General features: G+C 38.7%; 235 protein-coding genes, 19 tRNA genes, 9 rRNA genes, 1 pseudogene, 5 riboswitches and 3 other annotated features (1 of these 272 only partly in view). Of the genes and pseudogenes, 227 read left to right on the forward strand and 37 right to left on the reverse strand.

Translation table 11 applies throughout. The features are described 5' to 3' along the window. The 57 genes from MKY26_RS17760 to tuf form a co-directional block, all read left to right on the forward strand. Positions 1-441: the end of an anthranilate synthase component I family protein gene (locus MKY26_RS17760; RefSeq protein ID WP_095371262.1), read on the forward strand. 969 nt of this gene lie to the left of the window's left edge; only the last 441 of its 1,410 coding nucleotides appear in the window; the start codon falls outside the window, past its left edge; its stop codon occupies positions 439-441. After that, a complete protein-coding gene (gene pabA, locus MKY26_RS17765; RefSeq protein WP_341098703.1) occupies positions 438-1,040 on the forward strand; it encodes an aminodeoxychorismate/anthranilate synthase component II in 603 nt (200 codons plus the stop codon). The genes MKY26_RS17760 and pabA overlap by 4 nt, the downstream gene beginning before the upstream one ends. Continuing rightward, positions 1,030-1,890, forward strand: a complete 861-nt coding sequence (pabC, locus tag MKY26_RS17770) for an aminodeoxychorismate lyase (RefSeq protein WP_095371260.1) — start codon at positions 1,030-1,032, stop codon at positions 1,888-1,890. Before pabA ends, pabC begins: the two co-directional genes overlap by 11 nt. A gap of 10 nt (positions 1,891-1,900) precedes the next feature. Beyond that, the gene (folP, locus tag MKY26_RS17775; protein WP_095371259.1) at positions 1,901-2,737 is read left to right on the forward strand and encodes a dihydropteroate synthase; all 837 of its coding nucleotides are present in this window, start codon (positions 1,901-1,903) and stop codon (positions 2,735-2,737) included. After that, positions 2,730-3,092: a dihydroneopterin aldolase gene (gene folB, locus MKY26_RS17780; RefSeq protein ID WP_095371258.1), complete on the forward strand. Its 363-nt coding sequence runs from the start codon at positions 2,730-2,732 to the stop codon at positions 3,090-3,092. Before folP ends, folB begins: the two co-directional genes overlap by 8 nt. Further along, positions 3,092-3,655: a 2-amino-4-hydroxy-6-hydroxymethyldihydropteridine diphosphokinase gene (gene folK / locus MKY26_RS17785; protein WP_095371257.1), complete on the forward strand. Its 564-nt coding sequence runs from the start codon at positions 3,092-3,094 to the stop codon at positions 3,653-3,655. The genes folB and folK overlap by 1 nt, the downstream gene beginning before the upstream one ends. Then, positions 3,571-3,795 carry a helix-turn-helix domain-containing protein gene (locus MKY26_RS17790; RefSeq protein ID WP_095371256.1) on the forward strand — a complete coding sequence of 75 codons (225 nt, stop codon included), beginning with the start codon at positions 3,571-3,573 and terminating at the stop codon, positions 3,793-3,795. Before folK ends, MKY26_RS17790 begins: the two co-directional genes overlap by 85 nt. A 17-nt stretch (positions 3,796-3,812) precedes the next feature. Then, a complete protein-coding gene (gene dusB / locus MKY26_RS17795) occupies positions 3,813-4,814 on the forward strand; it encodes a tRNA dihydrouridine synthase DusB (RefSeq protein WP_224939145.1) in 1,002 nt (333 codons plus the stop codon). A 237-nt stretch (positions 4,815-5,051) separates the two neighbouring features. Beyond that, complete coding sequence (gene lysS, locus MKY26_RS17800) at positions 5,052-6,551, forward strand: lysine--tRNA ligase (protein ID WP_095373564.1); 1,500 nt, start codon at positions 5,052-5,054, stop codon at positions 6,549-6,551. 1,004 nt (positions 6,552-7,555) lie between these two features. Then, a 16S ribosomal RNA gene (locus MKY26_RS17805) occupies positions 7,556-9,104 on the forward strand. A gap of 326 nt (positions 9,105-9,430) precedes the next feature. Beyond that, positions 9,431-12,363 (forward strand): 23S ribosomal RNA (locus MKY26_RS17810). Between the two features lie 75 nt (positions 12,364-12,438). Continuing rightward, a 5S ribosomal RNA gene (gene rrf, locus MKY26_RS17815) occupies positions 12,439-12,555 on the forward strand. A 9-nt stretch (positions 12,556-12,564) separates the two neighbouring features. Continuing rightward, positions 12,565-12,640: transfer RNA gene (locus tag MKY26_RS17820), tRNA-Val, on the forward strand. A gap of 17 nt (positions 12,641-12,657) precedes the next feature. Continuing rightward, positions 12,658-12,733: transfer RNA gene (locus tag MKY26_RS17825), tRNA-Thr, on the forward strand. 7 nt (positions 12,734-12,740) lie between these two features. Beyond that, positions 12,741-12,816 (forward strand) — tRNA-Lys (locus tag MKY26_RS17830). A 9-nt stretch (positions 12,817-12,825) separates the two neighbouring features. After that, positions 12,826-12,910: transfer RNA gene (locus tag MKY26_RS17835), tRNA-Leu, on the forward strand. Positions 12,911-12,928: 18 nt separating this feature from the next. Further along, a tRNA-Gly gene (locus MKY26_RS17840) sits at positions 12,929-13,003 on the forward strand. Between the two features lie 6 nt (positions 13,004-13,009). Next, positions 13,010-13,098 (forward strand) — tRNA-Leu (locus MKY26_RS17845). 9 nt (positions 13,099-13,107) lie between these two features. Then, positions 13,108-13,184, forward strand: a tRNA-Arg gene (locus MKY26_RS17850). A 4-nt stretch (positions 13,185-13,188) separates the two neighbouring features. Continuing rightward, positions 13,189-13,265, forward strand: a tRNA-Pro gene (locus tag MKY26_RS17855). Between the two features lie 17 nt (positions 13,266-13,282). Continuing rightward, positions 13,283-13,358: transfer RNA gene (locus MKY26_RS17860), tRNA-Ala, on the forward strand. 183 nt (positions 13,359-13,541) lie between these two features. Continuing rightward, positions 13,542-15,090 (forward strand): 16S ribosomal RNA (locus tag MKY26_RS17865). Positions 15,091-15,189: 99 nt separating this feature from the next. Continuing rightward, positions 15,190-15,266 (forward strand) — tRNA-Ile (locus tag MKY26_RS17870). A gap of 15 nt (positions 15,267-15,281) precedes the next feature. Further along, positions 15,282-15,357 (forward strand) — tRNA-Ala (locus MKY26_RS17875). A gap of 253 nt (positions 15,358-15,610) precedes the next feature. After that, a 23S ribosomal RNA gene (locus MKY26_RS17880) occupies positions 15,611-18,544 on the forward strand. Between the two features lie 75 nt (positions 18,545-18,619). Continuing rightward, positions 18,620-18,736: ribosomal RNA gene (gene rrf, locus MKY26_RS17885) — 5S ribosomal RNA — on the forward strand. The 16S, 23S and 5S rRNA genes sit together here with 11 tRNA genes alongside, the layout of an rRNA operon. A gap of 249 nt (positions 18,737-18,985) precedes the next feature. Continuing rightward, a complete protein-coding gene (locus MKY26_RS17890; protein WP_095371254.1) occupies positions 18,986-19,447 on the forward strand; it encodes a CtsR family transcriptional regulator in 462 nt (153 codons plus the stop codon). Between the two features lie 27 nt (positions 19,448-19,474). Further along, entirely contained in the window at positions 19,475-20,023 is a 549-nt protein-coding gene (locus MKY26_RS17895) for a UvrB/UvrC motif-containing protein (RefSeq protein ID WP_095371253.1), read from the forward strand. Positions 20,024-20,025: 2 nt separating this feature from the next. Further along, complete coding sequence (locus MKY26_RS17900; protein WP_095371252.1) at positions 20,026-21,105, forward strand: protein arginine kinase; 1,080 nt, start codon at positions 20,026-20,028, stop codon at positions 21,103-21,105. Between the two features lie 6 nt (positions 21,106-21,111). After that, positions 21,112-23,556: an ATP-dependent protease ATP-binding subunit ClpC gene (clpC, locus tag MKY26_RS17905; protein ID WP_095371251.1), complete on the forward strand. Its 2,445-nt coding sequence runs from the start codon at positions 21,112-21,114 to the stop codon at positions 23,554-23,556. A gap of 159 nt (positions 23,557-23,715) precedes the next feature. Then, positions 23,716-25,095 (forward strand): DNA repair protein RadA, encoded by a 1,380-nt coding sequence (radA, locus tag MKY26_RS17910; RefSeq protein ID WP_095371250.1) that lies wholly within the window; start codon positions 23,716-23,718, stop codon positions 25,093-25,095. A 4-nt stretch (positions 25,096-25,099) separates the two neighbouring features. Further along, positions 25,100-26,173: a DNA integrity scanning diadenylate cyclase DisA gene (disA, locus tag MKY26_RS17915; RefSeq protein WP_095371249.1), complete on the forward strand. Its 1,074-nt coding sequence runs from the start codon at positions 25,100-25,102 to the stop codon at positions 26,171-26,173. 217 nt (positions 26,174-26,390) lie between these two features. Further along, positions 26,391-27,473 carry a PIN/TRAM domain-containing protein gene (locus tag MKY26_RS17920; protein ID WP_095371248.1) on the forward strand — a complete coding sequence of 361 codons (1,083 nt, stop codon included), beginning with the start codon at positions 26,391-26,393 and terminating at the stop codon, positions 27,471-27,473. Between the two features lie 87 nt (positions 27,474-27,560). After that, positions 27,561-28,250, forward strand: coding sequence for a 2-C-methyl-D-erythritol 4-phosphate cytidylyltransferase (ispD, locus tag MKY26_RS17925; protein WP_095371247.1), 690 nt, complete (start codon positions 27,561-27,563; stop codon positions 28,248-28,250). A gap of 13 nt (positions 28,251-28,263) precedes the next feature. Continuing rightward, a complete protein-coding gene (gene ispF, locus MKY26_RS17930; protein ID WP_095371246.1) occupies positions 28,264-28,743 on the forward strand; it encodes a 2-C-methyl-D-erythritol 2,4-cyclodiphosphate synthase in 480 nt (159 codons plus the stop codon). 154 nt (positions 28,744-28,897) lie between these two features. After that, complete coding sequence (gene gltX, locus MKY26_RS17935; protein WP_095371245.1) at positions 28,898-30,355, forward strand: glutamate--tRNA ligase; 1,458 nt, start codon at positions 28,898-28,900, stop codon at positions 30,353-30,355. A gap of 67 nt (positions 30,356-30,422) precedes the next feature. Next, positions 30,423-30,648: a binding site (T-box leader), on the forward strand. 148 nt (positions 30,649-30,796) lie between these two features. Then, positions 30,797-31,447 (forward strand): serine O-acetyltransferase, encoded by a 651-nt coding sequence (gene cysE, locus MKY26_RS17940; protein WP_095371244.1) that lies wholly within the window; start codon positions 30,797-30,799, stop codon positions 31,445-31,447. Further along, a complete protein-coding gene (gene cysS / locus MKY26_RS17945) occupies positions 31,448-32,848 on the forward strand; it encodes a cysteine--tRNA ligase (RefSeq protein WP_095371243.1) in 1,401 nt (466 codons plus the stop codon). A 5-nt stretch (positions 32,849-32,853) separates the two neighbouring features. Further along, positions 32,854-33,279: a Mini-ribonuclease 3 gene (locus MKY26_RS17950; protein WP_095373563.1), complete on the forward strand. Its 426-nt coding sequence runs from the start codon at positions 32,854-32,856 to the stop codon at positions 33,277-33,279. Next, positions 33,276-34,019, forward strand: a complete 744-nt coding sequence (rlmB, locus tag MKY26_RS17955) for a 23S rRNA (guanosine(2251)-2'-O)-methyltransferase RlmB (protein ID WP_095371242.1) — start codon at positions 33,276-33,278, stop codon at positions 34,017-34,019. Before MKY26_RS17950 ends, rlmB begins: the two co-directional genes overlap by 4 nt. A gap of 2 nt (positions 34,020-34,021) precedes the next feature. After that, positions 34,022-34,528, forward strand: coding sequence for an NYN domain-containing protein (locus tag MKY26_RS17960; RefSeq protein ID WP_095371241.1), 507 nt, complete (start codon positions 34,022-34,024; stop codon positions 34,526-34,528). 8 nt (positions 34,529-34,536) lie between these two features. Continuing rightward, complete coding sequence (gene sigH / locus MKY26_RS17965; RefSeq protein ID WP_180317053.1) at positions 34,537-35,259, forward strand: RNA polymerase sporulation sigma factor SigH; 723 nt, start codon at positions 34,537-34,539, stop codon at positions 35,257-35,259. 147 nt (positions 35,260-35,406) lie between these two features. Beyond that, positions 35,407-35,550 (forward strand): 50S ribosomal protein L33, encoded by a 144-nt coding sequence (gene rpmG, locus MKY26_RS17970; protein ID WP_095371239.1) that lies wholly within the window; start codon positions 35,407-35,409, stop codon positions 35,548-35,550. Between the two features lie 110 nt (positions 35,551-35,660). After that, the gene (gene secE, locus MKY26_RS17975; RefSeq protein WP_095371238.1) at positions 35,661-35,843 is read left to right on the forward strand and encodes a preprotein translocase subunit SecE; all 183 of its coding nucleotides are present in this window, start codon (positions 35,661-35,663) and stop codon (positions 35,841-35,843) included. 211 nt (positions 35,844-36,054) lie between these two features. Further along, positions 36,055-36,588 (forward strand): transcription termination/antitermination protein NusG, encoded by a 534-nt coding sequence (gene nusG, locus MKY26_RS17980; protein WP_095371237.1) that lies wholly within the window; start codon positions 36,055-36,057, stop codon positions 36,586-36,588. A 273-nt stretch (positions 36,589-36,861) separates the two neighbouring features. Further along, a complete protein-coding gene (rplK, locus tag MKY26_RS17985) occupies positions 36,862-37,287 on the forward strand; it encodes a 50S ribosomal protein L11 (RefSeq protein ID WP_009336545.1) in 426 nt (141 codons plus the stop codon). A gap of 193 nt (positions 37,288-37,480) precedes the next feature. Continuing rightward, positions 37,481-38,179 (forward strand): 50S ribosomal protein L1, encoded by a 699-nt coding sequence (rplA, locus tag MKY26_RS17990; protein WP_095371236.1) that lies wholly within the window; start codon positions 37,481-37,483, stop codon positions 38,177-38,179. 73 nt (positions 38,180-38,252) lie between these two features. Continuing rightward, positions 38,253-38,400: a sequence feature (ribosomal protein L10 leader region), on the forward strand. A 59-nt stretch (positions 38,401-38,459) separates the two neighbouring features. Further along, the gene (gene rplJ / locus MKY26_RS17995) at positions 38,460-38,960 is read left to right on the forward strand and encodes a 50S ribosomal protein L10 (RefSeq protein ID WP_095371235.1); all 501 of its coding nucleotides are present in this window, start codon (positions 38,460-38,462) and stop codon (positions 38,958-38,960) included. A 52-nt stretch (positions 38,961-39,012) separates the two neighbouring features. Continuing rightward, complete coding sequence (gene rplL / locus MKY26_RS18000; protein WP_095371234.1) at positions 39,013-39,378, forward strand: 50S ribosomal protein L7/L12; 366 nt, start codon at positions 39,013-39,015, stop codon at positions 39,376-39,378. Positions 39,379-39,556: 178 nt separating this feature from the next. Then, positions 39,557-40,159, forward strand: a complete 603-nt coding sequence (locus tag MKY26_RS18005) for a class I SAM-dependent methyltransferase (protein ID WP_095371233.1) — start codon at positions 39,557-39,559, stop codon at positions 40,157-40,159. Positions 40,160-40,579: 420 nt separating this feature from the next. Next, positions 40,580-44,143 carry a DNA-directed RNA polymerase subunit beta gene (gene rpoB / locus MKY26_RS18010; RefSeq protein WP_095371232.1) on the forward strand — a complete coding sequence of 1,188 codons (3,564 nt, stop codon included), beginning with the start codon at positions 40,580-40,582 and terminating at the stop codon, positions 44,141-44,143. A gap of 120 nt (positions 44,144-44,263) precedes the next feature. Beyond that, a complete protein-coding gene (rpoC, locus tag MKY26_RS18015) occupies positions 44,264-47,860 on the forward strand; it encodes a DNA-directed RNA polymerase subunit beta' (RefSeq protein WP_095371231.1) in 3,597 nt (1,198 codons plus the stop codon). Between the two features lie 144 nt (positions 47,861-48,004). Continuing rightward, the gene (locus MKY26_RS18020) at positions 48,005-48,253 is read left to right on the forward strand and encodes a 50S ribosomal protein L7ae-like protein (RefSeq protein ID WP_095371230.1); all 249 of its coding nucleotides are present in this window, start codon (positions 48,005-48,007) and stop codon (positions 48,251-48,253) included. Between the two features lie 104 nt (positions 48,254-48,357). Beyond that, positions 48,358-48,780 (forward strand): 30S ribosomal protein S12, encoded by a 423-nt coding sequence (gene rpsL / locus MKY26_RS18025; protein ID WP_095371229.1) that lies wholly within the window; start codon positions 48,358-48,360, stop codon positions 48,778-48,780. A 44-nt stretch (positions 48,781-48,824) separates the two neighbouring features. After that, positions 48,825-49,295 carry a 30S ribosomal protein S7 gene (rpsG, locus tag MKY26_RS18030; protein WP_095371228.1) on the forward strand — a complete coding sequence of 157 codons (471 nt, stop codon included), beginning with the start codon at positions 48,825-48,827 and terminating at the stop codon, positions 49,293-49,295. Between the two features lie 54 nt (positions 49,296-49,349). Then, complete coding sequence (gene fusA, locus MKY26_RS18035; RefSeq protein WP_095371227.1) at positions 49,350-51,428, forward strand: elongation factor G; 2,079 nt, start codon at positions 49,350-49,352, stop codon at positions 51,426-51,428. A 121-nt stretch (positions 51,429-51,549) separates the two neighbouring features. Further along, complete coding sequence (gene tuf / locus MKY26_RS18040; RefSeq protein WP_095371226.1) at positions 51,550-52,737, forward strand: elongation factor Tu; 1,188 nt, start codon at positions 51,550-51,552, stop codon at positions 52,735-52,737. A 94-nt stretch (positions 52,738-52,831) separates the two neighbouring features. Here tuf and metH read toward each other — a convergent pair whose 3' ends face one another. Further along, positions 52,832-56,254 (reverse strand): methionine synthase, encoded by a 3,423-nt coding sequence (gene metH, locus MKY26_RS18045; protein ID WP_341098265.1) that lies wholly within the window; start codon positions 56,252-56,254, stop codon positions 52,832-52,834. Then, entirely contained in the window at positions 56,232-58,091 is a 1,860-nt protein-coding gene (locus MKY26_RS18050) for a bifunctional homocysteine S-methyltransferase/methylenetetrahydrofolate reductase (protein ID WP_095371224.1), read from the reverse strand. Before MKY26_RS18050 ends, metH begins: the two co-directional genes overlap by 23 nt. 106 nt (positions 58,092-58,197) lie before the next feature. Next, a riboswitch (SAM riboswitch) is annotated at positions 58,198-58,310 on the reverse strand. Positions 58,311-58,668: 358 nt separating this feature from the next. Between MKY26_RS18050 and rpsJ the strand changes: the two genes are divergently transcribed. The 37 genes from rpsJ to rpsI all read left to right on the forward strand — a co-directional run bounded on the left by rpsJ (position 58,669) and on the right by rpsI (position 79,466). Then, a complete protein-coding gene (gene rpsJ, locus MKY26_RS18055; RefSeq protein ID WP_003348621.1) occupies positions 58,669-58,977 on the forward strand; it encodes a 30S ribosomal protein S10 in 309 nt (102 codons plus the stop codon). Positions 58,978-59,013: 36 nt separating this feature from the next. Beyond that, on the forward strand, positions 59,014-59,643 hold the full coding sequence (gene rplC, locus MKY26_RS18060; RefSeq protein ID WP_095371223.1) for a 50S ribosomal protein L3: 630 nt from the start codon (positions 59,014-59,016) through the stop codon (positions 59,641-59,643). Between the two features lie 24 nt (positions 59,644-59,667). Next, a complete protein-coding gene (gene rplD / locus MKY26_RS18065) occupies positions 59,668-60,291 on the forward strand; it encodes a 50S ribosomal protein L4 (RefSeq protein ID WP_095371222.1) in 624 nt (207 codons plus the stop codon). Continuing rightward, the gene (gene rplW, locus MKY26_RS18070; RefSeq protein ID WP_095371221.1) at positions 60,291-60,575 is read left to right on the forward strand and encodes a 50S ribosomal protein L23; all 285 of its coding nucleotides are present in this window, start codon (positions 60,291-60,293) and stop codon (positions 60,573-60,575) included. Before rplD ends, rplW begins: the two co-directional genes overlap by 1 nt. A gap of 28 nt (positions 60,576-60,603) precedes the next feature. Next, complete coding sequence (gene rplB, locus MKY26_RS18075) at positions 60,604-61,434, forward strand: 50S ribosomal protein L2 (protein ID WP_095371220.1); 831 nt, start codon at positions 60,604-60,606, stop codon at positions 61,432-61,434. 60 nt (positions 61,435-61,494) lie between these two features. Next, complete coding sequence (rpsS, locus tag MKY26_RS18080) at positions 61,495-61,773, forward strand: 30S ribosomal protein S19 (RefSeq protein ID WP_095371219.1); 279 nt, start codon at positions 61,495-61,497, stop codon at positions 61,771-61,773. Positions 61,774-61,791: 18 nt separating this feature from the next. Continuing rightward, positions 61,792-62,133, forward strand: coding sequence for a 50S ribosomal protein L22 (gene rplV / locus MKY26_RS18085; RefSeq protein ID WP_095371218.1), 342 nt, complete (start codon positions 61,792-61,794; stop codon positions 62,131-62,133). Positions 62,134-62,136: 3 nt separating this feature from the next. Beyond that, positions 62,137-62,793, forward strand: a complete 657-nt coding sequence (gene rpsC / locus MKY26_RS18090) for a 30S ribosomal protein S3 (RefSeq protein ID WP_095371217.1) — start codon at positions 62,137-62,139, stop codon at positions 62,791-62,793. A gap of 1 nt (position 62,794) precedes the next feature. Then, complete coding sequence (gene rplP, locus MKY26_RS18095; RefSeq protein ID WP_095371216.1) at positions 62,795-63,229, forward strand: 50S ribosomal protein L16; 435 nt, start codon at positions 62,795-62,797, stop codon at positions 63,227-63,229. Beyond that, positions 63,219-63,419, forward strand: a complete 201-nt coding sequence (gene rpmC, locus MKY26_RS18100) for a 50S ribosomal protein L29 (protein ID WP_009336588.1) — start codon at positions 63,219-63,221, stop codon at positions 63,417-63,419. Before rplP ends, rpmC begins: the two co-directional genes overlap by 11 nt. A gap of 21 nt (positions 63,420-63,440) precedes the next feature. Next, on the forward strand, positions 63,441-63,704 hold the full coding sequence (rpsQ, locus tag MKY26_RS18105) for a 30S ribosomal protein S17 (RefSeq protein WP_095371215.1): 264 nt from the start codon (positions 63,441-63,443) through the stop codon (positions 63,702-63,704). A gap of 41 nt (positions 63,705-63,745) precedes the next feature. Further along, positions 63,746-64,114, forward strand: coding sequence for a 50S ribosomal protein L14 (gene rplN / locus MKY26_RS18110; protein WP_095371214.1), 369 nt, complete (start codon positions 63,746-63,748; stop codon positions 64,112-64,114). A gap of 36 nt (positions 64,115-64,150) precedes the next feature. After that, positions 64,151-64,462: a 50S ribosomal protein L24 gene (gene rplX, locus MKY26_RS18115; protein ID WP_095371213.1), complete on the forward strand. Its 312-nt coding sequence runs from the start codon at positions 64,151-64,153 to the stop codon at positions 64,460-64,462. 26 nt (positions 64,463-64,488) lie between these two features. Then, entirely contained in the window at positions 64,489-65,028 is a 540-nt protein-coding gene (rplE, locus tag MKY26_RS18120) for a 50S ribosomal protein L5 (RefSeq protein WP_224938674.1), read from the forward strand. Positions 65,029-65,053: 25 nt separating this feature from the next. Next, positions 65,054-65,239: a 30S ribosomal protein S14 gene (gene rpsN, locus MKY26_RS18125; protein ID WP_009499044.1), complete on the forward strand. Its 186-nt coding sequence runs from the start codon at positions 65,054-65,056 to the stop codon at positions 65,237-65,239. 29 nt (positions 65,240-65,268) lie between these two features. Beyond that, on the forward strand, positions 65,269-65,667 hold the full coding sequence (rpsH, locus tag MKY26_RS18130; RefSeq protein WP_095371211.1) for a 30S ribosomal protein S8: 399 nt from the start codon (positions 65,269-65,271) through the stop codon (positions 65,665-65,667). 31 nt (positions 65,668-65,698) lie between these two features. Next, positions 65,699-66,238, forward strand: a complete 540-nt coding sequence (gene rplF / locus MKY26_RS18135) for a 50S ribosomal protein L6 (protein ID WP_095371210.1) — start codon at positions 65,699-65,701, stop codon at positions 66,236-66,238. Positions 66,239-66,270: 32 nt separating this feature from the next. Then, positions 66,271-66,633 carry a 50S ribosomal protein L18 gene (gene rplR, locus MKY26_RS18140; RefSeq protein WP_095371209.1) on the forward strand — a complete coding sequence of 121 codons (363 nt, stop codon included), beginning with the start codon at positions 66,271-66,273 and terminating at the stop codon, positions 66,631-66,633. Between the two features lie 23 nt (positions 66,634-66,656). Continuing rightward, complete coding sequence (rpsE, locus tag MKY26_RS18145; protein ID WP_095371208.1) at positions 66,657-67,157, forward strand: 30S ribosomal protein S5; 501 nt, start codon at positions 66,657-66,659, stop codon at positions 67,155-67,157. A 13-nt stretch (positions 67,158-67,170) separates the two neighbouring features. Further along, positions 67,171-67,353, forward strand: coding sequence for a 50S ribosomal protein L30 (gene rpmD / locus MKY26_RS18150; RefSeq protein WP_095371207.1), 183 nt, complete (start codon positions 67,171-67,173; stop codon positions 67,351-67,353). 34 nt (positions 67,354-67,387) lie between these two features. Next, positions 67,388-67,828: a 50S ribosomal protein L15 gene (gene rplO, locus MKY26_RS18155; RefSeq protein ID WP_095371206.1), complete on the forward strand. Its 441-nt coding sequence runs from the start codon at positions 67,388-67,390 to the stop codon at positions 67,826-67,828. After that, positions 67,828-69,123 carry a preprotein translocase subunit SecY gene (gene secY / locus MKY26_RS18160; protein WP_095371205.1) on the forward strand — a complete coding sequence of 432 codons (1,296 nt, stop codon included), beginning with the start codon at positions 67,828-67,830 and terminating at the stop codon, positions 69,121-69,123. The genes rplO and secY overlap by 1 nt, the downstream gene beginning before the upstream one ends. A 56-nt stretch (positions 69,124-69,179) precedes the next feature. Beyond that, positions 69,180-69,830 (forward strand): adenylate kinase, encoded by a 651-nt coding sequence (locus MKY26_RS18165; RefSeq protein ID WP_095371204.1) that lies wholly within the window; start codon positions 69,180-69,182, stop codon positions 69,828-69,830. Beyond that, a complete protein-coding gene (map, locus tag MKY26_RS18170) occupies positions 69,830-70,576 on the forward strand; it encodes a type I methionyl aminopeptidase (protein ID WP_251163144.1) in 747 nt (248 codons plus the stop codon). The genes MKY26_RS18165 and map overlap by 1 nt, the downstream gene beginning before the upstream one ends. Positions 70,577-70,872: 296 nt before the next feature. Continuing rightward, positions 70,873-71,091: a translation initiation factor IF-1 gene (infA, locus tag MKY26_RS18175; protein WP_095371202.1), complete on the forward strand. Its 219-nt coding sequence runs from the start codon at positions 70,873-70,875 to the stop codon at positions 71,089-71,091. A gap of 35 nt (positions 71,092-71,126) precedes the next feature. Further along, positions 71,127-71,240 carry a 50S ribosomal protein L36 gene (gene rpmJ, locus MKY26_RS18180; protein WP_003156543.1) on the forward strand — a complete coding sequence of 38 codons (114 nt, stop codon included), beginning with the start codon at positions 71,127-71,129 and terminating at the stop codon, positions 71,238-71,240. A gap of 21 nt (positions 71,241-71,261) precedes the next feature. Continuing rightward, a complete protein-coding gene (rpsM, locus tag MKY26_RS18185) occupies positions 71,262-71,627 on the forward strand; it encodes a 30S ribosomal protein S13 (RefSeq protein WP_095371201.1) in 366 nt (121 codons plus the stop codon). Between the two features lie 22 nt (positions 71,628-71,649). Further along, complete coding sequence (rpsK, locus tag MKY26_RS18190) at positions 71,650-72,039, forward strand: 30S ribosomal protein S11 (protein WP_095371200.1); 390 nt, start codon at positions 71,650-71,652, stop codon at positions 72,037-72,039. A gap of 170 nt (positions 72,040-72,209) precedes the next feature. Then, the gene (locus tag MKY26_RS18195) at positions 72,210-73,154 is read left to right on the forward strand and encodes a DNA-directed RNA polymerase subunit alpha (RefSeq protein ID WP_095371199.1); all 945 of its coding nucleotides are present in this window, start codon (positions 72,210-72,212) and stop codon (positions 73,152-73,154) included. Positions 73,155-73,206: 52 nt separating this feature from the next. Further along, positions 73,207-73,569, forward strand: a complete 363-nt coding sequence (gene rplQ / locus MKY26_RS18200; RefSeq protein ID WP_095371198.1) for a 50S ribosomal protein L17 — start codon at positions 73,207-73,209, stop codon at positions 73,567-73,569. 535 nt (positions 73,570-74,104) lie between these two features. Continuing rightward, positions 74,105-74,707 carry a hypothetical protein gene (locus MKY26_RS18205; protein ID WP_341098275.1) on the forward strand — a complete coding sequence of 201 codons (603 nt, stop codon included), beginning with the start codon at positions 74,105-74,107 and terminating at the stop codon, positions 74,705-74,707. A 453-nt stretch (positions 74,708-75,160) separates the two neighbouring features. Then, a complete protein-coding gene (locus MKY26_RS18210; RefSeq protein WP_307317062.1) occupies positions 75,161-76,000 on the forward strand; it encodes an energy-coupling factor ABC transporter ATP-binding protein in 840 nt (279 codons plus the stop codon). Beyond that, entirely contained in the window at positions 75,976-76,842 is an 867-nt protein-coding gene (locus MKY26_RS18215; protein ID WP_095371195.1) for an energy-coupling factor ABC transporter ATP-binding protein, read from the forward strand. The genes MKY26_RS18210 and MKY26_RS18215 overlap by 25 nt, the downstream gene beginning before the upstream one ends. Then, entirely contained in the window at positions 76,842-77,639 is a 798-nt protein-coding gene (locus MKY26_RS18220; protein ID WP_095371194.1) for an energy-coupling factor transporter transmembrane component T family protein, read from the forward strand. Before MKY26_RS18215 ends, MKY26_RS18220 begins: the two co-directional genes overlap by 1 nt. A gap of 9 nt (positions 77,640-77,648) precedes the next feature. Then, complete coding sequence (gene truA / locus MKY26_RS18225) at positions 77,649-78,410, forward strand: tRNA pseudouridine(38-40) synthase TruA (protein WP_095371193.1); 762 nt, start codon at positions 77,649-77,651, stop codon at positions 78,408-78,410. Positions 78,411-78,613: 203 nt separating this feature from the next. Continuing rightward, positions 78,614-79,051 (forward strand): 50S ribosomal protein L13, encoded by a 438-nt coding sequence (rplM, locus tag MKY26_RS18230; RefSeq protein ID WP_095371192.1) that lies wholly within the window; start codon positions 78,614-78,616, stop codon positions 79,049-79,051. A gap of 22 nt (positions 79,052-79,073) precedes the next feature. Further along, on the forward strand, positions 79,074-79,466 hold the full coding sequence (rpsI, locus tag MKY26_RS18235) for a 30S ribosomal protein S9 (RefSeq protein WP_095371191.1): 393 nt from the start codon (positions 79,074-79,076) through the stop codon (positions 79,464-79,466). 117 nt (positions 79,467-79,583) lie between these two features. Here rpsI and MKY26_RS18240 read toward each other — a convergent pair whose 3' ends face one another. After that, on the reverse strand, positions 79,584-79,859 hold the full coding sequence (locus tag MKY26_RS18240) for a tyrosine-type recombinase/integrase (RefSeq protein ID WP_341098276.1): 276 nt from the start codon (positions 79,857-79,859) through the stop codon (positions 79,584-79,586). Between the two features lie 279 nt (positions 79,860-80,138). On the opposite strand from MKY26_RS18240, the gene MKY26_RS18245 reads away from it, so the two are divergent. The 6 genes from MKY26_RS18245 (at position 80,139) to MKY26_RS18270 (ending at position 88,073) form a co-directional block, all read left to right on the forward strand. Further along, a complete protein-coding gene (locus MKY26_RS18245; protein WP_341098277.1) occupies positions 80,139-80,396 on the forward strand; it encodes a reverse transcriptase domain-containing protein in 258 nt (85 codons plus the stop codon). Positions 80,397-80,509: 113 nt separating this feature from the next. Further along, positions 80,510-80,836 (forward strand): group II intron maturase-specific domain-containing protein, encoded by a 327-nt coding sequence (locus MKY26_RS18250; RefSeq protein WP_341098278.1) that lies wholly within the window; start codon positions 80,510-80,512, stop codon positions 80,834-80,836. A gap of 193 nt (positions 80,837-81,029) precedes the next feature. After that, on the forward strand, positions 81,030-81,968 hold the full coding sequence (gene rnhC / locus MKY26_RS18255; RefSeq protein ID WP_341098279.1) for a ribonuclease HIII: 939 nt from the start codon (positions 81,030-81,032) through the stop codon (positions 81,966-81,968). Between the two features lie 115 nt (positions 81,969-82,083). Continuing rightward, entirely contained in the window at positions 82,084-83,184 is a 1,101-nt protein-coding gene (locus MKY26_RS18260; RefSeq protein ID WP_341098280.1) for a type II toxin-antitoxin system RnlA family toxin, read from the forward strand. 35 nt (positions 83,185-83,219) lie between these two features. After that, complete coding sequence (locus tag MKY26_RS18265) at positions 83,220-83,576, forward strand: type II toxin-antitoxin system RnlB family antitoxin (protein ID WP_341098281.1); 357 nt, start codon at positions 83,220-83,222, stop codon at positions 83,574-83,576. A gap of 735 nt (positions 83,577-84,311) precedes the next feature. Further along, positions 84,312-88,073 (forward strand): nSTAND3 domain-containing NTPase, encoded by a 3,762-nt coding sequence (locus MKY26_RS18270; RefSeq protein WP_341098282.1) that lies wholly within the window; start codon positions 84,312-84,314, stop codon positions 88,071-88,073. Between the two features lie 60 nt (positions 88,074-88,133). Here MKY26_RS18270 and MKY26_RS18275 read toward each other — a convergent pair whose 3' ends face one another. Continuing rightward, the gene (locus MKY26_RS18275; RefSeq protein WP_341098283.1) at positions 88,134-88,484 is read right to left on the reverse strand and encodes a hypothetical protein; all 351 of its coding nucleotides are present in this window, start codon (positions 88,482-88,484) and stop codon (positions 88,134-88,136) included. A 693-nt stretch (positions 88,485-89,177) separates the two neighbouring features. On the opposite strand from MKY26_RS18275, the gene sigY (MKY26_RS18280) reads away from it, so the two are divergent. The 7 genes from sigY (MKY26_RS18280) (at position 89,178) to MKY26_RS18310 (ending at position 94,009) form a co-directional block, all read left to right on the forward strand. Next, a complete protein-coding gene (gene sigY, locus MKY26_RS18280; RefSeq protein WP_341098284.1) occupies positions 89,178-89,708 on the forward strand; it encodes an RNA polymerase sigma factor SigY in 531 nt (176 codons plus the stop codon). Continuing rightward, positions 89,695-90,039: a YxlC family protein gene (locus MKY26_RS18285; RefSeq protein WP_322910593.1), complete on the forward strand. Its 345-nt coding sequence runs from the start codon at positions 89,695-89,697 to the stop codon at positions 90,037-90,039. Before sigY (MKY26_RS18280) ends, MKY26_RS18285 begins: the two co-directional genes overlap by 14 nt. 299 nt (positions 90,040-90,338) lie before the next feature. Continuing rightward, on the forward strand, positions 90,339-90,542 hold the full coding sequence (locus MKY26_RS18290; protein ID WP_095371097.1) for a PLD nuclease N-terminal domain-containing protein: 204 nt from the start codon (positions 90,339-90,341) through the stop codon (positions 90,540-90,542). Then, a complete protein-coding gene (locus MKY26_RS18295) occupies positions 90,542-91,447 on the forward strand; it encodes an ABC transporter ATP-binding protein (RefSeq protein ID WP_095371096.1) in 906 nt (301 codons plus the stop codon). Before MKY26_RS18290 ends, MKY26_RS18295 begins: the two co-directional genes overlap by 1 nt. After that, positions 91,444-92,223 carry an ABC transporter permease gene (locus MKY26_RS18300; protein WP_095371095.1) on the forward strand — a complete coding sequence of 260 codons (780 nt, stop codon included), beginning with the start codon at positions 91,444-91,446 and terminating at the stop codon, positions 92,221-92,223. The genes MKY26_RS18295 and MKY26_RS18300 overlap by 4 nt, the downstream gene beginning before the upstream one ends. 333 nt (positions 92,224-92,556) lie before the next feature. Beyond that, on the forward strand, positions 92,557-93,297 hold the full coding sequence (locus MKY26_RS18305; protein WP_095371094.1) for a CPBP family intramembrane glutamic endopeptidase: 741 nt from the start codon (positions 92,557-92,559) through the stop codon (positions 93,295-93,297). Between the two features lie 235 nt (positions 93,298-93,532). Next, positions 93,533-94,009 carry a DinB family protein gene (locus tag MKY26_RS18310; RefSeq protein WP_322910590.1) on the forward strand — a complete coding sequence of 159 codons (477 nt, stop codon included), beginning with the start codon at positions 93,533-93,535 and terminating at the stop codon, positions 94,007-94,009. 304 nt (positions 94,010-94,313) lie between these two features. Here the strand turns inward: MKY26_RS18310 and MKY26_RS18315 are convergent, their stop codons facing one another. The 4 genes from MKY26_RS18315 to MKY26_RS18330 form a co-directional block, all read right to left on the reverse strand. Then, positions 94,314-95,048, reverse strand: coding sequence for an SDR family NAD(P)-dependent oxidoreductase (locus MKY26_RS18315; RefSeq protein WP_095371091.1), 735 nt, complete (start codon positions 95,046-95,048; stop codon positions 94,314-94,316). A gap of 245 nt (positions 95,049-95,293) precedes the next feature. Beyond that, positions 95,294-96,316 (reverse strand): zinc-dependent alcohol dehydrogenase family protein, encoded by a 1,023-nt coding sequence (locus tag MKY26_RS18320; protein ID WP_416337115.1) that lies wholly within the window; start codon positions 96,314-96,316, stop codon positions 95,294-95,296. A gap of 113 nt (positions 96,317-96,429) precedes the next feature. Then, positions 96,430-96,816, reverse strand: a complete 387-nt coding sequence (gene blaI, locus MKY26_RS18325) for a penicillinase repressor BlaI (RefSeq protein ID WP_095371090.1) — start codon at positions 96,814-96,816, stop codon at positions 96,430-96,432. Next, positions 96,817-98,610, reverse strand: a complete 1,794-nt coding sequence (locus tag MKY26_RS18330; protein WP_341098285.1) for a BlaR1 family beta-lactam sensor/signal transducer — start codon at positions 98,608-98,610, stop codon at positions 96,817-96,819. Between the two features lie 113 nt (positions 98,611-98,723). Between MKY26_RS18330 and bla the strand changes: the two genes are divergently transcribed. Further along, entirely contained in the window at positions 98,724-99,611 is an 888-nt protein-coding gene (bla, locus tag MKY26_RS18335; protein ID WP_307316863.1) for a class A beta-lactamase, read from the forward strand. A gap of 153 nt (positions 99,612-99,764) precedes the next feature. Here the strand turns inward: bla and MKY26_RS18340 are convergent, their stop codons facing one another. Next, positions 99,765-100,502: an SDR family NAD(P)-dependent oxidoreductase gene (locus MKY26_RS18340; protein ID WP_095371087.1), complete on the reverse strand. Its 738-nt coding sequence runs from the start codon at positions 100,500-100,502 to the stop codon at positions 99,765-99,767. A 183-nt stretch (positions 100,503-100,685) separates the two neighbouring features. Here MKY26_RS18340 and MKY26_RS18345 point away from each other — a divergent pair, with 183 nt between their 5' ends. The 7 genes from MKY26_RS18345 (at position 100,686) to MKY26_RS18375 (ending at position 110,321) form a co-directional block, all read left to right on the forward strand. Next, positions 100,686-101,285, forward strand: coding sequence for a TetR/AcrR family transcriptional regulator (locus MKY26_RS18345; protein ID WP_340977286.1), 600 nt, complete (start codon positions 100,686-100,688; stop codon positions 101,283-101,285). Between the two features lie 282 nt (positions 101,286-101,567). After that, positions 101,568-102,755: a DUF4317 domain-containing protein gene (locus tag MKY26_RS18350; RefSeq protein WP_095371085.1), complete on the forward strand. Its 1,188-nt coding sequence runs from the start codon at positions 101,568-101,570 to the stop codon at positions 102,753-102,755. A gap of 836 nt (positions 102,756-103,591) precedes the next feature. Further along, complete coding sequence (locus tag MKY26_RS18355) at positions 103,592-106,267, forward strand: YhgE/Pip domain-containing protein (RefSeq protein WP_341053632.1); 2,676 nt, start codon at positions 103,592-103,594, stop codon at positions 106,265-106,267. 663 nt (positions 106,268-106,930) lie between these two features. Further along, positions 106,931-107,767 (forward strand): pyrroline-5-carboxylate reductase, encoded by an 837-nt coding sequence (proC, locus tag MKY26_RS18360; protein WP_328200068.1) that lies wholly within the window; start codon positions 106,931-106,933, stop codon positions 107,765-107,767. 90 nt (positions 107,768-107,857) lie between these two features. Beyond that, a complete protein-coding gene (locus MKY26_RS18365) occupies positions 107,858-108,301 on the forward strand; it encodes a DUF2521 family protein (RefSeq protein ID WP_322910585.1) in 444 nt (147 codons plus the stop codon). Positions 108,302-108,365: 64 nt separating this feature from the next. Beyond that, positions 108,366-109,085 carry an N-acetylmuramoyl-L-alanine amidase CwlD gene (gene cwlD / locus MKY26_RS18370; protein WP_095371080.1) on the forward strand — a complete coding sequence of 240 codons (720 nt, stop codon included), beginning with the start codon at positions 108,366-108,368 and terminating at the stop codon, positions 109,083-109,085. 186 nt (positions 109,086-109,271) lie between these two features. Then, positions 109,272-110,321 (forward strand): Mrp/NBP35 family ATP-binding protein, encoded by a 1,050-nt coding sequence (locus MKY26_RS18375; RefSeq protein ID WP_095371079.1) that lies wholly within the window; start codon positions 109,272-109,274, stop codon positions 110,319-110,321. Positions 110,322-110,365: 44 nt separating this feature from the next. Here the strand turns inward: MKY26_RS18375 and gerD are convergent, their stop codons facing one another. Further along, positions 110,366-111,028, reverse strand: coding sequence for a spore germination lipoprotein GerD (gerD, locus tag MKY26_RS18380; RefSeq protein ID WP_095371078.1), 663 nt, complete (start codon positions 111,026-111,028; stop codon positions 110,366-110,368). A gap of 148 nt (positions 111,029-111,176) precedes the next feature. Between gerD and MKY26_RS18385 the strand changes: the two genes are divergently transcribed. After that, a complete protein-coding gene (locus tag MKY26_RS18385) occupies positions 111,177-111,818 on the forward strand; it encodes a KinB-signaling pathway activation protein (RefSeq protein ID WP_095371077.1) in 642 nt (213 codons plus the stop codon). Positions 111,819-111,837: 19 nt separating this feature from the next. Here MKY26_RS18385 and pdaB read toward each other — a convergent pair whose 3' ends face one another. After that, complete coding sequence (pdaB, locus tag MKY26_RS18390; RefSeq protein ID WP_322910584.1) at positions 111,838-112,590, reverse strand: polysaccharide deacetylase family sporulation protein PdaB; 753 nt, start codon at positions 112,588-112,590, stop codon at positions 111,838-111,840. A 138-nt stretch (positions 112,591-112,728) separates the two neighbouring features. On the opposite strand from pdaB, the gene MKY26_RS18395 reads away from it, so the two are divergent. From MKY26_RS18395 to rocF, 13 genes are all read left to right on the forward strand, one after another. Further along, positions 112,729-112,968: a hypothetical protein gene (locus MKY26_RS18395; RefSeq protein ID WP_095371075.1), complete on the forward strand. Its 240-nt coding sequence runs from the start codon at positions 112,729-112,731 to the stop codon at positions 112,966-112,968. 252 nt (positions 112,969-113,220) lie between these two features. Continuing rightward, positions 113,221-114,769 (forward strand): 16S ribosomal RNA (locus MKY26_RS18400). 326 nt (positions 114,770-115,095) lie between these two features. Further along, positions 115,096-118,029, forward strand: a 23S ribosomal RNA gene (locus MKY26_RS18405). Positions 118,030-118,218: 189 nt separating this feature from the next. Continuing rightward, positions 118,219-118,335 (forward strand): 5S ribosomal RNA (rrf, locus tag MKY26_RS18410). 19 nt (positions 118,336-118,354) lie between these two features. Continuing rightward, a tRNA-Asn gene (locus MKY26_RS18415) sits at positions 118,355-118,429 on the forward strand. A 31-nt stretch (positions 118,430-118,460) separates the two neighbouring features. Further along, positions 118,461-118,533, forward strand: a tRNA-Thr gene (locus tag MKY26_RS18420). 24 nt (positions 118,534-118,557) lie between these two features. Next, a tRNA-Glu gene (locus tag MKY26_RS18425) sits at positions 118,558-118,632 on the forward strand. A gap of 4 nt (positions 118,633-118,636) precedes the next feature. Then, positions 118,637-118,712, forward strand: a tRNA-Val gene (locus MKY26_RS18430). A 20-nt stretch (positions 118,713-118,732) separates the two neighbouring features. After that, a tRNA-Thr gene (locus MKY26_RS18435) sits at positions 118,733-118,808 on the forward strand. Positions 118,809-118,826: 18 nt separating this feature from the next. After that, positions 118,827-118,910 (forward strand) — tRNA-Tyr (locus MKY26_RS18440). A 79-nt stretch (positions 118,911-118,989) separates the two neighbouring features. Then, positions 118,990-119,064 (forward strand) — tRNA-Gln (locus MKY26_RS18445). Between the two features lie 5 nt (positions 119,065-119,069). Then, a tRNA-Lys gene (locus tag MKY26_RS18450) sits at positions 119,070-119,142 on the forward strand. A gap of 379 nt (positions 119,143-119,521) precedes the next feature. Continuing rightward, positions 119,522-120,418, forward strand: a complete 897-nt coding sequence (gene rocF / locus MKY26_RS18455; protein WP_095371074.1) for an arginase — start codon at positions 119,522-119,524, stop codon at positions 120,416-120,418. 24 nt (positions 120,419-120,442) lie between these two features. Here the strand turns inward: rocF and MKY26_RS18460 are convergent, their stop codons facing one another. Next, the gene (locus MKY26_RS18460; RefSeq protein ID WP_095371073.1) at positions 120,443-120,607 is read right to left on the reverse strand and encodes an aspartyl-phosphate phosphatase Spo0E family protein; all 165 of its coding nucleotides are present in this window, start codon (positions 120,605-120,607) and stop codon (positions 120,443-120,445) included. Positions 120,608-120,928: 321 nt separating this feature from the next. Here MKY26_RS18460 and sigW point away from each other — a divergent pair, with 321 nt between their 5' ends. The 7 genes from sigW (at position 120,929) to MKY26_RS18495 (ending at position 129,745) form a co-directional block, all read left to right on the forward strand. Further along, positions 120,929-121,492 (forward strand): RNA polymerase sigma factor SigW, encoded by a 564-nt coding sequence (gene sigW, locus MKY26_RS18465; protein ID WP_095371072.1) that lies wholly within the window; start codon positions 120,929-120,931, stop codon positions 121,490-121,492. A gap of 13 nt (positions 121,493-121,505) precedes the next feature. Next, entirely contained in the window at positions 121,506-122,135 is a 630-nt protein-coding gene (locus MKY26_RS18470) for an anti-sigma factor family protein (RefSeq protein WP_095371071.1), read from the forward strand. Positions 122,136-122,379: 244 nt separating this feature from the next. Further along, a complete protein-coding gene (gene cdaA / locus MKY26_RS18475; protein WP_095371070.1) occupies positions 122,380-123,222 on the forward strand; it encodes a diadenylate cyclase CdaA in 843 nt (280 codons plus the stop codon). Beyond that, positions 123,215-124,543 (forward strand): CdaR family protein, encoded by a 1,329-nt coding sequence (locus MKY26_RS18480; RefSeq protein WP_341098287.1) that lies wholly within the window; start codon positions 123,215-123,217, stop codon positions 124,541-124,543. Before cdaA ends, MKY26_RS18480 begins: the two co-directional genes overlap by 8 nt. Before the next feature lie 36 nt (positions 124,544-124,579). Further along, positions 124,580-125,926 carry a phosphoglucosamine mutase gene (glmM, locus tag MKY26_RS18485; RefSeq protein ID WP_307315837.1) on the forward strand — a complete coding sequence of 449 codons (1,347 nt, stop codon included), beginning with the start codon at positions 124,580-124,582 and terminating at the stop codon, positions 125,924-125,926. Between the two features lie 487 nt (positions 125,927-126,413). Further along, positions 126,414-128,213: a glutamine--fructose-6-phosphate transaminase (isomerizing) gene (glmS, locus tag MKY26_RS18490; RefSeq protein WP_328199801.1), complete on the forward strand. Its 1,800-nt coding sequence runs from the start codon at positions 126,414-126,416 to the stop codon at positions 128,211-128,213. A gap of 677 nt (positions 128,214-128,890) precedes the next feature. Next, positions 128,891-129,745 carry an aldo/keto reductase gene (locus tag MKY26_RS18495; RefSeq protein WP_341098288.1) on the forward strand — a complete coding sequence of 285 codons (855 nt, stop codon included), beginning with the start codon at positions 128,891-128,893 and terminating at the stop codon, positions 129,743-129,745. 194 nt (positions 129,746-129,939) lie between these two features. Here the strand turns inward: MKY26_RS18495 and MKY26_RS18500 are convergent, their stop codons facing one another. From MKY26_RS18500 to MKY26_RS18510, 3 genes are all read right to left on the reverse strand, one after another. Next, positions 129,940-130,317 carry a DUF2283 domain-containing protein gene (locus MKY26_RS18500; RefSeq protein ID WP_095371065.1) on the reverse strand — a complete coding sequence of 126 codons (378 nt, stop codon included), beginning with the start codon at positions 130,315-130,317 and terminating at the stop codon, positions 129,940-129,942. Positions 130,318-131,195: 878 nt separating this feature from the next. Further along, the gene (locus tag MKY26_RS18505) at positions 131,196-131,495 is read right to left on the reverse strand and encodes a hypothetical protein (protein ID WP_095371064.1); all 300 of its coding nucleotides are present in this window, start codon (positions 131,493-131,495) and stop codon (positions 131,196-131,198) included. Continuing rightward, positions 131,492-131,698, reverse strand: a complete 207-nt coding sequence (locus MKY26_RS18510) for a helix-turn-helix transcriptional regulator (protein WP_095371063.1) — start codon at positions 131,696-131,698, stop codon at positions 131,492-131,494. The genes MKY26_RS18505 and MKY26_RS18510 overlap by 4 nt, the downstream gene beginning before the upstream one ends. A 967-nt stretch (positions 131,699-132,665) precedes the next feature. Here MKY26_RS18510 and MKY26_RS18515 point away from each other — a divergent pair. The 4 genes from MKY26_RS18515 (at position 132,666) to MKY26_RS18530 (ending at position 136,422) form a co-directional block, all read left to right on the forward strand. Further along, positions 132,666-133,178 (forward strand): sigma-70 family RNA polymerase sigma factor, encoded by a 513-nt coding sequence (locus tag MKY26_RS18515; protein ID WP_341098704.1) that lies wholly within the window; start codon positions 132,666-132,668, stop codon positions 133,176-133,178. Then, positions 133,171-134,493, forward strand: coding sequence for a DUF4179 domain-containing protein (locus MKY26_RS18520; protein WP_095371061.1), 1,323 nt, complete (start codon positions 133,171-133,173; stop codon positions 134,491-134,493). Before MKY26_RS18515 ends, MKY26_RS18520 begins: the two co-directional genes overlap by 8 nt. A 670-nt stretch (positions 134,494-135,163) precedes the next feature. After that, positions 135,164-135,682, forward strand: a complete 519-nt coding sequence (locus tag MKY26_RS18525; protein WP_340977314.1) for an SRPBCC family protein — start codon at positions 135,164-135,166, stop codon at positions 135,680-135,682. Positions 135,683-135,768: 86 nt separating this feature from the next. Next, positions 135,769-136,422 (forward strand): uridine kinase family protein, encoded by a 654-nt coding sequence (locus tag MKY26_RS18530; RefSeq protein WP_095371059.1) that lies wholly within the window; start codon positions 135,769-135,771, stop codon positions 136,420-136,422. Between the two features lie 100 nt (positions 136,423-136,522). Here MKY26_RS18530 and MKY26_RS18535 read toward each other — a convergent pair whose 3' ends face one another. Beyond that, positions 136,523-137,122, reverse strand: a complete 600-nt coding sequence (locus tag MKY26_RS18535; RefSeq protein WP_095371058.1) for a LysE/ArgO family amino acid transporter — start codon at positions 137,120-137,122, stop codon at positions 136,523-136,525. Positions 137,123-137,221: 99 nt separating this feature from the next. Here MKY26_RS18535 and MKY26_RS18540 point away from each other — a divergent pair, with 99 nt between their 5' ends. From MKY26_RS18540 to MKY26_RS18550, 3 genes are all read left to right on the forward strand, one after another. Further along, the gene (locus MKY26_RS18540; RefSeq protein WP_341098289.1) at positions 137,222-138,649 is read left to right on the forward strand and encodes an aminotransferase-like domain-containing protein; all 1,428 of its coding nucleotides are present in this window, start codon (positions 137,222-137,224) and stop codon (positions 138,647-138,649) included. 35 nt (positions 138,650-138,684) lie between these two features. Next, entirely contained in the window at positions 138,685-139,050 is a 366-nt protein-coding gene (locus tag MKY26_RS18545) for a hypothetical protein (protein ID WP_307315807.1), read from the forward strand. Positions 139,051-139,557: 507 nt separating this feature from the next. Then, positions 139,558-140,010, forward strand: a complete 453-nt coding sequence (locus MKY26_RS18550) for a helix-turn-helix domain-containing protein (protein ID WP_307315870.1) — start codon at positions 139,558-139,560, stop codon at positions 140,008-140,010. Positions 140,011-140,135: 125 nt separating this feature from the next. On the opposite strand, the gene MKY26_RS18555 is transcribed toward MKY26_RS18550, so the two are convergent. Further along, the gene (locus MKY26_RS18555) at positions 140,136-140,498 is read right to left on the reverse strand and encodes a winged helix-turn-helix transcriptional regulator (RefSeq protein ID WP_095371054.1); all 363 of its coding nucleotides are present in this window, start codon (positions 140,496-140,498) and stop codon (positions 140,136-140,138) included. Positions 140,499-140,699: 201 nt separating this feature from the next. Here MKY26_RS18555 and MKY26_RS18560 point away from each other — a divergent pair, with 201 nt between their 5' ends. The 7 genes from MKY26_RS18560 (at position 140,700) to MKY26_RS18590 (ending at position 147,220) form a co-directional block, all read left to right on the forward strand. Continuing rightward, positions 140,700-141,911 (forward strand): MFS transporter, encoded by a 1,212-nt coding sequence (locus MKY26_RS18560; protein WP_322910235.1) that lies wholly within the window; start codon positions 140,700-140,702, stop codon positions 141,909-141,911. Then, complete coding sequence (locus tag MKY26_RS18565; protein ID WP_307315867.1) at positions 141,911-142,753, forward strand: aldo/keto reductase; 843 nt, start codon at positions 141,911-141,913, stop codon at positions 142,751-142,753. The genes MKY26_RS18560 and MKY26_RS18565 overlap by 1 nt, the downstream gene beginning before the upstream one ends. A gap of 235 nt (positions 142,754-142,988) precedes the next feature. Beyond that, positions 142,989-143,684, forward strand: a complete 696-nt coding sequence (locus MKY26_RS18570; RefSeq protein ID WP_307315804.1) for a response regulator transcription factor — start codon at positions 142,989-142,991, stop codon at positions 143,682-143,684. A 3-nt stretch (positions 143,685-143,687) separates the two neighbouring features. Further along, a complete protein-coding gene (locus tag MKY26_RS18575; protein WP_322910236.1) occupies positions 143,688-144,623 on the forward strand; it encodes a sensor histidine kinase in 936 nt (311 codons plus the stop codon). Positions 144,624-144,759: 136 nt separating this feature from the next. Then, complete coding sequence (locus MKY26_RS18580; RefSeq protein ID WP_095371049.1) at positions 144,760-145,683, forward strand: ABC transporter ATP-binding protein; 924 nt, start codon at positions 144,760-144,762, stop codon at positions 145,681-145,683. Further along, positions 145,676-146,359 (forward strand): ABC transporter permease, encoded by a 684-nt coding sequence (locus MKY26_RS18585; RefSeq protein WP_341098292.1) that lies wholly within the window; start codon positions 145,676-145,678, stop codon positions 146,357-146,359. Before MKY26_RS18580 ends, MKY26_RS18585 begins: the two co-directional genes overlap by 8 nt. Before the next feature lie 372 nt (positions 146,360-146,731). Then, positions 146,732-147,220: a GNAT family N-acetyltransferase gene (locus MKY26_RS18590; RefSeq protein ID WP_341098293.1), complete on the forward strand. Its 489-nt coding sequence runs from the start codon at positions 146,732-146,734 to the stop codon at positions 147,218-147,220. Between the two features lie 227 nt (positions 147,221-147,447). Here MKY26_RS18590 and MKY26_RS18595 read toward each other — a convergent pair whose 3' ends face one another. Beyond that, positions 147,448-148,311, reverse strand: coding sequence for a LysR family transcriptional regulator (locus tag MKY26_RS18595; protein ID WP_095371038.1), 864 nt, complete (start codon positions 148,309-148,311; stop codon positions 147,448-147,450). Positions 148,312-148,510: 199 nt separating this feature from the next. On the opposite strand from MKY26_RS18595, the gene MKY26_RS18600 reads away from it, so the two are divergent. The 6 genes from MKY26_RS18600 (at position 148,511) to MKY26_RS18625 (ending at position 153,779) form a co-directional block, all read left to right on the forward strand. Then, positions 148,511-149,533, forward strand: a complete 1,023-nt coding sequence (locus tag MKY26_RS18600; RefSeq protein WP_341098294.1) for an AbrB family transcriptional regulator — start codon at positions 148,511-148,513, stop codon at positions 149,531-149,533. Between the two features lie 98 nt (positions 149,534-149,631). Continuing rightward, complete coding sequence (gene tcuA, locus MKY26_RS18605) at positions 149,632-151,113, forward strand: FAD-dependent tricarballylate dehydrogenase TcuA (RefSeq protein ID WP_095371036.1); 1,482 nt, start codon at positions 149,632-149,634, stop codon at positions 151,111-151,113. Positions 151,114-151,322: 209 nt separating this feature from the next. Beyond that, complete coding sequence (locus MKY26_RS18610) at positions 151,323-151,634, forward strand: hypothetical protein (protein ID WP_233435324.1); 312 nt, start codon at positions 151,323-151,325, stop codon at positions 151,632-151,634. 237 nt (positions 151,635-151,871) lie between these two features. After that, positions 151,872-152,378 (forward strand): RNA polymerase sigma factor, encoded by a 507-nt coding sequence (locus MKY26_RS18615; protein WP_095371035.1) that lies wholly within the window; start codon positions 151,872-151,874, stop codon positions 152,376-152,378. Continuing rightward, positions 152,365-153,228, forward strand: a complete 864-nt coding sequence (locus MKY26_RS18620; RefSeq protein ID WP_341098296.1) for an anti sigma factor C-terminal domain-containing protein — start codon at positions 152,365-152,367, stop codon at positions 153,226-153,228. The genes MKY26_RS18615 and MKY26_RS18620 overlap by 14 nt, the downstream gene beginning before the upstream one ends. A gap of 260 nt (positions 153,229-153,488) precedes the next feature. Next, complete coding sequence (locus MKY26_RS18625) at positions 153,489-153,779, forward strand: hypothetical protein (RefSeq protein ID WP_095371033.1); 291 nt, start codon at positions 153,489-153,491, stop codon at positions 153,777-153,779. A 20-nt stretch (positions 153,780-153,799) separates the two neighbouring features. Here MKY26_RS18625 and metE read toward each other — a convergent pair whose 3' ends face one another. Next, a complete protein-coding gene (gene metE / locus MKY26_RS18630) occupies positions 153,800-156,100 on the reverse strand; it encodes a 5-methyltetrahydropteroyltriglutamate--homocysteine S-methyltransferase (protein ID WP_341098297.1) in 2,301 nt (766 codons plus the stop codon). A 148-nt stretch (positions 156,101-156,248) separates the two neighbouring features. Next, positions 156,249-156,428: riboswitch (cobalamin riboswitch) on the reverse strand. 53 nt (positions 156,429-156,481) lie between these two features. Then, a riboswitch (SAM riboswitch) is annotated at positions 156,482-156,594 on the reverse strand. Between the two features lie 74 nt (positions 156,595-156,668). Beyond that, a complete protein-coding gene (locus tag MKY26_RS18635) occupies positions 156,669-156,956 on the reverse strand; it encodes a DNA-binding protein (protein WP_224938317.1) in 288 nt (95 codons plus the stop codon). 282 nt (positions 156,957-157,238) lie between these two features. Here MKY26_RS18635 and MKY26_RS18640 point away from each other — a divergent pair. The 5 genes and pseudogenes from MKY26_RS18640 to MKY26_RS18660 form a co-directional block, all read left to right on the forward strand. Next, positions 157,239-158,750 (forward strand): annotated as a pseudogene (locus MKY26_RS18640) (glycosyltransferase family 2 protein); the annotation flags it as partial. Next, a complete protein-coding gene (locus MKY26_RS18645) occupies positions 158,742-159,983 on the forward strand; it encodes a nucleotide sugar dehydrogenase (protein WP_322910328.1) in 1,242 nt (413 codons plus the stop codon). The pseudogene MKY26_RS18640 and the gene MKY26_RS18645, both read left to right, overlap by 9 nt. A 65-nt stretch (positions 159,984-160,048) precedes the next feature. Continuing rightward, positions 160,049-161,536, forward strand: a complete 1,488-nt coding sequence (locus MKY26_RS18650; RefSeq protein ID WP_307315779.1) for a glycosyltransferase family 2 protein — start codon at positions 160,049-160,051, stop codon at positions 161,534-161,536. Continuing rightward, positions 161,526-161,765 carry a hypothetical protein gene (locus MKY26_RS18655; protein WP_341098298.1) on the forward strand — a complete coding sequence of 80 codons (240 nt, stop codon included), beginning with the start codon at positions 161,526-161,528 and terminating at the stop codon, positions 161,763-161,765. Before MKY26_RS18650 ends, MKY26_RS18655 begins: the two co-directional genes overlap by 11 nt. 19 nt (positions 161,766-161,784) lie before the next feature. After that, entirely contained in the window at positions 161,785-162,024 is a 240-nt protein-coding gene (locus MKY26_RS18660) for a hypothetical protein (RefSeq protein ID WP_095371028.1), read from the forward strand. A gap of 1,379 nt (positions 162,025-163,403) precedes the next feature. Here the strand turns inward: MKY26_RS18660 and MKY26_RS18665 are convergent. After that, entirely contained in the window at positions 163,404-164,090 is a 687-nt protein-coding gene (locus MKY26_RS18665; protein WP_095371027.1) for a DUF1796 family putative cysteine peptidase, read from the reverse strand. A gap of 114 nt (positions 164,091-164,204) precedes the next feature. Then, positions 164,205-165,338, reverse strand: a complete 1,134-nt coding sequence (locus MKY26_RS18670; protein ID WP_322910242.1) for a CamS family sex pheromone protein — start codon at positions 165,336-165,338, stop codon at positions 164,205-164,207. A 167-nt stretch (positions 165,339-165,505) separates the two neighbouring features. Here MKY26_RS18670 and MKY26_RS18675 point away from each other — a divergent pair, with 167 nt between their 5' ends. After that, positions 165,506-166,270, forward strand: a complete 765-nt coding sequence (locus MKY26_RS18675) for a hypothetical protein (RefSeq protein ID WP_341098299.1) — start codon at positions 165,506-165,508, stop codon at positions 166,268-166,270. A 121-nt stretch (positions 166,271-166,391) separates the two neighbouring features. Here the strand turns inward: MKY26_RS18675 and MKY26_RS18680 are convergent, their stop codons facing one another. Continuing rightward, complete coding sequence (locus tag MKY26_RS18680) at positions 166,392-166,778, reverse strand: hypothetical protein (protein ID WP_341098300.1); 387 nt, start codon at positions 166,776-166,778, stop codon at positions 166,392-166,394. A gap of 70 nt (positions 166,779-166,848) precedes the next feature. Here MKY26_RS18680 and MKY26_RS18685 point away from each other — a divergent pair, with 70 nt between their 5' ends. From MKY26_RS18685 to MKY26_RS18695, 3 genes are all read left to right on the forward strand, one after another. Beyond that, positions 166,849-167,013, forward strand: coding sequence for a CAP domain-containing protein (locus tag MKY26_RS18685; RefSeq protein WP_445293129.1), 165 nt, complete (start codon positions 166,849-166,851; stop codon positions 167,011-167,013). Positions 167,014-167,185: 172 nt separating this feature from the next. Continuing rightward, positions 167,186-167,512, forward strand: a complete 327-nt coding sequence (locus MKY26_RS18690; protein ID WP_095371025.1) for a hypothetical protein — start codon at positions 167,186-167,188, stop codon at positions 167,510-167,512. A 17-nt stretch (positions 167,513-167,529) separates the two neighbouring features. Then, entirely contained in the window at positions 167,530-168,285 is a 756-nt protein-coding gene (locus tag MKY26_RS18695; RefSeq protein ID WP_341098302.1) for a class I SAM-dependent methyltransferase, read from the forward strand. 50 nt (positions 168,286-168,335) lie between these two features. Here the strand turns inward: MKY26_RS18695 and MKY26_RS18700 are convergent, their stop codons facing one another. Then, positions 168,336-169,049: a class I SAM-dependent methyltransferase gene (locus tag MKY26_RS18700; RefSeq protein WP_095371023.1), complete on the reverse strand. Its 714-nt coding sequence runs from the start codon at positions 169,047-169,049 to the stop codon at positions 168,336-168,338. A 131-nt stretch (positions 169,050-169,180) separates the two neighbouring features. Between MKY26_RS18700 and MKY26_RS18705 the strand changes: the two genes are divergently transcribed. The 19 genes from MKY26_RS18705 (at position 169,181) to MKY26_RS18790 (ending at position 180,505) form a co-directional block, all read left to right on the forward strand. Beyond that, entirely contained in the window at positions 169,181-169,351 is a 171-nt protein-coding gene (locus tag MKY26_RS18705) for a hypothetical protein (RefSeq protein ID WP_341098305.1), read from the forward strand. 5 nt (positions 169,352-169,356) lie between these two features. Continuing rightward, on the forward strand, positions 169,357-169,626 hold the full coding sequence (locus tag MKY26_RS18710) for an NUDIX domain-containing protein (RefSeq protein ID WP_341098306.1): 270 nt from the start codon (positions 169,357-169,359) through the stop codon (positions 169,624-169,626). Positions 169,627-169,648: 22 nt separating this feature from the next. Next, positions 169,649-170,194, forward strand: a complete 546-nt coding sequence (locus MKY26_RS18715; RefSeq protein ID WP_341098309.1) for a hypothetical protein — start codon at positions 169,649-169,651, stop codon at positions 170,192-170,194. Between the two features lie 16 nt (positions 170,195-170,210). Beyond that, a complete protein-coding gene (locus tag MKY26_RS18720) occupies positions 170,211-170,768 on the forward strand; it encodes a DUF4256 domain-containing protein (RefSeq protein WP_289432618.1) in 558 nt (185 codons plus the stop codon). A gap of 149 nt (positions 170,769-170,917) precedes the next feature. Beyond that, entirely contained in the window at positions 170,918-171,028 is a 111-nt protein-coding gene (locus MKY26_RS23400; RefSeq protein WP_370873339.1) for an HTH domain-containing protein, read from the forward strand. Positions 171,029-171,052: 24 nt separating this feature from the next. Then, positions 171,053-171,367 (forward strand): antibiotic biosynthesis monooxygenase family protein, encoded by a 315-nt coding sequence (locus MKY26_RS18725; RefSeq protein ID WP_322910247.1) that lies wholly within the window; start codon positions 171,053-171,055, stop codon positions 171,365-171,367. Positions 171,368-171,595: 228 nt separating this feature from the next. After that, positions 171,596-172,147, forward strand: coding sequence for a hypothetical protein (locus MKY26_RS18730; protein ID WP_341098310.1), 552 nt, complete (start codon positions 171,596-171,598; stop codon positions 172,145-172,147). 351 nt (positions 172,148-172,498) lie between these two features. Next, a complete protein-coding gene (locus MKY26_RS18735; RefSeq protein WP_341049439.1) occupies positions 172,499-173,008 on the forward strand; it encodes a phosphoribosylanthranilate isomerase in 510 nt (169 codons plus the stop codon). Continuing rightward, positions 172,995-173,192 (forward strand): hypothetical protein, encoded by a 198-nt coding sequence (locus tag MKY26_RS18740; RefSeq protein ID WP_095371014.1) that lies wholly within the window; start codon positions 172,995-172,997, stop codon positions 173,190-173,192. The genes MKY26_RS18735 and MKY26_RS18740 overlap by 14 nt, the downstream gene beginning before the upstream one ends. Before the next feature lie 127 nt (positions 173,193-173,319). Continuing rightward, positions 173,320-173,703, forward strand: coding sequence for a MerR family transcriptional regulator (locus MKY26_RS18745; protein ID WP_322910329.1), 384 nt, complete (start codon positions 173,320-173,322; stop codon positions 173,701-173,703). After that, on the forward strand, positions 173,696-175,201 hold the full coding sequence (locus MKY26_RS18750) for a class I adenylate-forming enzyme family protein (protein WP_095371012.1): 1,506 nt from the start codon (positions 173,696-173,698) through the stop codon (positions 175,199-175,201). The genes MKY26_RS18745 and MKY26_RS18750 overlap by 8 nt, the downstream gene beginning before the upstream one ends. After that, positions 175,198-176,874: an acyl-CoA dehydrogenase family protein gene (locus MKY26_RS18755; RefSeq protein WP_341098311.1), complete on the forward strand. Its 1,677-nt coding sequence runs from the start codon at positions 175,198-175,200 to the stop codon at positions 176,872-176,874. The genes MKY26_RS18750 and MKY26_RS18755 overlap by 4 nt, the downstream gene beginning before the upstream one ends. A gap of 172 nt (positions 176,875-177,046) precedes the next feature. Beyond that, positions 177,047-177,211, forward strand: coding sequence for a hypothetical protein (locus tag MKY26_RS18760; protein WP_341098312.1), 165 nt, complete (start codon positions 177,047-177,049; stop codon positions 177,209-177,211). A 161-nt stretch (positions 177,212-177,372) separates the two neighbouring features. Beyond that, positions 177,373-177,555 (forward strand): hypothetical protein, encoded by a 183-nt coding sequence (locus tag MKY26_RS18765; RefSeq protein WP_095371010.1) that lies wholly within the window; start codon positions 177,373-177,375, stop codon positions 177,553-177,555. 10 nt (positions 177,556-177,565) lie between these two features. Next, a complete protein-coding gene (locus MKY26_RS18770; protein ID WP_095371009.1) occupies positions 177,566-177,886 on the forward strand; it encodes a cytochrome C biogenesis protein in 321 nt (106 codons plus the stop codon). Positions 177,887-178,105: 219 nt separating this feature from the next. Continuing rightward, entirely contained in the window at positions 178,106-178,351 is a 246-nt protein-coding gene (locus tag MKY26_RS18775; protein WP_095371008.1) for a hypothetical protein, read from the forward strand. A gap of 133 nt (positions 178,352-178,484) precedes the next feature. Beyond that, complete coding sequence (gene aspA / locus MKY26_RS18780; RefSeq protein ID WP_095371007.1) at positions 178,485-179,912, forward strand: aspartate ammonia-lyase; 1,428 nt, start codon at positions 178,485-178,487, stop codon at positions 179,910-179,912. 98 nt (positions 179,913-180,010) lie between these two features. Beyond that, the gene (locus tag MKY26_RS18785) at positions 180,011-180,313 is read left to right on the forward strand and encodes a hypothetical protein (protein WP_341098313.1); all 303 of its coding nucleotides are present in this window, start codon (positions 180,011-180,013) and stop codon (positions 180,311-180,313) included. Positions 180,314-180,346: 33 nt separating this feature from the next. After that, on the forward strand, positions 180,347-180,505 hold the full coding sequence (locus MKY26_RS18790; RefSeq protein ID WP_322910254.1) for a helix-turn-helix transcriptional regulator: 159 nt from the start codon (positions 180,347-180,349) through the stop codon (positions 180,503-180,505). A 254-nt stretch (positions 180,506-180,759) separates the two neighbouring features. On the opposite strand, the gene MKY26_RS18795 is transcribed toward MKY26_RS18790, so the two are convergent. Next, a complete protein-coding gene (locus MKY26_RS18795) occupies positions 180,760-182,016 on the reverse strand; it encodes a cytochrome P450 family protein (RefSeq protein ID WP_095371004.1) in 1,257 nt (418 codons plus the stop codon). Between the two features lie 181 nt (positions 182,017-182,197). On the opposite strand from MKY26_RS18795, the gene MKY26_RS18800 reads away from it, so the two are divergent. Continuing rightward, positions 182,198-182,731 (forward strand): PadR family transcriptional regulator, encoded by a 534-nt coding sequence (locus MKY26_RS18800; RefSeq protein ID WP_095371003.1) that lies wholly within the window; start codon positions 182,198-182,200, stop codon positions 182,729-182,731. A gap of 128 nt (positions 182,732-182,859) precedes the next feature. On the opposite strand, the gene MKY26_RS18805 is transcribed toward MKY26_RS18800, so the two are convergent. The 4 genes from MKY26_RS18805 to sigY (MKY26_RS18820) are packed head-to-tail and all read right to left on the reverse strand — an operon-like array spanning position 182,860 to position 184,230. After that, positions 182,860-183,174 carry a YbjQ family protein gene (locus MKY26_RS18805; protein ID WP_095371002.1) on the reverse strand — a complete coding sequence of 105 codons (315 nt, stop codon included), beginning with the start codon at positions 183,172-183,174 and terminating at the stop codon, positions 182,860-182,862. Beyond that, positions 183,155-183,373, reverse strand: coding sequence for a hypothetical protein (locus MKY26_RS18810; protein ID WP_095371001.1), 219 nt, complete (start codon positions 183,371-183,373; stop codon positions 183,155-183,157). The genes MKY26_RS18805 and MKY26_RS18810 overlap by 20 nt, the downstream gene beginning before the upstream one ends. After that, positions 183,360-183,719, reverse strand: coding sequence for a YxlC family protein (locus MKY26_RS18815; RefSeq protein ID WP_307315724.1), 360 nt, complete (start codon positions 183,717-183,719; stop codon positions 183,360-183,362). Before MKY26_RS18815 ends, MKY26_RS18810 begins: the two co-directional genes overlap by 14 nt. Then, positions 183,673-184,230, reverse strand: coding sequence for an RNA polymerase sigma factor SigY (gene sigY / locus MKY26_RS18820; RefSeq protein WP_322910257.1), 558 nt, complete (start codon positions 184,228-184,230; stop codon positions 183,673-183,675). The genes MKY26_RS18815 and sigY (MKY26_RS18820) overlap by 47 nt, the downstream gene beginning before the upstream one ends. 614 nt (positions 184,231-184,844) lie before the next feature. Between sigY (MKY26_RS18820) and MKY26_RS18825 the strand changes: the two genes are divergently transcribed. Further along, positions 184,845-185,594 (forward strand): hypothetical protein, encoded by a 750-nt coding sequence (locus tag MKY26_RS18825; RefSeq protein ID WP_341098315.1) that lies wholly within the window; start codon positions 184,845-184,847, stop codon positions 185,592-185,594. 381 nt (positions 185,595-185,975) lie between these two features. Here the strand turns inward: MKY26_RS18825 and thiT are convergent, their stop codons facing one another. Then, positions 185,976-186,554: an energy-coupled thiamine transporter ThiT gene (gene thiT, locus MKY26_RS18830; RefSeq protein WP_095370997.1), complete on the reverse strand. Its 579-nt coding sequence runs from the start codon at positions 186,552-186,554 to the stop codon at positions 185,976-185,978. Between the two features lie 104 nt (positions 186,555-186,658). Further along, positions 186,659-186,763: riboswitch (TPP riboswitch) on the reverse strand. A gap of 133 nt (positions 186,764-186,896) precedes the next feature. On the opposite strand from thiT, the gene MKY26_RS18835 reads away from it, so the two are divergent. Both MKY26_RS18835 and MKY26_RS18840 read left to right on the forward strand, forming a co-directional pair. After that, the gene (locus MKY26_RS18835; protein WP_341098316.1) at positions 186,897-187,136 is read left to right on the forward strand and encodes a hypothetical protein; all 240 of its coding nucleotides are present in this window, start codon (positions 186,897-186,899) and stop codon (positions 187,134-187,136) included. 23 nt (positions 187,137-187,159) lie between these two features. Continuing rightward, on the forward strand, positions 187,160-188,134 hold the full coding sequence (locus MKY26_RS18840) for a M23 family metallopeptidase (protein WP_341098318.1): 975 nt from the start codon (positions 187,160-187,162) through the stop codon (positions 188,132-188,134). Positions 188,135-189,044: 910 nt separating this feature from the next. Here MKY26_RS18840 and MKY26_RS18845 read toward each other — a convergent pair. The 4 genes from MKY26_RS18845 to MKY26_RS18860 form a co-directional block, all read right to left on the reverse strand. Then, complete coding sequence (locus MKY26_RS18845) at positions 189,045-190,016, reverse strand: phosphotransferase (RefSeq protein WP_341098320.1); 972 nt, start codon at positions 190,014-190,016, stop codon at positions 189,045-189,047. A 344-nt stretch (positions 190,017-190,360) separates the two neighbouring features. Next, positions 190,361-192,415 (reverse strand): HelD family protein, encoded by a 2,055-nt coding sequence (locus MKY26_RS18850; protein WP_341098322.1) that lies wholly within the window; start codon positions 192,413-192,415, stop codon positions 190,361-190,363. Positions 192,416-192,466: 51 nt separating this feature from the next. Continuing rightward, positions 192,467-193,306 (reverse strand): helix-turn-helix domain-containing protein, encoded by an 840-nt coding sequence (locus MKY26_RS18855; RefSeq protein ID WP_233435361.1) that lies wholly within the window; start codon positions 193,304-193,306, stop codon positions 192,467-192,469. A gap of 379 nt (positions 193,307-193,685) precedes the next feature. Then, complete coding sequence (locus MKY26_RS18860; protein WP_095370991.1) at positions 193,686-194,564, reverse strand: LysR family transcriptional regulator; 879 nt, start codon at positions 194,562-194,564, stop codon at positions 193,686-193,688. Positions 194,565-194,670: 106 nt separating this feature from the next. On the opposite strand from MKY26_RS18860, the gene MKY26_RS18865 reads away from it, so the two are divergent. The 12 genes from MKY26_RS18865 (at position 194,671) to MKY26_RS18920 (ending at position 201,131) form a co-directional block, all read left to right on the forward strand. Next, positions 194,671-195,672, forward strand: a complete 1,002-nt coding sequence (locus MKY26_RS18865) for a YeiH family protein (protein WP_328200352.1) — start codon at positions 194,671-194,673, stop codon at positions 195,670-195,672. Positions 195,673-195,759: 87 nt separating this feature from the next. Next, positions 195,760-196,173, forward strand: coding sequence for a hypothetical protein (locus tag MKY26_RS18870; protein ID WP_095370989.1), 414 nt, complete (start codon positions 195,760-195,762; stop codon positions 196,171-196,173). Further along, positions 196,170-197,447 carry a hypothetical protein gene (locus MKY26_RS18875; RefSeq protein ID WP_341098324.1) on the forward strand — a complete coding sequence of 426 codons (1,278 nt, stop codon included), beginning with the start codon at positions 196,170-196,172 and terminating at the stop codon, positions 197,445-197,447. Before MKY26_RS18870 ends, MKY26_RS18875 begins: the two co-directional genes overlap by 4 nt. A gap of 4 nt (positions 197,448-197,451) precedes the next feature. Next, positions 197,452-197,901, forward strand: a complete 450-nt coding sequence (locus MKY26_RS18880; protein WP_341049469.1) for a DUF4275 family protein — start codon at positions 197,452-197,454, stop codon at positions 197,899-197,901. Next, positions 197,898-198,671 (forward strand): Cof-type HAD-IIB family hydrolase, encoded by a 774-nt coding sequence (locus MKY26_RS18885; RefSeq protein WP_341098326.1) that lies wholly within the window; start codon positions 197,898-197,900, stop codon positions 198,669-198,671. The genes MKY26_RS18880 and MKY26_RS18885 overlap by 4 nt, the downstream gene beginning before the upstream one ends. Positions 198,672-198,685: 14 nt before the next feature. Next, the gene (locus tag MKY26_RS18890; RefSeq protein ID WP_341098328.1) at positions 198,686-199,423 is read left to right on the forward strand and encodes a class I SAM-dependent methyltransferase; all 738 of its coding nucleotides are present in this window, start codon (positions 198,686-198,688) and stop codon (positions 199,421-199,423) included. A gap of 24 nt (positions 199,424-199,447) precedes the next feature. Further along, entirely contained in the window at positions 199,448-199,570 is a 123-nt protein-coding gene (locus tag MKY26_RS18895) for a hypothetical protein (RefSeq protein WP_328200337.1), read from the forward strand. Next, complete coding sequence (locus tag MKY26_RS18900; RefSeq protein ID WP_341098329.1) at positions 199,567-199,719, forward strand: nucleotidyltransferase domain-containing protein; 153 nt, start codon at positions 199,567-199,569, stop codon at positions 199,717-199,719. The genes MKY26_RS18895 and MKY26_RS18900 overlap by 4 nt, the downstream gene beginning before the upstream one ends. Positions 199,720-199,765: 46 nt before the next feature. After that, a complete protein-coding gene (locus tag MKY26_RS18905) occupies positions 199,766-200,137 on the forward strand; it encodes a hypothetical protein (protein ID WP_341098330.1) in 372 nt (123 codons plus the stop codon). A 46-nt stretch (positions 200,138-200,183) separates the two neighbouring features. Then, positions 200,184-200,570, forward strand: a complete 387-nt coding sequence (locus tag MKY26_RS18910; RefSeq protein WP_341098705.1) for a cytochrome c biogenesis CcdA family protein — start codon at positions 200,184-200,186, stop codon at positions 200,568-200,570. Then, a complete protein-coding gene (locus MKY26_RS18915; protein ID WP_341098331.1) occupies positions 200,567-200,914 on the forward strand; it encodes a cytochrome c biogenesis CcdA family protein in 348 nt (115 codons plus the stop codon). The genes MKY26_RS18910 and MKY26_RS18915 overlap by 4 nt, the downstream gene beginning before the upstream one ends. A gap of 19 nt (positions 200,915-200,933) precedes the next feature. Further along, a complete protein-coding gene (locus tag MKY26_RS18920) occupies positions 200,934-201,131 on the forward strand; it encodes a hypothetical protein (RefSeq protein WP_095370983.1) in 198 nt (65 codons plus the stop codon). Positions 201,132-201,221: 90 nt separating this feature from the next. On the opposite strand, the gene MKY26_RS18925 is transcribed toward MKY26_RS18920, so the two are convergent. Beyond that, the gene (locus tag MKY26_RS18925; protein ID WP_095370982.1) at positions 201,222-201,932 is read right to left on the reverse strand and encodes a hypothetical protein; all 711 of its coding nucleotides are present in this window, start codon (positions 201,930-201,932) and stop codon (positions 201,222-201,224) included. A 1,270-nt stretch (positions 201,933-203,202) separates the two neighbouring features. Further along, positions 203,203-203,478: a binding site (T-box leader), on the forward strand. Between the two features lie 80 nt (positions 203,479-203,558). Here MKY26_RS18925 and metG point away from each other — a divergent pair. The 7 genes from metG to MKY26_RS18960 all read left to right on the forward strand — a co-directional run bounded on the left by metG (position 203,559) and on the right by MKY26_RS18960 (position 210,757). Then, the gene (metG, locus tag MKY26_RS18930; protein ID WP_341098333.1) at positions 203,559-205,199 is read left to right on the forward strand and encodes a methionine--tRNA ligase; all 1,641 of its coding nucleotides are present in this window, start codon (positions 203,559-203,561) and stop codon (positions 205,197-205,199) included. Positions 205,200-205,260: 61 nt separating this feature from the next. Continuing rightward, positions 205,261-206,124 carry an aminoglycoside 6-adenylyltransferase gene (locus tag MKY26_RS18935; protein WP_341098334.1) on the forward strand — a complete coding sequence of 288 codons (864 nt, stop codon included), beginning with the start codon at positions 205,261-205,263 and terminating at the stop codon, positions 206,122-206,124. Positions 206,125-206,236: 112 nt separating this feature from the next. Then, positions 206,237-206,485 carry a hypothetical protein gene (locus MKY26_RS18940; RefSeq protein ID WP_328198982.1) on the forward strand — a complete coding sequence of 83 codons (249 nt, stop codon included), beginning with the start codon at positions 206,237-206,239 and terminating at the stop codon, positions 206,483-206,485. 25 nt (positions 206,486-206,510) lie between these two features. Then, positions 206,511-206,972, forward strand: a complete 462-nt coding sequence (locus MKY26_RS18945) for a helix-hairpin-helix domain-containing protein (protein WP_307315682.1) — start codon at positions 206,511-206,513, stop codon at positions 206,970-206,972. A gap of 148 nt (positions 206,973-207,120) precedes the next feature. Then, entirely contained in the window at positions 207,121-207,603 is a 483-nt protein-coding gene (locus MKY26_RS18950; protein WP_341098335.1) for a VOC family protein, read from the forward strand. A 205-nt stretch (positions 207,604-207,808) separates the two neighbouring features. Further along, positions 207,809-210,289, forward strand: a complete 2,481-nt coding sequence (locus MKY26_RS18955; RefSeq protein ID WP_341098337.1) for a peptidase G2 autoproteolytic cleavage domain-containing protein — start codon at positions 207,809-207,811, stop codon at positions 210,287-210,289. Positions 210,290-210,367: 78 nt separating this feature from the next. Then, the gene (locus MKY26_RS18960; RefSeq protein WP_341098338.1) at positions 210,368-210,757 is read left to right on the forward strand and encodes a DUF2283 domain-containing protein; all 390 of its coding nucleotides are present in this window, start codon (positions 210,368-210,370) and stop codon (positions 210,755-210,757) included. A 19-nt stretch (positions 210,758-210,776) separates the two neighbouring features. Here MKY26_RS18960 and MKY26_RS18965 read toward each other — a convergent pair whose 3' ends face one another. Then, positions 210,777-211,415, reverse strand: a complete 639-nt coding sequence (locus tag MKY26_RS18965; protein WP_095370974.1) for an alpha/beta family hydrolase — start codon at positions 211,413-211,415, stop codon at positions 210,777-210,779. A gap of 83 nt (positions 211,416-211,498) precedes the next feature. Between MKY26_RS18965 and MKY26_RS18970 the strand changes: the two genes are divergently transcribed. Beyond that, positions 211,499-212,722, forward strand: a complete 1,224-nt coding sequence (locus tag MKY26_RS18970) for an MFS transporter (protein ID WP_322910333.1) — start codon at positions 211,499-211,501, stop codon at positions 212,720-212,722. Positions 212,723-212,786: 64 nt separating this feature from the next. After that, entirely contained in the window at positions 212,787-213,182 is a 396-nt protein-coding gene (locus MKY26_RS18975; RefSeq protein ID WP_341098340.1) for a VOC family protein, read from the forward strand. 18 nt (positions 213,183-213,200) lie between these two features. On the opposite strand, the gene MKY26_RS18980 is transcribed toward MKY26_RS18975, so the two are convergent. Next, positions 213,201-213,656, reverse strand: coding sequence for an SRPBCC family protein (locus MKY26_RS18980; protein ID WP_307315668.1), 456 nt, complete (start codon positions 213,654-213,656; stop codon positions 213,201-213,203). 361 nt (positions 213,657-214,017) lie between these two features. Then, a riboswitch (cyclic di-AMP (ydaO/yuaA leader) is annotated at positions 214,018-214,173 on the forward strand. Positions 214,174-214,303: 130 nt separating this feature from the next. On the opposite strand from MKY26_RS18980, the gene MKY26_RS18985 reads away from it, so the two are divergent. The 18 genes from MKY26_RS18985 (at position 214,304) to MKY26_RS19070 (ending at position 230,516) form a co-directional block, all read left to right on the forward strand. Then, positions 214,304-215,566, forward strand: coding sequence for a cation:dicarboxylate symporter family transporter (locus MKY26_RS18985; protein WP_095370971.1), 1,263 nt, complete (start codon positions 214,304-214,306; stop codon positions 215,564-215,566). Between the two features lie 119 nt (positions 215,567-215,685). Then, positions 215,686-215,874: a hypothetical protein gene (locus tag MKY26_RS18990; RefSeq protein WP_307315665.1), complete on the forward strand. Its 189-nt coding sequence runs from the start codon at positions 215,686-215,688 to the stop codon at positions 215,872-215,874. 445 nt (positions 215,875-216,319) lie between these two features. Further along, positions 216,320-216,595, forward strand: coding sequence for a hypothetical protein (locus MKY26_RS18995; protein ID WP_341098343.1), 276 nt, complete (start codon positions 216,320-216,322; stop codon positions 216,593-216,595). A gap of 57 nt (positions 216,596-216,652) precedes the next feature. Next, the gene (locus MKY26_RS19000) at positions 216,653-217,066 is read left to right on the forward strand and encodes a GNAT family N-acetyltransferase (RefSeq protein WP_341098345.1); all 414 of its coding nucleotides are present in this window, start codon (positions 216,653-216,655) and stop codon (positions 217,064-217,066) included. A gap of 47 nt (positions 217,067-217,113) precedes the next feature. After that, complete coding sequence (locus MKY26_RS19005; protein WP_341098346.1) at positions 217,114-218,115, forward strand: DUF1835 domain-containing protein; 1,002 nt, start codon at positions 217,114-217,116, stop codon at positions 218,113-218,115. A 112-nt stretch (positions 218,116-218,227) separates the two neighbouring features. Continuing rightward, positions 218,228-218,923 (forward strand): response regulator transcription factor, encoded by a 696-nt coding sequence (locus MKY26_RS19010; protein WP_095370967.1) that lies wholly within the window; start codon positions 218,228-218,230, stop codon positions 218,921-218,923. Then, entirely contained in the window at positions 218,920-220,272 is a 1,353-nt protein-coding gene (locus MKY26_RS19015) for a sensor histidine kinase (protein ID WP_341098347.1), read from the forward strand. The genes MKY26_RS19010 and MKY26_RS19015 overlap by 4 nt, the downstream gene beginning before the upstream one ends. 7 nt (positions 220,273-220,279) lie before the next feature. Beyond that, entirely contained in the window at positions 220,280-220,960 is a 681-nt protein-coding gene (locus MKY26_RS19020; protein ID WP_340977396.1) for a PepSY domain-containing protein, read from the forward strand. A gap of 106 nt (positions 220,961-221,066) precedes the next feature. After that, positions 221,067-221,630, forward strand: coding sequence for a PepSY domain-containing protein (locus MKY26_RS19025; protein ID WP_095370964.1), 564 nt, complete (start codon positions 221,067-221,069; stop codon positions 221,628-221,630). A gap of 230 nt (positions 221,631-221,860) precedes the next feature. Next, the gene (locus tag MKY26_RS19030) at positions 221,861-222,757 is read left to right on the forward strand and encodes an NAD(P)/FAD-dependent oxidoreductase (RefSeq protein ID WP_341098348.1); all 897 of its coding nucleotides are present in this window, start codon (positions 221,861-221,863) and stop codon (positions 222,755-222,757) included. A 19-nt stretch (positions 222,758-222,776) separates the two neighbouring features. Next, a complete protein-coding gene (locus MKY26_RS19035; protein ID WP_328198927.1) occupies positions 222,777-223,208 on the forward strand; it encodes an RrF2 family transcriptional regulator in 432 nt (143 codons plus the stop codon). Positions 223,209-223,385: 177 nt separating this feature from the next. Further along, a complete protein-coding gene (locus MKY26_RS19040) occupies positions 223,386-223,931 on the forward strand; it encodes a glycerol-3-phosphate acyltransferase (protein ID WP_340977402.1) in 546 nt (181 codons plus the stop codon). Further along, positions 223,928-225,529, forward strand: coding sequence for a GNAT family N-acetyltransferase (locus MKY26_RS19045; RefSeq protein WP_341098351.1), 1,602 nt, complete (start codon positions 223,928-223,930; stop codon positions 225,527-225,529). The genes MKY26_RS19040 and MKY26_RS19045 overlap by 4 nt, the downstream gene beginning before the upstream one ends. Beyond that, a complete protein-coding gene (locus MKY26_RS19050; RefSeq protein ID WP_341098352.1) occupies positions 225,526-227,367 on the forward strand; it encodes an LTA synthase family protein in 1,842 nt (613 codons plus the stop codon). The genes MKY26_RS19045 and MKY26_RS19050 overlap by 4 nt, the downstream gene beginning before the upstream one ends. Positions 227,368-227,377: 10 nt before the next feature. After that, a complete protein-coding gene (locus MKY26_RS19055; protein WP_224938246.1) occupies positions 227,378-227,665 on the forward strand; it encodes a DUF4190 domain-containing protein in 288 nt (95 codons plus the stop codon). A 140-nt stretch (positions 227,666-227,805) separates the two neighbouring features. After that, positions 227,806-228,621 carry a lipid II flippase Amj family protein gene (locus tag MKY26_RS19060; RefSeq protein WP_341098354.1) on the forward strand — a complete coding sequence of 272 codons (816 nt, stop codon included), beginning with the start codon at positions 227,806-227,808 and terminating at the stop codon, positions 228,619-228,621. A 17-nt stretch (positions 228,622-228,638) separates the two neighbouring features. Next, positions 228,639-229,670, forward strand: a complete 1,032-nt coding sequence (locus tag MKY26_RS19065) for a S66 family peptidase (protein ID WP_341098355.1) — start codon at positions 228,639-228,641, stop codon at positions 229,668-229,670. Positions 229,671-230,246: 576 nt separating this feature from the next. Continuing rightward, positions 230,247-230,516 (forward strand): hypothetical protein, encoded by a 270-nt coding sequence (locus MKY26_RS19070; protein WP_224938243.1) that lies wholly within the window; start codon positions 230,247-230,249, stop codon positions 230,514-230,516. The last annotated feature ends 170 nt before the right edge of the window (positions 230,517-230,686 follow it).

Below are 230,686 nucleotides of genomic sequence, written 5' to 3' on the forward strand. Positions count from 1 at the left end.
GTGTGCCAATATGGAACGGTTGAAGTTAATGAGTTTATGGTGATTGAAAAATACTCCCACGTCATGCATATTGTGTCGAATGTAAGGGGGCAAATAGCTAACGGTAGAGATGGGTACGATTTAATCGATGCCTCATTTCCAGGCGGCACAATCACAGGTGCACCGAAAATTAGAACGATGGAAATAATTGATGAGTTAGAACCAGTAAGAAGAGGTATTTATACAGGGTCGCTTGGTTGGATCGGCTTTAATGGTGATTTAGAGTTGAATATTATGATTCGAACAATGCTAGTCAAAGAGGAAGTGGCATATGTACAAGCAGGAGCGGGGATCGTTATTGATTCTGAAGCGCATTTAGAATATAAAGAATCGTTAAAGAAGGCCAAGGCGTTATGGCGTGCAAAAGAGTTAGCTGAAGAGAAGGGGGATTGGAAAAAGTGATATTAATGATTGATAACTTTGATTCTTTTACGTTTAATTTGGTGCAATATTTAGGGGAATTAGGTGCAGATGTGTTAATTAAGCGTAATGATGAAATCACAATCGCTGATATAGAAGCACTTTCCCCCTCGTGCTTAATGATTTCACCAGGACCCTGTAGTCCGGATGAAGCGGGTATTAGCTTAGCGGCGATAGAAGCTTTTGCTGGGAAACTCCCTATCTTCGGTGTATGTTTAGGGCATCAATCAATTGCACAAGTATTTGGAGGCAAGGTTGTGCGAGCAGATAGATTGATGCATGGGAAAACTTCACCCGTTTTTCATAACCAACAAACGATCTATAGGGGAATTGAAGTGCCGTTTTTAGCTACACGCTATCATTCTTTAATTGTGGAGAGAGAGACCCTTCCAGATTGCTTCGAAGTCTCTTCGTGGACGGAGGAAGGTGAAATTATGGGTATTAAACATCGCCTTTTACCAATAGAAGGAGTGCAGTTTCACCCTGAATCCATTATGACTTCAGCAGGAAAAAATTTGCTCTTAAACTTCCTTAATCAGCATGACCTCATTCAACTAGGGGGCAAACACTTTGTATATTAGTGTCAATGGCAAGCTGGTGCGAAAAGAAGAAGCGAGTATTTCTCCATTTGATCATGGGTATTTATATGGTTTAGGCTTATTTGAGACCTTTCGTATATACAATGGACATCCGTTTTTATTGGATGACCATTTAGCGCGGTTGAAACAAGGGTTAGATGCTGTATGTATTCGTAGTCCATTTAATGGGCGAGAAGAGTTACAATTTCGTTTAGCTGAATTATTAGAAATGAATCAGTTAAGAAATGCTAGAATAAGAGTAAATGTTTCTGCGGGAATAGGTGAAGTAGGTTTAAGGGCTGACCATTATATAGAACCTACCGTTATTATTTTTGCCAATGAATTACCTGAAGCCCCCCTACCGGTTGAAAAAAACGGAAAAATCCTTTCAATTAGAAGAAATACACCAGAAGGGGCTGAACGTTTAAAATCACACCACTTTTTAAACAATATTTTAGCCAAACAGGAATTAGGTGCAGATAATACGTTAGAGGGAATTTTTTTAACAAAGGAAGGTTTTTTGGCTGAAGGCATTTCTTCTAATGTTTTTTGGACTAAAGGAAATGTGTTATACACACCAGCGATTGATACAGGTATTTTAAACGGTATTACGAGGCAATTTATTATAAAGATAGCTAAAAAGTTAAGGTTGGAGATTGAAGAAGGTGTGTTCCACCGTGCTGAAATCGTTGATGCAGATGAGATATTTATTACCAACTCTATTCAGGAAATTGTTCCGCTTAAAACAATGGAAGGTCGAAAGCTCCCTGGTCTAAATGGACCGATAGTAACCTTGTTGCAGGGGGTATACAAACAACAAAGAGAGAATTTATGGAGTAGAGATTCATTTTAGGAGGAATAGCATGACAAACAGTGTATTACATTGTGGTTCTTATACCTTAGATTATAGTAGGAAGACATTAATTATGGGCATACTTAATATCACGCCTGATTCTTTCTCTGATGGTGGTAAATACAACCAATTAGAGAATGTGGTAAAGAGAGCGAAGGAATTAGTGGAGGCTGGAGCAGATATTATCGATATTGGTGGCGAATCTACGAGGCCAGGATATGAAGAGATTTCTGTTGAGGAAGAAATTGCACGAGTTGTTCCCGCGATAGAAGCGATTGTAAAGGAAGTTCGAATTCCTCTTTCTATTGATACTTATAAAGCAGAAGTGGCGAAGCACGCCCTAGAAGCAGGTGCGCACATTATTAATGATATATGGGGTGCGAAGAGAGATAAAGAAATGGCATCATTAGCCGCTGAAAAAGATGTCCCCATTATCTTAATGCATAATAGAGATAATGAAAAATATGATTCATTCTTTAGAGATTGTATGAATGACTTATATGAAAGTATCGCAATTGTTAAGGCAGCGGGGGTTAGGGATGACAATATCATCTTAGATCCAGGTATAGGATTTGCGAAAAGCCATGAAGATAACATAGAAATGATGCGTCATCTTGATCAGCTTGTGGCGTTTGGTTATCCAGTATTGCTAGGTACATCAAAGAAACGAATGATAGCCAATGTGCTTAACCTACCTGTTGATGACAGAATGGAAGGGACAGGGGCGACAGTCTGTTATGGTATTCAAAAGGGCTGTCAGATTATGCGTGTACATGATGTAAAGGAAATGAGCCGTATGGCTAAAATGATGGATGCGCTTATTGGGAAGGATGTTAATCTTGGATAAAATCTATTTAAATCGCATGGCGTTTTATGGATATCACGGGGTATTTACTGAAGAGAATCGCCTAGGACAACGTTTTTATGTAGATTTAACAATTGAGTTAGATTTAAGTGAAGCGGGGAAAAGTGATGATTTAAATCACACGATAAATTATGCAGATCTATATGAGTTGTGTAAGACAATAGTAGAGGGCAAACCATTCAAGTTAGTAGAGGCATTAACAGAGAAAATTGCCTCAGAAGCATTAGCCACCTTTAAACAAATATCTCAAATAACTGTAAAAGTAGTGAAGCCGGATCCCCCTATTCCGGGTCATTATGATTCTGTAGCGATAGAAATGACAAGGAGTAGGAAATAGTGACAAATATAGCTTTTATCGGCTTGGGCTCAAATATGCCAGATCGAGAAGTAAACTTATATGAAGCAATAAGTGAGCTAGCAAAGAGTAAAGATATAGAAATAGTAAATTATTCCTCCATATATGAGACGGACCCTGTTGGATTTGAAGACCAAGCTCAATTTTTGAACATGGTTATACAAGTTAGTACGACATTATCTTCTTCGCAACTATTAAAAGCTTTATTAAGAGTTGAGCAAGATCTTGGTAGAAAAAGGGTTATTCGTTGGGGGCCAAGAAATATAGACCTTGACATTTTACTGTATAATCAAGAAAATATTGAGACAGAGACGTTAATCGTTCCACACCCACGTATGCATGAGAGAGCTTTCGTGCTCATTCCACTTCTAGAGATTCAACCAACCATTTGCTTACCGGATGAGGAACAGCCTTTACATGAGAAATTAGAGGCGATCCCAGACAAAAAAGGAGTTCGGATATGGAAGCGGAAAAATGGGGGAGACGTATTCGCGCTTTTCGAAAGCTCAAAGGATACACCCAAGAAGGTTTTGCGAAAAAGTTAGGTATATCAGTTTCTATTATTGGTGAGATTGAAAGAGGTAATCGTATGCCTACGGAACAATTACTAGAAAAAATTACAACATTACTACATGTGACAATGGAGGATTTAGCTCCACCTGAAGAGCAGGAAATCCATAAATAGAAGGAGGTCTCTCGGATATGTTTCAAATTGGTGATGTTAACATCAAGAACCGAGTGGTCCTTGCACCGATGGCTGGTGTGTGTAACTCTGCATTCCGATTAACAGTAAAAGAATTCGGAGCAGGACTTGTATGTGCCGAAATGGTGAGCGATAAGGGCATTATTTTAAAAAATGAAAGAACAATGAATATGCTGTATATAGATGAGCGTGAAAAGCCGTTAAGTCTACAAATTTTCGGTGGGGAAAAAGAAACCTTGGTTGAGGCAGCGAAATTTGTTGACCAAAATACTAATGCAGATATTATCGATATTAATATGGGATGCCCTGTGCCGAAAATCACCAAATGTGATGCGGGTGCCAAATGGCTTTTAGACCCAAATAAAATCTACGAAATGGTTTCAGCGGTTGTGTCGGAGGTAGAAAAGCCCGTAACAGTCAAAATGCGTATGGGTTGGGATGAAGACCATATATACGCCGTGAAAAACGCCCAAGCAGTAGAACGTGCTGGAGGTAAAGCGGTCTCGTTGCACGGTCGTACGAGAGTGCAAATGTATGAAGGTACAGCTAACTGGGACATCATTCGAGAAGTAAAACAAAACATTCAAATCCCGTTAATCGGTAATGGAGATGTACAGACTCCCCAAGATGCCCAAAGAATGTTAGATGAAACAGGTGTCGATGGGGTGATGATTGGACGCGCAGCTTTAGGGAACCCGTGGATGATCTATCGGACTGTCAAATATCTAGAAACTGGAGAGCTCATGGGAGAACCGTCCGTTCGTGAGAAAATGGATGTCTGTACATTGCATATGGATCGATTGATTGAACTGAAAAATGAACATATTGCTGTGCGGGAAATGCGTAAACATGCGGCTTGGTATTTAAAAGGAATCAAAGGAAATGCAAAAGCTCGTGCAGCTATTAATGAATGTAATACTAGAGAAGATGTTGTAAACGTCCTTTCTGAGTTAGTAGTGGAAATGGAAGAAAAAGAAAGACAAGCTTCAAAAGCAGTCTAATTAACTACAACTAGTGGCAACTAGCGTTTAATAGCGGGTTTGACATCATTTTTATATTTAACTATAATATTTCTGTGAAACAATGAACGACTGCCAGTCACTTGCTGGCAGTTTTTATTCTATTTCTTTACTTAATAGATGTCTGTCGTTGTTGTATTGTGTACAATAATAGAGATATAAAATACTAAATCTTCGTAAACCGCCCTTAGGCGTCTACATAAAAGATTTAAGATGGAGATGGTATCTGTGAGTCAAAATCATGAAGAATTAAATGACCAATTAGTGGTTAGACGTGAAAAGATGAACAGTCTTCGTGAACAAGGCGTAGATCCTTTCGGAAAAAGATTTGATCGCACACATCAATCACAGCAATTGGTTGAGGAATACTCTCAATTTGAAAAAGAAGAATTAGAGGAAAAAGAAATCCCTGTAACCATTGCAGGTAGAATTATGACAAAACGCGGTAAAGGTAAAGCGGGTTTTGCTCATATTCAAGATTTATCTGGACAAATCCAATTATACGTTCGTAAGGATGCTGTTGGTGAAGAAGCATATGAAGTTTTTACATCTGCTGATTTAGGTGATATTGTCGGTGTTTCGGGTGTTCTTTTCAAAACAAAAGTAGGGGAACTTTCTGTTAAAGCAAAACAATTTGAATTATTAACAAAAGCCCTACGTCCTTTACCTGATAAATTCCATGGTTTAAAAGATGTGGAGCAAAGATATCGCCAGCGTTACCTAGATTTGATTATGAGCGAAGAAAGTAAACATACCTTCATTACTCGTAGCCGTATTATACAATCTATGAGACGTTATCTAGATGATCAAGGTTATCTTGAAGTAGAAACACCAATGATGCATGCTATTGCTGGTGGGGCTTCAGCAAAACCTTTTATTACACATCATAATGCGTTGGATATGGAATTATATATGCGTATTGCCATTGAACTACACTTAAAACGCCTGATTGTTGGTGGGATGGAGAAAGTGTATGAAATCGGCCGTGTATTCCGTAATGAGGGAGTGTCTACAAGACATAATCCTGAGTTTACGATGATTGAACTATATGAGGCTTATGCTGATTATCGTGATATTATGAGATTGACAGAGAACCTTATTGCGCATATTGCAGAAGAAGTTCTAGGTTCAACGACTGTTCAGTATGGTGAATACGAAATTAATCTGAAACCAGAGTGGAAAAGACTTCATATGGTAGATGCGGTTAAAGAATATACTGGTGTAGACTTCTGGAAAGAAACATCAGTTGATGAAGCGCGTGCGCTTGCAAAAGAGCATGGTGTGGAAATTACCGAGCATATGCAATATGGTCACATCGTCAATGAATTCTTTGAACAAAAAGTAGAAGAGAAGCTAATTCAACCTACCTTTATTTTCGGACACCCGGTAGAAATCTCTCCACTTGCGAAAAAGAATGAAAACGATCCACGTTTTACTGACCGTTTTGAGTTATTTATAGTCGCTAGAGAACACGCTAATGCATTCACGGAACTTAATGATCCAATTGATCAAAAAGAACGCTTTGAAGCGCAGTTAAAAGAGCGTGAGCAAGGAAACGATGAAGCACATATGATGGATAACGACTTTATTGAGGCGTTAGAATACGGAATGCCGCCAACTGGTGGACTAGGTATTGGTGTGGACCGTTTAGTTATGTTACTAACAAACGCAGCTTCTATTAGAGATGTGTTATTGTTCCCGCATATGCGTCAAAAATAAATATTAATGGATGAAAAAAGCCAGTAGAAGTTTACAAAAGTAAACTTCTATTGGCTTTAATTGTATTTAAACAAATGAAGCGGTGTACTATGATTAGTAAAAATTGATAATTTATTAGAAGCTATACTATTTTAAATTAGTTAGTTTTTTAGTTATGTTACTTTAAACTTTGCTGCTTCACTTTGACTATTTGCTAATTGCCATGGGTTTATTAATTGTGTTCCTTGCTTTCAATTGAATTGTTAGAGAAGGAGAGTGACTCATATAGGAAAAGGTAAAGGTGGGTGCATCTGTATTAAATCCATTTTCAAACAATTGATATTCAAGTCTTTTTTTCAATATGCGTAGAGCTGGCAACCGTTTGTTCTAATGAAAACGAAGCTAATAAGGTAGAAAAGCAATTTATTAATCACTTTGGTTAGGCTGTCGTTCGTTCTAGAAATAGGTGGTTTTTGACGCAGCAGTGTTAAGAGGAAAAACAGAAAGGTTTAAGTGCTATTTGTTGTTTGCGTTTCTGCTTGGATGTAGATTATGTGACGAGTAAAGGTACAAAGGTATATTTTCCTGTAAGTATTCAATTTAGAAGATAAAAGAAAAGCTGTTTAATGATAAAGATTCTACTTGTTTAATTAAAGTAATAGTACAATAGAAAAAACTTATTAAAAGATTAGTTGGGAAGTTGAAATTACGGATTTGAAGTTTGTTTTCAAAAAAAGAAGTTTCTTAATAAAAACTTTAAAAATTATATTGCAAACACTTTTCAATCGTGATATAGTAGTTTTTGTTCCCAAGAGAGAGCAAGTTTACTCAACTAATCATCAAAAATTATTTTAAAAAAGTAGTTGACATGATGTTAGTGGGATGATAAGATTATAAAGTCGCTTCTGAAGCGAACGAGATTGTTCTTTGAAAACTGAACGAACGTAAAACGTCAAGCGTAATTCTAAAAAAGCTGATTTATCAGCAACAAAGCACCATAGGTGCAAATGAGCTAATCAAACACTTTATTGGAGAGTTTGATCCTGGCTCAGGACGAACGCTGGCGGCGTGCCTAATACATGCAAGTCGAGCGAATCTGAGGGAGCTTGCTCCCAAAGATTAGCGGCGGACGGGTGAGTAACACGTGGGCAACCTGCCTGTAAGACTGGGATAACTCCGGGAAACCGGGGCTAATACCGGATAATATCTATTTATACATATAATTAGATTGAAAGATGGTTCTGCTATCACTTACAGATGGGCCCGCGGCGCATTAGCTAGTTGGTGAGGTAACGGCTCACCAAGGCGACGATGCGTAGCCGACCTGAGAGGGTGATCGGCCACACTGGGACTGAGACACGGCCCAGACTCCTACGGGAGGCAGCAGTAGGGAATCTTCCGCAATGGACGAAAGTCTGACGGAGCAACGCCGCGTGAGTGATGAAGGTTTTCGGATCGTAAAACTCTGTTGTTAGGGAAGAACAAGTATCGGAGTAACTGCCGGTACCTTGACGGTACCTAACCAGAAAGCCACGGCTAACTACGTGCCAGCAGCCGCGGTAATACGTAGGTGGCAAGCGTTGTCCGGAATTATTGGGCGTAAAGCGCGCGCAGGCGGTTCCTTAAGTCTGATGTGAAAGCCCACGGCTCAACCGTGGAGGGTCATTGGAAACTGGGGAACTTGAGTGCAGAAGAGGAAAGTGGAATTCCAAGTGTAGCGGTGAAATGCGTAGAGATTTGGAGGAACACCAGTGGCGAAGGCGACTTTCTGGTCTGTAACTGACGCTGAGGCGCGAAAGCGTGGGGAGCAAACAGGATTAGATACCCTGGTAGTCCACGCCGTAAACGATGAGTGCTAAGTGTTAGAGGGTTTCCGCCCTTTAGTGCTGCAGCAAACGCATTAAGCACTCCGCCTGGGGAGTACGACCGCAAGGTTGAAACTCAAAGGAATTGACGGGGGCCCGCACAAGCGGTGGAGCATGTGGTTTAATTCGAAGCAACGCGAAGAACCTTACCAGGTCTTGACATCCTCTGACAATCCTAGAGATAGGACTTTCCCCTTCGGGGGACAGAGTGACAGGTGGTGCATGGTTGTCGTCAGCTCGTGTCGTGAGATGTTGGGTTAAGTCCCGCAACGAGCGCAACCCTTGATCTTAGTTGCCAGCATTTAGTTGGGCACTCTAAGGTGACTGCCGGTGACAAACCGGAGGAAGGTGGGGATGACGTCAAATCATCATGCCCCTTATGACCTGGGCTACACACGTGCTACAATGGATGGTACAAAGGGCTGCAAGACCGCGAGGTTTAGCCAATCCCATAAAACCATTCTCAGTTCGGATTGTAGGCTGCAACTCGCCTACATGAAGCCGGAATCGCTAGTAATCGCGGATCAGCATGCCGCGGTGAATACGTTCCCGGGCCTTGTACACACCGCCCGTCACACCACGAGAGTTTGTAACACCCGAAGTCGGTGGGGTAACCTTTTGGAGCCAGCCGCCTAAGGTGGGACAGATGATTGGGGTGAAGTCGTAACAAGGTAGCCGTATCGGAAGGTGCGGCTGGATCACCTCCTTTCTAAGGAATATACGGAATTAACTTGATGTTAGACTGTTCGTTCAGTTTTGAGAGTATAATCTCTCAATTCAATCGTTCTTTGAAAACTAGATAATGTAATGAAGAAGATTACCGAGTAATCGCCACCTTAGTTATTTTTTCTCTCTATATATTATAGATTGATTTAAAATACTAAACTTTTTTAATAAACACAACCGAGAGGGTTGTGAGAAGCAAGCAGTTCAAGGAAGCGAGCGAGGAAACACCGGAGTGTGCGTCTTGTGCACATGAGGATGTTGACGAGTGAGCTGACGCCGAAATGCGTAGCTTATCGCAAGCCGAACAATGGTTAAGTTAATAAGGGCGCACGGTGAATGCCTTGGCACTAGGAGCCGATGAAGGACGGGACTAACACCGATATGCTTCGGGGAGCTGTAAGTAAGCTTTGATCCGGAGATTTCCGAATGGGGAAACCCCCTATCCGTTATGGGATAGGATCCATACCTGAATACATAGGGTATGGAAGGCAGACCCGGGGAACTGAAACATCTAAGTACCCGGAGGAAGAGAAAGCAAACGCGATTCCCTGAGTAGCGGCGAGCGAAACGGGATTAGCCCAAACCAAGAGGCTTGCCTCTTGGGGTTGTAGGACATTCTATACGGAGTTACAAAGGAACGAGATAGACGAAGAGGTCTGGAAAGGCCCGCCATAGGAGGTAAAAGCCCTGTAGTTGAAACTTCGTTCCCTCCAGAGTGGATCCTGAGTACGGCGGGACACGAGAAATCCCGTCGGAAGCAGGGAGGACCATCTCCCAAGGCTAAATACTCCCTAGTGACCGATAGTGAACCAGTACCGTGAGGGAAAGGTGAAAAGCACCCCGGAAGGGGAGTGAAAGAGATCCTGAAACCGTGTGCCTACAAGTAGTTAGAGCCCGTTAATGGGTGATAGCGTGCCTTTTGTAGAATGAACCGGCGAGTTACGATTACATGCGAGGTTAAGTTGGACAGACGGAGCCGTAGCGAAAGCGAGTCTGAATAGGGCGAATGAGTATGTGGTCGTAGACCCGAAACCAGGTGATCTACCCATGTCCAGGGTGAAGTCCAGGTAACACTGGATGGAGGCCCGAACCCACGTACGTTGAAAAGTGCGGGGATGAGGTGTGGGTAGCGGAGAAATTCCAATCGAACTTGGAGATAGCTGGTTCTCTCCGAAATAGCTTTAGGGCTAGCCTCATGCGTAAGAATCTTGGAGGTAGAGCACTGTTTGGACTAGGGGCCCTCATCGGGTTACCGAATTCAGACAAACTCCGAATGCCAAAGATTTATCCATGGGAGTCAGACTGCGAGTGATAAGATCCGTAGTCAAGAGGGAAACAGCCCAGACCACCAGCTAAGGTCCCAAAGTATACGTTAAGTGGAAAAGGATGTGGAGTTGCTTAGACAACCAGGATGTTGGCTTAGAAGCAGCCACCATTTAAAGAGTGCGTAATAGCTCACTGGTCGAGTGACTCCGCGCCGAAAATGTACCGGGGCTAAACGTATCACCGAAGCTGTGGATTGAACATCGTTGATGTTCAGTGGTAGGAGAGCGTTCTAAGGGCGTTGAAGCTAGACCGTAAGGACTGGTGGAGCGCTTAGAAGTGAGAATGCCGGTATGAGTAGCGAAAGATGGGTGAGAATCCCATCCACCGAATGCCTAAGGTTTCCTGAGGAAGGCTCGTCCGCTCAGGGTTAGTCGGGACCTAAGCCGAGGCTGAAAAGCGTAGGCGATGGACAACAGGTTGATATTCCTGTACCACCGTATTCTGTTTGAGTGATGGGGGGACGCAGGAGGATAGGGTAAGCGCACTATTGGATGTGCGTCTAAGCAGTTAGAGGGACCATGAGGCAAATCCCATGGTCATATACCTTGAGCTGTGATAGCGAGGGAAATTTAGTACCGAAGTTCTTGATTCCACACTGCCAAGAAAAGCCTCTAGCGAGGAATAAGGTGCCCGTACCGCAAACCGACACAGGTAGGCGAGGAGAGAATCCTAAGGTGAGCGAGAGAACTCTCGTTAAGGAACTCGGCAAAATGACCCCGTAACTTCGGGAGAAGGGGTGCTCATTAGGGTGTTAAAGCCTTGATGAGCCGCAGTGAATAGGCCCAGGCGACTGTTTAGCAAAAACACAGGTCTCTGCGAAGCCGCAAGGCGAAGTATAGGGGCTGACGCCTGCCCGGTGCTGGAAGGTTAAGAGGAGAGGTTAGCTCACGCGAAGCTTTGAATCGAAGCCCCAGTAAACGGCGGCCGTAACTATAACGGTCCTAAGGTAGCGAAATTCCTTGTCGGGTAAGTTCCGACCCGCACGAAAGGCGTAACGATCTGGGCACTGTCTCAACGAGAGACTCGGTGAAATTATAGTACCTGTGAAGATGCAGGTTACCCGCGACAGGACGGAAAGACCCCGTGGAGCTTTACTGTAGCCTGATATTGAATTTTGGTACAGCTTGTACAGGATAGGTAGGAGCCTTAGAAGCCGGAGCGCTAGCTTCGGTGGAGGCGTCGGTGGGATACTACCCTGGCTGTATTGAAATTCTAACCCACATCCCTTATCGGGATGGGAGACAGTGTCAGGTGGGCAGTTTGACTGGGGCGGTCGCCTCCTAAAGAGTAACGGAGGCGCCCAAAGGTTCCCTCAGAATGGTTGGAAATCATTCGTAGAGTGTAAAGGCACAAGGGAGCTTGACTGCGAGACCTACAAGTCGAGCAGGGACGAAAGTCGGGCTTAGTGATCCGGTGGTTCCGCATGGAAGGGCCATCGCTCAACGGATAAAAGCTACCCCGGGGATAACAGGCTTATCTCCCCCAAGAGTCCACATCGACGGGGAGGTTTGGCACCTCGATGTCGGCTCATCGCATCCTGGGGCTGTAGTCGGTCCCAAGGGTTGGGCTGTTCGCCCATTAAAGCGGTACGCGAGCTGGGTTCAGAACGTCGTGAGACAGTTCGGTCCCTATCCGTCGTGGGCGCAGGAAATTTGAGAGGAGCTGTCCTTAGTACGAGAGGACCGGGATGGACGCACCGCTGGTGTACCAGTTGTCTTGCCAAAGGCATCGCTGGGTAGCTATGTGCGGAAGGGATAAGTGCTGAAAGCATCTAAGCATGAAGCCCCCCTCGAGATGAGATTTCCCATAGCGCAAGCTAGTAAGATCCCTGAAAGATGATCAGGTTGATAGGTTAGAGGTGGAAGTGTGGCGACACATGTAGCTGACTAATACTAATCGATCGAGGACTTAACCAAACAGGCGATTACTCAATAAATATCTTCTTCAACATTACCTAGTTTTGAGGGAACGATTCCCTTACAATTTCATAGTCCGGTGGCGATAGCGAGAAGGTCACACCCGTTCCCATACCGAACACGGAAGTTAAGCTTCTCAGCGCCGATGGTAGTTAGGGGCTGTCCCCTTGTGAGAGTAGGACGTTGCCGGGCATACATATTGGAGGATTAGCTCAGCTGGGAGAGCATCTGCCTTACAAGCAGAGGGTCGGCGGTTCGATCCCGTCATCCTCCACCATTTTTTTGTGTTTATTTGCCGGCCTAGCTCAATTGGTAGAGCAACTGACTTGTAATCAGTAGGTTGGGGGTTCAAGTCCTCTGGCCGGCACCACTTGTACGAGCCATTAGCTCAGTTGGTAGAGCATCTGACTTTTAATCAGAGGGTCGAAGGTTCGAGTCCTTCATGGCTCACCATTTATATATGCGGGTGTGGCGGAATTGGCAGACGCACCAGACTTAGGATCTGGCGCCGCAAGGCGTGGGGGTTCGACTCCCTTCACCCGCACCATTTTTATTTTGAATATTTGCGGAAGTAGTTCAGTGGTAGAACATCACCTTGCCAAGGTGAGGGTCGCGGGTTCGAATCCCGTCTTCCGCTCCAATAAGTGCCGGGGTGGCGGAACTGGCAGACGCACAGGACTTAAAATCCTGCGGTAGGTGACTACCGTACCGGTTCGATTCCGGTCCTCGGCACCACTTATTGATGCGCCCGTAGCTCAATTGGATAGAGCGTTTGACTACGGATCAAAAGGTTAGGGGTTCGACTCCTCTCGGGCGCGCCATAAACGGGAAGTAGCTCAGCTTGGTAGAGCACTTGGTTTGGGACCAAGGGGTCGCAGGTTCGAATCCTGTCTTCCCGACCATTTTTATTACTCTTTTTGGGGCCTTAGCTCAGCTGGGAGAGCGCCTGCTTTGCACGCAGGAGGTCAGCGGTTCGATCCCGCTAGGCTCCACCAAAAACATTTTAAAAAAGTTATTGACATAACAAGTTAAGATGTTGTATGATTATAAAGTCGCTTCTGAAGCGAATGAGATTGTTCTTTGAAAACTGAACGAACGTAAAACGTCAAGCGTAATTCTAAAAAAGCTGATTTATCAGCAACAAAGCACCATAGGTGCAAATGAGCTAATCAAACACTTTATTGGAGAGTTTGATCCTGGCTCAGGACGAACGCTGGCGGCGTGCCTAATACATGCAAGTCGAGCGAATCTGAGGGAGCTTGCTCCCAAAGATTAGCGGCGGACGGGTGAGTAACACGTGGGCAACCTGCCTGTAAGACTGGGATAACTCCGGGAAACCGGGGCTAATACCGGATAATATCTATTTATACATATAATTAGATTGAAAGATGGTTCTGCTATCACTTACAGATGGGCCCGCGGCGCATTAGCTAGTTGGTGAGGTAACGGCTCACCAAGGCGACGATGCGTAGCCGACCTGAGAGGGTGATCGGCCACACTGGGACTGAGACACGGCCCAGACTCCTACGGGAGGCAGCAGTAGGGAATCTTCCGCAATGGACGAAAGTCTGACGGAGCAACGCCGCGTGAGTGATGAAGGTTTTCGGATCGTAAAACTCTGTTGTTAGGGAAGAACAAGTATCGGAGTAACTGCCGGTACCTTGACGGTACCTAACCAGAAAGCCACGGCTAACTACGTGCCAGCAGCCGCGGTAATACGTAGGTGGCAAGCGTTGTCCGGAATTATTGGGCGTAAAGCGCGCGCAGGCGGTTCCTTAAGTCTGATGTGAAAGCCCACGGCTCAACCGTGGAGGGTCATTGGAAACTGGGGAACTTGAGTGCAGAAGAGGAAAGTGGAATTCCAAGTGTAGCGGTGAAATGCGTAGAGATTTGGAGGAACACCAGTGGCGAAGGCGACTTTCTGGTCTGTAACTGACGCTGAGGCGCGAAAGCGTGGGGAGCAAACAGGATTAGATACCCTGGTAGTCCACGCCGTAAACGATGAGTGCTAAGTGTTAGAGGGTTTCCGCCCTTTAGTGCTGCAGCAAACGCATTAAGCACTCCGCCTGGGGAGTACGACCGCAAGGTTGAAACTCAAAGGAATTGACGGGGGCCCGCACAAGCGGTGGAGCATGTGGTTTAATTCGAAGCAACGCGAAGAACCTTACCAGGTCTTGACATCCTCTGACAATCCTAGAGATAGGACTTTCCCCTTCGGGGGACAGAGTGACAGGTGGTGCATGGTTGTCGTCAGCTCGTGTCGTGAGATGTTGGGTTAAGTCCCGCAACGAGCGCAACCCTTGATCTTAGTTGCCAGCATTTAGTTGGGCACTCTAAGGTGACTGCCGGTGACAAACCGGAGGAAGGTGGGGATGACGTCAAATCATCATGCCCCTTATGACCTGGGCTACACACGTGCTACAATGGATGGTACAAAGGGCTGCAAGACCGCGAGGTTTAGCCAATCCCATAAAACCATTCTCAGTTCGGATTGTAGGCTGCAACTCGCCTACATGAAGCCGGAATCGCTAGTAATCGCGGATCAGCATGCCGCGGTGAATACGTTCCCGGGCCTTGTACACACCGCCCGTCACACCACGAGAGTTTGTAACACCCGAAGTCGGTGGGGTAACCTTTTGGAGCCAGCCGCCTAAGGTGGGACAGATGATTGGGGTGAAGTCGTAACAAGGTAGCCGTATCGGAAGGTGCGGCTGGATCACCTCCTTTCTAAGGAATATACGGAATTGACTTGATGTTAGACTGTTCGTTCAGTTTTGAGAGTGCAATCTCTTTGATATGATTAAATACTTTACCGTGAAGTTATGTGGGCCTATAGCTCAGCTGGTTAGAGCGCACGCCTGATAAGCGTGAGGTCGATGGTTCGAGTCCATTTAGGCCCACCATTTTAACTTTAATACGGGGCCTTAGCTCAGCTGGGAGAGCGCCTGCTTTGCACGCAGGAGGTCAGCGGTTCGATCCCGCTAGGCTCCACCAACAAATTGTTCTTTGAAAACTAGATAATGTAATGAAGAAGATTACCGAGTAATCGCCACCTTAGTTATTTTCTCTCTATATAATAGAGTAGAGATACTAAACTTTTTTTAAAAACATACAACCGTGAGGGTTGTGAGAAGCCAGCAGTTCAAGGAAGCGAGCGAGGAAACACCGGAGTGTGCGTCTTGTGCACATGAGGATGTTGACGAGTGAGCTGACGCCGAAATGCGTAGCTTATCGCAAGCCGAACAATGGTTAAGTTAATAAGGGCGCACGGTGAATGCCTTGGCACTAGGAGCCGATGAAGGACGGGACTAACACCGATATGCTTCGGGGAGCTGTAAGTAAGCTTTGATCCGGAGATTTCCGAATGGGGAAACCCCCTATCCGTTATGGGATAGGATCCATACCTGAATACATAGGGTATGGAAGGCAGACCCGGGGAACTGAAACATCTAAGTACCCGGAGGAAGAGAAAGCAAACGCGATTCCCTGAGTAGCGGCGAGCGAAACGGGATTAGCCCAAACCAAGAGGCTTGCCTCTTGGGGTTGTAGGACATTCTATACGGAGTTACAAAGGAACGAGATAGACGAAGAGGTCTGGAAAGGCCCGCCATAGGAGGTAAAAGCCCTGTAGTTGAAACTTCGTTCCCTCCAGAGTGGATCCTGAGTACGGCGGGACACGAGAAATCCCGTCGGAAGCAGGGAGGACCATCTCCCAAGGCTAAATACTCCCTAGTGACCGATAGTGAACCAGTACCGTGAGGGAAAGGTGAAAAGCACCCCGGAAGGGGAGTGAAAGAGATCCTGAAACCGTGTGCCTACAAGTAGTTAGAGCCCGTTAATGGGTGATAGCGTGCCTTTTGTAGAATGAACCGGCGAGTTACGATTACATGCGAGGTTAAGTTGGACAGACGGAGCCGTAGCGAAAGCGAGTCTGAATAGGGCGAATTTAGTATGTGGTCGTAGACCCGAAACCAGGTGATCTACCCATGTCCAGGGTGAAGTCCAGGTAACACTGGATGGAGGCCCGAACCCACGTACGTTGAAAAGTGCGGGGATGAGGTGTGGGTAGCGGAGAAATTCCAATCGAACTTGGAGATAGCTGGTTCTCTCCGAAATAGCTTTAGGGCTAGCCTCATGCGTAAGAATCTTGGAGGTAGAGCACTGTTTGGACTAGGGGCCCTCATCGGGTTACCGAATTCAGACAAACTCCGAATGCCAAAGATTTATCCATGGGAGTCAGACTGCGAGTGATAAGATCCGTAGTCAAGAGGGAAACAGCCCAGACCACCAGCTAAGGTCCCAAAGTATACGTTAAGTGGAAAAGGATGTGGAGTTGCTTAGACAACCAGGATGTTGGCTTAGAAGCAGCCACCATTTAAAGAGTGCGTAATAGCTCACTGGTCGAGTGACTCCGCGCCGAAAATGTACCGGGGCTAAACGTATCACCGAAGCTGTGGATTGAACATCGTTGATGTTCAGTGGTAGGAGAGCGTTCTAAGGGCGTTGAAGCTAGACCGTAAGGACTGGTGGAGCGCTTAGAAGTGAGAATGCCGGTATGAGTAGCGAAAGATGGGTGAGAATCCCATCCACCGAATGCCTAAGGTTTCCTGAGGAAGGCTCGTCCGCTCAGGGTTAGTCGGGACCTAAGCCGAGGCTGAAAAGCGTAGGCGATGGACAACAGGTTGATATTCCTGTACCACCGTATTCTGTTTGAGTGATGGGGGGACGCAGGAGGATAGGGTAAGCGCACTATTGGATGTGCGTCTAAGCAGTTAGAGGGACCATGAGGCAAATCCCATGGTCATATACCTTGAGCTGTGATAGCGAGGGAAATTTAGTACCGAAGTTCTTGATTCCACACTGCCAAGAAAAGCCTCTAGCGAGGAATAAGGTGCCCGTACCGCAAACCGACACAGGTAGGCGAGGAGAGAATCCTAAGGTGAGCGAGAGAACTCTCGTTAAGGAACTCGGCAAAATGACCCCGTAACTTCGGGAGAAGGGGTGCTCATTAGGGTGTTAAAGCCTTGATGAGCCGCAGTGAATAGGCCCAGGCGACTGTTTAGCAAAAACACAGGTCTCTGCGAAGCCGCAAGGCGAAGTATAGGGGCTGACGCCTGCCCGGTGCTGGAAGGTTAAGAGGAGAGGTTAGCTCACGCGAAGCTTTGAATCGAAGCCCCAGTAAACGGCGGCCGTAACTATAACGGTCCTAAGGTAGCGAAATTCCTTGTCGGGTAAGTTCCGACCCGCACGAAAGGCGTAACGATCTGGGCACTGTCTCAACGAGAGACTCGGTGAAATTATAGTACCTGTGAAGATGCAGGTTACCCGCGACAGGACGGAAAGACCCCGTGGAGCTTTACTGTAGCCTGATATTGAATTTTGGTACAGCTTGTACAGGATAGGTAGGAGCCTTAGAAGCCGGAGCGCTAGCTTCGGTGGAGGCGTCGGTGGGATACTACCCTGGCTGTATTGAAATTCTAACCCACATCCCTTATCGGGATGGGAGACAGTGTCAGGTGGGCAGTTTGACTGGGGCGGTCGCCTCCTAAAGAGTAACGGAGGCGCCCAAAGGTTCCCTCAGAATGGTTGGAAATCATTCGTAGAGTGTAAAGGCACAAGGGAGCTTGACTGCGAGACCTACAAGTCGAGCAGGGACGAAAGTCGGGCTTAGTGATCCGGTGGTTCCGCATGGAAGGGCCATCGCTCAACGGATAAAAGCTACCCCGGGGATAACAGGCTTATCTCCCCCAAGAGTCCACATCGACGGGGAGGTTTGGCACCTCGATGTCGGCTCATCGCATCCTGGGGCTGTAGTCGGTCCCAAGGGTTGGGCTGTTCGCCCATTAAAGCGGTACGCGAGCTGGGTTCAGAACGTCGTGAGACAGTTCGGTCCCTATCCGTCGTGGGCGCAGGAAATTTGAGAGGAGCTGTCCTTAGTACGAGAGGACCGGGATGGACGCACCGCTGGTGTACCAGTTGTCTTGCCAAAGGCATCGCTGGGTAGCTATGTGCGGAAGGGATAAGTGCTGAAAGCATCTAAGCATGAAGCCCCCCTCGAGATGAGATTTCCCATAGCGCAAGCTAGTAAGATCCCTGAAAGATGATCAGGTTGATAGGTTAGAGGTGGAAGTGTGGCGACACATGTAGCTGACTAATACTAATCGATCGAGGACTTAACCAAACAGGCGATTACTCAATAAATATCTTCTTCAACATTACCTAGTTTTGAGGGAACGATTCCCTTACAATTTCATAGTCCGGTGGCGATAGCGAGAAGGTCACACCCGTTCCCATACCGAACACGGAAGTTAAGCTTCTCAGCGCCGATGGTAGTTAGGGGCTGTCCCCTTGTGAGAGTAGGACGTTGCCGGGCAAGATAAAAGAGCACATCACTTGTATGTGCTCTTTTTTGTCGTGCTATAATGAATTCGTTTATTTAAATGGACAAATAACATCTACACAATCTAAACATAATATAAATTTAATGAATGAACCTATATTTCATACGTTTGAGATTTAGAAAAAAAGGGGAAAATTAATAATACTACTTCGTTGCAACATTTCACACAAATCATGTATAATTTATGTCAAATATAGTCAAAGTCAGATAGGGGGAGGCCGGGTGAAAAATATATCAGATATTATTGAAAAATATCTTAAAGAAGTCTTGGAACTTAGCGAAAGGGAAATTGTTGAAATTAAGCGGAGCGAGATCGCTGATAAATTTCAATGTGTCCCATCTCAAATAAATTACGTCATAAATACTCGGTTTACAGTTGAAAAAGGCTATGCTGTCGAAAGTAAACGTGGCGGTGGTGGTTATATAAGAATCACCAAAGTGCAAGCTTATGATTATGTTGATTTAATTAATCAATTGATTAGGATTGTACGTGATCGTATTTCACAAAATAGTGCTGAAAATATTATAAACAGATTAGTTGAAGAAGAGATTATTACTACTCGAGAAGCGAAGATTATGTTAAGTGTCATTGACCGTTCAGTTCTTTACTTAGAGTTACCCTATAGGGATGAGTTAAGAGCAAGGATGCTTGTTGCGATGCTAAATACATTGAAATATAAGTAGGCTGTAAAGTATGGAGGGGTGAAACAGATGATATGCCAAGAATGTAATCAGAGACCTGCGACTCTACATTTTACAAAAATTATGAATGGCGAAAAGGCTGAGTTCCATTTATGTGAAAAATGTGCCCAAGAACATGGGGATATGTTTATGTTAAATAATGGATCTGGATTTTCTATTAATAATCTATTGAGCGGATTATTTAATATAGATACAAGTTATGCAAATAACCAAGCTCAGTTAAATAAACAAGCGCAGGTAGTACAGTGTGAGCAATGCTCGATGACCTTTCCTCAATTTGTTAAAGTCGGGAAATTCGGATGTGCCCACTGTTATGAATCTTTCCGAGCACAGTTAAAGCCAATTATTAAAAGGCTTCATAGTGGTAATTGGAATCATAATGGAAAAATCCCTACAAGAATGGGTGGAGATATCCATTTGAAAAAGCAAATTGAGGATTTAAAAATAAACTTGAAAGAACTTATAACTAAAGAGGAATTTGAGAAAGCAGCAGAGACAAGAGATGCAATACGTCAATTGGAAAAAGAAATGAAAAACCATCTAGAGGGAGGGGAATGAACTTGTCTTTAGAAAGGTTTATCAATCAGGCTGTCAGCTCTTGGATGAGTGCAGAAGGTCCTGATTCTGATATCGTACTTAGTTCTAGAATTCGTTTAGCTCGCAATATTAAACAGGTTAATTTTCCAACAATCTTTTCCCATGATGAAGCTAAACGTGTGATAGAGATCATTAAAGCAAGAATGGAAAAATCGACTTTTGATACTTATGGTGACTTTTCGTTATTGCAAATGGATGATTTACAACCATTGCAAAAAAGGGTGCTGATGGAAAAACATTTGATTAGTCCTCATTTAGCAGAAAACGCTAGTCATGGTGCCTGCCTACTTACTGAAAATGAAGAGGTTAGCATTATGTTGAATGAAGAAGATCATATACGTATACAGTGTTTATTTCCAGGCTTCCAATTATCAGAAGCATTAGAAGTTGCAAACCAAATTGATGATTGGTTAGAAACTGAGATTGATTATGCATATGATGAACAGGTAGGGTATTTAACTAGTTGCCCAACGAATGTCGGTACAGGTCTCAGAGCATCTGTCATGATGCATTTACCAGGATTAGTATTAACTCATCAAATGAATAGAATCATTCCAGCAATTAACCAACTTGGATTAGTTGTTAGAGGAATTTATGGAGAAGGTAGCGAAGCATTAGGTAATATCTTTCAAGTTTCTAACCAAATCACATTAGGGAAATCAGAAGAAGATATTGCTGAGGATTTAAAAAGTGTTGTGGAGCAATTAATTTCGCAGGAAAGGTCAGCAAGAGAAGCATTAGCGAAAACCTCTAACATACAATTAGAAGATAGAGTCTTCAGATCCTATGGTATTTTATCTAATAGCCGAATCATTGAATCAAAAGAAGCGGCTAGATGTTTATCGGATGTTCGCCTTGGAATAGACATGGACTATATACAAGGCATATCAAAAAATATATTAAATGAATTAATGGTTTTAACACAACCAGGATTTTTACAGCAATATGCTGGAGGCCCATTACGACCGTTTGAACGGGATATTCGTAGAGCTTCTCTTATTCGAGAAAGATTAAAAATGGAAGATCAAGAGTTGGGAGGATGATGATAGATGATGTTTGGACGTTTTACTGAGAGAGCACAAAAAGTATTAGCATTAGCACAGGAAGAAGCCATTCGCTTAGGACATAACAATATTGGGACTGAGCATATACTTCTAGGGTTAGTAAGTGAAGGTGAAGGAATTGCCGCTAAAGCACTTTATGCCTTAGGTCTAGGTTCAGAAAAAATTCAAACGGAAGTTGAAAATCTAATAGGTAGAGGGCAAGAGGCCTCCCAAACACCGCATTATACACCAAGAGCAAAAAAAGTAATTGAATTATCAATGGATGAAGCAAGAAAATTGGGCCATTCCTATGTGGGAACTGAGCACATTTTACTTGGTTTAATTAGAGAAGGTGAGGGTGTAGCTGCAAGAGTACTTAATAACCTTGGCGTAAGTTTAAATAAGGCAAGACAGCAAGTACTACAATTACTTGGTAGTAGCGAGTCTAACGGGCATCAAGGCAGCTCTTCAGCCAATGCAAATACACCAACACTAGATGGTTTAGCGAGAGATTTAACTGCCATTGCACGTGAAGGAAGCTTAGATCCAGTTATTGGACGTAGTAAAGAGATTCAACGTGTAATTGAAGTATTAAGCAGAAGAACAAAAAATAACCCCGTATTAATTGGAGAACCTGGTGTGGGTAAGACTGCGATAGCAGAAGGCCTAGCTCAACAGATCATAAATAATGAAGTGCCGGAGACGCTACGTGATAAACGTGTAATGACTTTAGATATGGGTACGGTAGTTGCAGGTACTAAATACCGTGGTGAATTTGAGGATCGCTTGAAGAAAGTGATGGACGAAATTCGTCAGGCGGGCAACATTATTTTGTTCATCGATGAATTGCATACATTAATTGGTGCTGGTGGAGCAGAAGGTGCGATTGATGCATCAAATATTCTAAAGCCATCACTTGCGCGTGGAGAGCTACAGTGTATTGGAGCGACGACGCTAGATGAGTATCGCAAATATATTGAGAAGGATGCAGCGCTTGAGCGTAGGTTCCAACCAATTACGGTTGATGAGCCGACTGCAGATGAGTCCGTACAAATTTTAAAAGGACTACGTGACCGTTATGAAGCCCATCACCGTGTGACAATTACGGATCAAGCCATCGATGCGGCAGTTAAATTATCAGATCGTTATATCTCTGATCGTTTCTTACCAGATAAAGCGATTGATTTAATTGATGAAGCAGGCTCAAAAGTTCGCCTACGTTCTTATACAACGCCTCCGAATCTCAAGGAGTTAGAAGTTAAATTAGAAGATGTAAGAAAAGAAAAGGATGCAGCTGTTCAAAGTCAAGAGTTTGAGAAAGCAGCATCTTTAAGAGACAATGAACAAAGATTAAGAGAAAAGTTAGAAGAAACTAAGAAAACATGGAAAGAAAAGCAAGGGAAAGAAAATAGTGAAGTGACGGTAGAGGATATTGCCAATGTCGTCTCTAACTGGACAGGAATTCCAGTTACTAAATTGGCACAAACTGAGACCGAAAAACTATTGAATTTAGAAGAAATCTTACATTCGCGCGTAATTGGCCAAGAGGAAGCAGTAAAGGCGATCTCTAAAGCAGTTAGACGGGCAAGAGCCGGTCTTAAAGATCCGAAGAGACCAATTGGTTCTTTCGTTTTCCTAGGTCCAACAGGTGTGGGTAAGACAGAACTTGCTCGTGCCTTAGCTGAAGCGATGTTCGGTGATGAGGAAGCGATGATTCGCATCGATATGTCTGAGTATATGGAGAAACACTCCACATCTAGATTAGTTGGTTCACCTCCAGGTTATGTTGGATTTGAAGAAGGAGGCCAATTAACTGAGAAAGTACGTAGAAAACCGTATTCAGTTGTTTTATTAGATGAAATTGAGAAAGCCCATCCGGATGTATTTAACATTCTTCTGCAAGTCTTGGAAGATGGACGCTTAACAGATTCTAAAGGACGTACAGTCGATTTCCGAAACACGGTGCTTATCATGACGTCAAATGTTGGTGCCGAAGCACTTAAGCGTAATAAATATGTAGGCTTCAATATTCAAGATGATGAGCATGATTACAAAGATATGAAAGGTAAGGTTATGGAGGAATTGAAAAAGGCCTTCAGACCTGAATTCTTAAACCGTATCGATGAGATTATTGTCTTCCATGCATTAGAAAGAAAGCATCTGCAAGAGATTGTTACACTCATGTCCGATGCCTTAACGAACCGTTTAAAAGAACAGGATATTACATTATCCCTATCTGAATCTGCTAAGGTAAAAATCTCAGAAGAAGGCTACGATCCAGAGTATGGTGCAAGACCGCTTAGAAGAGCGATCCAAAAGCATATTGAAGATCGCTTATCTGAGGAATTATTAAGAGGAAAAGTGCTTACTGGTCAAGAAGTAGTAATCGATGTTGAGGAAGGCGAATTTGTCGTAAAAACAGCCGAACCAACTGGCACTGCCCAAAAATAATGAAATGTTAGAGAGAAGGTACACGCTAATCAATAGTGTGTACCTTTTTTGATAACAACAAATTTTCTTCCAATTATATGTTAACCTTTGAATACAAACGATTCCATTGATATAGTAAGAAATATAAATGTGTTGTACGAAAGAGAAGGAGAATGAAGATTGGCGAAAAGAAAATCAAAATTCATATGTCAAGAATGTGGTTATGAATCGGCAAAGTGGATGGGGAAATGTCCCGGATGCGGTGTATGGAATAAAATGACGGAAGAGATAGAGAAACCTGCTAACTCGAGAAGAGGGGCTTTTGCACATACACAAGAGACAACGATTAGAGCAAAAGCGACTCCGATTCCAAAAATTGAAACAGTCAATGAGCCACGTATTTATACGGAAATGAAAGAGTTAAATCGAGTCCTTGGTGGTGGGGTTGTTAGAGGATCTCTCGTTTTAATAGGTGGAGATCCTGGGATTGGAAAATCAACACTACTGTTGCAAGTTTCTTCACAATTATCTAATAAACAGCATTCTGTACTTTATATTTCTGGAGAAGAGTCGATAAGACAAACGAAGCTACGAGCTGACAGATTAAATATTTCATCAGAACATCTACTTGTTTATGCAGAGACAAGCTTAGAAGAGATTAGTCAAACGATTGATGAGGTGAAGCCGGAGTTTGTTATTATTGACTCCATTCAAACTATTTATCACCCGGAAGTGACCTCGGCCCCTGGTAGTGTTTCACAGGTAAGAGAGTGTACGGCTGAGCTTATGAGAATCGGGAAAACGAAAGGGATTGCGATCTTTATTGTTGGACATGTAACGAAAGAAGGATCGATCGCCGGTCCTAGGTTGCTGGAACATATGGTGGATACGGTGCTTTATTTTGAAGGGGAAAGGCATCACACGTATCGAATTTTAAGAGCAGTCAAAAACCGATTTGGTTCTACGAATGAAATGGGTATATTTGAAATGAAAGAATTAGGTTTAGAAGAAGTGGCAAACCCATCAGAGATTTTTTTAGAAGAACGATCACAAGGAGCAGCGGGTTCAACTGTTGTGGCTTCAATGGAAGGAACTCGGCCCGTTCTTGTAGAAATACAAGCATTAATATCCCCTACGAGTTTTGGTAACCCAAGAAGGATGGCAACAGGGATTGATCATAACCGTGTGCCGCTATTAATGGCGGTATTAGAGAAACGGGTCGGTATGTTGTTACAAAATCAAGATGCGTATTTGAAGGTTGCTGGAGGGGTAAAACTAGATGAGCCAGCAATTGATTTGGCAGTTGCAGTTAGTATCGCATCAAGCTTTCGGGACAAGCCAACAAGAGCAACAGATTGCATTATCGGTGAGGTGGGCCTCACTGGAGAAATAAGAAGAGTTTCAAGAATTGAACAGCGAGTCCAGGAGGCTGCGAAACTAGGATTTGAGCGTATTATTTTACCAGCGAATAATTTGAGCGGCTGGACAGGTCCTAAAAATGTTCAATTGATTGGCGTTCACTCGGTTAGTGAAGCACTTGAAGCTGCATTAGGAGGGTAAGCATATGGATTCAAAGAAACAAAGTGAAATTACAATCAGCGAATTATTGAAATTTTTAGCACCAGGGACACCCCTACGTGCAGGTATAGATAATGTATTAAGAGCAAACACGGGTGGGTTAATTGTTCTTTGTTCTAAGGAGCAGATTGCCAGTTTAGTGGATGGGGGCTTCCAAATTAATTGCCCTTTTTCGCCAAACTATTTATATGAGCTAGCGAAGATGGATGGGGCTATTATTCTCAATCAAGAAGGAAATAAAATCCTTATTGCCAACGCCCAACTCGCACCAGATTCGAGTATTCCTTCCTCTGAGACAGGGATGCGACATCGGACAGCAGAACGGGTGGCGAAACAAACAGGTGCGCTTGTTATTGCTGTTTCACAACGCCGTAATGTCATTACTTTATATAAAGGGGCTTCTCGTTATTCACTAAAGGATATTGGCGTTATATTAACAAAGGCTAATGTGGCAGTCACAACATTAGAGAAATATAAAGTTGTTCTTGAGCAAAGTATATCGAATTTAGGTATTCTCGAATTTGAAGAACAGGTGACCTATAATGATGTGTTAAATGTTATGCATAATATAGAAATGCTGTTAAGAATTAAAAATGAGTTACTAACTTATTTAAGCGAGTTAGGGACAGAAGGACGTCTCATTCGTTTACAAATGAATGAGTTATTGATTGAAATGGAAAGAGAATCAGAATTCGTTATTATGGATTATGCTAATGATCGTGATATTAGGGCAAAGGAAGCGCTTCAAAAGCTTCAAGAGTTATCAAAAGGTGAGACTTTAGAAGACTCAGTTATCATGAAATTACTAGGCTTTCATGGCTATATTCATACCGAAGAAGTCATTCATCCTAGAGGGATTCGGGTGCTGCATAAGGTGCCGCGATTACCACCTATTATTATTGATAACCTCGTTGATCGCTTTGAGGAACTGAGGTATATAGCGGCAGCTTCTATTGAAGAATTAGATGAGGTAGAAGGTATAGGAGAGGTACGGGCTAGGAAGATTGACGAAGGCCTCAAGCTAATACAAGACCAATTTTTTTCTGACCGACATTTATAAATACCATTGAACTACTATTCACCTTATGATAGAATAGGTAGTTTATCATTTGACATTCCCTTACTTACGGTGCTAGTCTAAGAGTATTCATAACCGTTTGATCTATCCTTTTATTTAGTTTACTGCAATAATTTTTTGTTTATAATATAAAATTTTCCAATATTGTGCGTTTTTTATTTTTGGAATTTGTTAATAATGAATAAAAGGAGGTGAGGGAATGTTAAAGAGAATTGTACAAGTCTGTTTCCTTATATTTGGGATCACATTAGGAATTTTTGTGATACCAGAATTACTAATTCTAGTCAGTTTAGATGACATTCCATTATTAAATAATCCTTATGTTTCCGCCATTTTAGGAGCTATTATTTTCTATCTTTTAACATTTTGGGCGGTTGACCATGTTGTCAATTTCATTAAATGGACAGAAGAATCGATTGTAAAGGTGCCAATTACCGATATTATATTTGGTAGTGTTGGACTGGTGTTTGGTCTTGTTGTCGCGTTTTTACTTGGTTATGGATTGTCGACACTCGAGATACCGGTATTAAATACTGTTGCTCCTATCGTCTTAACACTGTTATTTGGATATTTAGGTTTTCAAGTTGGCTTTAAAAAACGAGATGAATTACTCAATCTTTTTACAAACAAAAAGAAAAAGTTAACTGAAGAAGAAGATAGTCAATCTGATGTGAATAAGCTTAAAATATTGGATACAAGTGTTATTATCGATGGTCGAGTAGCTGATATTTGTCAAACAGGGTTTTTAGAAGGAACAATTGTTATTCCTCGTTTTGTCTTAGAAGAATTACAGCATATTGCCGATTCTTCTGATGTGTTAAAAAGAAATCGGGGCCGCCGCGGTTTAGACATTCTCAACCGTATTCAAAGTGAGCTATCTATAAAGGTAGAAATTTACGAAGGTAATTTTGAAGAAATACAAGAAGTGGATAGTAAGCTAGTGAAATTAGCGAAATTAACTAACGGTGTGGTTGTAACCAATGATTTCAACCTGAATAAGGTATGCGAGCTACAGAAAGTCGCAGTTCTAAATATTAATGATCTGGCGAATGCTGTGAAGCCGGTTGTGCTTCCGGGAGAAGAAATGAAAGTTCAGGTCATTAAGGACGGAAAAGAACAAAATCAAGGGATTGCCTACTTAGACGATGGCACAATGATTGTCGTAGAAGAAGGTAGAAATTATATTGGCAAGCATATTGATGTAGTAGTGACAAGTGTATTGCAAACATCTGCGGGTAGAATGATTTTCGCTAAACCAAAACTTTTAGAAAAAGCATTATAATTATAGTATAGAAGAAGCAGAAGAGGGGGCCGTAAATTGGCTCTTTTCTTCCGCTTTTTATGCTGATTAAGGGAGTTAAAAGAAAATATGGGGTATAGAGTCGTCATCCCTGCAGCGGGGCAAGGGAAGAGAATGGGTGCTTCAAAAAATAAACTGTTGCTAGAACTAAGAGGGGTACCTATTTTTATACATACATTGCGCGTTTTCCAACGAGACTCCGCGTGTGAAGGGATTTATTTAGCTATTAATCCTGCTGAGGAAAAAGAGATACGTGCGTTAATTGCTAAGCATGGGGTGGATAAGGTAAGGGCGTATATCGGTGGTGGACAGGAAAGGCAGCATAGCATTAGTCATGTGATTCGTGCGTTAACAGGTGAAGGGATTGTGTTGGTACATGATGCCGCTCGACCTTTTGTTGAACAAGAGCATATCGATCAACTTGTATCTCAAGCTCAGTTCAATGATGGCGCCATTTTAGCCGTTCCCGTGAAAGATACGATAAAAAAGGGACGTGATGGATTAGTCGAGGGAACAATTGATCGAACGAGTCTATGGTCTGTGCAAACCCCTCAAGCTTTTAAGCTTAGTATTTTACAAGCGGCATATGAGAAAGCGCAAAAGGACCAATTTGTAGGGACTGATGATGCAAGCTTGGTGGAGAGAGTACATAATAAGATTGCTTTTGTACAAGGGAATTACGATAATATAAAACTAACAACGCCTGAGGACCTATATTTTGCTGAGGCGATTTTAAATAAAAGAGATGACTTTATCTAAAGGAGAAGATAATATGTTTCGCATTGGTCAAGGATTTGATGTACATCAATTAGTTGAAGGACGACCACTGATTATGGGTGGGGTTACGATTCCATATGAATTAGGATTACTTGGACATTCAGATGCGGATGTTTTATTACATACAGTGTCAGATGCCTGTTTAGGTGCAATTGGTGAAGGTGATATTGGTAAGCACTTCCCTGATACAGACCCAGACTTTAAAGATGCGGATTCAGCTAAACTGATGCAACATGTGTGGCAATTGGTAAAAGAAAAGGGTTATGAACTTGTGAATGCTGACTGTACTATTATTGCTCAAAAACCAAAAATGGCTCCTTATATTCCTGCTATAAGAGAAAGAATAGCGGAATTGTTAGAATCAGAAGTAGAGAACATTAACGTGAAAGCCACGACAACGGAAAAACTAGGATTTACAGGCAGAGGCGAAGGAATTGCTGCTCAAGTGGTTGTGTTGTTGAAGAAAAGTGCCTAGTCGGTTATTTCCGGACTTTGACAACTTACAGTAGGATGATAAAATAAAGGGTGCTATTCATATTCAATTTTTGATAAAAAAGATGGATCGTCAGGTGGCTTATATAGCAATCAGCGGTTTTTCGAAATAGAACTGATTTTGAAGGAGGATCATCATGTCAAGTGATATTCGTGTACGCTATGCACCAAGTCCAACGGGACATTTACATATTGGTAATGCGCGTACAGCTTTGTTTAATTATTTATTTGCTCGTAGTAAAAATGGTAAATTCATCATTCGTATAGAAGATACAGATAAAAAACGTAATATTGAGGGCGGAGAAGAGAGTCAATTAAAATACTTACAATGGCTTGGTATAGACTGGGATGAAAGTATCGATAAAGATGGTGGATACGGCCCGTACCGTCAATCAGAAAGAAACGAAATTTACAAAAAGTATTATCAACAGTTACTTGATAGCGGACAAGCTTATAAGTGTTATTGTACGGAAGAAGAGTTAGAAGCTGAACGTGAGGCGCAAATGGCTAAAGGTGAAATGCCGATATACTCAGGAAAGTGCAGACATTTATCAGATGATGATCGCCAACAACTCGAAGCTGAAGGAAGAAAACCAAGTATTCGTTTTCTTGTCCCACAAGGAAAAGTGTATGCATTCAATGATATGGTTAAAGGAGAAGTGTCATTTGAGTCAGATGGCATTGGTGATCATGTAATTGTTAAAAAAGACGGGACACCGACATATAATTTTGCTGTAGCCATAGATGATTATTTAATGAAAATCTCTCATGTATTACGTGGAGATGATCATATTTCAAATACACCTAAACAAATTATGATTTATGAGGCACTTGGCTTCCAAGTACCTGTATTTGGTCATATGACGCTAATAGTGAATGAAAGTCGTAAAAAATTAAGTAAACGTGATGAGTCAATCATTCAATTCATTGAACAATACGAAGAGCTAGGTTACTTGCCTGAAGCCTTGTTTAACTTTATCGCTTTACTTGGTTGGTCTCCGAGTGGAGAGGAAGAATTATTCTCCAAAGAAGAGCTAATTGAAATCTTTGATGAGTCAAGGTTATCTAAGTCACCTGCTTTATTTGATATGCAGAAGCTTGCTCATATTAATGCGCAGTACATGAAAAAGTTAGATGGTGACCAGTTACTTGATTTAACGTTACCTCATTTTAAAAAAGCAGGCAAAGTAGGAGATAATCCTTCTGGCGATGAGTTACAATGGTTAAAGAAATTAGTGTTGTTGCTACAAGAGAAAATGAGTTATGGTGCGCAAGTAATTGAACTAAGTGAATTATTCTTTGTTCAGGATATCGAAGTTGAACCAGAAGCAAGCGAAGTTTTAGCTGAAGAGCAAGTACCGGAAGTGTTGACTGCTTTCTTACATGAAGTAGAGGCGCTTGAGGTATTTGAAGCTGATCAAATAAAGGCGGCAATGAAGTCAGTACAGAAAGCGACAGGACATAAAGGGAAAAAATTATTTATGCCGATTCGCTCAGCAACAACGGGGCAGACACATGGCCCAGACCTACCGAAAGCAATGGAGTTATTAGGTAGGGAAACTGTAAAAATTCGCCTACAGCGTATTTTAGGTTAACATATCGGTAAAAATATAATATAGTATAGAATATTAACGTATAAATCTTTAGAAAATCATTATAGATGCTAAATCATTGAAGAGGAAAAGTAAGAGTAATGACTGTTTATTAGAGAGAACCATCATCGGCTGAAAGTGGTTTAAACCTCTCATTCTCTGAAGTGCCCCTCTGAGTCCTGTTTCGAACCTTTATAGTAGAAATAGGCGGTTACCTTCCCGTTAACGAGGCAGAGTTGGAGCTTTTATTATATGAAAGCTTAAACAGAGTGGAACCGCGTGTAAACGTCTCTGTCTATTTTAGACAGGGGCGTTTTTTATTTATAGATATGTTATTTGTTTTCTGGTGATAAGGACCCACCCAAAGAGAGAGTGTAATCACTGTTACTTTTGTTGTTTTTATTATACGAGAAAAATGCTATTTAAAGACTGGAGGGAGAGAGCATGTTTAAAAGAATGAAGGAAGATATAGATGTTGTGTTTGAACAGGATCCTGCCGCAAGAAGTGTTTTTGAAGTAGTGTTAACCTACTCAGGATTACATGCGATTTGGAATCATCGCATTGCACACAGTCTTTATAAAAATAAATTTTTCTTCCTTGCAAGGTTGGTTTCACAAATTAGTCGTTTTTTTACTGGGATAGAAATACACCCTGGGGCGAAAATAGGCCGTCGATTTTTTATTGATCACGGGATGGGTGTTGTTATTGGCGAGACATGCGAGATTGGAGATAATGTTACTGTCTATCAAGGTGTAACACTTGGGGGGACAGGGAAAGAAAAAGGCAAGAGACATCCAACGATTAAGGATAATGCTCTTATTGCTACAGGGGCAAAAGTGCTTGGATCCATTACAATTGGGGAAAACTCAAAAATAGGTGCCGGCTCAGTTGTTTTACATGAAGTGCCACCTAATTCAACGGTTGTTGGTATACCTGGTAAGGTAAAAATCCAAGATGGCGTCAAAGTAACGAAAGATTTAAATCATACAGACTTACCAGATCCCATTTCTGATCGCTTTAAAGAGCTAGAAAATGAGTTAGAGCGTGTGAAAAAAGAGTTTGAACAACTGAAAGCTGAAAGGAGCCACTCATAAATGGCGATTCAATTATATAATACGTTAACAAGAAAAAAAGAGCCGTTTATCCCGTTAGAAGAGGGTAAAGTAAAGATGTATGTTTGCGGACCTACTGTATACAATTATATTCATATAGGAAATGCTCGCCCTGCAATTGTGTTCGATACAGTGAGGAGATATTTGGAGTATCGCGGATATGATGTGAATTTTGTGTCAAATTTCACAGATGTCGATGATAAATTAATCCGCACGGCCAAAGAACTAGGTGAAGACGTGCCGGAAATTGCGGAGAGATTTATTGAAGCGTATTTTGAAGATGTATCGGCATTAGGTTGCAAAAAAGCAGACACACACCCGAGAGTAACGGAAAATATGGATACGATTATTGATTTTATCCAAGCGCTGATTGATAAAGGTTTTGCCTATGAATCAGAAGGAGATGTGTACTACCATACACGAAAGTTTGAAGAGTATGGAAAGCTTTCTCATCAATCGATTGATGAGTTAAAGTTAGGCAATCGAATTGCTGTTGGTGAGAAGAAGAAAGACGCACTTGATTTCGTCCTTTGGAAAGCGGCGAAGGAAGGTGAGATTAAATGGGATAGTCCTTGGGGGGCAGGTCGCCCAGGGTGGCATATTGAATGCTCCGCTATGGCTCGTAAATATCTAGGTGACACGATTGATATTCATGCTGGAGGACAAGATTTATCATTTCCTCACCATGAGAATGAAATAGCACAGTCAGAGGCAGTGACAGGTAAAACTTTCGCTCGTTACTGGATGCATAATGGCTATATTAATATTGATAACGAAAAAATGTCTAAATCACTCGGTAATTTCGTCTTGGTACACGATATTATTAAGAAGCACAATCCGCAAGTGTTAAGGTTCTTCATGTTAGCAGTGCATTATCGTAATCAAATTAACTATAATGAAGAATTGCTGGAAAATACAAAAGCGGGTTATGAGCGTATTAAAGCATCGTATGAGAATTTAAAGCATCGTAAAGAGGCGAGTAGTGAGTTAACAGAAAATAACCAAGAATGGTTAGAGAAAATTGGTGATTTACAAAAGCAATTCATCACAGATATGGATGATGATTTTAACACGGCGAATGCCATCTCTGTTGTATTTGAATTATCAAAACAAGCGAATTATTATTTGATGGAAAAGAATACGTCCACTGCTGTAATCGATGCATTTATGACTCAATTCGAGGATTTCTTCGGTGTGCTTGGACTATCATTAGAGGATGAGCTACAGCTGTTAGATGAGGAAGTGGATCAATTGATAGCCGATCGGATTCAAGCAAGAAAAGATCGCAATTTCCAATTAGCTGATCAAATTCGTGATCAATTAAAAGAAATGAATATTATTCTTGAGGATACAGCTCAAGGAACAAGATGGAAAAGAGGATAAGAGTGATGCTTTCATACGAAGAAAATCTTAATCCTAAACAATTAAACAGTCTCGCCCTTGCTTATATGGGCGATGCTGTTTATGAACAATACGTACGTCAGGACTTATTACAAAAAGGTAATATAAGGCCACATCAGTTGCATAAGGCAGCAACGAAATATGTATCTGCTAAAGCACAATCAAAAGTGATTCATGCATTTTTGGACGAGGGCGTTTTATCAGAAGAAGAAGAGGCGGTAGTAAGACGGGGGAGAAATGCTAAATCTGGCACCATTCCGAAAAACACCGATGTACAAACTTATCGTTATAGTACTGCATTCGAAGCATTGATAGGTTTCTTATATTTATCTAAACGAGTAGAGCGGTTAGAAGAGTTAGTAGTAAAAGCATTTAAGTGGACTGAGGATAGGAAGGAGGAGAGCAAGAAATGAGTCATGATTTCATTATTGGTAAAAACGCTGTAATCGAGGCACTTAAGTCAGAGCGTGATATGAATAAAATTATGGTTGCGGAAGGCTCTCAAAAAGGGCAAATGCAGCAAGTGGTTGGAATGGCGAAGGAAGCGGGTGTGCTGGTTCAATTTGTTCCGAAAAAGAAATTGGATCAAATGGAGCTAGGGAATCATCAAGGTGTGGTTGCTCAAGTGGCTGCCTATCAATATGCCGAGTTAGATGACCTATTTAAAAAAGCAGAAAACAGTGGACAAGCTCCATTCTTTCTTCTATTGGACGAGATTGAAGATCCTCATAATCTAGGCTCGATTATGAGAACAGCTGATGCTGTAGGTGCGCATGGGATTATTATTCCAAAGAGGCGTGCGGTTGGTTTAACAGCAACAGTTGCTAAAGCTTCAACGGGAGCGATTGAACATATCCCTGTTGCTCGTGTAACGAACTTAGCAAGAACGATTGATGAATTAAAAGAACGAGGCGTTTGGATTGCGGGTACAGATGCAAGCGGTAAACAGGATTATCGCCAATTGGATGGAGTGATGCCCATCGGATTAGTCATTGGTAGTGAAGGGAAAGGAATGGGAAGACTGATTAGAGATAAATGTGATTTTCTTATCAGCTTACCAATGGCTGGAAAAGTAACATCTTTAAATGCTTCAGTCGCTGCTGCTTTGTTGATGTATGAAGTCTACCGCAAACGCTCTCCGATTGAGCGATAATGATGAATATCCTTCTTGTTGACGGATACAATATCATCGGTGCTTGGCCAGAGCTTCAGCTTCTAAAAAATAAGGATTTAGAAGCAGCCAGGGACCTGCTGGTAGAAAAGATGGCTGAATATCAAGGGTATTCCGGTTACCGAGTCATAGTTGTCTTTGATGCCCATTACGTAAAAGGGACAGAAAGAAAATTTAAGAATTATAATGTTGAAGTTATTTTTACACGTACAAACGAAACCGCAGATGAACGTATTGAAAAGCTAGCGATTGCGTTAAATAATATTAAAACACAAATCTATGTAGCTACTTCAGATTTTACAGAGCAGAGAGTCATCTTTGCTCAAGGTGCGTTAAGAAAGTCAGCCCGAGAATTACACAATGAAATGAATCATATTGAAAAACAAATTAACAAAAAAGTAAAGAAAAGCCAGGAAAATAAGCCAGTGTCTAAAATCCCATTAAGTGATGAAATCGTTGAAATTTTCGAAAAATGGCGCAGAGAACGTTAAATGATTGGTTGACGCTGGAAAATACCCTACTGTATAATATTTCTAACCATGCTTGTACGGTCGGAGGGATCAGGATGAGTATCGACTTCAGGACAAAAGCTGAAAAGCATTCTTTATACGTGCAACTCGAAGATGAAGAAGTAATTGAATTAGTGCATAAAGGTGAAAGTGAAGCGCTAGATTATTTGATCCATAAGTATCGAAACTTCGTGCGTGCAAAGGCGAGGTCTTATTTCCTCATTGGTGCCGACAAGGAAGATATTGTGCAGGAGGGAATGATTGGTCTTTATAAGGCCATTCGAGATTTTAAGGAGGACAAGTTGTCTTCCTTCAAAGCATTTGCAGAATTATGTATCACAAGACAAATTATCACTGCAATTAAAACAGCAACAAGACAGAAGCATATCCCGTTGAATTCTTATGTATCGCTTGATAAGCCTATTTATGATGAGGAGTCAGATCGTACGTTAATGGATGTCATTTCTGGAGCGAAAGTGATGAACCCAGAAGAGTTAATTATTAATCAGGAAGAGTTTGACCACATCGAAGTAAAAATGTCTGAACTTTTGAGCGATTTGGAAAGAAAGGTGCTTGCCCTTTATTTAGATGGGCAATCATATCAAGAAATATCAGAAGAATTGAATCGACATGTGAAGTCAATTGATAATGCTTTGCAAAGAGTGAAGAGAAAACTAGAGAGATATTTAGAAATAAGAGAATTCTCTTTATAACTACTATATGTTAATATATTATTTATGGGCATATGAGAACCATTTTCGATTGATAACAGTGGAGGTTTTCCTATTTTTGCTGTTATTGACATGGATTATTGGCCATGGTAGAGTTTTAATGGCATAAATGTCGAAGAGGTGTGAAAAATGCCGAAAAAAGTGATACTAGCTTGTGCCGATTGTGGGACAAGAAATTACACTACCAATGGTAACAAAGGTAATGAGAGATTGGAATTAAAGAAATTTTGCAGTAAATGCAGTGCACATACAGTTCATCGCGAAACAAAATAATAGAGTAAAGAAGAGACAAAAAAGTAATAGAATGGCATTCAGGGGGATGTATTCTTAATCAACGCTTTTTTGTTAAAGGATATATCTCTTTAAAAGTTGGGGGTTAAGAAATGGGACGCATCGTGAAGTTTTTCCGTGAAGTTGGACGTGAGATGAAAAAGGTTAGCTGGCCTACAAAGAAAGAGCTAACGAAATATACGATCACAGTTATTGTCGTTGTTTTATTCTTTACGTTATTCTTTACTGTTGTTGATTTAGGTATTTCTGAATTGATTCGTTTAATTCTTGAATAACCCCTGAGCTTCCATGGTATAATGGATGATAACACAGGAACATTTGCAGGAGCCCGGTAACGGGTTTTTTCATTTGGTCAAGAAAGGCCTAGTCCATTTGCTTAGGATTCGATTGGTTTCGTAATCCGTCACTTTAGACAAACAAGAGATGTCAGTCTTTCAAAAATAAAAATAGATTGCAGGGAGGGAAGGACGTTAAGTCCCCTTTGATATGGAAAAGAATTGGTATGTAGTACATACGTACTCAGGGTATGAGAATAAAGTAAAAGCAAACCTTGAAAAACGTGTGGAATCGATGGGCATGCAGGATAAAATTTTTAGAGTGGTTGTCCCTGAAGAAGAAGAAACAGATATTAAGAATGGTAAGAAGAAAGTTGTAAAACGGAAGGTGTTCCCAGGTTATGTGTTGGTGGAGATTGTTATGACAGATGACTCTTGGTATGTAGTGCGTAACACACCTGGTGTAACGGGATTTGTTGGTTCAGCGGGTTCTGGCTCCAAACCGACTCCGTTGTTGCCTGAAGAAGTGCAGGTCATTCTCAAACGTATGGGTGTTGAAGAAAAACGAATGGATGTAAACTTCGAAGTTGGGGAAACGGTTCAAGTAAACGAAGGTCCATTTGCTAACTTTACTGGATCTATTGAAGAAATCGATAAAGATAAAGCGAAAATCAAGGTGCTTGTAAATATGTTTGGAAGAGATACACCAGTTGAATTAGATTTTTCGCAAATCGAAAAAATTTAACGGTCTTTCTCCCTTATATTTAACTAGAGAAAGTTGATTTTTGTATGATTTCGCCGTATCTAGCCATTGTCTTTCGTTTATGAGCTCTCCTATATTTTTGAAAAGAACTTGAAATCGTCTTTGAAAAATGATAATATTTCATAGGTCAGTATGTCTCAGAAGACGAGACCGGACATTGGACATTATTCTTTATGTTAATATAAAGAATTAACAGTTGAGTGGGAGGGGGAAAACCCCTATTACCACATCACGGACTTTAAGGAGGTGTGTCTCGTGGCTAAAAAAGTAATCAAACTTGTTAAATTGCAAATTCCTGCAGGTAAAGCAAATCCAGCACCACCAGTTGGTCCTGCACTAGGTCAAGCCGGTGTTAATATCATGGGATTCTGTAAGGAATTTAATGCACGCACAGCTGAACAAGCTGGTCTAATTATTCCTGTTGAAATCACGGTATTTGAGGACCGTTCATTTACATTTATTACGAAAACTCCACCTGCTGCTGTATTGCTTAAGAAAGCGGCTGGTATTGAGTCTGGTTCTGGTGAACCAAACCGTAATAAAGTAGCAACAGTCAAGCGTGACAAGGTACGCGAGATTGCTGAAACAAAAATGCCTGATCTAAACGCTGCTAGTGTAGAAGCTGCTATGCGTATGGTTGAAGGTACTGCACGCAGCATGGGTATTGTCATCGAAGACTAATACTATTTGCTATGTATGTATGATGATTGTTTCTAAAAAGGTTGCGATGCTGAATTAGTTTCACTCGCAACCTTTATAATGTTCGGACCTTGAGAAATTCTCGAGGGACCGACGTTTTTGAGATGAGAGGCAAACGTGCTTTTCGTCGGTGGGAGGTTATTCCGCTAAAACCACATTCAAGGAGGAAATTAAAATGGCTAAAAAAGGTAAGAAGTATGTAGAAGCTGCTAAACTTGTAGATAGCACAAAAGCTTACCCAGTTGCAGAAGCAATTGCTCTTGCGAAGAAAACAAACTTTGCTAAATTTGATGCAACAGTTGAAGTAGCTTTTCGTTTAGGTGTAGATCCTAAGAAAGCTGACCAACAAATTCGTGGAGCTGTCGTGCTTCCGAACGGTACTGGTAAAACTCAACGCGTGCTTGTATTTGCAAAAGGTGAAAAAGCGAAAGAAGCAGAAGCTGCGGGTGCAGACTATGTAGGAGATGCAGAATTCATCAACAAAATCAACCAAGGTTGGTTTGAGTTTGACGTAATCGTTGCTACTCCAGACATGATGGGTGAAGTTGGTAAACTTGGTCGTGTACTTGGACCAAAAGGTTTAATGCCAAACCCTAAAACAGGTACAGTTACATTTGATGTAGAAAAAGCTGTTAATGAAATCAAAGCAGGTAAAGTTGAATACCGTGTAGAAAAAGCTGGTAACATTCACGTGCCTATCGGAAAAGTATCATTTGAAGATGACAAGCTTGTTGAAAACTTCAACACAATCTTCGATACAATGATGAAAGCAAAACCTGCTGCAGCAAAAGGTACTTACATGAAAAACGTTTCTGTAACTACTACTATGGGACCTGGTGTGAAAATCGACCCTTCTACAGCGGCAACAAAATAATTAACCATTATTTGGTTTTTAAATAAAGTTGACATAGCAAAGTCCATTCTGTAGAATGAATCTTGTTATTATCATAACTTAATCATTTATACCGTAGACAGCAGGAGCCGATTGGGGCTTAATAACCTGCCGAGGTAATACGATAGATTTTAATTGCTTGAACGAGCTATTGTATACTTCCTCCATGTCTACCTTTGATATGGAGGTTTTTTAATGAGATGGTGAGCCTCACCTATCTGATTGAACGGTATGAATGCATAATTCAATAGGAGGTGTAAAGATGAGCAGCATTATCGAACAAAAGAAACAAATCGTAGAAGAAATTGCAGACAAATTCAAATCAGCTCAAACAGCAGTTGTTGTTGATTACCGCGGATTAACTGTTGCAGAAGTAACAGAACTTCGTAAACAACTACGTGAAGCGAATGTTGAATTCAAAGTTTACAAAAACTCTATGAGTCGTCGTGCAGCAGAAGCTGCTGAACTTGCAGGCTTAAACGAACATCTTACTGGTCCTAATGCAATTGCATTCAGTACAGAGGATGTTGTCGCACCAGCGAAAATTTTAAACGAGTTTGCTAAAAAGCATGAAGCTCTTGAAATTAAAGCGGGTGTAATTGAAGGTAATATCGCTTCACAAGAAGAAGTGAAAGCTCTTGCTGAACTTCCATCTCGCGAAGGTTTACTTTCTATGCTACTCAGCGTACTTCAAGCTCCAGTTCGCAACCTTGCTCTTGCAACAAAAGCTGTTGCAGATCAAAAAGAAGAACAAGGCGCTTAATTATCGGTTTTAACCAATATAATCTAACAAAAATTAAGGAGGAAATTATATCATGACTAAAGAACAAATCATTGAAGCAGTTAAAAGTATGACTGTTTTAGAACTTAACGATCTAGTAAAAGCAATTGAAGAAGAATTCGGAGTAACTGCTGCAGCTCCTGTAGCTGTTGCTGGTGGCGCTGCTGGTGGAGACGCTGCTGCTGAGAAAACAGAATTTGACGTAATTCTTAATTCTGCTGGCGATCAAAAAATTAAAGTTATCAAAGTTGTTCGTGAAATCACAGGTCTTGGCCTTAAAGAAGCGAAAGAAGTTGTTGATAACACTCCTAAAGCTATTAAAGAAGGCGCTTCTAAAGAAGAAGCTGAAGAAATCAAAGCTAAACTTGAAGAAGTTGGAGCTGGCGTAGAAGTTAAGTAATATAGTTTGTTTAAAAGCCCGCTTGTATGAGCGGGCTTTTTTAATATCAGTTATGTGGACTGTTTAGGTAAGTGAATTTAAGGAGAACGTTACAGCAACTAACGAAGCGTTTGCTTAATTTTACCCTCTACCAAAAAAATCCTCGCACATGCAGCTCTAATATCTGGAGGTGACCACTATGTCAGACCATTATTATTCTAAAACGCCTAATGTCGAAAGTAATCCACGTGTTTGGAGTTACAAACTAAGAGACAAAACATTTCAATTTAAAACCGATCATGGTGTATTTTCAAAAAGTGAAGTTGACTTTGGATCAAGGTTATTAATAGAGACGTTTATCCCTCCTGAAATATCTGGTGATGTATTAGATGTTGGTTGTGGGTACGGCCCAATTGGTTTATCAATGGCGTCGATTATGCAAGATCGTCAAGTCGTCATGCTCGACGTGAACGAAAGAGCGCTTGAGCTGGCACAAACGAACGGCGAGCTAAATGGTATCAACAATATCACTGTAAAAGAAAGTGACAAGTTGGCAGTTGTTAAAGACCAACAATTTGCAGCTATTTTAACGAATCCACCAATAAGAGCTGGGAAACAAACTGTTCATAGTATTTTTGAAGAGAGTTTTGAATGTTTATTGCCTGGTGGAGAACTATGGGTAGTCATTCAAAAGAAGCAAGGTGCACCATCTGCAATTGAAAAGCTCTCGGAATTATTTGCTGAAGTAGATACTGTTGTGAAGAAAAAAGGCTATTTTATATTAAGAGCAAAAAAAGATTGACTTGACATTTTCGCTATGTTAGTATTGTAAAATGCCAACATAATATACTACCAATAGGGATAAAAATTTATGCGTTATTGTATAAATTTATCCAGATGTGGGAAGTAATGAAAAGAATAGTCTAATGATGGAATTGTGGTTTTTGCTTGAAAAACCCTTTTTCTTTTTGTCTGATTGAGTTTATGTTTACGGAGGAAACTTGTGCTTTGGGGCTTCCGACGCTCTAGTTTTGGCAAAAATAGAGCGAAATGTGACTCGAGTTTAAGATATGTCAAGCTACCTGGATAATATTTCTCATGTAAAGAGTTTATCTCACTTGTGGGCTGGAATCCACAGGTAAAAAGATAGATTCTATTATTTACATGTGAGATTCACAGGTTGCTTTTCAAATAATAACGCTTGATTTGAGGGGTGAATCAGTTGACAGGTCAACTAGTTCAGTATGGACGACACCGCCAACGTAGAAGTTACGCACGAATCAGTGAAGTTTTAGAATTACCAAATCTAATCGAAATCCAAACCTCTTCTTATCAATGGTTTCTTGATGAGGGTTTAAGAGAGATGTTTCACGACATTTCTCCGATTGAAGACTTTACTGGTAATTTATCGCTTGAATTTATTGATTACAGCCTTGGCGATCCAAAATATTCGGTTGAGGAATCGAAGGAACGAGATGTTACATATTCTGCACCTTTGCGTGTGAAAGTGCGTCTTGTGAACAAAGAAACAGGCGAAGTCAAAGATCAGGATGTCTTTATGGGTGACTTCCCGCTTATGACAGAAACAGGAACATTTGTAATTAATGGCGCAGAACGTGTCATTGTTTCGCAATTGGTGCGTTCTCCGAGCGTATACTTTAGCGGAAAACTCGATAAAAACGGGAAAAAAGGCTTTACTGCCACTGTTATCCCGAACCGCGGCGCTTGGCTTGAGTATGAAACTGATGCCAAAGATGTCGTATACGTTAGAATAGATCGTACGAGGAAACTACCCGTTACGGTTCTTTTGCGTGCACTAGGGTTCGGATCTGATCAAGAAATCATCGAATTAATTGGTGACAATGAATATATCCGTAATACGCTTGAAAAAGATAACACAGAAGGTACGGACAAAGCATTGCTCGAAATCTATGAGCGTCTTCGTCCTGGTGAACCACCGACTGTTGAGAATGCAAAAAGCTTACTTGTATCAAGATTCTTTGATCCAAAACGCTATGATTTAGCAAATGTTGGACGTTACAAGATTAATAAAAAGCTTCATATAAAAAATAGATTATTTGGCCAAAGATTAGCTGAGAATTTGGTTGATCCTGAAACAGGGGAAATCATTGCTGAAAAAGGTGTTGTACTTGATCGTAGAACGCTTGATCGAATTCTTCCTTATCTTGAGAAGAATGTTGGCTTTAAGAAAGTGGACCTTGTCGGTGGCGTTATAGATGAAGAAGTCGATGTTCAATCGATTAAAATTTATGCACCGAATGAAGATGGCGAGAAAGTCATCAATGTAATCGGTAATGCGTATGTAGAAGAAGCTGTGAAGAATATTTCACCGGCTGATATTATTGCTTCTATTAGCTATTTCTTTGATTTATTACATGGTGTCGGCGATACAGATGATATTGACCATCTTGGTAATAGAAGATTACGTTCTGTTGGTGAGCTATTGCAAAACCAATTCCGTATCGGTTTATCAAGAATGGAGCGTGTAGTTCGTGAGAGAATGTCCATTCAAGACACGAACACAATTACGCCACAACAATTAATCAACATTCGTCCTGTTATTGCATCTATTAAAGAATTCTTTGGTAGCTCTCAATTGTCTCAGTTCATGGACCAAACAAATCCATTAGCTGAGTTAACACATAAGCGACGTCTGTCAGCCTTAGGACCTGGTGGATTAACACGTGAGCGTGCAGGCTTTGAAGTGCGTGACGTTCACTATTCCCACTATGGTCGTATGTGTCCAATTGAAACGCCAGAGGGACCGAATATCGGATTAATTAACTCTTTATCATCCTTTGCGAAAGTGAATCGTTTCGGATTTATTGAAACACCTTATCGTCGTATTGATCACGAAACAGGTACAGTATCTTCAAGAATCGATTACTTAACAGCTGATGAGGAAGATAATTATGTTGTAGCCCAAGCGAACGCAAGACTAGGTGAAGATGGTTCATTTGTTGACGAGGAAGTTGTTGCTCGTTTTAGAGGGGAAAATACTGTTGTTAAACGTGACCGTGTTGATTACATGGATGTATCACCTAAGCAGGTTGTATCTGCTGCGACTGCATGTATCCCGTTCTTAGAGAATGATGACTCTAACCGTGCCTTAATGGGTGCCAACATGCAACGACAAGCTGTGCCTCTTATGCAGCCTGAAGCACCACGCGTTGGAACAGGAATGGAATATGTTTCTGGTAAAGATTCTGGTGCTGCGGTGATTTGTAAGCACGAAGGTATTGTTGAGCATGTTGAAGCGAAAGAAGTTTGGGTAAGACGTGTGAAAGAAGTAGATGGCCAAGAAGTAAAAGGCGATCTTGATAAATATAGAATGCTTAAGTTCATTCGTTCCAACCAAGGTACTTGTTACAACCAAAGACCAATTGTTGCAGTTGGTAACCGTGTAACGAAAGGTGAAATCCTTGCTGACGGACCATCAATGGAACTTGGTGAACTTGCGCTTGGACGTAATGTTCTCGTTGCTTTCATGACATGGGACGGTTATAACTACGAGGATGCGATCATCATGAGTGAGCGCCTTGTAAAAGATGATGTATACACTTCGATTCATATTGAAGAGTATGAGTCAGAGTCTCGTGATACGAAGCTTGGACCTGAAGAAATTACTCGTGACATCCCGAATGTAGGGGAAGATGCCCTACGTAATTTAGATGAGCGCGGTATTATTCGCACAGGTGCTGAAGTGAAAGATGGGGACTTGTTAGTTGGTAAAGTAACGCCTAAAGGTGTAACAGAACTAACTGCGGAGGAAAGACTACTTCATGCTATCTTCGGTGAAAAAGCACGTGAAGTACGTGATACATCCTTGCGTGTACCACATGGTGGAGGCGGTATCGTACTAGATGTCAAAGTCTTCAACCGTGAAGATGGCGATGAACTACCTCCAGGTGTAAACCAACTTGTACGTGTTTATATTGTTCAGAAGCGTAAGATTTCTGAAGGGGACAAAATGGCCGGCCGACATGGTAACAAAGGGGTTATCTCTCGTATTCTACCGGAAGAAGATATGCCGTATTTACCAGATGGCACACCGGTTGATATCATGTTGAACCCATTAGGGGTACCTTCTCGTATGAACATCGGTCAGGTACTTGAACTACACCTTGGAATGGCGGCAAGATCACTAGGCATTCATGTTGCTTCACCAGTATTTGATGGTGCAAACGAGGAAGATGTTTGGGAAACAATCGAAGAAGCTGGTATGGCTCGTGATGCGAAAACAGTTCTTTATGATGGACGTTCAGGAGAGCCGTTTGATAACCGTGTATCTGTTGGTGTCATGTATATGATCAAACTAGCACACATGGTTGATGATAAACTTCACGCTCGTTCTACTGGACCTTACTCACTTGTTACGCAACAACCGCTTGGTGGTAAAGCACAATTCGGTGGACAGCGTTTTGGTGAGATGGAGGTTTGGGCACTTGAAGCCTATGGTGCTGCTTATACACTTCAAGAGATCTTAACAGTTAAATCGGATGATGTCGTTGGACGTGTGAAAACATATGAATCCATCGTTAAGGGTGAAAATGTACCGGAACCTGGTGTCCCTGAATCATTCAAAGTATTAATTAAAGAACTTCAAAGCTTAGGTATGGATGTAAAAATCCTTTCAGGCGATGAAAAAGAGATAGAAATGCGTGATACGGATGATGATGAGGATATGCAACAGGCTGAATCCTTAACAATCGCTCCAGATACGCAAGAAACAGAAGTAGCAGAAACAGTAGCAACAAAAGAATAAATTTGAACAAGGAGGGCAATCACTGCCCTCCATTCGAGCTAAGTGGAATAGATGACTGGGACCCAAACTTATTAATAAGTTAATGGGAAAAACCTGTAGATCGAAAGGGAGGTAGGCCCCTTGCTAGATGTTAATAATTTCGAGTATATGAAAATAGGTCTCGCTTCACCAGATAAAATCCGCTCATGGTCTCATGGTGAAGTAAAGAAACCTGAAACAATCAATTATCGTACATTAAAACCTGAAAAAGATGGTTTGTTTTGTGAACGTATTTTCGGTCCAACAAAGGACTGGGAGTGTCATTGCGGTAAATACAAACGCGTTCGTTATAAAGGTGTTGTTTGTGATCGTTGTGGTGTTGAAGTTACACGTGCTAAAGTTCGTCGTGAAAGAATGGGGCATATTGAGCTAGCAGCGCCAGTATCACATATTTGGTACTTTAAAGGTATTCCAAGCCGTATGGGTCTTGTTCTTGATATGTCTCCTCGTGCATTGGAAGAAGTAATTTATTTTGCATCTTATGTTGTAACCGAATCCGGAGATACAGCATTAGAGAAAAAACAATTGCTCTCTGAAAAAGAATACCGTGCTTACCGTGAAAAATACGGTAATAAGTTCCAAGCGTCTATGGGTGCGGAGTCAATTAGAAAGTTACTTTCAGATATTGACCTTGATAAAGAAGTAGATACTTTAAAAGAAGAATTAAAAACTGCACAAGGGCAACGCCGTACACGTGCAATTAAACGATTAGAAGTGCTTGAAGCATTCCGTGGTTCAGGAAATGAACCGAGCTGGATGATTCTTGATGTGCTACCAGTTATTCCTCCAGAGCTTCGTCCAATGGTTCAACTAGACGGTGGTCGCTTTGCTACATCAGATTTGAATGACCTTTATCGCCGTGTAATTAACCGTAATAACCGTTTGAAACGTTTATTAGACCTTGGTGCTCCAAGCATCATCGTTCAAAATGAAAAGCGTATGCTTCAAGAAGCTGTTGACGCTTTAATTGATAACGGTCGTCGTGGACGTCCTGTTACAGGTCCTGGTAATAGACCACTTAAATCACTATCTCATATGTTAAAAGGTAAACAAGGACGTTTCCGTCAAAACTTGCTCGGTAAACGTGTTGACTACTCTGGGCGTTCTGTAATTGTCGTTGGTCCAAACTTGAAAATGTATCAATGTGGACTACCTAAAGAAATGGCATTGGAGTTATTTAAACCATTTGTCATGAAAGAGTTAGTTGAAAAGGGCCTAGCACATAACATTAAATCAGCTAAACGTAAAATCGAAAAAGTTCACCCTGAAGTTTGGGATGTACTTGAGAGTGTCATTAAGGAGCATCCGGTATTATTAAACCGTGCCCCTACACTTCATAGATTAGGGATTCAAGCATTTGAACCTACGTTGGTTGAAGGACGTGCCATTCGCCTGCATCCACTTGTTTGTACAGCATATAATGCTGACTTTGATGGTGACCAAATGGCGGTTCACGTACCTTTATCAGCAGAAGCGCAAGCTGAAGCTAGATTGCTTATGTTGGCAGCACAAAACATCCTGAATCCTAAGGATGGTAAACCAGTTGTTACGCCTTCACAAGATATGGTGTTAGGTAACTATTACTTAACTTTAGAAAGAGAAAATGCTGTTGGTGAAGGAATGGTCTTTAACGACACAAGCGAGGCGTTACTTGCTTACCAAAACGGATATGTTCACTTGCACACAAGAGTAGCTGTTCATGCTGGTTCGTTAAAAAATGAAACATTCACTGAAGAACAAAACAAGCAACTATTAATGACAACAGTTGGTAAATTGGTATTCAATGAAATTTTACCGAAAACATTCCCGTATATTAACGAACCAACAAAAGAGAATCTTGAAATTGAAACACCGAAGAAATACTTTATTGATAAAGCTATTGATATTCCTGAAGCGATTCGTACAATGCCGATTGTCGATCCATTTAAGAAGAAAATTCTTGGAAATATCATTGCTGAAGTATTTAAACGCTTCAAGATTACTGAAACATCAAAAATGCTAGACCGCATGAAGAATTTAGGTTTCAAATATTCAACTAAGGCTGGTATTACCGTTGGTGTGGCAGACATCGTTGTATTAGGTGAAAAAGAAGAAATTCTTCATGAAGCTCAAAATAAAGTTGATAATGTATTAAAACAATTTAGACGTGGTCTTATTACTGAAGAGGAACGTTATGACAGAGTTATCTCTATCTGGAGTGCGGCGAAAGATAATATCCAATCGAAACTAATGAAATCATTGGATAAATCCAACCCAATCTTCATGATGAGTGATTCAGGTGCCCGTGGTAACGCATCTAACTTTACACAGTTAGCTGGTATGCGTGGTCTAATGGCCAACCCGGCTGGTCGTATTATTGAATTACCGATTAAATCAAGTTTCCGTGAAGGATTAACTGTATTAGAGTACTTTATCTCTACTCACGGTGCGCGTAAAGGTCTTGCTGATACAGCCCTTAAAACAGCTGACTCTGGTTACCTTACTCGTCGTCTTGTTGACGTTGCACAGGACGTAATTGTACGTGAAGATGATTGCGGTACAGATCGTGGATTATTGATTTCTTCCTTGAAGGAAGGAACAGAAGTGATCGAAAGCTTAGAGGAACGTTTAATCGGTCGTCATGTAAGAAAAGCGATTAGACATCCGGAAACAAATGAAATCATTGCACGTGAAAATGAATTGATTACTGAAGATTTATCTGCAGAAATCATCGCTGCAGGCGTTGAAGAAGCATGGATTCGCTCTGCGTTCACATGTAATACTCGCCACGGTGTATGTAAAAAATGTTACGGACGTAACTTGGCTACTGGTCAAGAAGTTGAAGTCGGTGAAGCAGTTGGTATTATTGCCGCTCAATCAATTGGTGAACCTGGTACACAGTTAACGATGCGTACTTTCCATACTGGTGGGGTTGCAGGAGACGATATTACACAAGGTCTTCCTCGTATCCAAGAGATTTTTGAAGCGCGTAACCCTAAAGGTCAAGCGGTTATTTCAGAAATCAAAGGTACAGTGGTTGGCATTAATGAAGGTCGCGATCGTCAACATGAAATCGTTATTCAAGGTGAAGTTGAATCACGCACTTATACTGCACCTTATACTGCACGCTTAAAAGTAGCAATTAACGATGAAGTGGAACGCGGTCAAGAGCTAACAGAAGGTTCTATCGATCCGAAAGAATTAATTAAGGTGAGAGATGTTACAGCTGTTCAAGAATACTTGCTACGAGAAGTACAAAAAGTTTATCGTATGCAAGGGGTTGAAATCGGTGATAAACACGTCGAAGTAATGGTACGTCAAATGCTTCGTAAAGTACGTGTTATCGATGCAGCTGAGACAGATGTACTTCCAGGCACATTGCTTGATATCCATCAATTTACTGATGCGAATAGAAAAGCACTTATGGAAGGTAAAATGCCAGCTACTGGACGTCCGGTATTACTTGGTATTACAAAAGCATCTCTTGAAACTGATTCCTTCTTATCCGCTGCTTCATTCCAAGAAACAACTAGAGTTCTTACAGATGCAGCGATTAAAGGAAAACGTGATGAGTTACTCGGCTTGAAAGAAAATGTTATCATTGGTAAACTTGTTCCAGCTGGTACAGGTATGCAACGTTATCGTCAAGCAGAGCCTTATACAAAAGAGGCAGTTGAAGAAACAATCACGGTTGAATAATGATAGAAGAAAGGGTGTCGTTCTTTTTAAGAATGGCACCGACCTTCTATATTAAAAAAATATGAATGATTGTTGACATCATTTTCAATTGGTGGTAATATAGCAAAGGTGCTCCTATTACTGGATACTTTGGAGGATGAATTTATGTCTTATGAAAAAGTATTGCAGGCGAAAGAAATTATAGTAGGAACTAAACAAACAGTGAAAGCTCTTAAATCTGGAATTGTATCTGAAGTAGTCATCGCTAGCGATACAAATTTTCAAGTCAAATCTATGATAGAAGAAGCTGCTAAAGATCATAACGTTCCAATCACATATGTTGATTCGATGAAAAAGCTTGGTAAAGCATGTGGGATAGATGTAGGTGCTGCAGCTGTTGCATTAACTATTTAAAAACTGTTTTTGTAGATAGAAATCTGCAAGGACTTTGTTTTTGCCTTTAAATGAACCACCTGGATGTGTGGGCTTACATGAAAAGATGAAGGGAGGAAAAATACATGCCTACTATTAATCAATTAGTACGCAAGCCTCGTAAAACAAAGGAAGAGAAATCAACTTCTCCTGCGTTGAACAAAGGTTATAACAGCTTCAAAAAAGTACAAACGAACATATCTTCACCACAAAAACGCGGTGTATGTACTCGTGTTGGTACAATGACTCCAAAAAAACCAAACTCAGCGTTGCGTAAATATGCACGTGTACGTTTAACTAACGGAATCGAAGTGAATGCTTATATTCCTGGTATTGGTCATAACCTACAAGAGCACAGTGTGGTACTTATCCGTGGCGGTCGTGTAAAAGACTTACCGGGTGTACGTTACCATATCGTTCGTGGTGCACTTGATACTGCTGGTGTTAACAACCGTATGCAAGGTCGTTCTAAATACGGTGCTAAACGTCCTAAAGCAGCTAAGAAATAATTCACAAATAAAAATAACCCTTTCTTGAAAGGAGGAAAAATTACATGCCACGTAAAGGTCCTGTAGCAAAAAGAGACGTATTGCCTGATCCGATTTACAACTCAAAGCTTGTTAGCCGTCTAATCAATAAAATGATGGTAGATGGTAAGAGAGGTAAATCTCAAGCAATTCTATATAATGCATTTGATATCATTAGTGAGCGTACTGGCAAAGAGCCAATGGAAGTATTCGATCAAGCGCTTAAAAACATCATGCCTGTACTTGAAGTAAGAGCACGCCGTGTAGGTGGAGCTAACTACCAAGTACCAGTTGAGGTGCGCCCTGATCGCCGTACAACTCTTGGTCTTCGTTGGTTAGTAAACTACGCTCGCCTTCGCGGTGAGAAAACAATGGAAGAGCGTCTTGCAAACGAAATTCTTGATGCAGCTAACAACACTGGTGCATCAGTGAAGAAACGTGAAGACACTCATAAAATGGCTGAAGCAAACAAAGCATTTGCTCACTATCGTTGGTAAGATTCATTTTTATAATATAAAAATAATTCCCATACTAGGAAGGAGAAAGACACAATGGCAAGAGAGTTCTCCTTAGATAATACGCGTAATATTGGTATCATGGCTCACATTGATGCTGGTAAAACAACAACAACTGAGCGTGTTCTTTATTACACTGGTCGTATCCATAAAATTGGTGAAACACATGAAGGTGCTTCACAAATGGACTGGATGGAGCAAGAGCAAGAACGTGGTATTACAATCACTTCTGCCGCTACTACAGCTCAATGGAAAGGCCACCGTGTTAATATCATTGACACGCCAGGACACGTAGACTTCACAGTTGAAGTTGAGCGTTCATTGCGTGTACTTGATGGAGCAGTTGCTGTACTAGATGCTCAATCTGGTGTTGAACCACAGACTGAGACTGTATGGCGTCAAGCGACAACTTACGGCGTACCACGTGTGGTATTCGTAAACAAAATGGATAAAATCGGTGCAGACTTCTTGTACTCTTTAGGTACAATTCATGATCGTCTGCAAGCAAATGCAGCAGCTATCCAATTACCAATTGGTGCTGAAGACGAATTCGAAGGTATCATTGACCTTATCGAAATGAAAGCTACTTTCTACGGTAACGATCTTGGTACTGATATCGAAACTCGTGAAATTCCTGAAGAATATATGGATCAAGCCCAAGAGTATCGTGAAAAATTAATCGAAGCTCTTGCTGAACTTGATGAAGAATTAATGGAGAAATATCTTGGTGGAGAAGAAATCTCTAATGAAGAGATTAAAGCTGCAATCCGTCAAGGTACAGTAAACGTTGAGTTCTATCCAGTTATTTGTGGATCTGCATTCAAAAACAAAGGTGTTCAAAAAATGCTTGATGCAGTAATCGACTATCTTCCATCTCCATTGGATGTACATGCCATTAAAGGTATTAATCCAGACACAGAAGAAGAAGTTACTCGTCCATCAAGTGATGAAGAGCCTTTCTCTGCATTAGCATTTAAAGTTATGACTGACCCTTATGTTGGTAAATTAACTTTCTTCCGCGTTTACTCTGGTACGTTAGATTCAGGTTCTTATGTTAAGAACTCTACAAAAGATAAACGTGAACGTGTAGGTCGTATCCTACAAATGCATGCAAACTCTCGTGAAGAGATCTCTACAGTTTATGCAGGGGATATTGCTGCTGCTGTTGGTTTGAAAGATACTTCTACTGGAGATACACTATGTGATGAAAAGAGTCTTGTAATTCTTGAATCTATGGAGTTCCCAGAGCCAGTTATCTCTCTTTCTATCGAACCGAAGTCTAAAGCAGACCAAGATAAGATGACTACAGCACTTCAAAAACTTCAAGAAGAAGATCCAACATTCCGCGCGCATACTGACCAAGAAACTGGTCAAGTAATCATCGCTGGTATGGGTGAGCTTCACCTTGATATCCTTGTAGACCGTATGAAACGTGAATTTAAAGTAGAAGCAAATGTTGGTGCACCACAAGTTGCTTATCGTGAAACTTTCCGTGCATCTGCAAACATCGAAGGTAAATTCGCGCGTCAATCCGGTGGTCGTGGTCAATTTGGTCACGTTTGGATTGAGTTCTCTCCAAATGAAGAAGGTGCAGGATTTGAATTCGTAAACGGCATCGTTGGTGGTGTTGTTCCACGTGAATATATCCCTGCAGTACAATCTGGTCTTGAAGATGCTATGGAGCGTGGTGTATTAGCCGGCTATCCAATGGTTGATATTAAAGCTAGATTATTTGATGGATCTTACCATGATGTTGACTCATCTGAAATGGCGTTTAAAATTGCCGCTTCTATGGCACTGAAAAACGCTGCTTCAAAATGTAACCCAGTTATCCTTGAACCGGTAATGAAAGTTGAAGTAGTTATTCCGGAAGAGTATATGGGAGACATTATGGGTGATGTTACTTCTCGTCGTGGACGTGTAGAAGGTATGGAAGCTCGCGGTAACGCGCAAGTTGTACGTGCAATGGTTCCACTTTCTGAAATGTTTGGTTATGCTACTTCATTGCGTTCTAATACGCAAGGTCGCGGTACATTCTCAATGCACTTTGATCATTATGAAGAAGTTCCAAAATCAATTTCTGAAGAAATCATCAAAAAAAATAAAGGTGAATAATTGATTTTACCTTTTTAATCAAGTATAACTATCATTGTAAGTAACCTGACATTGGAAGGTAGCCACCGACCAATGTCAATCAAATACTTAATTTATTTAAATTTAAAGGAGGATTTTCCTAATGGCTAAAGAAAAATTTGACCGTTCAAAACCCCATGTTAACATCGGAACTATCGGACACGTTGACCATGGTAAAACTACATTAACAGCAGCAATCACAACTGTACTTGCGAAAGCAGGCGGCGGTGAAGCTCGTGGATATGACCAAATCGATGCTGCTCCAGAAGAAAGAGAGCGTGGTATCACAATCTCTACTGCACACGTTGAGTACGAAACTGAAAACCGTCACTATGCACACGTTGACTGCCCAGGTCACGCTGACTATGTTAAAAACATGATCACTGGTGCTGCACAAATGGACGGCGGTATCCTAGTAGTATCTGCTGCTGATGGCCCAATGCCACAAACTCGTGAGCACATCCTTCTTTCTCGTCAAGTAGGTGTACCTTACCTTGTTGTATTCATGAACAAATGTGACATGGTAGACGACGAAGAATTACTTGAATTAGTAGAAATGGAAGTTCGTGACCTTCTTTCTGAATATGAATTCCCTGGTGACGATATTCCTGTAATCAAAGGTTCTGCGCTTAAAGCTCTTGAAGGAGATGCTGCGTGGGAAGAAAAAATCATTGAATTAATGGCTGCAGTTGATGAGTATATCCCAACTCCAACTCGTGACACTGAAAAACCATTCATGATGCCAGTTGAGGATGTATTCTCAATCACTGGTCGTGGTACTGTTGCTACAGGTCGTGTTGAGCGTGGACAAGTTAAAGTCGGTGATACTATTGAAATCATCGGTCTTGCTGAAGAACCAAAATCAACTACTGTAACAGGTGTTGAAATGTTCCGTAAGCTTCTTGATTATGCTGAAGCAGGAGATAACATTGGTGCTCTTCTTCGTGGTGTTGCACGTGAAGATATCCAACGTGGTCAAGTATTAGCTAAACCAGCTTCAATTACTCCACACGTAAAATTCAAAGCTGAAGTTTACGTTTTATCTAAAGAAGAAGGTGGACGTCACACTCCATTCTTCACAAACTACCGTCCTCAGTTCTACTTCCGTACAACTGATGTAACTGGTATTTGTAACCTTCCTGAAGGTGTAGAAATGGTTATGCCTGGAGATAACATCGAAATGAACGTTGAACTTATCTCTCCAATCGCTATCGAAGAAGGTACTAAATTCTCTATCCGTGAGGGTGGACGTACTGTAGGCGCTGGCGTAGTTGCTACAATCGTTGAGTAATAAATTTTGATTATGATATTTGAAGGGGACGCCTTTCATAGAAAAAGCAGTCGGGACGCCGGCTGCTTTTTCTTTATGCTTTTTTTTACATCAATCATGAAGAGGAGTGTACATTAAAGTATCTTGCTTCGGGGTGTGAAAACACCATAGCTGTAACAGAGGCTTCAGGTTCCATCATATAACCTTCTGTTAATTCGATCTCAATATCTTCTGGTTGTATAAGACGGAATAACTTCGCTTGATCTTCTAAATTTGGACAGGCTGGATAACCGAATGAAAATCGTTGTCCTTGATATTTAGCCGCAAAACGCTCCTCCATCGTCATTGTTGGGTGATCTGGAAAACCCCATTTATCCCTAATCTGTCTGTGAATATACTCAGCCAGCCCTTCAGCTGTTTCTAACGCAATTGCTTGCAATGCGTGACTTTCTAGAAATCTGCCTTCCTCTTTTAATTGTGTAGCTGCTTGTCGTATTCCCTTTCCTGCTGTTACAGCAAAAAAACATACATAGTCTGTTTGCTTTTCTCTTAGATAATCAGCAAGACAAAGATTTTTTCCTTTTTCTTGTCTAGGGAATACAAACTTTTCAATAGGAAGATCGTCTTTATTCATTATAATGATATTATTTCCATTGGCATTTGCTTTAAAAAATTGGTAAGTAGCTTTTGGTTGTATCCAGTTATTTTTAATTATTTCATGGATCAGTGAGTCTAACAGGATATTCACCTTTTCTAGTTTTTCATTAGTGAGCTCCCTTTTTTGATTTTTAACCCCAAGATGATATAGCAGCATTTTACGGTTAATATATGGTTCTATATGGTGGAAAGAGAGATTTGTAATTAAATGTCTCTTTAAGTCTTGCGGTTGAAAAATAGGAGCTTCTTGAACGGTTTTCACTCCAACGGCTGGTTCGGAATATTTTTTTATCAATTGGGCTTCTTCTTTGGTAGTTTGTGCTGTTCTCGAGATTTGTGCTTGAAATAATTCACTATAGCGACTTGGTTCTCGGATTTCATTTGCTAAACTCAGACCGGTCATTGCATCTTTTGCATATAAGACGAGTCCTTTGTAGTTAGGGGCGATTTTATTATTCGTAAATTTTCGAGATAAGGCAGCTCCCCCCACCATAATGGGGGTTTGTATATGGGCATCCTGTAAGTCCTTTGCTGTTAATGCCATTTGTTGTGCTGACTTTACGAGTAAGCCAGAAAGTCCAATGATGTCGGGTTTTTCCTCTCTAATGGCTGCGATAAGTTCAGCAGAAGAGACTTTAATTCCAAGATCAATGGTTTCAAATCCATTGTTAGAGAGAATAATATCGACAAGATTCTTACCGATATCATGGACATCACCTTTGACGGTTGCGAGTAAAACTTTCCCCTTACTTGTAGATGTTTGTTTATCATTCTCCATATAAGGTTCTAAAAACGCGACTGATGCTTTCATCACTTCTGCACTTTGTAAGACTTCTGCAACAATTAATTGATTATCATTAAATAATCTACCTACTTCTGCCATACCATTCATTAATGGTCCGTTGATAATATCTAATGGATTTGGGTATTTCGCTAATGCTCTTTCTAAATCTGGGAGAAGGCCTTCTTTTGTTCCTTCTATTATATAGCTTGATAAACGTTCTTCTAATGATAGTAAATGGGTTTCTATCCTTTTTTCCTTCTTCTTATCACGATAAAAGTCAGTAAAATCAGCTAAAATGCTATCGCTGGTTTGAAAAAGAAGCTTTTCTGCTAATTCTACTTCATTTTTAGGGATGCTTGGGAAACGCTCTAGCTTTTCTGTATTGACGATTGCATAGTCTAGCCCGGCTTTCGTGCAATGAAAGAGGAAGACGGAATTTAAAATTTCTCTCCCCACACTCGGAAGACCAAAGGACACATTACTAATGCCTAAAATCGTTTTCGCCTCCGGTAGAGCTTCTTTAATAAGTTTAATACCAAGTACAGTTTCTTTAGCAGAACCAATATATTGTTCATCTCCAGTGCCGACAGGAAATACGAGGGGGTCGAAGATAATATCCTCTGGAGGTACTTGATACTGCTCAACGAGGATATGATAGGCCCGTTTAGCTATGACTAGCTTGTTTTCAGCTGTGATGGCCATGCCTTCCTCATCAATGGTACCGACAACAATGGCTGCTCCGTACTGATGGATAAGCTTTGCAGCAAAGGTGAATCGGTCCTCACCATCTTCTAAGTTAATCGAATTGATTATAGCTTTACCTTGAGAGTAGGTAAGAGCTTTGGCGATTACTTCATCATCAGTTGAATCAATGACTAGGGGAACTTTGATTTTTTTCGTTACTTCAGCTAAAAAATGGTCCATATCTTCTATCTCATTACGATCAGGGTCAGCAAGGCATATATCAATGACGCTTGCTCCTTTTTTAACTTGGGCTCTAGCAATTTCCGATGCTTCCTCATACTTTCCTTCATTAATCAACCGTTTGAATTTCTTTGAGCCAATGACATTTGTCCGCTCACCAACCATAATCGGTCTAATAGATTCATCATAGGTAAGGGGTTCAATACCTGATAGTTTATGCTGTCTCTTTTTAGTAATGGGACGGGGTGGTACATGGGCTAATGCTTGACTGATTGCTGTGATGTGCGCTGGTGTGGTACCGCAACAACCACCAACGATATTCACCCAGCCCTGTGTGGCAAAATCCAAAAGCTTTGTAGATAGAGATTCTGCTGTTTCGTGATAACAACCGTCTTCATCTGGTAAGCCTGCATTAGGATAACAGCTAACCCCAGTTGAAGAGAGTTGTGCTAGAGAGCGAATATGCTCTTGCATAAATTCCGGTCCAGTTGCGCAGTTGAGTCCAACAGCTATTGGTTTCATGTGCTCTATTGAAATGTAAAACGCTTCGATGTTTTGCCCTGCCAAAGTGGTGCCCATCGGTTCTATTGTCCCTGATACCATTATAGGGAGTTCTTTCTTTGTGTGATGAAAGGCTTCTTTAATCCCTAGGAAAGCAGCTTTTACATTAAGGAGATCTTGGCTTGTTTCTATTAATAATAAATCTACACCACCGTCAATGAGTCCTATGGCTTGTGTACGATAATCCATGACTAATTGTTTAAAAGTTGTTCCACCGGTAACGCTTAATGTCTTAGTAGTTGGTCCCATAGATCCTGCTACATATCGCGGATGATTAGGCTTGTCGTATTTATGCGCTGCTTTTATAGCGATTTCAGCCGCTCTGCGGTTTAATAATTCACTTAAATGCCCAATATTATATTCTTCCAAAACGATACGCGTCGCTCCGAATGTATTTGTTTCAATTATATCTGCCCCTGCCGAAAGATAAGCTTCATGAATTGATTGAATCAATTCAGGTCGCGTAAGTGTGAGGTGTTCATTACAACCTTCTAAATCCTCACCACCAAAGTCATCTGCAGTTAGGTGGGCTTCTTGTAGCATGGTACCCATTGCTCCATCCATGATTAAAATCTTTTCCGTCATTTGTTTAGTGATGGCTACTTTTGACATAATGATGCTCCTTCATCTGTTGATCTTTTCTTCTAATATGATTGGTCAGCTCGGTTGTAAGTTGATATCTAAGGAAGGGGGTAACAAGGTAGATGCCTTGAAAGAGTTCTAAGGCTGCATCGATCAACTCTTTTGTAATTAATAAGCCTTCTTTCTCAGCTAGAACAGGGTTAACCGCTTTAGCCATTCTGTCGCGGGTCGTTTGAGTAATCTTGATACCAGGCACTTCGTTATGAAGATACTCTGCATTTTTGCTGCTAATCAGTGGCATCATTCCGATGAAAATAGGTGCGGACAGATGCTTTGTTGCCTCATGAATCTCTAATAGTTGTGTTACTGAAAACACTGGCTGTGACACGAAATAATCAGCGCCTGCTTTTATCTTCCTTTCAAGTCGGGCAACAGCTTTGTCTAAGGATTTGACATGAGGATTAAATGCTGCCCCGACAGAAAAGACGGCATTTTCACCAAGTTCAGAACCTGAAGGGGAAATTCCTTCATTAAATTGTTTAATCATTTCTATTAATTCAAAGGAAGATAAATCAAACACAGATGAAGCGCCTGGGAAATTACCAACTCTTGCCGGATCCCCTGTAATGGCTAAAATATCATGCAACCCCAATGTATGAAGACCCATGAGATGTGATTGTAAGCCGATTAAGTTTCGATCTCTACAGGAGAGGTGGACAAGTGGTCGAACGTTTGTATCCTTTTGGATGATATGTGCTAGGGCTTCATTTGCGATTCGTGGTGTCGCAAGAGAGTTATCTGCGAGTGTGATTGCATCAACCCCAGCATCTTTTAAGGCTCTGGCACCTTCAAAAAATTTAGCAGTTGATAGCTTCTTAGGTGGGTCTAGTTCGACGATGATGGTGCGTTTTTCTTGTACAAGTGTCTCTAACGGGGTATTGGTGCGTTCGATTGTAATTCTCTCTATTTTAGGTTTCCTTTTATTTGTTACTTGTTTTTCAATAATTGGTACAGCATGCCTAACTTCGTCTGCAAATGCTTTAATATGGCCAGGTGTCGTTCCGCAGCAACCACCAAGCAGTCGAACACCTTGCTTAAGGAAGGACTTCGCTGATTTTCTAAAATAGTCTTCACTCTCCTTATATTGAATCGTACCATCGATATAGGCCGGTAGACTCGCGTTAGGATATGCAGAGAGAAACGCGTGCTGAGGTAATTCAACGGAGGAGAGTGTCTCTAACATATGATGTGGACCTAAACGGCAGTTTACCCCGACAACATCTGCCCCTTTAGCTTCTAACCTTTTTAAGGCGTCATTAATTAACGTCCCATTTTGTAATATAGCGATTTCTTGTAAAGACACTTGGGCAATTATAGGTATATCCGTTTCTTTCCGGGCAATAGAGAGAACCGTTTCTAATTCTTCTAAATCATAATATGTTTCAAGAAGGAGCCCATCTACGCCTTCTAACAATAAGCAGTATAGCTGTTCACGAAAGTTACGTTTAATTTCATCTAGAGGAATAGAGAGGGGGTTTAATCCTCGTACACCTCCAATTGTGCCAAGCACATATGCCTGGTGCTGTTGAATACTAGATCGTGCCAGTTTTACAGCCGCACTATTAATCTCTTTGACTGAATCCTCTAGGCCATACCGTTTCAATTTTAAATAATTCGCAGCATAGGAATTTGTTTGAATTAAATCAGCACCTGCATGGAGATAGGCTTGATGAATGTGCTGAATTTGTTCCGGTGCTGAGAGGTTTAACTCTTCAAAACATGTATCCGTACCATAAGAATAAAGAAGTGTTCCTATCGCACCGTCAGCAATTAATACTTGGTTCTTCATTTTTTCAAGGAAGTTCAAAGGTCTCACTCCTTCAATTCATATTTTGTTGAATTCAATGGATGAGAAGCCAAAGAGAAAATAAAAAAGGCCCTCAAGAAGAAGGCCTATTATTATCATAGTCATCTTCTCATCTTTCAAGCGTATAGCTTGTAGGAATTAGCACCTTTTCAATAATGTTCACTATTGATGGTTGCTGAGGTGTCATCGGGCCTATCCCTCAACCTCTCATGATAAGAAATAAAAAATATTTTATTGACTAAAATTTACATGAATGAGTCTATGTTTGTCAAATAAAAATTTAGAAAATTTAAAAATAAGTAATTAAATAAGCGTTTTTTTAGAAAATGATGTAAAGAGGAAGATATACTTGAAAACACTATTAACAGCAGTTATAATGTTAAAAGTGTGCAGAACAGAGAGAAACGCAATCAATAGTTGCATTTGTTATGTCTTTTCTGTATAATAGACAATGTTGGTCTTTGACTGCGATGAAGTGAAAGGTTGCTGACACACCCGGCCGCTTTGCCATGGCGAGTGTGTGGGAAATTTTCACGGAGAATGTCTATATGAAAATAGGCGAAAAGGAGGGAAAATAATGGCAAAACAAAAAATTCGTATTCGTTTAAAAGCTTATGATCACAGAATTCTTGATCAATCTGCTGAAAAAATCGTTGAAACTGCAAAACGCTCTGGTGCGGCTGTATCTGGTCCAATCCCATTGCCAACTGAAAAGTCAGTTTACACAATTCTTCGTGCGGTGCATAAATATAAAGATTCTCGTGAGCAATTCGAAATGCGTACACACAAACGTTTAATCGACATCATTAATCCAACACCACAAACAGTCGATTCATTAATGCGTTTAGACTTACCATCTGGTGTTGATATCGAAATTAAACTTTAATTAATACATTAAAACAATCTAGGAGGTGTGACTGAAATGACCAAAGGAATCTTAGGAAGAAAGATTGGTATGACTCAAGTATTTGCTGAAAACGGTGATCTTATCCCGGTAACAGTGGTTGAAGCTACTCCAAACGTTGTTCTTCAAAAGAAATCAGTTGATACTGATGGATACGAAGCAATCCAAATCGGTTTTGAAGATAAACGCGAAAAGCTTTCAAACAAACCGGAAAAAGGACACGCTGCTAAAGCTGATACTACTCCTAAGCGCTTCGTTCGCGAATTACGCGGAGCTGACTTAGCTGAGTATGAAGTTGGTCAGGAAGTCAAAGTTGATATTTTCGCTGAAGGTGAAAAAATTGATGTAACAGGAATTTCAAAAGGTAAAGGTTTCCAAGGTGCAATTAAACGCCACGGACAATCTCGCGGACCAATGGCACACGGTTCACGTTACCACCGTCGCCCAGGTTCAATGGGTCCTGTTGCTCCAAACCGCGTATTTAAAGGTAAACTATTACCTGGTCGCATGGGCGGAGAACAAATCACAGTACAAAACCTTGAAATCGTAAAAGTAGATGCAGAACGCAATCTTCTATTAGTAAAAGGTAATGTACCTGGCTCTAAAAAAGCGCTTCTAAAACTAGTAAGTGCGGTTAAAGCAAAGTAATAACCCGGAAAGGAGGAAGTAAGAATGCCTAAAGTTGCATTATTAAACCAAAGTGGTTCACAAGTTGGCGATATTGAGCTGAACGACTCAATCTTTGGTATCGAGCCAAACAACCACGTGATGTTTGAAGCTGTTATTATGCAAAGAGCTTCTCTACGTCAAGGAACTCATAAAACTAAAATTCGTTCTGAAGTAGCTGGCGGAGGACGTAAACCATGGCGTCAAAAAGGCACAGGTCGTGCTCGTCAAGGTTCAATTCGTTCACCACAATGGCGCGGAGGCGGTACTGTATTTGGTCCTGTACCACGCAGCTATAGCTATAAATTACCTAAAAAAGTTCGTCGCTTAGCTATCAAATCAGCGTTATCTACTAAAGTTGCGGAAGAGAACATTCTAGTATTAGAAACACTATCTTTCGAAGCTCCAAAAACAAAAGACTTTAAAGGTCTACTTAAAGGTCTTTCTGTAGATTCTAAAGCATTAATCGTAACTGCAGACATCGATGAAAACGTAGCATTATCTGCTCGTAACATCCCTGGAGTAACAGTTGTTACTGCTAACGGAATCAGCGTATTAGACGTTTTAAATCATGATAAATTGATCATGACTAAGCAAGCGGTCGAAAAAGTAGAGGAGGTGCTTGCATAATGGATGCACGCGATATCATTAAGCGCCCCGTTATCACTGAACGTTCTACTGACATCATGGCTGACAAAAAATATACTTTTGAAGTTGATGTAAGAGCTAATAAAACTCAAGTTAAAGATGCTGTTCAAGAAATCTTTGATGTAAAAGTTGAAAAAGTGAACATCATGAACTACAAAGGTAAATTCAAGCGCATGGGTAAATTCGGTGGTTATACAAACAAACGCCGTAAAGCGATTGTTAAACTAACTGCTGACAGCAAAGAAATCGAAATCTTTGAAGCTTAATTTCTAACAAGAAGAGGAGGGAAATGAAATGGCGATTAAAAAATACAAACCTACCTCTAATGGTCGTCGCGGCATGACGGTATCTGATTTCGCAGAAATCACTACAGACAAACCAGAAAAATCTTTGCTTGCTCCAGTAAAGCGCAAAGGTGGCCGTAACAACCAAGGTAAGTTGACAGTTCGTCATCAAGGCGGCGGTCATAAACGTCAATATCGTATCATCGACTTTAAACGTGACAAAGATGGAATACCAGGTCGCGTTGCTACAGTCGAGTATGATCCAAACCGCTCAGCTAACATTGCACTAATTAATTATGTAGATGGAGAAAAGCGTTACATCCTAGCTCCTAAGACTCTTAAAGTAGGCGCAGAAGTAATGTCTGGTCCTGAAGCAGATATCAAAGTAGGTAATGCATTACCACTTACAAACATTCCTGTGGGTACTGTAATCCACAACATCGAACTTAAACCTGGTAAAGGTGGACAGTTGGTACGTTCTGCTGGAACAAGTGCACAAGTACTTGGTAAAGAAGGTAAATACGTATTAGTACGTTTAAACTCTGGTGAAGTTCGTATGATTCTTGCTACTTGCCGCGCTACTGTAGGTCAAGTTGGTAACGAACAACACGAATTGATTAACATCGGTAAAGCCGGTCGTTCTCGTTGGTTAGGTAAACGCCCAACTGTACGTGGATCTGTTATGAACCCTAACGATCACCCACACGGTGGTGGTGAAGGTAAAGCTCCTATCGGTCGTAAATCACCTATGTCTCCTTGGGGTAAACCAACTCTTGGATACAAAACACGTAAGAAAAACAATCAATCTGATAAATTTATCGTACGTCGTCGTAAAAAATAACGGGATTGAACTACGGTTCCAAAGACGGGCCGTAGAACAATCACGAAGGGAGGTTCAATCATGGGTCGCAGCTTAAAAAAAGGACCTTTTGTTGACGAACATTTAATGACAAAGATCGAAAAGTTAAATGAAACTGATGGCAAGCAAGTAGTGAAGACTTGGTCTCGCCGTTCTACGATCTTCCCACAATTCATCGGACACACTATCGCAGTGTATGATGGTCGCAAACATGTGCCTGTTTATGTTACTGAAGATATGGTAGGCCACAAGCTTGGAGAATTTGCTCCAACACGTGCATACAAAGGCCATGGTAATGATGATAAGAAAACAAGACGTTAATGAGAGGAGGGCATTATAATGCAAGCTAAAGCTGTTGCAAGAACAGTTCGTATTGCTCCTCGTAAAGCTCGTTTAGTCGTAGATTTAATTCGAGGTAAGCAAGTAGGTGAAGCGGTAGCGATTTTAAATTTAACTCCAAAAGCTGCTTCTCCAATCGTAGAAAAAGTATTAAAATCTGCACTAGCTAACGCAGAGCACAACTACGAAATGGATGTTAATAATTTAGTAGTTGAGCAAGCATTTGTTGACGAAGGACCAACTTTAAAACGTTTCCGTCCACGCGCACAAGGTCGTGCTAGCGCAATCAACAAACGCACAAGTCACATCACAATCGTTGTATCAGAAAAGAAGGAGGGATAATCTGTGGGTCAAAAAGTAAATCCAGTCGGTTTGCGTATCGGTGTCATCCGTGATTGGGAGTCAAAATGGTACGCAGGTAAAGACTACGCTGATCTTTTACACGAAGACCTGAAAGTTCGTGAGTACATCACAAAACGCTTAAGCGATGCATCTGTTTCTAAAGTAGAAATCGAACGTGCAGCTAATCGCTTAAATATCACAGTCCATACTGCAAAACCAGGAATGGTTATCGGTAAAGGTGGTACTGAGGTAGAGGCGTTGCGTAAAGCACTTAACGCACTTACTGGCAAACGTGTTCACATCAATATTCTTGAAATCAAAAAAGCTGACATCGACGCGAAATTAGTAGCGGAAAACATTGCTCGTCAATTGGAAAACCGTGTATCATTCCGTCGTGCTCAAAAACAAACTATTCAACGTGCTATGCGCGCAGGAGCTAAAGGTATCAAAACAATGGTATCTGGACGTCTTGGCGGTGCTGATATCGCTCGTTCTGAATCTTATAGCGAAGGAACTGTACCACTTCATACTCTTCGTGCTGACATTGATTATGCTACAGCAGAAGCAGATACGACTTACGGTAAGTTAGGCGTAAAAGTATGGATCTATCGTGGAGAGGTGCTTCCTACAAAGAAGAATAATGGGGAAGGAGGCAAATAATATGCTATTGCCAAAACGCGTAAAATATCGTCGTGTACACCGTGGAAAAATGCGCGGTCAAGCAAAAGGTGGTACTGAAGTAACATTCGGTGAATATGGTCTACAAGCTCAAGATGCTTCTTGGATCACTAACCGTCAAATCGAATCTGCCCGTATTGCAATGACTCGTTACATGAAACGTGGCGGTAAAGTTTGGATTAAAATATTCCCGCATAAGCCATACACTGCTAAGCCTCTTGAAGTCCGAATGGGTTCTGGTAAGGGTGCTCCTGAAGGATGGGTTGCAGTTGTTAAGCCTGGTAAAGTAATGTTCGAAATTGCAGGTGTATCTGAAGAGATCGCTCGTGAAGCTCTACGTCTTGCAGCACACAAACTTCCAGTTAAATGTAAGTTTGTAAAACGAGAAGAAATTGGTGGTGAATCAAATGAAAGCTAATGAAATTCGTGACCTTACCACTGCCGAAATAGAACAAAAAGTTAAATCATTAAAAGAAGAGCTTTTTAATCTACGCTTTCAATTGGCGACTGGACAACTGGAAAACACAGCTCGCATCCGTGAAGTGCGTAAAGCAATTGCTCGTATGAAAACTGTTATCCGTGAAAGAGAAATTGGTTTTAGCAAGTGATATTGAGAGGAGGTTCGCACAATGAGTGAACGTAACCAACGCAAAGTATACTCTGGACGCGTTGTTTCAGACAAAATGGATAAAACTGTTACTGTTTTAGTCGAAACATACAAAAAGCATCCATTATACGGCAAACGCGTAAAGTACTCTAAAAAGTTTAAAGCTCATGATGAGCAAAATGAAGCAAAAATCGGCGATATCGTTCGTATCATGGAAACTCGCCCATTATCTGCGACTAAACGCTTCCGTCTAGTTGAAGTTGTTGAGAAAGCAGTTATTATCTAATTGTTCGGAAATATGTTTGATCCCGAAGGGAGGTTACACAGATGATTCAACAAGAATCACGTTTAAAAGTTGCTGATAACTCTGGTGCTCGTGAAGTACTTACAATTAAAGTTTTAGGTGGATCAGGCCGTAAAACTGCTAACATCGGTGATGTAATTGTTTGCACAGTGAAACAAGCAACACCAGGTGGCGTTGTTAAAAAAGGTGATGTTGTTAAAGCTGTTGTCGTTCGTACAAAGAGCGGCGTTCGTCGTAAAGATGGCACATACATCCGTTTTGATGAAAACGCATGTGTAATTATTCGTGACGATAAAGGTCCTCGTGGTACACGTATCTTTGGACCAGTTGCTCGTGAACTACGCGAGAACAACTTCATGAAAATCGTATCATTAGCTCCAGAAGTACTATAAAAATTAAACAAAATGCCTTTAAGGAGGTGCACACAGATGCATGTAAAAAAAGGTGATAAAGTAATGGTCATCTCTGGTAAGGATAAAGGCAAATCAGGCGTTATTCTTGCTGCTTACCCAAAACAAGAACGCGTTCTTGTAGAAGGTGTTAATATCGTAAAGAAACACGCTAAACCATCTAACTTGAATCCTCAAGGTGGAATCCTTAGCCAAGAAGCACCTATTCATGTATCAAACGTTATGCCGGTTGACCCAAAATCTGGTGAACCAACTCGCGTAGGCTATCAAACGGTTGATGGGAAAAAAGTGCGTGTAGCAAAAAAATCAGGTGAATCTTTAGATAAATAGATCAATGAAGAAGGGAGGTACAATCGATGAACCGCCTAAAAGAAAAACATGTAAAAGAAATTACTCCTGCTCTTGTGAGCAAGTTTAACTATAAATCAGTAATGCAAGTACCAAAACTTGAAAAAATCGTTATCAACATGGGTGTGGGTGATGCTGTGCAAAACTCTAAAGCATTAGATAATGCTGTTGAGGAATTAACACAAATCGCAGGTCAAAAACCTGTTATCACTCGCGCGAAAAAATCAATCGCTGGCTTCCGTTTACGTGAAGGTATGCCAATCGGAGCGAAAGTTACTTTACGTGGAGAACGCATGTACGAATTCTTCGATAAATTAGTATCTGTTTCTCTTCCACGTGTACGTGACTTCCGTGGTATTTCTAAAAAGTCTTTCGATGGACGCGGAAACTACACACTTGGTGTTAAAGAGCAATTGATCTTCCCTGAGATCGATTACGATAAAGTAAGCAAAGTTCGTGGTATGGATATCGTTATCGTAACAACTGCCAATACTGATGAAGAAGCTCGTGAACTTTTAACACAATTTGGAATGCCATTCCAAAAGTAATCGTTAATTAGAGGGAGGCGAAAACGTGGCTAAAAAGTCAATGATTGCGAAACAAAAACGCACGCCTAAATACAAGGTACAAGAATATACACGTTGCGAACGTTGTGGACGTCCACATTCTGTATACCGTAAATTTAAGCTTTGCCGTATTTGTTTCCGTGAATTAGCATATAAAGGACAAATTCCTGGCGTTAAAAAAGCTAGCTGGTAAACCCAAAGTTAGGGAAGGAGGTAAAAACAATGGTCATGACAGATCCAATTGCAGATTTGCTAACTCGCATCCGTAATGCGAACATGGTTCGTCACGAAAAATTAGAAGTTCCTGCTTCTAATATTAAAAAAGAAGTTGCTGAAATCCTTAAGCGTGAAGGCTTCGTACGTGATGTAGAGTTTATCGAAGATAACAAGCAAGGCATTATCCGCATTTTCTTAAAATACGGTGCAAAAAATGAACGTGTAATCACAGGCTTAAAACGTATCAGTAAACCTGGTCTTCGTGTTTATGCTAAAGCTGATGAGGTACCACGCGTTCTTAACGGTCTTGGTATCGCACTCGTTTCTACTTCTCAAGGCGTTCTTACAGACAAAGAAGCTCGCGCGAAACAAGTAGGCGGAGAAGTACTAGCGTACGTTTGGTAATATAGTTTCAGAAAGAATGGAGGTGCAATAAATGTCCCGTATAGGTAAAAAACCAATTGAAATCCCTAGTGGAGTAACAGTAACGCTTGATGAAAATCATCACGTTATCGTAAAGGGTCCTAAAGGTGAGCTTTCTCACACTTTTAATAAAGATATCGCAATTAACATCGAAGAGAACGTAATCAACATCGTGCGTCCTTCTGATCAAAAAGAGCACCGTGCGCTTCATGGTACAACTCGTGCATTGATCGCTAACATGGTTGAAGGTGTATCTAAAGGCTTCGAAAAAGGCTTAGAACTTATCGGTGTCGGTTACCGTGCCCAAAAACAAGGTAAAAAGCTTGTATTGAACGTTGGATACTCTCACCCAGTTGAAATCGAACCTGAAGAAGGTATCGAAATCGAAGTACCAGCTAATACGAAAGTAGTAGTAAAAGGTGCAAGTAAAGAACGTGTAGGCGCTTTAGCGGCTAACATTCGTGACGTTCGTCCTCCAGAACCTTACAAAGGAAAAGGTATTAGGTATGAAGGAGAATATGTTCGTCGTAAAGAAGGTAAAACAGGTAAGTAATGCTGCATAGCTAAACGAAAGGAGTGACCGAAATGATTACGAAGGCTGATAAAAATGCAGTGCGTAAGAAAAGACACGCTCGCGTAAGATCTAAACTTTCTGGCACTGCGGCTCGTCCTCGTCTAAATGTGTATCGCTCAAATAAACACATTTATGCACAATTAATTGACGATGTGAACGGAGTAACTCTTGCTAGCGCGTCTACACAAGACAAAGAAGCTAGTATTGAAGCTACAGGCAACGTTGATGCGGCTGTTAAAGTCGGCGAATTAATCGCTAAACGTGCGGAAGCAAAAGGATTGAAATCAATCGTATTTGACCGTGGAGGATACTTATATCATGGTCGTGTTAAAGCGTTAGCAGATGCTGCTCGCGAAAACGGGTTAGAATTTTAATAGACAAAGGAGGGACATATAGAATGCGTCGTATTGATCCAAACAAACTTGAACTTGAAGAGCGCGTAGTTACGGTAAACCGTGTAGCTAAGGTTGTTAAAGGTGGACGTCGTTTCAGATTCTCTGCTCTTGTAGTAGTTGGAGATAAAAACGGTAACGTTGGCTTTGGTACAGGTAAAGCTCAAGAGGTACCAGAAGCTATTCGCAAAGCAATTGAAGATGCGAAGAAAAACTTAATTGAAGTTCCTATGGTTGGAACAACAATTCCTCACGAAGTAATCGGTCACTTCGGAGCTGGCGAAATTCTTCTAAAACCTGCATATGAAGGTACAGGAGTTATCGCTGGTGGACCAGTTCGTGCGGTACTAGAGTTAGCGGGTGTAGGCGATATCCTTTCTAAATCATTGGGTACAAACACACCAATTAACATGGTTCGCGCAACACTAGATGGTTTACAACAATTAAAACGTGCTGAAGACGTAGCTAAGTTACGTGGTTTATCAGTAGAAGAACTGTTAGGATAAGGAGGGAAATCAAATGGCGAATAAACTAGAAGTTACCCTCACTCGCAGTGTGATTGGTCGCCCTGAGGACCAACGCCAAACAGTCACAGCTCTTGGATTACGCAAAATGCACCAAACAGTTGAGCACCAAGACAATCCTGCCATCCGTGGTATGATTAATAAAGTTGCTCATCTTGTAACGGTAACTGAAAAATAATTTTCGATCTTCTACAAAATAAGGAGGTGCCAACATGAAACTTCATGAATTAAAACCTGCAGAAGGTTCACGTCAAGAACGTAAACGCAAAGGTCGCGGTATTGGTTCAGGTAACGGTAAAACTGCTGGTAAGGGACATAAAGGTCAAAATGCTCGTTCTGGCGGCGGCGTACGTCCTGGATTCGAAGGTGGTCAAACACCTTTATTCAGACGCTTACCAAAACGCGGATTCACTAACATTAACCGTAAAGAATATGCGGTAGTTAATCTTGACGCACTTAATCGTTTTGAAGATGGAGCGGAAGTTACTCCAGAGCTTCTTATTGAAACGGGTGTTGTAAGTAACGAAAAAGCAGGAATTAAAGTTCTTGCTAAAGGCAACGTAGAGAAAAAGCTTACAGTTAAAGCTCATAAATTCTCTGCTGCGGCTAAAGAAGCAATCGAAGCTGCCGGCGGTAAAGCCGAGGTGATCTAATGCTTCAGACAATCTCCAATTTTATGCGCGTGGGTGACATAAGAAGAAAGATTATTTTCACCCTATTAATGTTAATTGTATTTCGCATCGGCACATTTATCCCCGTTCCAGGGGTGAATGCACAAATTTTACAATCACAGGATCAAATGAGTGTATTTGGTGTCTTGAATGTATTTGGTGGCGGTGCGTTATTAAACTTCTCAATTCTTGCGATGGGAATCATGCCGTATATTACAGCATCAATCATTGTTCAGTTACTACAAATGGACGTTGTGCCGAAATTTACGGAATGGGCTAAGCAAGGTGAGGCAGGTCGTCGTAAACTGGCTCAGTTTACACGATACTTTACTATCGTGCTTGGTTTTATCCAAGCTCTTGGTATGTCTTACGGGTTTAATAATCTTGCTGGTGGCATGTTAATTGAAAATACGGGTATTGGCTCTTATTTATTAATTGCTACAGTATTAACTGCAGGAACTGCTTTTTTAATGTGGTTAGGGGAGCAAATTACGGAAAAAGGTGTTGGTAATGGTATTTCTATTATTATCTTCGCTGGAATCGTTGCCGGTATTCCTTCCATCGCTAACCAAATTTATGCGCAGCAAATTGAAGGTGCTGGAGATCAATTATTCCTACGTATCGTAACCCTTGTACTTATCGTGCTTGCGGTTATTGCTATTGTAGTTGGAACAATCTTTATCCAACAGGCATTAAGAAAAATTCCAGTACAATATGCAAAACGTGCATCAGCAGGTAAGACGCCAGTAGGTGTTCAAAACACTCATTTACCTTTAAAAGTAAATGCTGCAGGTGTTATCCCTGTTATCTTTGCGATTTCATTTATCATTACACCACGAACGATTGCAGGCTTTTTTGAATCGAATAGTGTAACGAGTTGGATCCAGAAGATATTTGATTATACTGAGCCAATCGGTATGGTCATCTATGCTGCATTAATAATTGCTTTCACATATTTCTATGCATTCATTCAAGTAAACCCAGAGAAAGTCTCTGAGAACTTGAAGAATCAAGGTGGTTATGTACCGGGCATCCGTCCTGGTAAAAACACGCAGGAATATTTAACTAAAGTCTTATATCGTTTAACTTTTGTTGGTGCTCTTTTCTTAACAGCGATTGCAATCATTCCAATGTTCTTCATTAATGTTGCAGGGCTACCAGAAACTGCTCAAATCGGTGGAACGAGCTTACTAATCGTGATTGGTGTTGCTCTTGATACTTACAAACAGTTAGAGTCTCAGCTAGTTAAACGTCATTATAAAGGTTTTATCAAATAGAAAGGTTTAAGGGGACGATTGTTCCCTCAAACCTAATAGAATAGGGGGGAATTCACTTGAATCTTGTATTAATGGGGCTCCCTGGTGCCGGTAAAGGTACACAAGCAGAAAGAATTGTTGAAAAGTACGGTATTCCGCATATCTCTACTGGAGACATGTTCCGTGCAGCGATCAAAGAAGAAACTGCTCTAGGTTTAGAAGCAAAGTCTTTTATGGATAAAGGTGAACTTGTGCCAGACGAAGTAACAATTGGTATTGTTAGAGAACGTCTTGGTAAACCCGATTGCGAAAAAGGTTTTCTTTTAGATGGTTTCCCTAGAACCGTTGCTCAAGCGGATGCTTTAGAAAATATTCTTTCTGATCTATCAAGAAAAATTGATTACGTTATTAACATTGATGTAGATCAAGAGATTTTGATGGAAAGGCTAACTGGCCGCAGAATATGTAAATCTTGTGGGGCAACATATCATCTTGTATTTAATCCTCCAACTAAAGAGGGCGAATGTGACCGTTGTGGTGGAGAATTATATCAACGTGAAGATGATAATGAAGCAACTGTTAAAAATAGACTTGACGTAAACATTAAGCAAACAAAACCTTTGCTTGATTTCTATGAAAATAAAGGCTATTTACGTAACATTAACGGTCAACAAGAAATTGGTAAAGTATTTACTGATCTAGATAGTCTTTTAAGAGGCTTACAATAATGATCATAAGCAAAACTCAACGTGAAATCGATATTATGCGAGAAGCTGGTAGAATTGTCGCTTTAACACATGAGGAATTACAAAAGCATATCACTCCGGGAATAACGACAAGAGAATTAGATCGTCTTGCTGAGGCTTTTATTCTCAAATGTGGGGCCGTCCCATCTTTTAAAGGATATAACGGTTTTCCAGGTAGTATATGTACATCTGTGAACGAAAAGCTAGTTCACGGGATTCCTGATGATAACAGCTTAAACGATGGTGATATCATCAGTATTGATATAGGTGCAAAATATAACGGTTATCACGGTGATTCTGCCTGGACCTACGCAGTAGGGGCAATTGATGAACAATCAAAAGCATTGCTTGAAGTTACTGAGCAGTCATTATATGAAGGCTTAAAACAAGCAAAGCCAGGTGTACGCTTATCGAACATCTCTCATGCAATCCAAACATATGCGGAAAGCAAAGGCTTTTCCATTGTACGAGAATATGTCGGACATGGGGTAGGGCAAGACTTACATGAGGAACCACAGATTCCACATTTTGGTCCCCCGAATAAAGGGCCTCTATTAAAACCAGGTATGGTATTAGCTATCGAACCGATGGTAAATATCGGTAGTAGATATGTATCAACGCTATCCGATCAATGGACAGTCGTAACAGTCGATGGTAAGCGTTGTGCCCATTTCGAACATACAATAGCCATTACTGAAACTGGTTATGAAATACTTACTGTAAAATAACAGTAGGCTTTTCTAAAATACTCCGTTTCTAACTCATTTTTCTTTTTACTATAAGGAGACGTTAAACTCTTTTTATGTTATAATCAGAAGGTTGTTGTGTATATGTTTAAAATCATTTGTTTTGAGTAAGATGATTATTAGCTCATAAAGCTTGCATTGATTACGCGACCTATGAGATTATGTATCGGAATGTCCGAATGTGTTATTCTGCGAACCTTTTAGCAAAGAATATCTACATGCTTGGGAAAGCATTTGATATATTTCGTATATGATTTTATGGAAGGGAGACTTGTTTAGTGGCGAAAGATGATGTAATTGAAGTAGAAGGCACAGTCATAGACACTTTGCCAAATGCAATGTTTAAGGTAGAATTAGAAAACGGTCATACAGTTTTAGCTCATGTTTCCGGTAAAATCCGCATGCACTTCATTCGTATTTTACCAGGGGATAAAGTAACAGTTGAGCTTTCTCCTTATGACTTAACTCGCGGAAGAATCACTTATCGTTTTAAATAATCATTGCACTCCGTACTACTAAGGAGGTTAGGATAATGAAAGTAAGACCATCAGTTAAACCGATCTGCGAAAAGTGCAAAGTCATCCGCAGAAAAGGTAAAGTAATGGTTATCTGTGAAAACCCTAAACATAAACAAAAACAAGGCTAATTTGAAGGAGGTGCGCATATAGTGGCACGTATTGCAGGTGTAGATGTACCACGTGAAAAACGTGTAGTAATCTCATTAACTTATATCTATGGTATTGGTAAAACAACTGCTCAAAAAGTTCTAGCAGAAGCTGGTGTAAACGAGAATACTCGTGTACGCGATCTTACTGAAGATGAATTAAACAAAATTCGTGAGCAAATCGATTCATTAAAAGTTGAAGGTGACCTTCGTCGTGAAGTATCACTTAACATCAAACGTCTAATGGAAATCGGATCCTACCGCGGTCTTCGTCACCGTCGTGGCTTACCTGTTCGCGGACAAAATACTAAAAACAATGCTCGTACACGTAAAGGTCCTCGTAAGACTGTAGCGAACAAAAAGAAATAATCGGTAAAGGAGGGTTCTTAAAATGGCTCGTAAAACTAATACACGTAAACGTCGTGTCAAAAAGAATATTGAAAGCGGAATTGCACATATTCGTTCAACATTCAATAATACAATCGTAACTATTACTGATTCTCATGGTAATGCTCTTTCTTGGTCAAGTGCTGGTGCGCTAGGATTCAGAGGTTCTCGTAAATCGACTCCTTTCGCTGCGCAAATGGCTGCTGAAACAGCTGCGAAAGCATCTATGGAACATGGTATGAAAACTTTAGAAGTAACAGTTAAAGGACCTGGTGCAGGTCGTGAAGCTGCTATTCGTGCATTACAAGCTGCTGGTCTAGAAGTTACTGCTATCAGAGACGTTACTCCAGTACCACATAACGGATGTCGTCCACCAAAACGCCGCCGTGTATAATTAATCTGTATAAACTTTTGAATCCCTGTCTATAATGGGATATGATACAAAGTAAATGAATTATACAGTATTTATTATTCCAGTTGTTGTGCACAAAACGGGAACGTATACATGGGGGAATTTCGGTTAATAAACCGGGGTTTCGACGTTTTGAAGGAGGGTGTATTTTGATGATCGAAATAGAAAAACCAAAAATCGAAACGGTTGAGATCAGCGATGATGCTAAGTATGGTAAGTTCGTCGTAGAACCACTTGAGCGTGGATATGGAACAACTTTGGGTAACTCCTTACGTCGTATCCTATTATCCTCACTCCCAGGTGCCGCTGTCACTTCGATCCAAATTGATGGGGTACTTCATGAGTTCTCAACAATTGAAGGCGTCGTAGAAGATGTAACATCTATCATTTTAAACATTAAAAAGCTCGCATTGAAAATCTATTCTGATGAAGAAAAAACATTAGAAATTGACGTTCAAAGCGAAGGTGTAGTTACTGCTGCAGATGTAACACATGATAGTGATGTAGAGATTCTTAATCCGGATCTTCATATTGCTACTCTTGGTTCAAATGGTCATTTGCATATGCGTCTAACTGCTAAACGTGGTCGTGGTTATACACCAGCTGTTCAAAACAAAAAAGAAGATCAACCAATCGGTGTAATTCCTATTGATTCTATTTATACGCCAGTTTCACGCGTACAATATCAAGTTGAGAATACTCGTGTTGGTCAATTGAGTAATTTTGATAAATTGACTTTTGATGTTTGGACTGACGGAAGTACTGGCCCTCAAGATGCAGTTGCACTTGGAGCGAAGATCTTAACTGAGCATTTGAATATCTTTGTTGGTTTAACTGATGAAGCTCAAAATGCTGAAATTATGGTTGAAAAAGAAGAAGACCAAAAAGAAAAAGTCCTTGAAATGACAATTGAAGAACTAGATTTATCTGTTCGTTCATACAACTGCTTAAAACGTGCAGGCATTAACACTGTTCAGGAGTTAGCTAATAAAACTGAAGAGGATATGATGAAAGTACGTAACTTAGGTAGGAAGTCTCTAGAGGAAGTAAAACATAAACTAGAAGAGCTTGGATTAGGTTTGCGTAAAGACGACTGATTGTCTTTTGAAATCTAGCCTTTAATGACTTCAACAAAGGAGGGAAACTTTCATGGGATACAGAAAGTTAGGACGCACTAGCGCTCAACGTAAAGCGATGCTACGTGACTTATCAACAGATTTAATCATCAATGAGCGTATTGAAACAACTGAAGCTCGTGCTAAAGAACTTCGTTCAGTAGTTGAAAAATTGATCACTCTTGGTAAACGTGGAGATCTTCACGCTCGTCGCCAAGCAGCTGCATATGTTCGTCATGAAGTAGCTGATGCTGAGAAAAACCAAGATGCTGTTCAAAAATTGTTCAGTGATATTGCTCCTCGTTATGAAGAGCGTCAAGGTGGTTACACTCGTATTATGAAAATCGGTCCTCGTCGTGGCGACGCAGCACCAATGGTAATCATCGAATTAGTATAATAAACGTATCTTCTTAGATTAGGATAACCTAACCTTTGGGATTCATGTGCAGATTGAGGGCGCCTGAATGGTTTCATTGGAACTTATTCAATGCCCTCTTTCTTTAAATAGGGATACCCCTAAAGCCAATGAGCAAAACCATTTTGAGTGTTACGATGGACATCCGTAATATTGAGGTGTTACGTCTAGCTCTTTGCATCTTCATCCATTTGCTTTACTCGTCCATACAGGAATGCCTGTATTACTAGGATGAGGATGCAGGCTTTTTTAAAAAACAACCATTGCCAAGGCAATTATTAATGAGCCTTTGTTATGGAGATAGTTGCAGATAGGATAGAACTCCATATACATAGTAGCTCGCCATCAATAGTGGCGGCTTTTTTATTATATAAAGAGAAATTTTTGTTTTGCCCCTAAGTTTAGTTAATAGAAATTTTGTAACTCCTTATTCAATAGCATAATTAGTGGCAGAGTACGTGGGTATGTATGGTTGGTGCATCATTCAGGTAAGGAAAAAGGGGAACTACTTATATACGTGAAAACGCGTAAAAGATATGGGGAAAGTGAAGAACTGCATGCACAGGGTGAAAGCGCGCAAAAGGTAGTAAAGAAAGGCGAAGAATTGTGCGTAAAGGGTGGAATCGCGCAAAAGGTAGGAAAGAAAGGCAAAGAATTGCACGTAAAGGGTGAAAGCGCGCAAAAAGTAGTAAAGAAAGCTAAGGAATTGCGCGTAAAGGGTGAAAGCGCGCAAAAGGTAGGAAAGAAAGCTAAGGAATTGCGCGTAAACGATGGAAACGCGCAAAAAGTAGTAAAGAAAGACAAAGAACTGCGCGTAAAAGGTGGAAACGCGCAAAAAGTAGTAAAGAAAGCTAAGGAATTGCGCGTAAAGGGTGAAAGCGCGCAAAAAGTAGTAAAGAAAGCTAAGGAACTGCGCGTAAACGATGGAAGCGCGCAAAAAGTAGTAAAGAAAGCTAAAGAATTGCGCGTAAAGGGTGAAAGCGCGCAAAAAGTAGTAAAGAAAGCTAAAGAATTGCGCGTAAATGATGGAATCACGCAAAAGGTAGTAAAGAAAACCAAGGAATTGCGCGTAAAGGGTGGCAAAGAAAATCAAGGAATTGCGTGTAAACATTGGAATTGAGCTAAAACTAGTAAAGAAGCAAGACTTGTGCATAAAGAATCATTAAGCGCATGAACCATTCTGAATGCAAGCCAGTGATATTAGTACGATTAAGAATTGGTTTTCTATCACTTCAGAGCCGTGACCTATTGATAGCATTGAAGAATAGCGATGAAGTGAGTCAGAAGAAAGAGTGAAGTATAAGAGCAACTAAGACGCTGTCATCGTCTTAACGGGCTTGCCAATTGCTCAGGTTTCAATCACTTCAGAGCAATTATCTTTTGACAAGCAGAGAAGAATAATAGCTATGAGGCCTGTCAAAAGAAAGAACGAAGTATAAGAGCAACTAGGTCTCTGTCGTCGCCTTAAAGGCTTGCCAATCGCACAGTTTTCTAATAAAATTTAGACGTTAGATTTTTAGGTTTGTTTTTAGTAGAGTTGAGAGCAGCAGAGGTTGGAGAGGAGTAGATGAGTATGAAGAATTCCCTCGTGCAGATAAGGAATCTTTCTTTTAAATATGATGAGAATGCGGATTATGCTTTGAAAGATGTGACGTTTGATATATATGAAGGGGAATGGTTGGCGATTGTTGGTCATAATGGATCAGGGAAGTCAACGATGGCTAAGCTTTTAAATGGATTGAATTTCCCCAAGGAAGGCAGTATTACGGTAGATGGTTTGCTGCTATCAGAAGAAACGGTTTGGGACATACGAGATAAAATTGGGATGGTTTTTCAAAATCCCGATAACCAGTTTGTTGGTACGACTGTACAGGATGATGTGGCTTTTGGTTTAGAAAATCACGGCATCGAGAGAGAAGAAATGATTAAGCGTGTCCATGACGCGCTGGAGAGTGTGAAAATGGAACAGTTTCTTGATCAAGAGCCGCACCATTTATCAGGTGGCCAAAAGCAGCGTGTGGCCATTGCAGGGGTTCTAGCGCTTAGGCCAAATATCATTGTCTTGGACGAAGCGACCTCTATGTTAGACCCGCGTGGTCGTGAAGAGGTGTTAGAGACGATTAGGCAGTTAAAAGCATCGCAAGAAATGACTGTTATTTCCATCACACATGATTTAGAAGAAGCAGCAAAGGCTGATCGCATGATTGTGATGAATAAAGGACAGCTTTATCGGGAAGGTAGTCCGGAAGATATTTTCCAATTAGATGAAGAGTTGATTTCGTTAGGACTCGATATTCCATTCCCTGTGAAAATGAGCAAAATGTTAAAAGGCTTAAATATCCCAGTATCTAAGCATCATTTATCTGAAGAAGAATTGGTGGAAGAATTATGGACATCTCACTCAAAAATGTAGAATATCGCTATCAGGTCAATACGCCGTTTGAAAGATTAGCGATTCAAGATGTGTCTATAGATATTCCGTCTGGCACATTTCTCGCTTTAATAGGACATACTGGTTCTGGGAAATCGACCGTCCTACAACATTTAAATGCATTACTGAAACCTACAGCGGGCGAAGTTGTTATTGGTGAGAGAACGATTACTTCTGAAAAGAAACAGAAAGGCTTAAAAGCGATACGCCAAAAAGTAGCGATTGTGTTTCAATTTCCTGAGCATCAACTATTTGAAGAAACTGTAGAGAAGGATATTTGTTTTGGTCCGATGAATTTCGGTGTGAATGAAGAAGAAGCAAAAAGGCGAGCGCATGAAGCTATTAAACAAGTGGGCCTAGATGAGTCGATTTTACAAAAATCGCCGTTCGATCTTTCTGGTGGACAAATGCGCCGAGTTGCCATTGCTGGTGTATTAGCGATGCATCCTGATGTCATTGTGCTTGATGAACCAACAGCTGGCTTAGATCCTCGTGGGCGCAAAGAAATTATGGATATGTTTTATCAGCTTCATAAAGAGCGGAATTTATCTACGATTCTTGTAACGCATAGTATGGAGGATGCCTCACGCTATGCGGATAAGATTGCTATTATGCATAAAGGTGAAGTCTATAAAGTGGGCACACCACTCGAGATTTTCTCTGACCCGGAGCAATTGATAAAAATGGGCTTAGACGTACCAGAGGTTGTGAAGTTCCAGCAAAAGCTAGAGAAAACATTCGGCTATAAGTTTGCTAAAACATGCTTAACAATAGAGGAAATCAGTCAAGAAATGCCTCGCTTTTTAAAGAGAGGTGAAGCCTAATGATGGAAAAAATGATTTTTGGACGCTATGTTCCAGCTGATTCAGTGATTCACCGAATGGACCCGCGTTCCAAACTCATTATCGTTCTTTTATTCGTATGTGTTGTTTTTATCGCTAATAATGCGATTACGTATGGTGCCCTTGTTGTCTATACCTTATTAATGCTAGCGATGTCGAAAGTGCCGATGCGCTTTGTATTTGGCGGCTTAAAACTCGTCTTCATTTTGATTATTTTTACGTTCTTGATGCATATCTTTTTAACAAGAGAAGGACCGATTATTTTTGAATTAGGATGGTTTAAAGTTTACGAGGAAGGCTTGAGACAAGGGATATTTATCTCTTTACGCTTTTTCCTATTAATCTTAATCACATCGATACTAACGTTAACAACAGCCCCTATTGCGATTACAGACGGTTTAGAGAGTTTGTTAGGCCCACTTAAGAAGTTGAAGTTTCCGGTGCATGAGCTCGCTCTAATGATGTCTATCGCCTTAAGGTTTATTCCGACGCTCATGGAGGAAACAGATAAGATTATGAAGGCACAATCAGCAAGAGGCGTGGAGTTCTCCTCAGGCCCTGTAAAAGACCGTGTGATGGCGATTATTCCACTACTGATTCCGCTGTTTGTGAGTTCATTTAAACGAGCAGAGGAGCTTGCCACAGCAATGGAGGCTCGTGGTTATCGTGGAGGCGATGGACGGACAAGGTATCGTAAGCTTGTGTGGAGCGGTATTGATACCTTGATGTTGTTATTGCTTTTGGCTTTAACGATATTGTTAATTATATTTAGAACATAAAGAGGGCATATCATGAGAATCAAATGTATTATCGCTTACGATGGCACAGGCTTTGCGGGCTATCAAGTACAACCGAATAAACGGACTGTCCAGAGGGAGCTAGAATCAGCACTTACGAAGCTGCATAAGGGCAGTGAAGTGAAAGTTGTTGCTTCTGGCCGCACGGACGCTGGTGTTCATGCGGTGGGTCAAGTAATTCATTTCGATAGTCCTTTGCAGTTGCCTGAGGAGCGGTGGCCAGCTGCTTTGAATTCTATTCTGCCGAATGATGTTGTAGTAGAGGAAGCGGCCTATGTAGCAGAGGACTTCCATGCGCGATATCATGCTATAGGTAAGGAGTATCGCTACCGATTAATACGTACGAAGAAAAGCAACCCTTTTTTGCGACATTATGCTTATCAGTATTCCTTTCCAATAGATGTGGAGCGTATGCGCGAAGCCATCCCGTATTTATTAGGAGAACATGACTTTACGAGCTTTTGTTCAGCAAGGTCTGAAGTGGAAGATCGCGTGCGGAACATCTATGGGATTTATATTGAGGAACATGATGATGAGCTACTGTTCCGTTTTGTTGGTAACGGGTTTCTTTATAATATGATTCGCATTTTAATGGGAACCTTACTAGAGGTTGGTAAGGGCGAGCGAGAGCCACATGAAATAGAGAAGATTTTAGCGAAGAAAAACCGTATCTATGCTGGGAAAACAGCACCTGGTCATGGCCTGTATTTATGGCAAGTCTATTACGAAGAAAATATTGCTAATGATAAGTAAAGAGCGTCATTTGCTGGATTTGCGAGAAAAAATTCTTAAAACAACTAATCCAGGTGTAACATCGACTTGACAATCAGCTGGTAAAGTTATATTATAGCATATGGTATTATTATTAAAACCACGATAAGCCCCGGAATCTTATTGTGTAAGAATATATGAAACCAAAAATGATTATGATGGATTTAATTTAGGAGGGAAAACCGATGCGTACAACGTTTATGGCGAATGCAAACAATATCGAACGTAAATGGTACGTAGTTGATGCTGAAGGCAAAACTCTTGGACGTCTTGCTAGTGAAGTAGCATCAATTCTACGTGGTAAACATAAACCAACTTATACACCACATGTGGATACTGGTGATCATGTAATTATCTTGAACGCTTCTAAGATCGAATTAACTGGTAAGAAGCTTACTGATAAAATTTACTACCGCCACAGCATGCACCCTGGTGGTTTAAAAACTAGAACTGCTAATGAAATGCGTACAAACTACCCTGAGAGCATGTTAGAGCTTGCTATTAAAGGCATGCTTCCAAAGAACTCTCTTGGTCGTCAAATGTTTAAAAAATTACATGTTTACGCTGGTAGCGAACATGCGCACCAAGCACAACAACCAGAAGTTTACGAACTTCGTGGATAATTAATTAGGGGAGGTTATTAACTTGGCACAGGTTCAATATACTGGTACTGGTCGCCGTAAGAGCTCAGTAGCTCGCGTACGTTTAGTCCCTGGCGACGGTAAAATCGTTATCAATGGTCGTGAAATCAATGAATATATCCCGTTTGCAGCTTTACGTGAAGTTGTTAAACAACCACTAGTAGCTACTGAAACAGTAGGAAGCTACGACATTCTTGTAAATGTTAAAGGTGGTGGATACACTGGTCAAGCTGGCGCAATCCGCCACGGTATCGCTCGTGCGTTACTTCTAGCTGATCCAGAATACCGTCCAACACTAAAACGCGCTGGACTATTAACACGTGACGCTCGTATGAAAGAACGTAAAAAATACGGTCTTAAAGGCGCTCGTCGTGCACCTCAGTTCTCAAAACGTTAATTATCAACGTTTCAAAGGCTCTTTTCACTTATGTGGAAAGGGTCTTTTTTATGTTTGAAAGCTGCTTTGACCACATTTTGACCACGAAAAATATCCTTGACCGCCTTAACCACCACTTTAAAGTTCAATATATTTCTGAAACTTTTCAGCAGTCTGCTCTTTTAATGTGTCTGTGACATGAGTATAGACGTTCATTCTCATTTGGATATCTGAGTGACCTAACCGTTCCTGAACCTCTTTTATATTTGCTCCAGCTTCAAATAAAAATGATGCATGTGTATGGCGCAGGCCATGTATAGTTATGGAGTGAAGATTATGTCTTTTAACTAATATATTGAGCTTCTCGTTTAGATAAGCTAATCGGAGTGGGGTCCCGACAGTTCTGGTAAACACAATATTATAATCTCCTTTCCTATCCACATATGCTAAATTACCCTTTATTTGGCTTATACGGCATTTTTTTAGTAAATTAAAGGTTTGGGGGGGTATCTAAACTAATTAAATGCTTAGAATCCTTGTTTTTTGGCGTTTGAAATATATGTTTGCCATTTGCTTGGAAAAGAGACTTCCATAGTCGTATAGATCCTGCTTCCACTCATGTCCCTAATTTCAAAAACAATTGAGGATAAACCGACCTTAAAGCTAATCCGACGATACTTACAAGCAGGTATTATGGAGAATGGGCTAGTTACAGTAAATAGAGAAGGGACTCCACAAGGAGGACCATTAAGCCCTCTTCTTAGTAACATTATATTAAATGAACTTGATAAGCGTGGACATAAGTTTGTTCGCTATGCGGATGATTGCAACATATACGTCAAGCGCCATAAAGCGGGAGAACGAGTGAAACAAGGTATTACGGACTTTATTGTGAAGAAATTAAAACTGAAGGTGAATGAGGGGAAAAGCCAGTGGCACGTATATTCTTAGGGATGAGTTTTTACTCTTCGAGCAACAACACCCGAGTATACGTGCCGAAGAAATCGAAAAAGTGACTCGAGGAAAAGCTTAAAAAGTTAACGAACCGCAACTGGGGAATAGCCATGGAATACCGAATTCTTAAAATCTATCAATTAATCCAAGGGTGGGGGAACTACTTCAAAATAGCTGACATCAAGAAATATGCTGGAAAGATAGACGGGCATATCAGGAGAAGGCTACGTGCCTGCCGTTGGAAAGAGTGGAAGAAAGTCAGGACCAAATTTAGGAACCTGACGAGATTGGGAATCAAGAAAGGTAAGGCGTGGCAATATGCAAACTCCCGTAAGGGATACTGGAGAAATTCCAAGAGTCCTGCCTTGGACCAAGCCATGAACAATAGATATTGGCTTCAACAAGGATTAAAACAATTAACAAACATTATTACATAAACTTTCGAACCGCCGTATACCGAACGGTACGTACGGTGGTGTGAGAGGTCGGGGGTTAATTACCCCCTCCTACTCGATTGTAATTTTTAAAGGTTAAAAGGTTTTACTAAAATCGAAGCTAGTTAAAGTTACATTTATTTGCAACTGTGTTATTATTTTAAATAGTCAATATGTTTTGTGGGGAGAGTAAAGTATGATTACTGCATCAAATAAATATGAATACTTCAGTCAAATAAAAACGATATTAGAAAATCAACTGATGATGATATCTGAAAGTGCTGAAATAAATTATGGATTGCAGTTTCAAGTAAGATTTGAAAATAAACAAGGATTAATCAGGGTTTATGAGAGTAAGAAGGGTGTCAGACATGATCTATCACAAGTAAAGGATGAAGAATTACTCGGTCTAATAGAACGTGCACTTTCTAATGGAAAACAAAGTTTTGAAATAAAACCTAATAAGGTTAGTGAGAAAAACAATATGGAACTATCGAAAATAGATTCTTTGGAGGAGATAATAGGGGCTGACGAATCAGGTAAAGGTGATTATTTTGGCCCCTTGGTGGTCGCTGCAGTTTTTGTTAATTCTGATACATACAGCACACTTAAAGATATGGGTGTTATGGACAGTAAAAAACTAGGAGATGACCAAATCAAGGTCTTAGCAGGAAAAATAAAGAAAATATGTCCATCCTCGCTCGTGGTAATTGGAAATGCAAAATATAATGACCTCTATGAGAAGATTAAAAATTTAAATAAGCTCTTGGCTTGGGGGCATGCACGGGCTATAGAGAATATCCTTTCAACGGTTAATTGTAGATTTGCTCTATCAGACCAATTTGGTGACGAGAGCCTTATAAATAAAGCTTTGTTGGATAAAGGAAAAGAAATTACTTTATTTCAGAGAACGAAGGCTGAAAGCAATATAGCTGTAGCAGCGGCTAGTATCCTTGCTAGAGACGAGTTTGTAAATCGATTACATAAATTATCAATTAAATACAATGTAACCTTTACAAAAGGAGCATCAACCAAAACAGTAGCTAATGCTAAAAAATTCGTGTCTATGCACGGTAGTAAAGAATTAAATAATGTTGCTAAATTACATTTCAAAACTACAGACCAAATTATTTGACTGTTGCGGTACATGAGGGCCAGTTGTCAAAATTTTAATAACGGATTTGATTCCATTAATTTGCAATATAAAACGAGTATGCTAGAGTGTTTAAGTCTTCTAGGGGGAAGGAATTATGAGTACAAAAAATATATTTAAAGGCTTGCACCTAAATAGAACCATGTTACCACAATGGATTCAAGAGTTTGCTGAGGGGAAGTTTTCTGCATTTACATGTTCAGAAATTAAACTTGTTGGAGGAAATCAACACAGATGTATAATAGTGGGTGATGGAAAAGAGTTCCTTATCGATTTTTATTTTAATAATGATGATAAGACAACCATACAACCAAAGGTTGGTCAAAGCCAGGATATTAGTTTGGAATTAGCAACCTATATTCTGGGGAAACTAGAATATAAACATTCTGATATAAAGGGTAGATCCTATTCAGTGCATCCATTGCCAGCAGATGAATTTGGATTAATAATTGAGTACCTTGAGGAAGAGTTGAAAGGTGTTAAAAAAATAAATGAATCTAGAAATGATACGAACAGGTATTCTTTATACCAATTTAAAAGTGAAATTGGTGATAAAATTACGCTGACGTATTTCGATAATAAGAGATTACAGATACAGGGAAAACCATTTTTTTTATACCAGGAAGTCACCTGTTTGCTTGCTGCTTATTTTCCTTTTGAAGATGTTATAAAAAACCAGTCAGAGTTCTTTAGTGTCGAAATCAGTCCTACGGAAATTAGAGATGAAATGAAGGAAATGTTACCTTCTGCATATAATTATTTAAACGAAGAGCTTAAGAAGGTATTATCAGCCTCCTTAGCACTACAAAAAATAGATATAGAGCTAGAAGATTACTCATCCTTTGTGTTTCCTGCTTTAAAGACTCTTGAAGGTTATCTTAAGCAAATATTTGCAGGAAAAGGAATTTTAATAAAAAAGGATGGGTTTGGTAAATTTTTTGGGTATAATGGTGTAGTAAGGAAACATGAAATGCTGCATGACCCTAAAAAAGAAATTAACTGTAATGTAACAATTGACGTAATTGAATCATTATATAATTATGTATATAAACATCGTCACACAATTTTACATGCTGAGGCAATTGCTTCAGCGACAAGAATTATTGAAACTAAGCAAGCTGCTGAGCAGATTATTGAACAGGTTATATCTTTAATTGAAACTACCCATCAAAAAATGATCAATCCTGTATCTAGTTAATTTAACCCTATCTAGGGATTAAGGTGATAATGATGATGAAGAATTATGAAATTCATAAACTTAATAATGAGTACCCTTATATTGTATTTTCAACCTCTTATATAAATCCGTTAGAAGAGATTGAAGATATCGAAAAGGAATTGAATTCCCAATTCCAGGGGAAAGTATTGTTTGATCTTCTCTTGTCCAATGGATTAACATCTAACAGGTTTTTGGAAGCTGAATTTGATGGTAGGAAGTTTCAATATAGCTCTATTAAGCCGGTAATGAATTTAGATGATTTAATTAAAAATGAGTCTATCCATTTTTACCGTGAAAACCATGATTTGCTTCAAAATAGTGTTTTACCTAATGCACATAAATTCCTTATAAAACGAGGACGTTTAATGTGAAAATATTTTCAGTAAGAAAACCAGCTTAGCTGGTTTTTTTATTTGTATTCTGTGTTCAATCTGCTTTAACGGTTAATTATTAATATTCTCCTATTTTCTGTAATTCGTTATAATAAGATTATGGATATTAAACAGGGGGTGTATACAATATGTTACGGTTTTTGAGAAATTCATTAATTATCTTCCTAAGTAATAGATTCTGTTATCTCTTTAGCAACATTTGAATAAAAAGGGAGAAGATTTTAACCTTATCTTTTTATTACAACATCTATGATTTCATTCAGCAGTTTTTGGGGTAATGGAAAAGAAGCGGACGACTAAGGGGTTTATTGATAACATATTGATTAAATGCCAAATAGTCATAGCACCAACTATTTAGTCAGGTGCTACTGCTTTTTTGACCAAAACCATATATGACGGTATATTATTTCAGGTGGTAAAAAGCTGCTAACCTTGAATAACAAGAGTCGGTTTTCTCATGTTTCTTCACTTTATAGGTGCAAATAAAAGAATGTAAGAAAATGCTCTCGCTTTACAGCGCAGTTCACAAAATTATTATACGATGATCTATACACATGAAAGGCTCTATCCGAGTTGGTTGGAGGCTTTTTTTATAGCAAATGGTTTACGAATACATTTGGTTATATGTGTATATTCGTCTAAGTACGTACCAATTAATGGTATAATATTTTGGTCGAAATGATAATTAATACTGTTAGATATGGGGGAATTATTTTGTCTGTAGAGTTATCTGGACCACAGGGGTATGAGTATCAATATTTAATGACAATTCTTGTAGCTCTAGAAGCATATCAATATTCTGGTGCCCAATTAATTGTAGAGGCTGAGGGGGGAGAAGATGCGGAATTGCGTATTCCTACCAATGGTGGCATTAAGACAGTTGAGGTACAAGTTAAAAGCGAGAGTGCACCACTTGAGTTGAGATCCATTACAACGTGGTTGGCTCATTTCCCGGATCACAATGCAGATAATAATTTGCTATCTAGGATAGATTCAGATGATTTTAGATCTGCTCTTTTCATTGCAAAAGGTAGGTGTACTGACGAAACACAACTTTTTCGCACAAATAACCTGGGAACACATAATTCATATCCTTTAGTAAGAGATAAGGTGGATAACCTTTTGGGGATTCTATCAGAGTGTTATATGGGAAAACCTGGCTCACTATTTGAAAACAGACACCAATTTTGTGAACAACAATCTCGATCTTTTGCTATGAGAAAGCGCGAACTTCAGCGATTGTCCAAACGAATTCTTGTTTGGGAACAGATGGATACACAAAGTGTTAAAAGGAATATACTTAGTAATTTAAATATGGACCACTCAATTCCTCAGGGGCAATGTGAGTCGGTGCTTAGGATGCTTGATGATGCAATAAAAAATGCTAGGAATGAAAGAGAAGATGTGATGCCCGAAGTAGTTAAGATTTTAGAAGGAAATGCTAGTGAAAGGATGTTTACCGGATACCATACTAGTCGTCAAGATATTGAAATTTGTTATCAGCAGCTTAAAGAACAGCATGTACTTTTACTCACCGGGATTTCTTTTTGCGGCAAGACTCATACTGCTGAATTTATAGCAGAAAGATTTAGACGTGAAGGATATGTATGTTCTAAGGCACCCACGGTGGACGACGCCATAAGATTTCTAAATGATGTAAGCATCGAAAATCGCCTATGTATACTTGAAGATCCTTTTGGCGGGACTGAATTATTGCTAGGATCTGCAGAAACTTGGGGGAAATTAAGCACGTTAACAACAAAAACAGGTAACCATAGAAAATTAATTGTAACATCCAGAATTGACTTAATACAGATGGTTACAAGGGAAACTAATATAGATAGATGGAAAATACAAAGTTTTGACTGGAATGATATAACTGTTTATGATTCAAATTTAGCGCTCGCCATTTGGGAGCACTATTGTGAAGTAAAACAAGTTTCCGAGGAAGTTAAAATAAAAATATCACAAAATTTAAATCGGTCAGTTTTACAACCGGGGCAACTTCGTCATTTGGCTTATAAGGAACCAGCCGATTTGGAAAATAAAAACGTTCAAGAATTAGAAAGGATGGCAAAGGCAGACGCTATTCAATTAGGACAAGCATTTATAAATAAAAGGGATAACGAATTAGAACTATTATTAATTGCATTAGGAATAGGTTTATCTCCCACAAAAGGAATTTCGGAAGATCAAATATTTAAATTAACTGAGAAGTTAGGAATTGAATCCAGATATAGATTTGAAGAGAAATTAGAATTTCTTGAAGCACATGGCTATATTAAATTTAAAAATAATTCTTGGCAGTTTACACATCCGACTTATTATGAATCAGCCATTTTTATAATCGAACATCAAGGGAGATTTAAACAAAAACGCATACTAGATATGGTTAACCTTGCTGTTTCCTCTTCGAGTAACTCAGTTTTATTGAATATTGTCAAGAAGTTTGAAAGCCTATTTCTAACATTTGCTGAATTCAAAAGTACAATCTTAGACCAAGCATTCCTTTGTTTAAATCATAAATCACCAGCTATTCGTGATTCTGTATTGCCTTTTATTATTTCTCAAATAGCAATTCTTGAACAAGACAAGCAGACTACTGTTATGCAATATATTGAAAACGGTGGGGTGGAGCGGCTTAATTTGATCTGGGAAAATGATATTCCTGAAATAATAGAAAATCCAGATTTTTCCTTACATGATATGTTAGGATTTAGGCAGAATGTTTATCTTGCTGAGGAAGAAATCAAAGATATTTTGGAAAAGCTAGCATATCCGGACCACGCTGACAAAGTCCCTTCTCAAGAAGTATGGATGGTTAGCAGCCAGCTTATTCTACTGCTGGATAAGCAAACCAACATTAGATACCTTAAGCAACTAATGACCTACGATGAAGAAATGATAAGAAATAAAGCGGCATACTTTATAATGTTAAACTTTGGCAATAATCCTGAACTTACAAATGTAGTGTTCCAAGATCCTCATCCTTTTGTTATTAAAAATGCCATTCGCGGTTGTTTTCAAGCGTGGCCAACTCTATTAGATGAAACACGTCAAGAATTAATTCAACAAATCCTTAACGTATTAAAAAAACCTGATATTTGTGCTGCTATCAATAATTTTATGATTAAATTTTCTAATAAACATAAGCGAGACAGTATTGATTGGGAAGAAGTACATGAATCTTGGGAACCTGTGGTTTGGCAACTTTGGGCTAGACTCTTCCCTGTCTTTCTTAATTCTGTTCCAACTAGGATACTAGACGTCGACCAAGGATACTTATTTACTACCTTTGAAGCGTCTGTAGAATTTCTAGATGATGAATTGAAATTTGATATTGCTCAAGCTTGGTATAATTGGTTAGAGCGTTACATAGAAAATAAACTTCCGCAAGACTACGGTTTAGGAATTGCGAATTTTTTATTAACACATATATCGAAGCCTGACAATAGATATTCACTAGGTAAACAATTATTACACTTCGATGATTCTAATTTAGTTGCGGTTTCTTTGACAGAATATATAAGTGCTTGGGATAAACTTAGTGTAGATGAACGTAGTGAACTCTTAAATGTTTTTCAAACTGATAGGGGTGACTTGAAATGGCTTTGGGCTATTGTACTAACAAGAAGGAACGTACCGCAAGAAATCCTAAATTTAGAACCCGGGGTTTCAGCAATATTAAGCCAACCGATTGAAACATGGAGTGAATCTTTACCTGACAATGTATTAAATGATTGTTTAGCTGTTGTCACAGGTTATTACTCAATATTTGACCACATTGGATTAGTAGAGACCGATTATGAGACATGGAGTAAAGTTACAATCCAAGTTTTTCATAAACCCTATCACTTGGCGTTCCCTATTGCAATTAAATGGGTTATCAATAAAACTTTTAGAGGTGCCTTTAAGAAAGAGGATGTAGCTACTATAGAAAATGCATGGAAGAATTTGTGTGTTAACCCGGATAAAGAAATTAGAGATTCCTGTTTTAAAGCTATATTAGAGGAAACGATAAGACACAATAACCCTTACAGTGAGAAATTATGGGCATTGTTTTTTGATGCAGTTCCTGAGGAGGAAGAACAATGTTATGTAGCACAGATTATAAGTCGTATCGAACGTATTTCGAGAAACTGCGACTGGCTTAGTGAAATTTTCGGAGGTGAGATAGAGAAAAAATTATTATATCATCTTCCAGATGATGTATACCTCCTATCCTTACTATTTGAGACGAAGGAATTACCAACAGGGGAAGTTTTTGCGCTGATAGAGGATGCTTTATCAAAATATAAACCAAGACTTTTTAATACTATTAACCAGATAAGACGGCGGCTGAATGTTAGTCATTTTTATGGTGGAACACCTCATTTAAGAGAACTAATAAAATCAATAATAGATGAAATTTTAGACAGGAAAATTATAGATTCCACTAACCACGAAATTGAAAATTGGATTTTTAGTCATAAATGAGGTTTTAGCTTAATTGTGAGTTAGGAGCCAAATTCGGTGGTGACTAACATGGATATATTATTATGGAAAGGGTCTTAGTTGAACAAATAGGTTATATTTGACCACATTCTCACCACCAAACATATATACATCTTTGATGGAAGCACCAGCAGCAAACAACAAACTTGCATGTGTGTGCCGGAAGGCGTGAACATTTATTTGTTGCAGCTCCGGGTTCTTAAGATAAATCCTCTCTAGCTTTTCATTTAAGTAAGCTAATCGACAATAATCCATTTCATGTTTTAACTGATTATAGACCGTAAAGATGTGTTGCTTATCATCAGATTGAAAAGGTGCGGCAAGTTCTAACTTCAAATAGCAATGTATTTGCTTGCTGCGCCATTTTTTTAAAAATCGCAAGAGTTTCACCATCCGCTAACCACACTACGAGAGGCCTTTGTTTTTTGATGTATGAGGCTGTTTTTTTCGCTCGTGTGAAAGTGGTTAGTAATATAGCAAATTCAAATGAATAGTGAAAATACCTCCGCTGTGTGCTTCGTTGCACCTTTCAGACTAGCATAACTAAGTAGCTGAACGTTTAGTGATATGTCACAAGAATTTTCCGTTTATTAAAGAGATTTGAAGTTCTCTCTACAGAAAAGTTGATTAAATTCACTAATTATTATTGTATTAATATAAGTTAATTAATCGAAGAAGATATAAAGACCCTCTCGAATGAGAAGGGCTTTTATAAAAAAGAGCAATCTCATTAAATAAAATAAGATAAGAAATGATTAAAATTTAGATCTTATAATTTTACTAATACTAAATTTTGATTATCCCTTGTTTTTAATTCAGAGAAATTCCTTAAGTATTAATCGTAACTCTATTTTTATTTGGTTGTCAGTAACCATTGGTTCGACAATTATCATTATTCCTCACTAGTATCTAACTTAATAGTTCGTTGTTTATCCAATATGAGCGCTTTTCCATTTGGAATACAAGTCATCATAACAATTACTAATAGTTGGCTAAATGTTTTTTGTAATTCTTTATTTTAAAAATGAACGATTTCTCCCAGTTAATCGTATTACATATAGATTATTATTGTATGGAGTAGATCTCATGGATGAAAAGGATTTAATTCAAAAGGCGACAAAAGGAGATACATTGGCGCTTTCGAAACTGCTACAACAGAATTATTCGTTTCTCGTAAAGTATTTAATGAAAGTTACCCTTCATCCACAAGTCGCAGAAGATTTAACGCAAGAGACGATGGTGAAGTGTATTGAAAAAATCCAACTGTATAATGGTGAATCCAAGTTTTCCTCATGGCTCATCACGATCGCAACGAACCTTTTCATCGATCAACAGCGGAGAAAGAAGCTGGAGAAAAACTGGCTAGAGCACGAACAAGCGCTCCGAAAAATGAAATGGAATGTAGCAAATATGAATGAAGAATGGGCAGATGTACTTGATATACTTGCCCAAATTGATGAAGAAATACGTATGCCAATCGTATTAAAGCATTATTACGGATATTCATATGGGGAAATTGGGAAAATGATGGGTCTAGCAGAAGGAACAGTAAAATCTCGAGTGTCAAATGGTCTAAAAAATGTACGAAAGGAGTTGGCTGATCTTGAAGGAGAATGATTCTAAAAATAGTAATTCTATGTTGGATGATGAAGATGAATTAACGGTTAAGCAATTAACAGATGGTTTAGAAAAACTGGACCAATGGAATCCAGTATCTACTCCAAACTTACAATGGTTTCAACAGAATGTTGAATTAGAGAAAAAAAGAATACGAAAAAAACAATGGAAAGACCTTCTCACGTTTATCTCTGTTGCAGTATTAGTGCTTTCAGTTGTGATTGCTGTCGTTTATCGCCAGCCAATTCTTTTTCTTTATTTTCAGCTTGTGGGGATTATCTTACTGCCCGTCGCTCTTAACAAAACTAGAAAGAAGGTCAGTAATGAATGAACTCAAATGAACTAAGTAGCATATCGCTTTGGTTATGGCTCGTGATTGCGTTCATTCTGATTTGCCAGAGCTCGTGGATGTTTTGGGACGCGCGAAAGAGAGGACACAATGCTTGGCTATGGGGCTTCTTAGGTCTTATTCAATTTCCAACGTATCTTATTATCTATCTTATTTTTGCAAGGAAAATATTTAAAAGAAAGGTCTCAGGATCAAATTCCTGAGATTTTTTTTTTTCGTGAGTGAACGAATAGGCAAACGTAATCGTATTAAGGATAAATAAACAGTTTGGAGGAGAAAAAATGAATGAACTGTTAAATGGAATCCCATGGGGAGCGTTTGCGCCAATTATTGTCTTACAATTAATTCTTATGATTATCGCATTAGTTTCTTGTATTAAAGAAGAAAAAACGAACGGACCAAAATGGTTGTGGATTCTTGTTATTCTCTTTATCGGCATAATAGGGCCAGTGCTTTATTTCGTTGTTGGAAGGAGAAATGATTAATGGAATTATTAAAGGCAAGCGATTTAGTAAAAAGTTTTGGAAATACGAATGCTGTTAAAGGAATCAATTTTCATATTGAAGAAGGCAGGTGCGTTTCATTACTTGGACCAAATGGAGCAGGAAAAACAACAACATTAAAAATGCTATCCGGATTGTTGGCACCGACTTCAGGTAGTATTGATTTTAAAGGGGGAAAACCAAAGGATTTAAGGCCGTATATTGGGTATTTACCTCAATATCCTGCTTTCTATAATTGGATGAGCGGAAAGGAGTTTCTTGTTTTCGCAGGACAATTGGCAAAAATGAATCGTAAGGAAGCAGAAAAACGGAGTGAGGAATTACTTGAACGAGTGGGTCTAACGAATGCAAAGAAAAGGAAAATAGGGGGTTATTCTGGTGGAATGAAGCAGCGCCTCGGATTGGCACAGGCACTCATTCATCGTCCGAAATTACTTATTTTAGATGAGCCTGTTTCTGCACTCGACCCACTTGGGAGACGGGAAGTGTTGGACATGATGAGAGAGATTAAAGAGGAAACAACCATTCTTTTCTCAACTCATGTCCTTCACGATGCAGAAGAAATAAGTGATGACATTCTTATCATGCATGCTGGGGAAATTGCGATATCAGGTAGCCTGGGAAGGGTAATGGAGGAATATCGGCAACCTATTTTACAAATCGAATTCGAATCACCGGCTGTTGATTGGCTAAAGAGCATAGCGAGTTATAGCTTTGTATCTGAAGTAGACATTCAAGGTAATAAAACCAGCATCGTATTAAAAGATATGGTAAATGGAAAGCAAACATTATTAAAAGATATCGTGGATAGAAAACTTCCGATTCGTAAGTTCGAGATTTCTCAAACAACATTAGAAGATTTATTTGTCAAGGTGGTGAAGGCATGACGCAATGGACTGTTCTTTATCAAAAAGAAATAACGGAAATGGTGCGGAATTATAAAATTTTATGGATTCCAATTGTGTTTATTTTGCTAGGTGTTATGCAGCCGGTTAGTTCGTATTATATGCCGGAGATTTTGGACACTTTTGGGGGTCTTCCAGAAGGTACAATCCTTGAAATGCCTACTCCAACAGGGGCAGAAGTATTAATGAATGTTCTATCTAATTATGGGATGCTCGGTGTACTTATTCTTGTTTTGAGTGCAATGGGTATCGTTTCCGAAGAAAAACAAAGTGGAGTAGCAGCTATGGTCATGATTAAACCAGTTTCTTATTCCTCATATATATTATCTAAATGGGCTGGGTTACTTACAATTACATTCGTTTCATTGCTTATTGGATATGTAGCTTCTTGGTATTATACGAGTTTACTCATTGAAACAGTCGCTTTTGAGCGCGTTTTTCAAAGTGTAGTGATCTATAGCATATGGTTAGTTTTTGTTGTTACATTGACGCTTTTTTTTAGTACGATAATGAAAGGAAATGGAGGAGTTGCTTTTGTTACAATATTTGTGGTCTTTGCCATTTCGACAGTTACATCCCTTCTAGGAAAGTATTTGAAATGGAGTCCGGCCACGATGACTGAGCACACAGGACAGGTCTTGCTGTCAGGAAAACTAGATTCTAGTTTCTTGTTAGCTTTTATTACAACTATTGCTATTATTATCGTCGTACTCATCGCATCTGTACAAATATTTAAGCGAAAAGACTTATTGGAATAAAAAATCCTTTTTCATACATTTTTATCCATATAACACTTCGCAAAATGGTATAAACTTGTAATATCAATGTTAACCCTCTTTGTTCTTAATGAGCAAGGAGTTTTTTTAAGTCTAATTAAGGATTTGAAGGGCTCTAGAATCAAGGATAAATAATTATATTGTGCAATCTTGCAAGAGCATGTAACAACAGGGGAGGAGCAAGGAGGGTATTAATGTCATTTTTAAATCATCCAATCTAAGTACAATTCATTTACCTAATATTAAATTTCCTCTTGTATCTCACGTAACGTGAGTTGTTAATATTAATTCACAATCTATCAAGGAGGATAAATTATGGAAATTGGATTTTGGCTTATTTTAATTACCTTATTGCTTTATGATCCGATTGTTGGATACTTAGACTTTCAGAAATTTAAAAAGGATGTACGGATAAAAGAGCATGCAAGATTAAAGTACTACTACAAAATAATATATGGATTATGGATACCCATCATTTTCATGCTTGGCCTGGTTTTACTGACAGAACTGTCTTTAGGGCAAATAGGATTCACATCACTGAAACTTAATACTTCTGTTTTAGGTAATGTTTTCAGTTACATCATTTTAACCTTAGGAGTATTTTATCTTTGTTTAGTTTTGTACTATATAATTGGTTATTATTTAAGTTCTAAGATTAGGCGTGAACTATCCATAAAAAAAGCGGGGGAAATGGAGAATTATGAGTTTACTCCGATATTGCCAGTTAATGATAAAGAGAAAAAAGTGTGGAATTTTGTATCATTGAGTGCGGGGATAACGGAAGAAGTTCTTTATAGAGGTTTCTTAATTTTTGCACTAGCCTATTTATTTCCTGATTTATCAATATGGGGAGTCATTATTGCCGCATCTTTTATATTTGGATTAGCACATACCTATCAAGGGGTTTGGGTAGGAGTTGTAAGAACTACTATTATAGGTTTTTTATTTTCTTGCCTATATATTGTTTTAGGATCAATTATTCCACTAATTATTTTACACTTCTTAATTGATTATCTTGCTAAATTAGGTGATCAAGGTCATGCTGTTGCGAAATGAGTGAGGGATGTTACCCCTAATTACTGTTATGGCAGCTTGTAACTAAAAAATTTGGAGTAGGTGTTAGATGAAACAAAGGGGAAACGTAGCAGGATTCAATATTCATTTTCTCGCTTGAATGATAAAAGGAATCGCCCTATGTTTCCTTTTTTTAATGTCAAGTTAGTTTTAGGAGGAAAAATATATTAAATGCCGAACTAATTATATTAAATAATACACAAAAAGGAGAAGAGTCATGAAAGAAGGTCAATTGGTACTTTTTAATCAGTTAGAAGCTTATCGACAAGATTTATTGGATAGTATAAGTGGGGTAAGTGCAGAGGCAGCTGAGATTGTACCCAACCATTTTAATAATAATATTAGATGGAATATGGGACACGTATATCTAGATCAGTATTTATGGATTGAGACTTTAACAAAGGAGAAAACGGAGGCTCCAGAATCTTTCCGAAAATGGTTTGGATATGGTACAACACCGGATAATTTTTCTATGGAGACACCTTCTTATATCGAACTAAAAAAATTGTTGGAGGAGCAACCTAAGAGGTTGAAGGAGAGCTATGGACATCGTTTAGAAGAATTATTTTCTCCAACTGAAATGGGGATGCGAACGATTGAACAAGTGTTAATTCGGACCATCTTTCACGAGGGAATACATTTGCAAGCTATAAATGACATAAAAAAATGTTTATATTTGCATGAAGCGATATAAACCCTTAAAGGAAACTGGTGTAGAAGGAAAGGCTCTTCCTAAGAAAGTCGGCATCAAGTGGAAACAAAGAGGTAGCTTATGCAGCCCCTTTGTTTTTTTGTGGAAAATAAAACGCTGTAAAAAATGTAGTAAAGCCAAAAGTTGTTTCATGCTTGGTGAGATAAACTTTTTCCTTCACAAACGGGGTTGAGCAATTCAGTCAGACAAAAGAGGCTCTATGAAGTTACTATTAGTTCATAGAGAAAATTACAAACATGACGATAGGACCTTCTTTAACAAACGCATTTCTCATCAAGAAGTGTAACTACCTTAGATATCCACCATTATTTATATCGAAAGTTGCCCCCGTATAATGCTTTGCTCTATCTGATAATAAGAAGACAACAGTATCAGCCACATCTACAGGGAGGACAGGTGTATGAATGAGTTGCTGTTTTAGATAATTCTCTTTTCTCCAATCAGGAATCGTATCCATCATTGGAGTAGTAACCATAGTAGGAGCAACAGCATTTACTCGGATATATGGTGAGAAATTTAATGCACAGCTTTTAGTTAAACCTAATATAGCAGCTTTTGATAACCCATAAATTGCATCTGAACTGCCTTCCATTCCAGATACGGAAGACATATTAACAATAACTCCCGGGCGCTTGCTTTGAAGCAACTTTTTACCGAACATTTGTGAGAAATAAATAAACCCTTTAACGTTTATATCCAAGACTTTATCCATTTCATCTACTTGATAATCCAGTATGTTTTTCGCCAAATACACCCCTGCATTATTTACTAATCCATCTACATCTGTATGTGCTTCTTCAACATGTTCAAAGAATTTAGCGACCTCTTCATAGTTACTTACATCTAACTGATATGTATGTAGAACATAGTGATTAGCCATGGATTCTTTTAATTCATATAAAGAATGTTCATTAATATCGCATGCAATTACTGAAACTCCCTCATGTAAGCATTGTTTAACAATTTCTTTCCCTATTCCAGAAGCCGCTCCTGTTACGATTACTTTCTTAGTTTTAAGCACTTATTATAGCCCCTCTCTTTACATGGTTACTCTAGACAGTATTATTTATCCAAATAACTATTTCCTTCTTTTTAGGTCAATTTATTGGTATCTATTAGTGGCTTTGTCGTATTGATTATATTGGGTCTTATTCAACATATGAGAAATAATAAAAAATACAAGTAGTCCTTCAAGTGCATTGTCATAATGAAAAGAGTCGAATGAACGTTGTTGTTCATTCGACCCTTTTTTAGATTCAATACTTATCAGTTGATTAGAAAAACCTTTCCTTTACGATTTCGATAAGACTCTACAAAATTGACTGCTTCTTTTACTTTTATCAAGTCGAATTGAGCATCTGCATTCTGGAGTTTTAACTTTTTATTAGTGATTAAGGCTATCAGGTGATTAAATGTTTCTTGCCAAGTACTTATCGAAACTCTATTATTCCAATGTCGTAAATGAAATATTTTGGCGTTTACTTTTGCCTTATTTATGATTTGTGCCCAGTCTACTTGAATTCCTGATAATAGTCCTATAGTTAAAAAGGTTCCAGTTGGGTGAACGCTAAATGCTAAATTAGTGCCTGCAGGACCTCCTATTGAATCAATGGCTGCTTTGGCCCCGAGTCCATTGGTTAATTCCATCACTGTTTCATGCAATGGGCTGACAGAGGTGTTTATAACATAAGAAGCACCGAGTCTTAGTAAATCTTTTGAGTATTTCTCATTTCTTGTTACAGCTATTAATCGGAAGCCTATTACTTTAGATAATTGAGCAAAAATATGCCCAATCGAAGAACCACATGCGTTTACCAATAAGACATCATTTGGCCTTAATTTTAATTCTTCCACACATATCACCCATGCTGTTATTGGGTTTATATACATCTGAGCAGCTGTAAAGTCATCAATAGAATCCGGTATCGGCACGGTAAAGTCTGCTGTTGTTTTCACAAACTCTTGCCAAGTACCTTCACCTCGTAAAGGTAAGACACGCTTACCAATAAGGTTTTGAGATACTAATGGACCAACCTCTTCTACAATACCTACGCCCTCATAACCAGGAATATTAGGTAACGGAATACGGTGAGAATATGCACCTTTAATGGGAATTAAATCAGAAGGGTTCATTGGTCTTGCTATCATACGTACAAGCACTTCATTATCCTTAGGAGTGTGGATACTTTTATATTCAATTTTTAATACGTCTTCGGGATTACCAAATTCATAGAACTTAATACACTTTGCTTCCAAAACAGTAATTCTCCTTTTCCATAATCTCAACATTGCTATGGCGCTAATAATCATTCAGACCCTTTTATTATCATGGTGTATTTGAAAATAAAAGACACCAGAAACCCCAAAATTGTAGGACGCGTTTCTAGTGTCTTCATACTTCCCTATTCCTTCCCTTCAGGTTTCTCATTCAATATCGAACGCAGTTCTTTGATGTCTTTGTCTGATAATTTATCGTCTTGGATAAAGTGGACGAGCATGGATTTGAGTGTGCCGCCGTAGATGCGTTGGATGAATGATTGTGTTTCTGCCTTTTGGCACTCTTCTTGGGAGTAGAGTGGGGAAAAGGTGTACACTTTCTGGCTCTTGTCGACAGCTACGACTGACTTTTGGACGAGACGGTCGAGCAATGTTCTGATGGTCTTTGGTTTCCAATCAGTATTTTTTTGTAAAGATTGGATGATATCGTTAGCTGTTCGTGGTGAGTGATCCCAAAGGACATTCATGATGGCCCATTCGGATTCTGAGATATTCGGTAATGTTTCCCCCATTTATTGTGCCTCCTTGCTTTCGTAAATCCCTAATTCTTTCAAAATATCTCTCGTGATTTGTATTGCCTTTTGCCCATCTGGTTGTCCTTCGTCTTGAATATTTGTGGCAAAGAAGTAGGTAGTTTGCTTTGTTTCGACGTAACCTATAAACCAACCGTTTTTGTTTATACCATTAATGGTTCCTGTGCCTGTTTTTCCATATAAGCGGTAACCTGTGTGGCTTTCAATTAATAGTGCATCTTGCACCTTGGCTGTATGCTCCTTTTTAAATCCTAATTGATGATGATAAAAAGATTGCAAGAGCTCGACTTGTTCAACTGGTGAAATCTTCAAGGATGATTCATTCCAAAAGTCTTTTACGCCTCCTGAAGTATCGGTGTTGCCATAATGTATACGTTGAAGATTTGTTTGTAACGCTTCCTCACCAGCCATCGTATCTAAGCGTTGGAAATACCAATTAACTGAGTTTTGTAGAGCAGAAGTTAAGTTGTGATCTTGTTTCCAAGCCGCAAAAGGTTGGTTTCTGCCATCCCACGAAAGGGTGGAAGCTTCCTCCATAATGTACCCTGCATCTAATGCAAATAAAGCACTATAGATTTTATAAGTAGAATCAGGTGAGATCCGCTTCATGCCATTCTCGCGGTTATGAATGACGTATTGATTTTTCGCTTCATCATAAAGGACGAAACTTCCTTCAAACCCTTGAAAGAAAGGTGAGAGATTTCGCTCAATGATGCTCTCGTTTTGAAAGTCATATGTCTCTTCTGCTCCGATTTCGAGTGCAGATACGAAAGGTAGCTGAGCAATTAAGATAAAGAGAGTTAAAGTATAGAAGCATACTGTTTTTTTAAATGAGTATGCTTTTTTTGTACGAAAAGCAGCAATACGCTCGATTCGTTCTTTCATTTGTCGTTTGCCACTTGTGAATTCTGCGGTTAGTGGCAGCTTCCTTTGCATAGTAGATGCGAAATTAATCATTGTATGCCCATAACGAACGACAGCTTTGTCATGGTAGAGTAACTGTAAAACTGCCTCATCACAAGCCATTTCTCTATCGGCTTTCATTCTTTTTGAGGCAATCCAGATGAGCGGGTTGAACCAGTAAATGACCTGGAAGAAAATCATCACATAGTTTGTAAGTAAATCTTTATTTTTATAATGACTTAACTCATGTAGAAAGATATTTTCATAGTCCGTCATGGTTAACCAGCTTTGCTCTTTTTTTGGGATGACAACGACACTATGAAAAAGGCCAAAAATGAGTGGTGAGTGAGTCTCGGTTGAATAGCGGACGTCGATAGTTCTTTTAATCCCTAGTCTTTTTTTACATGATAGAAAAAGAGCCTTAATATTTGGGTCTTCAACTGGTTGTGTTTGGGCCTTCAACCTTTTAAGTGCGAAAAAGCTAATCAAAAGTAAAGATAGTAACACAAACACACCGAGTAGCCATAGAATCATGAGCGGTACATTTAAGAAAGAGAAATCAATCCTTTGAACCGAAACAGAGAAATCTTTAATGAATTCGTTTGTCATTACACCTTGGTTTTCTTCAATTGCCACTGTTGTACCTTCCTTTTGTAATTCCGGAATTTGCGGTTGTGCGGAAAACAAAGAAGGTAATGGTATAGGGCATAAAGGAATGAGCAGTGTTAGGAAAAGCAATATCCACAAGTGGTTAAGTGATTGTGCTTTTATTTGGTTTTTCATCCAATTACGTATAAGTAGGATGGTAAGGATTGAAAAAGTGGAAATGATCAACCCGTTGAGAAAGAAACTTATAAAGATCTCGCCCACCTCCTTTTTTAAAAAAAAATTTGACAATTAGGATTACATATGTAATATTGTACTACAGATGTAATCAGACTACAAATGTAATCTGGTATTAAATTTTAGGGAGTGGTTTTTGGATGAAAAAAATGATTGTTGGTTTATTTGTTGCTATGTTATTACTCGTCGGTTGTTCTAAAGAAAATGAAGTGAATGGTGGGGAAGTGAAGGCAGAGGATGTGTCGTCTGGCAAGTTTGCTCAGTTAGAAGAAAAGTATGGTGCTAAATTAGGTGTATACGCTATTGATACAGGTAATGAAGAAACGGTTGCCTATCAAGAAGACGAACGGTTTGCGTATGCCTCGACATTTAAGGCGTTAGCGGGGGCGGTTTTATTAAAGGAAAACCCGATATCAATCTTAGATGAAAAAAGAATGTACACAAAAGAAGACCTTGTTACCTATTCACCGATTACAGAAAAATATGTCGATGAAGGAATGACATTAAGGGAGATTGCGAAAGCAGCTATGCAGTATAGCGATAATACAGCGGGAAATTTATTGTTTGCAGAATTAGGTGGACCAGATCAGCTTGAGGAAGCACTAAGAGCGATCGGTGATGATGTGACAGAGATGGACCGGTTGGAGACAGAATTAAATGAAGCCACTCCTGGGGATACGAGAGATACTAGTACCCCTAAAGCATTGGCAACAAATTTAAGAATACTTGGATTAACGGATGAATTATCGGAAGAAAAAAGAGAAATTTTTCAGGAGTGGTTCAAAGGAAATACAACTGGTGATACCTTGATTAAATCAGGAGTACCAACAGATTGGATCGTTGGTGATAAAAGTGGTGCCGCATCTTATGGTACAAGAAATGATATCGCGATTGTATGGCCGCCTAATGATGAACCAATTGTGATTGCCGTATTGTCGAATAAGCAGGAAAAAGAAGCCGAATATGATGATCAATTGATTGGAGAAGCAACCGAGATTGTGCTTGAAACATTGACTCAAGTGAATTGAGATCAAAAAGTGTTATTGGGAATAAACTGCCTAGATAAAATTGATTGTTCATAGCTGTTTTACAGTAGAAAATATGTCATTTCTGTCCCTGCATCATCATAAAAAAACCCATTCTGACCATAAGTCAAAATGGGTTTCTTACTTTATTTATAATTATTGTGCTGTGTATCCACCATCAATAATTAGGCTGTTACCAGTCATGAAAGAAGAATCATCGCTAGCCATAAATAATACTGCTTTTGCCATTTCTTCTGGTTTACCTAAACGATTCATTGGTGTAGCAGCAGTTAAACCTTGTCTATCTGCTTCTCCAAGAATTGGTGTATCGATAAATCCTGGGCAAAGCGCATTTACACGGATATTGCGTGCTGCATACTCTAAGCCAAGCGAACGAGTTAAGTTCACGACACCTGCTTTGGCAGCGTTATATGCCGCACTTCCAGGTGAGCCAACCCAACCATACATAGAAGCTGTATTGACAATAACACCGCTTCCTGTTTTTAAGAATTCTTTAATAGCAGCTTGGGCAACTAAGAATACCCCATCTAAGTCCACTTCTACTGTTTTTCTCCACTCTGCATAGCTTAGCTCTTCAGTTGGTTTTACTGCGCCAATTCCCGCATTATTAAATAAAATATCTACTTTACCGAAAGTATCTAATGCTGTAGTAAAGATATTTTTAACTTCTACTTCACTTGTTACATCAGCTTTAAGGAAAACCGCTTCTGCACCTTGTGATTTTAATTCAGCTTCAAAACTAGCACCTTTTTCTTCGTTCATATCAACAAGGACTAATTTTGCCCCTTCTGAAGCAAATAATTTTGCAGTTGCAGCACCAATACCAGATACTCCCCCAGTAATAACAGCTACTTTATCTTGTAGTTTGCTCATGTTTCTTCCCCCTATTATAATGAATGTGTCAATACACTTAATTGAAAGTGTTTACAAATAAATTATAATACGATGATAGATAGGTTCAATCAGCAATAAAATTGTAATTGTGTATTCATTAGACATATTAGGTATAATTGTCTATAAACCAGCAAAATTTTGTTGCATAAGGAGAAGGAGCGAATGCAAAACAATTGGTCTACCCCAAGAAGAGATCGGACGAAGATGCACCTTCAACAGGCTCTGATTGCCTTAACGAAAGAAAAGGGCTTCCATTCTGTTTCTGTCAAAGATATCGTGCAGCATGCAAAGTATAATCGAAGTACGTTCTATGTTCACTATAAAGATAAATTTGAATTAGCCGATGACCTCTTGTCCACCAATCTAGCGGCGTTAGAGGAATCTTTTGAAAGGCCGTTTAAACTTAAGAGAGAGGTTAGTACAAACCTATTGGATAATAGGTATTTTCATATTATCTCATCCATTTATAACAATCGGGAATTTTATGATTTAATCAATTATGTCGACACCATTCCCGAACTGCATACGAGGTTTCCACAAACAATACTTACGATATATCAGGAGAAGTTTGAATTTAAAACAATTAATGATCTCCCGGTTAATATGGATTACTTTAAGCGATACACAGCATATGGATTTTACGGTTTATTAGCCAATTGGATTAATACAGGCTTCCAGATATCAAAAGAAGAATTGATTAAAGAAATTATCATACTATCTCAGGCGCATATGGCTTCGGTCAAATATTTAGATAAACATTAAAAGTGGCAAAAAAGTAGGCTCCGCTATTACAAGCTTGTTCGGACTATTTTCCTCATGGACCACTTTTTAATTCTTCATCATGTTCATTGATTCACAATCGGGTTATAGTTCTAGTATAACCGCTTGTGCACATTTTCACAAACTAATTTTAATTGATATTCGTTTGGAAACAATCTATGGAGTTAAGTCATCCATTAGCCCATTTAATTATGTTAAAATGAAAAGATAAAATTCAGTTGATTGATCCATGGTTTGCATAATGAATTAAGGGAGAATCCATTTTTGAATAAAAAAGATATAGCTGACTTTAAAAAACAATTTAAGATGAATAATGATTTATTAAAGATTAAAGATATTTTTAATGTTTATATAATGAAGGAATCTAGTGAAGTTTATCACCATCAAAGCACGCCATTTGAAATGCTTGAACAAGAACAGCAGGAACTTTTCTTAACCAACTTCAAAAAAGTACTGACAGGCCAGTTGGATCAGAAGTTGTTTGAATTGAAATTCCAGCGAAATATAGAGAATAGTAGCCAACTGATACTTCATCAAGCGATACTTACGAATGATACGGATGAATGGAAAGGGCATATGTTGGATCTTGTGGAAAAGATGTTGAAGGATAAACAGTACGAAATGGATATTGTCGTTACGTTTATACATGGTGAATATTTAAAGCCTACGAAACGGAGTAACGAAGAGACCGAAGAAAGCAGCCGAGATGCGGTTTATGCCAATCCTTTTATCTTATGCAGTATCAACAAGACGATAGATCCCAAAAAAGAGCTACTGTTTGACTATGTGGAGAAAGAATTCAAGTATCACTTTGTCGTTGATCCTGTTATCAATTTGAAAGTACCAGTTGGCGGATTTCTATTTCCTAGCTTTACTGATCATGCTGCAGATGTGAATCATGTACTCTATTCAGCAGGAAAGGCATATGAGCTGGATTATCATTTCATTGAAGAAGTATTAAATGCTGAAGAAGCTATGACAGCACAAGACGATAAGATTGTGTTTGAGGAAATTGTAAAGGATGTTGCAGGCAACCAGATTAATACGTCGATACTTGCCAATGTATTCGATGAAATCCAACGAGTGGTGGAAGAGAATGAAGAGCCTGATGCCCCGAAACTGGACTATCGCGATGTGGAGAAGGTTCTAACGACTAGCGGTGTGCAGGATGTCGATCGCCAAAAGGTAGAATCAGCTTTCAAAAAGGTAATTGACGATGAAAATTATGAGCTGAAAGCAACCAGTATTGTGCCAAAGTATACGTCTAAGTCAATTAAAATCAAAACAAAAGTAGCAGATATTTCTGTTTGTCCGCAGGATTTGCGCTATGTTCGTCAAATGCATGTGGATGGTAAGCTTTGTCTAATGATTGAAGTGGAAGAGAACACAGTGATTGAAGGCTTTGAAATGATTCCAGAAGCAATATTTAATAAAGTAAAAGATGAAGAATAAAGAAAGATTTATCCCAATAAGTATTTAATAAGAATGGGATATAAAAATTAGCCGCCTTAGCGCAAATATAAGGCGGTTAAGCGTGATTTACCAGTAAATTGACACGAGATATGACCTATCCACCCTCCTCATTTTAAATAGATTCCCCAAAATGCCTGTATTACATTGGCATACTTTTCGAATATGCGATTAGATAGATATAGTCCATTCAGTTCCACTTTTTCTTTATTCCTTGAATATATTTTTTAAAATATGAGCCGAAGGATTCCGTGGCTTAACAGAGTCCAAAGTAAGTGATGTTTATAGGACAAGGGTACGACTTGTGTATATTTTACTGCTGCAGCATGCAACATTGGATAATATCTACTTATTAATAGGGTTCATTCCACTATTCTTTTAAAATGAGTATAAAAACCATATAAAATAATCCAAACTAATAGAAGGTAAAGAACCCTAATCATTCGGATGCATCTGATATCATTATCCCAACCACTGATTGATGTGACATTTACAAAAAGGAACCCAACTCTCTATTTTTTAAATCCAATTTCAATCGTATCATTAACTTGTTAGGAGCTTTATTTAAACCTAACAGTAAATGATGTGGTTTCTTAAATGCCATATGCTTTCATCTGGCGTTGATAAAAAGTCTTTATATGCTTTTAAAATGTTTACAATGTACCAATTATTGCCCCTTTTTAAAGCGACGTCTTCTCGATAAGCAACCATTAATTTGTAATTTAAAATTTCCAGTGACTTTTAAATGGAAACTTCCAAAAGGATGTTGTATTCTTATAGGTATTGAATTGGGGTTTTCTGTTATTAGAAGGCCCATCATGAATAAGGAAGGTGGAAGATTGAAGCAGATTTTCAGCATTGTCAGGCAGGATTTTAGGAATTTACGCAGGGTACCGTTAGTTGCGTTACTACTAATCGGTTTAGCCTTTTTGCCGTCATTGTATGCATGGTTTAATATTGCTGCATCGTGGGATCCATATAGCGAGACGAGTCAAATTAAGGTAGCAATTGTCAATGAAGATAGTGGCACAGAGCTTGAAGGGAAAGAAATGAATATAGGGCAAGAGCTCGTTGATCAATTAAAAGATAATGATCAAATGGGTTGGACCTTTGTGAATAGGCAGGTAGCTGAAGAAGGAGTAAGAGATGGAGATTATTATGCTGCGGTCTATATTGACGAGGATTTTTCGAAACAATTAACAAGTGTGGTGGATGGTGAACCAGAGGCACCGGAAGTCAGGTATGAGGTAAATGAAAAATTAAATGCGATTGCACCAAAGATGACATCTGCAGGCGCTTCCGCATTAGTTGAACAGATTAGTGAGAATTTCTTAGCCGAAGCATCAAAAGCCCTATTCACGGAATTTAACAATATCGGTATTAAGTTAGAGGAAGAACTACCGACCATTCTTAAAGTGGAGAATAATATATTTGCATTAGAAGAACGTTTTCCGGAGTTAAATGAACTAGGTGAAAAGATTGTCACGTTAAATGAAGACTGGCCAGAGATGAAGGAAACAATCACAAAAGTAATTGCCCTGGAAGAGAAATTTCCTGAATTAAATCAAGGAGCACAGCACATACTCACATTAGAAGAAAAGCTTCCGCTCATCAATCAATTAGGTGATCAAGTATTGACATTAGAAGAGCGGTTACCAGAAATTGAAGAGGCAGCAGAGCGATTAACAGAAGCAAGTCAGCAGTTTGGAGAAGTATCAGATCAGTTAAATCGAGCGTTAAAAGGTGTTCAAACAGCGCAAGAGGTGATTGATCGTGTGCAGGAAGCTTTACCGAAAGCCAATCAAATGGCAGCTGATGCTGAAGAATATGTTAAAAGTCTAAATAGCTTTTTATCAGCAAATGAAGGGGCAATTGAGCCCATATTAGATGTTATTACTCAAAATGCAGTTATCATTGAAAATACGGCCAATTCCATTGACCAAGTACTTAAACAACTCGAAAATGACCAAATGAACAATTCGGTCAATCAATCGATTAAAGATTTACAGCAACAATTGCAAACAAATATTACATCAGTTAATCATGCGATTGATATGTTTACGGCGTTAAATCAAAACGGTCAATTTACAACGGTGATTGATTCATTAACACAATTATCACAGCAGTTAACAGCACTTAATGATTCCCTAGCGCAAGCGGGCTCAGGTGAGTTATCAAAAGAGCAAATCCAAGTACTTAGGAAACAGGCTCAAGATACCGCTGCTCAAGCGGGAAGACTTGTTGGTTTTATGAACAATGGTGGAAAGCAAGAGATCTTAAATGCCATGCAACAATTGAATGATACAGCACAAAAAGCTGCGGGCGATTTAGAGAAAATTCAACAAGAAATGCCGAATATAGAAGAAGTGCTAACAAATGCAGAAGGAATTGCTGAGACAGGTGAAGCACAGCTCAATCAAATCATTGCTGACTTACCGGCAATCGAGGAGAGCATAGGTGAGATTGTTGCCAAGATTGAGACGGATTTACCGAAAGCAGTTGATGCCGTTCATAAGGCAAGCGACTTTATACGAAATGACCTTCCAGGTGTGGAAGAAAAAGTTCATCAAGCAAGTAACTTTGTCCGTAATGACCTCCCTAAAATTGAGTCAGAATTCTCGCGAATAGCGGGCTTAGTGAATGAAAACCTTCCTGAGGTGGAAAAAGGACTTTCTGAAGTTACCGCGTTCATTCAAGGGAATCTTCCTGCGCTTGAAGATTCGGTCCATAAAGCAGCCGATGATATTCGAGATTTTAAGGCAAATAATGATTTGGGAGAAATCATTGCGTTATTAAAAAATGATATCCAAAAAGAAAGTGAATTCTTTAAAGAGCCGGTAAAGCTTGTTGAGGATCAATTATATCCAATCCCAAATTACGGTTCAGCGAATACACCCTTTTATACTGTGTTATGTTTATGGGTAGGTGCACTGTTATTAGCGAACTTATTAAAAACAGATGTCCACCCAAAAGATATGAAAGAGGAGTATTCTATTCGTCATGTTTACCTTGGCAGGCTTGTCCTATTTTTAATCGTTGGCTTTCTACAAGGGTTAATTGTTAGTGTTGGTGATCTTCTAATTCTTGGAACTTACGCAGCAAATCCGGTTTGGTTTGTGATATTTACTGTCATTATTGCGATGATGTTTATGACAATGGTCTATACGATTGTCTCAATCTTTGGCAATATTGGTAAGGCGTTAGCGATTATACTCATGGTATTGCAGTTATCAGGTGCAGGCGGTACTTTCCCGATTCAAGTTGCACCAGCATTTTTCCAAGCGATTAATCCATTCTTACCATTTACACATGCGATTAATATTCTGAGAGAAGCAGTTGGAGGCATTGTCCCTCATGTCGTCTGGATGAGTTTTCTATACTTATTTCTCTTTTTCGTAGCCTCTTTAATCTTAGGGCTTGTACTAAAAAAACCATTAACGCCTTGGTTAAAGAAGACAGCGGAGAAATCTCGTTCTAGTCGATTAGTTGATTAATATAGAGCTTTTTGTCACTTATCGTGGCGAAAAGCTTTTTTTGATGATGTACATCAAATTTTTTCGGTGATTTAATTTACAGAACAGTGATTGTTGGTGGCGATAATTTAAAGGGAGTGGGGGCAGATCTTTTTACGAGGTTGGTAATTAGGCAAGTCGCTCTGTTTGAAAATGTGAAGGGGTACAATAGTTACAAGGGAAAGCAAAGGGATAAGTAGCGCAAAACAGATTTGTGACGTTCCTTAGTGGAAGCGTAAATGTTTAGCAGTTCTTTTCGGATGATGTGGCTTATACCTATCATCGTCATAAAATCTGAATAGTTCTCCTCATCCGTTTTACTTCGTCTTTTCCATTATTTGTTGCTTTGTGTCCCAGAATAAAAGAATAATTTAACATGAAGCTACTATTGAAGTATGTGCAGATGGTTGTCCTTACTTTACAACAAAGATGAAAACACGATATTCAAGATTGAGCCTGCATACAGACCGTTGAGCGAGGTTAGAGGACATCAGGATTTGAATGGTAACGCTTTCTTTCACTATCTCGCTCATATGCTTATGACTTAATCGTTAACCCTTGATTCTAAATAGTGACATGTTAAGATAGATAACGTTGAAAAAAGTACGGAAACGAAGACACAACTTTTAAGGAGTGTTTGTGTAAATGTTAGAGAATAAGACAGTGGCTTTTTTTGGTGCAGGTTCAATGGCGGAATCAATGATTTCAGGAATGATTCATGCGGAGAAGGTACCAGCACAGCAAATTTATGTAACGAATAAATTCAATGGGGATCGGTTGACAGAAATAAAGGAAAGATACGGTGTTCATACGATGCTACAAAAGGATCTACCGTATGAAGAAGTTGATTATTTTATTATGGCAATGAAACCTTATGGCGCAGAAGAAGCCCTTGCCTTCTTAAAAGATAAAATCAGACCTGATCAAGTGGTTGTTTCTGTATTAGCAGGTATTTCTACTTCATATATGGAAGAGAAGCTAAATGATGAGCAGCAAGTTATTCGGGTGATGCCAAATACATCTAGCATGATTCAAGAATCGGCTACAGCGATGTCTCTCGGTTCTTATACACAGAAGCGACATGAGAGAGATGTGAAAGATTTACTTGCTTGTATGGGAGAAGTATTTATCATTGAAGAAGAGCAGATGGATGTTTTCACAGGTCTTGCAGGAAGTGGCCCTGCCTATTTCTACTATCTAATGGAAGAGATGGAGAAGGTGGGTGTAGAACAAGGATTAGAGGCCAAAAAAGCACGGAAAATTATTGCTCAAACGATATATGGAGCAGCAAAAATGGTTTTAGAAAAAGGCGAAGCACCGATTGTTTTACGTGAGAGAGTGACCTCACCTAATGGTACAACTCATTCGGGTGTCGAAGCACTAAAAGCTCATCACGGCGGAGAAGCTATTTCCGAAGCTGTTCAACAAGCTGCTGCACGTTCGAAGGAAATTAGAGAAGAGTTAGAAAAAGTAGCACATTAATATAGTGGAAAAATTGGCAGCGGAAATCACCGCTGCTTTTTGTATGCCTCTATACAGGAAGTTAAAGAATAGAGATAGAGGTGAAAACAAGTGACACTTATTACTACATTTGAAGATAAGCGGCGGGAGAAGCAGTTAAAATATGAAAAATCAGTGCTAAAGGAGATCTCAGTAAAGGATCTGAAAGAACAAGTCAAGCACTTATTCGGTTCATCTCGTTTATTAACAGGTTTAATGAACCATGCGGGAATAGAGGAAGCTTGCTATGATATGGCAATCGAAGCGTATCTTTTAGGCGCACATTATAGTCATTTTGGTACTAGCGGTGAGACGGCTACTACTGTTCAACATAGATGTAAAGGGGAACTTACGCATTTTACGAATACTCTGTATCATTTTTTCTTATATTGGGCGCAAAATGAAGAAGGGGTTTATAGTGAATCCCTATTCTACAGTTGTGAACAGTATATCTATAGTTGGTGGATGGAAGGGTTTGAAAATGGTCGAAAAAGGCATAAATTAAGACTGCATTAAATCGTTCTAATCATTCTCCTTGTCCCATATATATATTTTGAGGACGAGCGGGGAGTGGTAATCGGTGAAGAAGAAATTAAAAGTAATTGGTTTTATAACTGGACTGGCTATTTTATTCTTTATTTTGCAATATGACTTTTCTGAAGATGATTCCTGGAACGCTTGGAATCTTCCTTTATCCGGAAAGGTTATCCTTCTTGACCCTGGTCATGGCGGTCCGGATGGTGGAGCAGATAATGGAAATGTGTTAGAGAAAGATATTGCCCTAGAAGTTTCTTTGAAGCTGCGTGATTACCTTCAAGAACAAGGAGCCGTGGTGATGATGACACGCGAAGATGATAAGGACTTAGCTGCAGAAGATACTAAAGGCTATAGTAGGCGAAAAGTAGAGGATTTGAAAAAGCGCTTAAATATGATTAACCATAGTGATGCTGATTTTTACGTGAGTGTACATTTGAATTCAATCCCTTCTCCTAAATGGAGAGGAGCACAAACCTTTTTTGCTTCTCATATAGATGGAAATGCACGAGCGGCTAAATTTATCCAAGATGAACTCATCGCTAATTTAGAAAATACGACAAGACGGGCGAAGGAATTAGAAAATGTCTATATTCTTGATCATTCAAAAAAACCAGGTGTCCTTGTAGAAGTAGGCTTCCTATCTAATCAGAACGAGCGGACCTTACTACAAAGCGACGATTATCAAAATAAAATAGCAGCCTCCATTTACAATGGCATAATGCGCCATTACTCTAATGAGAAAGAGATTGTGATTGAAGATTAAACGCGGACAAAAGATTTGTTCGTGTTTTTATTTTCTAAAAATCCCTTCGTGGAAAATATAAACATTTATACAAATAGATCTTTAAGATATTTTAGGCATTGTATAAAGACTGATATTCTAATATGTGTTAGAATGACAATTAGAGTTATTCTAATGAAGAAACGATTTTAAAGGGGTGTAGGATAGATGATTAATGAACAAAAAGTAAGAGAAGCCATTGAGGGCTTACAAGAACCTTTTTTACATAAAACACTCGGGGAACTTCAAGCGATTGAAGAGATTAAAGTAAAAGAGGAGAAGGCTCATGTCAGTGTAAAAATATTGATCGCCAAGACTGCAACAGCTGAACAATTGCAATTGCAAACTGAGATTGTGAATCGAATTAAAGCAGCTGGTGCAGAATCCGTGGGTATCCGTTTTAATGAACTACCGGCTGAAACACTAGAAAAACATAGACAAGCAATGCCTGAAGAAGATAAGGGTCTACTATCACCGAATAGTAAAACGAAATTTATTGCTATTGCTAGTGGTAAAGGTGGCGTTGGGAAATCAACAGTATCTGTCAATATGGCTGTCGCTCTTGCTAGGCAAGGAAAGAAAGTCGGTCTAGTAGATGCAGATATTTATGGGTTCAGTGTCCCTGATATGATGGGTATTATGAAGCGTCCTGTAGTAAGAGGTGAGCGCATAATTCCTGTAGAACGTTTTGGTGTTAAGGTTATTTCTATGGGCTTCTTTGTAGAAGATAATGCACCAATTATTTGGAGAGGGCCAATGCTTGGTAAAATGCTCAATAGCTTCTTTAATGAAGTAGAGTGGGGAGATCTTGATTATCTTCTATTAGATTTACCACCAGGAACAGGTGATGTGGCGCTAGATGTTCATACAATGCTTCCATCATGTAAGGAAATCATCGTAACTACTCCTCACCCTACGGCAGCTTTTGTTGCTGCACGTGCTGGTGCGATGGCTATTCGTACTGAACATGAAATCTTAGGCGTAATTGAAAACATGGCTTTCTTTGAAAGTAAAGTTACAGGTGAAAAAGAGTATGTCTTCGGTCATGGTGGCGGAGAAAAACTTGCAGAAGAACTAAGAACAGAGGTAATTGGTCAATTACCACTACAGCAGCCTGATTGGAGCGAAGAAGATTTCGCACCATCTATTTACGACGCAGATCATCGTTTAGGAAAAATCTATACAGAAATTGCACAACAAGTAATTAAAAAAGCATAATAAGAAAGCATTTGGATGTTAAATCCAAATGCTTTTTTATATTTTTATTCTTCTCCAGAACCTTCTTGGCCGCTTTCTCCTTCACCGCCACCTTCACCACCTTGTTCACCGCCACCACCTTCGCTACTACTGCCGCCACCTTCTTTACCTTCTTTACCTTCTTTACCTGATTGTGATTCTTCGGCTGCCTTCATAAGAACGTCCTGTAATTTTGCCTTAAAGAGCGGGCTTTCAAAGGTTTCAGTAATGACTGTTTGCAAATGCGCCCTAAATTCTTGACTTTTCATCACTTCTGTTAATTTTTTCTCCATTTCAGGATCCTTTAGAATGTCCATCATCATTTTTTGATAATCTGGATCCTTCATTAAGTCCTTGAGTAACTCCTCATTCTCTGACTTCATGCTTTTAGCCATTGTTTCAGCAAACGCTGGGTCTTCAAATGACTTTTTCCAAAACTCTGTGCCTTTTTCAGATGTCAGTGTACTCTCGATTGTTTCTGTCACCATATTTTGGTCCATTACTAGTTGTTGTTTTATTTTTTCATCAGCCATTAAGTCTTGTAATGCTTGTTTTCCGTCATCCGTTTTTAGTATATCTACAATCATTTTCTTTGTTTGATCATAGTCCATGTGCTCACTACCTGATTGCGAACATGCTGTTAAGGTTAGAATGAGGAGCAATGGAATAATAAAAAGGCTTTTTTTCATGTTAAACTGCCTCCTAAAATAAATATCCCGTACTAATAGAATGAAGAAAATCTGTCAATATTATGCGTAAATTGCGGATTGCCTAGATTTTTCAAGTAAAGATTTGGTACAATCATTAAGTGATAATAACGTTATGGGGGAAAAGGAATTGACTAGCCGTGCTTGGATCAAATTTTTTATAACCACATTACTTGTCGGTGGCGTTGCAACAGGGGTTATTGGTTTTGTCGTGCGTTGGGATGAATTTTCTCATTTATTTACCAATTTTGATGCGTTGGAAATACTATCTGTTCTTTTTTGGTTATTCGGTGTCGGTTTAATTTTTAGTATTATTAGTCAAATGGGATTTTTCGCATATTTAACAGTGCATCGTTTTGGGTTGGGTATTTTTAAGTCTCATCAATTATGGAATGCTGTGCAAATTGTGTTGGTTTTATTTGTGCTATTTGATTTAGTGTACTTCCGTTATAAAGCTTTTGCGGATGCAGGAGATAGTATTCTTCCTTATTTAGGACTTGCAGGTTTTGTTTTAATAGCCGGTGTAGTAATTGCGGCCTTGAAAGTATCCACTACGAATAAACATGCTTTTGTACCAGCGTTGTTTTTTATGGTGGTCGTGACAACGATTGAATGGGTGCCGGTATTAAGAGTAAACGAAGAAAGTTGGTTATGGTTAATGGTTCTACCTTTAATCATTTGTAATGCTTATCAATTACTCGTGTTACCAAAATATAATGCAGAATCTGCCCGTCAAAGAGAAAGATTGGAAGCAAAAAAGTCGTCTGTTTAACCAGGCGACTTTTTGTTGTTTAATTAATTTCTTCTGCCGTTGCATTGGCATTGGCCATCATTTCTGAAATAGTAACTAACTCAATCTGTTCCTTTTTGAACCCATTTATGATAGAAGGCAATGCTTTGGATGTTTGTTTCACTGAATCAGATGCATGCATCAATACGATTTCTCCATTTTCAGCTTCGAGTACTTTTTGAATAATTTTATCTGTACCTGGATTTGTCCAGTCTTTAGAATCTAAACTCCAATGCACAACTGTATAGCCTAATTGTTTTGCTGCTGCTAAGGTCTTTTTGTCAAAGTGACCAGTAGGTGGTCTAACATATTTAATATCCTTAATATTTAACTTAGCAAACGCGGTTTGTGCTCTAGCTAAATCTTGTCTGATTTTATCTTCTTCTAGCTCTGTATAGTCTTCGTAATTATAACCCAGTATACCGATTTCATATCCAGATTTAGCAATACGTTCGACAATATCAGGGTGGCTCTCAGCCCATGAGCCTGATAAGAAAAATGTAGCAGAAGTGACTTTTTCTTTCTTTAATAAATCTAAAATAGGCTCCGCCTTTTCATCTCCCCAACCAATATTAAAAGTGAGAGCTACTCCTTTCTCCCCTTTATATAATGCCTTCGGTGCGTCTTTTGTAGAAAAAACAGGTAAATGAATCGTTGTTTCCATAAACATAAACATTGCTGTAAAAAATGCAGCTACCAAAATTAAAGTCATTTGTTTTAATCTCTTTGCATGAAATACATAAAAGAACTTCATTCTTATTCACCTCGTCCCAAATACATCCTTGTCCTATATCTATGCAAAAAAATTAAAAACATGATGAATTTATCATTATAAAATGAGTGGGGATGGGTAATATAGTGATAGCTTGTCAAAGAGAGGGTGGAACAATCGTTGATCGGGTTATTACTAAATGGAAAAGAGCAACAAGAAATTGAATACTTATTAAAGAGAGAGATGGATGAAATATTGTTCGATTTAGAAGATGAGCGAATTGCAGATGTTGTTAAAGTTGCAATGAAAGAGAAGTATGAGATACTTTTAAGCTTATTCAAAAGGGTTGTTCCAGCAGATGAATATGCTCATTATAAATTAAATGAAAAAAAGAATAAAAAAATAAAAAAAAGTCATTGACGTTTTGAAAGATATGGTGTTATTATATTAAAGCAGTCGTTAGTGACATCAACTATTAAAAAAGTTTTTAATAAAAAAACAAAAAAGTTGTTGACAAAAACGAGCTTAAATGTTAAATTAATAAAGTCGCTTCTGAAGCGAACGAGATTGTTCTTTGAAAACTGAACGAACATAAAACGTCAAGCGTAATTCTAAAAAAGCTGATTTATCAGCAACAAAGCACCATAGGTGCAAATGAGCTAATCAAACACTTTATTGGAGAGTTTGATCCTGGCTCAGGACGAACGCTGGCGGCGTGCCTAATACATGCAAGTCGAGCGAATCTGAGGGAGCTTGCTCCCAAAGATTAGCGGCGGACGGGTGAGTAACACGTGGGCAACCTGCCTGTAAGACTGGGATAACTCCGGGAAACCGGGGCTAATACCGGATAATATCTATTTATACATATAATTAGATTGAAAGATGGTTCTGCTATCACTTACAGATGGGCCCGCGGCGCATTAGCTAGTTGGTGAGGTAACGGCTCACCAAGGCGACGATGCGTAGCCGACCTGAGAGGGTGATCGGCCACACTGGGACTGAGACACGGCCCAGACTCCTACGGGAGGCAGCAGTAGGGAATCTTCCGCAATGGACGAAAGTCTGACGGAGCAACGCCGCGTGAGTGATGAAGGTTTTCGGATCGTAAAACTCTGTTGTTAGGGAAGAACAAGTATCGGAGTAACTGCCGGTACCTTGACGGTACCTAACCAGAAAGCCACGGCTAACTACGTGCCAGCAGCCGCGGTAATACGTAGGTGGCAAGCGTTGTCCGGAATTATTGGGCGTAAAGCGCGCGCAGGCGGTTCCTTAAGTCTGATGTGAAAGCCCACGGCTCAACCGTGGAGGGTCATTGGAAACTGGGGAACTTGAGTGCAGAAGAGGAAAGTGGAATTCCAAGTGTAGCGGTGAAATGCGTAGAGATTTGGAGGAACACCAGTGGCGAAGGCGACTTTCTGGTCTGTAACTGACGCTGAGGCGCGAAAGCGTGGGGAGCAAACAGGATTAGATACCCTGGTAGTCCACGCCGTAAACGATGAGTGCTAAGTGTTAGAGGGTTTCCGCCCTTTAGTGCTGCAGCAAACGCATTAAGCACTCCGCCTGGGGAGTACGACCGCAAGGTTGAAACTCAAAGGAATTGACGGGGGCCCGCACAAGCGGTGGAGCATGTGGTTTAATTCGAAGCAACGCGAAGAACCTTACCAGGTCTTGACATCCTCTGACAATCCTAGAGATAGGACTTTCCCCTTCGGGGGACAGAGTGACAGGTGGTGCATGGTTGTCGTCAGCTCGTGTCGTGAGATGTTGGGTTAAGTCCCGCAACGAGCGCAACCCTTGATCTTAGTTGCCAGCATTTAGTTGGGCACTCTAAGGTGACTGCCGGTGACAAACCGGAGGAAGGTGGGGATGACGTCAAATCATCATGCCCCTTATGACCTGGGCTACACACGTGCTACAATGGATGGTACAAAGGGCTGCAAGACCGCGAGGTTTAGCCAATCCCATAAAACCATTCTCAGTTCGGATTGTAGGCTGCAACTCGCCTACATGAAGCCGGAATCGCTAGTAATCGCGGATCAGCATGCCGCGGTGAATACGTTCCCGGGCCTTGTACACACCGCCCGTCACACCACGAGAGTTTGTAACACCCGAAGTCGGTGGGGTAACCTTTTGGAGCCAGCCGCCTAAGGTGGGACAGATGATTGGGGTGAAGTCGTAACAAGGTAGCCGTATCGGAAGGTGCGGCTGGATCACCTCCTTTCTAAGGAATATACGGAATTAACTTGATGTTAGACTGTTCGTTCAGTTTTGAGAGTATAATCTCTCAATTCAATCGTTCTTTGAAAACTAGATAATGTAATGAAGAAGATTACCGAGTAATCGCCACCTTAGTTATTTTCTCTCTATATAATAGTAATAGAGTAGAGATACTAAACTTTTTTTAAAAACATACAACCGTGAGGGTTGTGAGAAGCAAGCAGTTCAAGGAAGCGAGCGAGGAAACACCGGAGTGTGCGTCTTGTGCACATGAGGATGTTGACGAGTGAGCTGACGCCGAAATGCGTAGCTTATCGCAAGCCGAACAATGGTTAAGTTAATAAGGGCGCACGGTGAATGCCTTGGCACTAGGAGCCGATGAAGGACGGGACTAACACCGATATGCTTCGGGGAGCTGTAAGTAAGCTTTGATCCGGAGATTTCCGAATGGGGAAACCCCCTATCCGTTATGGGATAGGATCCATACCTGAATACATAGGGTATGGAAGGCAGACCCGGGGAACTGAAACATCTAAGTACCCGGAGGAAGAGAAAGCAAACGCGATTCCCTGAGTAGCGGCGAGCGAAACGGGATTAGCCCAAACCAAGAGGCTTGCCTCTTGGGGTTGTAGGACATTCTATACGGAGTTACAAAGGAACGAGATAGACGAAGAGGTCTGGAAAGGCCCGCCATAGGAGGTAAAAGCCCTGTAGTTGAAACTTCGTTCCCTCCAGAGTGGATCCTGAGTACGGCGGGACACGAGAAATCCCGTCGGAAGCAGGGAGGACCATCTCCCAAGGCTAAATACTCCCTAGTGACCGATAGTGAACCAGTACCGTGAGGGAAAGGTGAAAAGCACCCCGGAAGGGGAGTGAAAGAGATCCTGAAACCGTGTGCCTACAAGTAGTTAGAGCCCGTTAATGGGTGATAGCGTGCCTTTTGTAGAATGAACCGGCGAGTTACGATTACATGCGAGGTTAAGTTGGACAGACGGAGCCGTAGCGAAAGCGAGTCTGAATAGGGCGAATTTAGTATGTGGTCGTAGACCCGAAACCAGGTGATCTACCCATGTCCAGGGTGAAGTCCAGGTAACACTGGATGGAGGCCCGAACCCACGTACGTTGAAAAGTGCGGGGATGAGGTGTGGGTAGCGGAGAAATTCCAATCGAACTTGGAGATAGCTGGTTCTCTCCGAAATAGCTTTAGGGCTAGCCTCATGCGTAAGAATCTTGGAGGTAGAGCACTGTTTGGACTAGGGGCCCTCATCGGGTTACCGAATTCAGACAAACTCCGAATGCCAAAGATTTATCCATGGGAGTCAGACTGCGAGTGATAAGATCCGTAGTCAAGAGGGAAACAGCCCAGACCACCAGCTAAGGTCCCAAAGTATACGTTAAGTGGAAAAGGATGTGGAGTTGCTTAGACAACCAGGATGTTGGCTTAGAAGCAGCCACCATTTAAAGAGTGCGTAATAGCTCACTGGTCGAGTGACTCCGCGCCGAAAATGTACCGGGGCTAAACGTATCACCGAAGCTGTGGATTGAACATCGTTGATGTTCAGTGGTAGGAGAGCGTTCTAAGGGCGTTGAAGCTAGACCGTAAGGACTGGTGGAGCGCTTAGAAGTGAGAATGCCGGTATGAGTAGCGAAAGATGGGTGAGAATCCCATCCACCGAATGCCTAAGGTTTCCTGAGGAAGGCTCGTCCGCTCAGGGTTAGTCGGGACCTAAGCCGAGGCTGAAAAGCGTAGGCGATGGACAACAGGTTGATATTCCTGTACCACCGTATTCTGTTTGAGTGATGGGGGGACGCAGGAGGATAGGGTAAGCGCACTATTGGATGTGCGTCTAAGCAGTTAGAGGGACCATGAGGCAAATCCCATGGTCACATACCTTGAGCTGTGATAGCGAGGGAAATTTAGTACCGAAGTTCTTGATTCCACACTGCCAAGAAAAGCCTCTAGCGAGGAATAAGGTGCCCGTACCGCAAACCGACACAGGTAGGCGAGGAGAGAATCCTAAGGTGAGCGAGAGAACTCTCGTTAAGGAACTCGGCAAAATGACCCCGTAACTTCGGGAGAAGGGGTGCTCATTAGGGTGTTAAAGCCTTGATGAGCCGCAGTGAATAGGCCCAGGCGACTGTTTAGCAAAAACACAGGTCTCTGCGAAGCCGCAAGGCGAAGTATAGGGGCTGACGCCTGCCCGGTGCTGGAAGGTTAAGAGGAGAGGTTAGCTCACGCGAAGCTTTGAATCGAAGCCCCAGTAAACGGCGGCCGTAACTATAACGGTCCTAAGGTAGCGAAATTCCTTGTCGGGTAAGTTCCGACCCGCACGAAAGGCGTAACGATCTGGGCACTGTCTCAACGAGAGACTCGGTGAAATTATAGTACCTGTGAAGATGCAGGTTACCCGCGACAGGACGGAAAGACCCCGTGGAGCTTTACTGTAGCCTGATATTGAATTTTGGTACAGCTTGTACAGGATAGGTAGGAGCCTTAGAAGCCGGAGCGCTAGCTTCGGTGGAGGCGTCGGTGGGATACTACCCTGGCTGTATTGAAATTCTAACCCACATCCCTTATCGGGATGGGAGACAGTGTCAGGTGGGCAGTTTGACTGGGGCGGTCGCCTCCTAAAGAGTAACGGAGGCGCCCAAAGGTTCCCTCAGAATGGTTGGAAATCATTCGTAGAGTGTAAAGGCACAAGGGAGCTTGACTGCGAGACCTACAAGTCGAGCAGGGACGAAAGTCGGGCTTAGTGATCCGGTGGTTCCGCATGGAAGGGCCATCGCTCAACGGATAAAAGCTACCCCGGGGATAACAGGCTTATCTCCCCCAAGAGTCCACATCGACGGGGAGGTTTGGCACCTCGATGTCGGCTCATCGCATCCTGGGGCTGTAGTCGGTCCCAAGGGTTGGGCTGTTCGCCCATTAAAGCGGTACGCGAGCTGGGTTCAGAACGTCGTGAGACAGTTCGGTCCCTATCCGTCGTGGGCGCAGGAAATTTGAGAGGAGCTGTCCTTAGTACGAGAGGACCGGGATGGACGCACCGCTGGTGTACCAGTTGTCTTGCCAAAGGCATCGCTGGGTAGCTATGTGCGGAAGGGATAAGTGCTGAAAGCATCTAAGCATGAAGCCCCCCTCGAGATGAGATTTCCCATAGCGCAAGCTAGTAAGATCCCTGAAAGATGATCAGGTTGATAGGTTAGAGGTGGAAGTGTGGCGACACATGTAGCTGACTAATACTAATCGATCGAGGACTTAACCAAAAACGAAAAGCGAAAGCGCCTTGTTCAGGCGCCGCAGCTAGACAGCACTACGTAAGTAGTCGCGTCAGCAACGCATAGGCGATTACTCAAAACAATCTTCTTCAACATTACCTAGTTTTCAGAGAATGATTTAAAATTTCTCTTGAAATTTTCATAAAAGACGTTATAATAATAAATGTCTTTAAAAAGTCCGGTGGCGATAGCGAGAAGGTCACACCCGTTCCCATACCGAACACGGAAGTTAAGCTTCTCAGCGCCGATGGTAGTTAGGGGCTGTCCCCTTGTGAGAGTAGGACGTTGCCGGGCATACATATTAACATATTATTCCGCAGTAGCTCAGTGGTAGAGCATTCGGCTGTTAACCGAACGGTCGTAGGTTCGAATCCTACCTGCGGAGCCATTTTAAACAAAATCAAAGATATTTAGCTGATGCTTCCATAGCTCAGCAGGTAGAGCACTTCCATGGTAAGGAAGAGGTCACCGGTTCGAGCCCGGTTGGAAGCTCTGGTAAGAACTTTAAATATTTTTGGCCCCTTGGTCAAGCGGTTAAGACACCGCCCTTTCACGGCGGTAACACGGGTTCGAATCCCGTAGGGGTCACCATTTTGGAGGATTAGCTCAGCTGGGAGAGCATCTGCCTTACAAGCAGAGGGTCGGCGGTTCGATCCCGTCATCCTCCACCATTTCAATTTACTATAGATGGGCCGGCCTAGCTCAATTGGTAGAGCAACTGACTTGTAATCAGTAGGTTGGGGGTTCAAGTCCTCTGGCCGGCACCATTTTAATATATTTATGTCGGAGGGGTAGCGAAGTGGCTAAACGCGGCGGACTGTAAATCCGCTCCTTCGGGTTCGGCAGTTCGAATCTGCCCCCCTCCACCATTTCAATTTTATTTGAATGAAAATCCAAAAAGCGGACATAATATAATTAGTCCTTTTTATTTTGTTTTTTTACATACGATGGGCTATAGCCAAGCGGTAAGGCAACGGATTTTGATTCCGTCATTCGCAGGTTCGATCCCTGCTAGCCCAGCCATTTTCGAGCCATTAGCTCAGTTGGTAGAGCATCTGACTTTTAATCAGAGGGTCGAAGGTTCGAGTCCTTCATGGCTCACTTAATCCTTAAACATTTTATGTTTAAGGATTTTTATTTGTTATCTTGTATTTTTCCCATGAGATTAAACATAAGGAAATTACCCACATACTTCTTGTATGAGATATCACAGGGCCTTTCTTTGTACAATCCTTTAAGCTGACTTAACTAAGTAAGCAGAGGAAGCGCATCTATTTTTGGTGATTTGTAATTCAATCTGTGTTTAGAAATATATCATTTTCCGTTTGTGTTCTGCTATCCTGCCCACAGTAATTGACCCAGAGCAATAATAAATGCCCTTTTTTTGTATAGATATACAAAATTTTGCACAGTTGAACCATTAGAATGTAACCGTTTACAATAGAGAGAGAATTCATTCTTTAGTAGGGGGAGCAACTAAATGAAAAACATTTCAATTATTGGTATGCCGATGGACTTGGGACAATTACGAAGAGGGGTAGACATGGGGCCAAGTGCCATCCGATATGCGGGCATTGAAAATAGATTACAAGAACTTAATCACCAAGTTGATGATTTAGGTGATATTGAAATAGGTAGGTCGACTGAACAAATAGATAAGGAAACAGGTTTAAGAAACTTGGACTTAATTGCAGAAAAGACTAAAATCTTAGCAGATCAAGTTAATGGGGTAGTAAAAAAAGGAGCATTTCCTCTTGTTTTAGGAGGGGATCATAGTATCGCTATTGGTACGTTAGCTGGTTTATTACAGCATTATCATAACTTAGGTGTGATTTGGTACGATGCACACGGGGACTTAAATACAGCAGAAACTTCGCCATCCGGTAATATTCATGGGATGTCCTTAGCAGTCGCTCTAGGATATGGGCATCCATTGTTATTAGAGGTAGGAGGAGTCCATAAGAAGTTGAAGCCTGAAAATGTTGTGATTATAGGAGCAAGGTCTTTAGACCAAGGCGAAAGGGATTTGATTAAAGCCAAGGGAATAAAAGTCTTTACGATGCATGAAATTGATCGCTTAGGGATGCCGAGGGTAATGGAAGAGACGATTAGTTATTTACAAGACCGAACAGATGGTGTTCACCTTTCGTTAGATTTAGATGGTCTTGATCCATCTGATGCACCTGGTGTGGGTACACCAGTTATGGGGGGGATAAGTTATCGAGAGAGCCACCTTGCTATGGAAATACTGGCAGAATCCCAAATGATTACTTCGGCCGAATTTGTTGAGGTTAATCCAATATTAGATGAAAGAAATAAAACAGCTGATGCAGCGGTGGCCTTAATGGGCTCGCTATTCGGTGAAAAATTACTATAAAGTGAAAGAAGCTTGAGTCGATGCTCAAGCTTCTTTTTTTAATGTTAATGTATAGTATCTATTAATTAGGTTGTCCAATTCAATGCTCGCTTTAAGAACTTGGTGGTTTGAAAATGAAGAAATAGAAGCAAGTTCAACCATTTTAGCTCTGTGTATTTCAATATCTTTTAATAGTTCCTCCGTATACATGAGATCATTGTCCTTTCCATTTGAAAATTTTATTCCAGCACGTAGACAATTTTTAAATGTATGGTCTCTTGTTCGTTGGAGCAAAAATATTGAAGGGAAGGTCTTTTTTCCTTCGTCAACACACTGGTTTTAAATCCTTTATACCCAGTATGAAAATTAATTAAACTACTTTAGTTAAAATTTGTTAAAATATTATGTGATAACTCTTATATAACCAAAGTACTTATGGAGGAAAAGGAACCTAATAAAAAATATGTGAAACCTTTTTGCTATCGATTCGTAAATGATTATCGATAAGCCGCATAGAGCGGGGGTAAATAGATGGAATTGTTGGTGAAGAAAAGAATTAAACAAGTATTAAAAGGAGATCAAGATGCTTACGCTGAAATAGTAGAAATATACAAAGACAGAGTATATCATATCTGTTATCGAATGTTGGGTAATCAACATGAGTCTGAAGATATTGCACAAGAAGCTTTCTTACGAGCATATGTAAATATACAAAGCTTCAATACGAACTTAAAGTTCTCAACATGGTTATATCGCATTGCAACAAACCTATGTATTGACCGGATCAGGAAGAAAAAGCCTGACTATTATTTGGACGCGGAAGTAGCAGGAACAGACGGTTTAAATATGTACTCACAAATTCCCGCGAGTACGAAACTACCTGAAGAAGATGTAGAAAAAATGGAGTTGCAGGAAACCATACAAATGGAAATTTCGAAGCTACCGGAAAAATATCGATCGGTCATCGTGCTTAAGTACATTGAAGAACTATCCTTGAATGAAATCAGTGAGACCTTAGATCTACCATTAGGCACTGTGAAAACGAGGATTCATAGGGGAAGAGAAGCTTTAAGAAAGCAATTACGCTACGTATAAGAAGGTGATTTCAGTGAAATGTAATGAAGAAATTATTGAATATATGCATGAATATTTAGATGAAGAAATAACAGATGAGCATAAACAATTACTCAAAACACATATAGAGCAATGTGAAGAATGCCGCATGCATTTTCATGAACTAAAGCGAGCGATTGCCTTTGTCCAGAGTACGTCACATTTCCAAGCGCCTGCAGGTTTTACTGAGAATGTGATGGCGAGACTGCCTAAAGAAAAGAAAAAAGTAGGTGCACAAAGGTGGCTCAGGAAGCACCCAATGCTTGCTGCAGCATCACTCTTTCTTATCTTAATGTCTGGAAGTGTTCTATCTGCCTGGAATCAAGAAAGTGCATTGTCTGTTTCCAAGCAATCTAATCTAGTGATTGAGAACGATACGGTCATTGTCCCAGAAGGAGAAGTGGTCAAGGGAGATGTTGTTGTTAAGAATGGAAACTTGCAAATAAATGGTGAAGTCGAAGGGGATGCAACGGTCATTAATGGTGAGCAATATTTAGCCTCGGCTGGTAACGTCACAGGAGAAATAAAAGAAGTAGACCAGCTTTTTGAATGGTTATGGTATCACATTAAAAATACAAGTAAAAGTTTAATCTCGACTGTTACACAAGAGGATGAAAAAGAGTAAGGGAAAATAGGTCACTGCTATAATGCGGTGGCTTTTTCCTTTGTTCAAAGAAGTGTAAATATGTAATTATTTGTTAATAAATCGCTTAATCTTTGCATATGTAGTAATAAAAATGTAGGATATATTTTAATAACGTTCACGATTGTATACATAACTAGAAAATTGGATTTCATTAGAAATATGGTATAATAAGTAGGTTAAACGACTATTTTAATGGTGGAAATAAATACTTGGAGGAAGGAAAATGTCGCTTTTAGATTTATCTTTCACAGATTTACCTTTATTAAGGCTTTTAGCGAATACAGTAGACATTCTCCTTGTCTGGTTCGTTATATATAAATTAATTATGATTGTTAAAGGGACGAAAGCCGTCCAATTAGTCAAAGGGATATTTATTATTCTGATTGTAAAGGTTTTAAGTGATATCCTTCATTTGCAAACTTTAGGATGGATGATGGAACAAGTTCTCTTATGGGGGGTACTAGCCATTATTATTATCTTCCAACCAGAGTTGCGTCGTGCACTAGAGCAGCTTGGTAGGGGTAAATTCTTCGTTAGAAGTGGTAACCAAGAAGAGATGGATCAAGATCAATTAGTTACTGCAATTGTAAAGTCTGTTGATTACATGGCTAAGCGGAGAATTGGTGCGCTAATTTCGATTGAACGTGAAACTGGTATGGGTGACTATATTGAAACTGGTATTCCATTGCATTCCAAAATATCATCAGAATTACTTATTAATATCTTTATTCCCAATACACCATTACATGATGGCGCCGTTATTATACAGAAAAGTCAAATTGCAGCTGCTGCATGTTACTTGCCTTTATCAGAAAGTCCTTTTATCTCTAAAGAGTTAGGTACTAGACATAGAGCAGCGATGGGAATTAGTGAAGTAACAGATAGTATCACCATTATTGTGTCTGAAGAGACAGGTGGAATATCTGTAGCGAAAAATGGTGAACTTACACGCGATTTGAAACTCGATCAGCTCAAAGAACTTTTAAATGAGAAGCTTATTCACTCAGCTAAATCAAAACAATCTTCTTCCACTCTTTGGAACTGGAGGGGAAAGAAAAATGGATAAATATATTGATAAGCTCATTGATACCAGATGGTTTATGAAGGTAGTGGCTTTATTAATTGCTCTGCTCCTGTTTGATTCGGTTTATGATACGAATAACGATAATAGAAGTATCAATGTACCTGGAGATGATGGCTCAGCTGTCATTGAAAATGTTCCGCTCACAGCTTACTATGATACAGATAATCTTGTCGTTTCCGGACTTCCAGAAACAGTGGCTGTTACTTTAGATGGCCCAAGGAGCCATTTGGAAAATGCGAAGGCACAGCGGAACTTTGAAGTGTTTGTGGACTTATCAGATGCAGAAATTGGTCGACAAGAAGTAGAGGTAGGGATTAAAGATCTATCCGATAAGCTTGAATATATAATTGACCCTTCTACTGTAGATGTAACAATTGATGAAAAAGTAACTGAAGAGTTCAATGTGGAAGCAGAATTTAACAATAGTTTACTTGAAGAAGGTTACAAGGCCGAAGCAGCACTTGCTGAACCTAGTACAGTCAAAATAACAGGTGCCAAAAATGTGATTGAATCGATTGCTTATGTCAAAGCAACTGTTAATACAAAAGGTTCTATAACGGAATCATTTACAGAAACAGCCGCGATTAATGTGCTCGATCGTAATATGAATAAATTAGATGTAGATGTAAATCCAGGTGAGGTGGAGGTTTCGGTCGATGTGAAGCGTTTAAGTAAGACGGTGCCCATCGATATTGTTGAAACCGGGAGCCTTCCTTCGGGAGTTGAGTTAGACTCTCTTAAACTCAGCCAAACAGAAGCAACCATTTTTGCTCCAGAAAATGTTCTAAATGATGTAAAAACGGTTAGGGTAGAGGTCGATTTAAGCAAACTCGATAAAGATCAGGAAATAAAATTACCTGTGATCATCTCTGACGGAATTACTAGTGTTGATCCTAAAGAAGTGACGGTTAATGCCAATGTGACTGTTAAGGAACAAGAAGCACCAGAAGATAGCAGCAGTGAGGAAGAAGAATCACAAGTACAAGAACAAGAGCAGGAACAAGCCGCAAATGAACAAACAGTGAATCGAACCTATTCAGGCATGCCGATAACAATCACAGGATTAGACGACCAATATGATGTGACATTTCAAAGCCCTGATGAAGGTGAGACAAGCTTGAAGGTTTCTGGTAATGAAAAGGATATGAATAGTTTAAGTAAAGGTGATTTTACCCTATCTATAGATGTATCTGGCCTTGATCCTGGAGAACATGAGGTGAATATTCAATTAGACGCACCTCCTGGTGTTGAGTCCCAACTTGAGAGTGAGACGGCAATAATCAATATTACAGAAAAAGAATAGATGGAACAGCAGAGGAAAGTGAAGGAGCGATTAATAATGGGAAAATATTTTGGTACGGATGGCGTTCGCGGAGTGGCAAATAGTGAGTTAACGCCAGAGTTAGCCTTTAAACTAGGTAGATTTGGTGGATATGTATTAACAAAAGATCAAGAACGCCCAAAAGTTTTAATTGGGAGAGATACAAGAATCTCAGGACATATGCTTGAGAATGCACTGGTAGCAGGCCTTCTTTCTATCGGCGCAGAAGTGATGCGACTCGGCGTTATTTCTACTCCAGGTGTTGCCTATTTAACGAAAGCATTAGATGCAGAGGCGGGCGTAATGATATCTGCTTCCCATAATCCTGTTGCGGATAATGGAATTAAGTTTTTTGGTCCAGATGGCTTCAAGCTTTCAGATGCACAGGAAAATGAAATCGAAGAACTAATGGACAAGGAGAATGATTCCCTACCACGACCAGTTGGTGGTGATCTTGGACAAGTGAATGATTACTTCGAAGGCGGACAGAAATATCTGCAATACTTAAAGCAATCTGTTGATGATGATTTTTCTGGCATTCATATCGCTTTAGATTGTGCACATGGAGCGACTTCATTCTTAGCAAATCATTTATTTGCTGACTTGGATGCCGATTTATCGATGATGGGTGCTTCACCCAATGGGTTAAATATTAATGAGGAAGTGGGCTCTACACATCCAGAAGCCTTAGCTGCTTTTGTGAAAGAAAGAGGAGCGGATGTAGGGCTTGCCTTTGATGGTGATGGCGATCGGTTGATAGCTATCGATGAAAAAGGGCAAGTGGTAGATGGTGACCAAATCATGTTCATTTGTGCGAAGTACTTGAAAGAACAAGGTAGACTTAAAGAGGATACCGTTGTTTCTACAGTAATGAGCAACCTTGGTTTCTATAAGGGATTAGAGGCAAATGAGATGAAAAGTGTGCAAACGGCAGTCGGTGACCGCTATGTTGTAGAGGAAATGAAGAAGAGTGGTTATAGTTTAGGTGGCGAACAATCTGGCCATATTATTTTCCTTGATCATATCACGACAGGTGACGGGCTCCTTTCTGGTTTACAACTAGTGAACATTATGAAGGTGACAAACAAATCACTTTCAGAGCTTGCGAAAGAAATGCAGAAGTTCCCACAAAAGCTCGTTAATATTAAAGTAACGGATAAACACCATGTAACAGATAATGAAAAGGTTAAAGCTGTTATTAGTGAAGTTGAAAAAGAAATGAATGGTGATGGACGTATTCTTGTCCGTCCTTCAGGAACTGAACCGCTTGTTCGCGTCATGGCAGAAGCAGCTACAGAAGAGGCTTGTGAAGCATATGTAAACCGTATTGCTGCTGTTGTAGAAGAAGAAATGGGTCTGAAATAAGCGTGTAATAATGATGCATAAGGGAACGCTTCTGTTTTCTTATGCATATTTTATTTATGTATGAAAAAAGCATGGAGAACTTCCACTTATAGTAAAAAATACCTATTAATTGATGGTTATTCGTTGACTTTCAACAGCGTATCGGTTATGCTTATCATGTTTTTGTATATAAAAAAAGAAAGGTGGTTTAGAAGCAAAATTTCATAATTAAAGCGCCCGGGCTAATCTTTGAACGGATATGGAAGGTTAGTTGACGAGGAGGAGGTTTATCGAAGCATCGGCGGGTACCTCCCGGTTGAAAAGCACAACCGTAATCATGTCTTTAAATCATTAGGGTAACCTAATGGACAAAGAGAGATGAATGCCATAAATATAGAACGTAAAGGCATCTATGTCATGCCTTGCTTTCACATTGAAATAATACGGAGATAAGGGGCAAGTACGCCCTTAAAGGCTTCTTGCCCCTTCTACATTAGGAGGAAGAAGTATGTGCGGTATTGTTGGATATATTGGTAACCAAGATTCAAAGGAAATTTTATTAAAAGGCTTAGAAAAGCTAGAATATAGAGGCTATGATTCTGCAGGTATTGCGGTAGTCAATGAAGCTGGCGTGCAAGTTTTTAAAGAAAAAGGCAGAATTGCTGACCTTCGTGCGATTGTAGACGAAAAGGTTTTAGCGTATACAGGAATCGGTCATACACGTTGGGCAACACATGGTGTACCAAGTCAAGAAAATGCACACCCTCATCAAAGTAATTCAGGTCGTTACACACTTGTTCATAACGGTGTGATTGAAAACTATGAACAGATGAAACGTGAATTCTTACAAGGTGTGGAGCTGAAAAGTGAAACAGACACCGAAGTTATCGTACAAATGATTGATCAATTTGCTAAAGAGCTTAGCACTGAAGAAGCTTTTCGCAAAACTTTGCAACAGCTTAAAGGCTCTTACGCTCTTGCGCTTGTAGATAATGAAGACAAGAGTACAATCTATGTCGCGAAGAACAAAAGTCCATTATTAGTTGGTTTAGGAGAAGCATTCAATGTCGTGGCTTCTGATGCGATGGCAATGATTCAAATCACAGATCAATATGTAGAACTCATGGATAAAGAAATGGTAATGGTGACAAAAGATGGTGTAACAATTAAAAACCTTAAAGGGGAAACAATTGAACGTTCACCTTATACAGCAGAACTTGATGCAAGCGATATTGAAAAAGGAACATACCCTCACTACATGCTAAAAGAAATCGATGAGCAACCACTTGTTCTTCGTAAGATCATTCAGAAATACCAGAATGACCAAGGAGAGCTAGCGATTGATGGAGAGATTCTGGATGCAATGAATAGTGCGGATCGTATCTACATTATCGCTGCCGGTACGTCTTACCATGCTGGATTAGTCGGTAAGCAATATATTGAAAAAGTAGCGAAAGTCCCTGTTGAAGTGCATATCTCAAGTGAATTTGTTTATAACACACCGTTGCTATCAGAAAAACCGTTATTCATCTTTATTTCACAAAGTGGTGAAACAGCTGATAGCCGTGCAGTATTAGTTAGTGTGAAAGAAATGGGACACCCAGCATTAACGATTACAAATGTCCCTGGCTCAACCTTATCCCGTGAAGCAGACTACACGCTCTTGTTACATGCTGGACCAGAAATTGCTGTCGCTTCTACAAAGGCATACACTGCCCAAGTAGCGGTATTAGCAATCTTAGCAGAGGTCACAGCGATTGCTAAAGGACGTGAATTAGAATTTAACCTTGTCCAAGAATTAGGTATTGTTGCAAATGCGATGGAAACACTATGTGACTCAAAAGAAACTTTCGAAGGCATCTCACGTAGCTTCCTATCAACAACAAGAAATGCCTTCTTCATCGGCCGAAGTATTGACTACTACGTAGGCCTTGAAGGCGCATTAAAACTAAAAGAAATCTCTTATATCCAAGCAGAAGGTTTTGCTGGAGGAGAACTCAAACATGGTACCATTGCTCTGATCGAAGACGGTACACCAATCATCGCCCTGGCAACACAAGAAGGCGTTAACCTAAGCATCCGCGGCAACGTCAAAGAAGTCGTCGCACGTGGAGCTAACCCATGCATCATCTCAATGAAAGGCCTAGACCAAGACGGTGACACATTCGTCCTACCAGAAGTACACGAAATGCTCTCACCACTTGTTTCGGTTATTCCATTGCAGTTGATTTCTTATTACGCTGCTCTGCACCGTGACTGTGATGTAGATAAACCAAGGAACTTGGCTAAGTCGGTTACTGTTGAATAAGGGGATTTTGTTGGATTTTAGAATTTGTCCGCCCTGTAACTCTCTTGGTTCTCACGTAACTTTGTTCTTCTCATGGAACTAAGGTGGTATCCTAACGGTAAAGGAGTCGGGGAAAGAGCGGGGAAAACACGAATAGGTAGACATTCATTTAAGGTTATTCAAAATTTCAATACAAATCCGGGCTGGATCCAATAGGGTTCAGTCCTTTTCTTTGACCAATATTCCCCCAAAAACCTTGTCTGATAAAAAAGTTATAGTGTGTTCGTTTGTCATATTGTTTCTATACACTTCGTAAGAAACGGGATAGAAGAATAAGAGTGTTGGGAAAGGTATTTTTTATTCTCATTGCTTATGTCTATTTCTGTCTCCATTCAGAGGGACATCTATTTTATATTGTCAAAATATTATATACAATACAGAACGTAAAAAGAGGTCGATAGTGGGCTTTTGGGGAATAGCTTAATAACATTGCCTTCAGGCGTAAATGAGCGGGTGGACCGTTGGGGGAGAAAGGATAGAGGGGATTTGATGAGAAACCAAGAAAGTCACAAAGGTATAGCAATCAATTCAGGTTGGTGTAGGATTTTTTTAAATCGGGTATTGTAATTATAGACATCATGGAAATAGTTATTTCCAATCTCAACTTACATTGCAAAATTTTAAAAGGAGATGAGGTTTTGACTTTAAATAATAATGGTTTTACTCTAAATGATGGTACAGAACTTCCTTTTGTGGGATTAGGCACGATCGGTATTAATGGGGATCAGGGTACGTTTGAAATTTTAAACGCCTTGAATATAGGATATCGCTTAATCGATACGTCAACAAACTACGACAATGAAGGGATTGTCGGTGAAGCTGTACGTCGGTCCGCACTGCCCAGAGAGGAAATTTTGATTAGTACGAAATTGCCCGGTGCTTACCATGAATATGACAAGGCATTTATCTTTATCCAAGAATCTCTACGCCGCACTGGATTAAAATATTTTGACAAGTATTTAATTCATTGGCCGAACCCTAAGGACGGCAAGTATGTAGAAGCTTGGAAGGCTTTAGTGGATGCTCAAAAACAAGGGTTAATCAGAACCATTGGCGTTTCAAACTTTGAACCAGAACATCTGGACGACATTATCGAAGCAACAGGTGTGACACCTGCTACAAACCAGGTGGAGCGTCATCCGTATTTTAATAATAACCGTATGGTAGAAGAAAATAAAAAACGGGGCATTCTTACTGAATCCTGGAGCCCTTTTGGTAGAGGTTATCTGAATGACGTGCTAAAAAATACCACAATTAAAGAAATTGCGAATAAGTACGATAAAAGCCCGGCGCAGATTATTTTAAATTGGAATTATCAAGCTGACGTATTTTCTATACCAAAATCAAGTAATCCCGTGCATCAAAAAGATAATCTCAATAGTACCAACTTTGAATTAGCACCTGAGGATATTGAAACAATTGATTCATTGGATAAAGGAGAAGCTGGCCGTGTAGAAGGGCAGGACCCAAATGAATATCACGAATATGTATAGGCAGGACAATATATAACATCGTATAGTATTCATTCATAAAATAAATATCGTTTTTGATACGATATTCGATTGGAAACTCTGAATTAGATATTTTTTGAACAATAGATAAAAGGATGGTCTGTTTTAAGCAGATCTTCCTTTTATTTTTTTACAATATATTCCCGAATTTTCTTTATGAAAATTAGTATAGTAAACTATAAAGTCTTTTCAGGATATTTTGATATATCTAGAATGTCGAAACCTATAAATCCTCTGTGATTTTCTTCTGAAAAACAGAATTCTAATCCTAAATAAGAATATCTCGAAGCTACTTCATTATCATTTAGTCGTAACGAATACATATTATCTCTTTTAAGGTAAAAGTTATCTTTAGAAGATGCATTTTTAAGGGCATTAGCTTCATCTCTAAATATCTCTAAGCCTATAATTCTATTATCCTTATCTAAGTCTAAATTTATATAAGGATTAACTTTTAATTCATCAGTTTCATGAACCATACCAGCTTTTATTTCTTTGATAACTTGAATATAACCTATTTTTACTTCTTTGTTAAACTCAATTCTCTTAATCATTTTAATACACTGCCTTTACTTTTTTTTCATCTCGATTTAGGTTTAGCTTGATTATAAACTGTTAATTAAAGTATTACCTTCTCTAGTACATCTGTACCCTTGTAGTGATATACCGTTGTATTTGGATCATCTGGATCACTATACTTCGTACCTTTTGTATATGCATCATAAATTTGTTTCGGTGAAATATTACGCTGAATCATTTATGTGGCTTTGTGAGGTACTTTTGATCAAACTTTACTCCAAGGCTACAAGTAATTGTATAGAATTTAAATAAAAGTGATACCGTTTTTAAAATTCTGATATGCACCCCATTTGTTAGACATGATCTAACAAATGAGGTGCAGTTTTTTATGGTTAAGTTCTCTAAAATTTAAAATAGAAAAAACTTATCATTGTTGGATTATACATTTACAATATCAAGGAGAAGAAGCATTCAAAAAATCTATAGATTTACTGAATTACATGAACAAATAAGGTATATCAATTCGAGTGTTTTGTATGAAATCGCGACGTCTTAAAAAGTCGCGAAGATTTTCCCTTTTGATGAGTATTATTGAGGTTGTCAAAAAAATTGAGTAATCCATAAGTTGATAAACTTAGCTTCAGGAATTTTAAATTTTAAAGGCGTCGGATCGATTAGATGCAACTTAAACCTAAAAGAATTCACAACACTGGTCATATCTCTTCATATCTTGCTGCCAATAACGACTTAGCATTTTCTTAATCCTCTAAGATAGGGGGTGGGGCAAAAAGTTTATGAATGGATTGCAAATAGACAAACTATGAGCGGGTCATGTACTGAAGAGGCATGTGATACTTAATTAAGAAGTTATATATGAGCATAGTTAATTTCTCAAAGTGTTGTAATGTATTATTTAAATACGTTTAACTACAGCTAAATATATTGAAGAAACAATGCTTTGAATAAAAAAAACAATCATAACGTAATAAATAAAATATTCTTTTTGGATTACATCTAAGATTGCTACTAATGCCACCCCAAGAAGTATCCCCCCAGATAATATTGAATAAGAGAGCGACTTAATCTTAAAAAGTAATAGCTCACCTCTTTCATCCATTGATTCTTTTTTACTTTCAAATTTTGCTTTATATACTTCTGAAACTATAACCAGTATTGCTAAACCTATAATCAATGATGTAGTTAACGTGATCATACAACTTCCTCCTTAAATTTAAATACTTCTGTAATTTCTTTCCCTAATGAATTAGAAATTTTAAATGCTAATATCAATGAAGGGTTATATTTGTTTTTTTCCAATGCTGCAATCGTTTGACGACTAACACCTACGTCATCGGCTAAGTGTTGTTGAGTCCATTTTTTCTCAGCCCTACCAACTGATATAAAGTTTTCCAGCATATGAAACCTCTTTTCTATATGATTTCTTATAAGTTAAATGTAATATATTTTTTACAAAATGTAAAGTATTTACGACAATTAAATTTTTTTATAATTAGATTATTTCCTTTAATGGTTTAATCCCCTCTAATAATTCAAGTACACTAAATTGTTTGTTAGGTTAAAACCTTAATATTTTTCTGGTAATGAAATAATAGATTGATAATACGTATGGGGCATATTACCAAGTGAATGTGATAAAGTGGAATGAAAGATTAATAAAACAAAACTCCTCTAAGTGTGGGAGTTTTTTGTCTAAGTCTCTTTTCTAAAATATCTCCTCATAATGACTATGACCCATCCAATTTGTCTCTGTTGTGGGATTTAGTCTACCGTTTTACAATATTCGTGTTTAAGGAAATTTCTGAAAAATGGTCAAAAATTGCTCCTGCCTAGGGCGGAATATAACCTGGTATTTTTTAGGTCCATCATTGCTCTTTAGTTATGCAGGTTATCTGCAGTAAATTAAGGGAAAATATGTTATTTTTTCGGTGGTCTACGTTCTTTAGAAAATTTCAATTGTATAGTAATCAAGAAGAGCGAAATTGTTTAAAATTAATAGAAGTAAATGATAAAAATTGTACAGTGTTTAACAAGAAATTACTTCGAGTTGCTCGAACTTTTTTTCAATCCAACAAAATGTATTGATTCAAATAAAGTGCGAAGTTTCACCTTCTTGGAATATGCATTGTCCTAGGGGGTTTTTTAGGGTGAAAATAAGATAACATGATGTTTCTCCAAACTACCAACCGTAGCTTCTAACATTAGACTTGTTTTTTTAAAAGGACTTTTACAACGGGTACACCTTAGGAATAGATTATTCGATTATCAATATCAAAAAATTCTGCAGAAAGTAAAAACTTAAGACTTTTTGTTTCTTTGTTATGTCTAATAACTAGAAAGAGAAAAGGGGGAAGCGCGCTTGGAAGTGAAACACCTAGTCAATAGAGTAAGAAAGGGAGATGATGATGCTTTCTACGAATTAATCCAAATCCATAAAAGTAGACTATTAAAAATAGCCTTGGGTTACTTACATAATGAGGAGGAGGCCTTAGAAGCATTGCAGGAAGTAACTTTTAGGGCTTATCTTTCATTGAATAAATTGAAACATGCAGAATACTTCTCAACATGGGTTATCCGGATTATGCTTAATTACTGCCATGATCAAATTCGTAAAAGAAAAAGAATCGCAGATCCTAAGTATATTGATAATCTAATAGTAACGAAGAATGACAACCAGACGTTAGAAATAGAGGAAGCATTACTAAAAATAGATGCACGTTTTCGAGAAGTCATTATTTTAAAGTATTATAACGATTTAAAGATAAAAGATATTGCCGAAATTCTCGAAAGGTCGGAGAGCACCATTAAAACCTGGCTATACAAAGGCCTAAAAGCACTTCAGGTTCAATTAAATAAGGGGGGTGGGCTAAATGTTTGAAAGAGAAGAAAGTGAGTTGGCTGAATCCAAAAAAATAATGAAGGATCTATCCATTTCTGACGATCGCTCTGACCAGGCAATTCTAAGGGGAATACAGCAAGCAAAAGCAGAGAAAAAGAAAAAGAAAAAGAGAATGCAGCTGCCCATTAAGACATTCACTGCTGCATGTATTTTAGGACTTACGTTTATTACATCTGTTAATGTATCCGAACCCGTTGCATATTACATGTCAAATGTACCTGGTATGGGGAAAATTGTTGATTTTGTCCGATATGACAAAGGGCTACTTGCAGCTGTTGAAAATAATTACATACAAAAAGTGGATTCAAGTGTGAATAACAAAGGTATAGAGTTTACTTTGAATTCAATTATTCATGATGAAAAATCACTGATCATTTTTTATGAATATCAATCAGATGAAGAAGACGTAGTTATTACTCTAGGGAGCTTTCAATTGCTTAATGAAAAAGGAGAGGTATTGCCTTATCATATAGTTGGTGAATATCGGAATGATAATCCGGATTCTTTGCTGGAAATCAGGGTTCCTTTAAAAGAAGGGGATAATCTGCCAAATGAACTAATTCTTTCAACTCAGTTTTCTAAAGATAAGAAACTTTTAGACGGGGTTTGGGAAATTCCCTTTACTTTAGATAAAGGTAAAATTGTTGGAAAGAAAGTGTATAATGTGGATAAAACATTAGAAATTGAAGGACAGCAATTAACAATCAAGGACGTAACAATGTATCCTTCTCAAACAGCTGTACATGTATATTATCATTCGCAAAATAGTAAAAAGATATTTGGTATTAATGACTTGCATCTAATAGATGAAAAAGGAGAAACATGGAATACAAGTGTAATAGAGACTACACAAATCAATGAGAACGAAACAATCATTTATTTGCAGAGCAACTACTTTACTAATCCTAAAGAATTATATTTGCGTTTCAATTCAATTCGTGCGCTTGATAAGGAAGAGCTCAATGTTGAAGTAGACCCGATAAAAAAGAAAATACTTAAGGCACCGAAAGACGGAAAATTAACAGATGTAGAGATAGAGCAAGGCGAGATGTCCATTAAATTAGATACGAATCCGAATCAATTCAAATCAGCAATTTTTACGCATGCAATAGATGCAGATGGAAATGTAATAAGTAAGGATGAACCATATGGTATCTCCTATTCTTATGTCGACGACTATGTATTGTATTCCGTTCCTTTCCCATCTGAGGCAACTGACTTAGGACCTGTTAAACTTGAATTGCTTGATTATCCAGCCTCTATCAGTGCAGAGGCTAATGTGAAAATAAAGTAATAGCCCAATGCAAATGTCATCAGGTACTCCGTTAAATAGAAGGTGAATTTTTCATAAAAAACCACTGTCTGTATGCGCATTTGCATTACTTTTGGGGAATTACCAAAGGGTTAAAGACCTCTTAATAATAATCCCGACTGAATCTAATAGAATTGATTTTTATCGTTTTTCATTAAGGTAATATGTACTTATGTTTAGAAAAAGCTCCGTAAAATTTTCCGGGTCTTTTCTAACTTTGATCCTAAAGAATCCACATTAATTTCTAACTATTCTTTTGGCAGCTGTTCCTACGGTTCATAAATGAATTAGATAACAAAAAGTGAAGACCAGATGATGAAAATCCCGACCATGAGTAGGTAGGGATTTTTATCAATTTTAGACAACACATTTATGTTAGTAATTATTAACTAAGGGTTATATTTATTTTAGTTAAAAGTGTGAGATAGTTATACTTTTACACCTAGAAAACAGCTAGATGCCGGTTAATAAACTATTTTGTTGGTTTCGTACAAGAACCGTTTGAAGCATATTCGTTATATTTAATTTTGATCAAACTTACTCCAAATCAGCATAAATTGCGATGTTTATACCCTTTGGATATGATGGTCAAGAGGAGGTTTTTTATCGGAAATTTTATTTCGCAAACGGGCATAGTTTAAGATGAAGCTTTTTGTTAATCTTAATAATGAATAAAAATGTAAAGGAGAATAAGATGACTAAATTCGGAAAGTTATATGAAGTGAATGGTCGTTATGTTTTGCAATTTGAACGTTTGTTTACCCATAAACCAGAGAGTGTTTTCCGCTACGTAACAGATCCTGATTACTTTACCAGGTGGTATCCGTTTGCAACTGGAGAGATGGATCTTATTGAAGGTGGCAAAATAGCTTTTGATGATGGCGAGGGGACGAAGTACGAAGGCATAATTACTGAATACCAACCACCTGTCGTCTTTGCCTTTCATGAAGGCGCTGATATGCTAAGAATCGAGTTGCAAAATACCGATGACGGGTGCCGAATGAATTTTCAGCATACGTTTGATGACCGGTCTTGGGCAGCGGCAACAGCAGCAGGATGGCATCGCTGTCTTGATGCATTGGTTATGTTGGCTAACGAACAGCTGCCCGAATGGCCGGATAACGGAGCGGAGTTAAGGGAGTTTTATCGGGAAGCATTTGATTCGAATTAAGTGGAGAATATAGCACTCATCATTAGAAGTATAGACATCTTAAAAAGTAAGTTGAAAAAAGCAAATCTAGTGACGGGGGGAGATTGATGGATAAGTTAATACAAGACATCCTAAATTGGATTACAATAACGGATAAAAAGCTTATTATTGGTATTTCCGGACATGGTGCTGCTGGAAAAACAACGTTTGCCAATAAGCTTATAAACGTATTAAATCAAGATGGAGTGAATTATATAAATACAGACCCGTATATTGTTAGCTCGAATATACGGAACCATGCAATGATTGACTATACATATCAAAACGAAAATCATCGTTATAAAATGACAGCTTGCCACCCATCAGCGCATCATTTGTTATCTTTAGAAAGAGATGTTCAGATGATTAGAGATGGTTTAGATTTATACACAATGCATACACATTATATGAAAAGCGAATTAATTTCCTCGAGGAATAAAGTAACGATTGTTGAGGGAATGAGTGTAGCATTTATTCATCCTGATTTATTTGACTTAAAAATTTATTTCTATACAGATGGTGAAACTGAATTATTAAGGAGGTCGAATCGGGACATCGTTGAAAGGGGAGCAGATCTCAATTATTTAAGGCAATCCCATGAAGAACGAAGGATACAGTACGAAGTGTTTATGCATCCATACAGCCAGGATTTTGATATCATTATAAATACGTCTGCAGCAGCGATATGTATAGAGAAAAATACATTTGAAGTGAAAGAATAAACTACTTTTAAAAAAAGAAATCTTACCTTTTAAGCCTTCTCCCTTGCATCTTGACAGAAGGCTTTCGCATTTTACATATGAAATGATAATTCCAAGGATATTACATTAAATCAAGAAAAATATAAATGGCTGTACCCCAGATAAAGATAGCAGAGAATTTATTAAATAATTGCAATACATTTCTTTTGCCATCTAACTTTTTCACAAATGCTCCTGCAATCATTAGCCCAAAGAACCAAATCCAAGATACTGTAATACAAGTAATAGTAAAAAGAAATTGTTCTTTTCCAGCATATTTTATTGCACTTACCCCAATAACACCGACTATATCTAAGATGGCGTGAGGGTTTAAAAAAGAAACAGATAAAGCAAAGATAATTTGTTGACGAATAGGTAAAGCCTTATTCGTTTTTTTTGTCGTTTCGGATTTCCAAATGACAGATCCCATATACAATAAAAATAAGATACCGGTAATCATTAAAATTACTCTTAACCATTCAAATTGAAGGACAATCATTGATAAACCAAATACAGATAATAAGATTAAAAGTGTATCAGAGATTGCAGCTGTTATCGTGGCTGGAAGTGCCTGAGCCAATCTAAGTTGGGTTGCTCCTTGAGAAAATACAAAGACATTCTGTACCCCTAAAGGTAAAATAAGTCCGAATGCCAAAATTAATCCATGCAGAATGGGTTCCATTCAATCAACTCTCTTTCAATTACTATCGTACTATGATAAAACTGAAAGAAAACAACCAATTGGATGGTTTTTTATCCACCCAATTTAAGGGGGATTATCTTGAAATGGAAACCGAGTAGTGATTCTCATTTAACTTTTCACGAACAAATTGTAGATTGGATGAAATTTCGTATAGAAAGTGGAGATTGGGCGGTTGGAACAAAAATCCCCACACAGCGTCAACTAGCGATACAATTTAATGTCAATAGAAGTACAGTTCAACTTGCTCTTGATGAACTGAAGGCAGATGGTTTACTTCAATCAAAATTAGGATCAGGTGTATTTGTAACTAATATTTCTTGGAATGTACTTTTAAATAAAACTCAACCGAATTGGAAAAAGCATATTGATTCAAGTATCCATAGAGCAAATGACCATACCATTCAACTTATCAATGAATACGAGCAATATAATCATATCATTCGCCTTGGAACAGGTGAATTATCACCGGAACTACTCCCAACAAAACAACTTGAACAGTCCTTAAAAGAAATCACCCTTGATGCAAAATCTATCGGTTATTCATCACCAAAAGGAAATGAAAGACTTAGAAGAGTATTATGTGACTATCTGAAAATAAGAGGTATTCAATCGGAACCAGAGAACATTCTAATTGTTTCTGGAGCACTTCAGGCGCTTCAACTAATTGCCATTGGATTATTAGAAGAAGGCTCTGTGATTTTCCATGAAGAACCATCTTATTTAAGTTCTATTCATCCTTTTCAATCTGCTGGAATGCGTATGCATACGGTAATGCGTAATCATCCGAAATTAGCTGAGAACTTAAAAGTTTTTAAGAGGAAAAAACAATCTATATTTTATTGTGTTCCGACATTAAATAATCCTACTGGAGTTAATTGGTTGTTGGAGGAAAAGAAAAATCTATACAATATATGCAAAGAGTTACAGATTCCTATTATTGAAGACGATGTTTATCATGAATTACTATTTGATCATCCTTTACCTACCTTAAAGTCTTTAGACAAGTCAGGACAAGTACTTTATCTTGGTAGTGTATCGAAAACATTAAGTCCTGGGTTACGTATTGGATGGATTGTCGCACCTTCACCTGTGGTTGAACGGCTAGCGGATATAAAAATGCAAACGGATTATGGTTCAAGTGCTCTTTCTCAAGAAATCGTCGCACATTGGATTTCAACTGGTTTATATGAAAATCACTTAAAAAATCTTCGTGAACAACTAAAGAACAGAGCGGCATTTATTGAAAATATACTAGAAAACCAATTTAGAAAGATTGCTACGTGGAATAAGTCAGAAGGTGGCTTTTATATTTGGTTAAGGTTTAATAAACCTATCGTAAACAAAGCACTATTTCTAAACCTTCTCAATCAAAATATTTTAATCAACCCAGGTTATATCTATCATTCAGGTGATTTTCATCATATAAGACTGTCGTATGCGTATGCTTCACTAGCAGAAATAAAAGAAGGTCTGCATGCTTTATTATTACTCTGTAATCATGAATGAATACTACTAAATAATGAAAGTGATGAGAAGTCTACATGAAGTCAATTAACCAAGAAATACAAGAGTTATCCGTAAAATCCTTAGAGTCTACATTTAGTAAACTTTCAAATGCTTATAAAAGCATGACTGAAAAGGGGTCTAATACTACTCTAGTAAGAAAGAGACGAGATGCTATAAAAGTCGGTTTAGATAGCTTAAGGAATATTTGGAACGGTGAAGACTTCTCATATGAAGAAGAAGTTATTCTAACATCTAAAGATATTTTGCAAAGTACTATTCCACCTATTGAAAAACAGATAGCAAAAGCAAAAGATGGTAGTCCTCAAAAAACAGTAAATGAGCGACGATTAATTGCGCTTCAACTGGCGATTGAATCATTGGAGAACCGTCTTAAAAAGTAGTGACTTTCAACTTTTCTTAAGTTATTTATAATACACTTCAGATTAACTAATACTTTAAAAATCTTACTTAAGTAAATTATCCGAATGAAATAAAGTGTTAATTGATATTAAAGTTAATCAAGTGGTTTTATTCATTTTAATTATTGCTGTGATTATGGTGCTTTATCATCTGCTCTATTGGTAAATATCAGGTGTGAGATGTTTGTAAAGATAAACTTATATAAAGCTATGATAGAAACGGTCACTTCCTTTTTTACTTTAGTGGTATAGGGAATGGCCGTTTTCTTATACTGGAAATTTCCCCACGGGTATCTTCAAATAGAAAACAGCATAATAAGTATAAATGACAATGGGAAATATAGGTAAAGTGATAGCTGATATAATATAACATGGTAAAATAATTACTCATTTTATCCCGCAACTATTCGTTTACATCGTTGCAACGACACGGTTCTTTACGTTTAGTTAGAGATGCAAATATACTGGAGTTGTTAGGAGATGAAGAAAATGGATTTCCCCCAAAAATTAAAAGAACAACGTTTAAAACATGAAATGTCTCAACAACAGCTCGGTGAATTACTTAAAATTAGTAGACAATCAGTATCAAAATGGGAGCGTGGAGAAGGATATCCCAGCATTGAATCTCTCATTCAACTGAGTGAAATTTTTGATATTACCATTGATGAATTATTAAAAGGAGATGATCATTTGAAGGAAAGCATTATTGAAGATGGAAAGCAATTAGCGTATCCAAAGTTAAAGTTGTTTTTCGATCTTCTTCTGCTTGTTGGCTTATTTTTAGTTGTTTTCAAAATTCTTATCGCAGTGGGTAATAAATTTTTTGACTTGAATATAACATTTTTCCAAGGTTCGATTCTTTATGCGTTTCTTCCATTCACTGCTTCAATCATTGGAGCGATTGGGAGTGAAACGTTGGCAAAAAAATATAAAACGGAGTAAGCAAATTTATTTATAAAGAGAGGAAGAAGCTTCAGAGGGTATGCCATTGAAGCTTCCCTGTTATGCTTGGAGTTAGCCATTACCTCTATAAAAATGTCCTGTTTTCAGCCAATTTATTACTTATCCTATTCGTTCAATATACTTTCTTCTAATACCGAGAATTTATCCCCATATAGCTTGGTCAAATGGTTCTCTCCCCAGGCACATAATGAAGTTAAGATCCCTTCTAAGCTTTGTCCGTATTCGCTGAGTTCGTATTCTACTTTTGGTGGAACTTGATTGTACACGATACGATTGATGACACCATCCTCTTCAAGCTCGCGTAGCTGTTGGGTAAGCATCTTTTGTGTGATGTTAGGCATGAGACGCTTTAATTCGCTTGTTCGCTTTTTGCCATGTGTGAGATGACAAAGGATTACACATTTCCACTTTCCTCCGATGACTTCTAAAGTTGCTTCAACAGAAATATTGTATTTCTTCTTCTCCATTCTTGTTTCCCTCCTTAGGAACTAAAAAGTACCTATATTACTTTTTTGTATCTATATTACTTTAAAGTGCGTACTTCTCTTTGTATTCTATATGTATCATAATAACATTTGCCGGCGGATTGAAACGATACTTTCCTTTAAAATTATTATGTTCGAAAAGGAAATTTTCCATTTATATAAAAGAAAAAAGGTGAAGAATATATGAATCTAAGCAGAAAGCAAAGCACAATGGCCTTGCTTACTTTGGCAGTAAGTGCCTTTGCAATCGGGACGACTGAATTTATCAGTGTTGGTTTATTACCCCTTATTGCAAATGATTTAAGTATTCCGGTAACTACTGCAGGGTTAACGGTTTCTTTATATGCCTTAGGGGTAACATTTGGTGCCCCTGTTTTGACATCTTTGACATCGCGAATGTCCCGCAAGACTTTATTACTTTGGATTATGATTGTTTTTATAATCGGGAATACGCTTGCTGCCTTTTCAACGACTATAGGGTTATTACTCGTTGCACGTGTGATCTCAGCATTTTCCCATGGGGTCTTCATGTCAATCGGATCGACAATCGCTGCTGATTTAGTTCCTGAAAATCGAAGAGCGAGTGCGATTTCCATTATGTTTACGGGTCTGACGGTCGCTACTGTTACAGGTGTTCCATTTGGCACCTTTATCGGTCAACAATTAGGGTGGAGAGCAGCGTTTATGACGATTGTCATTATTGGTGTTATTGCTTTAATTGCTAATAGTATTCTCGTTCCATCACATTTACGAAAAGGGGTCAAAACATCCTTTCGTGATCAACTGAAACTTGTGAAAAATGGCCGGTTATTGCTCTTATTTATCATTACAGCACTAGGTTATGGTGGAACCTTCGTCGTGTTTACCTTCTTATCGCCATTGCTTCAAGATATCACTGGATTTGAAGAAGGAACTGTAGCAATCATTTTATTGGTTTATGGCATAGCGATTGCAATTGGGAATATGGTTGGCGGGAAGTTATCGAATCAAAATCCTATCCGCGCATTGTTCTATATGTTTATTGTACAGGCGGTTGTGTTATTTATTTTGATGTTTACAGCACCTTTTAAAGTGGCTGGATTGATAACGATTTTTCTAATGGGATTATTAGCATTTATGAATGTGCCGGGTTTACAAGTCTATGTGGTGATGTTGGCAGAGCGCTTTGTTCCGAGTGCAGTGGATGTCGCATCTGCCATCAATATTGCAGCATTTAATGCTGGTATCGCCATTGGCTCTTACTTAGGTGGTATGATTACGGACTCGATTGGACTGATTCATACATCTTGGATTGGAGCGCTTATGGTTTTAGTGGCAGCCGTTTTAACGGGGTTTAGCAGAGCTTTGGAACGAAAAGATCAAGAAAATAATATCACTTTGGAGGTTGAAAGATGATGGTCAAACATTTACAAGATACAACTACTTTGCATAACGGTGTAAAGATGCCTTGGTTTGGATTAGGTGTTTTTAAAGTGGAAGAAGGTCCTGAATTAGTAAACGCAGTAAAGTCAGCGATTAACCATGGATACCGCAGCGTGGATACCGCAGCAATTTATGAGAATGAAGTAGGTGTAGGTGAAGGTATCCGAAAAGGTATAAGAGATGCAGGGATTTCTAGAGAAGAGCTATTTGTCACTTCTAAAGTTTGGAATGCTGATTTAGGGTATGAATCAACAATCGCTGCTTATGAAGCAAGCTTAGAGAAGCTTGGTTTAGCGTATTTAGATTTATATTTGATCCATTGGCCGGTTGAAGGGAAATATAAGGATGCTTGGAGAGCTTTAGAAACGCTTTATAAAGAAGGTCGTGTAAAAGCCATTGGAGTGAGCAACTTTCAAACTCATCATCTGGAAGAACTAATGAAGGATGCTGAAATTAAACCGATGGTCAATCAAGTAGAATGCCATCCAAGGATATCGCAAAAAGAGTTACAAGTATTTTGTCAAGACAATGGGATTCAGCTGGAAGCATGGTCACCATTAATGCAAGGACAATTACTAGATAATAAAGTGTTACAGGAGATCGCAAACAAGCATCATAAGTCTGTTGCGCAAATTATTTTGCGTTGGGATTTACAGAACGGGATTGTCACCATTCCAAAATCAACAAAAGAGCATCGAATTGTAGAAAATGCAAATGTGTTTGATTTTGAATTAACGATAGAAGAGATGCAAATCATTGATGGATTAAATCAGAATCTTCGTGTAGGGCCAGACCCAGACAATTTTGATTTTTAATAAAGAACTTGTAGTGTAGGGATGCATACTTTCCCTACACTTTTTCATGTGTCCTGAATGAGAGAGGCAATCAGCTTTTATTTCAAATGAGACTAACGAATGAAAATCATCAGTCTTTTTTTATACCATCAGTTATATATTTTAGAAGGAATTATGCCCCCTTTATAGAAATAAAGGGAGAGTTAAAGGTGATTGATTCATTGCATGGTTAGTACAAAGGATTGGATGTGGAAGTATGCAAAAGCGTATTCTTCTTGTGGAAGACGACAGGGAGATTAGTGAATTAATAACAGATATTTTGAGACAGGAGAGTTTCGAGGTATTTACCGCATTTGATGGGGAGGAAGCTTTATCCCTTTTCCATAAGGAGGACTTTGACTTAATCTTGTTGGATTTAATGCTTCCGCAGTTAAGTGGTATGGATGTTTTAAAACGCATCAGAGAAGAGAGTTTAATGCCTGTGTTGATTATTTCAGCGAAGGATAGTGACTTAGACAAGGCGTTAGGATTAGGCTTTGGTGCCGATGATTATATAAGCAAACCGATTTCAATGATCGAACTAACGGCGAGGGTCCATGCGGCTATTCGTAGGGCAACGCAATATCGTCCTGCGGGGACTCCAGCTATATCTCATAACATTCATTTTAAGGAATTATCCCTCGATTTACATACCTTTTCTGTACAAATGAAAGATAAGGTTGTGCAGCTTACTTCTAAGGAATTCCATATTTTAAAGCTGTTTATGACCAATCAAAATCGAGTGTTTACAAAGGAACAAATATACCATTTTATTTGGGAAGATGATTATTACGGCAATGAAAATGTAATCAATGTTCATATAAGAAGGTTACGAGAAAAAATAGAAGAGAATCCGTCTCATCCAAAGTATATTCGAACCATTTGGGGAATCGGATATAAATTAGGTGAATAGTCTATGATGGTTACTTTAATTGTTATCATGGCCATTTTAATTGTAATGAATGGATGGCAATATTATTCTCTTAAAAAAACAAAGCAACATATAAATGAAATCAGTGATAAGTTAACAAATATTATCGAACAACAGACAGCTGAAAAAGTGTTACTCCAAACAGATCAAGAGGCCATTCAACTTTTACTTATTCAAATCAACCGAATGCTTGATAACAATCAAAAAGTATTTGCCGATTACGCCAAAACAAAAGATAGTTTAAGGAAAATGATAGCCAATATGTCACATGATTTGAAAACACCACTAACAGTTATTTTAGGTTATGTAGAAAAAATAAAGCTGGATAAAACGATGGCTAAGGACGAAAAAGAAATCGTCATTTTACGCTTGCACGAAAAAGTAATGAGTCTCGTTTCTTTACTTAATCAATCCTTTGATCTTGTTAAACTAGAATCCGATGATTACCTCATGCCGTTGAGTAAGGTTTCACTTAATGAGATTTGTAGAAAGAATGTATTAGAGTTTTATGATTTGCTTGTATCAAAAGGATTTCAGGTAGAGATAGACATTCCAGAGCGGAATTTTTATATTCTTGGTAATGAAGAGGCAATTAACCGGGTGCTAAGTAATCTTATCTCGAATGCGATTCGATATGGAAATGATGGGGGCGTATTAGGTCTCACCCTTCGAGGAGATGGGGAAACCATTGCCGTAGAGGTTTGGGATAAGGGGAAAGGGATTGCAGAGGTACACCAGGACCGGGTGTTTGAACGACTATATACATTAGATGATGCTAGAAACCCTCAATTTCAAGGCAGTGGATTGGGTTTAAGTATTTCGAAACGATTAACAGAAGCAATGAATGGTACGCTGCACGTGAGTAGCCAACCATTTGAGAAGACGACTTTTACTTGTAGGTTTAAACAAATGACATATTAAGACTTCTCGAAAAGGGGTGTTCTGTTGGAACGGCTCTTTTTTTATTCAAACTTAAGAAACATGTAAGAAATGAGAAAGAAAAAAGATACTTTCTTTGCTTAAGCTAGAAGTAACAATCATAAAGGAGGTTAAGACAATGGATTACGTCGTGCAAACCAATGGCTTAACGAAAAAGGTCAAAGGTAAGGTGCTTGTAACTAATGTAAATCTTCATATTAAAAAAGGAGAAATATACGGATTTCTCGGACAAAATGGGGCTGGGAAAACGACGATCATGAAAATGCTCACGGGATTAATTCATCCTTCTTCAGGAGAGATTGCGTTATTTGGTGAAAGGCTTACAGAAAATAAGAAGTCTGGGTTGAAGCGTGTGGGTAGTATTATTGAATATCCGCTCTTTTATGAGCATTTAACAGCGAGAGAGAATCTACAGCTTCACTGTGAATATTTAGGGTTTTATGATCAAAAAGCCATTACGCAAGCTTTAGATATGGTTCATTTAAAAGGAATTGAAGGGAAAAAAGTGAAGGATTTTTCCCTTGGGATGAAGCAGAGATTGGGGATTGGCAGAGCCATCATAACAAAGCCGGAACTGATTGTTCTCGATGAACCTACCAATGGTCTTGATCCCATTGGTATAAAAGATATGAGAGATTTAATTCGCATGTTAAATAAAGAATATGGCATGACTTTTCTCCTTTCTAGTCATATTTTAGGGGAAATGGAACAAGTTGTTGATAGAATAGGTGTGATTAGGGATGGTCAATTAGTGAATGAAGTCACTTTGGCTGATATTAGGAAGCAGCAAACGGAATATATTGAGATTGTGACATCGAATGTAGAAAAATCAGTGTATTTGCTAGAGTACGAACTTCGTATTACTAATATGAAGATTATAGAAGACAATAGAATTCGCATATATGATTTAACCTTGTCCCCAAGTGAAATCTCAAAGGCATTAATTCTTCATCAGATTGATATAGAAGAGATACAAAAACATACAAGTACACTGGAAGATTATTTCTATCAAATTATCCATGGAGGTGAACAGCATGTTTAAATTAATGGAGCTGGAGTGGAGGAAACTAAAGCAAAAAATGGTGATGGGTGAGATCATTATTTATGCGGGTATTCTTATGTTTATGCCGATTTTCTTTATTAAAATGGTAAGCGCTGACTTCGGGCAAAGTTATGCGACAATTATTCAATTGATTTTGGCCATACAGATGGGCTGGGTGCTATTTGGAGCTTCTCTTATTAATCAGGTGGTTATAGATGAGTATAAGAACAAAACGTTCTCTCTTTCATTCGGCTATCCAATTAGTCGGAAAAAGTTAATTATCGCAAAAGTGCTTTTTATCTCACTCGCAGTTTTTCTCTGTACACTCGTATCCTTTCTGTTGTCAGGTATCGTCACGTATCTTCTTGATCATCTGTTCCATATCATTAATGGGCAACCAACCGTTGTAGATATTACTTCATATGCTAGTAAGATGATCATTCATTCTTTTTTCATTACACTACTTAGTTTAATTCCCCTCTTTTTCTTTGGGATTTGGAAAAGAGCAACGATTCCAACTGTCATTTGTGCCATGTTCCTTATGCAATTTCAAAACTTTTCTTCTCTTCTTAATATAAATCTCAATTCTGATTTTGTGAACGCAGGTCTATGTCTTTTGGGAGCGGTTAGCATTTTTCTTTCAATTAAGATGGTTGATAGAGTGGGGGATGTTTAATTTTTTTGATGGTATGGGAGATAACTAAATGATTTCAGGAAACGAACAATAACAAATGGTAATCTTTAAAACATCAGTTGCAAAAATGAGTCCGTTCCATTGCGCTCTTGTACACTCGCTTTCCGCGGGGAGGAAACCTTGAGCCTCCTCAGCATTGCTTGCGGGATCTCAGCATTCCCTCTACTTCCCGCAAGAGTCGAGTGTCTTCCGCTCCATTACACTAGTCTTTTAATATTTGTATATAATCGATAAAGTAATCCGAATGAATAAAAGATAGATGTTCCTATTCATTCGATACAGCTTTCGCTGAAGTATATATGTCCCAGCCCTAATGGGGGCTAATAGGTAGATTAAAAAGGAGGAGCTTATATAATGCCTGTGGCGCTTAGAGAAGTATTAAAATCAGAAAAGAATATCTTAAAAAACCTTTACTCCCTGTACCTTCATGACCTTTCAAGATACACATCAACACTGGATATTGGGCCAGACGGTATCTTTGAATACGAGGGGTTTGATCAGTTTTGGGAAGTAGATGGGCTATCCCCATATTTCATCTTGATAGACGAGCGTATTATAGGGTTTATCCTCTTATTAGAGCGTCCGTTTCTAAGGAAAGAGTATGATTTTGCAGTGAATGATATTTTCTTGCTTAATAAATACAGAGGGAAAGGAAATAGTACGCGGGCTATTAAAGAGATATTTCATAAGAAACAAGGAAAGTATTACGTCATTGAACTGATTGAAAATAGAACTGCAGTATCTTTCTGGAGAAAAATATATAAAGAGTTCAATATTCCATACGAAGAAAAGCAAGATATGATTGACGATGAGCTATGCTTGATTCAAACATTTAAAGTATAAATGTTAAGGTACAGACAGTTTGAAAACGAAAGATCAAACGATACAGCAGACGATAGCATTTTTCTTTAGGAAGGCGACTACTACCCTGAATTTTTATCGGACGTTAAAAAATGTGAATTCAGGCCAAAATAAATCCGTTTTTAGTGGTCAAAAAAAGCTTTTAATAGTATTTATCAGACGCTTTAAAGACGAGCCAAACGCTAACGATTGGCCCCCTCCTCAGCAATTTACACATTATAATGACTCTTTAAAAAATCTATAAATAATTTAACATGACGTAAGTTTTCGACGAATGGGTTATAGAAGAGACTGGTTTCTCGGTAATAAATGTCTTCTCCAAAGTCATTTAATGAGATGGTGTATAAGTCTTCTTCACCTTCGATACTGATACCGGGTAGTACGGCGATACCAACGTTATACTTTACCATCTCTTTGCATGTAGCGGCTTGATCAGTTTCGATACTTGGATGTACAGGCTTTTGAAAATTGGTACGCCACCATTTATCAATTATGAGACTTAAGGGTGGATCTGTTTTATAAGTGATAAATGGTAGGTGAGGGATATCTTCTTTTTGAAACGGATTTTTTGATACGATAAATAATTCTTCATTACATAGTGTACATTTCTTTGCATTTAGGGAGTAATTACCGCGGATAATGGCTAAATGGATTTCTTCCGCATTGAGTGCTTCTTTCATTTCGCTGCTCCATCCCGTTTTCAGTTGTATATTTATATTAGGGTAAAGCTCTTTAAAGGCATTCAATATTCTGGGGAGGTGGTGTAGCGCGAACAAACCAGAAGCGCCGATTGAGATCGTGCCCTTTATTTCTTCAGCTAGATTAGCTAGTTGATCTACGAGTAATCTTTCGTTATGTAAGGTTTGTTCTGCATGTTCATAAAGAATCCGCCCCTCTTCTGTAAAGTCAATTCCTTTTGACCCTCGTACAATCAACTCAATTTCATATTTTTTTTCGAGCTGTTTAATACGATAGGTGAGAGCAGGCTGCGATGTATACAAATTATTAGCAGTGTGTGTAATATTCTTCGTCTTGTACAAATCAATTAATAGGTGGCAATCATTAAGGTTCATAGCAATTTCCTTCCGCATTGATATAAAAATTTTTTATCGGTGTCGCTGAAATTTATTTATTTTATTCATTGGAATATATCATATATTCTGTAAAAGGAAAAATAAATTTGAATCTGGAGAGTTTTTTTACGGCTGTTGTTTTTGATTTAGTAGGCGTAATTACTGGAGGTAGTAGTGTTTAATCTTTGGAGGGGATTTAATGCGCGCAATTCTTCCTATTGCCACAGTGGTGATTGTAGCGATAGTTGGTGTAGGCATTTTTCAATTACTCTCCTTTCCTATGCCGTGGATGCTAGGCTCGTTATTTGGCGTATTGCTCACACAACTGATATGGAAAATACCTATGAAGTGGCCCGTTATGATGCGAAATATTGGGCTACTTATAGTAGGGACGGCAATTGGTCAGCTTTTTACTCTTAATATATTAGTCTCGATGAAAGACACTTTACTTTTTATGCTCATGCTCAATATTTCTTTAAGTGTATGTTGCTTTGGATTAGCCTATCTTTTGAAAATATGGGCAAAAATACCATTTGCGACAGCGATAACAGCTAGTATTCCCGGTGGGTTATCTCAATTAGTTATTTTTGCAGAGGAACAAGAGAATATTAACGTAGCTATAGTAACGTTTTTTCATGTCATTCGTGTTCTGTTTGTTGTTGGGCTTATTCCGATTATTGTTTCCCTAACTGGAGAGGCGCCGGAATCAGTCATGCAAAGTTCAAACAATGTTCTGCATAATATCGGTCTAATCCTATTGGGACTTCTGTTTTTGCCAATTGGGAAAAAATTAAGATTGCCGGTGCCACATTTTTTAACGCCTGTCCTTATGGGTTTGCTATTAAGTCTATTTAAAGTAGATTTAGCCCCAATGGATAGTCACCTGTTGCATATAGCACAGCTTTGTATCGGTGCGTACATTGGATTACTGTTACATCCGAAATCTTTACGATTACCCGTTCGCGTATTAATAGGAGGGATTAGTAGTGCAATATTACTGTTAATCATCACCTTTATAATTGCAGAGGGAATGGTTTTATTATTTGATATGGATTTTGCCACCAGCTATTTAAGCACAGCTCCAGGTGGAATGGATCAAATGGGGCTCATCGCTACCGCATTACAAGCAGATGCTACAGAGGTAACGATTTTTCAATTATTCCGCATGCTTTTCATTTATATAGTTATTCTACCTGTATTAAAGTGGAAGATATTCAAGTGATAAAAAATTTTTATGGATATGTTTAAAAATTATGTATTTTATTTATTTCTAATCATTCCTTATAGTTAATCTATCAACGAATAAAGGGGATATGTTTGATGGCTAAATATGACGTAGTAATTGTTGGGGCGGGAAATGCGGCATTATGTGCAGCGATATCTGCAAAAGAGCAAGGGAGTTCGGTACTCGTATTAGAGAAAGGACCAATTGAAAAACGTGGTGGTAATTCATTTTTTACTGACGGCGCCATTCGTGTAGCTTATCAAAACTTAGATGCTATTACGAAAGTGATTGATTTAGATCAGGACACGATTAATAAAATTGATATGCCTGAATACAGCACAGAAGATTTCTATAATGATATTATGAGAGTTTCAAAAAATCAAAGTAAACCTGAGTTGATTCGTCAATTAGTTGATCAATCCTTACCAACGATTGAGTGGATGAAAACACAAGGTGTCGTATTTGAGTTGAACTATGCGAACCAATCTTTTGAAAAAGAAGGAAAGGTTCATTTCTGGGGCGGTTTACCAGTTAAAACCGTTGATAAAGGAATCGGCTTAATGCGCAGCTTATTTCATCGCTGTGAAGAGTTGGGAATTGAAATTTGGTATGAAAGTGCAGCCACAAATATTGTCACGGAAAATGAGGCAGTGGTGGCGATTGAAGTGCAAACAAAAGAGCAACTGCAAACGATTCAATGTGAAAGTGTTGTTTTAGCATGTGGAAGTATAGAAGCGGACAAAAAGAAACGTGCGGAAGCATTAGGAATGGAGTGGAACGAAGCAATCGTTAGAGGGACTGAGTTTAACACGGGTGATGGGATTGATATGGCGGTATCAATCGGTGCGCAAACGTTTGGTCAACGGAATGGCTGTCATGCCATTGGAACAGATGCCAATGCCCCACGAGTAGGTGATTTCCAAAAACCAGGTGATATTTTCAAAAAGCATTCTTACCCTTATAGCGTGATGGTCAATGTGGAAGGTCACCGTTTTGTAGACGAGGGAGCCGATTTCCGTAACTACACCTATGCAAAATATGGTAAAGAAATATTAAAGCAACCGAAAAATATAGCCTACCAAATTTATGATGCTAAAGTTCGCCCAATCTTACGTGCGGAGTATGATTTAGAAGAAGCGACCGTCATTGAAGCAGCTACACTTGAAGTGCTTGCAGATCAATTAGATATAAATAAAGAACAATTCCTACAAACCATTTTTGACTATAATGCAGCGGTTCAAGAAGGTGAATTCAATCCTTCAGAAAAGGACGGTAAGTCGACAAAAGGCATTACCCCAGCCAAATCTAACTGGGCACAAACGATAAGTGAAGGCCCATTCTATGCCTATCCTGTGACTTGCGGGATTACGTTCTCATTTTGGGGATTAGCGACAACAATCGAAGGGGAAGTAGTCAATCAATCGAATAAACCAATCGAAGGCTTATATGCTGCTGGAGAAATGATTGGCGGTATCTTCTACGAGAATTATCCCGGCGGTTCAGGCTTAATGTCTGGCGCCGTCTTTGGTAAATTAGCTGGTGCAGCGGCTTCGCGCCATGCTCAGAAAGTAAAATAACTCCTTTCACACAAGGTATTCTCGTTACCTTGTGTGTTTTTTTGTATTGTAGTGTGCTGACAGTTCGCTTACGCTGGTTTTGATTTTTACTTTCCTGCTCTTTAATAAATTTTGTTTTTTATATAAATGTAAATAATGGTAATATAATGAAGATATCTATTTCTAGAAGTTTTATGAGTAAATTTCCTGTGAGGTGTAAATCAGATAGTATGATAGGTTTTATCGCGGTCTTATTCAGCATGCTAGGATTCTTCTTAATTATTAATATGTTCCTAGCCATTTTGTATTTTTTTAGTAGTAGAGCTGGTGGAAAATTTTACAGCTGGATAACAGAGGATTTTGTGTTTCTGATGATTTTATCCATACCTTTCTTTGCTTTAACGGAACTAACTGCTAACGAATTGTATAATCGCTTTAACGGGTTTCTTGCAAGAATCCTACTGATTTTTTATATTATTACCTTATTCATCTTAGCGATCGTTTTCTTTATATTATTTGGCTATTTTGCAGAAATGGGGTAAGGGGAGACTAATGCTGTTGATTGATATCCTGTTTTAGTCTTACTTTAGTGAACACTATATAAAATATAATTTATCACCATATAAAAGAGTGCTAATTATCGAGACCACAGTTTAAGCTCATGCTGTGGTTATTTTATTATGGTTTGAAACATTATTATGCTAGATATTAATATTAATTTTAGAATTTTGTTAACATTACTACTATCTGTTTCGTCTTATAAGCATAGGAGGAGGGATATGAGAGAAGCGTTGAATATCGATGTCTTGAATAGAGAGTTAAATATTGTTTATAAATATTTATTAAAAAAAGGGGTACCCCACATAGATGCTCAAGATGCTGTGCAAGAAACAGCGCTTAAGTATATCAAATTATCTGACACGATTCGTTCATCAAAGGTACGAAGTTGGTTAATTCGTGTGGCATTGAATTACCATTATGACCAATGTCGCAAAAATAAGAAATACCACTTTAATTTAGATGAACATAGTGGTGAGCCGGAAAGTACGGAAACCCCCGAGGCGCTAGTTATCTCAAAAGAACGTGCGAGAGAATTGTCTAGTATACTCAATCAGTTAAAACCTTTTTATGCAGAGATTCTACTATTAAAATATCAATCAAATTTCACATATGAGGAGATAGCTATCATTTTGGGGATAAGCATTGGCGCTGTGAAGATTAATTTATACCGCGCTCGAAAGAAATTATTGAAGTGTTTGGAGGAGGCACGTGATGACGAATCATAAAAAGGATGAAATGGATTTTATTAGTGATTCACTATTCCGGCGTTCAGTAAGAAAGGCAAGATGGAAGCAATTTGGCTTATATTTTTTAATTTCTACGATATCCGTTCTTATTTTAATCTTCTTAGTTTTTAGTGGTGTTCAATATCTTATCAATAAAAAAATAGAAAGTGGTATGGATGAGGATTTAAACAGTTGGTCGAAAGGAGCAGGTATTATCAGCCATAATACTACCTTTCATTATAATCTCTTTAGCGCCATTGGTGAGACGGTCTATTTTAAGGAAATTGGAGGAAGACAATTTGTTTGGAATAAAGAGACAAATGAATATCCAGCGATAGGTAGAATAAAGCTTGTTAGTCGAGAGAGCGGTTTAACTGAAGGAAATAAGGTAGATGAAGAAACTAAAAGGGTTGTTCGGTACAACCAAATGAATAATGAGCGTATTGTTGATTTTTATTACCCTCGAATCAACTACAGTTATTTACCTCAGGAAATTGATATAGCTGTAGGACTCGCCAAAAACACATTAGTAGAAGTAGCAATATCATTTGATGAACCGATGACTCCTAAAGAATTGGGTAATATCATGGGTGTGGAGAATATCGACTGGTTATGGGTTAATGAGCACACACCGAAACCAACAGAAGGAGATCCTGACCTGCATCATGTGTTGAATGGTGATAACGCTTATGGATATGGTGTTTCAGAAGACGATCCTTATTATAACGATGAATCAGAAACGCTAATTAGTGGAGCCATGATAAGCGGCACACCAGAGGAGTTGGAAAGGTTTAGAGATATAAGTATCATTAGGGCATCAGTTTTAGGGGTAACGATTGATAAATATTAGGATAAAAGGGGTACTCGTATGAATAACAATTACAAATGAAAGATACAAAGGTTATATCGGAAGAAAATTAATGAAAATAAGCAAGATGAGGCCGCAAATGGTCTAGAGCTTCTCCTCGTCGTTTTGATTGTAGTGGTGTTCGTTTTTTGAGTGCGAATGTGAACTGGTTTTGACGTAGTATCATCTCTGATTTGGTAAACGAAAAGGTACAAATACCCAACCAACAGTAATCTGAATAAATAAGAGAGGATGCACCCACTATGAAAAAACTGTTCCTAAATATGATAAGTATTATTTCTTTCGCCCCTTTTATTACACAAGTCACGCAAGCAGATGTGACGAATAATCTGCGGAAGTTAAAGGATTATAGTTGGTTTAATGCTTATTTGCAGAATGAGATTTATCGCAACTTAATCATCCATAATGTCCGGGTACGGAATGTGATTGGTGAATTTAACGAAAAGAGATTTAACCATGGTTCTTATCAGAAGAAGATGGATAAGAAACTAAACACTGTACTATTAAACGAGGAAATCCGAACGAATGTATAATCGTTCGGATTTCTGTTTGTTTATTTTCCTTTTTTTACAAGTAATTTTTCCCGCGAGAGTTTGGCAGCTTGCACCATGACTGTTAGGGCTGCGACGGTTTCGTCAATGCCTCTTGTTTTGAGGCCGCAGTCAGGGTTAATCCAGAAAAGTTGTGGGTCTAGTACTTGTAAGGCACGATCGATGTTTTTCGTTAGTTCGTCGAGTTGTGGCACCCGAGGGCTGTGAATGTCATATACACCTAAGCCGATACCTTGTTCGTAGGTGCTTTCTTCAAATGAGTGAATGAGTTCGCCGTGGCTTCTTGATGTTTCAATGGAGATGACATCAGCGTCGAGTGCTTGAATGCTTGAGATAATGTCTTCGAAATCGGAGTAGCACATATGCGTATGAATTTGTGTTTCATTTCTGACTGAAGTGGTGGCTAGTCTAAAAGCATAAACAGCAGCGTTCAGATAATCTTCCCACTTCTCTTGTTTGAGTGGTAATCCTTCACGAATGGCTGGTTCGTCTACTTGAATCATCCGGATACCATTTGCTTCTAGTGTTTCTACTTCTTCTCGAAGGGCAAGGGCAATTTGGTTTGCGACTTCGTAACGAGGGATATCGTCGCGGACAAATGACCAGTTTAAAATCGTAATCGGACCAGTGAGCATACCTTTTACCGGGTGATCTGTTAAGGACTGGGCATAGACTGTTTCTGTAACTGTCATTGGCTGTTCAAATGAGACATCTCCATAAATGAGTGGTGGTTTGACACAACGAGAGCCATAAGACTGCACCCAACCGAATTTTGTGAATTGGAATCCGGCTAATTTTTCACCGAAGTATTCGACCATATCTGTGCGCTCGAATTCGCCATGAACAAACACATCAAGGCCTAGCTCTTCTTGAATATCAATCCACTTTTTAATTTCCGTTTTGATATATGTTTGATAGTCAGTAGCAGTTAACTCTCCTTTACGCCATTTTAAACGATTTCTTCTCACTTCCTGTGTTTGTGGGAAGCTTCCAATCGTTGTTGTAGGTAGGAGTGGTAGTTGGAAGGATGTTTTTTGTGTTGCTTGACGAACAGAATAAGGTGCTTCGCGCTCTGCTAGTGATGATGGTAAGTTTTGAATGGCTGTTTGTACTTGTTGATTGTTTCTAATAGAAGATTGATTTAGTGCCTCGATAGCAGTTCGTCTCTCGTTTATCTCATCTTGGATTTCCTCTCTTCCTTCTCTTATTCCTTTCGTTAGCACTACGATTTCTTGTAATTTTTCATCAGCAAAGGCGAGTGCGGTCTTTAATGTATGATCAAGTGTTTCTTCAATTTTGACTGAAACGGGTACATGCAATAAGCTGGATGAAGGCTGGATGATTAAGCGATCTTTCGGAACTATTTCTGTAATTTCTTCTATAAGAGAGAGCTTATTATCAAGTTTGGCGCCCCATATATTACGGCCATCGATGACACCTGCAGCTAATACTTTATCACTTGGGAAGCCGAATTTTTGTAAGGAAGCGAGGTTTTGACCTGCATCATGGACGAAATCAAGGCCGATCGCTTGCACAGGTAAAGAGGTAACAGCTTCATAATAAGTGATGCTTTCAAAATACGTTTGTAAAATGATATTTATCTGTGGTGCTGCCTCGTGTAATGTTTGGTAAACTGCTTGATAGAGTGAGATGTCTTCTTCTGTGAGGGTAGTTGCTAAAATAGGTTCATCGATTTGTACCCACAAGGCACCTTCTTGCTGTAATTCTTTTAAAATTTGTGCATAAAGAGGAACGAATTGATTGACGATTGATTTGAATTCACTTTCTTTATAGCCTTTTGATAATTTCACAAACGTAATCGGGCCCAAGATAACCGGTTTCCCGTCGATTTCAAGCTTCTCTTTTCCTTCTTTATAAAAGGCAAGTGGCCGGTTTTCAGCAAGTGTTGGCGTGAGGTTGTTGAGTTCTGGCACGATGTAGTGATAGTTTGTGTTAAACCATTTGGTCATTTCAGCTGCCACGGCATCTTTGTTCCCTCTGGCAATATCAAAATACGTTTCGATATCAACTTTCCCACCTCTGTATGTAAAACGCTCAGGAACAAGTCCAAACATCACAGCTGTATCAAGGACATGATCATACAGTGTGAAATCGCCAACCGGGATGAGATCAACGCCAAGTTGTTTTTGCTTCTCGAGAGAGGATAAACGAATGACTTCCATTTGTTGCAGAAAAGTCTCTTTATTCAACTTACCACTCCAAAATTGTTCTAGAGCTTTCTTCCACTCCCGCTTCTCGCCAATTCTTGGATAACCTACATTTGAACTTTTTACTTCAGTCAATTTAAACACTCCTTTAGATTGTATTTTCTCAACAAAAAATCTCTCTATTTATTATTAAATGAGAGATTCATACGCAATATTAACTAGAGTTGAGACCATTTGATTTGCTCAACACGTATTCATCACTCCTCTCTATGCATCCGTAGAGTCTAAGTGCAAACAACAGACAGGTCTCCTGACTTCGGATTATCGCTCGTTATCCCTTCCCATTTCTATTATGAAATAGTGGTCAATGATAAGTCGCTCTCCTTCACAGTGGCGGGACCGTGCCGGCATTCCACCGGGCTTCCCTTTTAAGCAATCATGCATCTGTTGCCTTTGTTATTAAGTTTTGAAAATACAAAAGACCTCTCTAATTAAAAATAGAGAGGTCTTTATCCTCTCTTATTTGCCAAAGCTATTACACTTTGCAGGAATTAGCACCTTTTTAACAAATAATTGTTAAAGGTTGCTGGGTTTCATCGGGCCAGTCCCTCCACCTCTCTGAATAAGAGAATTACATATTTATAATATTTTGAATTTTACAGATAGATTAGCATAATAAATGGAAGCTGTCAAAATAAATTCTTCATGAGTGATATATATCATCAGATTCAAGCCACTTGCGAAATTTATGTAGATGGTAATAATGCTTGCCATTAAGAATGACTTTTGGTGCGTGAGGATGCTTCTGTAATAGATCCTTCATGTCTGCTTCACTTAAATAAAAGTAAAGATGAAGGTGGCTTTGCTCCACAAGTAAATGATTCATATTACCTTCATTTTTACTACTAAATTGCTTCAACCCATTGCCTATGAAATAGCCAAGTAATGCTAAACCGACGGCAATCCAAATAAAATTCAACTCGAATTCCAATTTGTACTCCCCCTTAAATACATATATATCTACTTTAACATCTCCTAACGAATAGTAATAATATATTTTTTAGTGCCGAATCGGATCAATGCCCCCATAATTAAACCAATCTACCCTGTCTATCGCACCATCTTTCATAGATTGTATACTTGTCCGAGAACAAAATTGGCCAAGCTGTATATATTGATATTACTTAGTGTTTTTCTCGGGTTTGTGATGGAAAAGGCTATAGTTAGCACAAAGGAGACTATTAATTTTGCTGAAGGAGAGAAGTGAAGTGTTATGAATCTATCTGTTATTATTCCCATTCAGAATGAAGAATCTACGTTGTCAGCCGTTTTAGAAGAGTTAGTGAAGATTGAGCCATATGAAATCATCGCTGTTTTGAATGGTTCAACAGATGGATCGGAGAAAATAGCGGAAGCATTTGAATGTAGAAAGCTTGTTTATAAAGAACCTCTAGGGGTGGATATTGGACGAGCAATTGGTGCAAGGGAGGCAAAAGGGGATACGCTTCTTTTTATTGATGGTGATATTGTCGTTAGAGCTCAGGAGCTACAAGCACTGCTTGATGGCATTCGGGATGGGGCTGATATTGCCCTAAATGATTTAAGCTGGACAATGAAGCGCCCCATTAGACCACATCCGACAGCAGTATCAAAGTTCTCTCTTAATCATTTTTTAGGTAAAGGTGAGTTATCCGTTAATTCCTTAGTCGCTGTTCCTCATGTGATGAAAAAATCAGCGCTTGATACAATTGGTTGGGAGAATTTAGCTTGTCCGCCATTAGCTCATAGTATAGCTGTGATGAAAGAATTAAAGATGAGTGCACCAGTAGCCATTGATGTGATTGCTACAAATAAGATTCGACCGAAACATCAACAGAAGATTACGGGCTCCTCTTTTTCATTTTCAACAAGTTTAATAATTGGTGACCATTTACGTGCAGTGGCCCAACTGATTGAAGAGAGAGGATATCGCGGTGGTTTAAACGATGGCAGGCGAAATCGGCAATCTTTTAAGGAATATGTACAAGCCTTTTCGGTAAAGGAAGAGAAACGAGCGAAGTATAGTGCGATTATTCCTGTAGGGAAGGAGCCGGATACGATTGCTGAAGTGATTGCTGAGGTAAAGAAGGCAGGCATTGATGAAATCATTGTTGTGTTAAATGGAGCAGATGAACGAACAAAGGAAAAGGTAGAAAAGTCAGGTGTGAAAGTGATTGCGTTTGACCAGGCACTCGGACATAACATTCCAAGAGCGATTGGTGGGCTTCACAGTACAGGAGATATCTGTTTGTTCTTAGATAGTGATTTTGTTATCAAAGCAGAAGATTTAACCCCTTTTATACATGCTGTAGAAGAAGGGGCAGATATTGCTTTAAATGATTTAGAAATATTGCTCGACCGTGCCCATCCGTTGCATTCTGTGAGTGCTGCTAAGTACCTTCTGAATATGGCACTGAAAAGAGAGGACCTCACCGTTAATTCTCTCACTGCTATTCCACATGCAATGAGCAGGAAAGTGATTGACGAGATTGGTATCCTCACATTAATGTCTCCACCGTTATTTCAAGCAAAGGCAATTCTAAAAGGATTTAAAGTCGAATCCATTCATTATGTCGATGTCGTCAAGCCAAATAAAATTAGAAAACAGCATCACAGGCAAGCCGATGGTCGGGTCGAATCAACTGACCGGATTCTAGGTGACCACATTGAAGCATTTTCATATTTACTATCGTTCAATCAGAGATGCGGTTATACAGATGGCAATCGAAAATGGGACATGCTCCAAGGTCAAATAGATAGAGTTGCTGTTATTGGTCTCGGCTATGTTGGTCTCCCACTGGCTCTCCACTTAGCAAAAAAGGGCTGTCATGTAACGGGCATCGATCAAGATACTCATAAGATTGAGTTATTACAGCAAGGGAGCAGTTATATTCCTGATGTAAAAGATGAAGAGCTGCAAGCGGTTCTAAATTTCATTCCAAAACATACGGATGCAGCTATAGCTTTGCTTAAAGCCGCTGAGTATATCATCGTCACAGTTCCAACCCCAATTGACGAACATCATGAACCGGATTTAAGAGCGATGATTGCCGTTACTAACTATCTTTGCCAATATTTACAGACGGGACAAACGATTATTTATGAAAGCTCTACTTATCCGGGAACAGTAGAAGAGGTGATTGAGCCTATATTCACACGCCATCACTTTAAAGCTGGGGAAGACTACTACTTATGTTATTCACCCGAGAGAATTGATCCTGCAAATAAGCAATATACGTTAGCCTCTATCCCAAAAGTAATTAGTGGTCAAACAGAGAGCTCTCTTGCGAAAATTGATCAGTTTTATGCAAAGTATTTTGCTGAAGTTGTGCCAGTAAGCTCGCCGAAAGTTGCAGAGTTAGCTAAGTTATTTGAAAATACACAGCGATTAGTCAATATTTCACTAGTGAATGAGTTGGACGAGCTATGTGAACGATTAGACATTGATTTTTATGAAGCCCTGCAGGCAGCTGCGACAAAGCCATTTGGATTTACTCCTTATTGGCCTGGTCCGGGAATAGGTGGACATTGTATCCCTGTTGATCCGATATATTTACAATGGAAGCTCAATCAATACGGCTTAAGCAGTCAGCTCGTAGCAGCAGCAAGAGAAATTAATGATACGATGCCTCAAAAAATCGTCAAAAAAGTAGAAGCTGAATTAGCAGGGGAGACCGGGGCAATCCTTGTTGTTGGCCTAGCGTATAAAAGGGATGTGAACGATGTCCGTGAATCCCCAGCTTTAACAATTTTTAACGAACTCTTGCAAAAAGGTTATCAGGTAGACTATCACGATCCTTATGTACCAACAGTTGTTCTTGAAAATAAAAGCTATCAATCTGTTCCGTTAACAAACGAGACATTATCAAAGTATCAATTAACCCTGCTTCTTACGGACCATAGTAATTTGGATTATAAACTTTTATCGAAAGTAGAAAATATCATTGATACGAGGCATGTATTAAAAACAGGGAAATGAACAAGCGATACTATATTCCTTGTAAGGGGGTGATGCCACTTAAAGATGTAAGGAGACGATGCTTTTTGGATGGTTCGTGTTTATCTTTGATTGTTCCTATTAGTCGGGATGCGAGTAATCAGTATGTGAGTAAGTTAATCCAGACCTATCAATCTATCACAAATGTTGAGCTAATCTTTGTTGCCCATAAATTATTAAATGTTGATCCGTTTCGTCTCGTAGTAAATGATGCTTGGCAACATGTCTACGAAGCACATGTCATCGGGGCAAAAAAGGCAACAAGATCATGTATGTTATTTTTAGATCTCAACCAACATATTACGGTACCAACGCTCCAGCAATTTTTACAACCTCTGATGGACAATAGCGCGGACGCTGTTCTCAATAATATGGACTATGAATTTCAAAAAAAACACCGCCACATTCCTTCTACTATTTTCCCGCAAATAACCAATGCTTTTATCCATCGTTCGGATTTAAAAATAGACCAAATCGTGTTCGTCCCTTATGGACTCTCTAGAAAAGCAGTAGATACTATTGGTATCGATACGCTTAGCAATCCTGTTGAAGCACATGTGAAATTAGTTCAACAAGGCTATGTATTGTCACATCAGCTTCCTATTCGTAATATCTTTCAGCTGCAAAATCAAGTGTGGGATAGGAAAGATGACAGGAGAAGAATAGACGATTATTTACAAGCTTACACACAAAGGTTCCCGCCTAATAGCCGATCAAAGTTTTCTGATGGTGAAAGAAGATTAGATGTACTAGATTCTGTTATCCAGGGCCATCAGCCAACTATTAGAAAAAATGACCATGCCAACAACCCCTTATCCCAGTTATCAGTTATCATCCCAGCTCAAAATGAACAAGCACGAATTAAGGCAGTAATTGAGGAGTGTATGCGATTAGGTCCGTTAGAAATCATCGTTGTAGTGAATGGGTCAAATGATCAGACAGCGGTTCATGCATATGATGCAGGGGCAACGGTTATTCAGTTTGCTGAAAAACTAGGTTTAGATACTGGTAGAGCGATAGGTGCCCACTTTGCCACCGGAGAGATTTTGTTATTTGTTGATGGCGATTTTGTCATCGCGATGGAAGACTTACAGCCATTTGTACAGGCTGTAGAGAGGGGCGTTGATGTTGCAGTAAATGACCTCAATGCTAGCTTAAAACAGCACTGGCCACTTCACTTAGTTACTGCCTGTAAATACGCAATAAATGTAGCATGTAATCGAGCTGATTTAGGTGTGGGTTCCACTGTTGCTGTCCCCCATGCCTTGAGTAGGAAAAGTATTGAAAAAGTCGGTGTTGGGTCACTAGCTAATCCTGTATTAGCTTACGTAAAGTTACTTGTTAATCATTGTGTAGTCGAAAATGTACACCATGTTGAAGTGGATAAAATCAATCGCTTTCGCCCGCATACTCATTATGCTAATCGAAAAGGATGTCTAGCCCCCACTACTTCAGTCATCGTCGGTGATCATTTAGAGGCGATGATATATTTAGGGAATTTACAAAAAAAAGGAGAGAAAAAGAATGGCTTGTAAAGATAAAAGTTGTTTTGATGTGTGTCTAAAATTGGTGGTAAATACGAATAACAGAAGAGCAGAAACGTCCGTTGAGTGCGATGATGCTTGCGGTGGTATCGAGTTCGAATTTGAAAATGGTGTCATTCAAATCACTTTACCACTTGTAGCGTGTGTGGAGACGACATTAAAAGATGATTTAAGTGCAAGTGCAGAGCTAACAAGCTTATCTTTACCAGGCTATCAATAAACACAAGGAGTGAATGGAAATGGCATGTAGTCATAAAAGTTGTTTTGATATTTGTTTGAAGATCATAGTAAATACGAGAACAGGAAGAGCAGAAACGGAAGTGCAATGCGATGAGGTCTGCCCAGGTCTTGAGTTTGAATTCGAAAATGGCATCATTATCATCACGATTCCACTAGTTGCCTGTGTGGAAACAACCTTAAGAGACTCCCTGCGTGCAGATGCACAACTCGTCAGTTTATCTTTGCCAGGTTATTCTTGAACAAATAAGGAGTACGGAACCTGATACCATTTTGGTGTGAGGTTCTTTTTATACATAAAAAAGATGGATGTTGATGTGTTTAAGAGTGAGGAGGAATAGAGAGAAACTCTTGTCTAGTCGGTCAAAGTCGGTTTAAGAACTGCGGGAAAAAAGGAAAACAGTCGCTCTTGGGATACTAATATATGTTGATAACGGGAAAAAAGAGACACCGTCGAATAGGAGGGGATATCTCACCTTTAAGCCCTTCTCAATTGGAGAGAGATAGAAAAGGGAAAAATCAATTTTGTGCACCATCCTCAGAGATGTTGAATTTTTGCTCTTCATTCAGGCTGAAATTGGCTAACGAGAGCCAAGTATGCATAAATTACGAGTCATACAAACGGAAATGAGTTAACGAGAGGTAAGCAAACTGTGATTGCAAGTCCCTCGAGAGGGAATCTGTAAAGGAGAGGTGAGCAAACTGTGATTGCAAGTCCCTCAAGAGGAAATCTGTAAAGGAGAGGTGATCAAACTGTGATTGCGAGTCCCTCAAGTAGGAATCTGTTCACGAGAGGTGATCAAACTGTGATTGCAAGTCCCTCAAGAGGAAATCTGTAAAGGAGAGGTGATCAAACTGTGATTGCAAGTCTCTCAAGTGGAACCCCTGTTAATGAGAGGTGATCAAACTGTGATTGCAAGTCCCTCAAGAGGGAATCTGTAAAGGAGAGGTGATCAAACTGTAATTACAAGTCCCTCAAGAGAGAATCTGTAAAGGAGAGGTGATCAAACTGTAATTGCGAGTCCCTCAAGTAGGAATCTGTTCACGAGAGGTGAGCAAACTGTGATTGCAAGTCTCTCAAGAGGAAATCTGTAAAGGAGAGGTGAGCAAACTGTGATTGCAAGTCCCTCAAGAGGAAATCTGTAAAGGAGAGGTGATCAAACTGTGATTGCAAGTCCCTCAAGTAGGAATCTGTTCACGAGAGGTAAGCAAACTGTAATTGCGAGTCCCTCAAGCGGTAATCCGTTAATGAGAGGTAAGCAAACCGGAATTGCGAGTCTCTCAAGAGGGAATCTGTTCACGAGAGGTTAACAAACTGATTTGCGAGTAACTCAAACAGAAATTTCCCAACGAGAGGATAGCAAAATGAAATTGCGAATCACTCAAACCAAAACCCCTCAATGAAAGTTGAGCAAACTGGATTTGCACGTCACTTAAAGGAAAACCACTCACGAAAGCCGAACAAAAGAATTTATCATCATTTATAAGAAAATCAAAACAATTGGTCTAGGGGTGAGAGGCGCAGTGATCAAAATATGTAAGCTCCTTGCTATAGCTACACACTTAATTCCTTTCGATATCTAAGTACTAAATAAAAAAGACAGTGCATTATCGACTGTCTTTACTTCCTCAAACTCACATCAGTAAGGATTTCATTCCATATTTGTTTATCATAATGATGGTTAACGGGTATTTTAACGAAGCAGATTCCTTCATGTGGCCATTCTTCATCAATGAGTGGTCGTTCTAATGGTACATTTACTTGTTGGATGATAATGAGGTTGAAGGGGCCGCGGATAATTCTGGAGAGAGTCGTTTGCAATTCAATAATGTCTTCGTATTTTGCAATTTCCCATTCATATCGGATGAATAAGGTTTTTTTGCTAGTTTGTAATTTTGTGAGAAAGTTTTGAATGCGCTTGTTGAGTTTTTGTTTGAATGCTGGGTACTGATCGGTCCACTGTTGGTTGGCAATCATAGGGAAATCGTGGACAGAATCAATTTGATATAGACGGTCATGAACAAAATGAGCCCTTGCAGGAGTGGTTCCTCCTTCTTCATAAATGACTTGTCCTTCATGGACGAAATGTGCGGTAATATTCTTTTCCTCCATGTGATCTTTTTCCATGTAATTTTTAAACTTGTTTTTAAGTAGCTGATTGACCATGTTAAGATGTGGCGACTGTATCCAATCAAAAGGGAATGAATTTTTTCTTAGATGATGCTCTTTTGTGTAGATGGCAGGACCACACCAACAGCCTAAACTTACAACGAGATCATATACGCCTTTTGTTTCTGATAGCTTCAAGTTATCACTCCTTTACTTATAATTATTTTATTGATAAAGGAGAGGAAGTGATTGGACAAACAGTTAAAAGCAGTAGAAAAGGCTCCTCCTTTTTTTAAAGAAGAAGCCCTACTTTTATAATATTTCCGTTAAGATCTCTTTGTTCTCTGTATCCCAAATCATGAGCCCAAGTTCTTCATCTACATTAATGATGCGAATGGAGACGGGCACATGGTCGCCTGCTATAGAATTAATTTTCGTACCGCAAAAGTTAAGAATGCTCGTTAACTCGGCCTTTGAAATACCTGGTGCATAGATTTTTAATTCTATATTCGTTAAATTATCATGCTCATAATTAATATCGCCGTTTAATCTCAAATCTAAATTTGTAAAGTAGGTAAGAAGGTCATCTGATAGATAATTGAGACTATCATGGAGACTTTTATCCACTTCATTTAATTCATCTGAAGGATAGACATATTGGTCTTTTTCAACCTCTTCCCAGCTGCCGATACCTTGTTTGCCTTTATCAATATAAGTATGAGCAAGAAATTGGCCAGGTGTAATTTCATTTTGGCCTGCCTCTTCATAGATAGATAAGATAATTGGTACATTAGGGACATTTTCAATCCCTCTGACGGCAGAAATAACATTTTTTGCGATGTTTTTCGCATATTTTTCGTTGTAACTCTTGTCTTTATAAACCTCATTCACTCTTACTTCACCTGTGTGAACTAATCCGGCATCATCCATTACTCGAATATGGTAGTAATCATTGATAGAAATAGCTAATGAAATCCCAACAACTTTTCCTTTGTCATTTAAATAATTTTGTTCGTGAATATGAGAGATGATTTTAGGGGTTTTTTCCTCATCTTCCAGTCGATCTTTTGTTTCTTTCATTTTAGGGTTCAGCCCATTAGGCGTATCATTAGACTCTCTAGCAAGTAATTCATTGAGCAAGTCACTATCTATGTATTGACCTGATTGATAAAGGTGGTCTTCTGGTGAAAAATATTCAGAAGTGATATCCATCAACCCTAGTTCAATCTCAGTGATATCGTAGTTATTAGAAACATTTGCTGTAATTGCACCTCGTGCCATAGCTGGCTCAAACGGTTGCTTGACTTTAAATATATTATTCTCAATTTGCGTTGGAATGACGATATCTTCGGGTTGATCTGTGGTTTCTTCCTCGTCCTTATTCATACATGCTGTTAGCGTAATAAGTAGTAATGGTGTAAGTGTAAGTAGTAGAAGCCTTCTCATGGTTAACTCCTTGTTTGTATGTTTTTGAGCCAATTATCTTGCAAATAAAAGGTACCATATAATGACATTATGTACAAATGATATTTTCATAGCTTGCTTGAAAAAGGAGGATTATGAAAGGTGGAATAGAAAGGGTTAGAAAAGAAAGAAGATGGATGTGAATGATAATGAGAGCAAGCGAAAGTATCCAGTGTGTTTGGGATCAATTTAACACGTTCCCAATGGAAAATCTAACGAAAATATGGCATTACCAAAAGGGAAGTGAGAGAAAGCAAAGAGAACTATCCTTAATGAAGGAACAAAGAGATCAATATGGCCTGGCGGGTAATTGTTTTGATTTAGCCATTTGGTTGTTGGATGCTTTTCGACAAGCAAAGATTCAAGCATTTCCAATCGGTCATAATCTAGGGACAGTAAATGCCCATGTAGCAGTAATTGCACTGGACGATAATGGTGGCCGCTACTTATGTGATTTGGGAGATCAATGGTTAAATCCGGTGTTAATAGATAAGAAACGAGCAAATTTTACAAGTGAGAAACTAGGCGGTTTTTTCCCAGGTGCTAAAATACAATTGATACCGAATGAATTTATGGTCGAGGTGCGCTATCATAGACCTAATGGGAAAGAGTCAAGACAAATATATGATACACGCCCGATTGATTGTGATGTTTTTCTCCAAGCAGCTGAACATTCACAAAATCTCCTTAAGCCCACTCCCTTACTCGAATGTAGAGTTCCTTATCAAACAGAAGTAGCGCACTGGGAATTTACGAATTGGATCAGCTTTTTGAGCACGAATCATGGACTAATGAAAGAAAGTCCATTAGTTGGTATCGATGAGTGGGTAATGAAAATTCATGAAAAAACGGGTTATAATAAAGAAATTCTGTTGGAGATGTTAAAGCTATATCACGCTTTTCAAAATAAATAATACGACTTGAGCCGTGGTTGTCGTGCTTTGGTTCAAATACACGCCTGTAAATAGGTTTTTTATCATCCCTCTCCTTTCGAGCTTTATAAAATTAGGTTATTTTGGATTGTAGTAATTTTTATTAGTCCGTATTTTGAAATGGAAGGCGCGGTTTTTCCTCTTCATAGATGGAATAACTTAAACCTCCATTTGCCATACTCGAACATTGCTTATCGCTGCAATAAAATAGGTACGTTTGTTGCTCAGTTCTAACGCTGACTTCCATATAATACGGGAAGACGCCACCTTTAAACTTGTTAATATCTGATTCGATGGCAATGATTTTTTCTCTTTCCCTTAAAGCTAAGTAATCCTCACTTTCAACCGTTTTTAGTATCATTTCACTTAAAATAATAGCTTCTTCTCTTGTTGCAGCAGACCATTGTTCTAATAAGAACCATTTGCAGAAGTAATATATGTTCAGCAGTAGACTAATAGTTAATAAGAAAACTAACAGCTTGTTTTTCAATCAAGACACCTTCTTGTTTTTTAGTGTAATTTTACACTATTTATAATTTATTTACAATCGTATAATTGAAATGTTAACGGCAAATGGGGTTACCTATCTTACTGCTGGTGAAAATATTGCTAAAGGCTATACATCACCTAAAGCGGTTGTCCAAGGCTGGATGAACTCTGAAGGTCATAGAGCAAATATATTAAACGGTAATTTTACAGAAATCGGCATAGGTTATGGAAAGTAATGATTATAATTGGGTGAAGATGTTTATAGGGAAATAAAGACTAAGAAGGCTGAACCTAACGCGGGGGGTTCAGCCTCCTTATAATATTTAAACGACATCAGTACTCGTTGTTTAATTTTCTAAATATTAAGTAATGTATTATAATTTGTTAAAATGGCTAAGTGAGAGGGGTATGGGGTTGATTATTACACTTTGTGGTTCAACCAAATTTAAACAACAATTTATACATACAGAAGCGGCATTGACTTACCATGGTCATATCGTTTTAAGTCTTGGTTTATTTGAACATAGTGATGACATTTATTTATCGAATGAGAAGTTACATATGCTACAAGAGTTACATTTAAGAAAGATTGATTTGAGTGACGCCATTTATGTAATTGATGAGGATGAATACATTGGAGAGAGTACGCGAAAGGAAATACAATATGCAAAGAGTAAAGGTAAAGACATTCATTATTATTCATCTAGTAAAAATAAGTTAGACATGCTCCTTTAGGAAGGATGTGAGAGTCATTGTTAAGTTATTATAGTAAACTTTCTTCTGAAGTATATGATTTAGATAAATACATAGGTTCAACATTTGGAGACATTGCCTTTTACCGAGATAGATTAGCTACTTGTAAAGGCAGGATTCTTGAACCTGGAGTGGGTACGGGGAGGACGCTTATTCCCCTTTTGGAAGCTGGTTTTACAGTTGAAGGGTTTGATGTATCAGATGAGATGCTCCGTATATGTCGGCGTCATTGTGCAGAAAGAGGGCTTGAGACCAATGTATTTAGCGGGAAAATGGAGTCGTTTAGTTTACCAGCAAAATATGAAGCGATAATTATTCCAACAGGTACTTTTCTGTTGCTGCATGAGCGAGAGGACTCTATAAAGGCATTAAAGAATTTCCACCACCATCTCTCGCCAGGTGGAAAGTTGATCGTAGATATTTTTTTACAACCGGACGTTACTCTAAATCAAGCATCGACTAAGACATGGAGAACAGAAAATGGCGATATAATTACGCTGGAGAAAAAGGTGATTGAAGTCGATTATATAAAACAGTACACGGTTTCTCACCATCGTTATGAAAAGTGGAGAGATGGGCAGCTGATACAAACAGAATTGGAACATTTTCCCCTACGTTGGTACGGAGTCGAAGAGTTTAGGAACATTCTTGAGACAACAGGTTTCCACAGCATCATTATTTCAGCCGATTATGAACAAGGGCTATATCCTACTAATGCTCATCAATCGCTTACATTTGAGGCAGTAGCGAAATAGAGCAAGCATGCTAAAAAAAGCCAGTGACCACACCACTGACTTTACTCACTTTATTTCTTACAGTGAAAAACAAAACTAACGGAATCATCATTCGCTTGTTTATCTTGATAATCTCCGTAACATGATTTGATTGTAAACCCGGCTCTTGTTAAAGAGCCTTCAATATCTTTGAGCGTGCGAAACCTTATTTGATGCTTTCTCCTAGTGAAGAGTTCACCGTTGTCACAATACTGAACGGTCTCATAGAAGGTGAAAACATCATCTTCCATCCCTTCATAGGAAGAAATAATGGTAAGTTTCTCTCCAGTATAGGGATGATTTGTATAGTCAGGTGTCTCATCCTCCATCCAGTTCTCCCATTCTTTTGCATGAAGGTTGCGGCAATCAAAAATAAGGGAGCCATTAGGTTGTAAAGCCTGATGGATATCAGAAAGCGTTTCTGACCAGCTTTCATCCGTTAAAAATACTTGGGCAACATTTGCTGTCATGATGACAGCATCGTATGTGTTTGCCTGCAAGAGTCGACTATCGCCTACGAGCCATTGGACATTTGTTAACCCTTTACCTTTAGCGACGTCGATCGCCTCATTATCGGGATCAATTGCTGTAATTTCATATCCCTTCGTATCTAAGTAACTCGTTAATCTCCCTGTACCACATCCTAAATCTGCTAAATGATGAGTCTGTAAATTGTTAATGATAGATAATAAAAATTTATCTCCCGGTCCAATTTTGTACATTTGGTCATATATCAAAGGTATCATCTTAGTGTCCAGTCTCCTTTGGAAGTAAATAAAGGTTTACAATTGTATATTTCAATTTCGACACTAGTAAAAGCAAACCCTTTAAAGGAAATGGCTTTATCTAATCGAATAAATAAGTGAGGTGTTTTTCTATGACGAATCTCCCCATTTACTGTAATGGCATAGCCGTTGTTTTATTAAAAAAGTATGAGAATGATACGTTGGTCCTGCTTATGAAAAGGAATACAGAGCCTTTTTATGGCGAATGGTGCTATGTCGGTGGTGCTATTGAGAGGATGAGAAGGCGTGGGAAGCAGCATTAAGAGAAGTGAGAGAAGAAACGGGCCTAACGGATATTCGTTTATATGTCAGCAATACATTTGAGCAGTACTATCATCCAAAAAGTGATTTTATCTATATGGCGCCGGTTTTTGTGGGCTTTGTTGGCGAAGAAGAGCAGGTGAAATTGAACGAAGAGCATAGCGATTATGCCTGGTTCACATTCAAGGAGGCACTTCAGCAAATAACTGTGCCTGGCAATGACTGCGTGCTTTCTTTTATTGAGAAGCATTTTGTAAAAGTAAAACCGTATACATAATTGGAGGTCAGGTGGTGGCTAGATGAATAAGGAATTCTATATCATGACTGAAGCCTGTCCTGCGTTGGATTTTTTTATCTATATTCAAAACATATATGGTAATCAGACGAAAAAGAGTGAGTACAGATTTCCATATATGATTAGAGAGTATGCTTTTAGTCAAAACTTTGAAGATAGCTATAAAGAGAAGTGGGCAGAAACGGTTCAGCTTGTGGCGGAGAATCGATTTAATGGAGAAAAATTATTTTATAATCATAAAAACTTCTTTTTTGAAGGCTTGTTTATGGATCATACAAGCTTTAATGAAGTTTATCAATCTTTTAAAGTATGGTGGCAGAGTCTAACGGGGGAACTGGCCGTCACAAGGACAGTAGATGAAGAGATAAGTAATATCTATCGTGATTTACCTGAGTCTTCCCCAAGGAAAACCTTGTTTGTGCAGGTTATATATGATGATTGCTTCCTAGGGGACTTGATGAGTCAACCATATTTTTGTATTGTAACGATGGAGCAATGCTTACATGGAAAAGAAAAACTACTACAATTCGTACGAAAAAGTATGAGATAAAGGAAGGTTAAAAAGAATGACTAAAAAGTTATCAGCAGAAAACCAAGAAGAGTTATTATCCATTTTAAAATTGCGGTTTGAGAAGAATTTGGAAAGACATGAAGGTATTGAATGGGAGAACGTGCAAGAAAAACTAGTTGCACAGCCGGACAAGCTGTGGTCCCTTCATGAAATGGAGAGAACAGAAGGTGAACCTGATGTGGTGGGCTATGATGAATCCACAGGCGAGTACCTCTTTTTCGATTGTTCAAAAGAAAGTCCAAAGGGGCGCCGCAGTGTTTGTTATGACAGAGAGGCACTTGAGGCAAGAAAAAAACATAAGCCAGAAACGAGCGCGATGGATTTAGCAAATGAGATGGGCATTACAATTCTTACTGAAGAACAGTATGAATCATTGCAGCAGCTAGGAAATTTTGACCTTAAAACATCTAGCTGGATACAGACCCCAGAGAATATTAGAAACCTCGGAGGTGCATTATTTTGTGACCGCCGCTATGATCATGTATTTGTCTACCATAACGGCGCCGATTCATACTACGGGGCTAGAGGTTTCCGTGGTGAATTAAGGGTTTGATTTTGTTAATGATTAATCGTTCGAGAAAAGCTGATATGACTCCAAACCCACGTTTGAAAAATGGCATCTACTCTGTTCTCTAGTTCTTCGGTTGACATCTGTTTATGTAGAGATAGTTCTTCAAGCGTAAAGATTCTATTTATACAAGAGTGAGCGAAGAAGACATCAAGAATTTTCTTGCTGATGGCAACTCGGTGTCTGTTGAAACGAAATATAAACTAGCTGTGCCTGTACTATTTTTACATTATATTTGTAAATAATATCTCATTTATTGGAGGTCAATCATGCAGGAGCTACCATCAACATATTATGCTGTGATCTTTACTTCCAAAAGGACAATTGGCGATAACGGGTATGAAAAAATGGCATTGGCCATGGAGGAGTTAGCGCAAAAGGAAGAAGGTTTCCTCGGGATCGAAAGTGCCAGAGACTCACAATTAGGAATTACAGTTTCATATTGGGCAACATTTGAGGATATTAAAAGGTGGAAAGACCATACGGCTCATAAAGTCGCACAGGAAAAAGGAAAATCGGACTGGTATGAGAACTATCAGGTGCGTATTTGCAAGGTAGAAGAGAGTTATGGTTTTGAACGATGAAGTCTACTTTAGAAGTAGGCTTTTTTATTTAGAATTGAAACTATTTACCATTTTTTTCGTATGTAAACGAAGGGGTGTTTGTTTGGTTAAGTTAAATTTACTATTTGTTTTGCTATCGTTCATTTTGTTTGTACGCTTCATGCTGTTTAATGCATTTAACCTGTGGCATTGGGCTGCGATATTTTATTCCCAACAACCGCGCTTATTATTTATTTAGTAAGTAAACGGATGGCTGGAAAAGAAGATACCTATCAACCTCCTGATAAAGACGGGTGGTCGTTTTATCATCTGCAACGAACATTGATGAATAAAAAGCCGCTTTTTAAGGGTGAGGAAAAACGCGGTTTCATTCAGCAATATTTCACGCAGAGATGGCAATATGTTGTGAGTGATATCTTTGATTTACGCTGGTATTTATCTTTGCGCATATATATAGAAGAGGATTCCTTTGATGTACGTTGGAAAAGAAGTAGGGGGTTTTCTCAACAGGAGCAATGGCTGATTTACAAGAATGGTATCGTAATTGGCAAAGCTAACACAGTAATGAATGTGAAAAATATATCCAAGCTGAAGGAAGTGATTTTTTTTGAAATAGAAGAGGAAACCTGGACCACAAATGCATTGACGGTTACTTCATCGATCTCGCTAATGAGAGATAACAAGAAAGAAGGCTTACTGCGGCGTAATCATTTGATAAGTAATGTACAATCCATAAATGTAACCGACGATCGATCAGAGTATATCATGGCTCTCATCCTTCACTCTTATTATTTTAAGTAAGATGCTATGAGGCAAACTCGGAACTAATCGAGAGTCCCATCAAGAAATGAGTCATGGAAAAGGTGAACTTGTGCAAATAGCACAGTTCATCAAGATAAAAGCCACCTAAAAAGAGGAATCAAAGCAAATAGAGAGAGTCATCAAGATAAAAGCCACGTAAAAAGAGGAATCAAAGCAAATAGAGAGAGTCATCAAGATAAAAGCCAGGTTAAAGAGAAAATCAATGCTAATAGTAATAGCAAAGTATGAACAATACGGGCAAAGAAATCGCGGCAAAATATGAGCATGCATTGTACATCATCTAGCAATCTTAAAATATCGGCTAAAAGAAAGTAACGAGGAGGGCCACATGTGAACAATCCTAAATTCAAAGAGTTTTTAAGAATAACAGAAGCGCTGAATCAAGTGAATATCATTCCTTTGTTAATGGGTTCGGTGGGGCTTGAGCTTTTGACAGGAGTGGATTGGCAAGCAAGAGATTTAGATATTCATGTGCCAGGTGATGACAGAGGGTGGGCAGTACCTCCGGATCAGAATGTTTTTGAGTGGCCAAAGATTGTTGATGTGATGGTATCGCTGGGATATCAATTAGTCGATTTGCATGAACATGAATTTATGAAAGAGGGTTTGTCGGTTGAGTTTGGAATTATCGATACGTTACCTAGCTTTGCTGGAATTCCCTTAGCAGAATTAATGCTACAACAAGTTGAAAATAGTAAGTACTATTTATTAAATCACGAGCAATATTTAAAGGTTTATCAAGCTTCTTCTAAAGATAGTTATCGTGCTGATCAAAATAATGATAAAGATAGGGAGAAAATAACTTATTTACATAAGGGGGGAAATCATGCTAAAGAATAGCCTTTCTTTTGCGGTGATCTTCTTTTTAACGGGAACGATATGTCAATTAATAAGTAGTCAGCCCATTTCTTGGTTTGAGAATATAATGGTAAGTTTGTTGGTGTTTCTTGGGTATCTATTTTTTGAATGGACCAACATTCCTTTTGATTGGAATAAAAAAAAGCATAAGAACAGAGAAGAATGATATCTAAGACAGATATCATTCTTTTTTGTTTAAATATAAGAATTTTGATAATATACAAAAAACATTTGAAGTTAACGTTAACGTCAATTGTATACTAAGAAAAAGGAGGTGCTGATGACTGAAGACAATACGTGAAGTAGCTGCAAAATTTGATGTTTCTACAAGGACGATTCGCTATTATGAAGAGCTAGGGTTAATTAGCTCGAATCGTTCTGAAGGCAATCATCGTTTGTATACAAAAAAAGAGTGTGCCAAGTTAAAGTTGATTTTTCGTGGAAAGCGGTATGGTTTTTCATTGGAAGAAATTAAAGAAATGGTGTTGCTATTTGATTATGACAGAACGGGTATGGCCCAGTTAGAACGTACGATTACTTATGGTAATCAGCGGATCCAGCAAATTGATCAAGCCATTGAAGAACTGTTGGAAATGAAAGAAGAGTTGCTGTCTTTGAAGAAGAGCTTTAGTGAAAGGCTCGAAAAACTAGTAGAAGAGAGGGATCGTCATGAATAGTTCGCAATTAGTCGCAAGAAATGCCAGGAAGTATCCTCAAGCACAGGCAGTAATCGGTTTTGAAGGAAGTCTTACTTTTCAAGAGTTAAACGATAAAGTAAATGCGCTTTCAAACGGTTTATTGGAAAGAGGAATTGATAAAGGAGACAATGTCTGTTTGTTTATGCCTAATACATTTGAATTTATCATTACCTATTTTGCTGTGCAAAGAGTGGGTGCTGTTGTTATACCGATAAATGCCAAGTTCACATTGGATGAGGTGCAGTACATTGTCGATCATTGTGAAGCGAAAGCTATTTTCGCACATGAGATTATTTTTTCAGCAGTTGAGAGTATTGAAAAAGTACCATTGAAGATTAAAACGGGAGAGCATGCGCAGAATTGGGAAAGCTTTGAGCAGTTATTGGCCCTTTCTCCTGGAAAAGAAGTTGAGTGTAATCTAACGGAAGATGACTACAGTACCATTCTTTATACATCTGGAACGACAGGTGATCCTAAGGGTGTTCTTTTTAGCTATCGCAATATTTTAACAGTGGCGCAAATGATTGCTGTTGAAATGGAAGTAAAACCAGATAGTAAAATGCTTTTAATGATGCCTTTAACGCATTCAGCCCCTCTACATTTATTCCTCATGTCAGCAACCGTTGTCGGGGCAGCAGTTGTCATTACTCCTACCTTTACGCCAGACCTTCTTTTGAAAGCGGTTGCAACACACCGCACAACACACTTTTTTGGTGCACCGGTTGCTTATTTACTGACCGCACAACACCCAGAATTAAAAAACTACGACCTATCATCGATGAAATGGTGGGTTTACGGAGGAGCGCCGCTTGCCAAGGAACAAATTGATCTTATTGCTGAAAGATTTCACACGGATCGACTAACAAGTGTATATGGCTTAACGGAAGCAGGACCAAGTGGCGCCATCATGTTACCTGAAGAGCATGGAGAAAAGACGGGTAGCATTGGTATGCGAGCACCCCTTCATACGGAGTTAAGAATTGTTGATGAACACGGTCAAGTGATCCCGGTAGGTGAAGTTGGAGAAATTGTCTTGCGTGGAGAAGGCAACATGGTTGGTTACTACAAAAATAAGGCATTAACAAAAGAAACATTTATCGGTGACTGGTTAAAGACTGGGGATTTAGCAAGACGGGATGAAGAAGGCTATATTTGGATAGTCGATCGTAAAAAGGATGTTATTATCTCAGGTGGTGTAAATATTTATCCGAAAGAAATCGAGGACGTTATGATGAAGTATCCCACTATTCAAGAGGTTGCGATTATCGGTCTCCCACACCGTGAATGGGGAGAAACAGTAACAGCCATCTTCTCAGCAACAGAAGATGTAAATAGTGAGGAGCTCAATCGATTCCTTGTTGACCATTTAGCAAAATATAAAATCCCACGTTCCTACCATCAAGTTGACATGTTGCCAAGAAATGCGTCAGGGAAAATATTAAAAAGAGTGTTAAAAGAAGGGGTGGAGCAAGTATGAAAGTATTAAAGGAACCGGAAAAGAAGAGCGGCTATGCAACTAATTTTTTCAAAGAAGACGAGACGTTACTTCATATTTTAAAAGAAAAGCTTCCTCCTGCGTTTTTTGAATACGCAGTTGAAAAATTAACAGCGTACGGCGCGCAATGTGCTGGTCCGATTGATGAACGTGCTAAATACACTGATCGAGAAGGACAACCAGTGCTAAAACAGTATGACCGCTATGGTGAAGAAGTTTCTGAAGTGTGGGTGAATAGCGGCTACAAACAAACAGTAAAAGAATCATACGGTACGGGTATGGTGGGCTATGTGCATAAGGAAATCCCTGAGCTTGGTAGAAAAGGCAACTATATTTACAGTTATGCGCAAGGGTATCTCCTTTCTCAAACAGAGCCAGGATTTTATTGTCCAGTTACTTTATCAATGGCGACCGCCTATCTATTGGATCATTATGGAAATGAAGAAATAAAGAAACGCTTCTTACCGCATGTGTGTGCAACAAATGCTGATGAGGAATTATACGAGGGAGCGACTTTTTTAACTGAACGGCAAGGCGGGTCAGATGTAGGTGCAAATGTCGTGAGAGCAGTAAAAGAAGAGGGACAATACCGGTTGTATGGTGAGAAATACTTTGCTTCCAATGCTGGCCAATGTGGTGTAGCAATGGTGTTAGCAAGAAAGGAAGGCGCCAAAGAAGGAACGCGGGGATTAACATTGTTCGCTGTTCCGTGGAAACAAGACAATGGCGAGCTAAACCATCTTCGCATTAGAAGATTAAAAGATAAATTGGGTGTGCGTGCTGTCCCATCTGGAGAAGTAGAATTTGATGGTAGTGTTGCCTATGTAGTCGGCGATGAATCAAAAGGTTTTTACTATATGATGGAAGCATTAAACCTTTCTCGGATATGTAATGCTGTCGCATCAAGCGGCATCATGAAGCGAGCGTATGAGGAAGCAAAGCAGTATGCCATGGCAAGGGAAGCGTTCGGTCAAAAGTTGATTGATTTGCCAATGATTCAACAAACACTTTCTCAACTTAAGGCAAAGCTTGAGGTAGAGGTCGCCGCAATTTTTGATTTAGTAGAACTATACGACAAGGTTGTAGCGGGTGAGGCAAGCGATTCGGCGGTTATTCTACACCGTCTCTATATTGCCCTTTTGAAAAAAGAATCAGCAGAAAATGCGATTCATTTTGCCCATGAAGCAATAGAGTTGCATGGAGGGAACGGTTATATAGAGGATTTTATCACCCCAAGGCTTTTACGAGATGCCCAAGTGCTAACAGTATGGGAGGGCACGGCGAACATACTCGGTCAGGAATTAATCCGTCTCGTTAATAAATTCTCTGCCGACGAACTATTTATCAATCAAACGTTTGATCGATTTGCTTTACTAGCTAAAGGTGAACAGACCGCACTCGTTGAAGTAAAGTTTGCTGAAGTGAAACAACAGCTGGAACAATTCGCTAAAGCTGAGCCCCTCGTGCAGCAACTTCAAGCGAAACCATTAATGGAAAAAATGGCTCATCTTTATGAAAGTGTCATCGCATTAGAATATGCGCAGAAATTTAAGGGTAAATATGAAGCGATTGCCGAACTCTACTTAAAGCAAACTTGGGGGAATGCTGATGGAGAAGAAACAAGGGTTTTGGAGTTAAGTAAGATCGTTATATAATCAGTTGCATCCCTAGAGTGCTAGGGGTGTTTTTTTATTTGGGTGGGGGGATGAGATCTGAATCAGGTAGGGTTGTATATCGAGGGAGGGGATTAAAGGGTTAAATAATTCGCCAGTAAGTTTGCTCAAAAGAGAATGTCCACTCAAATGGGTGGAAGGAGGGCAAGAAGTGTTGTCAAATCAGAAATACGAGCACAAGAGTAAAGAAAAGCGCGAAGAAGTGTTGTCAAATCAGAGATATGAACACAAGAGTAATGAAAACTACAAGGATGTGTTGTTAAATCAAAAATGCGAACATAGCAAGGCGGATAATACCAAGCCACCAGCGAAAAATTAAAATAACAGCTTGATTTAACAAAAACCTTAATGCAACTCATGCTAATGCCCTAACCCTGAATCAGACTTAAGACTAATTTTTACTTTTTGAAACTAAATGTCTCACAAAATCGTATAGAATAGTAGAGAAGAGTCTAAAAAAAATCCTGGGGGGGATGAAAGATGTCTACAGGAATGCTATCAATTATTGCAATCGCATCTATCGTTATTTGGCTTGCGGTATCGAATGAAGTTTTAAAAACGGAGAATAGTCGCTCGAAGTTGATTACTTTGATGACTGCTGGCACTTTAACAACAGTGATATTGACGATTTCACTTTTTCAAAGCGTGTCATTTAAATGGTAGGTGAAACTTCATGATATTTGAATTTGTAAAAGTCGAAGTATTAATACCAGGCGAATATATTGTGAGATTAAGAGATGAATTGAATGCAATAGGAACATTAACAGTGGGGAATTATGATCAGGTTATATCCTACTCAGAGGTAAAAGGTTACTATAGACCTTTAGAAGACGCTAATCCTTACTTAGGTCAAATTGGGAACATCTCGTTTGGGACAGAATGTAAGATGGAATTTCGTTGCCTATATAGCCGGATGGAAGAAGTGAAAACAATCATCAAACGCATTCACCCATATGAAGAGCCAGTGATCTATTTTCATCCGGTGTTCGTTTAATTATAGAAGGGATTTAAACAAGGCCTGATTATAACCAACCTGGGTCTATTGATGATGGCTAGGTTGGTGAAGTTTTTACCTTGTTCATTCGAATCCACAAATTGTATCGAAAACCTCTTAGAATGAACCTCTCTCATCATTTAATCCATTTTTCCGTATATAAAGACTTATTGTGTAATATGATGAACTATAAGCTTACTTTTGAAAAGAGGCGTGCATTTGTCAAAAGTTCATCTCTCTCTTATTTTAGGAATACTTTCTATCATCACACCGTATATTGGACTTGTTATAGGTATCTTTGGAAGCATCTATGCATCAAAGTTATTGTGCAATATTAATGGACCTAAAGAAAGAAAGTTAATTTCTGCTGGAAAAGTATGCAGTGTGATTGGCATTTTCCTTCATACTATTCTACTCATTTTATTAAGTTTTTCTCTTATTATTTTTTTCTTAACCAGTGTGTAAGCAGAAAAAATCTTTGTGGCTCCCCGCCTTTATAAAAGAATTAGACTGTGCTATTATTTAGGAGGTATATCGTCTTAAAGCAAGATGATATATCTATAGTTAAATGATGAAAATAGGCGAGGCGAAAATAAAAATGTCAAATGATAAAGTAAGGATTGAAAACGATTTCTTAGGTTCGAAAGAAGTGCCAATAGATGCATATTATGGTGTTCAAACCTTACGTGCAGTTGAAAACTTTCCAATTACCGGATATCGCATTCATGAAGAGCTGATCATCGCAATTGCTATGGTTAAAAAGGCAGCCGCGTTAGCAAATATGGACACAAAAAGATTATATGAGGGGCTTGGCAATGTTATTGTACAGGCTGCTGATGAAATTATTGAAGGTAAATGGCATGATCACTTTATTGTTGACCCGATTCAAGGTGGCGCTGGGACATCCATTAATATGAATGCCAATGAAGTGATTGCCAATCGTGCGCTAGAGTTACTAGGGAAGAATAAAGGAGACTATGCACTTCACTTAAGTCCGAATAGTCATGTCAACATGTCACAATCAACAAATGATGCTTTCCCAACAGCGATTCATATTGCTACATTGAATGCATTGGAAAAACTGACACAAACGATGGAGCATATGCTTGCGGCATTTAAGGAGAAAGCAAAGCAGTTTGATCATGTGATTAAAATGGGTAGAACACATCTGCAAGATGCGGTTCCGATTCGTCTTGGACAAGAGTTTGAAGCATACAGTCGTGTAGTCACAAGAGATATTAAACGGATCCAGCAATCTCGTCAGCATTTATATGAAATCAATATGGGGGCAACGGCTGTAGGAACGGGACTAAATGCAGACCCTATTTATATTGAAAGTGTTGTTAAACATATGGCTGAGATTACGGGCTTACCACTTGTTGGAGCTGATCATCTTGTCGATGCGACTCAAAATACAGATGCTTATACAGAAGTTTCTGCAGCGTTAAAAGTCTGTATGATGAATATGTCTAAGATTGCTAATGACATTCGTTTAATGGCATCAGGCCCACGCGCTGGTCTAGGCGAAATTTCATTGCCTGCGCGTCAACCAGGTTCTTCTATCATGCCAGGTAAAGTGAATCCAGTTATGCCTGAAATGATTAACCAAGTGGCATTCCAAGTCATCGGTAATGACCATACCATTTGCCTTGCATCTGAGGCAGGACAGCTAGAATTAAACGTAATGGAGCCGGTACTTGTTTTTAACTTATTACAATCAATCAGTATTATGAACAACGCTTTCCGTGCTTTTACAGATTACTGTTTATCAGGCATTGAAGCGAATGAAACACGTTTGAAAGAATATGTAGAAAACAGTGCAGGGATCATTACAGCAGTGAATCCACATATCGGATACGAAGTCGCAGCACGCATCGCGAGAGAAGCAATCATCAATGGCAAATCCGTTCGTGAACTGTGCTTAAAATACGATGTGCTTACTGAAGAAGAATTGGATCTTATCTTGAACCCATACGAAATGACGAACCCAGGTATCGCGGGTGTGTCTTTGTTAAATAGAGATTAATTTAAATGCTTAGAGTTGATAATGGCTCTAAGCATTTTTGTGTTGTTTTAGTAAAAAAATGTATAAAGTATTTTACATTTTTTGAAGGAGGAATCATTTTGAACGGGATTGTTATTATCTTTTTTTCACTGCTAGTTTTAAGTTTAATACTCATTTTTTTTACAATCAGTACGTTACCTCAACTCGGTGATGAAAGGAAAAAATTAATTAAAATGAAAGCACAATCTTATTCCTTTGCAGTAGTTATAGCCGTGTTAGTTTTTGAAATGGGGAAGAAGGTTTATTCAGCTTTTTGGGGAAGCAACACTTATGAAGGAATCTCACCATTCTCCTTTCTACTAAGTATTTGCATTATCTACTTGATTACTTTACTTTTTTATAAGAGAAAATACGGTAATTAAGATGAAAAACCGATACGTGAGTTTAGGAAGTCAATGAAACTATCGCAGGAGGATGTAGCGAAACGTTGCAAAGTAACGAGGCAAACGATTAATGCTATTGAAAATAATAAATATGATCCAACACTGCAGTTGGCGTTTAATTTAGCTGCAATATTGAATACAACTGTGGATGAATTGTTTATCAATGAGTAGTAGGAAATGAGAGAATACACTAGTAAAATTTCTATGGGAATTATTAAATTTAATTCTATCTATATTATTCATTTTCACCTCAACTTTCATTAAATACAATGAAGAGATTGAAGATAATAGGTGTAACTAACAATGGTACGAAGTCTTAGTGATTTAGGTATACTATTGGGATTGAATGTGGAAGTCACTGTGGTAGAGCATCACAGTGACTTTCGTAAAAACATTATCTAGATAATAATTATAGGATTTGTTGGTTAGAAAGTGACGGGTAATGAATCGATACTTTGTGAAGAAAGGTTAAATTGCCATTCCACTTTTTCTTTAGGGATTTTTAAAGATAAGTTAGGCATACGTCTTAATAGGGAAGTAAAAGCAATTTCTCCTTCCAAACGTGCGAGTGGTGACCCTAGACACATATGCATACCATGACCGAAAGCTAGATGTTGATTTATTTTTCTTGTAATATCTAAATCTTCAGAATCAGTAAAAATTTTTTCATCTCTATTCGCGGCTTTTACCATGACCAAAACCATATCGCCCTTTTTGATTTTATTACCAGATATCTCAACGTCTTCTTTTGCAAAGCGTGGTCCTACAGCAGTTGAAGGGCCGTTATATCTTAAAAGTTCCTCTACAGCAGATGGTATTAATCGAAGATCCTTTTTGAGTAACTCAAGTTGCTTAGGATTTTCAAATAACATCATACTACCTGTAGCTATTAAATTTGAGGTAGTTTCATGTCCTGCGAAAATTAATAAAGTAATCATGGAAATTAATTCTGATTCATCGAGGCGATCTCCTTCAGCCTCGATAGCAATTAACTGACTAATTAAGTCATCAGAGGGGTTCATTCGTTTTCTTTCAACTAATTGTTTCGTATATTCTCCGAATTCTTGAAGGTTTTTTGCAACAGTAGCATCTTGCTTTCCCCATCCAAGCCCCGTAGCAATTGCAGAAGACCAATCTTTTAGTTTTTCACGATCTTCATAAGGAACGCCTAACATCTCAGATATTACATTAATAGGTAATGGATAGGCGTAGTCTTTTACAAGATCCATTTCACCTTTAGAGTGAACTTTATCTAGTAACTCATCTGCAATTTCTTGTACTCGAGGTCTCAACCCCTCCATGTATCGAGGAGTAAAAGCTTTTGATACCAACATACGTAATCGCCTATGATCTAATCCATCTAAAAAGAGCATTGATTTACCAGTAAAGAAGGTATCGGGAGCTGACGATTTTTCTTTACTATTAATTTTATCTCTAAAATTCTCTTTTTCTTCAATGGATGTTGGGTCTACTGTAAATTGCTTAGCGTTTTTAAGAATTTGAACAGCTTCTTCCATATGGACAACTATCCAAGTTTGATTATCTGTATCGCCAATAGGGTTAGATATTGGAATAATTGGCCCTATATCACGTGTCTTGGAAAATACGAAAAATGGATTCTCTTCACTTTTGCCACTTAATACACCTAGAACCTCGCTGGAAATATCTGATTTGTTCAGCATCTTAACTTCCTTCCGGTAATTAATTTTATACTCAAATTTGAGTATATTAATAAGCTTACTAAATATCTTTATTAATAGTAAATAAGAGTAAAGTACCTATTGGTGATAGGTCTTAAGTGGGGGAATAATTGCATTTTTCAATGTGTTATTATAAACGTATATGAGTATAAGGAGAAACAACATGTCTATTCAAATTTTTATTTTAAGTAAACTAATGAATGAAGATAATTATCCATACAACATAAAGAAATTGTTATCTGAACCCGTACCGTTAGATAAAATGCGGGCGATTACAGAAAGCAAATTATATTATCATTTCGATTCCTTAGCCAAGCAAGGCTTAATTGAGGTTGTAAAAGTGATTAAAGAAGTGCATCGACCAGATAAACAAGTTTATCGTATAACCGAAAAAGGACGTTTGGAACTTCCGAAAAAAATATATAAAGTCTTTGAAGATGCTGATACTATAAACGATATGATCTTAGGCATCGCGAATCTAAATTATGTTAATCCGGACAAGGTGATAGAGATAATAGAAAAAAAGATTATCGAAGCAAGAGAGTTACAAGAGACTAGGGCTCGTTTGGAAATATTGATAAATAATGATAAAGATCACCGCTATAATCGTTTCTTAAGTAATTATTTCTATGAAAGTATACAAAGCAATATCTATTGGTTAGAAAAACTACTGAGCGACTTAAAAAAGGATAATTAGCCCATATTGACAATATTAAAGTCTAGTTCTTGAAAATAGTAAAGAGATCTTGTTCTGCATAGGTTTAAGGTACTCAACAAAAAAGCTGTCGAGAAATCGACAGCCAACAAATATATATAACCCCTTGTTTACTCCACATACACCGCCGTACCATAAGCCAATATTTCACTGGCGTTTGCCATTATAGCTGACGTTTCTAAACGTACACCGATAATCGCATTTGCCCCTTTTTCTTTGGCATGCTCTACCATTCGACCGATTGCCTTCTGGCGAGATTCCGTCATCATATCTGTATATTCCGAGACTTCTCCACCGACAATCGTACGTAATCCGGCAACGATATCTTTTCCAATATGTTTCGATTGGACTGAATTTCCCCTAACAAAACCTTTTAACTCTTTTATTTCTTTACCTGGTATTGTTTCAGTAGTCACGATAATCATTTAATTCATCCTCCTCTTTTCTACGAACGTTTCTTACGATGAAATAGAATATTAGTGGTACCGGTGCTTGAATTAAGGCGATAATACCCCAGAACCAATGATTCATTCCATTTTTCTTTGCATTAGTAAATAAAAAGATACTTTGTGATAATAAAATAATTGCTACTAAGAATAGTAAAAAGAAATCAATATTCGTCATGTCGCACCTTCTCTCTATGTTTTTGGATTTGCAGAAAGGTATAACAGATGACAAGAAGGACTGTAAGACCTTGTAATGTGATAAAGACAACTGGTATTTGGGTTAATGTTGTAAAAAATAAAACAAGAATAAGTGTTGCTATTCCGCTGAATAAGAGTAATTCTCTTCGCCATTTTTTGCTAGCTTCATCCTTTTCTGCGATGACCATTTTTTCAAACCAATCTTCACTAGGAGTAGAGATGGGGTTATTTTCCTCAAACTGTGCAAAAGAACGTTTCATTTCTTTTGAAAAATCTTCTTCATCCTTGTTTGATAGGATTTTCCATTGTTCCTGGGCCTTTCTCATCTTCACCCATCTCCTTTCGAATGGTTTTAATTCCGCGGTGAACTCTAGATTTTACTGTTCCTTCAGCAATTCCAAGCATTTTGCCAATCTCATCATACGCATAGCCATAATAATGTTTTAAAATGATCGGCACTCTTAATTCATCTTCTAATTCACCGAGAGAAGCTAATAAGAAATCCCAATCTTCATTTCGTGACTGTGCCTGCCATTTTAATTTCCGCATATGTTGTGCTTTAAAGGCATCAGCTCGCTTCTGGCGCCTTTTTTGATCGATATATAATTTTGTGCCAATGGATATGAGCCAAGTGGAGAATTTCGATTTCACCTGAAATTGATTTAGTTTTTCAATCGCTTTTGTCATTGTCTCTTGTGCCAAATCCTCAGCTTCTTCTCGATTAAGGGTGAGCTTCATTAAATAATGAACGAGAAGGGGATAACTCTCCTTAAATAAGTGAGCTAACGCCTGGTTATCGCCTTTTTTCGCTGCTTTAATCCATTTTTTCTCTTCCAAACCCTGCCCCCCCCTTTCTTTGGATTTACTATTATGACGATTAGTGTTCTCCTTTCGTTCACGAAAAATAAAATTTTTTGAATGGAGATAGAGATTATTTCTTGTTATTGCATAGAAGTTATGCGAGTGGATAAATATGTAAATGATAATTACAATGTTCAATTATATCCTTATTTTCAATGACATGGACCCTCTGGTGGCATGACTACAGAGGAAAGAGCCAGCAGTATCTAGGCGTGTGTGCTATACAATCTCCATATAAACTTGGGCGGTGGTATCTTTTAAATATGTGTCAGCTTCATCCAATCAATACGGTAATTCTTAAATGAGCGTTTATAGTTAAGACTGAACGCAAAAGATGTTTACGCGCAAAAGAGAAAAGAGGAAGTCAGAGAGCTGCGCGTAAATAGTGTATACGCGCAAAAGAGAAAAGAGGAAGTCAGAGAACTGCGCGTAAATAGTGTATACGCGCAAAAGAGAAAAGAGGAAGTCAGAGAACTGCGCGTAAATAGTGTATACGCGCAAAAGAGAAAAGAGGAAGTCAGAGAACTGCGCGTAAATCGTGTATACGCGCAAAAGAGAGAAGGGGGAAGTCAGGGAACTGCGCGCAAATCGTGTATACGCGCAAAAGAGAGAAGAGGAAGTCAGGGAACTGCGCGCAAATTGTGTTTACGCGCAAAAGAGAGCAGGGGAAGTCAGGGAACTGCGCGCAAATCGTGTTTATGCGCAAAAGAGAGAAGAGGAAGTCAGGGAACTGCGCGCAAATTGTGTTTACGCGCAAAAGAGAGAAGGGGGAAGTCAGGGAACTGCGCGCAAATCGTGTATACGCGCAAAAGAGAAAAGAGGAAGTCAGAGAACTGCGCGTAAATCGTGTATACGCGCAAAAGAGAAAAGAGGAAGTCAGAGAACTGCGCGTAAATCGTGTTTATGCGCAAAAGAGAGCAGGGGAAGTCAGAGAACTGCGCGCAAATCGTGTATACGCGCAAAAGAGAGCAGGGGAAGTCAGAGAACTGCGCGCAAATCATGTATACGCGCAAAAGAGAGCAGGGGAAGTCAGGGAACTGCGCGCAAATCGTGTTTATGCGCAAAAGAGAAAAGAGGAAGTCAGAGAACTGCGCGTAAATCGTGTATACGCGCAAAAGAGAAAAGAGGAAGTCAGAGAACTGCGCGTAAATCGTGTATACGCGCAAAAGAGAGCAGGGGAAGTCAGAGAACTGCGCGCAAATCGTGTTTATGCGCAAAAGAGAGCAGGGGAAGTCAGGGAACTGCGCGCAAATTGTGTTTACGCGCAAAAGAGAGAAGAGGAAGTCAGGGAACTGCGCGCAAATCGTGTTTATGCGCAAAAGAGAGCAGAGGAAGGTTGAGAACTGCGCACAAGAAAACAGATGATGTTGGTTTAAACTACCGTAGATAATAGTTGTTGCAAGTTCATAAATAATCAAGATTGTTCATCGTTAGATTGACATTGACGGAAGAAAAGTGCTGCTAAAAAAAGTAAGGATAAAGATGTGTCTACTCCCCCTCTCAGAAATCCAAAAAGAAAACTGCCGGTCTCAAGGAGAAAATAGAAGAGAAGATGTTGGTTTGTCTAGCTGCTTTTGGCGCTTTCATTTTGCATGGTTATCTTATGGATATCACGCCGATGTACATGTCACCCTGATTCCACAGTTCATTCATCGTGCGAAAATCCCCCAAAACGTTGACTTGAAAAAAAGGCCCTGAGTTCCCCCAGAGCCTTTAGATGATTAATATGCTTTTTTCAGAAGGACCTTATTGGCTGTTGTGTAAAGCATGACAACTACTAAGGCACATACGATAAAGGTAGGTAGCATATATGTTCCGTTATATACGAGTGAGTAAAGTGCGACAGGTTGATCTGCCGGAGCATAGGCACCAAATAGGATAATGCCTGATAAATAATGGCATAAGAAGCGTAAGAAACTTCCTAAGAAAACGCCACTAATAACATACATGTTTGCTTTGGCAAATTGGCCGTCTTGATAATTTTGCACAACTTTATTCATATAGATGCCTGCGAGTCCGACAACAGCAAAGGCTACGAAATAGTCAATGATCCAAGAGGCGAAATGAAAAGGAACAGCTCCTGTTAAGATTTGAAGTCCTCCTAATAGTAAGCCCGTTAAGACGCCGCCTTTAACACCCCAACGAAAGGCCATTAAGAAAACCGGTACCATAGCAAGTGAGATGGACCCACCTTGTGGCCAAAATCTCCCCATCAGTAAGCCTGATAAGAAATCAAGTAATAATGCCAAAGCTGCAAATATAGCAATTTCCACCATAAAAAGTGTTTTATTTTGTTTCATGTTTTTCCTCCTTCTCCGAAAAGAGAAGCGAACGAGTAAACCTGTATTACTTTTTTGTCATGAAAAAAAGCAATACATAGGCGGTGATGGATGCCTAGTATTGCTCATATCCAAAACCACGATCCCTACGCTAGCATTATCTAACAGGTTCTTAGGGTCAGAACGAACTCGCTCACTCTCAGCCATATTAGGCTCCCCTTGTGGAAGTATTAAATTTATCCTCGGTTAGAATATACTATGACTTTCATCAGAATTCAAGAATCTTTTTTTGGTAGTAAAAAAACAGATTATTTGTGAAACTTATTCCCTAGATAGTCGTAGAATAATCAAGGAGTGATTGATATGAAGAAGGTTTTTGAAGTAAACCATCATGGAAATCATATATTAATCGAAAATTATTGGATTAACGGAGAAAAGTTGTATGTAAATGGTGAATTACAGGATGAAAATTTAGGTCTAGCATTAAGAGGGGATTTGAAAGGTAAGTTAGAAGATTTAAGTGAAATTAAAGTAACTATTGGCGGTTTCTTTACTATTAATTGCAAAATATTTCTTGAGAATCGTTTAATTTTTTCATCTTAATAAAACTTACGGGGGTAGAGGGTATGGTAGGGTCAATAGATCCTGATAGGTTTATAGATCATTGGTTAAGAGAAGATTTTAAAACAATTTATGAAGCAACTTCAAAAGTGTTTCAAGGAATGGTTTCATTATCGGCATTTATTGAGATGAGCGCAGCTTTTAATAAAGGTGTGCGTAGTTATCATCTTACGTCACGGACGGATGTCATAGGCATTGGTCAGTTCGTATGGGTAGATAACTCAAAAGCAAAAGCAGTTGTGGTTGGATTCGATGATAAATATACAATTGTCAGTCTCTATTTGAAACCCTACTTTGTCTTTCCAGAAACAGATAAGATTTATACAAAGAATGAATACATTATGCCAGTGATGGATGATTGGTTTGTTTTCTGGGGTGGCACAAATGAATTTATTAATTACCATTACGTATATGAACATCAAAGGTACGCGTATGATCTATTAAAGGTGAAGGATGGCTCTACATATAATGGTAGACCTGAAAAAAATGAGAGTTATTACGCATTTGCAGAGGAAGTTATCGCCCCTCAAAATGGCAAAGTAATAAAAGTGGTTGATGGTCTCGATGATAATATTCCAGGGCAGATGGATGAAGAACACCCCCCAGGCAACTATATTGTGATAGAGCATGCGCATAAGGAATATAGTATGATTGCTCATTTTAAAAAAGACAGTATCATTGTCCAAGAAGGAGAAGAAGTTCTTCAAAAACAATTACTTGGCAAATGTGGGAACTCGGGTAACTCTTCTGAAGCGCATATCCATTTTCAAATCATGGATTCAGAAGATCTTCATAAAGGAAAATCAGTTCGCATTCGTTTTAAAAATGGTGTAGAACCGATTCAAGGAGAAATCGTAACAAATCATTTAACAAAATACCTTAATCGATTCGAAGAGAAGTTCGACAAGGTTGAAAATACGATGACAATAGCAGACTATGTTTTTGCCGTTCCCAGAGCAATTATTCAGCTTTTTAAATAGAGAAATACAGTTAAATGGAGGTCGCTTGTGCCGGCCTCCTTGCCCACAATTCAATCAAACATTTATTTAAATCGCAAAAAAAGTGGTTTGATAATAATCGTTGCTCTTTTCGTAAGACTCAGTGCGGTTTTTTAACGTATCAACTAATAACTGGATACTGTGATTCAAGTTCGTTCCTTTGATCAACACATAAGAGAAGGAATGTTCTTCTTAAAGCCTTCCAGCTTCTACAGGCCGTATGTCAACTCCTCTTTTATAGTTACCTCGGAAAATAAGGAGCGTCTAAGCTACTTTTTACACTCCTCTTTATTCCTTGTGTAGAGCTGATTAACGTCGATTTGACGCTAATTTGATGTAATTCAATCAGGTGGCCAAATGTTTCCTTCTTCGTGACCTACTCTTGGTCATATAAGTCCTCTATCGAATGAAAATGCCTTTCCATATGTGGGTGAACAGAAGGTCAATAAGCAATCTTCTGCAAAGGGGTTCTGGACAAACTCTTTCGCATTGGTTTGCCCTTCCACAAGCCAATATCTACTGCTATGGTGCCTGCCACTAGCAATTACTTATTCGCTATTCCCAATTGTAACATGATAAGATAATTGCTCATGAGTGGCTCGTAATTGTGCGATAACACTTAGCAAAATAGCTTTACCAATCGTAAAGCTAGCTCCGATTCGTATGAACCCTGGGGCAACTTGTTTTTTTATGCTAATTATAGAATCGATCTTTCGATACCTCAAAACTGAATAAGTGTTAAACAGAAGGAGAATAAGCTCTAGGTAATGATGATTCTAAATTTAGTCATATGAAACTAAATAAACGTGTGCCGATTGAATATCGACACACGTTCAATGTTCATCTTTTTATGTTGTCTACGTGAGAGGGACAAGACAAAAGATTACGTTTTTTAAACTAACTTCATGGCTAAAGAATCAACATTCTTATTTAGCCATGCTAACTGCTTTGTTGTCAGCCTAGCAATTTTTAAATATTCTTTTGGTAACTTTCCATAAGGTTCGTAAAAATTACTAACAGCTAGCTGAAAGAAATACAGATATGGCATATGGAACAAATCGTAATTATTCAAGGTAAACCACTTTGAATAGTTATCTATATAACGTTTAAGAGCATTAGATTTAATTTTTCCACTCTTAGCAACAGGGTCCGCATAAGAGAAAGACATCATTACTTCCCAACATGCAGGTAAATGACAGGCGTCTGTCCAATCAATTGTATACAATTTTGTTTCCTTACATATGATTTGAGAAGTATAATAATCTCCATGCGAATTAGTACATGTAAACTTAGAATAATCAAACGTATAGTTATTAATTGTATCTAGATACTCTAATCGGTTAATAATATCTTTCATAGTTGTCGTATCGTTTGACTGTTGTGCTTTTTTAAAAGTCTTGAGGTAGGATTTTTTTGCCTTAATAATTTGACTGTTAGTAAATAATTCTTTATTAATCATTCCTGTTTTTAATTTGGGGGTTTGAGATAATACATGTTGAATTTTTCCTAAATTTTGAGCGGATACATCCTTAAACCAGTCAGTTCCATTATTTAAGTCATAAATTTCCCCATCTATATATTCTTGTAAGTGGTATTTTTCCCCGTTTATGGAGAATGAATAAGTTCCTTGATTAGATTTAATAACTTGTGCTACAGGAATTTCGTTTTCGTAAAGGTACTTAACCAATTTGCCTTCTATTTCGGTATCTTGAATATAGGAAGGAATACGTTTTAGAACGTAACTTCCTTTAGATGTATTTAAATAATAGGTTGCAGATATATTATGATCGGTAAGTTGTGTCATGTGAGTAATTTTTAAATCGAACTGTTCGTTCAGTATATCTTTCATTATATAAAAGTTCATTAATTACACTCTCCTCGATGAATTATTTTTGAGAAAAGCTATGAACCAGACTTAAACATAAGTTATTCAAACAAAAATCCTCCTTCATTAATCTGATTAATATTCTATAAAGCATATAGAGTAATATCAAGTAAAACAAAACGGTAATAACTAAGTTATTTCCTCTAGATAGTTTCTTTACACATAGTTATAGTTTTTATATTAGTCTGCTCTGGTTGGTTGATAGTTACTTTATTTCTTTAAATAAAGGGAATTCTTCTAGTTATGTTGCTAAAGGGGTAGAATAGTGACAATTGATTGATAAAAAGAGAAGACCCCAATCTTTTATAGAATGGGGTCGATTTTTACTCGTTTTTAATTAAAGGAGTTAATTCGCTTTTTTTGTGCAGTATAGTCAACTTATGCATCGCTCTAGTTGCTGCGATATATAATAAGCCTTTGTCAAATTTAGATTTATATACATCAGCATTTGCAAAAGGAATGAGTACCTCATCAAATTCCAATCCTTTAGCTAATTGGATTGTTGTTACGGTTATCCCTTGCTCAAATGTTTCACTGGTATCACTTAGTTTATTAAGTGTAAAAAACTGTTTTAGTTCATCATAAATTTGATTTACTTGTGCTTCACTTTTACAGATGATACCTAAACGATTAAACGAGTTATTTTGGAACTGGATGATTAATCTTTGTAATTGATCAATTAAAGAATGCTGGTTTGTATACGATATAATTTCTGGTTTTTCTCCATGGCGATCAATTGCTTCGATGGAGTAATCCGGCATAAACTGCTTCGCAAAAGCGATAATTTCATAAGAGGATCGATAACTTTTTTTCAGTTCTACAAATTCCATTCTATCAAATATGTTACTGAAGGATTGATTGGAATTTAAACTAAAAGGATTCAACATTTGACCAAAATCACCTAAGATTGTTTTCTTGCACCTAAATATTTTATTGATTACAGCGTAATGAACGGGACTGTAATCTTGCATTTCATCAATAACTAAATGCTTAACTAAGTTAAACGACTCGATGCCCTCAAAATAGTAGATACAATATATATATGGAAAGACATCTTGATATTCTAGTCTTTCTTTATTCCAATTTAGTGCATCAGCATTATTTATCACATTAAAGAAATGTATATAAATAGATTGGGCATCACTAAATTTTAAATAGCTGCTAAGTCTTTTTTTTAAGTCTATTTTGGAAGGGATGTTTTTAATTTCTGCTGCTTTACTCTTCTTTAAAATGTCCAAGACATCATTAGATAACTCATCCAACCGTTGTTTTACTGGGAGGTTATTATAACTATGGAATCTTGATAAAAGGTATTCCTTTGTTATGATCGTATCACCAAAATGCATATTTTCATCCGGTTGGAAGATGTTTGAATCAATATTCTTTATATAATTGCTCAATTGCTTAAAAAAAGCTAATGAGGATTTTAGTTTTACTCGAAGCGTATAGTTAGAATGAGGTTCCTCTATGATTCTTTTGGTTTGTTCGTATAAAGATTCAGCTTTTATATTATTTGGAAGAAGAGCTGTGGCAATATCATCAAATGTCTGTTCACGAACTGGGTCTTCACCCAGTTCAGGCAAAACATTTGCTATAAAATCAGCAAATATTTTATTCGGTGATATGATTGTGATCTGATCAGACGATAGCTTTTCTTTGTGCTTGTAAAGCAAGTAGGCAATGCGATGCAGAGCAATGGCTGATTTTCCTGAACCAGCAACTCCTTGAATGACGAGAGTATGAGCAGATTCATTTCGTACAATCTTATTTTGTTCTTTCTGTATGGTTGATATAATTGTTTTCATTCGATCATCAGACGTTGTACTCAATTCTCTTTGAAGGACATCATCTTGGATAGTCATAGAGCTCTCTAATGCATACTGCAATTGCTGATCCTTAATTTTATACTGTCTTTTTCGGCTGATTTCCCCATGTATCATACCAACCTGTGCTTCATAAGCAGCTTGCCCAAGTTCGTATTCATAATACATACTCGATATCGGTGCTCGCCAATCGTAAATTAATATATCGTTATCTCGATCAGCTAGGTTGAACTTTCCAATATAAAATTCTTCTACCTCATCGCCATCCTCAAATTTAAAATCGATACGACCAAAATAAGGTGATTCTAAAAGCTTTTTTACTTTATTTAATTGACTATAGTAAAAGTCAATTGTTTTATCAATATTAGTCATAGACCGATAATTTTGGTACATCTCCATCGGATCAGCAGTAAACTCGGATAAATAATGCTTTAAATCATGATAATCTTCATCGTCTTTTTTAATTTTATGATTGATGTAATCTTTTTCTTCTTCCAAATGACTAATCATTTCTTTTAATCGTATACTTTCTTCCTGGAATATATCAGATGTCATTATAGCACTCCTTTCTTATACTTAAGTTTTCATAAATATAGTGTAACTGGCTTAATCATGTATCTCTCCTTGTTGGTATAAAACCATTTCCTGAGTAGGATAACCAAATTCAGTCAGAAGTTCTGCTTCTCTAAAACCTAGTTGAATTAATGCATTTCGGTAGCCTAGGTCAGCTTTATCTCCTTTTCTAAAAGACGTGATGTGGACTTTTTCGTAATTTGCCAAATCGGTCATCTTTATAAAAAGATGTATAATCTCTGGTTTATCATATAAAGGATGAACCCCCAGGAAATCAATTCCCCCATTTATGTGGGAAATCAACATATTTCCAATGATTAATCCATTTTCTATCATGATGAAGGCACGTCTGTCAGCAATGTATGTTTGAAGTACCTTTCTATGCTCTGCTTCTTGCAAGTGAGGAAAGCCATCAATTACGAGGCTTACAAAAGCCATCCAAGATGGTACATCATCCTTGGTAGCTTCTTTAATTATTCTTAAGTTCTCTAATTCTTTATTGTTACTCGTCTGAGTCCATTCATGATTAAATTGGAATCGTAACTGTAATGGATAATAGTCTTTTTCCTCACGGTATTGAAGGGGTGATTTCTTATACATTGCTTTAAATATAGTGGTAAATGCTTGCTGACTCTCGTAACCAGCAACCAATGCGATTTCTAGAATAGACTTATCGGAGAATACAAGCATCTTTGCTGCCTCAGTTAACTTTCTTCGCTGTACATAATCATGAATAGTCATACCTACTGTTTGTGAAAATACCCTATGCAGATAATACTTCGAATAATGCAAGGCATGTGCAACAAGTGCTAGGTTCATTTTCTCTGATAGATGAGCTTCGATATAATCAATGGTATCCATAATTAGATTCACTTTTTTCAAAGCTTGACCCTCCCTCACAAATAATAACAAGAAAACCTAAAGATCTTTTCATTATTCTTGCTCTTTTCTTACACATATACTAGCGGATGCCAGAAATATTATATTTAAATATGACAATGAAGGGAGAGTAATATACATTTAGTATTGGAAATGAGGGAATTTATACGGATAACAAACTATTTTTTTGTTGATAGCTCATACTATCATTACAATGTTAGGTGGAATTCAGAAGTTTACTTATATATTGAAATAACTATCACCTTAAAATGGACAATGCTTAAAAAGAGGTGGTTTGGTCGAGTAGAAAAGGAACGAATAGAACCTGTCACTTGTTCCATTCATCCCATTTAATCAAACGTTTGTTTAAATACTAAGCTTCAGTACCATATTTCAACGTATTGACCAATAATTGCGTATTGCGATTAAGGTTTGTCCCTTTGGTCAGGATATAAGAAAAGGCTCGTTTTGCATAAAGGCCATCTATCGGTACAATCTTCAATAGACCGTATGTTAATTCCTCTTGTATGGTTGCCTCGGATAGTAAGGCGAGTCCTAGTCCACTTTTTACGCTACTTTTTATTCCTTGGGTAGAGCTGATGATGAAGGTGGATTTGACTCTAATTTGATGAGATTCGATTAGATGGTCAAATGATTGCCTTGTCCCCGAACCTTCTTCACGGATAATCCATTCTTGATCATGCAAATCTTCTATCGAATGAAAATTTCCTTCATAGGCAGGTGAACAGACAATCACTAAACGATCTTCTGCGAAGGGTGTTTGGACCACCTCTCTTGCATAGGTTTGCCCTTCCACTAAACCGATATCTACTTCTAACCGCCTCACACTATTAATCATCTGATCTGAATTACCAATCGTCACATGGAAGGATAACTGCTCATGAGTTGCTTGTAATTGTGCGATCACGCTCGGCAAAATGTATTCACCAATTGTAAAACTAGCTCCGATTCGTATGAGTCCTGAGGCAACTTGTTTTTTCTCATATAATGTTTCTTTAAGCTGTTGATACACATCCCATATTTTTAAGCCTTGATTATAAAAAAGTTCCCCTTCTGCTGTTAAGTGGACTTTTTTTGTTGTGCGCTGAATGAGTGAGGTCGCAAATTCATTTTCCAGGTTTTTTATATGGACACTAACGGTTGGTTGAGATAATGCCCTTTGTTTAGCTGTTTTTGTAAAATTTTTCTCGCGTGCGAGGACAAGAAACGTCTCAAGTTCCTCCATATGCATGATAACCACCCCATTTATTAATAAAATGAATAAGTATTATTATATATATTTATTTCCAAAATAAAAAGGACAAAACTATACTGTAATAGAGAAAGGGGAGGCAGCAATGGATTTAAAGTCAACTTTGAGAACAGGCTCCTTTTATTTTGGAATAGGAACGACATTGATTATTGCAATTATGGCTGGGCTTCTCGCCAAACTACCTTACCTGACGATAATCGGTCAGCTTGTTTTAGCCATTTTGCTAGGTATAATTTGGTCTCATACGATTGGTTGGAACCGTTCATATAAAGTCGGTGTTGATTTTTCTAGTAAAAAATTATTAAGACTAGGCATTATCTTGTTAGGTTTGCGCCTTAATTTATCCGATTTAGCTCATGCAGGTGTAAGTACTTTTCTTTATGCGGCATTCTTATTATGTGTCACCCTCCTAGCAGTTTATAGCTTCGCTAGGATGCTTCGTGTGGATAAGACATTAAGTTTATTAACGGCATGTGGTACGGCGATTTGTGGTGCGGCTGCGATTGTCGCGATTGCATCTGTTGTCAGAGCGAAGGAAAGTGTGACTGCTGTCAGTGTCGGTGTGATTGCTGTGCTTGGTACGCTATTCACGTTACTTTATACTTTTCTTTTTCCGATTTTACCAATAACCGATTACCAATATGGTATGTTAACTGGAGGCACCCTGCATGAGATTGCGCACGTTGTTGCTGCTTCTTCTGTTGGTGGTGTGGAGGCAGAGAATATCGCCATCATCGTTAAACTAACAAGAGTCATTTTACTTGTACCAGTGGCCATTCTTATCGGCTATTATATGAAGAAGCGGGAAAGTCAAGAGAGCGCAACAAAGAACAAGTTACCGATTCCTTGGTTTATTTTCGGTTTTCTCGCGATGAGTGCCATCAATACGTTGGGGTGGTTGCCGACTGAACTTGTTCAATGGCTTATTAGTGGATCATATTTATTATTAGCAATGGCAATGGCGGGCTTAGGGCTAAATGTAGAACTCTCCGCTTTTAAGAAAATGGGTCTGCAGATTTTTTATGCGGCATTACTTGGTACGATACTGCTTGTTTTATTAGGATTTATCATTATTTTTATGATGTAAAGGGTCACATGAAGTGTGGCTCTTTTTTTTGTTCCATTGTATGATAATAAGAATATATTTCCATTTTATATGTATGAAGGAGTAAGTATGAAAAGTATATACCTCGCTATCGTTTTAAGCGTATTAGTTCTCATCGGTTGTGAAAAGGGAGAGCCGATGGTGTTATTGAACGAGCCAATTAAAGCTATTCATTTTTCACCATCAAAAGGCGTGGGTGAAATAAATGAAACCATCCTTTTTTCTATCAAAGAAGATGCAGACATAAAAACAGTGGAAAAAGTCATTTTAACAGCTGTAAAAGAGCCAACAGTAATAAATGAAAGACTGCCAGATTATGATGTAATGGTTGAGTATAAAAAGGGTTTGCCTACTCATGCCATTCATTTATGGGTAGGAGAACAAGATGAACCTAGTATTCTCATGTATATGGTTAATGATGGGGAGACGTATTTGACCACAGGCGACATGACGAATGTGTTAAGGGAGATGCTTAAGAAATGATTATAAACGAACAAGAGCAAAAAATAATAGAATGGACCAGATTAAAGTTCGGCTTAGCTCATTATGATTTATGTCGTAGTAGTTACAGTCGCCGTGTAACACTTTTTAATGAAACAGTTTACCAATATTGTATGGAGTGGTTTCCTAAAGAGGCATGTATTGTTGAGGAAAATTTAAATCCTGAGGGAACGGCAGTAATTACGATCGATTTGCAAACAAATAAGGTAGAATCCGCTATTTTTGTGGAAGGGAAAACATATGCAGAGCATGGTGTTGTCTTTCATCAGCGAGATGTAGAAAGCATTATCAAATGGATAGAAGCGGAAACGAATTTAATATATGGTAGGCATTTTCAACTGGATTCTCATAAAGGGGACAAGTACGTTTTTAAAGAATGTTATAAAGGGATAGACATATCTCCACCTGGTTATATTGAACTGAAATTAAATAGTGAAGGGAAACTCGTTTTTTATAGTGTTTATGGGCAATTTCCAAAAGAAGAAGTAGTGAAAGAAGAGGAATATACACTGACCGTTGAGCAAGTAAAGAAAGCTGCCCAATCGCAAATCAAACTGATACATGATCCTTCCTTTGAAGAGGAAAAAATCCACGCTGTATATGCTGTAGAGGAAATTTATATAGCCAATGATCTTTCGAAAACATTTCCTTTTGAAGGTTTTACCGATAGATGTGGACGTATTGAATTGGAAGAGCTATTGGTTTGGTCGGAGCCGTTACAAAATAACTTCACTCGGAGTGAGTTGATGTTGATAGAAAATATCTCAGCAAAACAGGCATTCACGAATGAACCTAGTGCTGATACTGTACCGATTAATAAAAGTGAAGTAACTGCTTATATTGACGTCGTTCAAACGTTTTTAAGACAAGTATACCCAGAGTATTCAGGAGAATGGTTATTAACTTCTTTCAATCGCGATACTGGTTATATTCACGCAAATTTAAAAGGAAGTAAGAGCCACTCGTTTGTTTTCCAGCGGAAACTGAAAGTCTTTATCGATCCCCGTTCGCTCGAGGTGATTAATTATATAGACAACCAGTTATTAAGTGATCAATTTAAATCGTATGATGGCCCGGATGAGGTTGTCCTATCAAAAGAAAAAGCCTATGAAAAAATCAAGGAATTCATTGAGTTAAAACCTATTTATGTGTATGACTTTGATACACGAAAATATATTTTAAGTGCAATGATTGATAGTTTGTATGGGGTTGATGCCAATACCAGTGAGGTTTTCTTGTTGGCGGATAGGAAGTGATGGAGTGGTGGATTTAGTAACAAGATTGCGAGATCGGGGAGTAAAAGTAACCGAGATACCGAAATGGGGTCCTTATTTACAATATCGCTGGGAGCAGTCATTTGCTAGTCACTTGAATAAGAGTGAAGAAGAAGAGATTCATTTATATGATAAAGGGAGAATTTGTGGGTTTCTATGGCACGTTTTTAGTTATGAGACAGTCGCTTGTCTAGAAGGAGAACAGGCTAGAGGTAGGTTAGATCAAATGAAAAATATGTCTTGTTATATATTTTACGAGATGGAGGATGCTGCGTATATCATTGATCGGGTAACATCACTCAAGGCGATTGATTTCGAGAGAGAAAGTGATATTTATGTGGTGGATGTTGATTTTACTTGGACATATATAAGGACACATGAATCCCCATGGTACGGTCCTTATTTTTATCATCATAAAGAGGTTGAGAGAAGATGACTTATAAACTGGTATTCTTTGATGTGGATGGTACGATAACGAGTGAAAAAGATGGGAGTATACCACCAACAACTAAGGTAGCGATTAGAAGACTGATGGAGAAAGGTATACACGTTGTTGCGGCTACTGGTAGACCATTATCCATGTGTGAAGAGTTGCGGGAAATAGGAATAGAGACTTTTATAACAGCTAACGGATGGTACGCCAAGCATCAACAGACGGTCATACATAAGATTCCATTTAATAAAGAGAGATTAATAGACGTGATGAACTTTGCAGAAAAAATGAAACATGGTTTAACTTTTTATACTGAATCCCTTTATATGAATGGTGTCAAAGAAGAAGCTATTCTTACAGCACTTAATGAGACTTTATCTCTTGCTGATTATCCGAGTACACAGCCTGCTATTCTTGAGGAAGAGGTATATCTTTTATGTTTATTTGCGAATGATAGAGTAGTAGATATTTATCGGCAAACGTTTCCTTATTTAATGTTTAAGAGGTGGCACCCTTATATCTTAAATGTAGTTGAAAAAGAGGTATCTAAGTATGTAGCAATAAAAGAAGTATTAGCCTATTTCAATGTGTACCCCCATGAAACAATTGCTTTTGGCGATGGCGACAATGACATTGATATGGTGAAACTTGTTGGGCTAGGAATTGCGATGGGGAATGGTAGCCAAGGCGTTAAGACTGCTGCGGATTATGTGACTTCTAGGGCAAGTGAAGGAGGGATTTATGAGGCATTAATGAAGTTCAATATTTTATAAGAAGGAGGTTCGTTATGAAGGAGAATATATATGATCAAGCATCCTTTTTTGAAAAATATAGCCAAATGACACGATCGGTAAAAGGCTTAGAAGGAGCTGGAGAATGGCAAACATTAAAAGGTATGCTGCCGACCTTTCAGGATAAAACCGTCTTAGATTTAGGTTGTGGTTTCGGTTGGCATTGCCGATTCGCGGCAGAGCATGGAGCTAAATCAGTTGTGGGAGTAGACATTTCTGAAAAAATGATCTCGAAAGCAAAAACAATGTCACAAGACTTTGAAAATGTTACATATATTCGATCCACAATAGAGGATATGCAAATAAAGGAGAGGCATTATGATGTGATAGTAAGTTCGCTTGCCCTACACTATGTACCTGACTTTGAAGAAGTGGCTAATAATGTTCATAAGGGATTGGTAAAAGGAGGACAATTTATTTTTTCTGTAGAACATCCTATTTTTACAGCACAAGGTAGTCAAGATTGGTTCTATGATGCACAGCAAGAGGTTTCTCATTTTCCTGTCGACCATTATTTCTTTGAAGGAGAAAGACAAACAACCTTTTTGGAAGAAAAAGTAACGAAATACCATAAAACTTTGACTACTTATCTTGATGGCTTACTAAAGCAAGGTTTTCAAATCACAAGAGTAGTGGAACCAAAGCCACCAGAACATATGATGCATACAGAGGAAATGAAGAATGAAATGAGAAGACCCATGATGATCATTATTTCGGCGACTAAATACGAGTAGCTTAATATCAATGATGGTTGGTTGTTGAAGAAAGGAGTAGATGAATTGGTCGTTTCAAGAAATTATTCTCTTAACCAGTTTTATGAGATTCCGCCATATACGTACAATCCGGTAGCAGGAGCTTTATATATGGGGTTGAAATTATGACGGAGTTCCAACTTTGTCATAGAATAAAGGAACTCATGTCGGGATTTGATAAACCGTGGTTTATTGCGGGTGGTTGGGCGATTGATTTGCATATCGGTCAAAAGACTAGAGAACATAAAGATATTGAAAATCGCTGTATTTCGTCATGATCAAGCGCATGTAAAAAATCACCTTAAACAATGGAGGCTTCAGAAAGTGGTGAATGGTGAACTAGTTATTTGGGAAGGAGAAAACTTACAGCGACCGATTCATGAAATTCATTGCCAGAATGTGATAAATGGTACTTCTTTAGAGGTATTGTTGAATGAAATCCAACATAACGATTGGATCTTTAGAAGAGATGAGCGTATTCGTTATTCATTTGAAAAAATGAAGTCCGTACACATAGAAGATATTCCATATTTGAGCCCCGAAGTGGTGTTGTTATATAAAGCGAAAGATACGAGAGCGAAAGATCAAGAGGACTTTCTTCGAGTCGTCGATTTCCTATCTTCTGAAGAAAAGAAATGGCTACAAACGGCGATGCAATTACATATGCCACATCATAAGTGGTTAGAATTACTGTAAGATACTGAAATACACTTACTTAAATGGATCAGGAGGATACCTAGTGATGGATATAATGAATATGACAGTAACCTTAGCATTATTAGGCGGGCTATTGGCATTTTTCTCTCCGTGTACGCTACCGTTATATCCGACTTTTATCTCTTATATTACCGGGGTATCGGTAAATGACCTGAAACAAAAGCATGGTGCACAGTCGAAGGTAATCCTTCATGCGGTTGCGTTTTGTTTCGGATTAGCATCTTTAAACTATGTATTGGGTTTTTCTGCGAGTTTTCTTGGGGAGTTTTTTAGAGAATATAATGATCTCATTCGCATGTTTGGTGGGATTTTCCTTATTATGATGGGGATATTTTTAATGGGTCTTTTTCAGCCGAAACTTCTTATGAAGGAGATACGCCTCTTTAAATATAAACAAGCAGGAACTTTTTGAGTTCATACTTAGTAGGCGTCATTTTTGCTGCCGCTTGGACCCCATGTATTGGCCCCATCTTAGGTGCTATTATTTACGCTAGTTTGGCTCAACCACCAGAACAAACTTTTATCCATATTACAGCTTATTCGTTAGGATTTTCTATACCGTTTATTTTACTAGGTTTTGCTATTGAGAAGGTGCGATTCTTTCATAAATATTCGAGTCATTTGATGAAAATGGGTGGTTTCATTTTGATTATTATTGGGGTAATGGTCTATTTTGATCAAGTGTATGTCATCAACATTTGGGGAGCGAAGGCGGAATTCTTTTTGAAAGGGTTGTGGGGGATGATTACTAGTTAGCACAAAGGGGGAAAATTAGTTGAATCAGTTTAATATAAAGTGGCAAAACCCAATCATCCGTCTGTATATTTTAGGCATGCTACCTTTGATCGTGCTGTCTATCATATTTTTTAGTACTTTACCGAGTGAATTGTATTGGATCCCAAACAGTTTATTAATGATTGGTACAGTCGTTATGATTCTTACTAGTGCTATACTTTACAGAAAAAGTAAGTAAGAAGAGTTGAGTACAACTCCATAAAAAAGACATGAACAAATGTTTCTGGGAATTTGCTCATGTCATTTAAATTGGGTTTTCTCCTTTTATTTACCAATTAAAGACGGTTTTAAGAGTAAAGAGAATCAATGAGTACAAAAGGGAAGCCAATAAGAAAGTGGGCAGGTGGGCATAGTCTTCCTCCGGTAACTCTTTACTAATGACATTAAAGATCATTGCGCCTGAACTGAAAGCGATGATGGAGTGGACGAATAACCCTGTAGTAGGGCCCATTGATCCGGCAATTGCCCCTATAAGCGTAGCTATCGCAAATAGAAAGCGTCCGTATTGGTGGTGAATATCCTCGTTTTCTTTTCCAATATGATAGGATATGCCGATAAAGTGAAGACCGATGGCTAATCCATAAAATAAAGCTTCACCAGAGTGAACGTCAGATGAGAATACAATATAAGAAACCATAAATGTATAGATAGCGAAAAAAGTTGCTTGCACAAAATAGGCGGCGTTTTGGTTCATTTTTTGCGCTTTTGTAGATTTTGCGAATTTATACACACTATAGTAAACAATTAATCCGATTAACCCCAAGAAGTATAGTTCGGAATCGATCGCTAGTGTGCCACCTAACTTGTCTTGTTCTTCATGCATGGAAGGGAGAATATATACAAATACATAAGCGATCGCCACACCGCCGGAAAGTGAAAGTATTTTCTGCTCTTTCATTGGTAGCCATTTAATAATCCTTAGTGCAAAAAGTTGAATGAATATAAGAATAACGCCAATGATGATGGATTCAATGGTCATGGTGATTCCCCTCCTATTTCTCTACCCTTCTATATACCCAAAAATCATAAATGAGTCATCCTCCGCCAATTTTTATTTGTCTGGTTATTTAACCTGACGAGACGAGATAAAAGGCCAATAGTAGTAATAAGTAAGCTATGAGAGGGAAAAGAATAATCCATGGTCAGTGGTAGATGACGCCGCGTGCCTGCCCGATGAGCCCAGGCCTTTTATTGGTAATCGAAAGATAAATCGTCGGCAAATATTGTTTTCCCGTGCCGCCGAGAAATAGATAAAGACCCGTGATTTGGCCGAAATACACAACCAACAATGGTGAAAGTAAAAAAAGGAAGCATTAGCGAGTCACTCAGTCAGAAAATCCGCCACGAAAGCCGAGCAAATAGCATTAGCGAGTCACTCAGTCAGAAAATTCGTCACGAAAGCCGAGCAAATAGCATAGGCGAGTCATTCAGTTAGAAAATCCGCCACGAAAGCCGAGCAAATAGCATTAGCAAGTCATTCAGTCAGAAATCCCGCCACGAAAGCCGAGCAAATAGCATTAGCAAGTCATTCAACTAGAAAATCTGCCACGAAAGCCGAGCAAATTGCATTAGCAAGTCACTCAGCCAGAAAATCCGTCACGAAAGCCGAGCAAATAGTATTAGCGAGTCACTCAGTCAGAAAATCCGCCACGAAAGCCGAGCAAATAGCATTAGCAAGTCATTCAGACAGAAAACCAGTCACGAAAGCCGAGTAAATAGCATTAGCAAGTCACTCAGCCAGAAAATCCGCCACGAAAGCCGAGCAAATAGCATTAGCGAGTCATTCAGTCAGAAAATCAGCCACGAAAGCCGAGCAAATAGCATTAGCAAGTCATTCAGTCAGAAAATCCGTCACGAAAGCCGAGCAAATAGTATTAGCGAGTCACTCAGACAGAAAATCCACCACGAAAGCCGAGCAAATAGCATTAGCGAGTCATTCAGCCAGAAAATCAGCCACGAAAGCCGAGCAAATAGCATTAGCAAGTCATTCAACTAGAAAATCTGCCACGAAAGCCGAGCAAATAGCATTAGCAAGTCACTCAGCCAGAAAATCCGTCACGAAAGCCGAGCAAATAGTATTAGCGAGTCACTCAGTCAGAAAATCCGCCACGAAAGCCGAGCAAATAGCATTAGCGAGTCACTCAGCCAGAAAATCCGTCACGAAAGCCGAGCAAAACACATTTGCCTTTCACTTCTCCCATTGACTTTCAAAACCCAGTTGATTACAATTACATTTAAATATTTTCACTCCAAAAGCAATGAAGAGAAAAAGTAGAATGTGTCGTTTTTTAAGCAGAGAGCTTCGGTAGCTGAGAAGAAGCAAAAAGCAATCATTCAAAAATGGTCTCTGAGCTGTGTACTGAACATACTTGTTTATAAGTATAAGTAGGCTACACCGAGTTTTGGCACTCGTTATCAATGTCACAGTATAAAGGCCGATTGGGACTGGCGTACTTGATGAGGCAAGTAGGGTAACCTATTTGTAAAATAAGGTGGTAACGCGTGGTGTAAACCTCGCCCTTAGCTAGAAATAGCTATGGGGCGAGGTTTTTTGTTTGCAGTCATGTCTCAATCAATCAGGCTAACAATTTAGGGGGAATAGAAGATGAGTATTTTTATTGGTGGGGCGTGGGCTTATGCAAATGGATCTTTACATCTCGGTCATGTTTCAAGTTTGCTACCTGGAGACATTTTGGCAAGATATTATCGTTTAAAAGGAGAAAAAGTGCTATATGTTTCAGGCAGTGATTGTAATGGTACACCGATTACTGTGAAGGCAAGACAGGAGGGGGTAGAGCCGCAGGCGATAGCGGATCACTATCACCAAGAGTTTGTTGATTGCTTTACGCAATTAGGTTTTTCTTATGATATTTATACAAGAACAGATACAGCTCATCATCATCATGTAGTACAAGAAATATTTTTAGCGCTTTTAGAAAAAGGCTTGATCTACAAGCGAAAGGTAGAGCAAACCTATTGTGACCATTGTCAGCAGTTCTTGCCAGACCGCTATGTGGAAGGATTATGTCCAGTTTGCAATGAACCTGCCAGAGGTGATCAATGTGATCATTGTGCAACCATCTTAGAGCCCCTTGAACTTCATGAACGCAGCTGTAAAATTTGTGGTCACACACCGACGACAAGGGAGACAGAACATTTTTATTTTGCACTAAGGGACTTACAAGCTGATTTGGAGAAATATACACAACGGGCTGAGGTGCAACATTTATGGAGAGAGAATGCACTGCATTTAACGAAAAGGTATTTAGGTGAAGGCTTGCACGACAGAGCCATTTCTCGAGATCTACCAATCGGTGTCAGTGTCCCTGTTTCTGGTTATGAAGATAAAAAGGTGTATGTATGGATTGAGGCGGTTTCAGGCTATTATTCAGCAAGTAAAAAGTGGGCCGAAGAAAACAATCAGGATGATCATCATTTTTGGTCAAATGAAACAACCTCGTATTATGTGCACGGAAAAGATAATATCCCGTTCCACACGGTCATTTGGCCCGCCATTTTACAAGGAATAGGAATTGCGGCATTGCCGACAAGGGTGATTTCCAACGAATATGTTACTTTAGAAAAAAAGAAGTTATCGACGAGTAAAAATTGGGCTGTTTGGGTGCCTGATTTCTTAGAAAGATATGAACCAGATTCAATTCGCTACTTTCTTACGATTAATGCACCGGAGAATCGCGATGCCGATTTTTCTTGGAAAGAGTTTATCTATAGCCATAATAGCGAATTGCTCGGTGCATATGGGAATTTTGTGAATCGTACGTTGAAATTTATTGAAAAATCATTTGCCGGTGTCATTACAACGTCGGATATTGATGAAAAGATAAAAGGAGAAATAAACTGCTTATATCAAGAAGTTGGAAACCTCATCGAACAAGGAAGCATGAAGCAAGCACTAGAGAATATATTCGCCTATGTACGAAAATCTAATAAATATTTTGATGAGCAAAAGCCATGGCAACAATGGCATGAGGATCAAGGGACTTGTGAAAAAACGTTAGCTAATTGTGTTTATCTTCTTGCCAACCTCGCGCATTTACTTTCTCCTTTTTTACCGTTTTCAAGTGAAAAGGTATTTGAATTACTCAATGTCCAAGAGCGGAGATGGCAAGAGGTTGTTTTGAATGGTGTGACACTCACTGGACCAGTTGAACCATTGTTTGCGCGCATTGATGTAGAGAACATTGAAAAAGAATTAACGAGATTACAAGCACAATCACTTACCTAATAATCGCCGGAAGCAGGACTTTACTTAGCAAACAAAGAACCAATACTTGGGTGGTGAGGTGATGAGGTCAGAAACAGAATTGATTGCTACGATTATAGATTTTGCAAAAAACGAAGAGAGGATTTTTGCTGTTTATATGAACGGTTCCAGAACAAATATAAATGTCCCAAGAGACCAATTTCAAGATTATGATATTGTTTATGTCGTTGAAGATACCGAGCCTTTTATTAAAAATCAAAATTGGATCGCATCATTCGGCGAGTTGATTATGAAGCAAGAACCAGATAAAAATGATTTTGGTAAAGAAATAGTGCATGACTTCAAGAGTTATGGTTTTCTGATGCTATTTACAGACGGCAATCGCATCGATCTTCGCTTTCAAACAAAGGAAGTGATGCGAAAAGAATATGGGGAAGATAAACTGACTGTTCCTTTATTAGATAAAGGTGAGTACTTGCCCATTATTCCTCCTCCGACAGATGTCGATTACCACGTGCAAACACCGAGTGAAGGTGAATATGATGCTTATACAAATAACTTCTGGTGGTGTCTACAAAATGTGGCGAAAGGCATTTGGCGAGATGAATGGCCATATGCTCAAGCAATGTTTAACTCTGACATAAGAGACGCATTAAACAAAATGGTCGATTGGTGGATCGGTATTCAATATGATTTTCGTATTTCTACTGGTAAGTTAGGAAAATATTATAAGTGTTATCTCCCTCCTTCCTATTGGGAGATGTACAGAAAAACTTATAGTGATGGAGATGAGGAAAATATGTGGGAAGCAGTTATGACCACATGCGAATTGTTTCGTGCGTTAGCTCAAGAAGTGGCTAATCACCTTCGATTCTCTTATCCTATCAATGATGATCGCCGCATGTTGGCGTATTTGGAGGGGGTTAGGCAATTACCGAAAGCGTGAAGGAGATAGGCTACTTAAAGAATGAGAGGAAAAAGCGGAAAAAGGGATTGAAGACCTTTCGTATAAGGGTAAAGAATTGTACGACTTAAAAGCAAAGGGATGGATTCACACAATGAATATTCTTTCCTATTCTTATAAAAAACGGGGAGCGATTGAATTTACTTTCGATGCTTTTCCCCATTCAAAAGTAGTCTTTCACCCAATTAAAACGTATTATTTCATTCGCACTGTGCGCTGGAATGTGGCGGATCCTGTTGTGACAAGAAGAGATTTAGAGAGAATGGAAATGGTAGCTAACTTAGAGATGGGTACACTTGAACATTATAAAAAAAGAAAAGGTTATAAACCACTAACACTATAAATGTAAGCCAGTAAGGAGGAAGCTGATGCCATCTTATCAACCTAAATTACCTTTAACAGCGGATGAAAGGTCTAGACTACGAGAGGCAAGATTGAAGATCAGCCAAATACATATACTTGGGATAAAAGAAATTAGTCAGCATTTAAATATATCAGATGAAAGGGCACGGAAGATTAAGGGATGGGCAGACTTCCAATTGGTGCCCTCAATTGGTTTTGAATTAGCGGATAAACTTGTTCGATATCTGCAAATCTATCGTTTAGAAGATATAAAGAATGAAAACCCTGGACAACTATTTGATCTGCTGGAAAAGGAAATGGGTGTGAGAACGGATGGCTGTGTGGAAGATCAAATCCGATGTGTCATTCATTTTGCTAACAATAAGCAAATGTCTAAAAAATGGTTTGACTTCACGGAGGAGAGGAAGGCGTATCGCATAACAAATGGCTTTCCATCAGATCGACCAGAGAAATCGTGGAGGGACTAGGAGAAGTTGGCTATTGTGATTCAAGAGAGTAGCTTATTGCAAAGTCCGCTCTCCATCAAAAGTCGTAAGTAAGATACAGCTTTTATCGGTCGTGATGAGTTCTCTTTTGTATAAAAATATAATTAGATAAAGGAGGACTGATGATGCAATGATAGAAGGCTTATATGAAGCTCATTTACCAGTCAAAAATTTAGATGATGCGATTGAATTTTATACGAATCTAGGGTTACAGGTGGCATTAAGGGATGAAGAGACAGTATTTCTCTGGATTGAAAAGGATAAAAGTTGGTTAGGTCTATGGCAAGGTGAAGAGTACAAGTTGCCTTATCATCCTTCTGTTAGACATGTTGCCTTTCGCGTTTCCTATGAAGATTTAAAGCGGTCATTAAATTGGTTAGAAACAAAGGGAATTGAAGCAGTGCCATTTGGCAACAGAAAGTCGGTGGCTCCATTTATTCGATCACATCAAAGTAATGCGTCAGTTTATTTTAAAGACCCGGACGGCAATAGTTTAGAGTTGATGTGTACGGTGGATACACCAGAGGAGTTGCAGAAAGTTTGCAAAAAGTGGTCTATCACTGAATGGGAAGAATCTTTGAAGGGACTTAAGCTACAAGATATATATAAATAGAGTAATTTTACGAAAAAATGTTGCTTCATATATCATTTTTTCGTTTTTTTTTTGCCTTGTAAGAGTTGAGCGGTAATATGGTTACATTTAGAAAATGCCAAAGAGATAAAGTGATAAAAATAGGTTACTTGTCCACACGAAAATGATCTCTTCTTAATAAACTATCAGGATAAAGATTAAATTCTTGTGGAAAGGAGTGTTACATTTGGCTGATTGTAATAGAAATGCTTTAGGGACATGTTCCGATGCAGGTGGCTATAATACTACTGCAAGTGGTGTGGCTTCGCATGCGGAAGGTAGTACAACAGAAGCTGTTGGCACAGCGTCTCATGCGGAGGGCTATAATAGTATAGCAACTGGTGAGACATCACATGCCGAGGGTTATGCATCAACAGCAACAGGTGCAGCTTCTCACGTGGAAGGATCAAGTACTAATGCGACGGAGGTCGCCGCACATAGTGAAGGGTTTAATACACTAGCGAGTGGGCAAGCCTCCCATGCGGAGGGGAATTCGACGGAAGCTTTAGGCACAGCATCCCATGTGGAAGGCTTTGGGAATACAGCGATTGCTGATAGCTCACATGCAGAAGGTTATGGAACAACAACAGAAGGAATTGGTTCACATGCAGAAGGGGCTCAATCGAATGCAGGTGGAGTCGCTGCACATGCAGAAGGCTTTAGTACAACTGCAAACGGTGATGGGTCTCATTCTGAGGGGAATTCTACGAATGCATTAGGGACAGCCTCCCATGCGGAGGGTTTTGAAAGTTTGGCCATCGGTGGAGTATCACACGCTGAGGGACATGGGACTGAAGCAAGTGGATATGCCTCTCATGCCGAGGGGATTAATACTTCGGCAATTGGAAATGAGGCACATGCTGAAGGAACAAATACGTCGGCGGTTGGAGATAATAGTCATGCCGAGGGTTATGCAACAACAGCTAGTGGAGAAACCTCTCATGCCGAAGGTTCTGAAACAAGTGCAAGTGGAGATGTTTCGCATGCAGAAGGTTCAGAATCAACAGCAAGTGGGGGTGCTTCGCATGCAGAAGGGTTAGGTACAACCGCGAGTGGAGATGCCTCTCATGCGGAAGGAGATGGTACGTTAGCTTCTGGTAGTGCTGCACATGCCGAGGGTTTATCTACTTCTGCTACCGCTATCGCTTCGCATGCAGAAGGTGGTTCAACAAATGCAACAGCTTATGGTGCTCATGCGGAGGGCATTCAAACAACTGCCTCCAATTCTGGCGCACATGCCGAGGGTTTTCTAAGTGTAGCAAGTAACTTTGGTACTCATGCCGAAGGGTACAATACTCAAGCGATAGGATCTTACTCTCATGCCGAAGGGGGGAGTACACAGGCACAAGGTGTGTATACTCATGCGGAAGGATATTTAACCGTTGCAAGTGGAGATGCGGCTCATGCGGAAGGTACTTCAACAGTTGCTTCTGGTACTTGGTCTCATGCGGAGGGTGATGGATCAGAGGCATCTGGCTACGCATCGCATGCAGAAGGAAATTCCACAATTGCTTCAGGCACTTTTGCACATGCCCAAGGTCAGAGTACTGTGGCAGCGGGCACTGCTTCCCATGCTGAGGGCTACTTATCTAGTACAACACTTGATGCCCCTTATGCACATGCAGAAGGATTAGGTACAATTGCCAGCGGAAATGCTTCTCATGCGGAAGGAACAGAAAATACCGCAAGTGGTTTTTCAGCACACGCAGAAGGGGGTTCAGATGGTGCAAACTTACCTGCACCTAACACTGCAAGCGGCAATAGTTCCCATGTTGAAGGATTTAACAATGTGGCGAGTGGATTAGCAAGTCATGCAGAAGGCACAGATACGATCGCTTCAGGTGATTACTCTCATGCGGAGGGACTTGGAACAAGTACAAATGATCAAGCCGGCGCGCATATTATAGGTAGATACGGTGATGCCGAAGAACCTTTTTCATGGTTTATTGGCAACGGTACAGCTGCAGACACAAGAAGCCTCGGTGCTAAATGGTTAGCTAGTAATGGCGAAATGTATATTGATGGAGCCACATACAATACTGGTGGGGCAGATATAGCAGAGATGTTTGAAAGTATAGATGGCTTGGCAATTGATCCAGGATACTTTGTTACATTAGAAGGAGATAAGATGCGAAAGGCAACTGCATCTGATAGCTATATTCTTGGTGTAACAAGTGCTACTCCAAGTTTATTAGGTAATAGTGCAAGCTTGAATTGGCAGGGGAAATATGAATTAGATGAATGGGGACGTAGAATATACACCCATATTGAAGTACCTTTGCCAGCTACAAAAAATGGAGAAACTCGCTCATCGTTTACAGAAACCAAACCGATCATTAGTACGAAATGGGATCCATCGCAATCTTATGTTTCAAGACAAGATAGACAAGAGTGGTCTGCAGTAGGGTTATTGGGACAATTAAGAGTAAGAGATGATGGTAGTTGTCAAGTGAATGGCTATTGTTTACCAAATAATGAAGGAATAGCAACTACTTCACAGCAAGGGTATCGCGTGATTAAAAGAACGGCCGCTAATCAAGTCATTATTATGATAAAAGGCAATGAAAGTGAAATAATCGAGCTTTCTAACCGATATCAACAAGAGCAACAAGAAATGAAACAAATGCTTTCCCAGTTGGCTAATACAATTAATAATAAAAATAATTAAACCGTAAGAATGTAGGGTTTCTATAAAGAGGAACCCTATGTTTACATAATAAACTAAAAATCTGGGGGGGGAAAACGTTTGGAATCTAGAATTACATTTGATACAGAGGCGGGAGCTGGCTATATCTATTTGCTGCCTAATTCAGAAACATATACAATTCAAGCAACAGAAGATGTGGGTGATTCTCCATTACTAGTTGATATTGATGAGTATGATCGAATCGTTGGTATAGAATGTCTTGGAGAGATTGCGCAAAGATTATCCCCGATAGCAGGGGAAGAAAAAATATATCACGAAAATGGAGAAACCCTATCCTTCCGGCTATCTGGACAAGCTGTTAAGAAACATTATCTGCTAAAAGGCATCCAATTTTATTTTGCTGATGAGCAGTCTAAATACTTTATCGGCTTCGACATTATTGATTTTCACAAATATAAGAAACAGATTTTAAAAAGCATGGTAAAATAATTTTTAGTTTTTTTTGCTTTCAAGAAATAAATCTTTTTAATTCAGCCATTACTGTTTTTAAAGTTTGAAGGGATTGTTCCGTATGATAGTTGATGTCGAGTGAGTGATGTGCGCCATCGATTATTTTTATTTGAATAGAACGTTCCTTCATTTCTTCGATTGTTTCATGATGAAAATATGGATCTTGATTACCTATGACGAGTAACACCTCTTGCGTTATAAGTACTGTTGCCTTAGCGATTGATGGGAGTTTTAATAACGGTGTTAAAAGAATAATCTGTGCCTCACGGAAAATTTCTTCTTTCGCAAGGTGTAAAGTGATCGGTATCGTACCAAGAGATTTGCCCAACAGGATGGTTTTTTGATAGATATGTTTTTGAGATAGATCCGTAATAACTAGGTGAATATCTGCCATCATTAAGGATGAAATGTCTTCTACTCTATGTGTTTTTAATAAATTTGCTTCATATTGATAATGGATATGAACAACATCAATGCCCTGTTCAATCATCATCATCGTAGCGTAGTAAAACAATGGATGATTATAGTTGTATCCCGCTCCTGAAAACATAATACATACGGACGGAGCACCTGAATTTATATGAGTATATCTAACTACTTTTTCCTCTTTTTGTAAGTTTCTTTCGTGAATTTCCATCGATTTCCCCTTGTTATTTTTTATAAGTAGTGTAACATATTTCCTGTACTGTATTTTCTGAATCTTATATTTTTTTGTAAGGGGTGATACCTATCGGGTGGAGAAATCCTGCGCTGCTTATATTGGGTATAGGCGTTTCTTATTTAGGAAATTGGATTTATTTGATTGCGTTGAACGTATATATTATTGACTTAACCGGTTCTGCAGCTGCAGTTGCGGGTCTTTATATTATTAGACCTCTAGCAATGCTTATGACCAACCTTTGGTCAGGAAGCGTGATTGATAGAGTAAATAAAAGAAGGTTAATGATTTTTATCGATATTGTACGTGGTCTTTTAGTTGTCTGTTTACCATTTTTACATTCATTATGGTTAATTTACTTTTTATTGTTACTTATTAATTTGGCTGGTAGTTTCTTTGGACCAAGCTCACAAGTATACATAACCAAATTAATTCCAGAGTCAGAACGTAAGCGAGTTAACTCTCTTATCGGAATGGCAGGTAATGGGGCAATTATGATTGGTCCAGCTATTGCAGGTGTACTAATGACGACGGTTAGTTTGGCTGTCTGCTTCTATATTAATGCGGCTACTTTTATTATTTGTGCTTTCTTTATTTTCTTACTTCCTAATGTGGATGAGCAGAATAATCATGTTAGAGAGCGAATTCGCTTAAAAACATTAATAGAAGATTGGCGAACAATTATCCGGTTTTCAAAAGGAGCCAAATATTTTATATCTGTCTATTTGTTGTTCCAAACGACGATGCTCATATGTGTCGCCCTAGATTCTCAAGAAGTTACCTTTTTAACGAGAGATCTTGGCCTATCTAATGAAGCGTATGGCTATATTGTGGCTATGACAGGTATCGGTGCTATATTTGGCGGTTTATGTTCGAGTTTATTAGCGAAAAAATTATCATTAAAACTATATATTGGTGCGGGGATGTTATTGACATCTATCGGTTACATTGTCTTCTATGCATCTTCACATTATTTAACTGCAACCATAGCCTTTGTCATATTAGGGTTTTTCTTTACGTTTGCAAATGCAGGTTACGTGACTTTTTTCCAAAAACAAGTACCTGTCGACATAATGGGGAGGTTTGCAAGTGTAGCTGATCTATTGCAAGGAATCGTCCAAATTGGTTTGACATTACTACTGGGTCTCCTAGCTGAGTGGTTTACCCTACAAGAAGTAAGTGTTGTATTTGCAGTGATTAGTGGAATTGTTTCCATTGCGTTAGTCGCAACTATCTATCGTCCATCAAAGGCAAGTTATTTTGAAGATAAGGCTGTCTCTAGCTAATGATTTGCTCCTAACTTCCGATTGAAGTATGATGAATGAAAATGAGAGATAAAGGAGATTAGCGATGAAAAGTGTCATGCCTTTTCTTATGTTTCAAGATGGCCAAGCAGAGCAAGCGATGAATTATTATACGACAATTATTGAAGACTCAAGCATTATAAATATTGTCCGCTATGGTGAAAATGAAGCGGGTGATGAAGGGACAGTAATGCATGCCATATTCAAGCTAAAGGACCAAGAAGTGATGTGCATTGATAGTAATATCGCCCATCAGTTCAATTTCACACCAAGCTTTTCCTTTTATTTGAATTGTGATACTGCGGAAGAACTTCGTGTTGTCTACGAAAAGCTAGTAGACGGTGGTACAGAATTAATGCCTTTAGGTGATTATGGTTTTAGTCAACAATTTGCTTGGATTAATGATCGCTTCGGTGTATCTTGGCAAATCAATCTACCTTAAGTAAAAAGATGGCGAGGGTTATGTATTCCCTTCTGCCATCTTTTTTAATGCTAACGCTCTTTTGGTTATGAATCGTTGCATATAAGCTTTTAAAAAGAGGAAGTCTGCTATCTTTCCAATCAATCCTAATGGTGAAATATAAGAAAATGAATCAATCATTTCTGTTCCTTCATCATGCTCGCGGAACTCATGAACATGGATAAATGATTGAAAAGCACCCTTTACCAATACATCTGTAAATTGATAGGGGCGTTCCATCTCCGTAACTTTTGCTGTTAGTCTCTGCTTTACACCAAAGTGTATAGCTTCCCATGTTACTGTGTCCCCACTCCTGAGTAAACCTGAAGTCACTCCGGCAACAGCTCGCTCCTGTGATTGTTTTGTTGTCTCCGTATGTACTTCCACATTTCTAGCTAAATCAAAACATAAGTGAATATCGGCATGAATCAATAAACGATGTTTAATGACAGGCATGTGTAAACCCCCTTATTTTAGTGATAACAAAAGCATTCGATGAAATCAACCACCATAAACAAGATCATTGCGGTAACCGTTGATTAATTATTTAGATAGACTAAATAATTAATATTTCAGAAAAATTAGTTTTGTAAAATTTGTGTATATTTTTCTTTAATTTTTATTTAAAAAAAGAGGAATAATCGGAAGAATTAAACTGAAGAATATTATAGTAAACAGGAGAAATAATAAGTATTTGAGAGAATTATAAAGGTTTTTCTAGATAGGTGCGCTATAGTGAACGCACAGCTTTAAATATCCTCGGTAATTCTTGCTATTTACAATTTGAATGTATTAATAATATAATAGAAAAGTATTTTGTAGTATATTGCTTAATCTTTTTTCTAAGAACGGGGGACCCAATTTTTACAGCGGACATGTCCGTTTGGGGTGAATCTATGTATGTTAGAGGGGCTTACTGTTTCCCTTAGTCCTAACCCGAAAGCTAACCTCGTCAGCATTAAAGGAGACAAAAGGAGTTTATATGATTGCGGGAAAATGACTGAAAAGGCTTTTTTTTTTGGTTTATTTTCACCTTAAATTAATTAACCTTGTTTCCCTTGCCTAAGCACTAGATCAAATTTATAGAAGGTGAGGTTTTTTAAATGAAAAAAATATTTAAAATGAGTCTAGCTACTCAAATTTTGATTGGTCTTATTTTAGGTATTGTCATTGGTGGTATTTTCTACGGAAATGAAACCGCTCAAAGTTTTTTACAGCCATTTGGTGATTTATTTATCCGTTTAATTAAAATGATCGTCGTACCGATCGTTCTTTCAACAATCATCGTTGCTATTGCTGGTGTTGGTGACATTAAATCAGTCGGTAAGCTCGGCGGGAAATCACTGTTTTATTTCATTGGAATGACAATGGTAGCGATTGCAGTGGGACTTATTTCTGCTAATATATTCCAACCTGGAGCGGGTTTGGATATGGAGAGCTTAGAACAGAATGATATTTCTGGATATGTTGAAACGAATGAAGAGCAAGAAGGAAAATCAATAGCCGACACACTATTGCATATTGTACCGACAAATCCGGTTCAAGCAATGGTGGAAGGTGACATGCTTGCGATTATATTCTTTGCCGTTGTATTTGGACTAGGAGTCGCAGCAATAGGTGAAAAAGGGAAACCAGTATTAAGATTTTTTGAAGGCACAGCTAAGGCCATGTTTTATGTAACAAACTTATTTATGAAGTACGCACCAATAGGGGTGTTTGCGTTAATTGGTGTGACTATTTCAAAATATGGTTTTGCTTCATTGATTCCTTTGGGGAAATTAGCGTTAACAGTGTATGGTACAATGGCATTCTTCGTTATCGTTATTTTAGGAATTATGGCTAAAATTATCGGTGTGAATATCTTTAAATTACTTGGATCCATTAAAGAAGAATTACTGCTTGCTTTCTCAACAGCGAGTTCAGAAACGGTTCTTCCAAGAATTATGGACAAGATGGAACAAGCAGGAAGCCCGAAACATATCGCTTCTTTTGTTATTCCAACTGGTTACTCATTTAACCTCGATGGTTCCGTTTTATACCAAGCCATTGCAGCATTATTTATTGCACAAATGTTTGGTATTGAGTTAAGTATTGTTGAACAAATCACACTAATGCTTGTACTAATGATTACTTCTAAAGGTATGGCAGGTGTACCAGGCGTTTCGTTTGTTGTTCTACTAGCTACTTTCAGTACAATTGGACTACCTGCAGCAGGTCTTGCTTTTATCGCAGGTATCGACCGTATCCTAGATATGGGTCGTACAGCAGTAAACGTAGTTGGTAATTCCCTTGCTGCACTTGTTATCGCAAAGTGGGAAGGCCAATTTAACCCGCCAGCTGATAATAAAGTTCAAAAAGCTTCTTAAAAGTTATCATGGAATTTGTATGCCACAGAATTTAATTCTGTGGTATTTTTTTTGTTTGCGATTAATAGTCTAACTTGGCTGTATAACCTAAAATGCGAGGGAAGAGAATAAGAAACTATGTGGCAGGAATCAAATACACGCACAAGCTAAGGGAAAGAGAAGAAGAATTGCGCGCAAAAGCCGGATACGCGCAAAAGAGGTATAGAGAAGGGGGAGGAAATGCGCGCAAGAGCCAAAAACGCGCACAAGTTATGAGAAAGAGAAGAAGAATTGCGCGCAAAAGCCAGATACGCGCAAAAGAGGTATAGAGAAGGGGGAGGAAATGCGCGCAAGAGCCAAAAACGCGCACAAGTTATGAGAAAGCGAAGAAGAATTGCGCGCAAAAGCCAGATACGCGCAAAAGAGTCATAGAGAAGGCAGAGGAAATGCGCGCAAGAGCCAAATATGCGCACAAGTTATGAGAAAGCGAAGAAGAATTGCGTGCAAAAGCCAGATACGCGCAAAAGAGTCATAGAGAAGGGGGAGGAAATGCGCGCAAGAGCCAAAAACGCGCACAAGTTATGAGAGAGAGAAGAAGAATTTCGCGCAAAAGCCGGATACGCGCAAAAGAGTCATAGAGAAGGGGGAGGAAATGCGCGCAAGAGCCAAAAACGCGCACAATTTATGAGAAAGCGAAGAAGAATTTCGCGCAAAAGCCAGATACGCGCAAAAGAGGTATAGAGAAGGGGGAGGGAATGCGCGCAAGAGCCAAATATGCGCACAATTTATGAGAAAGCGAAGAAGAATTGCGCGAAAGAGCAAAATATACGCACAAGTTATGAGAGAGAGAAAAAGAATTGCGCGCATATACCGGATACGCGCAAAAGTGGTATAGAGGAAGCCGAGGAAATGCGCGAAAGAGCCAAAAACGCATACAAGTCTAAAAAAAAGCAGGAAACACTTTACTCCAAAAGTATCGCGCTCAATGCGGACTTCGCTGTCAAAAGCAGGGCTCTGCTTATTAAATGGCTAGTTTGGGCCTTTGAATAGATAGGAAGTGGTATAATTTACTAAAATAAGGTGGAATCTATATGCCGATTCATTTAAATGTCGCAACAGGAAGCTGAGGAAATTTCTTTAACTTGGCAGTATGATGCCCCCTATGATTTTTATAATATGGAAGAAGATGAGGAGGATTTAGTTGCATTTTTGGATGAAAAAGAACGGGGCGAGTTTGTTTTTTCTGTAAAGGATGAAGAAGAGCTTATCGCTTTTTTGATGATTGAGCAAATGGGTGACTCAATGGATTTAGGCCTTGGGATGAGACCAGACTTAACTGGTCAAGGAAAAGGTGCCACTTTCTTAAAGGCTGCGATGTGTTTTTTAAGAAAGAATTATGAACAGATGACATTATCTGTAGCTACTTTCAATAAAAGGGCTATTAAACTATATAAACGAGTAGGGTTTCGCACGAGTCGCATATATTGCATGAAACAAACGGAAGTACTTATGAGTTTATAAATATGGTAATTGATTGTTATAAAAGTGTATAGGGAGTGGATTAGCAGTTGCAAATTAAACAGCAAGTAGATAAATTATCGGATCATGAAGCAAGATCCTTACTGTTACAAATGTTATTACATACTGAAATGCTTCGTTCAGGAAATTACTCTGATGAGGATTATATGACTAGCATGAAGGAGTTTTATCAAGCAGTGTTAACATTTGATAAGGAAACTCCTCCTATTCAAGGAGGTAATATACATATTGTTTTTAGCGATTCGAGTGCGGGGAGTTTAAAACAAGCAATAAAGAAATTAAATATAAGTGATAGAGTTATTACTATTCCGATTAATTTTTCGATAGGGCCATTATGGCAATTGCATCAAATAGAGGGTCTTGAGAAGCGTAGGGACTGGTTGTTTGAACGTATTAATTTAGAAGATGAATTTATTTTTGACTATATTCCACGGATAGAAGAAAGTTGGATGAAGTTACAGGCATTACCCGAACAATGTAAAATTTTTATTTGGGGATGTGAAAATGCGCATGAACAGGCAGGAATAGCCTATGCAGTCTACCTATTACGGGAGAAAAACAATCAAGTATATATAGGTTTAGATCAGGAGCACCAGCAAAGTTTAACACGTCAAGATATTCTACATACAGGTGAGCTTGCGCCCGAGCAGTGGGTGGAATATATAAAAAATGTGGAAAATTATCTCCTCTTATCAATAGATGAACGTCAAAAATGGATAGAGCTTTGGGTTACGCTTGCTCAATCGAAGGACGTCTTTTTAAGGACATGGAAAGAAGGAAGGTTGACTCCTGTCAGTGAACATTATTTAGATGAGATGATTATTGCTAAGGCAAGGGAGCTTCAAAAGGGAAAAGAATTTATGAAGTCTACCCGCCTAATTGGTGAGGTCATTGGACATTTAGACCAACCCATTGGGGATTTGTTTATTGAATACCGTTTAAGAACGCTAGCGTTCTTAGGTGTTTTTGAATTGAAGGGTGTGCCGAGGGCAATGAGATTTTATAGTGTACGCCTCAAGTCGAACGAATAATCAATATGGTGAGACCTCCTTCAAAAAAGGGAGGTTTATTTAATGAAAATTTTAATTTGTTTTTAATGTTCTTTTGGTAAGTTAATAATAACTGTAAAAGGAGGCGTGGTGGATGGCAGAGGAGATTTTGATTGTTGAGGATGAGGAAAAAATTGCGCGCTTATTAGAGCTTGAATTAACGTATGAAGGTTATCAAGTGACAAAGGTGTATGATGGCATGGAGGCGATGAATCATTACCGAGAAAAAGAGTGGGATCTTATCCTCTTAGATGTGATGCTACCAGGTTTAAGTGGGATGGAAATACTGCGTAGAATTAGAGGGAATGATACGGTTACACCGGTTATATTACTAACAGCTAAAGGTGCAGTAGAAGATAAAGTAACTGGACTTGATTTTGGGGCGAATGACTATGTCACCAAGCCTTTTCAAATAGAAGAATTGCTAGCACGAGTGAGAGCAGCTTTGCGATTGAAACAAAAAGGCGGTAAGGAAGAAGGAGGAAAATGGTTAACTTGTAGCGATTTAAAAATGAATGAGCAGACGAGAGAAGTCATGCGAGGGGAACAATCCATTGAGTTGACTGCTAAGGAATTCGATTTATTGCTCTATTTAGCTGAGAATGAACGCCAAGTGCTGACAAGAGACCAAATATTGTCTAAAGTGTGGGGGTACGATTACAGCGGTGATACAAATGTGGTTGATGTGTATATTCGTTATTTAAGAAGGAAGTTAGAAGTATCTGATGATGTCAAACCGCTTATTCAAACAGTAAGAGGTGTGGGCTATACCCTCAGGCAACCAACATGAAGATCAAAAATAGAATTCATTTATATACTGCGGTCTTATTTATTGTTTTACTCATTGTAATGAACTTTACAATATACTTTATTTTTCAATCCATTACGCTAGAGGGTGAGAAGGAGCAGGCAAAAGAAGAATTAAATAGGGTTTTAACTGAGTTCCATCAATCCCTAGGCACTCTTCCTCAAGGAAGCTTATTAAGGGCGTATGTACCGGTTGATGGGTTTATAAGAATTATTCATGAAAATGGAGAAGCAACAACAACCACTTCGATGGATAATGAAAAGGTAGATAAGCTGCCTTTTCAGTTTGGAGCAAGTGATAAGACAGAAATTATTAAAGACGAACATATAGTTATTAGTTTAACACCAATGATTTTGCCCAGTGGAGAAGTGGCAAACTTACAAATAGGAAAAGATATTGAAGCAAGTTATCGAAATTTAAATATATTAAAGACCGTTCTCTTTATCGTAACGCTAGTTGCAACGATACCTGTATTCCTTTCAAGTAGGTTTGTCGGCAACGTGATTATTACGCCGATTCTTTCTTTAACTGCAACAATGAAGGAAATTAGAAATAGTGGCCAATTTAAACAGCTGGAGCTCCATCGAAATGCAGACATCGAATTGAGGGAAATGGGTGAAACCTTCAATCATATGATTACGTTGCTTGAGGAGAATGATGAGAAACAAAAGCAATTTATTGCTAATGCTTCTCATGAATTAAAAACACCATTAACAATCATAGAAAGTTATGCTAATTTGCTTAAGAGACGCGGGTACCAAGATAAAGATTTAGTCGATGAATCTGTTGAAGCTATCCACTCAGAGGCAATAAGAATGAGAGAACTAACTGAACAATTGCTTCTTTTGGCGAAGAATAACGAAGAATGGAATGTACAAAAACAGGAGATTACGCTCTCCCCGTTCCTTTCTGAAGTTAGTCGTTCATTTGAGAGGGCGTATCAGCGCCAGATTACAATAAATGGCTTAAAAGAAACGACGGTCACTTCTGATGAGCAAAAGCTTAAGCAACTATTGTTTATCTTATTAGATAACGCTAGGAAATATAGTGAAAATGAGATTGAAATTATTATCGGGAAGGCAAATGAGCAAACATTTATTGAAGTAATTGATACAGGAGTTGGTATTTCTAAAGCTGATCAGGCGAGAGTGTTTGATCGCTTTTACCAAGTAGATCCCGCAAGGAAGCGGGGGAAAAATGGTAGCGGACTCGGTTTATCTTTGGCAAAAGAAATCTCAGAAGCGATTGATGTTCAGTTAACGCTTCAAAGCGAATTAGGAATAGGAACGAAAGTGAAAATACTTTTTGATAAAGGGCAAAGTCAGGAGTGATGAGAAAATGAAGAAGAAGGTAATTAGTAGCTTAGGATTCATTCTGTTTTTTTTCATCATGATCATTATTGTCTGGCTCTTGCTCAAACAGTTTGTGTTGCCATCGGATGAATTAGCTGAGAGCGAGGTAAAGCAGATAGTTGAGGAACGATATGGAGGCGTTATCCAAGAAACAGAGAATAAAGGTAAAGAGTTTATCGTTTCTTTCGATCGCGCAGGCCAAATGTATCAACTACACATTAATCGTGCAAGTGGTGAAATTGAAGAAATGTCAAGAATAGGAGAAGAAAAACAACGTTTAACGGAACAAGAAGTCAAGGAATTAGTGCAAACTGCTTCTTTAGGGGAAATTGATTCACTAAATCTAAAAGAAAAGTCAGGCGAAGAAGTATTTGTCGCTCAAGTAGTTAAAGACGGAGAAGCGCGTGAAATTACCTTACATGCAGTAACTGGGAAAGTCCTTTCAAATGAGCTGGCCAATGAACAGCCTCCGAAAAATACGATTCTGACAGAAGAAGAAGCGATTGAAATTGCTCTCCAAGCTGTTCAAGGCGAAGTAGACGATGTTGACTTGGAAAATGAAGAGGATCATGTCTTCTATCTTATCGAAATTGAAACGGGTGATGAAAAAGAGGCTATAGTTGAAGTGAATGCCATTACAGGTGAATCAACTGTGACTTGGGATTAATGAAAAAGAAGTGAATTCTAATCTTATTTTAATCTTCCTCACAATTTTATCTCATGATAGCTGTTTATTATAACAGTATAGACATAACAAACAGGAGGAAATTAAAATGAAAAAAGTAGGAGTAGGTTTATTAGCAGGAGCTATTACATTAGGAGGCGTTTTCGCTGCAACCACATTTGCCAATGATGATGCCCCAAAAGCAACGGTAACAAATGGTGAAGAAGTGAAACAAAAACAAACAAGTAATACAAATGAAGGAACCCTTTCAATTGAAGAAGCAATCAAGACAGCACAAGAGGAAGGGAAAGGAAAAGTAACTGATGTTGAATTAGAGTGGGAAAGAGGAAATCTCGTATATAATGTAGAGCTACAAGGGAATGGGACTGAAACAGATGTAGAGTTAAATGCAAATACTGGTGAAGTGCTTAAAGTGAAATCAGAGAAAGAAGATGAGCAGGACGAAGAAATTACACTGGATCAAAAGCTATTCTCTGCAAGTGAAGCCATTCAATTAGCTGAAAAAGAAGCAGGCGGAGAGTTCAGTGAACTGCAACTTGATCACGATAATGGGACACTTATTTACGATATTGAATTAGAAGGCAAACAAGAAGCAGAAATAAAAATTGATGCTTTAACGGGTAAAGTACTAAAAGTTGAATTAGATGATTAATAAAAATAATAAGAGAGTGCTCATCTTCTGGTGAGCACTTTTTATTATGAACATAAGTACAAATAATGAGAGTAATTCGCCAACTGCTGCTATTAATTTTTATCTAGAAAACGTCTTTACTCTAAAGTGCGAGTTGTTTTCCTTTTGTTTTCCTTGTTTTTAATCGTTATACTTCTTATTATAGATATTAAAGGTCTATAATATATTTATGTTGAGGAGTGAGTAATAAAATGTTAGATTGTGTGATTATTGGTGGCGGTCCAGCAGGTATGAATGCGGCGCTTGTATTAGGGAGAGCAAGAAAAAATATCATGCTTTTTGATGATGATAAACCGAGGAATAGTGTTACACATGAATCACATGGTTTTATTACACGAGATGGAATTGCACCAATTGAATTTAAACGTTTAGCAAAAGAAGATCTTCAGAAATATCCAAGCATTTCATTAAAGAACGAAAAGGTGACGGGGCTTAAAAAAGAAAACAATATATTCCTCATTAAGACAAGCTCAGGTAATCTTATACAATCGAGAAAAGTGATTTTAGCAACGGGAGTGAAGGATCAATTACCTCCTATTAAAGGATTAAAAGAATTATATGGCAAAAGTATCTTTCATTGTCCTTTTTGTGATGGTTGGGAGTTAAGGGAGAGAAAACTCGTGGTTGTTTCTGAGATGGAAGGTATTACCCATATGGTTAAATTACTAACGAATTGGAGTAATGATATTATTGTATGCTCTAATGGGAAAAAGATTTTAACAGGAGAAGAAAAAGAAATGTTAGCCTCGAAAGGAATCCGTGTATTGGAGGAAGAAATTGCTTATTTACATGGTGAAGAGGGACAATTACAAGAAGTTGTCTTTACAAATGGGGATAGATTAGAAAGGAATGGTGGATTTGTTGGGATGATGTCAAAGCAAGCTTCTCCTTTAGCTGATATAATAGGTTGTAAAGTAAATGAAAATGGTGGCATTATCACAGACGAATTTGGTAGAACAAATATAGAAGGTGTTTATGCTTGTGGTGACACATCAACAATGCCAATGGCTCAACTTATATTTGCGGCTAGTGACGGAAGTAGGGCGGGCATTGCTGTTGTGAGTGATTTATTAGCCGAAGATTTTTAGAAAAAAGGAGTAGTAAAAAATGAAATATTCAAGTGCGACGAATTATGGTTTACACACAATGGCTTTCTTATACTTGGCTCCAAAAGGTGAATCTGTCGGGGTGGACGTGTTAGCAAAAGTGCAAGATCTATCGCCGACTTATTTATCAAAAATATTAACAAAGCTGGTAAAAGCGGGGTTAATCGAATCTACACCCGGAGCAAAAGGTGGTTACCGTATAGTGAAGCGTAATGGAGATATTTCATTTTTACAAGTGATCCAAGCGATAGAAGGAAGTAATCAACTGTTTCACTGTTCACTTGATCACGACCACCCACATAATGAAGGCTGTTTAATTGAGCAGGCAATGCTTAGAGCAGAAGAGCAAATGGTAAGACAGCTGGAGCAAACCTTCATTAGTGACATTGCTGAACAAATGAAAGCTTCTCAAAAAGCAGTTGATTTAAATTAAGTAAATGAAAATGGAATGAAAAGGCTCGAGACTCTATATGATTGGTGGCTTGAGCCTTTTTTTATATTTTAAAACCTATGTAAAAAATGACATTTAGGGTATTCCTACACATTGGATAATAATGTTAAGATATGAGGTATGTAGTTATGTTAAAAAGAGAGGTGACCCTTCCTGAATTTGGTTTTATGGGTTCTTTTTGCGTATGCTTGTGGTTGTTTAAATGGGGCCTATTATATTGGTCATTTTTTATATGATGAGGATATAAGAGTAAAGGGAAGTGGTAATGCAGGTGCACGTAATGCCGGTAGAGTGATGGGTAGGAAAGCTTTTGTGTATACCGTGATTATTGATGCACTCAAAACCATTTTCCCTTTATTAGTAGTCATTTATTTGGGGGAAGCTAGTAATCTAGTACTCGCTTGCGTTGTGGTAGCAATCTTATGTGGTCATATCTGGCCAGTGCAATTACATTTCCATGGGGGAAAGGGAATTGTTGTCTATCTAGCTGTCTCATTGGTATTGTTGCCAATGGGTTTACTAATCGTCGGTGGACTCATTCTCCTGCTATATATCATCACAAAGAAGTTGACTATCCCTACACTAACTAGTTTTTTTATCATGCCTATTCTACTTATGATAAAAAGTAGTTGGATGTTAGCGGCGGCATACTTTTTTATGCTATTCATTATTGTAAGGCTGCATAGAAGTGGAGGAGTGGAATGATGACAGCAATTGTTTATAAACGTGCAGATCAAAGTTCTGAACTGGAGCAGATTCATCAATTAAACTATGAAACATTTGTAGAGGAAATACCGCAACATAGAGTGAATGAACAGAGAAAATTAATTGATCGCTTTCATGATGCTAATACATATATTATCGCTAAAAAAGAAGATGAAGTCGTTGGTATGATTGCTGTGAAAGGGACGAGACCATTTTCATTAGACGAAAAGCTTGATCAATTAGACGCGTACCTGCCACCAAACGAAACCTTATGTGAGATACGGTTATTATCTATCAAAGCACCTTATCGTGGGAGTCGCGTATTTTACGAGTTAAGCAAAGCTTTAGTTGATTTCTGTCTTAAAGAGCATTATACAATGGCTATCATTTCTGGAACATTAAGACAGACAAAGTTATATAGACATCTTGGATTCCGTCCCTTTGGTCCTTTAGTAGGTACAAAGGAAGCGCCATACCAACCAATGTATTTAACAAAAGAAAGTTTCGAGGCAGCATCTAAGCTTTTTCAAAAAATGCTGAAGCGGAACGTGAAAGAGAAAGGACATTTTTTCCTCCCCGGTCCAGTTTCGATCGCAGATAAGGTAAAGGAGGCGTGGGGGAAAGAGCCAGTGTCCCACCGTTCTCATGAAGTAAGCTCTATGTTGAGCCAGCTAAAAAAGAAGCTTTGCGCATTAACTAATGCTAATGAAGTCGAAATAGCTGTTGGTACCGGAACAATGGCAAATGATATGGTTGCTGCCCATTTATCAATAGTAAATGAGAAGGGGCTTATTTTAGCAAACGGTGAATTTGGGTACCGGCTCATTGAGCATGGTAAGCGTTTCAAATTACCTTTTGCGACAGTTGAGAAACCATGGAACACACCTATAGATATAAGCGAAGTAGAGAACATGTTACGGGACAATAGAGATATTGGCTGGATTTGGACTGTACACTGTGAAACATCTACAGGTTATCTTTTTCCATTAGAAGAATTGGAACAGCTCTGTCTGCAGTATAATGTGAAGCTATGTGTAGATGCTTGCAGTTCGCTAGGAATTGTTCCAGTTCTTCTAAAGAATGTATATATCACGAGTGCGGTAAGTGGGAAAGGCTTAGGTTCATATCCCGGTTTAGCGCTGGTTTTTCATCAAACAGAAATCAAGCCTCATCATCAATTACCGAAATATCTCGATATTGGTGTGTATCAGGCCAAGGCGAGTATTCCGTTTACACATTCATCAAATGGACTGTATGCACTATCTGTAGCGATAGAGAATCATCATTATGCAAGTCATGCTTTATATGAATTAGTACGTCAAAAATTAGTAGAGGCAGGCTTAAGAGTGTTTTATGGGGAAAATTATTCTCCGGGTATTTTGACTGTTCAATTAGAGATAGAAATTAGTTCAAGAGAGTTTGGCGATCAATTGAAGCTCGTAGGGGTTTATGTCAGTTATGAAAGCAACTATTTGCTTGAAAGAAACTGGTTTCAGATTGCACTAATGGGGGAACAGAAAAAGGCAGATGTTGAGGATGCGATGATTCGCTTGCTTAAAGTCTATGACAGCTTTCATAGTAGGAAGGTAATGGGATGAAAAACTTTATAAATTGGGTTGGTAAGCATTATCTAGCTGCACTCTTTGTCATGTTATGGGTAAAGGTAGTGGTTGTTACATGGGTAGGCTTCAATTTAACCGTCGAGACATGGCTAGACTTTCTCGTCCTTCTCGTTAATCCAATTGGTATTAGCCTGCTACTTATGGGCCTTGCTTTTATATTCAAAAAAAGATTTTCCATGATAGGCGTGTTAATTGCCTATGTGTTGCTTATTGGTTTATTATATGCGAACTTACTATATTATCGTTTCTATATTGATTTTGTAACAGTATCTGTCCTTATGCAGCTAAATAATGTTGGTGGACTTGGACCTAGTACGTTAGAGTTAATTTCGCCTTTAGATTTGCTATTATTCTTAGATATTATCTTTTTTGTTTATGTATGGCGAAAAACAAAACAAACAAAGTGGCAACCAGCTATGCCTCATAAAAAGAAGTATGTTGGCTTGACTATGGTCTTAATCATGATGACTGTTTCCCTCGCATTATTGAGAAATCCCTACGTGCTTCAAGCAAACTATGACAGGGAACAGCTTGTTGAGTCATTAGGGCTATATAATTATCAAGTGTTCAACATTATTAATAGTTTGCAATCACCAATGATGAAAGTATTAGCTAGTGATAAAAGTGTTGAGCCTGTAACTAACTATTTACAGGGGATGCCTGATACTAAATCAGACTATTTTGGTCATGCTGAGGGAAAGAATTTAGTATTGATTAGCTTAGAGTCTACGCAGAATTTCGTCATTAACCGTAAAGTCAATGGAGAAGAAATTACCCCATTTCTTAACTCCTTAATAGAAGATAGTTATTATTTTTCAAATATATATGAGCAAGCAGCACAAGGAAAAACGTCAGATGCAGAGTTCATGATTCATACAGGCTTATACCCTTTATCCAGTGGTTCTGTCTTTGTTAGACGCCCTGAAAATGAGTTTATTTCTCTACCTAAATTATTGAAAGCAAAAAATAATTATAGCGCTGCCACTTTTCATGGTAACAGCATTAATTTTTGGAATCGAAAGCAAATGTATCCGAGCTTAGGGTATAATCAATATTTTTCTCAAGAGGACTATCATATTACAGAAGAGAATTCCGTAAACTATGGTATTAAAGATATTCCTTTTTTTGAACAATCAATCACACATCTTTCAACGCTAACGGAACCTTATATGGCTAGTTTCCTTACATTAACAAATCATTTTCCTTTTTTATTAGAAAGTGAGGACCAACGAATGCCTCCTGCTGATACGTCGGTTGACGTTGTTAATCGTTATGTGACAACGGTTAATTATGAAGATGCAGCGATTGAAAGATTCTTTGATTTGTTAAAAAAGGAAGGCATGTATGAAGACACCATTTTCGTTATCTATGGTGATCATTATGGGATTTCTCAAGAATTTGAAGAAGGCGTGCATGAGTTATTAGATCAACCGGAGACGCCGATTAATCATCTTCAATTGCAGCAAATTCCTCTTATTATTCATATACCTGGTGAAGAAGGTGCGATATTTGAAACAATCGGTGGCGAAATTGATATTCATGCGACTATCCTCGAACTAATGGGTATTGATGAGGAGCAGAGAACAAACTTTAGTGAAAACCTCTTTACGAGAGATCCTAATAAACCTGTTGTCTTTCGTGATGGAAGTATGGTAGCTAGTGAATATGCTTATCTTAACAATGCTTGTTACAGCATGAATACTGAATCACTAACTGAAGAAGAAAACTGTGAAACTTATCTAGAAACGGTACGTAAAGAACTTAAGTTATCTGATGAAATTATTTTAGGGGATTTATTTAGGTTTATAGAATAGGAGGGAAAGAATGGAACAACAAAAAACTAATACGAAAGCAGTGGTTTCCCTGACCCTAGGGATTCTCTCATTGCTCGTTCCATTTATCGGCTTCTTATTAGGGATTATTAGTATTGTATTTGGAAGGTTGTCAGCAAAAGAAATCCTGCAAACAGGAGAAAAAGGGAAATCGCTAGCAACGGCCGGTCTTATCTGCGGGATTATAGGTATCATTCTTACGGTCATATGGATATTATTTGCGTTACTTGGTATCTTTGCTTTTTCAACATTTGAAACCGAAATACAGGAAATGCCTTAACGGAAATGCGCTTCTTCTAATGGAAGGAGCGTTTTTTTTATGCCCAAATACCAAAGGAAAAGGATGGTATTTTTTATTGTTAATTTATCCCACTTGATTTATAATTGCTTTTAATATAAAGAGCTGGAGTGAACAAGTTAATGGCAGAATTGATCACAGCAAAATTACTTTTGATCGCATGTTTTCTATTAATCGTTACATTAATAGAGACTTTAGCTTACTCGACTAGGATTGCTGGAACAAGAGTAAGGTTGATTGCTACAGCAATCTCATTGTTCAGTACAATAGTGATTGTCTCGCGATTTTCGACGATGATTCAGCAACCGATGACGGCAAAGTTGATTAATGCAGCACCTGAAGGGAATGTCATGAAGTTCATTGAAGAACAGTATCGTCTGTTAATAGGTGTTACTTCAATAGGTGTATTGCTAGGCATGTTGCTCTTCCCTACATTTATTTTGATATTTTCAAAGGCAATCGTGCAAATGTCAGAACAACAGGGCTCAATCCCCGCATTAGTAAAGAAAAATATGAATTTACGAGGAATCAAGCGTATGCTTTCATGTATTAGAATCCCACGTTTCTATTATTTAAAAGGAATTACGTTACAAACCATTCCTAAGCGCTTATTTTGCTTGAATGTAATCGTCACAGCGGTGTTTACGACAGGGGTGCTATCATCTATCTATGCTTCCATTATTGCACCAGAGTATGCGCAAGCAGCGTTAATGTCGTCGGGTATCATAAACGGTGTAGCAACAATTATTCTGACATTATTTATTGACCCAAAAGCTTCAGTACTAGCTGATAGGGTGGTAACTAACCCAAGCAAATATATTTATTTGAAAAGTTATTCATTAACAATGGTCAGTTCTAAGTTTGTTGGCACATTGGCAGCGCAAATCATATTCTTGCCTGCTGCTTACTATGTAGCTTGGTTTGCACGTTGGATATAACAGATGGGGGGATATATATGTTGAAAAAACCACAAAGATTGCAAAGAGGTGACCGAGTAGCAACGGTGAGTCCTTCATGGGGAGGTGCAGGAGAAGAAGAAATTAAATGGCGTTACGAACAAGGGGTAAGGCGGCTTGAACAAGTATTTGGACTAGAAGTCGTCGCAATGCCACACAGCCTGAAGGGGGCAGATTATTTATATCAACATCCCGAAGCGCGCGCCGAAGACTTAATGGCAGCTTTTTCTGATCATAGTATTAAAGCCATTATTGCCAATATTGGTGGAGAAGAGAGTATTCGCTTGCTGCCCTATATTGATTTTGATGTGATAAAAGAAAACCCTAAAATATTTATGGGCTATTCAGATGTCACGATTACTCATTTATTCTGTCACAAAGCAGGGCTATCGTCTTTCTATGGACCTGCGATTTTAACAGACTTTGCCGAGAATGTTGAGATGGATCCGTACACGGTTGAAAGCATCGAACGTATGCTATTTTCCTCTTCTCCAATTGGTGAACTGATGCCTGCTCCGCATTGGACGAGTGAGAGACTCGAGTGGATAGAAGTCAATAAAGAGAAGCGGCGAAAAATGAATAAGAATAACGGTTATGAGGTCCTGCAAGGAAGCGGTAAGGTACAAGGATCGTTAATTGGCGGCTGTATTGAAGTGCTGGAATTTGCTAAGCAAACCATTCTTTGGCCAGAGAAAGAGTATTGGGAAGGTAGTATTTTGTTTTTTGAAACGTCTGAAGATAAGACGGCCCCTGATTATGTGAAGTATTGGCTCAGAAATTATGCAGCGCAAGGAATATTGAAAGCAGCAAATGGAATCGTATTTGCTAAGCCTTATGATGAAGCATACTATGAAGAATACAAGATGGTGATATTAACCGTTTTACAGGAATACGGTTTAACTGATGTACCCGTTCTTTATAACTTAAATTTTGGACATACCGAACCAAAATTTATTTTGCCTTATGGGGCAACTGCTCAAATTGATGCTGATCTTGGCTCCTTTGCCATCTTAGAAAATGGTGTGGAGTAGTGTTAGTCTATAATTACTGGATGAGTTCATTCATTGGTTTTATATTATTGCAATGTATTGTAGGAATTTGGTTGTTAGCAAAAAGGGCAAATAAGACTATGAGAGGTCTGGTTTTTTCTATCCTTTTTACATTTTGGATGTTAGTGAATGCGGTGTTTTTCTATTTTTTCGCTAGTTTATCAAGGGGATTTTGGGGCTCACTCTTGTTTGTTTTTACTGGTAGTCTGCTTATTACCTTTTATTTTAAACGGCGAAGTAGGGAGAAAATCTTTGAAAGTAGATGAAAAAATGGGTTTGTTTTTTGAAAAAAGTAATGTAAAGCCAATTAAAATTTTTACTATACTTCGGTTCGTATTCATTTTCATGCTATTACTCTATTTAATTTTGGGTCTGCAAAACACTGACTTGTTATTACCGAGTAGATTATATCTCATTTTGGCCATGATGTTTCTAATGGATGCGGTAGAATCATGGATGCAAAAAAGTAAATATTTATTTCGATATTTGATGTTAAGTCTTCTCTTTTTGTTTTTATTGTTCATCTATTAATAAATGATCTAGAGGATGGTGATAGAGGTGGAGCAGTACAAAGCACAGAAAATGCTAATTCCTTTATTGTTGTTGCTAGTAAATATCGTTCTTACTTCTTTAATTATTCAAGAGCTTTTAGACACAACCGGCAAGGTCTATGGCATCTTTGGATTACTTACCCCCATTTTAGCTATCATTTCTTTCTTTTATATTAGGAACAAAAATAGCATGAGCCCGCTCATTATCTTTTTACAAGGGTTAAATGGGTTTTTTGTTCTTTTTCCTATTATTGTTTTGCTTGTATCTTTCCTTTGATTGTAAATTTGGTATTTGGTCTCCTTGATATCAGAACCTGAGCTGTGAGCGTTGTCAAAGGAAGAATCACAAGGGGGCAGAAAAGAAAAATCGTCTGCCTGCCCAAGAAGTTGAGTTTGCGGACAAAAACTAATAGGAAAAGAAAGAAAACTTGGGGCAAGTTGCGTATA

It is taken from the genome of Cytobacillus sp. FSL R7-0680 (genome assembly GCF_038009245.1).
Taxonomy (GTDB): domain Bacteria; phylum Bacillota; class Bacilli; order Bacillales; family Cytobacillaceae; genus Cytobacillus; species Cytobacillus kochii.

What these genes read in the sequence shown, in the direction of transcription:
- MKY26_RS19065 (WP_341098355.1), top strand. Translation starts at nt 228,639, where the DNA reads ATGTTGAAAAAACCACAAAGATTGCAAAGAGGTGACCGAGTAGCAACG.
- rplP (WP_095371216.1), top strand. Translation starts at nt 62,795, where the DNA reads ATGCTATTGCCAAAACGCGTAAAATATCGTCGTGTACACCGTGGAAAA.
- MKY26_RS18500 (WP_095371065.1), bottom strand. Translation starts at nt 130,317, where the DNA reads ATGATTAAGAGAATTGAGTTTAACAAAGAAGTAAAAATAGGTTATATT.
- MKY26_RS17920 (WP_095371248.1), top strand. Translation starts at nt 26,391, where the DNA reads ATGTTAAAGAGAATTGTACAAGTCTGTTTCCTTATATTTGGGATCACA.
- MKY26_RS17950 (WP_095373563.1), top strand. Translation starts at nt 32,854, where the DNA reads ATGCTTTCATACGAAGAAAATCTTAATCCTAAACAATTAAACAGTCTC.
- MKY26_RS18195 (WP_095371199.1), top strand. Translation starts at nt 72,210, where the DNA reads ATGATCGAAATAGAAAAACCAAAAATCGAAACGGTTGAGATCAGCGAT.
- MKY26_RS18590 (WP_341098293.1), top strand. Translation starts at nt 146,732, where the DNA reads ATGCCTGTGGCGCTTAGAGAAGTATTAAAATCAGAAAAGAATATCTTA.
- cysE (WP_095371244.1), top strand. Translation starts at nt 30,797, where the DNA reads ATGTTTAAAAGAATGAAGGAAGATATAGATGTTGTGTTTGAACAGGAT.
- MKY26_RS17790 (WP_095371256.1), top strand. Translation starts at nt 3,571, where the DNA reads ATGGAAGCGGAAAAATGGGGGAGACGTATTCGCGCTTTTCGAAAGCTC.
- gltX (WP_095371245.1), top strand. Translation starts at nt 28,898, where the DNA reads ATGTCAAGTGATATTCGTGTACGCTATGCACCAAGTCCAACGGGACAT.
- rplF (WP_095371210.1), top strand. Translation starts at nt 65,699, where the DNA reads ATGTCCCGTATAGGTAAAAAACCAATTGAAATCCCTAGTGGAGTAACA.
- rplX (WP_095371213.1), top strand. Translation starts at nt 64,151, where the DNA reads ATGCATGTAAAAAAAGGTGATAAAGTAATGGTCATCTCTGGTAAGGAT.
- map (WP_251163144.1), top strand. Translation starts at nt 69,830, where the DNA reads ATGATCATAAGCAAAACTCAACGTGAAATCGATATTATGCGAGAAGCT.
- MKY26_RS18505 (WP_095371064.1), bottom strand. Translation starts at nt 131,495, where the DNA reads ATGATCACGTTAACTACATCATTGATTATAGGTTTAGCAATACTGGTT.
- MKY26_RS18265 (WP_341098281.1), top strand. Translation starts at nt 83,220, where the DNA reads ATGAAGAATTATGAAATTCATAAACTTAATAATGAGTACCCTTATATT.
- MKY26_RS19030 (WP_341098348.1), top strand. Translation starts at nt 221,861, where the DNA reads ATGTTAGATTGTGTGATTATTGGTGGCGGTCCAGCAGGTATGAATGCG.
- rplM (WP_095371192.1), top strand. Translation starts at nt 78,614, where the DNA reads ATGCGTACAACGTTTATGGCGAATGCAAACAATATCGAACGTAAATGG.
- rpmJ (WP_003156543.1), top strand. Translation starts at nt 71,127, where the DNA reads ATGAAAGTAAGACCATCAGTTAAACCGATCTGCGAAAAGTGCAAAGTC.
- MKY26_RS18985 (WP_095370971.1), top strand. Translation starts at nt 214,304, where the DNA reads ATGAAAAAAATATTTAAAATGAGTCTAGCTACTCAAATTTTGATTGGT.
- glmM (WP_307315837.1), top strand. Translation starts at nt 124,580, where the DNA reads ATGGGAAAATATTTTGGTACGGATGGCGTTCGCGGAGTGGCAAATAGT.
- MKY26_RS18790 (WP_322910254.1), top strand. Translation starts at nt 180,347, where the DNA reads ATGAAACTATCGCAGGAGGATGTAGCGAAACGTTGCAAAGTAACGAGG.
- ispF (WP_095371246.1), top strand. Translation starts at nt 28,264, where the DNA reads ATGTTTCGCATTGGTCAAGGATTTGATGTACATCAATTAGTTGAAGGA.
- MKY26_RS18705 (WP_341098305.1), top strand. Translation starts at nt 169,181, where the DNA reads ATGACGAATCTCCCCATTTACTGTAATGGCATAGCCGTTGTTTTATTA.
- MKY26_RS18510 (WP_095371063.1), bottom strand. Translation starts at nt 131,698, where the DNA reads ATGCTGGAAAACTTTATATCAGTTGGTAGGGCTGAGAAAAAATGGACT.
- MKY26_RS19035 (WP_328198927.1), top strand. Translation starts at nt 222,777, where the DNA reads ATGAAATATTCAAGTGCGACGAATTATGGTTTACACACAATGGCTTTC.
- MKY26_RS18860 (WP_095370991.1), bottom strand. Translation starts at nt 194,564, where the DNA reads ATGCATATGGAGGAACTTGAGACGTTTCTTGTCCTCGCACGCGAGAAA.
- rnhC (WP_341098279.1), top strand. Translation starts at nt 81,030, where the DNA reads ATGATTACTGCATCAAATAAATATGAATACTTCAGTCAAATAAAAACG.
- MKY26_RS18940 (WP_328198982.1), top strand. Translation starts at nt 206,237, where the DNA reads ATGAATATTCTTTCCTATTCTTATAAAAAACGGGGAGCGATTGAATTT.
- MKY26_RS18480 (WP_341098287.1), top strand. Translation starts at nt 123,215, where the DNA reads ATGGATAAATATATTGATAAGCTCATTGATACCAGATGGTTTATGAAG.
- folP (WP_095371259.1), top strand. Translation starts at nt 1,901, where the DNA reads ATGACAAACAGTGTATTACATTGTGGTTCTTATACCTTAGATTATAGT.
- MKY26_RS18925 (WP_095370982.1), bottom strand. Translation starts at nt 201,932, where the DNA reads ATGACCATTGAATCCATCATCATTGGCGTTATTCTTATATTCATTCAA.
- MKY26_RS18720 (WP_289432618.1), top strand. Translation starts at nt 170,211, where the DNA reads ATGACTAAAAAGTTATCAGCAGAAAACCAAGAAGAGTTATTATCCATT.
- rplC (WP_095371223.1), top strand. Translation starts at nt 59,014, where the DNA reads ATGACCAAAGGAATCTTAGGAAGAAAGATTGGTATGACTCAAGTATTT.
- secY (WP_095371205.1), top strand. Translation starts at nt 67,828, where the DNA reads ATGCTTCAGACAATCTCCAATTTTATGCGCGTGGGTGACATAAGAAGA.
- cdaA (WP_095371070.1), top strand. Translation starts at nt 122,380, where the DNA reads ATGTCGCTTTTAGATTTATCTTTCACAGATTTACCTTTATTAAGGCTT.
- MKY26_RS18870 (WP_095370989.1), top strand. Translation starts at nt 195,760, where the DNA reads ATGAAAAGTATATACCTCGCTATCGTTTTAAGCGTATTAGTTCTCATC.
- MKY26_RS18555 (WP_095371054.1), bottom strand. Translation starts at nt 140,498, where the DNA reads ATGGAGAAGAAGAAATACAATATTTCTGTTGAAGCAACTTTAGAAGTC.
- rplD (WP_095371222.1), top strand. Translation starts at nt 59,668, where the DNA reads ATGCCTAAAGTTGCATTATTAAACCAAAGTGGTTCACAAGTTGGCGAT.
- bla (WP_307316863.1), top strand. Translation starts at nt 98,724, where the DNA reads ATGAAAAAAATGATTGTTGGTTTATTTGTTGCTATGTTATTACTCGTC.
- MKY26_RS18375 (WP_095371079.1), top strand. Translation starts at nt 109,272, where the DNA reads ATGATTAATGAACAAAAAGTAAGAGAAGCCATTGAGGGCTTACAAGAA.
- MKY26_RS19045 (WP_341098351.1), top strand. Translation starts at nt 223,928, where the DNA reads ATGATGACAGCAATTGTTTATAAACGTGCAGATCAAAGTTCTGAACTG.
- MKY26_RS19015 (WP_341098347.1), top strand. Translation starts at nt 218,920, where the DNA reads ATGAAGATCAAAAATAGAATTCATTTATATACTGCGGTCTTATTTATT.
- MKY26_RS18215 (WP_095371195.1), top strand. Translation starts at nt 75,976, where the DNA reads ATGGACATCTCACTCAAAAATGTAGAATATCGCTATCAGGTCAATACG.
- MKY26_RS18975 (WP_341098340.1), top strand. Translation starts at nt 212,787, where the DNA reads ATGAAAAGTGTCATGCCTTTTCTTATGTTTCAAGATGGCCAAGCAGAG.
- MKY26_RS18560 (WP_322910235.1), top strand. Translation starts at nt 140,700, where the DNA reads ATGAATCTAAGCAGAAAGCAAAGCACAATGGCCTTGCTTACTTTGGCA.
- metH (WP_341098265.1), bottom strand. Translation starts at nt 56,254, where the DNA reads ATGTCAAAAGTAGCCATCACTAAACAAATGACGGAAAAGATTTTAATC.
- rpmG (WP_095371239.1), top strand. Translation starts at nt 35,407, where the DNA reads ATGCCGAAAAAAGTGATACTAGCTTGTGCCGATTGTGGGACAAGAAAT.
- MKY26_RS18980 (WP_307315668.1), bottom strand. Translation starts at nt 213,656, where the DNA reads ATGCCTGTCATTAAACATCGTTTATTGATTCATGCCGATATTCACTTA.
- rpsH (WP_095371211.1), top strand. Translation starts at nt 65,269, where the DNA reads ATGGTCATGACAGATCCAATTGCAGATTTGCTAACTCGCATCCGTAAT.
- MKY26_RS18580 (WP_095371049.1), top strand. Translation starts at nt 144,760, where the DNA reads ATGGATTACGTCGTGCAAACCAATGGCTTAACGAAAAAGGTCAAAGGT.
- MKY26_RS18800 (WP_095371003.1), top strand. Translation starts at nt 182,198, where the DNA reads ATGTCTATTCAAATTTTTATTTTAAGTAAACTAATGAATGAAGATAAT.
- rplA (WP_095371236.1), top strand. Translation starts at nt 37,481, where the DNA reads ATGGCTAAAAAAGGTAAGAAGTATGTAGAAGCTGCTAAACTTGTAGAT.
- MKY26_RS19050 (WP_341098352.1), top strand. Translation starts at nt 225,526, where the DNA reads ATGAAAAACTTTATAAATTGGGTTGGTAAGCATTATCTAGCTGCACTC.
- dusB (WP_224939145.1), top strand. Translation starts at nt 3,813, where the DNA reads ATGTTTCAAATTGGTGATGTTAACATCAAGAACCGAGTGGTCCTTGCA.
- MKY26_RS19055 (WP_224938246.1), top strand. Translation starts at nt 227,378, where the DNA reads ATGGAACAACAAAAAACTAATACGAAAGCAGTGGTTTCCCTGACCCTA.
- MKY26_RS18210 (WP_307317062.1), top strand. Translation starts at nt 75,161, where the DNA reads ATGAAGAATTCCCTCGTGCAGATAAGGAATCTTTCTTTTAAATATGAT.
- gerD (WP_095371078.1), bottom strand. Translation starts at nt 111,028, where the DNA reads ATGAAAAAAAGCCTTTTTATTATTCCATTGCTCCTCATTCTAACCTTA.
- MKY26_RS18005 (WP_095371233.1), top strand. Translation starts at nt 39,557, where the DNA reads ATGTCAGACCATTATTATTCTAAAACGCCTAATGTCGAAAGTAATCCA.
- clpC (WP_095371251.1), top strand. Translation starts at nt 21,112, where the DNA reads ATGATGTTTGGACGTTTTACTGAGAGAGCACAAAAAGTATTAGCATTA.
- sigW (WP_095371072.1), top strand. Translation starts at nt 120,929, where the DNA reads ATGGAATTGTTGGTGAAGAAAAGAATTAAACAAGTATTAAAAGGAGAT.
- ispD (WP_095371247.1), top strand. Translation starts at nt 27,561, where the DNA reads ATGGGGTATAGAGTCGTCATCCCTGCAGCGGGGCAAGGGAAGAGAATG.
- MKY26_RS18675 (WP_341098299.1), top strand. Translation starts at nt 165,506, where the DNA reads ATGAGAGCAAGCGAAAGTATCCAGTGTGTTTGGGATCAATTTAACACG.
- MKY26_RS18750 (WP_095371012.1), top strand. Translation starts at nt 173,696, where the DNA reads ATGAATAGTTCGCAATTAGTCGCAAGAAATGCCAGGAAGTATCCTCAA.
- tuf (WP_095371226.1), top strand. Translation starts at nt 51,550, where the DNA reads ATGGCTAAAGAAAAATTTGACCGTTCAAAACCCCATGTTAACATCGGA.
- MKY26_RS18620 (WP_341098296.1), top strand. Translation starts at nt 152,365, where the DNA reads ATGACGAATCATAAAAAGGATGAAATGGATTTTATTAGTGATTCACTA.
- fusA (WP_095371227.1), top strand. Translation starts at nt 49,350, where the DNA reads ATGGCAAGAGAGTTCTCCTTAGATAATACGCGTAATATTGGTATCATG.
- MKY26_RS18245 (WP_341098277.1), top strand. Translation starts at nt 80,139, where the DNA reads ATGGAGAATGGGCTAGTTACAGTAAATAGAGAAGGGACTCCACAAGGA.
- MKY26_RS19020 (WP_340977396.1), top strand. Translation starts at nt 220,280, where the DNA reads ATGAAGAAGAAGGTAATTAGTAGCTTAGGATTCATTCTGTTTTTTTTC.
- MKY26_RS18835 (WP_341098316.1), top strand. Translation starts at nt 186,897, where the DNA reads ATGAAGAAGGTTTTTGAAGTAAACCATCATGGAAATCATATATTAATC.
- MKY26_RS18865 (WP_328200352.1), top strand. Translation starts at nt 194,671, where the DNA reads ATGGATTTAAAGTCAACTTTGAGAACAGGCTCCTTTTATTTTGGAATA.
- rplR (WP_095371209.1), top strand. Translation starts at nt 66,271, where the DNA reads ATGATTACGAAGGCTGATAAAAATGCAGTGCGTAAGAAAAGACACGCT.
- MKY26_RS19025 (WP_095370964.1), top strand. Translation starts at nt 221,067, where the DNA reads ATGAAAAAAGTAGGAGTAGGTTTATTAGCAGGAGCTATTACATTAGGA.
- metG (WP_341098333.1), top strand. Translation starts at nt 203,559, where the DNA reads ATGAGTATTTTTATTGGTGGGGCGTGGGCTTATGCAAATGGATCTTTA.
- MKY26_RS18840 (WP_341098318.1), top strand. Translation starts at nt 187,160, where the DNA reads ATGGTAGGGTCAATAGATCCTGATAGGTTTATAGATCATTGGTTAAGA.
- MKY26_RS18345 (WP_340977286.1), top strand. Translation starts at nt 100,686, where the DNA reads ATGCAAAACAATTGGTCTACCCCAAGAAGAGATCGGACGAAGATGCAC.
- MKY26_RS18565 (WP_307315867.1), top strand. Translation starts at nt 141,911, where the DNA reads ATGGTCAAACATTTACAAGATACAACTACTTTGCATAACGGTGTAAAG.
- MKY26_RS18950 (WP_341098335.1), top strand. Translation starts at nt 207,121, where the DNA reads ATGATAGAAGGCTTATATGAAGCTCATTTACCAGTCAAAAATTTAGAT.
- rpsG (WP_095371228.1), top strand. Translation starts at nt 48,825, where the DNA reads ATGCCACGTAAAGGTCCTGTAGCAAAAAGAGACGTATTGCCTGATCCG.
- MKY26_RS18890 (WP_341098328.1), top strand. Translation starts at nt 198,686, where the DNA reads ATGAAGGAGAATATATATGATCAAGCATCCTTTTTTGAAAAATATAGC.
- MKY26_RS18910 (WP_341098705.1), top strand. Translation starts at nt 200,184, where the DNA reads ATGGATATAATGAATATGACAGTAACCTTAGCATTATTAGGCGGGCTA.
- MKY26_RS18700 (WP_095371023.1), bottom strand. Translation starts at nt 169,049, where the DNA reads ATGATACCTTTGATATATGACCAAATGTACAAAATTGGACCGGGAGAT.
- MKY26_RS18660 (WP_095371028.1), top strand. Translation starts at nt 161,785, where the DNA reads ATGGCATGTAGTCATAAAAGTTGTTTTGATATTTGTTTGAAGATCATA.
- pdaB (WP_322910584.1), bottom strand. Translation starts at nt 112,590, where the DNA reads ATGAAGTTCTTTTATGTATTTCATGCAAAGAGATTAAAACAAATGACT.
- MKY26_RS17895 (WP_095371253.1), top strand. Translation starts at nt 19,475, where the DNA reads ATGATATGCCAAGAATGTAATCAGAGACCTGCGACTCTACATTTTACA.
- tcuA (WP_095371036.1), top strand. Translation starts at nt 149,632, where the DNA reads ATGGCTAAATATGACGTAGTAATTGTTGGGGCGGGAAATGCGGCATTA.
- MKY26_RS18570 (WP_307315804.1), top strand. Translation starts at nt 142,989, where the DNA reads ATGCAAAAGCGTATTCTTCTTGTGGAAGACGACAGGGAGATTAGTGAA.
- MKY26_RS18795 (WP_095371004.1), bottom strand. Translation starts at nt 182,016, where the DNA reads ATGCTGAACAAATCAGATATTTCCAGCGAGGTTCTAGGTGTATTAAGT.
- aspA (WP_095371007.1), top strand. Translation starts at nt 178,485, where the DNA reads ATGTCAAATGATAAAGTAAGGATTGAAAACGATTTCTTAGGTTCGAAA.
- MKY26_RS18965 (WP_095370974.1), bottom strand. Translation starts at nt 211,415, where the DNA reads ATGGAAATTCACGAAAGAAACTTACAAAAAGAGGAAAAAGTAGTTAGA.
- MKY26_RS18535 (WP_095371058.1), bottom strand. Translation starts at nt 137,122, where the DNA reads ATGGAACCCATTCTGCATGGATTAATTTTGGCATTCGGACTTATTTTA.
- rocF (WP_095371074.1), top strand. Translation starts at nt 119,522, where the DNA reads ATGAAAAACATTTCAATTATTGGTATGCCGATGGACTTGGGACAATTA.
- rplB (WP_095371220.1), top strand. Translation starts at nt 60,604, where the DNA reads ATGGCGATTAAAAAATACAAACCTACCTCTAATGGTCGTCGCGGCATG.
- rpmD (WP_095371207.1), top strand. Translation starts at nt 67,171, where the DNA reads ATGGCGAATAAACTAGAAGTTACCCTCACTCGCAGTGTGATTGGTCGC.
- MKY26_RS18945 (WP_307315682.1), top strand. Translation starts at nt 206,511, where the DNA reads ATGCCATCTTATCAACCTAAATTACCTTTAACAGCGGATGAAAGGTCT.
- MKY26_RS18300 (WP_095371095.1), top strand. Translation starts at nt 91,444, where the DNA reads ATGACGCAATGGACTGTTCTTTATCAAAAAGAAATAACGGAAATGGTG.
- MKY26_RS18290 (WP_095371097.1), top strand. Translation starts at nt 90,339, where the DNA reads ATGAATGAACTGTTAAATGGAATCCCATGGGGAGCGTTTGCGCCAATT.
- MKY26_RS18690 (WP_095371025.1), top strand. Translation starts at nt 167,186, where the DNA reads ATGGGGTTGATTATTACACTTTGTGGTTCAACCAAATTTAAACAACAA.
- MKY26_RS18845 (WP_341098320.1), bottom strand. Translation starts at nt 190,016, where the DNA reads ATGAACTTTTATATAATGAAAGATATACTGAACGAACAGTTCGATTTA.
- MKY26_RS18275 (WP_341098283.1), bottom strand. Translation starts at nt 88,484, where the DNA reads ATGGTGAAACTCTTGCGATTTTTAAAAAAATGGCGCAGCAAGCAAATA.
- rplW (WP_095371221.1), top strand. Translation starts at nt 60,291, where the DNA reads ATGGATGCACGCGATATCATTAAGCGCCCCGTTATCACTGAACGTTCT.
- MKY26_RS18815 (WP_307315724.1), bottom strand. Translation starts at nt 183,719, where the DNA reads ATGAGAAAGGCCCAGGAACAATGGAAAATCCTATCAAACAAGGATGAA.
- MKY26_RS18885 (WP_341098326.1), top strand. Translation starts at nt 197,898, where the DNA reads ATGACTTATAAACTGGTATTCTTTGATGTGGATGGTACGATAACGAGT.
- MKY26_RS18310 (WP_322910590.1), top strand. Translation starts at nt 93,533, where the DNA reads ATGAAAGAAGGTCAATTGGTACTTTTTAATCAGTTAGAAGCTTATCGA.
- MKY26_RS18765 (WP_095371010.1), top strand. Translation starts at nt 177,373, where the DNA reads ATGTCTACAGGAATGCTATCAATTATTGCAATCGCATCTATCGTTATT.
- MKY26_RS18685 (WP_445293129.1), top strand. Translation starts at nt 166,849, where the DNA reads ATGTTAACGGCAAATGGGGTTACCTATCTTACTGCTGGTGAAAATATT.
- rpsQ (WP_095371215.1), top strand. Translation starts at nt 63,441, where the DNA reads ATGAGTGAACGTAACCAACGCAAAGTATACTCTGGACGCGTTGTTTCA.
- sigY (WP_341098284.1), top strand. Translation starts at nt 89,178, where the DNA reads ATGGATGAAAAGGATTTAATTCAAAAGGCGACAAAAGGAGATACATTG.
- MKY26_RS18305 (WP_095371094.1), top strand. Translation starts at nt 92,557, where the DNA reads ATGGAAATTGGATTTTGGCTTATTTTAATTACCTTATTGCTTTATGAT.
- MKY26_RS18545 (WP_307315807.1), top strand. Translation starts at nt 138,685, where the DNA reads ATGAAGTCAATTAACCAAGAAATACAAGAGTTATCCGTAAAATCCTTA.
- rlmB (WP_095371242.1), top strand. Translation starts at nt 33,276, where the DNA reads ATGAGTCATGATTTCATTATTGGTAAAAACGCTGTAATCGAGGCACTT.
- rpsK (WP_095371200.1), top strand. Translation starts at nt 71,650, where the DNA reads ATGGCTCGTAAAACTAATACACGTAAACGTCGTGTCAAAAAGAATATT.
- MKY26_RS18585 (WP_341098292.1), top strand. Translation starts at nt 145,676, where the DNA reads ATGTTTAAATTAATGGAGCTGGAGTGGAGGAAACTAAAGCAAAAAATG.
- nusG (WP_095371237.1), top strand. Translation starts at nt 36,055, where the DNA reads ATGGAAAAGAATTGGTATGTAGTACATACGTACTCAGGGTATGAGAAT.
- MKY26_RS18460 (WP_095371073.1), bottom strand. Translation starts at nt 120,607, where the DNA reads ATGTATACGGAGGAACTATTAAAAGATATTGAAATACACAGAGCTAAA.
- MKY26_RS18250 (WP_341098278.1), top strand. Translation starts at nt 80,510, where the DNA reads ATGGAATACCGAATTCTTAAAATCTATCAATTAATCCAAGGGTGGGGG.
- rplQ (WP_095371198.1), top strand. Translation starts at nt 73,207, where the DNA reads ATGGGATACAGAAAGTTAGGACGCACTAGCGCTCAACGTAAAGCGATG.
- MKY26_RS18900 (WP_341098329.1), top strand. Translation starts at nt 199,567, where the DNA reads ATGACGGAGTTCCAACTTTGTCATAGAATAAAGGAACTCATGTCGGGA.
- MKY26_RS18610 (WP_233435324.1), top strand. Translation starts at nt 151,323, where the DNA reads ATGATAGGTTTTATCGCGGTCTTATTCAGCATGCTAGGATTCTTCTTA.
- secE (WP_095371238.1), top strand. Translation starts at nt 35,661, where the DNA reads ATGGGACGCATCGTGAAGTTTTTCCGTGAAGTTGGACGTGAGATGAAA.
- MKY26_RS18875 (WP_341098324.1), top strand. Translation starts at nt 196,170, where the DNA reads ATGATTATAAACGAACAAGAGCAAAAAATAATAGAATGGACCAGATTA.
- rplN (WP_095371214.1), top strand. Translation starts at nt 63,746, where the DNA reads ATGATTCAACAAGAATCACGTTTAAAAGTTGCTGATAACTCTGGTGCT.
- MKY26_RS18810 (WP_095371001.1), bottom strand. Translation starts at nt 183,373, where the DNA reads ATGACGAATATTGATTTCTTTTTACTATTCTTAGTAGCAATTATTTTA.
- MKY26_RS18995 (WP_341098343.1), top strand. Translation starts at nt 216,320, where the DNA reads ATGCGCACAATTTATGAGAAAGCGAAGAAGAATTGCGCGAAAGAGCAA.
- MKY26_RS18805 (WP_095371002.1), bottom strand. Translation starts at nt 183,174, where the DNA reads ATGATTATCGTGACTACTGAAACAATACCAGGTAAAGAAATAAAAGAG.
- MKY26_RS18625 (WP_095371033.1), top strand. Translation starts at nt 153,489, where the DNA reads ATGAAAAAACTGTTCCTAAATATGATAAGTATTATTTCTTTCGCCCCT.
- thiT (WP_095370997.1), bottom strand. Translation starts at nt 186,554, where the DNA reads ATGAAACAAAATAAAACACTTTTTATGGTGGAAATTGCTATATTTGCA.
- MKY26_RS17960 (WP_095371241.1), top strand. Translation starts at nt 34,022, where the DNA reads ATGAATATCCTTCTTGTTGACGGATACAATATCATCGGTGCTTGGCCA.
- rplL (WP_095371234.1), top strand. Translation starts at nt 39,013, where the DNA reads ATGACTAAAGAACAAATCATTGAAGCAGTTAAAAGTATGACTGTTTTA.
- MKY26_RS18595 (WP_095371038.1), bottom strand. Translation starts at nt 148,311, where the DNA reads ATGAACCTTAATGATTGCCACCTATTAATTGATTTGTACAAGACGAAG.
- cysS (WP_095371243.1), top strand. Translation starts at nt 31,448, where the DNA reads ATGGCGATTCAATTATATAATACGTTAACAAGAAAAAAAGAGCCGTTT.
- MKY26_RS18725 (WP_322910247.1), top strand. Translation starts at nt 171,053, where the DNA reads ATGCAGGAGCTACCATCAACATATTATGCTGTGATCTTTACTTCCAAA.
- MKY26_RS18020 (WP_095371230.1), top strand. Translation starts at nt 48,005, where the DNA reads ATGTCTTATGAAAAAGTATTGCAGGCGAAAGAAATTATAGTAGGAACT.
- MKY26_RS18260 (WP_341098280.1), top strand. Translation starts at nt 82,084, where the DNA reads ATGAGTACAAAAAATATATTTAAAGGCTTGCACCTAAATAGAACCATG.
- MKY26_RS19010 (WP_095370967.1), top strand. Translation starts at nt 218,228, where the DNA reads ATGGCAGAGGAGATTTTGATTGTTGAGGATGAGGAAAAAATTGCGCGC.
- MKY26_RS18340 (WP_095371087.1), bottom strand. Translation starts at nt 100,502, where the DNA reads ATGAGCAAACTACAAGATAAAGTAGCTGTTATTACTGGGGGAGTATCT.
- MKY26_RS18655 (WP_341098298.1), top strand. Translation starts at nt 161,526, where the DNA reads ATGGCTTGTAAAGATAAAAGTTGTTTTGATGTGTGTCTAAAATTGGTG.
- rplE (WP_224938674.1), top strand. Translation starts at nt 64,489, where the DNA reads ATGAACCGCCTAAAAGAAAAACATGTAAAAGAAATTACTCCTGCTCTT.
- MKY26_RS18670 (WP_322910242.1), bottom strand. Translation starts at nt 165,338, where the DNA reads ATGAGAAGGCTTCTACTACTTACACTTACACCATTACTACTTATTACG.
- rplJ (WP_095371235.1), top strand. Translation starts at nt 38,460, where the DNA reads ATGAGCAGCATTATCGAACAAAAGAAACAAATCGTAGAAGAAATTGCA.
- MKY26_RS18935 (WP_341098334.1), top strand. Translation starts at nt 205,261, where the DNA reads ATGAGGTCAGAAACAGAATTGATTGCTACGATTATAGATTTTGCAAAA.
- MKY26_RS18220 (WP_095371194.1), top strand. Translation starts at nt 76,842, where the DNA reads ATGATGGAAAAAATGATTTTTGGACGCTATGTTCCAGCTGATTCAGTG.
- MKY26_RS18615 (WP_095371035.1), top strand. Translation starts at nt 151,872, where the DNA reads ATGAGAGAAGCGTTGAATATCGATGTCTTGAATAGAGAGTTAAATATT.
- rpsE (WP_095371208.1), top strand. Translation starts at nt 66,657, where the DNA reads ATGCGTCGTATTGATCCAAACAAACTTGAACTTGAAGAGCGCGTAGTT.
- disA (WP_095371249.1), top strand. Translation starts at nt 25,100, where the DNA reads ATGGATTCAAAGAAACAAAGTGAAATTACAATCAGCGAATTATTGAAA.
- MKY26_RS19000 (WP_341098345.1), top strand. Translation starts at nt 216,653, where the DNA reads ATGTCGCAACAGGAAGCTGAGGAAATTTCTTTAACTTGGCAGTATGAT.
- MKY26_RS18320 (WP_416337115.1), bottom strand. Translation starts at nt 96,316, where the DNA reads ATGTTGAGATTATGGAAAAGGAGAATTACTGTTTTGGAAGCAAAGTGT.
- rpsJ (WP_003348621.1), top strand. Translation starts at nt 58,669, where the DNA reads ATGGCAAAACAAAAAATTCGTATTCGTTTAAAAGCTTATGATCACAGA.
- proC (WP_328200068.1), top strand. Translation starts at nt 106,931, where the DNA reads ATGTTAGAGAATAAGACAGTGGCTTTTTTTGGTGCAGGTTCAATGGCG.
- rpsL (WP_095371229.1), top strand. Translation starts at nt 48,358, where the DNA reads ATGCCTACTATTAATCAATTAGTACGCAAGCCTCGTAAAACAAAGGAA.
- MKY26_RS19060 (WP_341098354.1), top strand. Translation starts at nt 227,806, where the DNA reads ATGGCAGAATTGATCACAGCAAAATTACTTTTGATCGCATGTTTTCTA.
- blaI (WP_095371090.1), bottom strand. Translation starts at nt 96,816, where the DNA reads ATGGGGGAAACATTACCGAATATCTCAGAATCCGAATGGGCCATCATG.
- MKY26_RS18575 (WP_322910236.1), top strand. Translation starts at nt 143,688, where the DNA reads ATGATGGTTACTTTAATTGTTATCATGGCCATTTTAATTGTAATGAAT.
- MKY26_RS18755 (WP_341098311.1), top strand. Translation starts at nt 175,198, where the DNA reads ATGAAAGTATTAAAGGAACCGGAAAAGAAGAGCGGCTATGCAACTAAT.
- MKY26_RS18715 (WP_341098309.1), top strand. Translation starts at nt 169,649, where the DNA reads ATGAATAAGGAATTCTATATCATGACTGAAGCCTGTCCTGCGTTGGAT.
- MKY26_RS18770 (WP_095371009.1), top strand. Translation starts at nt 177,566, where the DNA reads ATGATATTTGAATTTGTAAAAGTCGAAGTATTAATACCAGGCGAATAT.
- lysS (WP_095373564.1), top strand. Translation starts at nt 5,052, where the DNA reads ATGGTATCTGTGAGTCAAAATCATGAAGAATTAAATGACCAATTAGTG.
- rpsS (WP_095371219.1), top strand. Translation starts at nt 61,495, where the DNA reads ATGGGTCGCAGCTTAAAAAAAGGACCTTTTGTTGACGAACATTTAATG.
- MKY26_RS18530 (WP_095371059.1), top strand. Translation starts at nt 135,769, where the DNA reads ATGGATAAGTTAATACAAGACATCCTAAATTGGATTACAATAACGGAT.
- rplO (WP_095371206.1), top strand. Translation starts at nt 67,388, where the DNA reads ATGAAACTTCATGAATTAAAACCTGCAGAAGGTTCACGTCAAGAACGT.
- MKY26_RS18600 (WP_341098294.1), top strand. Translation starts at nt 148,511, where the DNA reads ATGCGCGCAATTCTTCCTATTGCCACAGTGGTGATTGTAGCGATAGTT.
- MKY26_RS18740 (WP_095371014.1), top strand. Translation starts at nt 172,995, where the DNA reads ATGCTAAAGAATAGCCTTTCTTTTGCGGTGATCTTCTTTTTAACGGGA.
- MKY26_RS18645 (WP_322910328.1), top strand. Translation starts at nt 158,742, where the DNA reads ATGCTCCAAGGTCAAATAGATAGAGTTGCTGTTATTGGTCTCGGCTAT.
- MKY26_RS18520 (WP_095371061.1), top strand. Translation starts at nt 133,171, where the DNA reads ATGTTTGAAAGAGAAGAAAGTGAGTTGGCTGAATCCAAAAAAATAATG.
- glmS (WP_328199801.1), top strand. Translation starts at nt 126,414, where the DNA reads ATGTGCGGTATTGTTGGATATATTGGTAACCAAGATTCAAAGGAAATT.
- MKY26_RS18355 (WP_341053632.1), top strand. Translation starts at nt 103,592, where the DNA reads ATGAATAAGGAAGGTGGAAGATTGAAGCAGATTTTCAGCATTGTCAGG.
- MKY26_RS18730 (WP_341098310.1), top strand. Translation starts at nt 171,596, where the DNA reads ATGGCTGGAAAAGAAGATACCTATCAACCTCCTGATAAAGACGGGTGG.
- rplV (WP_095371218.1), top strand. Translation starts at nt 61,792, where the DNA reads ATGCAAGCTAAAGCTGTTGCAAGAACAGTTCGTATTGCTCCTCGTAAA.
- MKY26_RS18550 (WP_307315870.1), top strand. Translation starts at nt 139,558, where the DNA reads ATGGATTTCCCCCAAAAATTAAAAGAACAACGTTTAAAACATGAAATG.
- rpmC (WP_009336588.1), top strand. Translation starts at nt 63,219, where the DNA reads ATGAAAGCTAATGAAATTCGTGACCTTACCACTGCCGAAATAGAACAA.
- MKY26_RS18850 (WP_341098322.1), bottom strand. Translation starts at nt 192,415, where the DNA reads ATGACATCTGATATATTCCAGGAAGAAAGTATACGATTAAAAGAAATG.
- MKY26_RS18295 (WP_095371096.1), top strand. Translation starts at nt 90,542, where the DNA reads ATGGAATTATTAAAGGCAAGCGATTTAGTAAAAAGTTTTGGAAATACG.